Annotated in this window: 218 protein-coding genes, 1 tRNA gene and 7 pseudogenes (2 of these 226 cut by a window edge); 124 read left to right on the top strand and 102 right to left on the bottom strand. The window is 68.0% G+C overall.

Features of this window, described 5'->3' with window-relative positions; all coding sequences use genetic code 11:
* Together EVJ50_RS01670 and EVJ50_RS01665 are read left to right on the top strand one after the other, a co-directional pair.
* A protein-coding gene (locus EVJ50_RS01670) for an FUSC family protein (protein ID WP_150882074.1) crosses the window boundary here: on the top strand, positions 1-366 show its final stretch. 756 nt of this gene lie to the left of the window's left edge; only the last 366 of its 1122 coding nucleotides appear in the window; its start codon lies off the left edge, out of view; it ends in the stop codon at positions 364-366.
* Positions 367-419: 53 nt separating this feature from the next.
* Positions 420-2189: a TolC family protein gene (locus tag EVJ50_RS01665; protein ID WP_150882073.1), complete on the top strand. Its 1770-nt coding sequence runs from the start codon at positions 420-422 to the stop codon at positions 2187-2189.
* Here EVJ50_RS01665 and EVJ50_RS14460 read toward each other — a convergent pair.
* Complete coding sequence (locus EVJ50_RS14460; RefSeq protein ID WP_191964826.1) at positions 2163-2348, bottom strand: hypothetical protein; 186 nt, start codon at positions 2346-2348, stop codon at positions 2163-2165. The genes EVJ50_RS01665 and EVJ50_RS14460 overlap by 27 nt on opposite strands.
* Positions 2349-3677 (bottom strand): NHLP bacteriocin system secretion protein, encoded by a 1329-nt coding sequence (locus EVJ50_RS01660; RefSeq protein WP_191964825.1) that lies wholly within the window; start codon positions 3675-3677, stop codon positions 2349-2351.
* A gap of 122 nt (positions 3678-3799) precedes the next feature.
* Here EVJ50_RS01660 and EVJ50_RS01655 point away from each other — a divergent pair, with 122 nt between their 5' ends.
* A complete protein-coding gene (locus tag EVJ50_RS01655; protein ID WP_150882072.1) occupies positions 3800-4186 on the top strand; it encodes a hypothetical protein in 387 nt (128 codons plus the stop codon).
* Between the two features lie 27 nt (positions 4187-4213).
* On the opposite strand, the gene psbP is transcribed toward EVJ50_RS01655, so the two are convergent.
* Positions 4214-4804, bottom strand: coding sequence for a photosystem II reaction center PsbP (gene psbP / locus EVJ50_RS01650; RefSeq protein WP_150882071.1), 591 nt, complete (start codon positions 4802-4804; stop codon positions 4214-4216).
* Positions 4805-4912: 108 nt separating this feature from the next.
* Between psbP and EVJ50_RS01645 the strand changes: the two are divergent.
* The 3 genes and pseudogenes from EVJ50_RS01645 to lipA all read left to right on the top strand — a co-directional run bounded on the left by EVJ50_RS01645 (position 4913) and on the right by lipA (position 7833).
* Positions 4913-6078 (top strand): annotated as a pseudogene (locus tag EVJ50_RS01645) (IS5 family transposase).
* A gap of 227 nt (positions 6079-6305) precedes the next feature.
* Positions 6306-6875 (top strand): recombination mediator RecR, encoded by a 570-nt coding sequence (gene recR, locus EVJ50_RS01640; RefSeq protein WP_255452638.1) that lies wholly within the window; start codon positions 6306-6308, stop codon positions 6873-6875.
* A 1-nt stretch (position 6876) separates the two neighbouring features.
* Positions 6877-7833 (top strand): lipoyl synthase, encoded by a 957-nt coding sequence (lipA, locus tag EVJ50_RS01635; protein ID WP_150882069.1) that lies wholly within the window; start codon positions 6877-6879, stop codon positions 7831-7833.
* A gap of 1002 nt (positions 7834-8835) precedes the next feature.
* On the opposite strand, the gene EVJ50_RS01630 is transcribed toward lipA, so the two are convergent.
* The 5 genes and pseudogenes from EVJ50_RS01630 to lysA all read right to left on the bottom strand — a co-directional run bounded on the left by EVJ50_RS01630 (position 8836) and on the right by lysA (position 13442).
* A complete protein-coding gene (locus EVJ50_RS01630) occupies positions 8836-9357 on the bottom strand; it encodes a hypothetical protein (RefSeq protein ID WP_150882068.1) in 522 nt (173 codons plus the stop codon).
* Positions 9344-10333, bottom strand: a complete 990-nt coding sequence (bioB, locus tag EVJ50_RS01625) for a biotin synthase BioB (RefSeq protein ID WP_150882067.1) — start codon at positions 10331-10333, stop codon at positions 9344-9346. Before bioB ends, EVJ50_RS01630 begins: the two co-directional genes overlap by 14 nt.
* A 76-nt stretch (positions 10334-10409) precedes the next feature.
* Positions 10410-11210 (bottom strand): isoprenyl transferase, encoded by an 801-nt coding sequence (locus EVJ50_RS01620; RefSeq protein WP_150882066.1) that lies wholly within the window; start codon positions 11208-11210, stop codon positions 10410-10412.
* Positions 11207-12051, bottom strand: a pseudogene (cdaA, locus tag EVJ50_RS01615) (diadenylate cyclase CdaA). Before cdaA ends, EVJ50_RS01620 begins: the two are co-directional and overlap by 4 nt.
* Positions 12052-12077: 26 nt before the next feature.
* Positions 12078-13442 carry a diaminopimelate decarboxylase gene (gene lysA / locus EVJ50_RS01610; protein ID WP_150882065.1) on the bottom strand — a complete coding sequence of 455 codons (1365 nt, stop codon included), beginning with the start codon at positions 13440-13442 and terminating at the stop codon, positions 12078-12080.
* Here lysA and EVJ50_RS01605 point away from each other — a divergent pair.
* The 5 genes and pseudogenes from EVJ50_RS01605 (at position 13441) to EVJ50_RS01585 (ending at position 19419) form a co-directional block, all read left to right on the top strand.
* Positions 13441-13932 carry a GNAT family N-acetyltransferase gene (locus EVJ50_RS01605; protein WP_150882064.1) on the top strand — a complete coding sequence of 164 codons (492 nt, stop codon included), beginning with the start codon at positions 13441-13443 and terminating at the stop codon, positions 13930-13932. The genes lysA and EVJ50_RS01605 overlap by 2 nt on opposite strands.
* A gap of 214 nt (positions 13933-14146) precedes the next feature.
* The gene (locus EVJ50_RS01600) at positions 14147-16735 is read left to right on the top strand and encodes an ATP-dependent Clp protease ATP-binding subunit (RefSeq protein ID WP_150882063.1); all 2589 of its coding nucleotides are present in this window, start codon (positions 14147-14149) and stop codon (positions 16733-16735) included.
* Between the two features lie 11 nt (positions 16736-16746).
* Positions 16747-17867: pseudogene (locus EVJ50_RS01595) on the top strand (iron-containing alcohol dehydrogenase family protein).
* Positions 17864-18763 (top strand): alpha/beta fold hydrolase, encoded by a 900-nt coding sequence (locus EVJ50_RS01590; RefSeq protein ID WP_150882062.1) that lies wholly within the window; start codon positions 17864-17866, stop codon positions 18761-18763. Before EVJ50_RS01595 ends, EVJ50_RS01590 begins: the two are co-directional and overlap by 4 nt.
* Positions 18760-19419 (top strand): DUF2993 domain-containing protein, encoded by a 660-nt coding sequence (locus tag EVJ50_RS01585; protein ID WP_150882061.1) that lies wholly within the window; start codon positions 18760-18762, stop codon positions 19417-19419. Before EVJ50_RS01590 ends, EVJ50_RS01585 begins: the two co-directional genes overlap by 4 nt.
* Before the next feature lie 15 nt (positions 19420-19434).
* On the opposite strand, the pseudogene EVJ50_RS01580 reads toward EVJ50_RS01585, so the two are convergent.
* Together EVJ50_RS01580 and EVJ50_RS01575 are read right to left on the bottom strand one after the other, a co-directional pair.
* A pseudogene (locus EVJ50_RS01580) lies at positions 19435-20357 on the bottom strand (phosphatidate cytidylyltransferase).
* Positions 20358-20367: 10 nt separating this feature from the next.
* Positions 20368-21792: an aminotransferase class I/II-fold pyridoxal phosphate-dependent enzyme gene (locus EVJ50_RS01575; RefSeq protein ID WP_150882060.1), complete on the bottom strand. Its 1425-nt coding sequence runs from the start codon at positions 21790-21792 to the stop codon at positions 20368-20370.
* 112 nt (positions 21793-21904) lie between these two features.
* On the opposite strand from EVJ50_RS01575, the gene EVJ50_RS01570 reads away from it, so the two are divergent.
* Both EVJ50_RS01570 and EVJ50_RS01565 read left to right on the top strand, forming a co-directional pair.
* On the top strand, positions 21905-23554 hold the full coding sequence (locus EVJ50_RS01570; protein WP_150884770.1) for an AarF/ABC1/UbiB kinase family protein: 1650 nt from the start codon (positions 21905-21907) through the stop codon (positions 23552-23554).
* Between the two features lie 81 nt (positions 23555-23635).
* Positions 23636-24109 carry a hypothetical protein gene (locus EVJ50_RS01565; RefSeq protein WP_370455559.1) on the top strand — a complete coding sequence of 158 codons (474 nt, stop codon included), beginning with the start codon at positions 23636-23638 and terminating at the stop codon, positions 24107-24109.
* Between the two features lie 34 nt (positions 24110-24143).
* Here EVJ50_RS01565 and EVJ50_RS01560 read toward each other — a convergent pair whose 3' ends face one another.
* Positions 24144-25178, bottom strand: coding sequence for an RpoD/SigA family RNA polymerase sigma factor (locus tag EVJ50_RS01560; protein ID WP_150882059.1), 1035 nt, complete (start codon positions 25176-25178; stop codon positions 24144-24146).
* Positions 25179-25397: 219 nt separating this feature from the next.
* Here EVJ50_RS01560 and EVJ50_RS01555 point away from each other — a divergent pair, with 219 nt between their 5' ends.
* Genes EVJ50_RS01555 through EVJ50_RS01540 form a run of 4 tightly spaced genes read left to right on the top strand, consistent with a single transcriptional unit; the run spans position 25398 to position 28981 of the window.
* Entirely contained in the window at positions 25398-26126 is a 729-nt protein-coding gene (locus tag EVJ50_RS01555) for a response regulator transcription factor (protein ID WP_370455558.1), read from the top strand.
* A 30-nt stretch (positions 26127-26156) separates the two neighbouring features.
* Complete coding sequence (locus EVJ50_RS01550) at positions 26157-27284, top strand: cell wall metabolism sensor histidine kinase WalK (RefSeq protein ID WP_150882057.1); 1128 nt, start codon at positions 26157-26159, stop codon at positions 27282-27284.
* 10 nt (positions 27285-27294) lie between these two features.
* On the top strand, positions 27295-28038 hold the full coding sequence (locus tag EVJ50_RS01545; protein WP_150882056.1) for a pseudouridine synthase: 744 nt from the start codon (positions 27295-27297) through the stop codon (positions 28036-28038).
* Between the two features lie 16 nt (positions 28039-28054).
* Entirely contained in the window at positions 28055-28981 is a 927-nt protein-coding gene (locus tag EVJ50_RS01540; protein ID WP_150882055.1) for a RodZ family helix-turn-helix domain-containing protein, read from the top strand.
* On the opposite strand, the gene malQ is transcribed toward EVJ50_RS01540, so the two are convergent.
* Together malQ and EVJ50_RS01530 are read right to left on the bottom strand one after the other, a co-directional pair.
* Entirely contained in the window at positions 28914-30455 is a 1542-nt protein-coding gene (gene malQ, locus EVJ50_RS01535; protein WP_150882054.1) for a 4-alpha-glucanotransferase, read from the bottom strand. The genes EVJ50_RS01540 and malQ overlap by 68 nt on opposite strands.
* Complete coding sequence (locus EVJ50_RS01530; RefSeq protein WP_225323022.1) at positions 30455-31615, bottom strand: Coenzyme F420 hydrogenase/dehydrogenase, beta subunit C-terminal domain; 1161 nt, start codon at positions 31613-31615, stop codon at positions 30455-30457. The genes malQ and EVJ50_RS01530 overlap by 1 nt, the downstream gene beginning before the upstream one ends.
* Before the next feature lie 182 nt (positions 31616-31797).
* On the opposite strand from EVJ50_RS01530, the gene EVJ50_RS01525 reads away from it, so the two are divergent.
* A complete protein-coding gene (locus EVJ50_RS01525) occupies positions 31798-32769 on the top strand; it encodes an LCP family protein (protein ID WP_150882052.1) in 972 nt (323 codons plus the stop codon).
* Positions 32770-32779: 10 nt separating this feature from the next.
* Here EVJ50_RS01525 and EVJ50_RS01520 read toward each other — a convergent pair whose 3' ends face one another.
* On the bottom strand, positions 32780-33325 hold the full coding sequence (locus EVJ50_RS01520) for a hypothetical protein (protein ID WP_150882051.1): 546 nt from the start codon (positions 33323-33325) through the stop codon (positions 32780-32782).
* A 57-nt stretch (positions 33326-33382) separates the two neighbouring features.
* Between EVJ50_RS01520 and EVJ50_RS01515 the strand changes: the two genes are divergently transcribed.
* From EVJ50_RS01515 to EVJ50_RS01495, 5 genes are all read left to right on the top strand, one after another.
* The gene (locus EVJ50_RS01515; RefSeq protein ID WP_150882050.1) at positions 33383-34378 is read left to right on the top strand and encodes a ribose-phosphate pyrophosphokinase; all 996 of its coding nucleotides are present in this window, start codon (positions 33383-33385) and stop codon (positions 34376-34378) included.
* 4 nt (positions 34379-34382) lie between these two features.
* Positions 34383-35591, top strand: coding sequence for a glycoside hydrolase family 10 protein (locus EVJ50_RS01510; protein ID WP_150882049.1), 1209 nt, complete (start codon positions 34383-34385; stop codon positions 35589-35591).
* On the top strand, positions 35588-36151 hold the full coding sequence (locus EVJ50_RS01505) for a DUF924 family protein (RefSeq protein ID WP_225323021.1): 564 nt from the start codon (positions 35588-35590) through the stop codon (positions 36149-36151). The genes EVJ50_RS01510 and EVJ50_RS01505 overlap by 4 nt, the downstream gene beginning before the upstream one ends.
* A 187-nt stretch (positions 36152-36338) precedes the next feature.
* The gene (locus EVJ50_RS01500; RefSeq protein ID WP_191964824.1) at positions 36339-39101 is read left to right on the top strand and encodes an EAL domain-containing protein; all 2763 of its coding nucleotides are present in this window, start codon (positions 36339-36341) and stop codon (positions 39099-39101) included.
* Between the two features lie 188 nt (positions 39102-39289).
* A complete protein-coding gene (locus EVJ50_RS01495; RefSeq protein ID WP_191964823.1) occupies positions 39290-40042 on the top strand; it encodes an L-2-amino-thiazoline-4-carboxylic acid hydrolase in 753 nt (250 codons plus the stop codon).
* Between the two features lie 89 nt (positions 40043-40131).
* Here EVJ50_RS01495 and EVJ50_RS01490 read toward each other — a convergent pair whose 3' ends face one another.
* Together EVJ50_RS01490 and EVJ50_RS01485 are read right to left on the bottom strand one after the other, a co-directional pair.
* Positions 40132-40854, bottom strand: a complete 723-nt coding sequence (locus EVJ50_RS01490; RefSeq protein WP_150882046.1) for a MauE/DoxX family redox-associated membrane protein — start codon at positions 40852-40854, stop codon at positions 40132-40134.
* A gap of 75 nt (positions 40855-40929) precedes the next feature.
* Positions 40930-41673, bottom strand: coding sequence for an ion transporter (locus EVJ50_RS01485; RefSeq protein ID WP_304622895.1), 744 nt, complete (start codon positions 41671-41673; stop codon positions 40930-40932).
* 137 nt (positions 41674-41810) lie between these two features.
* Between EVJ50_RS01485 and EVJ50_RS01480 the strand changes: the two genes are divergently transcribed.
* Entirely contained in the window at positions 41811-42368 is a 558-nt protein-coding gene (locus tag EVJ50_RS01480) for a cytochrome b (RefSeq protein WP_225323020.1), read from the top strand.
* Between the two features lie 14 nt (positions 42369-42382).
* Here the strand turns inward: EVJ50_RS01480 and EVJ50_RS01475 are convergent, their stop codons facing one another.
* The 3 genes from EVJ50_RS01475 to EVJ50_RS01465 all read right to left on the bottom strand — a co-directional run bounded on the left by EVJ50_RS01475 (position 42383) and on the right by EVJ50_RS01465 (position 45780).
* Positions 42383-43465: a DUF389 domain-containing protein gene (locus EVJ50_RS01475; RefSeq protein WP_191964822.1), complete on the bottom strand. Its 1083-nt coding sequence runs from the start codon at positions 43463-43465 to the stop codon at positions 42383-42385.
* Between the two features lie 87 nt (positions 43466-43552).
* Entirely contained in the window at positions 43553-45022 is a 1470-nt protein-coding gene (locus EVJ50_RS01470; RefSeq protein WP_150882043.1) for an NAD(P)/FAD-dependent oxidoreductase, read from the bottom strand.
* 122 nt (positions 45023-45144) lie between these two features.
* Positions 45145-45780 (bottom strand): TetR/AcrR family transcriptional regulator, encoded by a 636-nt coding sequence (locus tag EVJ50_RS01465; RefSeq protein WP_225323019.1) that lies wholly within the window; start codon positions 45778-45780, stop codon positions 45145-45147.
* A 120-nt stretch (positions 45781-45900) separates the two neighbouring features.
* On the opposite strand from EVJ50_RS01465, the gene EVJ50_RS01460 reads away from it, so the two are divergent.
* From EVJ50_RS01460 to EVJ50_RS01450, 3 genes are read left to right on the top strand one after another with little or no spacing between them, the layout of a single operon-like run.
* A complete protein-coding gene (locus EVJ50_RS01460) occupies positions 45901-46275 on the top strand; it encodes a glutathione S-transferase (protein ID WP_150882042.1) in 375 nt (124 codons plus the stop codon).
* Positions 46276-46307: 32 nt separating this feature from the next.
* Complete coding sequence (locus EVJ50_RS01455) at positions 46308-47348, top strand: pyridoxamine 5'-phosphate oxidase family protein (RefSeq protein ID WP_150882041.1); 1041 nt, start codon at positions 46308-46310, stop codon at positions 47346-47348.
* Positions 47299-47958, top strand: coding sequence for a cupin domain-containing protein (locus EVJ50_RS01450; RefSeq protein ID WP_150882040.1), 660 nt, complete (start codon positions 47299-47301; stop codon positions 47956-47958). The genes EVJ50_RS01455 and EVJ50_RS01450 overlap by 50 nt, the downstream gene beginning before the upstream one ends.
* A gap of 26 nt (positions 47959-47984) precedes the next feature.
* On the opposite strand, the gene EVJ50_RS01445 is transcribed toward EVJ50_RS01450, so the two are convergent.
* The 6 genes from EVJ50_RS01445 to EVJ50_RS01420 all read right to left on the bottom strand — a co-directional run bounded on the left by EVJ50_RS01445 (position 47985) and on the right by EVJ50_RS01420 (position 53714).
* On the bottom strand, positions 47985-48413 hold the full coding sequence (locus tag EVJ50_RS01445) for a hypothetical protein (RefSeq protein WP_225323018.1): 429 nt from the start codon (positions 48411-48413) through the stop codon (positions 47985-47987).
* A 146-nt stretch (positions 48414-48559) separates the two neighbouring features.
* Positions 48560-49678 carry a DUF1254 domain-containing protein gene (locus EVJ50_RS01440; RefSeq protein ID WP_225323017.1) on the bottom strand — a complete coding sequence of 373 codons (1119 nt, stop codon included), beginning with the start codon at positions 49676-49678 and terminating at the stop codon, positions 48560-48562.
* A gap of 266 nt (positions 49679-49944) precedes the next feature.
* Complete coding sequence (locus EVJ50_RS01435; RefSeq protein WP_150882039.1) at positions 49945-50178, bottom strand: hypothetical protein; 234 nt, start codon at positions 50176-50178, stop codon at positions 49945-49947.
* A gap of 258 nt (positions 50179-50436) precedes the next feature.
* Complete coding sequence (istB, locus tag EVJ50_RS01430) at positions 50437-51276, bottom strand: IS21-like element helper ATPase IstB (RefSeq protein WP_150882038.1); 840 nt, start codon at positions 51274-51276, stop codon at positions 50437-50439.
* Positions 51273-52574 carry an IS21 family transposase gene (istA, locus tag EVJ50_RS01425; RefSeq protein ID WP_191964821.1) on the bottom strand — a complete coding sequence of 434 codons (1302 nt, stop codon included), beginning with the start codon at positions 52572-52574 and terminating at the stop codon, positions 51273-51275. Before istA ends, istB begins: the two co-directional genes overlap by 4 nt.
* Before the next feature lie 564 nt (positions 52575-53138).
* Entirely contained in the window at positions 53139-53714 is a 576-nt protein-coding gene (locus tag EVJ50_RS01420; RefSeq protein ID WP_150882036.1) for a hypothetical protein, read from the bottom strand.
* 24 nt (positions 53715-53738) lie between these two features.
* Here EVJ50_RS01420 and EVJ50_RS01415 point away from each other — a divergent pair, with 24 nt between their 5' ends.
* The 5 genes from EVJ50_RS01415 to EVJ50_RS01395 all read left to right on the top strand — a co-directional run bounded on the left by EVJ50_RS01415 (position 53739) and on the right by EVJ50_RS01395 (position 61979).
* Complete coding sequence (locus tag EVJ50_RS01415; protein WP_150882035.1) at positions 53739-55805, top strand: calcium-binding protein; 2067 nt, start codon at positions 53739-53741, stop codon at positions 55803-55805.
* 190 nt (positions 55806-55995) lie between these two features.
* A complete protein-coding gene (locus tag EVJ50_RS01410) occupies positions 55996-56358 on the top strand; it encodes a DUF3104 domain-containing protein (protein WP_191964820.1) in 363 nt (120 codons plus the stop codon).
* Positions 56359-57389: 1031 nt separating this feature from the next.
* Entirely contained in the window at positions 57390-57779 is a 390-nt protein-coding gene (locus EVJ50_RS01405; RefSeq protein WP_150882033.1) for a hypothetical protein, read from the top strand.
* Between the two features lie 150 nt (positions 57780-57929).
* Positions 57930-60098 carry a hypothetical protein gene (locus EVJ50_RS01400; RefSeq protein ID WP_150882032.1) on the top strand — a complete coding sequence of 723 codons (2169 nt, stop codon included), beginning with the start codon at positions 57930-57932 and terminating at the stop codon, positions 60096-60098.
* Between the two features lie 381 nt (positions 60099-60479).
* The gene (locus EVJ50_RS01395) at positions 60480-61979 is read left to right on the top strand and encodes a DUF1254 domain-containing protein (RefSeq protein WP_150882031.1); all 1500 of its coding nucleotides are present in this window, start codon (positions 60480-60482) and stop codon (positions 61977-61979) included.
* 438 nt (positions 61980-62417) lie between these two features.
* Here the strand turns inward: EVJ50_RS01395 and EVJ50_RS01390 are convergent, their stop codons facing one another.
* On the bottom strand, positions 62418-62699 hold the full coding sequence (locus tag EVJ50_RS01390; protein WP_150882030.1) for an RNA-binding protein: 282 nt from the start codon (positions 62697-62699) through the stop codon (positions 62418-62420).
* Positions 62700-62957: 258 nt separating this feature from the next.
* Between EVJ50_RS01390 and EVJ50_RS01385 the strand changes: the two genes are divergently transcribed.
* From EVJ50_RS01385 to EVJ50_RS01370, 4 genes are all read left to right on the top strand, one after another.
* Positions 62958-64106, top strand: coding sequence for a fatty acid desaturase (locus EVJ50_RS01385; protein ID WP_225323016.1), 1149 nt, complete (start codon positions 62958-62960; stop codon positions 64104-64106).
* Between the two features lie 51 nt (positions 64107-64157).
* Positions 64158-65918 carry a uracil-xanthine permease family protein gene (locus tag EVJ50_RS01380; RefSeq protein ID WP_150882029.1) on the top strand — a complete coding sequence of 587 codons (1761 nt, stop codon included), beginning with the start codon at positions 64158-64160 and terminating at the stop codon, positions 65916-65918.
* A gap of 513 nt (positions 65919-66431) precedes the next feature.
* The gene (locus EVJ50_RS01375) at positions 66432-66710 is read left to right on the top strand and encodes a DUF427 domain-containing protein (protein ID WP_150882028.1); all 279 of its coding nucleotides are present in this window, start codon (positions 66432-66434) and stop codon (positions 66708-66710) included.
* Between the two features lie 16 nt (positions 66711-66726).
* Positions 66727-67611 carry a GNAT family N-acetyltransferase gene (locus EVJ50_RS01370; RefSeq protein ID WP_150882027.1) on the top strand — a complete coding sequence of 295 codons (885 nt, stop codon included), beginning with the start codon at positions 66727-66729 and terminating at the stop codon, positions 67609-67611.
* On the opposite strand, the gene EVJ50_RS01365 is transcribed toward EVJ50_RS01370, so the two are convergent.
* The 3 genes from EVJ50_RS01365 to EVJ50_RS01355 all read right to left on the bottom strand — a co-directional run bounded on the left by EVJ50_RS01365 (position 67575) and on the right by EVJ50_RS01355 (position 69313).
* A complete protein-coding gene (locus tag EVJ50_RS01365) occupies positions 67575-68066 on the bottom strand; it encodes a gamma-glutamylcyclotransferase family protein (protein ID WP_150882026.1) in 492 nt (163 codons plus the stop codon). The genes EVJ50_RS01370 and EVJ50_RS01365 overlap by 37 nt on opposite strands.
* Positions 68066-68689 (bottom strand): PCC domain-containing protein, encoded by a 624-nt coding sequence (locus EVJ50_RS01360; RefSeq protein WP_150882025.1) that lies wholly within the window; start codon positions 68687-68689, stop codon positions 68066-68068. The genes EVJ50_RS01365 and EVJ50_RS01360 overlap by 1 nt, the downstream gene beginning before the upstream one ends.
* Before the next feature lie 69 nt (positions 68690-68758).
* Positions 68759-69313, bottom strand: coding sequence for a hypothetical protein (locus EVJ50_RS01355; RefSeq protein ID WP_150882024.1), 555 nt, complete (start codon positions 69311-69313; stop codon positions 68759-68761).
* 139 nt (positions 69314-69452) lie between these two features.
* Between EVJ50_RS01355 and EVJ50_RS01350 the strand changes: the two genes are divergently transcribed.
* Together EVJ50_RS01350 and EVJ50_RS01345 are read left to right on the top strand one after the other, a co-directional pair.
* Positions 69453-69671 carry a hypothetical protein gene (locus tag EVJ50_RS01350; RefSeq protein ID WP_150882023.1) on the top strand — a complete coding sequence of 73 codons (219 nt, stop codon included), beginning with the start codon at positions 69453-69455 and terminating at the stop codon, positions 69669-69671.
* A gap of 397 nt (positions 69672-70068) precedes the next feature.
* A complete protein-coding gene (locus tag EVJ50_RS01345; RefSeq protein ID WP_150882022.1) occupies positions 70069-70383 on the top strand; it encodes a hypothetical protein in 315 nt (104 codons plus the stop codon).
* A 123-nt stretch (positions 70384-70506) separates the two neighbouring features.
* On the opposite strand, the gene EVJ50_RS01340 is transcribed toward EVJ50_RS01345, so the two are convergent.
* From EVJ50_RS01340 to EVJ50_RS01295, 10 genes are all read right to left on the bottom strand, one after another.
* Positions 70507-71511 (bottom strand): sodium-dependent bicarbonate transport family permease, encoded by a 1005-nt coding sequence (locus EVJ50_RS01340; protein WP_150882021.1) that lies wholly within the window; start codon positions 71509-71511, stop codon positions 70507-70509.
* 178 nt (positions 71512-71689) lie between these two features.
* Entirely contained in the window at positions 71690-71869 is a 180-nt protein-coding gene (locus EVJ50_RS01335; RefSeq protein WP_150882020.1) for a hypothetical protein, read from the bottom strand.
* A gap of 360 nt (positions 71870-72229) precedes the next feature.
* Positions 72230-72784 carry a hypothetical protein gene (locus EVJ50_RS01330; RefSeq protein ID WP_225323015.1) on the bottom strand — a complete coding sequence of 185 codons (555 nt, stop codon included), beginning with the start codon at positions 72782-72784 and terminating at the stop codon, positions 72230-72232.
* 30 nt (positions 72785-72814) lie between these two features.
* Positions 72815-73219, bottom strand: a complete 405-nt coding sequence (locus EVJ50_RS01325) for a hypothetical protein (RefSeq protein WP_150882019.1) — start codon at positions 73217-73219, stop codon at positions 72815-72817.
* A gap of 28 nt (positions 73220-73247) precedes the next feature.
* The gene (hemN, locus tag EVJ50_RS01320; RefSeq protein ID WP_225323014.1) at positions 73248-74618 is read right to left on the bottom strand and encodes an oxygen-independent coproporphyrinogen III oxidase; all 1371 of its coding nucleotides are present in this window, start codon (positions 74616-74618) and stop codon (positions 73248-73250) included.
* 81 nt (positions 74619-74699) lie between these two features.
* A complete protein-coding gene (locus EVJ50_RS01315) occupies positions 74700-75464 on the bottom strand; it encodes a biliverdin-producing heme oxygenase (protein WP_150882018.1) in 765 nt (254 codons plus the stop codon).
* Positions 75465-75529: 65 nt separating this feature from the next.
* Entirely contained in the window at positions 75530-76555 is a 1026-nt protein-coding gene (gene acsF / locus EVJ50_RS01310; protein ID WP_150882017.1) for a magnesium-protoporphyrin IX monomethyl ester (oxidative) cyclase, read from the bottom strand.
* A 197-nt stretch (positions 76556-76752) separates the two neighbouring features.
* Positions 76753-76896 (bottom strand): chlorophyll a/b-binding protein, encoded by a 144-nt coding sequence (locus EVJ50_RS01305; protein ID WP_150882016.1) that lies wholly within the window; start codon positions 76894-76896, stop codon positions 76753-76755.
* A gap of 84 nt (positions 76897-76980) precedes the next feature.
* Positions 76981-77541 carry a hypothetical protein gene (locus EVJ50_RS01300; protein WP_150882015.1) on the bottom strand — a complete coding sequence of 187 codons (561 nt, stop codon included), beginning with the start codon at positions 77539-77541 and terminating at the stop codon, positions 76981-76983.
* 61 nt (positions 77542-77602) lie between these two features.
* Positions 77603-80701: a diguanylate cyclase gene (locus tag EVJ50_RS01295; RefSeq protein WP_150882014.1), complete on the bottom strand. Its 3099-nt coding sequence runs from the start codon at positions 80699-80701 to the stop codon at positions 77603-77605.
* 406 nt (positions 80702-81107) lie between these two features.
* Between EVJ50_RS01295 and EVJ50_RS01290 the strand changes: the two genes are divergently transcribed.
* Entirely contained in the window at positions 81108-81968 is an 861-nt protein-coding gene (locus tag EVJ50_RS01290) for a lysophospholipid acyltransferase family protein (protein WP_150882013.1), read from the top strand.
* A gap of 29 nt (positions 81969-81997) precedes the next feature.
* Positions 81998-82921 (top strand): class I SAM-dependent methyltransferase, encoded by a 924-nt coding sequence (locus EVJ50_RS01285; RefSeq protein WP_150882012.1) that lies wholly within the window; start codon positions 81998-82000, stop codon positions 82919-82921.
* Positions 82922-82925: 4 nt separating this feature from the next.
* Here EVJ50_RS01285 and EVJ50_RS01280 read toward each other — a convergent pair whose 3' ends face one another.
* Positions 82926-83729 carry a prohibitin family protein gene (locus tag EVJ50_RS01280; protein WP_150882011.1) on the bottom strand — a complete coding sequence of 268 codons (804 nt, stop codon included), beginning with the start codon at positions 83727-83729 and terminating at the stop codon, positions 82926-82928.
* A 164-nt stretch (positions 83730-83893) separates the two neighbouring features.
* Here EVJ50_RS01280 and EVJ50_RS01275 point away from each other — a divergent pair, with 164 nt between their 5' ends.
* The 8 genes from EVJ50_RS01275 to EVJ50_RS01245 all read left to right on the top strand — a co-directional run bounded on the left by EVJ50_RS01275 (position 83894) and on the right by EVJ50_RS01245 (position 87727).
* Positions 83894-84418 (top strand): DoxX family protein, encoded by a 525-nt coding sequence (locus EVJ50_RS01275; RefSeq protein WP_225323013.1) that lies wholly within the window; start codon positions 83894-83896, stop codon positions 84416-84418.
* A gap of 139 nt (positions 84419-84557) precedes the next feature.
* A complete protein-coding gene (aqpZ, locus tag EVJ50_RS01270; RefSeq protein WP_150884759.1) occupies positions 84558-85298 on the top strand; it encodes an aquaporin Z in 741 nt (246 codons plus the stop codon).
* Between the two features lie 90 nt (positions 85299-85388).
* Positions 85389-85682, top strand: coding sequence for a hypothetical protein (locus EVJ50_RS01265; RefSeq protein WP_150882010.1), 294 nt, complete (start codon positions 85389-85391; stop codon positions 85680-85682).
* A complete protein-coding gene (locus EVJ50_RS01260; RefSeq protein WP_150882009.1) occupies positions 85679-86044 on the top strand; it encodes a hypothetical protein in 366 nt (121 codons plus the stop codon). Before EVJ50_RS01265 ends, EVJ50_RS01260 begins: the two co-directional genes overlap by 4 nt.
* An 87-nt stretch (positions 86045-86131) precedes the next feature.
* Positions 86132-86305, top strand: a complete 174-nt coding sequence (locus EVJ50_RS14455) for a hypothetical protein (protein WP_191964819.1) — start codon at positions 86132-86134, stop codon at positions 86303-86305.
* A gap of 11 nt (positions 86306-86316) precedes the next feature.
* The gene (locus tag EVJ50_RS01255; RefSeq protein WP_225323011.1) at positions 86317-86877 is read left to right on the top strand and encodes a PAP/fibrillin family protein; all 561 of its coding nucleotides are present in this window, start codon (positions 86317-86319) and stop codon (positions 86875-86877) included.
* A gap of 42 nt (positions 86878-86919) precedes the next feature.
* Complete coding sequence (locus tag EVJ50_RS14795; protein ID WP_150882008.1) at positions 86920-87246, top strand: cell division protein SepF; 327 nt, start codon at positions 86920-86922, stop codon at positions 87244-87246.
* Positions 87247-87370: 124 nt separating this feature from the next.
* Entirely contained in the window at positions 87371-87727 is a 357-nt protein-coding gene (locus tag EVJ50_RS01245; protein ID WP_150882007.1) for a hypothetical protein, read from the top strand.
* Here EVJ50_RS01245 and EVJ50_RS01240 read toward each other — a convergent pair.
* The 6 genes and pseudogenes from EVJ50_RS01240 to EVJ50_RS01210 all read right to left on the bottom strand — a co-directional run bounded on the left by EVJ50_RS01240 (position 87699) and on the right by EVJ50_RS01210 (position 93049).
* Positions 87699-88193, bottom strand: a complete 495-nt coding sequence (locus EVJ50_RS01240) for a hypothetical protein (RefSeq protein ID WP_150882006.1) — start codon at positions 88191-88193, stop codon at positions 87699-87701. The genes EVJ50_RS01245 and EVJ50_RS01240 overlap by 29 nt on opposite strands.
* Before the next feature lie 58 nt (positions 88194-88251).
* Positions 88252-89217, bottom strand: a complete 966-nt coding sequence (arsS, locus tag EVJ50_RS01235) for an arsenosugar biosynthesis radical SAM (seleno)protein ArsS (protein WP_150882005.1) — start codon at positions 89215-89217, stop codon at positions 88252-88254.
* A 56-nt stretch (positions 89218-89273) separates the two neighbouring features.
* Positions 89274-90862 (bottom strand): annotated as a pseudogene (locus EVJ50_RS01225) (putative bifunctional diguanylate cyclase/phosphodiesterase).
* Between the two features lie 497 nt (positions 90863-91359).
* On the bottom strand, positions 91360-91773 hold the full coding sequence (locus tag EVJ50_RS01220; RefSeq protein WP_150882002.1) for a DCC1-like thiol-disulfide oxidoreductase family protein: 414 nt from the start codon (positions 91771-91773) through the stop codon (positions 91360-91362).
* The gene (locus EVJ50_RS01215) at positions 91770-92330 is read right to left on the bottom strand and encodes a rhomboid family intramembrane serine protease (protein WP_150882001.1); all 561 of its coding nucleotides are present in this window, start codon (positions 92328-92330) and stop codon (positions 91770-91772) included. The genes EVJ50_RS01220 and EVJ50_RS01215 overlap by 4 nt, the downstream gene beginning before the upstream one ends.
* A complete protein-coding gene (locus tag EVJ50_RS01210; protein ID WP_150882000.1) occupies positions 92327-93049 on the bottom strand; it encodes an alpha-ketoglutarate-dependent dioxygenase AlkB in 723 nt (240 codons plus the stop codon). The genes EVJ50_RS01215 and EVJ50_RS01210 overlap by 4 nt, the downstream gene beginning before the upstream one ends.
* Between EVJ50_RS01210 and EVJ50_RS01205 the strand changes: the two genes are divergently transcribed.
* Both EVJ50_RS01205 and EVJ50_RS01200 read left to right on the top strand, forming a co-directional pair.
* Positions 93000-94598 (top strand): NCS2 family permease, encoded by a 1599-nt coding sequence (locus EVJ50_RS01205; RefSeq protein ID WP_150881999.1) that lies wholly within the window; start codon positions 93000-93002, stop codon positions 94596-94598. The two genes, EVJ50_RS01210 and EVJ50_RS01205, sit on opposite strands and share 50 nt — an antisense overlap.
* 20 nt (positions 94599-94618) lie before the next feature.
* Positions 94619-94999 carry a hypothetical protein gene (locus tag EVJ50_RS01200; protein WP_150881998.1) on the top strand — a complete coding sequence of 127 codons (381 nt, stop codon included), beginning with the start codon at positions 94619-94621 and terminating at the stop codon, positions 94997-94999.
* On the opposite strand, the gene EVJ50_RS01195 is transcribed toward EVJ50_RS01200, so the two are convergent.
* From EVJ50_RS01195 to EVJ50_RS01175, 5 genes are all read right to left on the bottom strand, one after another.
* A complete protein-coding gene (locus EVJ50_RS01195; protein ID WP_150881997.1) occupies positions 94971-96530 on the bottom strand; it encodes a hypothetical protein in 1560 nt (519 codons plus the stop codon). The genes EVJ50_RS01200 and EVJ50_RS01195 overlap by 29 nt on opposite strands.
* Before the next feature lie 11 nt (positions 96531-96541).
* A complete protein-coding gene (locus EVJ50_RS01190) occupies positions 96542-97060 on the bottom strand; it encodes a hemagglutinin (RefSeq protein WP_150881996.1) in 519 nt (172 codons plus the stop codon).
* 98 nt (positions 97061-97158) lie between these two features.
* Positions 97159-98436: a glucosylglycerol 3-phosphatase gene (gene stpA, locus EVJ50_RS01185; RefSeq protein WP_150881995.1), complete on the bottom strand. Its 1278-nt coding sequence runs from the start codon at positions 98434-98436 to the stop codon at positions 97159-97161.
* A complete protein-coding gene (locus EVJ50_RS01180) occupies positions 98433-99338 on the bottom strand; it encodes a hypothetical protein (RefSeq protein ID WP_150881994.1) in 906 nt (301 codons plus the stop codon). Before EVJ50_RS01180 ends, stpA begins: the two co-directional genes overlap by 4 nt.
* Positions 99335-99817 (bottom strand): universal stress protein, encoded by a 483-nt coding sequence (locus EVJ50_RS01175; RefSeq protein ID WP_150881993.1) that lies wholly within the window; start codon positions 99815-99817, stop codon positions 99335-99337. Before EVJ50_RS01175 ends, EVJ50_RS01180 begins: the two co-directional genes overlap by 4 nt.
* Positions 99818-100030: 213 nt before the next feature.
* On the opposite strand from EVJ50_RS01175, the gene EVJ50_RS01170 reads away from it, so the two are divergent.
* Both EVJ50_RS01170 and EVJ50_RS01165 read left to right on the top strand, forming a co-directional pair.
* Entirely contained in the window at positions 100031-101602 is a 1572-nt protein-coding gene (locus EVJ50_RS01170) for a glucose-6-phosphate isomerase (RefSeq protein ID WP_370455626.1), read from the top strand.
* Positions 101603-101618: 16 nt separating this feature from the next.
* The gene (locus EVJ50_RS01165; RefSeq protein ID WP_150881991.1) at positions 101619-102215 is read left to right on the top strand and encodes a histidine phosphatase family protein; all 597 of its coding nucleotides are present in this window, start codon (positions 101619-101621) and stop codon (positions 102213-102215) included.
* 24 nt (positions 102216-102239) lie between these two features.
* Here the strand turns inward: EVJ50_RS01165 and EVJ50_RS01160 are convergent, their stop codons facing one another.
* From EVJ50_RS01160 to EVJ50_RS01150, 3 genes are all read right to left on the bottom strand, one after another.
* Complete coding sequence (locus EVJ50_RS01160) at positions 102240-103772, bottom strand: NAD(P)/FAD-dependent oxidoreductase (RefSeq protein WP_150881990.1); 1533 nt, start codon at positions 103770-103772, stop codon at positions 102240-102242.
* On the bottom strand, positions 103769-104464 hold the full coding sequence (locus tag EVJ50_RS01155; protein WP_150881989.1) for an SDR family oxidoreductase: 696 nt from the start codon (positions 104462-104464) through the stop codon (positions 103769-103771). Before EVJ50_RS01155 ends, EVJ50_RS01160 begins: the two co-directional genes overlap by 4 nt.
* A 71-nt stretch (positions 104465-104535) precedes the next feature.
* The gene (locus EVJ50_RS01150) at positions 104536-104892 is read right to left on the bottom strand and encodes a hypothetical protein (protein WP_150881988.1); all 357 of its coding nucleotides are present in this window, start codon (positions 104890-104892) and stop codon (positions 104536-104538) included.
* An 84-nt stretch (positions 104893-104976) separates the two neighbouring features.
* On the opposite strand from EVJ50_RS01150, the gene EVJ50_RS01145 reads away from it, so the two are divergent.
* Positions 104977-106164 carry a cation:proton antiporter gene (locus EVJ50_RS01145; protein ID WP_150881987.1) on the top strand — a complete coding sequence of 396 codons (1188 nt, stop codon included), beginning with the start codon at positions 104977-104979 and terminating at the stop codon, positions 106162-106164.
* A 19-nt stretch (positions 106165-106183) separates the two neighbouring features.
* On the opposite strand, the gene EVJ50_RS01140 is transcribed toward EVJ50_RS01145, so the two are convergent.
* The 3 genes and pseudogenes from EVJ50_RS01140 to EVJ50_RS15165 form a co-directional block, all read right to left on the bottom strand.
* On the bottom strand, positions 106184-106420 hold the full coding sequence (locus EVJ50_RS01140) for a hypothetical protein (protein WP_150881986.1): 237 nt from the start codon (positions 106418-106420) through the stop codon (positions 106184-106186).
* Between the two features lie 177 nt (positions 106421-106597).
* The gene (locus tag EVJ50_RS15170) at positions 106598-107128 is read right to left on the bottom strand and encodes a substrate-binding domain-containing protein (protein WP_255452575.1); all 531 of its coding nucleotides are present in this window, start codon (positions 107126-107128) and stop codon (positions 106598-106600) included.
* A gap of 128 nt (positions 107129-107256) precedes the next feature.
* A pseudogene (locus tag EVJ50_RS15165) lies at positions 107257-107634 on the bottom strand (substrate-binding domain-containing protein); the annotation flags it as partial.
* 24 nt (positions 107635-107658) lie between these two features.
* Here EVJ50_RS15165 and EVJ50_RS01125 point away from each other — a divergent pair.
* Both EVJ50_RS01125 and EVJ50_RS01120 read left to right on the top strand, forming a co-directional pair.
* Positions 107659-109401, top strand: coding sequence for a VWA domain-containing protein (locus tag EVJ50_RS01125; RefSeq protein WP_225323009.1), 1743 nt, complete (start codon positions 107659-107661; stop codon positions 109399-109401).
* 15 nt (positions 109402-109416) lie between these two features.
* On the top strand, positions 109417-110133 hold the full coding sequence (locus EVJ50_RS01120; RefSeq protein ID WP_150881983.1) for a hypothetical protein: 717 nt from the start codon (positions 109417-109419) through the stop codon (positions 110131-110133).
* 8 nt (positions 110134-110141) lie between these two features.
* Here the strand turns inward: EVJ50_RS01120 and EVJ50_RS01115 are convergent, their stop codons facing one another.
* Both EVJ50_RS01115 and ppsA read right to left on the bottom strand, forming a co-directional pair.
* Positions 110142-111749: a bifunctional aminoglycoside phosphotransferase/ATP-binding protein gene (locus EVJ50_RS01115; protein ID WP_150881982.1), complete on the bottom strand. Its 1608-nt coding sequence runs from the start codon at positions 111747-111749 to the stop codon at positions 110142-110144.
* Positions 111746-114196 carry a phosphoenolpyruvate synthase gene (gene ppsA / locus EVJ50_RS01110; RefSeq protein ID WP_150881981.1) on the bottom strand — a complete coding sequence of 817 codons (2451 nt, stop codon included), beginning with the start codon at positions 114194-114196 and terminating at the stop codon, positions 111746-111748. The genes EVJ50_RS01115 and ppsA overlap by 4 nt, the downstream gene beginning before the upstream one ends.
* 45 nt (positions 114197-114241) lie before the next feature.
* Between ppsA and EVJ50_RS01105 the strand changes: the two genes are divergently transcribed.
* Entirely contained in the window at positions 114242-114541 is a 300-nt protein-coding gene (locus tag EVJ50_RS01105; protein WP_150881980.1) for an STAS domain-containing protein, read from the top strand.
* Between the two features lie 19 nt (positions 114542-114560).
* Here EVJ50_RS01105 and EVJ50_RS01100 read toward each other — a convergent pair whose 3' ends face one another.
* Genes EVJ50_RS01100 through EVJ50_RS01085 form a run of 4 tightly spaced genes read right to left on the bottom strand, consistent with a single transcriptional unit; the run spans position 114561 to position 118827 of the window.
* The gene (locus EVJ50_RS01100) at positions 114561-115739 is read right to left on the bottom strand and encodes a PP2C family protein-serine/threonine phosphatase (protein WP_150881979.1); all 1179 of its coding nucleotides are present in this window, start codon (positions 115737-115739) and stop codon (positions 114561-114563) included.
* The gene (locus EVJ50_RS01095) at positions 115739-116152 is read right to left on the bottom strand and encodes an Hpt domain-containing protein (protein WP_150881978.1); all 414 of its coding nucleotides are present in this window, start codon (positions 116150-116152) and stop codon (positions 115739-115741) included. The genes EVJ50_RS01100 and EVJ50_RS01095 overlap by 1 nt, the downstream gene beginning before the upstream one ends.
* Positions 116152-117819: a response regulator gene (locus EVJ50_RS01090; protein ID WP_150881977.1), complete on the bottom strand. Its 1668-nt coding sequence runs from the start codon at positions 117817-117819 to the stop codon at positions 116152-116154. Before EVJ50_RS01090 ends, EVJ50_RS01095 begins: the two co-directional genes overlap by 1 nt.
* A 6-nt stretch (positions 117820-117825) precedes the next feature.
* A complete protein-coding gene (locus tag EVJ50_RS01085) occupies positions 117826-118827 on the bottom strand; it encodes an NAD(P)-dependent alcohol dehydrogenase (RefSeq protein ID WP_150881976.1) in 1002 nt (333 codons plus the stop codon).
* 79 nt (positions 118828-118906) lie between these two features.
* Between EVJ50_RS01085 and EVJ50_RS01080 the strand changes: the two genes are divergently transcribed.
* Positions 118907-120037: an AI-2E family transporter gene (locus EVJ50_RS01080; protein WP_150881975.1), complete on the top strand. Its 1131-nt coding sequence runs from the start codon at positions 118907-118909 to the stop codon at positions 120035-120037.
* A gap of 6 nt (positions 120038-120043) precedes the next feature.
* On the opposite strand, the gene EVJ50_RS01075 is transcribed toward EVJ50_RS01080, so the two are convergent.
* The gene (locus EVJ50_RS01075) at positions 120044-124831 is read right to left on the bottom strand and encodes a chemotaxis protein CheB (RefSeq protein ID WP_150881974.1); all 4788 of its coding nucleotides are present in this window, start codon (positions 124829-124831) and stop codon (positions 120044-120046) included.
* Between the two features lie 273 nt (positions 124832-125104).
* On the opposite strand from EVJ50_RS01075, the gene EVJ50_RS01070 reads away from it, so the two are divergent.
* A complete protein-coding gene (locus EVJ50_RS01070; protein WP_370455556.1) occupies positions 125105-125329 on the top strand; it encodes a DUF3136 domain-containing protein in 225 nt (74 codons plus the stop codon).
* Positions 125330-125606: 277 nt separating this feature from the next.
* On the opposite strand, the gene EVJ50_RS01065 is transcribed toward EVJ50_RS01070, so the two are convergent.
* Together EVJ50_RS01065 and EVJ50_RS01060 are read right to left on the bottom strand one after the other, a co-directional pair.
* Positions 125607-126995 (bottom strand): metallophosphoesterase, encoded by a 1389-nt coding sequence (locus EVJ50_RS01065; RefSeq protein WP_370455555.1) that lies wholly within the window; start codon positions 126993-126995, stop codon positions 125607-125609.
* Entirely contained in the window at positions 126995-128311 is a 1317-nt protein-coding gene (locus tag EVJ50_RS01060; RefSeq protein WP_150881972.1) for a diacylglycerol kinase family protein, read from the bottom strand. Before EVJ50_RS01060 ends, EVJ50_RS01065 begins: the two co-directional genes overlap by 1 nt.
* Before the next feature lie 133 nt (positions 128312-128444).
* Between EVJ50_RS01060 and EVJ50_RS01055 the strand changes: the two genes are divergently transcribed.
* Together EVJ50_RS01055 and EVJ50_RS01050 are read left to right on the top strand one after the other, a co-directional pair.
* Positions 128445-128846, top strand: a complete 402-nt coding sequence (locus EVJ50_RS01055) for a hypothetical protein (RefSeq protein ID WP_150881971.1) — start codon at positions 128445-128447, stop codon at positions 128844-128846.
* 73 nt (positions 128847-128919) lie between these two features.
* Complete coding sequence (locus tag EVJ50_RS01050) at positions 128920-129219, top strand: hypothetical protein (protein ID WP_150881970.1); 300 nt, start codon at positions 128920-128922, stop codon at positions 129217-129219.
* A gap of 35 nt (positions 129220-129254) precedes the next feature.
* Here the strand turns inward: EVJ50_RS01050 and EVJ50_RS01045 are convergent, their stop codons facing one another.
* The 4 genes from EVJ50_RS01045 to EVJ50_RS01030 form a co-directional block, all read right to left on the bottom strand.
* Positions 129255-129566, bottom strand: coding sequence for a hypothetical protein (locus EVJ50_RS01045; RefSeq protein ID WP_150881969.1), 312 nt, complete (start codon positions 129564-129566; stop codon positions 129255-129257).
* Positions 129567-129912: 346 nt separating this feature from the next.
* Positions 129913-130917, bottom strand: a complete 1005-nt coding sequence (gene gluQRS / locus EVJ50_RS01040) for a tRNA glutamyl-Q(34) synthetase GluQRS (protein ID WP_150881968.1) — start codon at positions 130915-130917, stop codon at positions 129913-129915.
* A gap of 73 nt (positions 130918-130990) precedes the next feature.
* A complete protein-coding gene (locus tag EVJ50_RS01035) occupies positions 130991-131275 on the bottom strand; it encodes an HU family DNA-binding protein (protein WP_150884755.1) in 285 nt (94 codons plus the stop codon).
* A 166-nt stretch (positions 131276-131441) separates the two neighbouring features.
* Entirely contained in the window at positions 131442-132107 is a 666-nt protein-coding gene (locus tag EVJ50_RS01030; protein WP_150881967.1) for an MBL fold metallo-hydrolase, read from the bottom strand.
* Between EVJ50_RS01030 and EVJ50_RS01025 the strand changes: the two genes are divergently transcribed.
* Complete coding sequence (locus EVJ50_RS01025; protein ID WP_150881966.1) at positions 132106-134229, top strand: glycogen-debranching protein; 2124 nt, start codon at positions 132106-132108, stop codon at positions 134227-134229. The two genes, EVJ50_RS01030 and EVJ50_RS01025, sit on opposite strands and share 2 nt — an antisense overlap.
* Before the next feature lie 15 nt (positions 134230-134244).
* Here the strand turns inward: EVJ50_RS01025 and pepN are convergent, their stop codons facing one another.
* Positions 134245-136959 carry an aminopeptidase N gene (pepN, locus tag EVJ50_RS01020; protein ID WP_150881965.1) on the bottom strand — a complete coding sequence of 905 codons (2715 nt, stop codon included), beginning with the start codon at positions 136957-136959 and terminating at the stop codon, positions 134245-134247.
* 71 nt (positions 136960-137030) lie between these two features.
* Positions 137031-137429 carry a cAMP phosphodiesterase gene (locus EVJ50_RS01015; RefSeq protein WP_225323007.1) on the bottom strand — a complete coding sequence of 133 codons (399 nt, stop codon included), beginning with the start codon at positions 137427-137429 and terminating at the stop codon, positions 137031-137033.
* A 131-nt stretch (positions 137430-137560) separates the two neighbouring features.
* On the opposite strand from EVJ50_RS01015, the gene EVJ50_RS01010 reads away from it, so the two are divergent.
* The gene (locus EVJ50_RS01010; RefSeq protein WP_370455554.1) at positions 137561-138796 is read left to right on the top strand and encodes a histidine kinase; all 1236 of its coding nucleotides are present in this window, start codon (positions 137561-137563) and stop codon (positions 138794-138796) included.
* Positions 138797-138842: 46 nt separating this feature from the next.
* Positions 138843-138915, top strand: a tRNA-Glu gene (locus EVJ50_RS01005).
* Between the two features lie 12 nt (positions 138916-138927).
* Here EVJ50_RS01005 and EVJ50_RS01000 read toward each other — a convergent pair.
* The gene (locus tag EVJ50_RS01000) at positions 138928-139512 is read right to left on the bottom strand and encodes an SRPBCC family protein (RefSeq protein ID WP_370455553.1); all 585 of its coding nucleotides are present in this window, start codon (positions 139510-139512) and stop codon (positions 138928-138930) included.
* A gap of 152 nt (positions 139513-139664) precedes the next feature.
* Between EVJ50_RS01000 and EVJ50_RS00995 the strand changes: the two genes are divergently transcribed.
* The 6 genes from EVJ50_RS00995 to EVJ50_RS00970 all read left to right on the top strand — a co-directional run bounded on the left by EVJ50_RS00995 (position 139665) and on the right by EVJ50_RS00970 (position 146324).
* Positions 139665-140831, top strand: coding sequence for a ferredoxin-NADP reductase (locus tag EVJ50_RS00995; protein ID WP_150881964.1), 1167 nt, complete (start codon positions 139665-139667; stop codon positions 140829-140831).
* Positions 140832-141003: 172 nt separating this feature from the next.
* Positions 141004-142527 (top strand): glucose-6-phosphate dehydrogenase, encoded by a 1524-nt coding sequence (zwf, locus tag EVJ50_RS00990; RefSeq protein WP_150881963.1) that lies wholly within the window; start codon positions 141004-141006, stop codon positions 142525-142527.
* A 52-nt stretch (positions 142528-142579) separates the two neighbouring features.
* On the top strand, positions 142580-143869 hold the full coding sequence (locus EVJ50_RS00985; protein WP_150881962.1) for a glucose-6-phosphate dehydrogenase assembly protein OpcA: 1290 nt from the start codon (positions 142580-142582) through the stop codon (positions 143867-143869).
* A gap of 52 nt (positions 143870-143921) precedes the next feature.
* A complete protein-coding gene (locus EVJ50_RS00980) occupies positions 143922-145316 on the top strand; it encodes a cobyrinate a,c-diamide synthase (protein WP_150881961.1) in 1395 nt (464 codons plus the stop codon).
* The gene (locus EVJ50_RS00975) at positions 145202-145615 is read left to right on the top strand and encodes an acylphosphatase (RefSeq protein WP_150881960.1); all 414 of its coding nucleotides are present in this window, start codon (positions 145202-145204) and stop codon (positions 145613-145615) included. The genes EVJ50_RS00980 and EVJ50_RS00975 overlap by 115 nt, the downstream gene beginning before the upstream one ends.
* 10 nt (positions 145616-145625) lie before the next feature.
* Positions 145626-146324: a GAP family protein gene (locus tag EVJ50_RS00970; protein ID WP_370455552.1), complete on the top strand. Its 699-nt coding sequence runs from the start codon at positions 145626-145628 to the stop codon at positions 146322-146324.
* Here EVJ50_RS00970 and EVJ50_RS14790 read toward each other — a convergent pair.
* From EVJ50_RS14790 to folD, 6 genes are all read right to left on the bottom strand, one after another.
* Positions 146263-146469 carry an ATP-binding domain-containing protein gene (locus EVJ50_RS14790; protein WP_255452637.1) on the bottom strand — a complete coding sequence of 69 codons (207 nt, stop codon included), beginning with the start codon at positions 146467-146469 and terminating at the stop codon, positions 146263-146265. The genes EVJ50_RS00970 and EVJ50_RS14790 overlap by 62 nt on opposite strands.
* On the bottom strand, positions 146403-147029 hold the full coding sequence (locus EVJ50_RS14785; protein ID WP_225323213.1) for a hypothetical protein: 627 nt from the start codon (positions 147027-147029) through the stop codon (positions 146403-146405). Before EVJ50_RS14785 ends, EVJ50_RS14790 begins: the two co-directional genes overlap by 67 nt.
* Entirely contained in the window at positions 146978-147739 is a 762-nt protein-coding gene (locus EVJ50_RS14780) for an AAA family ATPase (RefSeq protein ID WP_225323005.1), read from the bottom strand. The genes EVJ50_RS14785 and EVJ50_RS14780 overlap by 52 nt, the downstream gene beginning before the upstream one ends.
* Positions 147740-147783: 44 nt before the next feature.
* On the bottom strand, positions 147784-148317 hold the full coding sequence (locus tag EVJ50_RS00960) for a divergent PAP2 family protein (RefSeq protein ID WP_150881959.1): 534 nt from the start codon (positions 148315-148317) through the stop codon (positions 147784-147786).
* Positions 148314-149264 (bottom strand): geranylgeranyl diphosphate synthase CrtE, encoded by a 951-nt coding sequence (crtE, locus tag EVJ50_RS00955; RefSeq protein ID WP_150881958.1) that lies wholly within the window; start codon positions 149262-149264, stop codon positions 148314-148316. The genes EVJ50_RS00960 and crtE overlap by 4 nt, the downstream gene beginning before the upstream one ends.
* Positions 149265-149332: 68 nt before the next feature.
* Positions 149333-150241 carry a bifunctional methylenetetrahydrofolate dehydrogenase/methenyltetrahydrofolate cyclohydrolase FolD gene (gene folD, locus EVJ50_RS00950; protein ID WP_150881957.1) on the bottom strand — a complete coding sequence of 303 codons (909 nt, stop codon included), beginning with the start codon at positions 150239-150241 and terminating at the stop codon, positions 149333-149335.
* 92 nt (positions 150242-150333) lie between these two features.
* Here folD and EVJ50_RS00945 point away from each other — a divergent pair, with 92 nt between their 5' ends.
* Positions 150334-152439, top strand: a complete 2106-nt coding sequence (locus tag EVJ50_RS00945; RefSeq protein WP_150884750.1) for an HDIG domain-containing metalloprotein — start codon at positions 150334-150336, stop codon at positions 152437-152439.
* Here the strand turns inward: EVJ50_RS00945 and EVJ50_RS00940 are convergent.
* From EVJ50_RS00940 to EVJ50_RS00930, 3 genes are all read right to left on the bottom strand, one after another.
* Complete coding sequence (locus EVJ50_RS00940) at positions 152436-152774, bottom strand: hypothetical protein (RefSeq protein ID WP_150881956.1); 339 nt, start codon at positions 152772-152774, stop codon at positions 152436-152438. The two genes, EVJ50_RS00945 and EVJ50_RS00940, sit on opposite strands and share 4 nt — an antisense overlap.
* A gap of 18 nt (positions 152775-152792) precedes the next feature.
* A complete protein-coding gene (locus EVJ50_RS00935) occupies positions 152793-153197 on the bottom strand; it encodes a hypothetical protein (protein ID WP_370455551.1) in 405 nt (134 codons plus the stop codon).
* Positions 153198-153272: 75 nt separating this feature from the next.
* On the bottom strand, positions 153273-154559 hold the full coding sequence (locus EVJ50_RS00930) for a glycosyl transferase (RefSeq protein WP_191964818.1): 1287 nt from the start codon (positions 154557-154559) through the stop codon (positions 153273-153275).
* 119 nt (positions 154560-154678) lie between these two features.
* On the opposite strand from EVJ50_RS00930, the gene EVJ50_RS00925 reads away from it, so the two are divergent.
* From EVJ50_RS00925 to EVJ50_RS00915, 3 genes are read left to right on the top strand one after another with little or no spacing between them, the layout of a single operon-like run.
* A complete protein-coding gene (locus EVJ50_RS00925; protein WP_225323003.1) occupies positions 154679-156448 on the top strand; it encodes an alpha-amylase family glycosyl hydrolase in 1770 nt (589 codons plus the stop codon).
* Positions 156445-157266: an HAD-IIB family hydrolase gene (locus EVJ50_RS00920; RefSeq protein ID WP_150881954.1), complete on the top strand. Its 822-nt coding sequence runs from the start codon at positions 156445-156447 to the stop codon at positions 157264-157266. Before EVJ50_RS00925 ends, EVJ50_RS00920 begins: the two co-directional genes overlap by 4 nt.
* A gap of 16 nt (positions 157267-157282) precedes the next feature.
* Positions 157283-157771 carry a hypothetical protein gene (locus EVJ50_RS00915; protein ID WP_150881953.1) on the top strand — a complete coding sequence of 163 codons (489 nt, stop codon included), beginning with the start codon at positions 157283-157285 and terminating at the stop codon, positions 157769-157771.
* On the opposite strand, the gene EVJ50_RS00910 is transcribed toward EVJ50_RS00915, so the two are convergent.
* Together EVJ50_RS00910 and EVJ50_RS00905 are read right to left on the bottom strand one after the other, a co-directional pair.
* Positions 157772-158083 (bottom strand): hypothetical protein, encoded by a 312-nt coding sequence (locus tag EVJ50_RS00910; RefSeq protein WP_150881952.1) that lies wholly within the window; start codon positions 158081-158083, stop codon positions 157772-157774.
* A gap of 62 nt (positions 158084-158145) precedes the next feature.
* Positions 158146-158445 (bottom strand): MTH1187 family thiamine-binding protein, encoded by a 300-nt coding sequence (locus tag EVJ50_RS00905; RefSeq protein ID WP_150881951.1) that lies wholly within the window; start codon positions 158443-158445, stop codon positions 158146-158148.
* Positions 158446-158542: 97 nt separating this feature from the next.
* Here EVJ50_RS00905 and EVJ50_RS00900 point away from each other — a divergent pair, with 97 nt between their 5' ends.
* Entirely contained in the window at positions 158543-158839 is a 297-nt protein-coding gene (locus EVJ50_RS00900) for a hypothetical protein (RefSeq protein WP_150881950.1), read from the top strand.
* A 4-nt stretch (positions 158840-158843) separates the two neighbouring features.
* Here the strand turns inward: EVJ50_RS00900 and EVJ50_RS00895 are convergent, their stop codons facing one another.
* On the bottom strand, positions 158844-159125 hold the full coding sequence (locus tag EVJ50_RS00895) for a hypothetical protein (RefSeq protein ID WP_225323002.1): 282 nt from the start codon (positions 159123-159125) through the stop codon (positions 158844-158846).
* Positions 159126-159269: 144 nt separating this feature from the next.
* On the opposite strand from EVJ50_RS00895, the gene EVJ50_RS00890 reads away from it, so the two are divergent.
* Positions 159270-159779, top strand: coding sequence for a hypothetical protein (locus tag EVJ50_RS00890; RefSeq protein ID WP_150881949.1), 510 nt, complete (start codon positions 159270-159272; stop codon positions 159777-159779).
* On the opposite strand, the gene EVJ50_RS00885 is transcribed toward EVJ50_RS00890, so the two are convergent.
* Positions 159761-160228 carry a DUF427 domain-containing protein gene (locus tag EVJ50_RS00885; RefSeq protein ID WP_150881948.1) on the bottom strand — a complete coding sequence of 156 codons (468 nt, stop codon included), beginning with the start codon at positions 160226-160228 and terminating at the stop codon, positions 159761-159763. The genes EVJ50_RS00890 and EVJ50_RS00885 overlap by 19 nt on opposite strands.
* Positions 160229-160301: 73 nt before the next feature.
* Here EVJ50_RS00885 and EVJ50_RS00880 point away from each other — a divergent pair, with 73 nt between their 5' ends.
* The 7 genes from EVJ50_RS00880 to EVJ50_RS00850 all read left to right on the top strand — a co-directional run bounded on the left by EVJ50_RS00880 (position 160302) and on the right by EVJ50_RS00850 (position 167074).
* A complete protein-coding gene (locus tag EVJ50_RS00880) occupies positions 160302-160550 on the top strand; it encodes a hypothetical protein (protein ID WP_150881947.1) in 249 nt (82 codons plus the stop codon).
* Between the two features lie 397 nt (positions 160551-160947).
* Positions 160948-161976 carry a cellulase family glycosylhydrolase gene (locus EVJ50_RS00875; protein ID WP_191964817.1) on the top strand — a complete coding sequence of 343 codons (1029 nt, stop codon included), beginning with the start codon at positions 160948-160950 and terminating at the stop codon, positions 161974-161976.
* A 64-nt stretch (positions 161977-162040) separates the two neighbouring features.
* Positions 162041-162946: an extracellular substrate binding-like orphan protein GrrP gene (gene grrP, locus EVJ50_RS00870; protein ID WP_150881945.1), complete on the top strand. Its 906-nt coding sequence runs from the start codon at positions 162041-162043 to the stop codon at positions 162944-162946.
* Positions 162947-162982: 36 nt separating this feature from the next.
* Positions 162983-163354: a GrrA/OscA1 family cyclophane-containing rSAM-modified RiPP gene (gene grrA / locus EVJ50_RS00865; RefSeq protein ID WP_150881944.1), complete on the top strand. Its 372-nt coding sequence runs from the start codon at positions 162983-162985 to the stop codon at positions 163352-163354.
* Positions 163351-164517: a cyclophane-forming radical SAM/SPASM peptide maturase GrrM/OscB gene (gene grrM, locus EVJ50_RS00860; protein ID WP_225323001.1), complete on the top strand. Its 1167-nt coding sequence runs from the start codon at positions 163351-163353 to the stop codon at positions 164515-164517. The genes grrA and grrM overlap by 4 nt, the downstream gene beginning before the upstream one ends.
* Entirely contained in the window at positions 164511-165800 is a 1290-nt protein-coding gene (locus EVJ50_RS00855) for an ABC transporter substrate-binding protein (protein ID WP_191964816.1), read from the top strand. Before grrM ends, EVJ50_RS00855 begins: the two co-directional genes overlap by 7 nt.
* A complete protein-coding gene (locus EVJ50_RS00850) occupies positions 165797-167074 on the top strand; it encodes a mechanosensitive ion channel family protein (protein ID WP_150881941.1) in 1278 nt (425 codons plus the stop codon). Before EVJ50_RS00855 ends, EVJ50_RS00850 begins: the two co-directional genes overlap by 4 nt.
* 28 nt (positions 167075-167102) lie before the next feature.
* Here the strand turns inward: EVJ50_RS00850 and EVJ50_RS00845 are convergent, their stop codons facing one another.
* The 3 genes from EVJ50_RS00845 to EVJ50_RS00835 all read right to left on the bottom strand — a co-directional run bounded on the left by EVJ50_RS00845 (position 167103) and on the right by EVJ50_RS00835 (position 171114).
* Positions 167103-168425 (bottom strand): carbohydrate porin, encoded by a 1323-nt coding sequence (locus EVJ50_RS00845; RefSeq protein ID WP_191964815.1) that lies wholly within the window; start codon positions 168423-168425, stop codon positions 167103-167105.
* A gap of 525 nt (positions 168426-168950) precedes the next feature.
* Complete coding sequence (locus EVJ50_RS00840; protein ID WP_150881939.1) at positions 168951-169397, bottom strand: aconitase X swivel domain-containing protein; 447 nt, start codon at positions 169395-169397, stop codon at positions 168951-168953.
* A gap of 97 nt (positions 169398-169494) precedes the next feature.
* On the bottom strand, positions 169495-171114 hold the full coding sequence (locus EVJ50_RS00835; protein WP_191964814.1) for an aconitase X: 1620 nt from the start codon (positions 171112-171114) through the stop codon (positions 169495-169497).
* Between the two features lie 265 nt (positions 171115-171379).
* Here EVJ50_RS00835 and EVJ50_RS00830 point away from each other — a divergent pair, with 265 nt between their 5' ends.
* Positions 171380-172186: an AraC family transcriptional regulator gene (locus tag EVJ50_RS00830; RefSeq protein ID WP_191964813.1), complete on the top strand. Its 807-nt coding sequence runs from the start codon at positions 171380-171382 to the stop codon at positions 172184-172186.
* A gap of 7 nt (positions 172187-172193) precedes the next feature.
* Here the strand turns inward: EVJ50_RS00830 and EVJ50_RS00825 are convergent, their stop codons facing one another.
* On the bottom strand, positions 172194-173261 hold the full coding sequence (locus EVJ50_RS00825) for an AI-2E family transporter (protein WP_191964812.1): 1068 nt from the start codon (positions 173259-173261) through the stop codon (positions 172194-172196).
* 251 nt (positions 173262-173512) lie between these two features.
* Between EVJ50_RS00825 and EVJ50_RS00820 the strand changes: the two genes are divergently transcribed.
* The 6 genes from EVJ50_RS00820 (at position 173513) to EVJ50_RS00800 (ending at position 180257) form a co-directional block, all read left to right on the top strand.
* A protein-coding gene (locus tag EVJ50_RS00820; RefSeq protein WP_370455549.1) for an IS3 family transposase occupies positions 173513-174624 on the top strand; the annotation gives its coding sequence in 2 pieces (ribosomal slippage) (positions 173513-173774 and positions 173774-174624; 1113 coding nt in all).
* A 76-nt stretch (positions 174625-174700) separates the two neighbouring features.
* On the top strand, positions 174701-175123 hold the full coding sequence (locus tag EVJ50_RS14775) for a leucine zipper domain-containing protein (protein ID WP_225322998.1): 423 nt from the start codon (positions 174701-174703) through the stop codon (positions 175121-175123).
* Between the two features lie 45 nt (positions 175124-175168).
* Positions 175169-175504 carry a DDE-type integrase/transposase/recombinase gene (locus EVJ50_RS14770; protein ID WP_225323000.1) on the top strand — a complete coding sequence of 112 codons (336 nt, stop codon included), beginning with the start codon at positions 175169-175171 and terminating at the stop codon, positions 175502-175504.
* 24 nt (positions 175505-175528) lie between these two features.
* The gene (locus tag EVJ50_RS00810; protein WP_150881934.1) at positions 175529-176146 is read left to right on the top strand and encodes a transposase family protein; all 618 of its coding nucleotides are present in this window, start codon (positions 175529-175531) and stop codon (positions 176144-176146) included.
* Complete coding sequence (locus tag EVJ50_RS00805) at positions 176140-176670, top strand: ISAs1 family transposase (protein ID WP_150881933.1); 531 nt, start codon at positions 176140-176142, stop codon at positions 176668-176670. Before EVJ50_RS00810 ends, EVJ50_RS00805 begins: the two co-directional genes overlap by 7 nt.
* A gap of 710 nt (positions 176671-177380) precedes the next feature.
* Positions 177381-180257, top strand: coding sequence for a bifunctional diguanylate cyclase/phosphodiesterase (locus EVJ50_RS00800; protein WP_191964811.1), 2877 nt, complete (start codon positions 177381-177383; stop codon positions 180255-180257).
* A 1235-nt stretch (positions 180258-181492) separates the two neighbouring features.
* Here the strand turns inward: EVJ50_RS00800 and EVJ50_RS00795 are convergent.
* Entirely contained in the window at positions 181493-181897 is a 405-nt protein-coding gene (locus EVJ50_RS00795; protein ID WP_150881931.1) for a hypothetical protein, read from the bottom strand.
* 246 nt (positions 181898-182143) lie between these two features.
* Here EVJ50_RS00795 and EVJ50_RS00790 point away from each other — a divergent pair, with 246 nt between their 5' ends.
* A complete protein-coding gene (locus EVJ50_RS00790) occupies positions 182144-182323 on the top strand; it encodes a transposase (protein ID WP_370455548.1) in 180 nt (59 codons plus the stop codon).
* Positions 182324-182709: 386 nt separating this feature from the next.
* Here the strand turns inward: EVJ50_RS00790 and EVJ50_RS14765 are convergent, their stop codons facing one another.
* The 3 genes from EVJ50_RS14765 to EVJ50_RS14450 all read right to left on the bottom strand — a co-directional run bounded on the left by EVJ50_RS14765 (position 182710) and on the right by EVJ50_RS14450 (position 184274).
* Entirely contained in the window at positions 182710-183093 is a 384-nt protein-coding gene (locus EVJ50_RS14765; protein ID WP_225322999.1) for a DDE-type integrase/transposase/recombinase, read from the bottom strand.
* A gap of 45 nt (positions 183094-183138) precedes the next feature.
* On the bottom strand, positions 183139-183561 hold the full coding sequence (locus tag EVJ50_RS14760; RefSeq protein ID WP_225322998.1) for a leucine zipper domain-containing protein: 423 nt from the start codon (positions 183559-183561) through the stop codon (positions 183139-183141).
* Positions 183562-183704: 143 nt separating this feature from the next.
* Positions 183705-184274 carry a hypothetical protein gene (locus EVJ50_RS14450; protein ID WP_191964810.1) on the bottom strand — a complete coding sequence of 190 codons (570 nt, stop codon included), beginning with the start codon at positions 184272-184274 and terminating at the stop codon, positions 183705-183707.
* 224 nt (positions 184275-184498) lie between these two features.
* Here EVJ50_RS14450 and EVJ50_RS00780 point away from each other — a divergent pair, with 224 nt between their 5' ends.
* Entirely contained in the window at positions 184499-186229 is a 1731-nt protein-coding gene (locus EVJ50_RS00780) for a carbohydrate porin (protein WP_150881929.1), read from the top strand.
* A 24-nt stretch (positions 186230-186253) separates the two neighbouring features.
* Here the strand turns inward: EVJ50_RS00780 and EVJ50_RS00775 are convergent, their stop codons facing one another.
* Positions 186254-187561, bottom strand: coding sequence for an APC family permease (locus EVJ50_RS00775; RefSeq protein ID WP_150881928.1), 1308 nt, complete (start codon positions 187559-187561; stop codon positions 186254-186256).
* Between the two features lie 376 nt (positions 187562-187937).
* On the opposite strand from EVJ50_RS00775, the gene EVJ50_RS00770 reads away from it, so the two are divergent.
* The 12 genes from EVJ50_RS00770 to EVJ50_RS00715 all read left to right on the top strand — a co-directional run bounded on the left by EVJ50_RS00770 (position 187938) and on the right by EVJ50_RS00715 (position 197733).
* Positions 187938-189047 carry a hypothetical protein gene (locus EVJ50_RS00770; RefSeq protein WP_150881927.1) on the top strand — a complete coding sequence of 370 codons (1110 nt, stop codon included), beginning with the start codon at positions 187938-187940 and terminating at the stop codon, positions 189045-189047.
* Between the two features lie 43 nt (positions 189048-189090).
* On the top strand, positions 189091-191142 hold the full coding sequence (locus EVJ50_RS00765; RefSeq protein ID WP_150881926.1) for an FUSC family protein: 2052 nt from the start codon (positions 189091-189093) through the stop codon (positions 191140-191142).
* A gap of 7 nt (positions 191143-191149) precedes the next feature.
* Positions 191150-191371 carry a DUF1656 domain-containing protein gene (locus EVJ50_RS00760; RefSeq protein ID WP_150881925.1) on the top strand — a complete coding sequence of 74 codons (222 nt, stop codon included), beginning with the start codon at positions 191150-191152 and terminating at the stop codon, positions 191369-191371.
* Positions 191368-192474, top strand: coding sequence for an HlyD family secretion protein (locus EVJ50_RS00755; protein ID WP_150881924.1), 1107 nt, complete (start codon positions 191368-191370; stop codon positions 192472-192474). Before EVJ50_RS00760 ends, EVJ50_RS00755 begins: the two co-directional genes overlap by 4 nt.
* Before the next feature lie 7 nt (positions 192475-192481).
* Positions 192482-193513, top strand: coding sequence for a TIGR00341 family protein (locus EVJ50_RS00750; protein ID WP_150881923.1), 1032 nt, complete (start codon positions 192482-192484; stop codon positions 193511-193513).
* Between the two features lie 294 nt (positions 193514-193807).
* Positions 193808-194197: a type IV pilin protein gene (locus EVJ50_RS00745; protein ID WP_150881922.1), complete on the top strand. Its 390-nt coding sequence runs from the start codon at positions 193808-193810 to the stop codon at positions 194195-194197.
* Positions 194198-194291: 94 nt separating this feature from the next.
* Positions 194292-194813: a hypothetical protein gene (locus EVJ50_RS00740; protein ID WP_150881921.1), complete on the top strand. Its 522-nt coding sequence runs from the start codon at positions 194292-194294 to the stop codon at positions 194811-194813.
* Positions 194810-195754 carry a hypothetical protein gene (locus EVJ50_RS00735; protein WP_150881920.1) on the top strand — a complete coding sequence of 315 codons (945 nt, stop codon included), beginning with the start codon at positions 194810-194812 and terminating at the stop codon, positions 195752-195754. Before EVJ50_RS00740 ends, EVJ50_RS00735 begins: the two co-directional genes overlap by 4 nt.
* A 61-nt stretch (positions 195755-195815) precedes the next feature.
* The gene (locus EVJ50_RS00730) at positions 195816-196298 is read left to right on the top strand and encodes a hypothetical protein (protein ID WP_150881919.1); all 483 of its coding nucleotides are present in this window, start codon (positions 195816-195818) and stop codon (positions 196296-196298) included.
* Positions 196299-196407: 109 nt separating this feature from the next.
* A complete protein-coding gene (locus EVJ50_RS00725; protein WP_150881918.1) occupies positions 196408-196734 on the top strand; it encodes a hypothetical protein in 327 nt (108 codons plus the stop codon).
* 109 nt (positions 196735-196843) lie between these two features.
* Positions 196844-197266, top strand: a complete 423-nt coding sequence (locus tag EVJ50_RS00720) for a hypothetical protein (protein ID WP_150884747.1) — start codon at positions 196844-196846, stop codon at positions 197264-197266.
* A gap of 26 nt (positions 197267-197292) precedes the next feature.
* A complete protein-coding gene (locus EVJ50_RS00715) occupies positions 197293-197733 on the top strand; it encodes a hypothetical protein (protein ID WP_150881917.1) in 441 nt (146 codons plus the stop codon).
* A gap of 38 nt (positions 197734-197771) precedes the next feature.
* Here the strand turns inward: EVJ50_RS00715 and EVJ50_RS00710 are convergent, their stop codons facing one another.
* Positions 197772-198605: a carbohydrate ABC transporter permease gene (locus EVJ50_RS00710; RefSeq protein ID WP_370455547.1), complete on the bottom strand. Its 834-nt coding sequence runs from the start codon at positions 198603-198605 to the stop codon at positions 197772-197774.
* A gap of 5 nt (positions 198606-198610) precedes the next feature.
* Positions 198611-200251 (bottom strand): 2-isopropylmalate synthase, encoded by a 1641-nt coding sequence (locus EVJ50_RS00705; RefSeq protein WP_150881916.1) that lies wholly within the window; start codon positions 200249-200251, stop codon positions 198611-198613.
* Positions 200252-200344: 93 nt separating this feature from the next.
* Here EVJ50_RS00705 and EVJ50_RS00700 point away from each other — a divergent pair, with 93 nt between their 5' ends.
* Positions 200345-201919, top strand: a complete 1575-nt coding sequence (locus EVJ50_RS00700; protein WP_150881915.1) for a glycoside hydrolase family 57 protein — start codon at positions 200345-200347, stop codon at positions 201917-201919.
* A 1-nt stretch (position 201920) separates the two neighbouring features.
* Here EVJ50_RS00700 and crtL read toward each other — a convergent pair whose 3' ends face one another.
* Entirely contained in the window at positions 201921-203207 is a 1287-nt protein-coding gene (gene crtL / locus EVJ50_RS00695) for a lycopene beta cyclase (protein WP_225323133.1), read from the bottom strand.
* Entirely contained in the window at positions 203204-205882 is a 2679-nt protein-coding gene (gyrA, locus tag EVJ50_RS00690; protein WP_150881913.1) for a DNA gyrase subunit A, read from the bottom strand. Before gyrA ends, crtL begins: the two co-directional genes overlap by 4 nt.
* A gap of 160 nt (positions 205883-206042) precedes the next feature.
* Between gyrA and EVJ50_RS00685 the strand changes: the two genes are divergently transcribed.
* The 6 genes and pseudogenes from EVJ50_RS00685 to EVJ50_RS14445 all read left to right on the top strand — a co-directional run.
* Entirely contained in the window at positions 206043-206621 is a 579-nt protein-coding gene (locus EVJ50_RS00685) for a CAAD domain-containing protein (RefSeq protein WP_191964808.1), read from the top strand.
* A 55-nt stretch (positions 206622-206676) separates the two neighbouring features.
* Positions 206677-207840 carry a GuaB3 family IMP dehydrogenase-related protein gene (locus EVJ50_RS00680; RefSeq protein ID WP_150881911.1) on the top strand — a complete coding sequence of 388 codons (1164 nt, stop codon included), beginning with the start codon at positions 206677-206679 and terminating at the stop codon, positions 207838-207840.
* Positions 207841-208102: 262 nt separating this feature from the next.
* Positions 208103-208426 (top strand): thioredoxin, encoded by a 324-nt coding sequence (trxA, locus tag EVJ50_RS00675; protein ID WP_150881910.1) that lies wholly within the window; start codon positions 208103-208105, stop codon positions 208424-208426.
* A gap of 167 nt (positions 208427-208593) precedes the next feature.
* Entirely contained in the window at positions 208594-209493 is a 900-nt protein-coding gene (locus EVJ50_RS00670; protein WP_191964807.1) for a TIGR00730 family Rossman fold protein, read from the top strand.
* Positions 209490-210113, top strand: coding sequence for an imidazole glycerol phosphate synthase subunit HisH (gene hisH / locus EVJ50_RS00665; protein WP_150881908.1), 624 nt, complete (start codon positions 209490-209492; stop codon positions 210111-210113). Before EVJ50_RS00670 ends, hisH begins: the two co-directional genes overlap by 4 nt.
* A pseudogene (locus EVJ50_RS14445) lies at positions 210101-210622 on the top strand (RsmD family RNA methyltransferase); the annotation flags it as partial. The gene hisH and the pseudogene EVJ50_RS14445, both read left to right, overlap by 13 nt.
* A 61-nt stretch (positions 210623-210683) precedes the next feature.
* On the opposite strand, the gene petG reads toward EVJ50_RS14445, so the two are convergent.
* Entirely contained in the window at positions 210684-210797 is a 114-nt protein-coding gene (petG, locus tag EVJ50_RS14755; protein WP_006041770.1) for a cytochrome b6-f complex subunit V, read from the bottom strand.
* Between the two features lie 54 nt (positions 210798-210851).
* On the opposite strand from petG, the gene EVJ50_RS00655 reads away from it, so the two are divergent.
* From EVJ50_RS00655 to EVJ50_RS00595, 13 genes are all read left to right on the top strand, one after another.
* Entirely contained in the window at positions 210852-211265 is a 414-nt protein-coding gene (locus EVJ50_RS00655; RefSeq protein ID WP_225322997.1) for a cytochrome c, read from the top strand.
* Positions 211262-212032 (top strand): RNA methyltransferase, encoded by a 771-nt coding sequence (locus tag EVJ50_RS00650; RefSeq protein WP_150881906.1) that lies wholly within the window; start codon positions 211262-211264, stop codon positions 212030-212032. The genes EVJ50_RS00655 and EVJ50_RS00650 overlap by 4 nt, the downstream gene beginning before the upstream one ends.
* Before the next feature lie 34 nt (positions 212033-212066).
* A complete protein-coding gene (locus tag EVJ50_RS00645) occupies positions 212067-213149 on the top strand; it encodes a serine hydrolase (protein WP_225322996.1) in 1083 nt (360 codons plus the stop codon).
* Positions 213146-214609, top strand: coding sequence for a DUF3370 domain-containing protein (locus tag EVJ50_RS00640; protein WP_225322995.1), 1464 nt, complete (start codon positions 213146-213148; stop codon positions 214607-214609). Before EVJ50_RS00645 ends, EVJ50_RS00640 begins: the two co-directional genes overlap by 4 nt.
* Positions 214600-215694, top strand: coding sequence for a magnesium chelatase ATPase subunit I (gene bchI / locus EVJ50_RS00635; protein WP_150881904.1), 1095 nt, complete (start codon positions 214600-214602; stop codon positions 215692-215694). The genes EVJ50_RS00640 and bchI overlap by 10 nt, the downstream gene beginning before the upstream one ends.
* Positions 215695-215715: 21 nt before the next feature.
* Positions 215716-216183, top strand: coding sequence for a crossover junction endodeoxyribonuclease RuvC (gene ruvC, locus EVJ50_RS00630; RefSeq protein ID WP_150881903.1), 468 nt, complete (start codon positions 215716-215718; stop codon positions 216181-216183).
* Positions 216180-216806, top strand: coding sequence for a 5-formyltetrahydrofolate cyclo-ligase (locus EVJ50_RS00625; protein ID WP_225322994.1), 627 nt, complete (start codon positions 216180-216182; stop codon positions 216804-216806). Before ruvC ends, EVJ50_RS00625 begins: the two co-directional genes overlap by 4 nt.
* A gap of 65 nt (positions 216807-216871) precedes the next feature.
* Positions 216872-217093 (top strand): hypothetical protein, encoded by a 222-nt coding sequence (locus EVJ50_RS00620; protein WP_150881902.1) that lies wholly within the window; start codon positions 216872-216874, stop codon positions 217091-217093.
* Positions 217075-217677 (top strand): hypothetical protein, encoded by a 603-nt coding sequence (locus EVJ50_RS00615; protein ID WP_150881901.1) that lies wholly within the window; start codon positions 217075-217077, stop codon positions 217675-217677. The genes EVJ50_RS00620 and EVJ50_RS00615 overlap by 19 nt, the downstream gene beginning before the upstream one ends.
* A gap of 31 nt (positions 217678-217708) precedes the next feature.
* A complete protein-coding gene (locus tag EVJ50_RS00610; protein WP_150881900.1) occupies positions 217709-218152 on the top strand; it encodes a SufE family protein in 444 nt (147 codons plus the stop codon).
* 24 nt (positions 218153-218176) lie between these two features.
* Complete coding sequence (locus EVJ50_RS00605) at positions 218177-219490, top strand: homoserine dehydrogenase (RefSeq protein WP_150881899.1); 1314 nt, start codon at positions 218177-218179, stop codon at positions 219488-219490.
* The gene (locus EVJ50_RS00600) at positions 219487-221082 is read left to right on the top strand and encodes an ABC transporter substrate-binding protein (RefSeq protein ID WP_225322993.1); all 1596 of its coding nucleotides are present in this window, start codon (positions 219487-219489) and stop codon (positions 221080-221082) included. The genes EVJ50_RS00605 and EVJ50_RS00600 overlap by 4 nt, the downstream gene beginning before the upstream one ends.
* Positions 221079-222098, top strand: a complete 1020-nt coding sequence (locus tag EVJ50_RS00595) for an ABC transporter permease (RefSeq protein WP_150881898.1) — start codon at positions 221079-221081, stop codon at positions 222096-222098. Before EVJ50_RS00600 ends, EVJ50_RS00595 begins: the two co-directional genes overlap by 4 nt.
* Before the next feature lie 26 nt (positions 222099-222124).
* On the opposite strand, the gene EVJ50_RS00590 is transcribed toward EVJ50_RS00595, so the two are convergent.
* Positions 222125-223786, bottom strand: coding sequence for an alpha/beta hydrolase (locus EVJ50_RS00590; RefSeq protein ID WP_225322992.1), 1662 nt, complete (start codon positions 223784-223786; stop codon positions 222125-222127).
* Between the two features lie 14 nt (positions 223787-223800).
* Between EVJ50_RS00590 and EVJ50_RS00585 the strand changes: the two genes are divergently transcribed.
* On the top strand, positions 223801-225144 hold the full coding sequence (locus tag EVJ50_RS00585) for an MFS transporter (RefSeq protein ID WP_225322991.1): 1344 nt from the start codon (positions 223801-223803) through the stop codon (positions 225142-225144).
* Here EVJ50_RS00585 and EVJ50_RS00580 read toward each other — a convergent pair.
* Positions 225068-225303, bottom strand: partial view of a PilZ domain-containing protein gene (locus EVJ50_RS00580; protein WP_150881897.1) — the 3' portion only. It continues 472 nt past the right edge of the window; the window shows 236 of its 708 coding nt (coding positions 473-708); its start codon lies off the right edge, out of view — the gene reads right to left on this strand; it ends in the stop codon at positions 225068-225070. The two genes, EVJ50_RS00585 and EVJ50_RS00580, sit on opposite strands and share 77 nt — an antisense overlap.

Below are 225303 nucleotides of genomic sequence, written 5' to 3'. Positions count from 1 at the left end.
CCACCGGGCGATCCCGGAGAACACGCGGATGTGGCGGCGCTGCACACCGCGGAAGCCGAGGTGCTGCGGCGGGGCTCCGACCGGCTGCTGGAGCTGGCCGGAGCCCTGGGCCATGCGGAACCGCTCCGAAGCATCGGGCCGGCCGGGCCGCCGCCGCCCCAGAGCCCTGCCGGGGCGACGCGCTCCGGCCTCGGGCGGGCCATCCGGCAACTGGACCGGCAACCACCGCAGGACATCCCCGCACCGCGATGGCGCCAGATGGCACGGCGCGCCATCCTCTGCAGGCAGGTGGAGGCGGCGATCCAGGAGCTGCTGCCAGCCCTGAACCTGTCCAGGGGCGCTGGGGTCGGAGCGAAGCCGTCCTGAAACTGATTAGCACCCTGCGTCCCGGCCCCGCTGCGATGGTGTGCCTCAGGCCGATGTTCTGGGCGACGCTGCTGAGTGCCGCCGGAGCGGCCGCGGTGATGGCCGCAGAGGGCCCGGGGAGCAGCCGCGAGCTGCTGGAGCGTCGCTGGCGGACCCTGGACAGCCAGCTGGAGGAGCTTGATCAGCTGCTGCCGGCGGCGCCGGCCGTTCAGCCCGATCCGCTGCGGGAGCCCGGGCTGCGGCCATGGCCCGGCGGCCTGCTGCAACCCAACCGGCCGGCCTCCGCTCCGCTGCGGCCCGACGAGGCCGTTCCAGCTCCGGCCCTGAGCCTGCCGGGCCCCGAAGCGCTGGAGCGGCCTGTCGTCCGCTCACTGGACCTGACGCAGGCCCTGAGCCTGGCCTTCGCCAACAGCGCCGCCCTGCAGGTCCAGCGGGAGGAGGTGGCAGCCCAGGCAGCGGAGGTCGCCTCAGCCTCGGGTCGCTACTGGCCCCGTCTCAGCCTGGCGGCCGATGCAGCGCTGCTGCGGCGCAACCCCAGCCTCAGCGCCTCGGAGGCCAACAACGATCTGGGTTTCGGCCCTCTGTTCGATCCCGAGCTCCCGATCCGGCCGGAGGCCACCACGGCAGCGATTCCCGGGCCCTTCTACGTGCCGGCCGGAGGCGGGGTCCGCTTCCGGGAGACCCAGAGCCGATTCGAGGCGGCGCTGCAGCTCGATTACGACCTGGTGGATTTCGCCCGCACCCCCAGGCTGCGGGCCGCGCGGGCCCGGCTGGAGCGCAGCCGGCAGACCTACGCCCTCAGCCTCCGAGGGCTGCAGCTCGACGTGAGCGAGGCGTTCTATGCCCTCCAGCGCGCCGATCAGCTGGTGCGGCTGCGGCAGGCGGTGCTGCGCAACGACATGGTGATCCTGGCCGACGTGCTCGAGCTCGAGCGAGCCGGGCTGGTGCCGAGGGTGGACCGGCTGCGGCGCAGCGCCATCGAAGCGGCGGACGAGGAACGGCTGATCCAGGCCCTGGCGGACCGGGCCGTGGCGCGGCGCCGCCTGGCCACCACGCTGAACCTGCCGCCCGATGTGATCCCGACCGCCGCCGGACCGATCACCCTCCAGTCGCCCTGGCCGCTGGATCTGGAGGCCAGCCTGCTGGCGGCCTACGAGAACAATCCGGAACTGGAGGCCGTGCTGGCCACCCGGCGGGCCCTGGCCCTCGAGCAGGATGTGGTCGCGGCCGACACGCTGCCTCGCCTGAGCCTGTTCGCAGCGGCGGGCGTCAGCGGATCCAGCGTGGCCAACGACGATTTCGAGGTGGAGGGTGGCGGCTGCTGCGGCAGCAGCATCAGCCCCCGGCTGAACCGCAGCAGCACCGACTGGTCGATGGGCGTGGCCATCCACTGGCTGCTCTTCGATGCCGGCCGCACCGCCAACCGCGCGGAGTCGCTGGCACGCCGGGAAGCGGCCGCCGGGCAGCGCTACGCCGCCCGCCGCAACGCCCTGCGCCTGCGCCTCGAGCAGGCGTTCTTCGAGCACCAGGCCAGCCTGGCCCGCGTCGCGGCCGCCCGGCGCGGCGTGGGGGCCAGCCTGGAGGCCTTCCGCGACATGAGCCTGCGGTACCGCAGCGGTCTCAGCAGCGAGGTGGATCTCTCCATCACCCAGGAGCGGCTGGTGAGCGCCATCGTGCAGCGGCTCGAGGCCACCGTGAGCGGCAACATCACCTACGCCCGCCTGCTGCGAGAGCTGCTGCCGGTTCCGCGGGACCCCGGGGCGCTGATCGAGCCGACCCTGGAGCTCATGGGTCCCTCAGGGGCCGGAGCCGGGCCGGGCTGACCACCAGCGTTCGATCCGATAGCCGAGCAGGGAGAGAAACATCACCATCCAGAACCACAGCTCCGGCGGATTGGCGTTGCACAGCACCACGAGCAGCGCCGCTTCCGCCACCAGCCAGGGCAGCTCGCGTCGCAGCGGTGAAGAACCGGGATCGCGCATTCAGGGCAGGGAACCGGGCTGGCGCAGGGCGGGCCGATCGCTCTGGCGGTCGATCCCCGGGCTGCGGTAGCCGCCGGTGAGGGTGCGGAGCCCCGGCAGCACATAGCTGCCGGGGCTCCGCCACTCCACATAGGCGTGACCCGCCACGGTCAGCCCCTCGCGCACCGGGAACACGGCGCTGCCGCGGGAGAGGGTCCAGCGGTAGCCGTCCAGCGACCGGTCATCGGTGTCCAGGCTGATCTGCACCCGCATCACGGGCCCGCCCTGGAGCAGCTCACGCGCCAGCTGGGCATTGCCAACCGTGGTGCTGATGTCCTCCTCGCTGGCGGGCAGGCTGAGCACGCTGCGGACCCGGCCTTCGATGCCCCCGAACCGGCCGCGCTGCTGCCAGAGCGGCACCACCTCAACCGGCAGTCCGGGGCGGAGGCGACGGGCATCGGCCGGGGCGAAGTAGGCCACCGCCTCGAGCCCCTCCTGCCGCAGCGGCGCGGCGGCGGCCTGGGGCAGCGGCCGGCCGATCGTCCCCAGCCGGGCACCCGTGGCGATGGTCTGACCCGGGATCACCTGGAGGTCGAGCACATGGCCGTCGCGCGGGGCCGTCACCGTGCCGTCGAAGGCGAGCCGGGCCTCACTGACCCGCAGCTCCCGCCGCAGGTCATCGATGCGATAGCGGCGCTGCAGCTGCTCGGTCTCGATCGCCAGCTTCACCGCCTGAAAGGAGGTGAGCAGGTTGGTGCGCTCGATCGCCAGGTCATCCAGGCTCACGGCGGTGGCGGTGAGGCCGGCCTCCGCTCCCACCACCGCGGCGGAGAGAGGGGCCACCACCGCGCGTTCGGAGAGCCACTCCAGGCTCTCCAGCTTCTGCTCGTAGGTGCTGCGGAGCTGCTGCAGACGCCGCTCGTCGTCATCGAGCTTGGCCAGCGCCGTGTCCAGGGCCGTGCGTTCCGTGCTGAGACGCAGCGCATCACGGCGGTCGAGCGCCCCGTTCTGACGCTCCAGCTGGTCCAGGTTGCCGCGTTGCCTGGCCAGCTGCTGCTCGAGCACCGGCAGGTCGAGCTGCATCAGCACCTGGCCGCGACGCACCGGATCCCCGACCGCCACGGCCAGCTCCCGTACCTGTCCTCCGGCACGGGCGTTGAGGATCCCGGCTCCATCAGGAACGATCAGCACACCCTGTCCCACCACCTCGGTGGGCACGGGCCAGAGCAGGGCCCAGCCCACGAAGGCCAGCGCCATGGCGCCCTGGGCCAGACCCACCCGGCCGTGCCCGCTCAGGCGGGACAGGCGCGGCGGAGGCCAACCGGACAGGCGGGGAACCGAGCGGACCATGACCGGCAGCCTGCCGGATGTCCGGCTCGCTGTCAGCAGCATCGAGCCGGGATGATGCCGGGCGCTGGCCGACCGTCCCGTCCCGGCGATGATCACCGGGTCCCGACCGGAACGCTCTGACCATGACGCGCGCGGCAGCGGCCCTCCTCATCGCCCTGACCAGCGCCGGTTGCTCCCTCTCGCCCCCCGGGGGCGTGATCACGCAGGAGGAACGGGATGAGCTGCGCACCCGGCTGCTCAGGGGCTTCGAGCAGGTGCGGAGCTACAGCTACGTGATGATCCACGGTGCCGAGCCCTGCCCCTTCGCGCTTGGCGTGATCAAAGCCGCCCCGACGCTCCTCGACGACATGGAGGCGGCCCGCGTGCAGGCCCAGCCCCTGCTGGATGACCCGGCGGAGGCCCCTGCGGTGGCCTCCCGCCTGAAGGTGCTGGCGAGCTGGATATCGGAGGTCAGGGAGTCCCGGGAGCTGGCCTTCGAGGTGATGCGGGATCAATGCCCGGACAGCTGATGCCCGCAGCCCCCCTGGCGGCCCGGTTCAGATCAGCAGGGTGAAGGACGTGATCACCTGCTCGAACAGCCCCTTCACCTTCGGCCAGCGCACCTCGTTGGTGCTGGCCGCCAGGGTGTAGAGCCGGCCCCGGTCCACCACCACGGTGGCCAGCTCATGCCGGTCGCGGTCGGCGAGGTGCACGGCGAACTCCAGGTCGTAGAAGGTGTGGCCGCTGCCGCTGCGCTCACGCGCCTCGATCAGATCGGCCGAACGGCCGCTGCCGGCTGGAGCGATCACCTGGCGCCGCAGTCGCTCACCCACCGCCACCGCGCTGCCGAGGTCCTCGAGCCGCGAGTCCTGCTCGTCGAGGTCCGAGATCACCAGGCTGACGGTCTCATCGCTGTTGATCAGATCGTGAAACACCAGCCGCGGGCCCCCGCTCACCTGCACGCGGGTCCAGCCGGTGGGGTAGAGGAAGGCATAGCGCCCGTCCGGGCTCTGGTAGGAGTTGAAGCCGGCTGAGGTGCCGCTGCAGGCCGCCAGCGGCAGGATCAGCAGCAGGGCCAGCGCCAGGCCGGGCAGCCCACGCCGGCAGCGCCTGAGCTGTCGGTGCCACAGATCAAGCAGACGGGTCATGGGGAGCGGCGGCGTGCTGCAGCCATTCTGCTGAGCGGCCCGACCGCCCTAGGAGGCCGCTGAAAAACCCTGTCAGCTGCGGGAGAATGAGCCAACGGCACCAGGCGAATGCGCGGACAGCAGGAGCGGACCGGTCCCCTGTTCTCCTATGTCTCCACCGAGGATCGGATTCCCAAGGCCCATCCCCTGAGGCAGGTGCGGCGTCTTGCGGATCACGCCCTTGACCGACTGAATCCCACCTTCTGCAGGCTCTATCCCGAGGGTGGTCGTCCCTCCATCCCACCGGAACAGCTGCTGCTGGCCCTGTTGTTGCAGGCGATCTATGGCATCCGCTCGGAGCGGATGCTGATCGAGCAGCTGGACTACAACCTGCTGTTCCGCTGGTTCGTCGGCCTCAACCCCGACGATCCCGTCTGGCATCCGACCACCTATGGCCTCCGGCCGACTTCGTCTACACCAAGAACCGGGATCGGTTGCTCAATGAGGACCTCATGGCCCGGTTCCTTGAGCTGCTGCTGGCCTCGCCCGAGGTCAAGCCGCTGCTGAGTTCCGAGCACTTCTCGGTCGATGGCACCCTGCTGCGGGCCTGGGCATCCCACAGCTCTCTCGAGCGTCTGGACGGAGTGGATGACGGTGACGGTCCACCACCGCCCAGTGGTGGCCATGGATTTGGTGGGGCTCCCGCGAAAGGCCGCAAACGGACCAGAGGTGATTTCAGGGGGCTGCTGCTCTCCAACCGGACCCATCGATCCGGCAGTGACGCCGATGCGCGGCTGTTCCGCAAATCCAGCGGCACTGGAGCGTTTCTCAGCTATCTGGGTCATTGCCTGATGGAGAACCGCCATGGCCTGGTGGTCGCCAGTGAAGTGACCCGGGCGGATGGCCATGGGGAACGAACCGCTGCGCTGCGGATGGCACAGGCTCTGCCGGGTACTCACCAGAAGACTCTCGCCGCGGACAAGGGTTATGACACCAGGGATTTCGTGGCAGGTGTTCGCTTTGCCGGCGTCACGCCGCATGTCGCCCAGAACAGCGGCCCGCGTCGCCGCTCCGCAATCGACGGGCGAACCGTCCGCCATGCCGGCTACGGCCAATCGATCAAGGCCAGGAAGCGGATCGAGCAGGTGTTTGGCTGGATCAAACAGGCTGCGGGGCTGCGGCAGCTCAAGGCCAGAGGGCGATCCAGGGTCGGGGCAGTATTCCGGCTGCATGTGGCGGCCTACAACCTGATCCGACTGGCCAACCTGCTCAGCTCACGGGAGGCCATGGCATGAAACGCAGGCAACCGGGTGGTCCGATGCAAATAAGAGCCTTCTCCGACATAGTGCCGGCTGGCGGCTGCATCAAAGCCGTCACTCCGGCGACTCGGGAATCGCTGCCAGAAGCACCGAGGTGGGAAACAGCAGGACCAGCTCCTGTCTCGGCTGCAATTTCAGCAGCCTCCTAGATTTCGGCCAGTGGCACGGACCCCCTGAGCGGCTTCACGCGCCCCCTGGCGCGCCTGATCGATCAGTTCGAGCGGCTGCCCGGCATCGGACCGCGCACGGCCCAGCGGCTGGCCCTGCATCTGCTGCGGCAGCCCGAGGAGCAGAGCCGGGCCTTCGCCGATGCTCTGCTGGCAGCCCGGGAGCAGGTTGGCCAGTGCCGCGAGTGCTTCCATCTCTCGGCCGATCCCCGCTGCGAGATCTGCCGCAGCGATGCCCGCCAGACGGATCTGCTCTGCGTGGTCGCCGACTCGCGCGATCTGCTCGCCCTGGAGCGGACCCGCGAGTACCCGGGGCTCTACCACGTGCTCGGAGGTCTGATCTCACCGATGGACGGCATCGGGCCTGACCTGCTTCAGGTGACGAGCCTGGTGGAGCGGGTGCACCGGCTCCAGCCCCGCGAGGTCATCCTGGCCCTCACTCCCAGCGTGGAGGGGGACACCACCAGCCTCTACCTGGCCGGTTTGCTCCGGCCCTTCACCAGCGTGAGTCGCATCGCCTACGGCCTGCCCATGGGAAGCGAGCTGGAATACGCCGATGAGATCACCCTCTCGCGGGCCCTCGAGGGCCGCCAACCGGTGACCTGAGATGGCGATCGAGAGACCGAGGAGCCGCTACAGCAGCATCCCCGTCGGGGAGAGGCTGCCGCCCTGGCTGCGGCGGCCCCTCGGCGAGGCCACGGCAATCGCACGGGTGCAGTCCGCGGTCAAGAGCGGCGGGCTGCACACCATCTGCGAGGAGGGGCGATGCCCCAACCGGGGAGAGTGCTACGCCGCCGGCACGGCCACCTTTCTTCTGGGCGGTTCGATCTGCACCCGCAGCTGCGCCTTCTGCCAGGTGGACAAGGGCCGGGCACCGGAGCCGGTGGACAGCGGCGAGGGCGATCGCATCGCGGCAGCCGTGGCGGACCTGGGACTCCGCTACGTGGTGCTCACCGCCGTCGCTCGCGACGACCTGCCGGATCACGGTGCCACCCTGTTCACCGCGGCGATGACGGCGATCCGACGCCGATCCGCCGCGGTGGGGATCGAGGTGCTCACACCCGATTTCTGGGGCGGTCATGCCGATCCGGCCCGGGCGGTGAGCAGCCAGCGCGACCGCCTGGCGACGGTGCTGGCGGCCCGCCCAGCCTGTTTCAACCACAACCTCGAGACCGTGCAGCGGCTGCAGGGGGTGGTGCGGCGTGGCGCCACCTACCGGCGCTCGCTGGATCTGCTGGCCGCCGCGGCGGAGCTGGCACCGGAGATCCCCACCAAATCCGGCCTGATGCTGGGTCTCGGGGAGGAGCGCGATGAGGTGATCAAGACCCTGCACGACCTGCGCTCGGTGGGCTGCCGGCGCCTGACCCTGGGCCAGTACCTGCGCCCCTCCCTGGCCCATCTGCCGGTGAGCCGCTACTGGCCTCCCGAGGCGTTCGAGGAGCTGGGGGCGGTGGCACGGGCGATGGGCTTCGAGCAGGTGCGCAGCGGACCGCTGGTGCGCAGCAGCTATCACGCCGGCGAGGACTCCGTGGCGGCAGCCGGAGCACCGCAGGCCGGGCAGTAAGGGAAACAGGCCAGGTGGTGGTGACCGCAGCTGCCGCAGTCCGTCTGCAGCTGCAGACCGCAGTGCATGCAGTAATCGGGCAGCTCGCCATCGCGCCGCGGCAGGGGCCGCTCGCACCCCGGGCACTGGTGGCGGGAGAGGGAGCGGAGGGCACTCTCGTAGCGGATGCGCCGCAGACGCTGCTCCTGGGGGCGGTCTGCTCCTGCTGCTTGCGCTCCAGATAGCGCCGCAGCCGGCGGATCAGGACCCGGCCGCCCAGGACCGTGAGCACGGCCCCCATGCCGTAGCGGATGTAGGCGCCGAAGCTGGGCAGGTAGGGAACCAGTTCGATGAAGAACACGTAGAGCCCGAACAGCAGCAGGCCCCAGGCGAAGGGCCACTGCTCGGTGCCGCTCTGACGGCGGAACACCACGATCGAGAGCAGCAGAAGCGGCAGGGCGAAACCGAGGCGGATCAGGAAAGCGATCCATCGCTGCCGGTCCCGAGCCCGGGCATGGCGCTCCACAGCGGACTGCTCCAGATCGCGGAGCTCCTGCTCGAGCGGGGCGATCCGCCCCTGCAGGGCCCGCTGGTCGTCGGCCAGCCGGCGCTGCTCCTCCGACAGATCGCGCTGGGCGGCGAGCTGCTCATCGAGCTGGCGGGCCCGGGCCAGCACCTGGGGGTTCTGGCGGCTCTGCTCGGTGACCGCCCGGGCCGAGCGCCAGGTCTCGAAGCTGCGCCGCTCGCGCTCGTAGGCCTCCTGGGCCGCCTCAATGCGGCGTGCCAGATCCTCCTGGCTCCGCTGCAGTCGGTCGCTCTCCAGCTGCAGCGGCTGCAGCCGGGACTGCACCAGCTCCTCGGCCTCGAGATTGCGGAAGGTCTCCGCCACGGGCGCCGGGCGCAGCAGGGGCAGATCGGCGATCAGCTGCCCACCCACCTGAATCAGAAAGAAGGCGAACAGCAGCGCCACGGCCCACTGGCCGATGCGGATGAGCCGTTCAGGGCCGCGGGTGGGGCTGACCATCAGACCTTCCGCCAGCGGCGCAGAGCCAGGTCGAGCGCTCCATCGCAGGGGGCACTCATCAGCAGGCCGGCACCGCCCCACACCATGCGCAGAGGCAGATCCCAGAGGGCCGCTCCCAGAGAGCGCTGGGGCTGAAAGCCGCGCTGGCGGAAGTAGCGCACCAGGCGGGCGTGACGGCGCTCGTCATCGCGGATGGCCAGCAGCCGGGCCCGGCGGCAGGGGGTGGCCTCCAGGCTCCAGGCGAAGGTGGCGGCCCAGATGAGATCGCCCACACCGGGCGGCGCGCTGGCGGCCACGCGCATCGTGTCCAGCTGCAGGCCGGCGGGCGCGGGGTAGGCCCAGGCCTTGAGCTCCCCCAGAAGCCTGGCCTGGCCGGGTGCCGTGGGCTGCAGCACCACCAGGCGCAGGCTGCGCAGCCCGAGCGGGCGGTTCACCTGCAGGCGCAGCAGCCAGCCCCGCTCCCGGGCCTCCTGCTCCAGCCGGTCGAGCGTGCCCGTGGCGGCCTCCTCAGGTGCCGGCATCGTCCACCGCGACGCCCGCAGCCGCCAGCAGAGCGCGATCGGCCTCCACCTCCGGGTTGCCCGTGGTGAGCAGGGCCTCGCCGTAGAAGATCGAGTCGGCGCCGGCCTGGAGGCAGAGGATCTGGGCCTCCCGGCTCAGCTGATCGCGGCCGGCGCTCAGCCGCACGCGGCTGGTGGGCATCAGAATCCGGGCCACGGCCACCATCCGGACCAGATCCAGCGGATCCACCGGTGGCTGCCCCTCCAGCGGGGTGCCGGGAACGGCCACCAGGGCGTTGATCGGTACGCTCTCGGGATGGGGATCGAGGCTGGCGAGCACCTGGAGCAGGGCGGCCCGATCGCGACGGGATTCCCCCATGCCGATGATGCCGCCGCAGCAGAGGCTGATCCCCGCCTGCCGCACCCGGGCCAGGGTCTCCAGACGCTCCTGGTAGGTGCGCGTGCTGGTGATCCGCTCGTAGTGGCCGGGGCCGGTGTCGAGGTTGTGGTTGTAGGCCGTCAGGCCGGCCTCAGCCAGGCGGCGGGCCTGGCTCTCGGTGAGCATGCCGGCGGTGACGCAGGCCTCCATCCCGAGGGCCCTGACGCCACGCACCATGGCGAGCATGCTCTCGAAGGGAGCTCCGTCGCGAATCTGGCGCCAGGCCCAGCCCATGCAGAAGCGATGGGCCCCGGCCCGGCGGGCCGCCTGCGCCCGCTCGAGCACCGCCTCCACCTCGAGCGCCGGCTGGCCCGTCACATCGCTGCTGTGATGGATCGACTGGGAGCAGTAGGCACAGTCCTCCTCGCAGCCGCCGGTGCGCACGCTCAACAGGGAGGCCAGCTGCACCCGGTAGCCCTCGGGATGCGCCTCGCGATGCACCTGCTGGGCCTGCCAGAGCAGATCGAGCAGGGGCGCGTCCAGCAACGCCTCGATGGCCTCGAGCGTCCAGTCGTGGCATTGACGCTGCGGGATCGGAGGGCAGGAGCTGGTGACCATCGGGACGAAGCGTCGTGGAACGGAGGGGCGTGGAGCGGTGCGGCGGGGAGGGGTGGTTCGGGCGGGGTGCGGGACCTCAGCTGGTCATCACACCGCCGAAGCGCCGCTGTCGGCCCTGGTAGTCCCGCAGGGCGGACGCCAGGCAGGCCCGATCGAAATCCGGCCAGAGCACATCGGTGATGTGGATCTCGGCGTAGGCGAGCTGCCAGAGCAGAAAGTTGCTCAGCCGCTGCTCACCGCTGGTGCGGATCAGCAGATCCGGATCGCTCTCGCCAGCGGTGTGGAGCTCGGCCGCCAGATCGGTTTCGCTGATGGCCTCCGGATCGAGCTCCCCGTTGCAGACCCGCCGGGCCAGCCGCTGCGCGGCGCGCACCAGTTCCCGCCGCGAGCCGTAGTTGGTGCAGACGTTGAAGTGGATGCCGCTGTTGGTCGCGGTGCGACGTGTGGCCCCGTCGATGCTCTTCTGCAGGCTTGCCGGCAGCGCCTCGAGATCACCGAGGAACCGGATGCGCACGCCCTCACTCACCAGGGCGTCGATCTCGCTGCTGAGCACCCGCTCGAAGAGGGTCATCAGGAAGTTCACCTCCTCCCCCGGACGGGACCAGTTCTCGGTGGAGAAGGCATAGGCGGTCAGGGCACCCACCCCCCAGTCGCTGCAGAGCCGCACCATGCGCTTGAGGGTGGCGACGCCCGCCCTGTGACCCATCACCCGCGGCAGACCCCGCCGGGCGGCCCAGCGACCATTGCCATCCATGATCACCGCGATGTGGCGCGGCAGGCGGGCCGGGTCCAGATCAGCCGGGCGGGGCGTCACCTCCGTGCCCCCGGAGAGGGAGGAGCCGGGATCGGTGGAGGGAGGGGCCGGGAGACGGCTCATGCGACGGACTCCGGCGTGTCCTCGGTCACGCTACGTGCCGGCGCCAGGGCGGCCTGGCGCACCGGCGTCGCCCCGGCCGCACTGATGAGCTGGGTGAGGAGATCCTGAAGGCGGCTGCGGGTGATCGGTCGCTGCAGGCTGCCGTGATTGGCGAGCGAGAGGGTGCCGCTCTCCTCCGACACGACGATGCAGAGACAGCGGTCGAAGCGTTCGGTGATGCCGAGCGCCGCCAGATGGCGGGTGCCGTAGCGGTTGAGCCCCTGGCGGGAGAGGGGAAGGATCACCCCGGCGGAGACGATGCGGTTGTCCTGAACCAGCACAGCGCCATCGTGCAGGGGCGTGTCGGAGGCGAACAGATTCATCAGCAGCTCGACCGAGAGCTGGGCGTCGATCGACACGCCGGGATTGAGGAAGTCCTCCGGGCGCAGATCACTGCCGAGGTCCACCACGATCAGAGCGCCACGGCGCTTCTGGGAGAGCCGGCCGGCCGCTTCGCTGAGCTGGGCCACGGTGCCGCTCCTCATGCTGCTGTTGCGCCGGCTGCCGATCAGCACCCCCAGCCTGCCGGTCCCGAGCAGCTCCATCAGCCGGCGCAGTTCCCCTGCCAGAGGATGGCCAGCGAGAGGCTGCAGGCCAGCACCAGGGCATCGATGAGCTTGGAGGTGAGGGGGAGGTTGGCGTAGCGCTGGACGAACCAGGCCACCGCCACCAGACAGAGGTAGCCCCGCAGCAGCCAGACGGTGCGGGTCTCGTTGACCCGGGCGAACAGCACCACCCCGAGGGACGTGGCCAGAAGGAGGTCGAGTAGAAGGCGCAGATCCACCAGGCGCCAGATCACCACCCCTCGTTCAGCCAGAACCCCTCGGGTCAGGGTACCGCTGTGAGCCGGGTGGGAAGGGTGTCGTAGCGCAGCAGATCTTCCGGCCGCTCCCGCCGCTGGATCAGATCGGCCTGTCCGTCGTGCACCAGCACGGCCGCCGGCCGGGGAATGCGGTTGTAGTTGGAGGCCATCGAGGCGTTGTAGGCCCCCGTGCTGAGCACGACGATCACATCGCCGCTGCCCTGCTCGGGCAGGGCCAGCTCGTGCAGCAGCACATCGCCCGATTCGCAGTGCTTGCCCGCCAGCGTGACGGTCTCCTGCGCCGCGGCCGTGGGGCGGTCGGCCAGAAGGGCGGTGTAAGCGGATTGATAGGTGATCGGGCGGGGGTTGTCGCTCATGCCGCCATCGACGGAGAGATAGGTGCGCAGCCCGGGAATGCGCTTTCGGCTGCCCAGGCTGTAGAGGGTGACTCCGGCGGTGGCCACCAGGGACCGTCCCGGCTCGCACAGCAGCCGGGGCAGCGCCAGGTCCCTGCTGCGGCAGGCCTCCTCCACGGAGCGACCCACCACCTCGGTCCAGCGATCGATGCTGGGGGGGTCATCGGCGGCGGTGTAGCGGATCCCGAGGCCACCGCCGACGTTCAGGTCGGTGGCGACATGCCCCAGGGAACGGGCCAGGCGCAGGGCCTCCGCCAGCACCCCGGCCAGATCGCGGTGCGGCTCGATCTCGAAGATCTGGGAGCCGATGTGGGCGTGGATTCCGCTCACGGAGGCCCAGGGCTGCCCGGCCAGGTGGCGCAGCACGGGCTCCAACTCATCGGGGTCGAAGCCGAACTTGCTGTCGAGATGGCCGGTGCGGATGTACTCGTGCGTGTGGCACTCGATGCCCGGGGTGAGCCGCACCATCAGGGGCACCGATGCGGCCGGCCTCGCGGCGGCCAGTGCCGTGAGCAGCTCGATGTCGTGCCAGTTGTCGACGATCACCGTCACCCCCCGGGCGAGGGCGAGAGCGAGCTCCTCGCGGGACTTGTTGTTGCCGTGCAGCACCATGCGGGCCGGATCGACGCCGCCGTCGAGGCCGGTGAGCATCTCCCCGGCCGAGACCGCATCCAGGCCCAGGCCCTCACTGGCCACAACCGCCGAAAGGGCCAGGCTGCTGTTGGCCTTGGAGGCGTAGAGCACCAGCGCCTCGCCGGTGTAATGGCGGGCAAAACCGTCCCGGTAAGCGCGACAGGCGGCCCGGAGGGTGGCCTCATCCAGCACATACAACGGTGTGCCGTAGCGCTCGGCCAGGTCACTGAGGCGGCAGCCGCCCACGATCAGGGCACCGTCGTCGTCCAGACAGGCCGTGATCGGGGCGAGGTTACGGTTCGGGCTGGAGGCGTCCAGATCGGTCTCGAACGGAGCACGCATGCCCGATCACCACGCAAAGTGGCAGCAATGTAGAGAGGTGCATGAGGTCATCCGCGTGGCCCCTCTTGAGCCGGAGGATCTGGCGGCCTGCCTGGCGCTGGATGCCGATGCCATGGGCGGGTTCTGGAGCGAGGCCCAGTGGCGCGAGGAACTGACGGCGACCGGGCGCCTGCGGCTGGGAGCCCGTTGCGGCGAGGACCCGCTGCTGCTCGGGGCCGCCACCGCCTGGCGGGTGCTCGATGAGCTGCACCTGACCCTCGTCCTGGTGCGATCCGCCTGGCGCCGGCAGGGGATCGCCAGGCGTCTGATCACGGCGCTGCTCGAGCGGGCCCGGGAGGAGGGCGCCGCCCACGCCACGCTCGAGGTGGCCGGGAGGAACACGGCGGCCAGGGGGCTGTACGGGGAGCTGCTGTTCCGGGAGGCGGGCCGTCGCCGTGGCTACTACCGCAACGGCGATGACGCTCTTATCCTCTGGCGCCGTCTCGACTGACGGGGACCGGCAGGCAGTCGTTCGGATACCCACCCCTCCCGATCAGTTTGGCGAACGAAATGTGACCGATTGACTGTTTCAAACACCCGACCAGAACGCCTGGCAGAACTGGGATCTCTCGACTCCGCCCGTCATCGTTGACTGCGGGAGCAGCTCCGTCACCGACACCCGTTCAACCCTGATAGATTGTCGGTCACTGCCTGCGGCTCCGCCAATGTTCGAGCGCTTTACCGAAAAGGCCATCAAGGTGATCATGCTGGCCCAGGAAGAGGCTCGCCGCCTGGGTCACAACTTCGTCGGCACCGAGCAGATTCTCCTCGGTCTGATCGGTGAGGGCACCGGCGTCGCCGCGAAGGTGCTCAAGTCGATGGGGGTCAACCTCAAGGACGCCCGGGTCGAGGTGGAGAAGATCATCGGCCGCGGCTCTGGTTTCGTCGCCGTTGAGATTCCGTTCACCCCCCGCGCCAAGCGCGTCCTGGAGCTCTCCCTGGAGGAGGCCCGCCAGCTCGGTCACAACTACATCGGTACCGAGCACCTGCTGCTTGGTCTGATCCGGGAGGGTGAGGGCGTGGCCGCCCGCGTGCTGGAGAACCTCGGCGTCGACCTGGCCAAGGTGCGCACCCAGGTCATCCGCATGCTGGGCGAGACCGCCGAAGTGGCCTCCGGCGGATCGAGCAAGGGCTCGACCAAGACCCCGACTCTCGACGAGTTCGGCAGCAATCTCACTCAGATGGCCTCCGAGGCCAAGCTGGACCCCGTGGTGGGCCGCCAGAGCGAGATCGACCGGGTGATCCAGATCCTCGGTCGCCGCACCAAGAACAACCCGGTCCTCATCGGCGAACCCGGTGTCGGCAAGACCGCCATCGCCGAGGGCCTGGCCCAGCGCATCAACCAGGGCGACGTGCCCGACATCCTCGAGGAGAAGCGGGTCCTCACCCTCGACATCGGCCTGCTGGTGGCCGGCACCAAATACCGAGGTGAGTTCGAGGAACGCCTCAAGAAGATCATGGAGGAAATCCGGGGTGCCGGAAACGTGATCCTGGTCATCGACGAGGTGCACACCCTGATCGGTGCCGGTGCCGCCGAAGGCGCCATCGATGCCGCCAACATCCTCAAGCCCGCCCTCGCCCGCGGCGAACTGCAGTGCATCGGTGCCACGACGCTCGACGAGTACAGGAAACACATCGAGCGCGATGCGGCCCTCGAGCGTCGCTTCCAGCCGGTCAACGTGGGTGAACCGTCCGTGGAGGACACGATCGAGATTCTGCGGGGCCTGCGAGAGCGCTACGAGCAGCATCACCGACTCAAGATCACCGACGACGCCCTGATTGCTGCAGCCACCCTGGGCGACCGCTACATCAGCGATCGCTTCCTCCCCGACAAGGCGATCGATCTGATCGATGAAGCCGGAAGCCGTGTGCGCCTGTTGAATTCCAAGCTGCCCCCCGCCGCCAAGGATGTGGACAAGCAGCTGCGGGACATTCAGAAGCAGAAGGAAGAGGCCGTTCGCGAGCAAGACTTCACCAAAGCCGGTGAACTGCGCGAAAAGGAGGTGGAGCTGCGCGAGCAGATCCGATCGATCCTGATGAACAGCCGCGAAGGGGATGCCACAGCGACCGCGTCCACCGATGCGGGCTCCGGTGCCGGCACCACCACGGCCGCCCTGCCGGCGGCCACCTCATCCCTGACGGAAGCCGGAGACGCCACTCCTGCCGAGCACGCGGACCGCTCACCGATGGTCGGTGAAGAGGACATCGCTCACATCGTGGCCTCCTGGACCGGCGTGCCAGTGCAGAAGCTCACCGAAAGCGAATCGGTCAAGCTGCTCAACATGGAGGAGACGCTGCACCAGCGGCTGATCGGCCAGGACGAAGCGGTGAAGGCCGTGTCCAAGGCGATCCGCCGCGCCCGCGTGGGCCTGAAGAACCCCAACCGTCCGATCGCGAGCTTCATCTTCTCCGGCCCGACCGGTGTGGGCAAGACCGAGCTGACCAAGTCTCTGGCGTCCTATTTCTTCGGCAGTGAGGAAGCCATGATCCGGCTCGACATGTCGGAATTCATGGAACGGCACACCGTCAGCAAGCTGATCGGTTCGCCTCCGGGCTATGTCGGCTTCAACGAAGGCGGGCAGCTCACCGAAGCGGTGCGCCGTCGTCCCTACACGGTTGTGCTGTTCGACGAAATCGAGAAAGCCCACCCGGATGTGTTCAACCTGCTACTGCAGCTGCTGGAGGACGGGCGCCTGACCGACTCCAAGGGCCGCACGGTGGACTTCAAGAACACCCTGATCATCATGACCTCGAACATCGGTTCGAAGGTGATCGAGAAAGGTGGTGGTGGCCTCGGCTTCGAATTCTCGGGTGAAGATGCCGAGGAAACCCAGTACAACCGCATCCGGTCGCTGGTCAATGAAGAACTCAAGCAGTACTTCCGGCCGGAGTTTCTCAACCGACTCGACGAGATCATCGTCTTCCGTCAGCTCACCCGCGAGGAAGTCAAGGACATCGCCGAGATCATGCTGGTGGAAGTGTTCGCCCGCATGCAGGCAAAGGGCATCAGCCTCAGCGTCACCGACGCCTTCAAGGAGCGGCTGGTGGAAGAGGGGTACAACCCCAGCTACGGCGCCCGTCCGCTGCGCCGTGCCGTGATGCGCCTGCTGGAGGACAGCCTGGCCGAGGAGTTCCTCTCCGGCCGGGTCAAGGAGGGCGACCATGCGGTGGTCGATGTGGATGACGACAAGCAGGTTGTGATCCGCCGCCGGGAGCAACCGGCCGAGCCCCAGCTGGTCGGGGCCGGGGTCTGAACACGACCTCCATGCCCCAGTCCACGGCGATCGCCCATGCCATCGCCCCGGCCCGCGTCCTGCGCGGGCCGGGTGCCTGGCGGGAGGCGCTGGGCGAGATCGCCTCGCTCTGCCATCGGCCCCTGCTTCTCGGTCGCAGCGCCTCCACCCGCCCCACCCGGCAGGCCCTGGCCAACGACCTTCGCTTGTCGGGACTGGCGCCGCAGCCGTCTGAGCTCCTCTCCGACTGCTGCCGTCAGGACCTCGATCGGATCGAACGTGACGTGGCCTGTCCGGCGAATCCGCCGGTCGATGCGGTGATCGCCGCCGGGGGGGCAAGGTGCTCGACGCGGGCAAGCTGCTGGCCCAGACCCTGGGCCTCCCCTGCATCACAGTGCCGCTGAGTCCCGCCACCTGCGCCGGCTGGACGGCCCTGAGCAACCTCTACAGCCCCGAGGGAGCGTTCCTCGGGGACGTGAGCCTCGATCGCTGCCCCGATCTGCTGGTCTGCGACCACGAGCTCCTGGCCACCGCACCCGTCCGCACGCTCGCCAGCGGCATCGCCGATGCGATGGCCAAGTGGTACGAGGCGTCCGTGAGCAGCGGTGGCAGCCAGGACGGTCTGATCCAGCAGGCCGTGCAGCAGGCCCGGGTGCTGCGCGACCAGCTGCTGCTCGATGGCCGGGAGGCCATCCGCTCGCCGGGTGGTGAGGCGTGGGTGCGGGCCGTGGAAGCCAGCACCCTCACCGCCGGCGTGATCGGAGGTCTCGGCGGCGCGCGCTGCCGCACGGTGGCGGCCCATGCCCTTCACAACGCCCTCACCCACCTGCCCGCCAGCCACCGCTGGCTGCATGGCGAGAAGGTGGCCTACGGCGTGCTCATCCAGCTGCGCCTTGAGCATCGCATCGGCGACAACGCCCTGGCGGCCCAGGCCGAGCGGCAGCTGCTGCCCTTCTTCGAGAGCCTGGGGCTGCCCGTCAGCCTGGCCCAGCTGGGACTGCAGGACGTGCCGGCCGAGGAGTGGCGGCGCATCTGCCGGCTGGCCTGCGCGCCGGGCTCCGATCTCCATCTCCTGCCCTTCCCCGTCTCCGAGGAGGACCTGCTCGAGACCCTGCTGCTGGATCACGGTGCCACCTCGATGGCGCGGCCATGACCGCTGCAGCACCGCATCCATCCCCCGACCCAGGCGTGCTCGCCCAGCGGGGCCCGCACCTGCTCGATCCCCAGGCCCGCGATCTGGCGGCGGCCGTGCAGTGGTGGGAGCTGCCCGACTGGAGCGACCGCTGGCCTGTGGCGGTGCTTGGCCAGGGGCCACCAGTGCTGCTGCTGCATGGATTTGACAGCAGCCTGCTGGAATTCCGCCGCCTGGCGCCCCTGCTCAGCGAACGCCACCAGCTGCTGATTCCCGATCTGCACGGCTTCGGGTTCACGCCGCGCCGGGCCGACGCCGCCTCCAACCCGGCGTTGGTGCTCGATCACCTGGTGGACCTGCTCGCGGCGATCGAGAGCCGCATCGGACCGGCCCCTCTGGGCCTGATCGGCGCCTCCATGGGGGGCTCGGTGGCTGTGGAGCTGGCCCGGCGCTGTCCCGAGCGGATCGAGCGTCTGCTGCTGCTGGCACCGGCGGGTCTCACGGGCCGTCCCATGCCCCTGCCTCCCGGTCTCGACCGGCTCGGCGTCTGGTTTCTGTCCCGTCCGGGGGTGCGGCGGGGCCTGTGCCGCCAGGCCTTCGCCGACCCCGCCGCCGCCGTGGGACCGGCCGAGGAGGAGGTGGCCTCTCTCCATCTGCAGGCGCCGGGATGGGGGGCCTCCCTGGCGCGCTTCGCCCGCAGCGGTGGCTTCGCCGGCTGCGGCGACCCCCTCCCCGGGCAGCCGCTGCAGGTGCTCTGGGGCCTCAACGACCGCATCCTGCGGCCACCGCAGCTGCGCGCCGCACGGGCCCTGCTCGGCTCGAGAATCGAACTGGTGGACCGCTGCGGGCACCTTCCCCATCTCGACCGCCCCCAGCTGGTGGCCGAACGCTGGCTGACGACCGGCGACCCCACATGAGCGCAGACACCGGCCGGTCGGGCCCCGATGGCGGTGGCGACGGGCCCTGGATCAGCCTGATCGCCCGGGCGCTGCGTCTCTGGGTGCGGGCCCAGTGCGACCGGAGCGGAGCGCTCGACCTGCAGCTGCATGGCTCGGCCCTCTCCCTGCTGCGCGGCCGGCTGGACGGTGTGGACCTGACAGCCCGGGATGTGATCTTCAAGGGTCTCCACCTGGGCCGGGTTCAGCTGCACGGCGACGCCATCCAGGCGCGGATTCAGCGCAGTGGCACCTCGCCGCTGCAGCTGCGGGATCCCTTCCGCATCCAGGGGGAGGTGGCTCTGCCGGTGGCGGCGCTCACGGCCAGCCTGCAGCAGCCGTCCTGGCAGTGGCTGCAGGAGTGGCTGGGGCAGGCGCTGCTGCAGCGGCCGGGCCTGGAGGGCCTCGAGGCCGATGGGGACGCGATGGTGCTCACGGGGCGTGGGGAGGCTGCAGGCGATGGCGCCGCGCCCCGGATCCGGGTGCGGCCCTCCGCCGAGGCCGGCCGACTCGTGTTGACGGAGGAGGGCGGGCCGGCCGTGGCCCGTTTCCCTGCCGACCCGGGATTGACCATCCGCGGAGCCCGTATCGAGAACGGGCAGCTGCTGCTGCAGGGTGAAGCCCGGGTCACGCCGTGATCCCGGGCGCGACACTCAGGCCCCGCCGGCCCTCTCGCTCAGGGGCACCACCAGGATCACGAAGTAGTACACGACCGCGGGTGTGAACAGGTAGCTGTCGATCCGGTCGAGAATGCCGCCGTGGCCGGGAATGGCGTCGCCGGAATCCTTCACCCCGGCATCCCGCTTCATCATCGATTCGGTCAGATCCCCCACCAGGGCGAAGAGCGCCACCAGGGCGCCGAGGCACCCTCCCATGGCCGCGCCCCAGGCCCAGCCGAGCAGGTGACCGCCGATCACGCCCAGCAGCACGGCACAGACCAGGCCCCGAGCGCGCCCTCCACGGTCTTGCCCGGGGAGATGGGGGAGAGGGGGCGCCGCCCGAAGCGACGCCCGATGCCGTAGGAGCCGATGTCGGCGGCGACGATCTGCAGGCAGGCCAGCAGCATCAGCGCCATGCCCGGCGTCAGCAGACCGTCATGGCCGAGACCCGGCGTGAGCGACCAGTCCGTGAGGTTCCTCAGCCGCAGCCAGTGGCTGGGCAGAAAGCCCAGATAGAACAGCCCGAAGATCGAAGCGGCGATGTCGGCGATCGAGCCGGTGACCGGCTGCAGCAGCAGCCAGCCGCAGATCACCGCTCCGGCCAGCGGCACCACCGCCGAGGCCAGGTCACCGGCCAGACCGCCGCCGCTGCCCCACTGGGTGGTGAACAGCAGCAGCTGGCAGACCACCAGGGTGGTCTTGGTGGCCGGACGGATGCCCTTGAACTGGGCCAGCCGGAAGAACTCGAGCAGCCCCAGATGCACGATCACGCCCAGGGCCACGGTGAGCCACCAACCGCCCAGGGTGACCACCACCAGCCCGAAGGCGCCGGCGGCCAGGCCGCTGCTCAATCGCTTGCCGGAGACCGCGGCGCGGCTGCTGGGGGAGGTTTGCTCGACGGGCACCGGCTGCGTCAACCGGCGCACCTCAGGGTCTGACAACCTGAACCGTATCAGCGATCTGGCCCGGCCACAGCCGGCGCTGCTCCAGCAGCCAGTCGCGGCGGGCCGGGTCGATCCGTTCCCCGGGGCAGAGCAGGGGGATGCCGGGGGGATAGGGGCAGATCATCGCGGCAGCCCAGCGACCGGCACTGGCCTCCAGCGCCACGGGCTCCGATGCCGCCCGCGCAGCTTGGCCGAGCTCCAGCTCGGGTTCGCAGACCAGCGGCAGCGGCGGCGGCTCGAAGGGGGGCAGGGGAGCGGAGCTGCCGATGGCGGCGGCCATCGCGCTCCAGGCCCGGTGCAGCCGGCGCCCCAGGACACGGGGTGGGGTCAACCCCAGACAGAAGGTGAGACAGCCCGGCTCGGGCAGCTCGCCCACCACACCGCGCTCCATCAGCCAGCCGTCGGCCGCCAGCCCGCTGCAGCCCAGTCGGGCCGTGATCAGCACCAGCCTCAGGGGATCGGCGTTGGCCAGCAGCGGCCAGCCCCGCTGCTGCAGCTGCGCGCGGGCACGCTCCGCCCGCTCCAGCGAGCGCTGCAGGGCTGCACGACCGGCGGGCTGCTGCAACCGCTCGATCGCCGCTGCGCCCGAGGCCAGGAGCAGGGCACTGGGGCTGGAGGTCTGCAGCCACAGCAGCGAGCGCTCCACGGTGGCCGGCTGCACCCGTGGCCCCTGCTGCCAGAGCACCGCGGTCTGGCCCAGCCCCCCGGCCGACTTGTGGAGCGAATGCACCACCAGATCGGCGCCGCAGGCCAGAGCGCTCTCCGGCAGCCGCCGCGGAGCTGCGGCGAAATGCGCTCCATGGGCCTCATCCACCAGCACCGGCAGGCCGCGGGCCTGCAGCGCCGCGACCAGAGGTCGCAGATCCGCCGCCAGGCCCTGGTAGGTGGGGTGCACCAGCACCGCGGCGGCGAGGGGGCTGGCGGCGGCCAGCACCGGCTCCAGATCCCGGAGCGTGGGCGGCATCCAGAGGCCGCTGGCCCGGTCGAAGGGCAGGCGCATCAGCACCGGCCGCAGCCCCCCCAGCAGGCAGGCGTGCAGCAGGCTGCGATGCAGGTTCCGCGGCAGCAGCACCCGGTCCCCGGGCCGGGTCATCGCCAGCAGCGCGGCCTGGAGCAGTCCGCTGGCTCCATTGACCCCGAGCCAGCACCGTTCAGCGCCCATCTGCGCGGCGAGGCGGCACTGGACCTCCGCCACGGCACCCTCCTCGATCAGGGGACCGCCGAAGGCCGGCAGCTCGGGCCAGTCCCAGGACCCGGGCGGCCCCTGCAGCAGACGCCGGGTGGCGGGGGCCAGGCCGCGGCCGAGCCCGTGGGCCGGCAGATGCAGGGCCAGCCGTCCCCAGCCCGAATGGACGCTGCGGAGCGGCGATCCCGGCCAGGGGCCCTGCAGCAGACGCGGCAACTCCATGGCGGGCGCTGGTGAGCTTCCCGTTCTTCCTAAGTTGAAGTGATCGTCACCCTGCGTCCAAGCCGCACCGCCCGACCCGTTGGACTCCGCCCGCGTACCCGACAGCGACCGGCTGCTCTACGACCCGAAGCGCGATCTGCGCTGGCTGCTGCGCCGGCCCTGGCGCTTCGTGGCCCGGTTGCTCACCATCCTGGGCACGCTGAGCTCCCTGGCTCTGGTGCTGATCAGCCAGGCCTCCAGCTCGGATCCGGAGGTCCACAGCCGGCTCGGCCGGCGCATCCTCAACACGCTCACCGGACTGGGGCCCTGCTTCATCAAGGTGGGCCAGGCCCTCTCCACCAGGCCCGATCTGGTGCGGCGCGACTGGCTCGATGAGCTGACCAATCTTCAGGACAACCTGCCCGCCTTCCCCCACGCCATCGCCCTGCGGACGATCGAGGAGGAGCTGGGAGCTCCGGTGTCGGCCCTGTTCCGCGAGTTCCCGGACCACCCCGTGGCGGCCGCGAGTCTGGGCCAGGTGTACCGGGCCCAGCTGCCCAACCTGCAGTGGGTGGCGGTGAAGGTGCAGCGGCCCCAGCTGCTTGACCAGCTCCGCCGCGACCTGGTGATCATCCGGTTGCTGGGGGTGATCTCGGCCCCGTTCCTGCCCCTGAATCTGGGCTTCGGGCTGGGCGACATCATCGACGAGTTCGGCCGCAGCCTGTTCGAGGAGGTCGACTATCGGCTCGAGGCGGCCAACGCCGAGCGCTTCGCCGCGCTCTTCGCCGACGACCCCACCGTGACGGTGCCGGGCGTGGAACGGTCCCTGTCGAGCCGGCGGGTGCTCACCACCACCTGGATCAACGGCACCAAGCTCCGGGATCGTCAGGAGTTGGAGGCCCAGCGGCTCGACCCCGCCGCCCTGATCCGCACCGGCGTGGTCTCCGGCCTGCAGCAGCTGCTGGAGTTCGGCTATTTCCATGCCGACCCCCACCCGGGCAATCTCTTTGCCCTGCCCGGACGCACCGGTGCCATGGGCCATGTGGCCTACGTGGACTTCGGGATGATGGATTCGATCAGCGAAGCGGACCGACTCACCCTGACCGGCGCAGTGGTGCACCTGATCAACCGCGACTGGCGCGCCCTGGCTCAGGATTTCGTGACCCTGGGCTTCCTCAACCCCCGCACGGACCTCGAGCCGATCATGCCGGCGCTGGAGGACGTGCTGGGCGGCCGCCTCGGCGATGAGGTGGGCTCGTTCAACTTCAAGGCCATCACCGACCGCTTCTCGGAGCTGATGTACGAGTACCCATTCCGGGTGCCGGCCCGCTTCGCGCTGATCATCCGGGCCGTGGTCAGCCAGGAGGGCCTGGCGCTGCGGCTCGATCCGAGCTTCCGGATCATCGCCGTGGCCTATCCGTATGTGGCGCGGCGACTGCTGGCGGGCGACACCGCCGAACTGAGGGAGAAGCTGATGGAGGTGCTCTTCGATCCCAGCGGCCGGCTGCGGGTCGAGCGTCTGGAGAACCTGCTCGCCGTGGTCTCCGACGATGACGCCGGCCCCGACCTGCTCCCGGTGGCCGGCGCCGGGCTGCGCCTCCTGCTCGGCCCCTCCGGCCGCGGCTTGCGCCAGCGACTGCTGCTGAGCCTGATCCGTGAGGACCGGCATCTACACACCGAGGACCTGCGGGCTCTGCTGCGGCTGCTGCGGCAGCGCTTCTCCCCGCGTCAGATGGCCGAAGACATGCTGCAGCGGCTCAACCCCCTCTCGGCCGCGGCCTGAGCCGGGCCCGTCCGCACCGGGGCTCCGGCTGACGACCGGCGGAGAGCAGCCCTAGGGTCGGCTGCCATTGTCCAGAGGTCCATGCTTCCGGTGTCCGCCCTTGCCGTGCTGAGCGAAACGGCCGCCGTGATCAGCGACACGGCACTCGAGGACGACGAGTTCCGGGACATCCTTCTGGAGATGGCGGTGTTCGATCCGCCGCCCTATTTCCTCACCGGCGTCGGCCTGGCGATGGCTGTGCTCTGCGGTCTGACCTTCGCCCGGCTGATTCAGGACCGGCTGGAAGGCTGGAAACAGGACCGCCACAGCATGCTGCCCCTGGCGGCCGGGCCAACCGTGATGAGCTACACCGGCATCCTGATCGGGGTGAGCCTGTTCATCGGCGGCGCCCTGCAGGTGTTCGGCTTCGCTGCCGGGGCGGCCTGGAGCGTCTCCTCCCTGCTCTCCCTGCTCACCGGTGGAGCCCTCTGGGTTCAGCTGCAGCGGCTGATGGTGCAGGTGGAGAGCGGCACCTTCCAGGCGGTGGACTTCGACAACTTCGACCAGTTCTTCTGAGCCGGTCGCCCGTGCAACCGGCTCAGGCGGGAGGTCAGGCCGCCAGGTAGGCGTCGAGCTCGATCGGCAGCGAGCGCAGATGGGCCAGGCCCTGACGCTCGAGCTTGCGGGTGCGGTCGCGGCTCATGCGCAGGCTCTTGGCGATGCCGGTGAGGCTCATCGGCTCCTCCACGTCGATCCCGTACCGCATCTTCAGCACACGGCCCTGCAGGTCCGGCAGCTGCTCCAGCAGCGCACGCAGGTCCCCCTTCAGGCACTCACCATCCACCTGCTCGCTCAGCAGTTCCCCATCGCCGCTCAGCAGCTCCAGCAGCTCCGTGTCATCCCCGTCGCCCACCTTCATCTCCAGGCTCACCGGCTGACGCGCACGGCACATCAGCTCCTTCACCTCCTCCTCCGGCAGCTCCACCGACGCCGCCAGTTCCGTCACCGTCGGCGTCCGGCCCAGCTCCTGGCTCAGCTCACGCTGGCCGCGCTTCAGCTTGTTCAGCGTCTCGGTGATGTGGATCGGCAGCCGGATCGTGCGGCTCTTCTCCGCAATCGCCCGCGTGATCCCCTGGCGGATCCACCAGTACGCATAGGTGCTGAACTTGTAGCCACGCGTCGGGTCGAACTTCTCCACGCCACGCACCAGGCCGATCGTTCCCTCCTGGATCAGGTCCAGAAGCTCCATGTTCCGCTTGGTGTACTTCTTCGCCACGCTCACCACCAGGCGCAGGTTCGCCGACACCATCCGCTCCTTGGCGCGGCGGCCCGCATGCAGCCGCCGCCGCAGCATCGGCACCGACAGTCCCGCCTCACGGGCCAGGCGCTCCCGCGTCGGCTTCTCGCCGCTGCGCATCTCCAGCTCCTGCTCCATCTCCTCCAGCGCCATCAGCTCCTGCACCTGACGGCCCAGCGTGATCTCCTGCTCGTGGGTCAGCAGCGGCACGCGGCCGATGTCCCGCAGGTAGCTCCGCACCAGATCACCATCCAGAGGCTGCGCGCTGCGGGCCGCGGAACCCACGCTCCGCACGCTCTTCCGTTCGTTCGCTGCAGGGGTGGCGGAAAGACTGACGCGGCTGCTCATGAGGTCGGTCGAGGAAGGGGGAAAACGAAACGGCAACGCGGCGCTGAATGGCCTGGAGCGCGAAGGGGATGCCCTGTGACGGGGGCGCTGCCGAAGGGGTTTAGGAAACGCTTTCGTTTCGTAACGTACCACTGGTCTCCCGGGCGGAGCAATCGAGATCCAGGCAGGAGGCCCCCGATCCGGCGGGCAGAATGTGACCGCATGTTCCTGGCTGGACGCGTGACGCTGGTCGCCCCTTCGCCCGTCTCCACCGCCCGGCTGCTGGTGGTCGAGGACGACGACTCGATTCGCGAGACCATCTGCGAGGCCCTGAGCCTCGATGGGTTCGAGGTGAGCGGCTGCCCCGACGGCATCACCGCCCTGCGGCAGCTGGAGGGGCGTCAGGACTCAGGCGCGGTGGACCTGGTGGTGCTGGATCTGATGCTGCCCGGGCTGGGCGGGCTCGATCTCTGCCGTCGCCTGCGCCGGGCCAACAACACCACGCCGATCCTGGTGGTGAGCGCCCGCGACAGCGAAACCGACCGGGTGCTTGGCCTGGAGGTGGGGGCCGACGATTACCTGGTCAAGCCCTTCGGGCTGCGGGAGCTGGTGGCCCGCTGCCGGGCGCTGCTGCGGCGCTCCCAGCGGCAGCCGGACCCGGGCCAGCCGCCGCCGGTGCTGCGGCACGAGAGCCTCTGCCTCTACGTGGAGGAGTGCCGGGTGAGTCGGGACGGGCGGGATCTCAAGCTCTCCCCGAAGGAGTACCGGATCCTGGAGCTGTTCATGCGCCACCCCCGTCGGGTCTGGAGCCGCGACCAGCTGCTGGAGCGGGTCTGGGGCCTGGACTTCATCGGTGACACCAAGACGGTGGACGTGCACATGCGCTGGCTCAGGGAGAAGGTGGAGGACGATCCCTCCAACCCGCGCCACATCCGCACCGTGCGGGGCTTCGGCTACCGCTTCGGCTGAGGCCGGTGGCCAGCCGCGGCGACGGTGTCCATGAACGGCGTGACCCCACTGCTGCTGGGCCTGGTGCTGGGGGCCGGCCTCACGGCGCTGCTGCCGGCCCTGAGGCGACGCCTGAAGCGGCGGGGTCATCCGGAACTGCAACGCGACCAGCTGCTGGCCTGGATCGACACCTCACCCCAGGGCTGGTTGATCCTCGATCCACAGCAATGCATCCGCTACATCAATCCCAGGGCCGAGAAGCTGCTGCGACTCAGCGGCAGCCTGCGGGTGCGCGGCCGGCCGCTGGCGGAGGTGCTGCCGGAGTCCCTGCTGCTGGAGCTGGTGGGCACGGCTCTGCGCCGGCAGCAGCCGCAGCGGAGCGAATGGGCCCTGGCGGAGGATCCCCTGGAGGGGATGGCCGTGCCCGGAGGCCAGGGCTGGTGCGTGGTGCTGGTGCAGAGCCGGCTCTCGATCGAGGCGCAGATGCAGCAGCAGGACCGCTGGGTGAGCGACGTGGCGCATGAGCTCAAGACGCCCCTCACCGCCCTGGTGCTGGTGGGCGATCAGCTGGAGATGGCGGTGCGGCCGCAGGATGCCCGGCTGGTGGGACGCCTGCAGCGGGAGCTGAACCGGTTGCGCCTGCTGGTGGAGGACCTGCTGGAGCTCTCGCGCCTGGAGAACAGCCTGCCTCTGGACTCGGAGCGCTACGCCAGCGTCAGCCTCGGCGCTCTGGTGGAGGAGGCCTGGAGCAGCGTGGGACCGCTGGCGGAGGCGCGAGCGGTGAGCCTCTGCCTGAAGGACCCCGACGGCGTGAGCCTCTCCGGTGATCGCCCGCGCCTGCACCGGGCCCTGCTGAATCTGCTGGACAACGCCATCCGCTACTCACCCGAGGGCGGCAGCATCGATGTGACGGCAGCCAGCTCCGGCCAGTGGCGACGGATCGCCGTGCGCGATCGCGGCCCCGGCCTCAGCGACCACGACATCGCTCACATGTTCGAGCGCTTCTACCGGGGTGACCCCTCCCGCACCCGCAGCGGCACCAGCCGGGCGCGCGGCGGCAGCGGCCTGGGGCTGGCGATCGTGAAGCAGATCGCCGTGACCCACGGCGGACGGGTCCAGGCCCGCAACCACCCGGAGGGCGGTGCGGTGCTGGAACTACTGCTGCCCAGGGGGCTGTGAGAAACCAGCCGTGGAACCGCAGCGCCTGCAGAAGCTGATCGCCCGAGCCGGTCTCGCCTCCAGGCGCCAGGCCGAGGAATGGCTGCGGCAGGGCCGGGTGAGCGTGAACGGGACCACCGCCGGCCTGGGGGATCGGGCGGACCCCGCCAGCGACCGGATCACGGTGGATGGTCGCCCGCTGGTGGAGGCGGCCGCTCCGCTGACCCTGATGCTGCACAAACCCACCGCCGTGATCAGCAGCTGCCGCGATCCGGGGGGCCGGCCCACGGTGATGGACCTGCTGCCGCCCGCCTGGCGCCGGGGGCGGGGGCTGCATCCGGTGGGGCGGCTCGACGCCGACAGCCGGGGGCTGCTGCTGCTCAGCAACGACGGCGATCTCACCCTGCGGCTGACCCACCCGCGCCATGGCCACCGCAAGACCTACCGCGTCTGGGTGGAAGGCCACCCCGATGCCGCCTGCCTGAAGCGCTGGCGCGATGGGGTGGTTCTCGACGGGCGCCGCACGCTGCCGTTGGACCTGGAGCGGCTGGAGCAGCGCCGCAGCGCCACCCTGCTGGAGCTGCGGATGGGCGAGGGACGCAACCGCCAGATCCGCCGCACGGCCGATCTGCTCGGCCATCCGGTGCTGGACCTGCTGCGCACGGGGATCGGCAGGCTGCAGCTGGGGGATCTGCCCGAAGGCCGCTGCCGCCCGCTCCGCCCGGGAGAATGGCCACTGCTGTTCGCCGGACCCGAGGGCCGCGGCGAGATCTGATCCGCTCTGCCCCGCCATGCCCAGTGCCCGCGTGTCGTCCCTCGGTCACCGGCTGCGTGGACTGCGCTGGTGGCGCCGGGCCAGGCCAGGCAGCGGCGGCCCGGAGGCTCCGCCCGGCAACGACCCGCAGGACCGATTGCGGCAGGCGGGTTCGCAGCTGCGCCAGCGGCGTGAGGAGCTGGGCCTCAGCCTGCGGGAGCTGGCCCACCGCACCCGCATCACCACCCCGGTGCTGGAGGCCCTGGAGCGGGGCTGGCCCGACCGGTTGCCCGAGGCGGCCTACCTGCGCTCGATGCTGGTGCTGATCGAGCGGGAGCTGGACCTGCCGGCCGGCAGCCTCGCCGCGGCCCTGCCGGAGCGCCCCAGCGGCCCCAGCCCGACGGGCCAGCGCGACCGGCTGCGGCGCTTCACGCCCGGCTCCATCGACGTCTACACCACCTGGCAGGGGACGGTGCTCTACGGCCTGCTGACGCTGGCCCTGATCTACGGGCTCAACCTGCTGCTGCGCCGCCAGGCCGACGCCCTGGCCCTCACCCCCATGCCCCTGCTGCCCCTGCCGGTGGATGGCGTTCAGCCGGATGCGACCCGGGCCGATCTGCCGGAGGCGCTGACGCCGGTGCGACCGCTCTCGGCCCTGGAGCAGCAGGGTCCGCTGGAGCGCTTCCGACGGGCCGTGCAGCCGCCGGCGCCCCTGCAGGGAGAGCTCTCGCTCGAGCTGACGACTCCGGGCCAGATCACCATCTCGGTGGGCGGCGGACCGATGGGGGCGACGGCCCCCGAGCTGAGCATCCGGCCGGTGCCCGATGGGGAGCCCCGGGTGCTCTGGAACGGCCGGCCGCTCGAGCCGATTGCGGGGGAAAGCGGCCGCTACCGGCTCAAGGCTGCAGCGGAACCGGCGGCGGCAGACGATCCGCCAGACGAGCCCGCTCCCCCAGCCCCCTGATCGCCCCCTCGAGGGCCTCCTCGCTGCTCGCCAGGCGCCAGCTCCAGTTGCCCTCGCAGGTGCCGGGCGTGTTGAAGCGGGCCCGGTCGTCCAGATGCAGCAGATCCTGCACGGGCACGATCACCAGCCGGGCGGAACTGCGCAGCCCCAGCTCCAGCAGCTGCCAGCCGGGGGCCTGCACCGGTGCACCGATCACCTCACCCACCTGGCGCCGGCAGCGCTCATCCAGGCCGGCCCACCAGCCGATGCAGGTGGGGTTGTCGTGGGTGCCTGTGTACACGACCCACTGGTCGCCGTGGATGTTGGCCGGCAGATAGGGATTCTCCGGATTGCCGTCGAAGGCGAACTGCAGCACCTTCATCCCCGGCAGGGCGAAGCGATCCCGCAGGGCTTCCACATCGGGGGTGATCACGCCGAGGTCCTCCGCGACCAGCGGCAGCGGCTGGCCGCCGCCGAAATGCCAGCCCCGCAGGGCATTGAGCAGGGGCCCACCGGGCGAGGGAACCCAGCGGCCATCCATGGCGGTGGCATCGGCGCCGGGCACGGCCCAGTAGGCCGCCAGGGCACGGAAGTGATCGATGCGCAGCTGATCCACGAGCTCCAGCTGCCGCAGAAAGCGGCGGCGCCACCAGCGGAAGCCGCTGAGGCGGTGGACCCACCAGCGGTACACGGGCGTGCCCCAGAGCTGGCCGGTCGCGGAGAAGTAGTCGGGCGGCACACCGCTCTGCCGGTCCAGACCGCCGTCGTCGCGGACGGTGAACAGGGCCCGGCCGCTCCAGACATCGGCGCTGTCGTGGGCCACGTAGAAGGGCAGATCACCGAGGATGGCCACTCCCAGTCGCTGCGCCGCCTGCCGCACAGCGCGCCACTGGCCATCGAGGCACCACTGCACCAGCGCCTCGGCCAGAAGGGCGTCGTGCTCGCTGCGGTCGAGTTCGGCCAGGGCCGGCCGCTGACGGCGGACCAGATCGGCCGGCCACTCCCACCACGGCGCACCGGCGAAGCGACGCCGCAGCACCGTGAAGCGGCAGTGGTCCTGGAGCCAGAAGCGATGACGGCGGCACCAGCGCCGGAAGGCGGGGCCATCACGGCTCTCCTGCCGGGGCCAGTCCCGAAGCAGGGCGGCCGCCAGGGCTTCGGCCCGCCGCTGCATCGCCGCTGGATCGAGCCGGTCACCGCCGGGGTCCGGCAGGGCCGCCGCCGCATCCGAATCCAGCAGGCCCCGCGCCACCAGCTCCGGCACATCGAGGAACCAGGGGTTGAGCGCGAAGCTGCTGGGGGAGCTGTAGGGCGAGCCGGTGCCGTCCGGCGGCGCCAGCGGCAGCACCTGCCAGGTGCCGATGCCGTGGCGGGAGAGCCGCTCCAGCCAGCGATGGGCCTCGGCGCCGAAGCTGCCGCAGCCGCCGGGGCCCGGCAGCGCGGTGGGATGGAGGATCACCCCGCAGCGACGCGGCGCAGTTGTCGGGGCGGCCATCAGGTGGAGGGCAGGCGGTAGCGGGACACGATCCGCTGGGCGAAGGCCGGAATGTGGCGTTCGGCGATCTCAGGATGGTGGCGCCGCACCCAGAGGGCGTTGCGGGTGAAGTGGGAATCGATCGAGAAGCGGGCGTATTCCAGGCCCTTCGGGCCGATGCGCTGCACCACCGCACCCACCAGCTCGGCCAGCCAGCGGGGCAGCTTCACGGCCTTGTCGTAGGCATCGATGCCCTGCTGCACGGCGGCGCGGCGGTCACCGCGGCTGGTGACCGGAGCCATGTCGAGCTCGGGTCGCACCAGATCGAGCAGCTGCTCCCCCAGCCCGTTGCGCACCACCAGCCACTGACGGCCGAATTCGGCGCCCATGTAGCCCACCACCAGATCGGCGCCGGCGTTGGTGTAGTCGAAACAGCTGAGGCAGCTGGGAGCGAAGACGTCCTTCAGCCGGGGGGTGTCGAGCCCGAAGAACGGAACCGTCTCCGTGGAGCCGTCGCTGTGGCGGAAGTGGATGCGGAAGTCCTGCATGAACTCGTAGTGCACCACCGTGTCGGGCGAGCGGCTGCTGCTCTCGAGGAAGGTCTGGAGACCGGCGCGGCTGACGTTGTCGACGCAGGGCAGACCGAGCACATAGAGCTGGTCCAGGGGCAGGGTGTTCTGTACGGCCCGCAGGGCCTGAACCTGACAGCCCACACCGATGGCCAGCAGGCGCCGGATGCCGCTGCCCGGCAGCTGCTCCAGCACCTTGAGGTTGGGCGAGAGGGTGGGCTTGTTCACCCGGGCGGCCAGCACCTGCTCCGGCGTGCGGGCCAGGATCGGCACCGGGGTGAAGCGGTCATCGGGACTCTGCTGCACGCAGAGCACCGCATCCACCAGGCCGCTCTCGAGGGCGCGCACACCGATGCGGCTGACGATGCCGGTCCACTGGGCTCCCTCCAGCGGCTGGCGCAGCCGGGCGGTGGCCATCGTGCGGGACACACCGAAATAGAGCTCATCCTCGTTCTCGAGATCTCGGGAACGGCCGTGGGCGGCCTGCTCCATGGCCTCGAAGCCCTGATGGAGGAAGGCGCAGGCCCGTCGCACATAGGCCACCCAGCGGCTGTCGCAGAGGCCGCAGTCGCTGCAGATGTCGCGGGCGGGGCGGGTGGCACCGGCGGGCATGGGTCTGGCCCGCTCATGGGGTGCCAGGACCTGGCCGGCGGAACTCGAGGAGGCGCGCGCCATCCAGCGGGAATCCGGAACAGGGCTCAAGCTAGGTCTGGCCGCCGGATGCCGCCGGTGGTCTGTTGCGTGCCCGCCGGAGGGGGCATGGGCGACACTGTCTGCCTGTTCGAGGCAGGGGCATGACCAGCGCCCGCGAGACGGGCTCCGCTCGCTCCTCGGCCCGACGCCGCCGATCCGGCATCGGCCGGTCGGCCCTGCGGCTTCTGGCGGTGGCCCTGGGGCTCTGGCTGGCCTCCGCGGCCCTGGGCCGGCTCTGGCCGATGCGCTCCGGCGGCGGGGGACCGGTTCCCACAGCCGGCAGCGCCGGGGACGACCGCAGCCGGATCCCCCGCGAACCGCTGACCGTGCTGCTGATCGGCAGCGATGCCGACAGCCTCGATGGGGTGAGCAACGGTGCCGCGCCGGAGGGCCCGGCCAACAGCGATGTGGTGCTGCTGCTGCGGTTCAATCCCGACGGCCCGCTTCAGGTGATGAACCTGCCGCGGGAGCTGGCCGTGCAGATCCCCGGCAAGGACGAGATCCTGCCGCTGGGGCGCCTCTACCGGGAGGGGGGGCCGGCCCTCGCCGCCGGCGTGGCCGGTGAGCTGGTGGGGCTCGACCGCGATCAGCCCAGCCGCTACGTGGTGATGCCGCGCCGCAGCCTCAGGCGTCTGGTGGACGCCGTGGGCGGGGTGGAGCTGCGGCTCGATCAGACCTACGCCTACGAGGACGAAACCCAGGGCCTCTCGATCGATCTGCAGGCTGGACGGCAGCGGCTCAACGGCAGCCAGGCCGAGCATCTGGCCCGTTACCTGGAGGCCCCCGGCCAGGAACGCGACCGGCGCCTGCGGCAGGAGCGCCTGATGGCGGCCCTGATGGAGGAACTGAGCCAGGCCGGCATCGCGACCAGGCTGCCAGCCCTGGTGGCCTCCCTGCAACCGAGCGTGAACACCAACCTGAGCGAGAACGAGAGCCTCAGCCTGCTGGCGGCCGCGCTGGCCTCCGGCGGGCGCGTTCAGTTCTCCACCCTGCCGCTTCGGCCCCGGCGCGAGGCGGTGAGCATGCGGGAACTGGCCGGTGAACCGGGATCCGACCTGTGGAAGCGGCCCTGAGGAACGGCCGTCAGAGGGAGAGCAGGCGCTGCCAGCGCAGCCGCAGCGCCAGGGCCAGCTCCTCGAGCCCATCGGAGCCGCCACCGAGCTGGCCCGCCCAGGGCAGCCCGTCCTGCCGGCGGGAGGCGCCGTCCCAGAGTCCGGCGCTCTGCACCAGACCGATCAGCGGCACTCCCGCGGCCCTGAGCAGAGCGGCGCTGGCGGCGGCGGCACCACCGATCCTGCCGCTCGCATCGGGGGCGACCAGCAGCACGGTCGCCTGCTGGAAATCGCCCAGGGCCTGGCTCCAGCTGCCTTCGGCCGCCCCGAGCCAGCGGCCCGGGTCCTCCTCGATGCAGAGCAGGGCCGCCTCGGGGGCCTCGCGCCGTTCCCGCAGGCACAGCACCGGGTCCCGGCCCCGTTCGATCGCGATGGCCGGCAACCCCAGAGCTGCTGCCAGGGCGGCAGGTTGGGGCCCGCCGGCGACGGGGTCGGTGGCGCCGCCACCACAGGCGTTCACCAGTGCCAGATCCCCGGGTCTCAGCACCTGGCGCAGGGCGGCACCGTCAGCAGACATGGAGGCTCAGGCGGGCGACTCGTACCATCGAAGTCCAGCACGCGCGACACCCCGGCCGTGAGCAGTTTTCTCACCTCTGAGCGGGCGGGGCACGAGCAGCATCACGCCGAAGCCAGGCGACTGCGCCTGTTCAGCGGCACCGCCAACCCGGCCCTGTCACGCGAGATCGCGGCCTACCTGGGGGTTCCCGATGGCCCGAGGGTCTGCAAACGCTTCGCGGACGGCGAGCTCTATGTGCAGATCCAGGAATCGATCCGCGGCTGCGATGTCTTCCTGATCCAGCCCACCTGCGCTCCGGTCAACGACAACCTGATGGAGCTGCTGATCATGGTGGACGCCTGCCGCAGGGCCTCGGCGCGCCAGATCACCGCCGTGGTGCCGTACTACGGCTATGCCCGGGCCGACCGCAAGACCGCGGGCCGCGAATCGATCACCGCCAAGCTCACGGCCAATCTGCTGGTGAACTCCGGTGTGGACCGGGTGCTGGCGATGGACCTGCATTCGGCCCAGATCCAGGGCTATTTCGACATCCCCTGCGATCACATCTACGGCTCGCCGGTGCTGGTGGATGACCTCTGCTCCCGCGATCTCGGCGACCTGGTGGTGGTGTCGCCGGATGTGGGCGGCGTGGCGCGGGCCCGGGCCTTCGCCAAGCAGATGAACGGCGCACCGCTGGCGATCATCGACAAGCGGCGCTCGGGCCACAACGTGGCCGAGAGCCTCACGGTCATCGGCGAGGTGGCCGGCCGCACCGCCGTGCTGATCGACGACATGATCGACACCGGCGGCACCATCTGCCAGGGCGCCAGGCTGCTGCGTCAGGAGGGCGCGGCCCGGGTGATCGCCTGCGCCAGTCACGCCGTGTTCTCGCCGCCGGCGATGGAGCGGCTGTCGGAACCGGGCCTGTTCGAGCAGGTGCTGGTCACCAACAGCGTGCCGCTGCCGGAGGAGCGCCGCTTTCCCCAGCTCAAGGTGCTCTCGGTGGCCAAGATGCTCGGCGAAGCCATCTGGCGCATTCACGAGGAGAGCTCTGTGAGCTCGATGTTCCGCTGAGGTGATGGCAGCCCGCTCCACCCGCCGCGGCCTCAGGGCCAGAGGCCTCCGCTTGCTGGCTGCGCTGGCCGTGGCCGCCGGCGCAACCCTTCCAGCCGGGGGGGCGCAGGCCCTTCCCGCAGGCGGCCGGCCGCCGGTCCGGGTGGGCGTATGGCTCACCAACAGCCCCAGCCCCCTCTACTACGACCGGGCCGTGATGGAACGGGCGGTGAACGAGTTGGCGGATGCCGGCTTCAACACCCTCTACCCGAACGTGTGGAGCCGCGGCACCACCTTCCACCGAAGCCGCTACGCCCCGATCGAGCCGCCCCTGGCCAAAGCCGGTGTGGACCTCGATCCGATCTGCACCATGAGCCGGATCGGCCGTCGCCGCGGCATGAAGGTGATCCCCTGGTTCGAATACGGGCTCATGGAGCCCGCCGACGCGGCCGTGGTGCAGGCCAATCCCGACTGGGTGCTGAAGCGGCGCGACGGCAGCAGCCACTACGCCATGCACGGGGCCGATCTGAAGCGCTCACCCCTGAAGGATCTGCGGGTGTGGCTCAACCCGGCCCACCCGGGCGTGCGGGAGCGCTTCATCGGTCTGGTGGTGGAGGTGCTGCAGCGCTGCCCGCTCAACGGCATCCAGCTGGATGATCACTTCGCCTGGCCGGTGGATCTGGGCTACGACGACTGGACACGGGCGCTCTACGAGCAGGAGATGGGAGTGGCGCCGCCGGCGGACCACACCAACCGCACCTGGATGGTGTGGCGGCGCAAGAAGCTCACCGGTCTGCTGCGGCAGCTCAAGGCCCGCCTGAAAGAGGAGGGGCTGCCCAGCACGATCTCCCTCTCCCCTGGGCCCTTCCGCTTCGCGTACAACACCTGGCTGCAGGACTGGGAGCTCTGGGCCTTCGGCGAGCTGATCGACCACCTGGTCGTGCAGAACTACGCCTATTCGGTCAAGGGATTCGAGCGCGATCTCGACCAGCCGGCCCTGCGCAAGGCGCGCGACTGGGGCATGCCGGCTGAGATCGGCATCCTGGCCGGCTTCGGAAAGCGCACCACCTCCATGAGCGACCTCAGCTCGAAGGTGAGGCTCTCCAACGAGCGCGGTCATGGGGTCATCTACTTCTACTGGGAGGGGCTCTGGGGCCAGTACGCGGGGCCGGAAGGTGCCGCGCCCCGGCGTGAGGCGTTCCGCAGGCTGCACCGCCAGATCAACCCGCGGTGATCGAAGGGTTCCGCAGCCTGGACGCATCAGCGCTGCTGCAGTTCTGGTTCGAGGAGACCCCGCCGCGGCAGTGGTTCGGCAAGGACCCGGCCTTCGATGAGGCGGTGCGCGAGCGCTTCGGGGATCTGGCCGAACAAGCCTTGAGCGGATCCCTGGCGGCGTGGGGGCAGCACCCGGCCGGTGCCCTGGCCCTGGTGCTGCTGCTGGATCAGGTGCCACGGCAGATCTGGCGGGATCAGGCTCGCGCCTTCGCCGGCGACCGGCAGGCCCTGGCTTTGAGCCGGGCAGGCGTGGAGCGCGGCTGGGTGGCGGCTGAACCGCACCAGCACCGCCGCCAGTTCTGGCTGATGCCGTGGATGCACGCTGAAGACCTGGCCGTGCAGGAGGCCGGCCTGCCCCTGTTCTCACGCTTCACCGATGCCCGCACCGCCGACTACGCCCGCCGCCACCGCGACGTGATCGCCCGCTTCGGGCGCTTTCCCCAGCGCAATGCTCTGCTGGGCCGCCACTCCAGCCCCGAGGAATTGGCCTTTCTCCAGCAACCCGGTTCGCGCTTCTGAGGAGAGGAAGGTCTCGGAGGGAGCGGGCCGGGCCGGCCAACCGCTGCTAGCCCATGGGTGGGCGCCCGAAGGCGATTGCACGCTCATGGCCATGGGAACGGCGAACACCACAACCGGACCAGGGCCAGCAAGCGCGTCGGAGCCACTGCTGACGAGCGAGGTCCTGGACTGCCTCAACAGCGGTGCTGTGGTCTGTGAAGCCCTGGATCAAGGCAGCGAGTACCGGATCGCAACGTTCAATCGAGCCGCCGAGGCGATCGAAGGGCTATCGCGGCAGCAGGTGATCGGGAAGGAGCTGAACAGCGTGTTCACGGCCGCGGAGGACTTCGGGCTGGCCAGGTCGATTCGCGACGCGGATCGCCAGCAGGAATCCCGCTTCCTGCCGGGGCGCATCTACAAGGATGACAGGATCTGTGGCTGGAGGGAATACAGCATCAAGCCCATCCGCCCGGGTCTGGTTCTGGTGCTGATCTCTTCATTGGACGCGAAGGTTGTGGCCTCGCTCCAGCGCGACACGGTGGACTCGGACCGGCGCTACGAGCTGCTCGCTGAATCAACCCTGGATGGGATCTGGGAATGGGAGCCGACCTCGGGATCGCTCCATGTCTCCGACCACTGGAAGCAGCAGCTGGGCTACCGGCCGGACGAACTGGATGAAACGGAGGCGATGTGGAGAGGCCTCATGCATCCCGACGACAGAGCGCTCGTATTCACCAGCTTGCAGTCCTATCTGCGGGCTCAGGACAAAAGCTCCTGGCAGGTGGAATACCGCATGAGGTGCCGGAACGGTGAGTACAGCTGGATTCTGGCTCGCGGTGCACGGATGGAGAATGCCGGTGGCACGTCTGTGACGATGCTCGGCGTTCATATCGACATCAATGAGCAGAAACGGCTTGAACAACGATTGCAGGAGAAAGACCTGAAGAATCGTCTGGCGATGGCAGCCGGGGCGATGGGATCATGGTCAGCGAAGGTGACATCTGGCGCGATCGGGGAGATCACATGGTCGGACGGGCTGGAACAGATCATGGGCATGAAGCCGGGCAGCTTTCGCGGTGAGTTCCAGCAGCTCAGGGCATGCATCCACCCCGAGGATGTGATGCGGTGGCAGGACGATGTGATGCTCTTCCAGAGTGGGGCCAAGGAGCACGATCTGGAATTCAGGGTGATCGCTCTGGATGGCACGGTGCGCTGGGTCCACGCCCAGGGTCAGGCCTGCCGAAACGACCAGGGCGAGGTGACGATGCTGATCGGAGTGACCCAGGACATTACCAGGCGCAAAGCGGATGAACTGCGGCTGAGACAAGCCGCCGCCGTGTTCGCAGACACAACCGAGGGTGTGGTGATCACCGACCTGGAGGCCGCGATCCTGGATGTGAATGCAGCCTTTGAGACCGTCACGGGCTATTCGAGGGAGGAGGTCCTTGGACAGAATCCCAGGCTGCTCAAGTCAGGCCGGCACGACAGCGCCTTCTATGAGGAACTGTGGTCGACCCTGATCGAGACCGGCCGCTGGAAGGGAGAGATCTGGAATCGGCGCAAGAATGGGTCGATTTATCCCTCACTCTGCTCCATCAGCACCGTTCTGGACGGCTTAAGAGGAGCCAAGGGCTATGTGGCCGTGTTTGCGGACATCTCGATGTCGAAGCAGACGCAGGACCGACTTCACTTCCTCTCCAACCACGACCCCCTGACGGGGCTCGCCAACCGGCTGCTGTTCGATGCACTGCTCAAGAAGCGCATTGAGGCCGCTCACCGGCACAGATCGATGCTGGCTGTGGTCTATTTCGATCTGGACAACTTTAAAGCAGTCAACGACAGCCTGGGTCACCTCGTCGGCGACGAACTGCTGCAGCTGCTGGCCGATCGGCTGATCCGCACGCTCCGCACCTCCGATACCGTGGCCCGGATCGGCGGTGATGAGTTTGTTCTGCTCCTGGATGAGCTCACCTCTGCAGAGCAGGCGAGCAGGATTGCCGAGAAGGTGCTCAAGGCCGTGCAGGCACCTTTTCTGATCGGCAAGGAACGGCTGTACTCCACCTGCAGCATGGGCATCAGCCTGTATCCGCAGGACGGCGGTGGCTATGTGGAACTGATGAACAATGCCGACATGGCCATGTATCGGGCCAAGGAACTCGGCAGGAATCGAATCTTCACCTACTCACAGGAGATGAGCGAAGCCAGCAAGCGAGGTGCTCTGCTCATCAGCGACATCGGCTTCGCGCTGGGAAGCGGCCAGTTTTCGCTCTACTACCAGCCCCAGGTCCACATCGCCAGTCGCCAGGTCAAGGGGTTGGAAGTGCTGTTGCGCTGGACGCACCCCGAGATCGGGGCAGTCCCACCGAGTCAGTTCATCCCGGTGGCGGAGCGGAGCGGCCTGATTCGTGAGCTCGGCGAGTATGTGTTGACCCAGGCCTGTTATCAGGCGCGATTGTGGCTCGATCAGGACATTGGCTTCGGCTATCTGGCCGTGAACGTCGCGGGCTCCCAGATCCAGCAGGTGGATTTCGTGGATACGGTCGCCAACGCCATCGCCAAGAGCGCCCTTCCACCCGAGTGCCTGGAGCTGGAGGTGACCGAGAGCTTCATGATGAAGGGGATCGATACCTCCATCGACCAACTGGACCGTTTGAAGACGATGGGCATCGCGACCAGCATCGACGACTTCGGCACGGGCTACTCCTCACTCGCCTATCTCAAGCGCCTCCCCGTCTCCAAGCTCAAGATCGACCAATCGTTCATCGCCCATCTCCCCGACGACCCCAACGATTCCGCCGTCACCGAGGCCGTGATCGCCCTGGCCCACGCCCTCAAGCTGGAGCTGGTGGCCGAGGGAGTGGAACGTGAGGATCAGGCCGCCTTTCTCGACGCCCACGGCTGCCACATCGCGCAGGGCTACCTCTACAGCAAACCGGTCCCTGCAGCGGCCATTGAGCGCATGCTGGCCTGAACTCTCCATCGCTCTGAAACCTTATCGATCTGCTCGACGAGAGCTCAGAGGCCTGCAGATCTCATCCGCCCAGGCTTGGGCGAGTCCGTCGTGACGCAGCGACGGGCAGACGAAGGGATCATGAATAGCCTTGGGTGATCTGAGGGGACAGGGTCATGGGCTCCGATCACCATCGGGGTGAACCATCGGTGGGCACCGAGACATGGCGTCAGAGGACGCTCCTCAGGGACTTCGACCGCACCGCCTGGCTACTACGGGCCGACCTTGTTCAGCGATACGGGGAGCGCGATGCGGAACGCCTGGCACGGCACGCCCGTGTTCGTTGCATGGAGATCCTTGGCAGCGTGAGCTGGGTCAAGGGCCGGGGAGCAGCGGTGATGAATGGATTCCTCTGGATCTCGGCCCAGGAGCTGGCCCTGTTTCAGGCCATTGAGGCGCGCGGTGGCGATGCAGCCGAGGCATGGGCGATCTGCCACAAGGCGATTCGGCTGCGGGTGGAACGCATCCCGGGCTGGAAACGCTGGCTGATGAGGCGACTGCTGTTCTCAGCTCTCGTGCGCCGCATCATTCGGCGCCGTGCGGTGCGGGGGGACATCGTGCGGGCAGGCGACTTCAAGACCCGCTCCCTGATCGGCGACGGCATTGCCTTCGATCTCGGTGTCGACTATCTCCGTTGCGGCAACCTCGAACTCGCCCGAACCATCGGGGCGGAGACGTTTGCTCCCTATCTCTGCCTGTCGGACATCGCCCTCAGCGAGGGGCTGGGCTGGGGCCTGATCCGCACCCAGACGCTGGCCGACGGCTGCAGTCACTGCGACTTTCGCTTCAAGCAGGGCGGCCCCACGCGGATCAAGTCGCGGACGCCTGAGGTGCAGGCGACGCTCGAGCGCATTGCACGGACCGAAGCAGAGCTGGCGGCGACCGCGCAATCCCTACGGTGAGCGTCGATGGCTTGATGCGCCCCGACTCATCGCATGGGAGGGGCGTGAAGAGCATGACAGTTCCAGGCCGGGCCGGCCAGGCCCCATGCCTACCGGAGCAGGGCGGAGGCGACCACAGCCCCCATCACCGCCATCATTAGGTTCTCCGAGAAGCTCACCACACCCAGCGGCGTGCGCGTGTTGCCGCCGACGCAGGCACAGTTCAGGGCCAGCTTGTCCACAACCACGGCCTTGAACACCGCCACCATTCCCGCCACGCCCAGAAGAAGCGCAACCACTCCGGCGGCCGGGATGGGTGGCGTCAGCAGAAAGCCGAGGCCGATCAGGAGTTCCAGAGCCGGATAGATGCGGGCATAGACCGGGATGCGCTGGCTGATGAGGTCGTACTTGATGAAACTGGCGGCGAACGACGGCACATCCATCAGCTTGAGCATCGCCAGAAGCGCCAGGGCGATGCCCATGAAGGTGCGCACCGAGCCGCCCATGGCCAGGGTGATCAGCAGGGCGGTGCCGAACACGGCGACCACTGGCCAGTAGGACACATCCGGCCGCTCTGGAGACACGCCCAGATGGGCCGCCAGATCGGTGTAGCCACCGATGCGCGTGGATCCGGCAAAGACCTGGGGCGTTGTGGCCACGGCATGATCGGCCTTGAACCGGTCCACCGCGGCTTGGCTGGTGAGGCGGTGATCATCAAAGGGGATGTGCTGCTCCTGCAGCAACCGGATCGCCTTCAATCCCCAGGGGCAGGAATGCTCCGGAGTGTCCATCCGATAGACATGAACATCGGTGAGACGGGCCTTGGATGCCATCCGCTATGGAGCCGTGGCGCTCAGCTCAGTATGGACACGGGAGACAGCGGGACGCCATCGCACGCGGCACCGTGCTCAGCCATCCAGCTCCCGGGCCCTGGAGAGTGCGGCGGCGAACATGCCCGCCGGCACGGTGACGATGCCCAGGCCCACCACCAGCACAAGGAAGGTGAACAGGCGACCGCCGAGGGTCACCGGGTAGACATCGCCGTAGCCGACGGTGGTGAGGGTGGCCACCGCCCACCACATCGAATGAAAGATGGAGGCGAATTTCTCGGGCTGTGCGTCGTGCTCGAAGAAGAAGATGCCCACGGACGCCAGGTAGATCAGGATCATGGTGGTGATCAGGAACAGCACCAGTTCCTCGCGGCAGAGCAGAAAGGCATCGGAGAAGCGCCGCATCGCCTTGCTGTAGCGCAGCACCTTGAGCACCCGGAACACCCGGAACAGGCGGAAGGCCCGCAGGGTCTGCAGTCCTGAGCGGATGCCGATGTAGAAGGGAAGAATCGCCAGAAGATCGATGATGCCGAAGAAGCTGATGATGTAGGTGATCGGTCGATCGGCCACCCAGATGCGCAGGCCGTATTCCAGGGTGAACAGCACCACCACGATCCACTGCAGCCCATGCAGCCAGAACAGGGTTGCTGGAGAGAGGCTGGGAAGGGTTTCGATCGAGTACATCACGATCGAGAGCACCACCAGCACCAGGATCAGCTTGTCGAACAGGTTGCCCAGACGGGTGGAGTCCTCATCCACCATGCTCTTGAGCCGGCTCCTCAGATCGGCGGTCCGCTCGGGTGAGGGAGAGGGCTGAGGCATGGATCGGAGGCCTCGCGGGAGGCTGGGGTCACCACGCTGATTCTCCCCGGACTCGGGCCGGCGCAGCAGCGGCAACGCAGGGCCGAAGCACCGCCGAAGTCACCACAATGGTGCCGCCAGCCAGCCCTTCCTCCCCTGTGGCGCGCCTGAATTCCGCCTTCAAACGCCTGATGTCGGTGCACTGGGTGATGGCCGGCTTCTACGTGCTGCTCTTCCTCACCGGCACCGTGATGGCGCAGCTCCCCAGGGAGGTGGTGATCCGCAACCCCCTCTACGACATCCACAAATCCCTCGGGGCCCTCACCATGGCCCTGCTCAGCTGGCGCATCCTGGTGCTGTTGCAGGTGTGGTGGAAGAAGTACAGCCAGCGCCTGCCGCGCTTCAGCCGCAGCTGGTGGGAGCGAACCACGGTTCACGTTGTGCTCTACGGCCTGATGTGGGGCGTTCCGGTGACCGGCTTCCTGCTCTCCAACTCCTGGCGAAGCAACAACGTGAAGCTCTTCGGGCTGGTGCTGCCCGATCTGTTCCCGGAGAACCGGGCCATGGTGGAGGTGGGCCGCAGCCTCCATTTCTGGCTCGCCTATGCCTTCCTCTCCCTGATCGTGCTGCACATGCTGCAGCAGGGAAAGGTGGTGAAGGCGCTCTGGCGCCGCTTTCAGCAGTTCAGTGAGGCCAGGCCCCTGCGGCCGTCCTGAGCCTTCAGGCGCCGCTAGCGGGAAGGCTCATCAGTGGCGAAGCGCATCACCTCCACCGGGATCAGGCGCACCTCCAGGCTCAGCCCCGTCACCCCGAGGGGACGCAGCGACTCCAGCAACTCCTTGCTGCGGGCTTTGAGGTAGCTGTCATCCACCAGGCCCGGCGGTGAGGTGATGCCGAGACTGAGCTGCACGCGTCCCTTGCTCACACTGGATTTCACGTAGCGGATCTGGGTGCGGGAGCTGAAGCCGGGGTTCTCATCGCGGATCCTCTGCAGCTCCAGGCGCGCCCTCGAGGCGATCAGGGCCTCGCGGAAGCCGCGGGACAGCGGCAGGTAGAGCACCGCCAGTCCCACCAGAAAGGCCAGCACGACCGTGATCAGCCCGGAGCTCCGCCCGTAGCGCTGGGACATGAACACCGCCATCGCCCCGAAGACGATGCCGACGATGTTGGAGGCGAAGAGCACCAGGGCACCGCTGGCCACCGCCGTGCCGCTCAGATCGATGGTGCCCAGCTCACCGGCAAGCGATTCGCCCCGGGCCAGGCCGATCCCCACCACGCAGAGGGGTGGCACCAGGGCCACAGCGATCGCCACCCCGGCGATGGAATTGGCGATGCTGCGTCGGGTGAGGGAGAAGGCTCCGGCCACGCCGGCCACCAGGGCCACCACCGCATCGATGAAGGTGGGGGAGGTGCGGCTGATGATCTCAGCGCCACCCACATAGAAGGGAAGCAGGAGGGTGATGCCGCCGGAAATCCCGATGGTGACCAGCGTTCCGGCCACCACCGTGAGCAGGGAACGCTTGTAGAGGGTCAGATCCCCGGCCACCACCGCAAAGGCGAGGCTGAGGATCGGGTTCATCAGCGGCGCGATGATCATGGCGCCGATGATGATGGCGGCGCTGTCGGCCAGAAGGCCCAGGCAGGCGAGCACGGCCGCGCAGCTGAGCAGGAGAAAGAAGCCGAAGCTGGGCAGCGATCCCGCCTGGCGGGCCGTTCCCAGTTCGTCAGGCGGGAGCGGCCGTTCGAGGTAGACCGCCCAACGGCCGGTGAGCCGGCGAACCATCTCGCGCAGGAGCCGGCGCGATCGAACCACCGCGCGACGGCCTGACCCCGACTGACGCATGGCGAGCCCGGCTGGCGCTGGCCTCCATCATGCGCGTCCGGATCGCTGCGGGCGCCGTCACTCGTTGGTCATCTGGGGCAGTCCTGAGACGGACTTGGCGTAGTGGTCCATGGCGGCCCGCAGTGCGGCTCCCGGGTCAGCGATGGATGGCCCCGCGCCGGGAGCCATGGGGAAGGCGGCGTCGGGTGCGTCCAGTCCCATGTGCTGGCTGGGCATGCCCGTGAGCAGCATCGAAGAGCGGGACTGCGACGCCACAACGACGATCCATTTGAGCGCAAGCGACAAGCGGTTCTCCCAGCCGTGCAGGAAGGCGAGATGAGCGGCGGCCCACAGCAGCCAACCGATGCCACCGCTGAACCTGAGTCCGCGCAGATCAGCCACCGCGTCCACGCGATCGAGGACGGCCATGCTGCCGAAATCGAACCAGGAGAAGCTCGGGCGAGCGTTGCCGGCCACGATGGCGGCAATGTCCCTGCCGACAAAGCCACCGGCCTGGGTGGCGGGTCCGGCCATGCCGGGCAGGGGCTTGCCATCCCTGGTGTGGCTGTAGGAGCAGAGATCTCCCACAACTCGGATCTCGGGATGACCCGTCACTGAGAAATCCGGCTCCACGATCACGCGTCCGGCTCTGTCTGTGTCGCAGCCGGTGGCCTCCGAGAGCTTGCGGCCCAGGTGGGAGGGCCGGACACCCGCCGTCCAGATCACGGTGGCGGCCTGGAGCCGGCGTTCGCCATCCGGCGTGCTGACGGTGACCTCACCGGGTTGCATCGCCTGCACCCGGCCATGGAAGAGACACTCCACGCCCAGTGCGCTGAGGGATGTCTGCGCTGCCGTGGAGAGTGGCTCGGGCATGGCCCGGAGCACCCGCTCACCGGGATCCACGAGAACGATGCGTGTGTCCGCTGGGTCCAGTTGGCGAAACTCCCTGCGCATCGCATTGCGCATCAATTCCGATGTGGCACCGGCCATCTCACAACCTGTGGGGCCACCGCCCACGATCACAACGGTCTGGAGAAAGCGGCGGGCGTCCGAGTCGGGCGTCTGCTCAGCCTGTTCCATCGCCATCAGCAGGCGTCGGCGAATCTCCTCGGCGTGCTCGAGGATCTTCATCGGGGGTGCGAACGTGCGCCACTCCTCATGGCCGAAATACGTGCTGCCGGATCCCGTGGCCAGCACCAGATGGTCGTAACTGAAGGCCCGGCTGTTGAAGACAATCTGCCTGGTATCCGGCTGGATTTCGGTCACCTCCCCCAGCAGCACCTGCACATTGCGCTGCCGTCCCACCAGCTGGCGAAGGGGTGTGGCCACATCACCGCGGGAGACCAGACCGGTCGCCACCTGATAGAGCAGGGGCTGAAAGAGATTGAAGTTGCGTTTGTCGATCAGGCTGATCCTGACGTCAGCATGAGCCAATGATTGACAGGCGCGAATCCCTGCAAACCCACCGCCGACAATCACCACGTGGGGTGCATCACGAAGCCGCTCCTCGGGTGGCTCCAGCTCGAGGAAGAAGTGCTCTCCTGGCACGGGCGAGACAAGGGCAGGTTGTCAGGCAGTGTATGAATCCTGATCGGCCTTGTCAGTGATGATCGCAGTGATGCTGGAGTCCGCAAATCACCCCAGAGCGCATGAGCCGATCATCCGCACGCTCAGAGCGTTGAAGCAGGAGCTCGCTCAGCGGCGTCAATGAGCAGGGCCGCCCCCTCTGAGGCCGCCACGGCGGCGGTGGGATCGCGGCGCATGAACCCCACGACGGCGGCTCCTTCCATCAGGAGTTCGAGCTGGCGGGCCAGCCCGATCGGATCACCGCAATCCAGGCCGCCGCAGAGCTCCTCGAGCAGCTTCCGGCACGCATCCTTGAAGCGCAATGCCGCCTGCCGGGGCAGCTCGTCCTCATCGGCGTATTCCCCGGCGGCCTTGATGAACAGGCAGCCCTCGAAGCCGGGGTCCTGCAGCCAGTCCTGCAGCCAGGCGAACACGGCGAGCAGACGCAGGCGGGGGGCCTGGGGATCCTCGGCAGGAACCGCCTTGACCCGGGCGGCGATGGCTGCAGCGATGGCGGCGCTCCGTTGATCGAGCACCACGGCGATCAGCTCTTCCTTGGAGCGGAAGTGCTTGTAGAGGGTCATCTTCGCGACGCCGGCCTGCTTGAGCAAGGCATCGATGCCCACAGCGCGGTAGCCATCCCGGCTGAACATCTCCAGGGCGGCCTCGATCAACGCGTCACGACGGCTGGAGGGTCCGGCCGCCGCGGGCGGGGCCACTGGGGACGAGGAGGAGGTCACGACGAGGCCGCGTGGACCAGCAACCTAGCGACTAGACAGATCGGTCTGTTACCCTGGCTGTGCAGACCGGTCTGTCTGCTTTGTGCCCGGTCGCTTCCACCCCTCCCCCACGGACCTCTCATGCTCAAGCTCCACGGCCACGAGCTCTCCGGGAACTGCCACAAGGCCCGGGTGATCCGCTGGCTCTCGATCGCTGCGGGCGAGGTGCGGCAGGGGCCGGAGAATGCTCGCCTCCACACGCTGTTGGGCGCCAGCGCCATCAACCTCGAGCGAGCCCACGAGAAAGCCGGGGAGATCCTCAGCCAGCTCGATGCGCACCTGAACGGCCGCAGCTGGCTTGAATTCGAACGGACGACGATCGCCGATGTGGCCATCTTTCCCTACGTGGCTCTGGCCCCTGATGGCGGCATCGACCTGACCCCCTACCCCCGGGTGCTCGCATGGCTCGACCGCGTCAGGCAGCTGCCCGGCTACGTGCCGATGGGCAGCAACTGACCCCGTCCACACACACCCAGGAGACCTTCACCATGGTTGAACCCGGATGGGATCAGGTCAGTTCACCGTTCCACACCGGCGAGCTGGCGATCCAGGAGCGGCTCGGCGTGCGGCAGCGCGTGGACCGGCAGGGACGCCGTGTGATCCGCCCGGTGCTGACCGATCAGCATCGGACCTTCTTTTCCCACCTCTCGTATGTGCTGGTGGGATTCGTCGATGCCGCCGGCGCGCCCTGGGCCTCAATCGTTGTGGGAGACCCGGGATTCATCTCATCCCCGCATCCACGCACCCTGCGGGTGGCGAGCCAGGCTGTGCCGGAGGACCCCCTGGCGAGCAACCTGCATGAGGGCGGTCCGGTCGGTCTGCTGGGGATCGAGCTCAGCACGCGCCGCCGTAATCGGGTGAATGGGGTGCTGGATGCCGTGGGTCCGGATGGATTCACGGTTCAGGTGGAGCAGAGCTTCGGAAACTGCCCGCAATACATCCAGGTGCGCCAGGCCACTCCGAAACCATTGGGCACCCCAGAGCCAGGGCCGGTGGACACCGTGCACCGCTTCGGTCCAGCGGAAGCGGCACTGATCGAGGCCGCCGACACTGTCTTCATCGCCACAGCCTTCATGGGGGGAGCAGGCGACGCACCAGAGGTGGGCGGCGTGGATGTGTCCCACCGCGGCGGCAGACCGGGATTCGTGCAGCTGGACGACAACCGCACCCTCACCATCCCCGACTACGCGGGCAACAATCACTTCAACACCTTCGGCAACCTGGAGATGAATGCCCGGGCCGGGTTGCTGTTCCTGGACTTCCAGAGCGGCGACCTGCTCACCCTCACCGGCACGGCGGAGGTGATCTGGGAGGGAGAGGAGATCGCCCGGTTTGCGCAAGCCGAGCGACTGCTGCGCTTTCAGTTGGAATCCGGCCATCGGATCCGGTCCGGCCTGCCGCTCAGCTGGTCCGAGCCCGAATTCTCCCCGTTTCTCTACCACAGGCCCTCAATCACGCCCCCACTCTCGAACGACTACCATGCAACTGCACACCGATTTCAGCCAGAAGGTGGTGGTCTCCACCACTGATCTCACCTGGCTCGATTCGCCCATGGCCGGCGTCCAGCGGCGAATGCTGGAGCGCAACGGTGATGAAGTGGCCCGCGCCACATCCATCGTTCGATACGCAGCCGAGAGCCACTTCCAGGCACACCAACACGGCGGCGGCGAAGAATTTCTCGTTCTCGATGGTGTGTTCTCCGATGAGACCGGCGACTATCCAGCCGGCACCTATGTGCGGAATCCGGTGGGATCCGTTCACACTCCCTTCAGCCGCCAGGGATGCACCATTCTGGTGAAACTCTGGCAGATGCATCCAGACGACCAGGCGAGGGTCGTGATCGACTGGAACCAGGCCGAATGGAGGCCTGGACTGGTGGCGGGCCTGTCGGTGCTGCCGCTGCACAGCTTTGGCACAGAGGGGGTGGCACTGGTGCGCTGGGAACCCGGCACGCTTTTTCCAGAGCACGCGCACTGGGGGGGTGAGGAGATCTTCGTGCTGGAGGGTGTGTTTGAAGACGAATGGGGCGCCTATCCGAAGGGAACCTGGATCCGGAGTCCCCATGGAAGCCGGCACACGCCGTTCAGCCGGGACGGCTGCCTGATCTATGTCAAAACCGGCCATCTCGATGGGGGGTGACGTGACCCCCTTGATCGGTCCAGGCCTTATGAACGGAGTGTCGGGTCAGAGTCACCCAATCGCAGGGAGGCCAGAAAGCACACGAGACAGATCAGCCAGATGACTCCTTTCAGGACAACGGACCCAACGTCCTCATGGGGGTGATCAGCTCGAAACGTGATGCCACGAAGAGAGGCCTCCAGATGCGCGGCGAACGGAACCAACATTCCACCAGTCGCATACGCCCAGGCAGCGAGCATCATTGTTGGTGCCAGGCGATGACGCCGCCACGTGAGAAAGCCAGCCAATAGCAGCAGAATCGCACAGAGATAATCCTCGATCATCGTGGTGGCGTTGACTGAAAAGTAGTCAAGCCCTCTCCTTGAGGTCTCTCCAAGAACAAAGACCGCTGCCATGAAGAATGCCATGAAGCACAGTGTCCTCATGCCCTTGTTGCCGCCTGCAGAGAGATTCATTAGCAGTAGCGTGACAGAATGATCCTAGAAATCAGATCCAGAAGAAGTCCTCAACAGCCATGTCCGCCGCGTGACCCCGATTCAGATCGCGAGACCAACTGACAAATCCTTGAGTCTTACCGTCTTGCACTCATTATCGGAACCCATTACTGAGACCCCAGAGGCTGTCTACGCCTGATAAACTGAGTCATATTGTAGCCATACTCACCATCGCGAACCATCTCACTTGGTCCGTAGTGCCGCATCAGCACATTAAACTTGCCTGTGTCATTGCCTTGGCGAACTGGGATGTTATTGGGCAGGCCCTCGCAGCCAAAATGCAGCGTATAGGTACCATCTGAGTTCTGGGCTGGATTCATCTCGCTTGAGACATTTGCTACGTCGTTAAACATATATCCATCACCGTTGTATACCGTGGCAGACCAGAAGTACTTTGGCTCTGGGTCGACAAATGTTGTTTCATAGCAGCCATCGTTATCGAAGTATGGGCTGGTCTGATAGATGTTGTCTTGAACCATTGCTCCACCCCAGCCACCAGCAGCACCAAGGTAGTTCATATAAGGCACTTGTCCGCTCTCGATATTGCCAAAGGCCCTTGCCTGATCATAGCCTTCGCTGAACTTCCGATTACCCGCCTGTTCAACTGCCATGAACGACGCCTCATCCCACTCCTTGACCTCAAAAGGCTTCGGATCGGGCGCCTCGACCACGATGTTGTCTCTCAAAGCTGAATCAAGCGTGCGAACAATCACAAAGGCATGATCAGTCTTGGCAGTAAGCAGATGCCTGCCGGGACCATAGATCATGCGCTGTGTCTCATGGTTTTCGTCAACAATCTGGATTGTCACATATTGGCTTGTTTCTGGTATCGTGACGTAGACATTCCTGCTTGAAAGGTCGAACACAGATGTCGAGTAAGCCGTGTCTCGATTCATACGCACTACAAATTGCTCAGAAGGGTTACTGCTTGGCACTGGCATTGTTAAAAATCTGTTGAGACCACCTGCCTTCTTGATAATTGTTGCAAATCGCTTGTTCGTATAAGCTTGCGGGAAGTTCTCTTCTGTCACCGCTATTGGCCCTGCCAATGCGCTGCTTGACAGCAAAGCCGCAGTTGCTGCAAATGACAGGGCATGCTTGATCATGATTGCTTTGTTGAATTGTGGTGCCACCTGGTCGATGGCGAACGCCTTGATCCCAGCAGGAAGACGAGCTGATACTACTCTTCGTGGGTTGTGGGAAACCAGTTCGGTCCAGCCAAACATTCCTCTGAGGTGGCCTGGCTTTCTGGATCTGTCCCTTCTTTCGCCTGAGACGAGGCACCGCTCTCAACGAGCATTCTCAGCAATAAGCAGGCACCGGATCCACGCCTCTGACCAGAGTCTGGGGTCGCGGATCACGCACGTCGGCCTTGGCTGGGTTCAACCCCAGAACTGGCTCAAGGAAACCAGCTGCTGACGACCGGTTGAGACACGACAGCTCAGTCACTCTCAGCATGACCTGAGGGGTCACACCGCTTGGACCTCAGCGATCAGGGCCCTGGCCCAACGCTCCCTCGAGCAACCACAGCCTGAAGCTCCAGGCCATCGGCCATCGCCACGCCGGCTTCGCCCAGGCGCTGAAGCAAGCGCCGCTGCAGCTCCCGTTCCGCCGCCCATTGCTCGCCCGTGCGCGTGGTGAGCAGCACCTCCACATGGATGCCCAGCGGGGAGGTGCGGCGCACACCGCGCAGGAACGGTGGTTCCAGCAGGAGCACCAGGGCCACCCCGGCGCCGAGGGCTATGGATCAGCCGGGTGCGGGGTGTCAACCGACATGCGGAAAGTCCTCACTGCCGACACGAAAAAGTCCTCACTGGATGCGGCGGTCAGCGACCCTTCCGTGGGCTGATGGTCTGTTGTCTGCTTGGTGCTGATGGCTGCTGTGCAGCGGTCGTTCGTTGTGCTCATCGGTGTTGGTCGTTGGCTGGTGACTGGTGACTGGTCCTGAGAGTCGGTTGCCCCAGGTGGGGTGACGGTTCCGCCCTCAGGACTTCTCTTCTGGGGATGGGGAAGCACTGCTGTTGGCTCCGGAGCTGGGGGCGGTGGCCTGCGGTGAGCGGATCAGGCCCGATCGGCGCTTTTCCCTGAGCCGGTAGCTGTCGCCCCGGATCGTCAGCACATGGCTGTGGTGCAGCAAGCGATCGAGGATCGCGGTGGCGACCACCTGATCACCGAACACCTCTCCCCACTCCGTGACCGCCCGATTGGAGCTGATCAGCACGCTGCCCTGCTCATAGCGGCGGGAGATCAGCTGGAAGAACAGGTAAGCGGCGTCGTGCTCCAGGGGCAGATAGCCCAGCTCGTCGATGATCAGCAGCCTCGGCTTGCCGTAGTACGTGAGCTGCCGCGCCAGTTCGCCCTGCTGCTGGGCCCGCGCCAGGCTGCCGATCAGCTCGGCGGCGGAACAGAACAGCACGCTGTGGCCCAGACGGATCGCCTCCCGTCCCAGCGCCACCTCCAGAGGGGTCTTCCCCACCCCGGGTGGGCCGAGCAGGACCAGGTTGTCGCCGTTGGCGATCCAGCGGCAGGTGGCCAGCTCCCGGATCTGGGCGGGATCGATCGAGGGCTGGGCCTCGAATTCGAATCCCCCCAGCGTCCGGACGCATGGGAAACGGGCCAGGCGCATGGCCATCTCGAACCGGCTCTGGTCCTTGCGGCTCACCTCGGCACCACACAGCCAGGCCAGGGCCTCCCGCAGGTTGTCGAGGCGGTCGCGGATGGCGGTGAGCCGCAGGCGGGTGAGCATCGCCTCCAGGTCAGCCACCAGGGCGGCCAGTTCCGCCGGTCTCTCCAGCGGTGCGGTGGTGGTGCGGCTGCGGTTCATGCCTCCACCTCCGTCAGCACGGCGGCGTAGTCGCTCAGGGATCGGGCCAGGCTGGAGGTGCGCACCGCTCGTGTCGCCGGAGGACCAACAGCGGGTGTCGCCTGACACCTGTCGGGGATGGCTGGCTGCAGGGAAGCGCGTGCCTGCTGCAGCTGCTCGGCCGGCAGCAGGCCCTGCCAGTGGCTTCTGATCACCTGACGGCAGCGGTGGTTCGCGCTCTGGAGTGGGTGCTCCGCCACGATCCGGCCCCGGTGCAGCAATCGCACCGTCTGATGGCGGACCTGCGCCGTGATCCGCTGGCCGATCAGCTGCTGGGGAGCGGAATACCAGTTCCCCTCCAGCTGAATGCAGCAGTCCTTGGCCACCACTCGCTTCTGTTCCCGCTCAGCCAGGAACGAGGGCTTGCCGCACAGCGGCCTCAGGGCACTGGCCTCGTCCCGCTGGAACCGCTCCAGGGGCCGTTCTCCGGTGGTGCCGTGACGACGGACATCCGCCACCTCGCGCATCCACCAGGCCAGACGGGCCTCCATGGCACCCCAGCTGCGGAAGGTGTGTCCGGCCAGACCGCTGCCCTTGACGTAGCGCACCCCTCGCTCGTCCTTGCCCTTGGTGCGAGGCCGGTAGGGGCGGCAGGCACGGGGCGTGAACCCCCAGTGCTCGGCAAAGGCGAGGAAGGTGGGATGAAACACCAGCTCACCGCTGGCGGGATCGTGCCGGCGGACCAGGGCGCGGGCGTTGTCCACCAGCACCTGCTCGGGAATGCCGCCCCAGTGTCGGAAGGCCTCCTCCATCGCCTGCAGCCAGTTCGCCTGCCGCTCATGGCCGTACGGCCGCACCACCAGACGGCGCGAGTAGCCGAGCGTGAGCACGCACAGGTGCACCCGACGGCGCTCCCCACCAATGCTCACGGCGCACTGGCCAAAGTCGGCCTGGAGCTGCCGGCCGGGTGGCGTCTCGTAGCGCACGGTGGCCAGCTGACGGATCCGCAGCTCGCGGCGCCAGGCCGCCACGGCCCGTTCCACCGTGCGCTGGGACACATCAATGCCCTTCTGCCGCAGCAGTTCCTGGCGGAGCACCTCGGCATTGCCGCGATGCTGCTCAAACTGCTCGCGCAGCCAGGCGATCTGCTCATCGAGGCGCCGGCTGCGCCGGGGCTGGCCGTAGGGCTGCCAGCCGCCCTGGCGCAGATAGCGGCGAACGGTCCGCGGACAGCAGCCCAGTTCATGGGCGATCGTTCGCTGGCTGAGGCCGCGGGCATGGAGCTGCAGCATCCGCTCCACCTCCTGGGGTGTTTCCATCGCGCCCTCGCCTCGGCGGTCTGCCCTGGCTGTAGTGCTCCTGGCAGCAGCAGTGATGGGGGCCGCCGAACCAGGCATCCGTTCGGCTGGCGTGAGCCTGGGGGCAGGGATGGATGGCGGAGTCACCGGTTCCGAGTGAGGACCTTTTCGTGTCGGATCTGGTGACTTTCCTCCTGTCGGCTGACACGGGGATGGTGCTGATGCAACAGGTGAGCGGGTCGCTGATGACCACGGCACCGAAACCAGGCGGGCGACAGAGACGGGTTGAGAGTGCTGGGCGCGTCCAGCGGGACCTGTGGATGAACCAGTGCAGGTCTCCGCGGACTGCTGAGCCCGCGAGGCAGAGGCTGCCGCCGGCACGGTCACCAGGAACAACACCTGAGAGCGGCGCATCTGACACGGCAGGAGCCCATGACGATGAAATGCAACTGGACGATGACCCAAGTCGGATCTGTGTGGTTTCCAGGGTGATCATCGCGTCGCTTTGTGTGATCAGCGACAGAACTCCACGCCACGCCTCCACTCCAAAGTGGCCATTGCGCTGGAAAGAAATGCACCACCCCTTCATTTGAAGGGTTCTGCCCCGGAATCCTTCAGATGAAGGATGAACAACCCATCGCGCGGGGAGAGCATGACATCACAGGACAGGAGCAGCAGACCCGACGCGCAACACGGCAGGCCTGCTTCATTCCGGCCCTGGTTCATCAGCACCATCATCTCTGGAGCACAACCATGGCCAACACAGTCATTGACCCCATCACGCAGTACAGCAGCCAGCACGCATTGGAGACCAGCAACCCTGTACTGGGCCTTGGTCCAGTCGTCATCGACGCCCTGACCGGCGCAGCAGGAATCGTCGAGACGGAAGACATCCCGACTGATGAGAGCACTCCGCCAGGATCGCCTACAGCACCAGGTCCGGAGCAGCCAGGGCTCCACCAACCCTTGGAACCACTCAACAATTCGGACCTGAATGCGTCCGGTGCAGATTTCAGCGATGCGGTTCCAGCGGGAGGGAAGTATGCAAATGTGGACGTGGGCCAGAAACTGCGAATTGTCGATGACAACGCTGTGTCTGACGACCCAACCATGGTGATCTCTGTTCGCAGGGACCAGCACACCTGGGTTGATGGCGATCACGATGCCATCCTCATCTCGCAGCACATGGGCAGCGGCGGCTGGGGTGGCGTCACCCTGGAAGGAGGAGGGGGTGATGACATTCTGATGAACTGGGCAGGCTTCAGGAACTGGAATGAGGCCACACCCGAAACCCTGTTCAGCTACGACCACAACATGGGGGCCACCCCTGATCTGATGCTGGGAGGAGGGGGTGATGATCTGATCATGACCGGCTACGGCAGTGACACCGTCAATGGCGGCGATGGGAATGATGTGATCTGGGTGGAAGGAACCGGCAAGTACACCTGGTCCGACGAGGACGATGAGTTCATCTTTGACCAGAACGTGTTGACCGGTGGTGCAGGGTCCGACACGTTCATCGTCAGCACGTTCGCTCAGCAGATGCTGAGCTACGAGTTCGACCCGGGAGGGTTCCGCTCCTATCACGAGGCAACAGACTGGACAGAAGAAACCAGAGACTGGGGCCTGCAGATCGGTTCGTATGTCCCTGTGATCGGCGATCTGGTTGATTTCGTGGGGTTCTCCGCCAAGAAGATCTCCGGCTACACGACACCAACGTATGGAGGATCAGGATGGACCCCGCCGTCGCTGACCATCGACATCCCCGCACCGGAGAAGTCGCAGATCATCACCGATTTCAACCCCCTCGAGGACGTGCTGATCGTTGATCTGGTGCCCGAGAACGACACACGCCTCAGCTTCGAGGCCAAGGATCCCCAGCAGGGTTATGGATTCTTCGTCAGCCAGCGCAACATCGCCACACCCCTCCTCGATGTGACCCTCAACCTCGATGAGGTCAAGGAGCAGCTCGGCAATGCCTACGGCTCCCTCAGCGACCGTGACCTGAGCGAGGCCCTGCTCAACTCCATCCAGCGCAGCTACCTCTACCTCGATGGCGCCAACGATTCGGTGGCCACCGGCGCCCAGCTGGACAATGCCGTCTCCACCGACCTGGGCTGGCTCGGCCACAACCAGATGGCGTCCTTTGGGGCGGTGGGGGCTCCCCTGCTGGAGATGGGCGGGCTGGTCAACATCAATCACCTCACCGGCACCAACGGCGCCGAGCTGATTGCCGGCTTCTCCACCGAGTCCTGGCGGCCGGAATCACCCCTCAATCACGACGTGAGCCTCTATGGCTTCGGAGGGGACGACATCCTCATGGGCGGGGGCGGCAACAACCAGCTCCACGGCGGTGACGGCAACGACACCGCCTTCTACAACACCGACCTCGCCGGCAACCGCCGCGCCTTCGGGATCACGGTCGACATGGCCGACACCACCACCGTCAGCTGGGGCAACGGCAACTCGGGCACCTACTTCACCGTCGACCACGGCACCGTGGCCGACATCACCAATGCCCAGGCCTTCACCGACCAGCTGTTCGACATCGAGAACATCACCGGCAGCATGTTCGATGATGTGATCCGCGGTGATGACAACGACAACATCCTCACCAGCGGCGAGGGAGACGACATCCTCGCCGGCCGCGGTGGTGCCGACACCTTCGTGCTCAGCGGCGGCAGCAACACCATCGAGGACGCCAGCGGGGAGGACAGCGTCGAGATCCTCGCCGACGCCTACAGCTTCTCCGGCAGCCAGCCAGCCTTCCTCATCTCCGAGATCGATCGCAACGGCGACCGCACCATCACCTCCAGCGGCGGCGACCTGGTGGCCACGCTCAACGACCAGGAGACCAGCTCCTTCGACCCCATCACCGGCATCCGCGTCATCGATGCCGATGGCAACAGCCTCGATGCCGACCTCACCTTTGATGTGCCCGTCGATCCGCCGATCGATCCCGAACTCCCCGGCACCGATCCGCTGCCCGGTGATCCCATCACCGGCACCGATGGCAACGACATCCTCATGGGCACTGATGCGGCGGACACCTTCCACTGGTCCGCAGGCAACGACCTGGTCAAGGGCTTCTCGTTTGAGCACGGCGACCTGTTCCACATCACCGCCGACACCAGCTACGCCATCGTCCAGTCCGGCTCCGACGCCCAGCTGGTGACCGACTTCGGCACAACCACCTTCGTCGGAGTGTCTGCTGATCAGCTCGTAGCGGAGCAGTCGGTCGTGATCGTCTGATCTACCCCATCAGACATCGGACCACACACGCCCCCGGGCTTCGCGCCTGGGGGCTTTCTCATTGGGGGGTGACCTAGGGGTGATTGGACTCCCGCCGTCGGGCGGGGTTGTCCAGACCAGCAGGAGCACGTGCCTGTGCTGCGCGACAGAAAGGCCGGGCCACCCAACCAGCGACCCGACCCAGTGCCGTGTGACCCGGCTTTCCGGGCATTACGAATACCGGCTGTCAGTCTTCTTGGATGCCGAGCGCACTGCGGTCTGGCGGCAGGATGCAGCTTCCCGTGATCCGCTGGTGCCGTTACCGACCGATGCGCTCAGGCAGGCCGACCCGACGGCGTTTCTCCAGGTGCAGGTCGGGGACACCGTGCTGATCGACGACCCGGAGCCCTTCACTGCCGAATGGATCGGTCTGGTGATCCATGCCGAAGGCGGCGCCCGTGGACCGGAGAACAACTACTTCCAGGTCGCGGACGTGGACACGGGCCTGGTGAAGATGCTCAGCGCTGACGCGGTGGTGGCGGTGTTGGAGCAGGGCCAGCAGCAGCAGCGGTGAGCATGAGGGCGTGACAGCCCAGCGCACCCCTCGCGCACGATGTCCTGGGAACCCGGATCCCAGCCCAGCCAGGGCCGCCGATCCATGCCGCTGCACATTTCCTACGTCAGCGGCTGTCGGCCTCCTTCACCACCGGAGGTCTCTGCCTGTCACATCGAATGCTGTGTCGGATGCTCCCTCAGATGCTGTGCCTGTTGAGGGAGGGCCCATCAGGACGAGGACCTCTGAGGCTGGCCTGAGGTCAACTCCGCGTGCGCTCCGCCAGGATTCGCTCCGCCACCCTGGCCGCCCCCTGATGCTCGGGAGTGATCTCCGCCTGTGGCCCCTGCGCCTCCGCTCGGAGCCGCCCGAGGACCTCATCCGTCTGATTCCGAGGGCCCGCACTGGGGGCTGGCCTCCGCGGTCCAGCACTACTACCAGGCCATGGAACCCCGCAGGGGTCGTGTCCTCTGGTCCGGCCCGGACTGTCATCACCATCAGCAGCAGAGATTGCGCTGCTGCAGCAGGTGGGCGGGTAGGCGATGACCACGGCAACGAAACCAACCGAGGGGCAGCAACGCGTTGAGCGTGCTGGGCAACGTCCAGTGGGGCCTGGATCAACCAGCGCAGGTCTCAGCGGAGTGCTGTGCCCGGCGGGCACAGGCTGCCGCCGTCGCCGGTCGGCGAGGTCAACGCCTGAGATCAGCACGTCGGAAACGGCGGGAACCTATGACGATGAATTGCAACTGAACTGTGACTTTAGTCGTGGTTGTGCAGATCTTCGATGTGTCTTGATTGGTTTCAGACATTAGATGCAACCCATCACAGGCTGACGTGATGGCCCTGGGAGAGCAGGTGCCGGTGCAGCGAGGATCATCACCCCTTCATATGGAGGGTTCTGTCCACAGATCCTTCAGATGAAGGATGTACCTCTCCTGGCGCAGGGAGAGCATGAATGCACAGGACAGGACCAGCAGGACTGAATCTCATCACGAGCAGCTTGCTGCACTCCGGCCCTGGGGAAACAGCACCACCACTTTTGGAGCACAACCATGGCCTCAACGTTCTTTGACCCCATCACTGGGTATGCCACAGACCACGTCATGAATGAGACGCTTCTCGCGGCTGTCAGTCGGGGCGATCCCGTCTCGCAGGCTGAGCGTGACGACCTGCAATCGATTGGGATGATGCCGGAGGTCGGCATTCCGTCTTCAGAAGACAGTGCGGAGCCCACCGACGATCAGCCTGGGCTGCAAGTCATCGGTGAGGATCAAAGATCTTCTGCGATGGATCCGCCCCCCATCCTTCAGGCGACGAGCAGTGGAAATCACACACCAGGCGTCCCACTGGGCGAACTGGTGCACCGCCACGATCACCGTGCCAAGGGCCACACACATCGCCACTCCATCTATTCCAATGGCTACCTGGACATGGCGAAGTAAGATCTTGTTGACTTCGAGCCAGACGTTTCTTGGGGCGGTCGATACGCCTCAGGCGCACCGAATGGTAGAACGGACTGGAACTACTGGGTCTGGACTGAGATTCACGGCACCGCAGCGGATAACACCATCGTTGGCCAGGGTCAGTGGCGAATGAAACGGAATCACCATACAGGTGAAAACGGTCACTACTTCGGCATGGGTGACAGGATTGATGGGGGGCTGGGTAATGACAGAATCTTTGGCATGGCCGGTGACGACTGGCTGAATGGCAGCCAGGGGAATGATGTCATCTTCTCCGGCACCGACAGCGACACCCTCATCGGTGGCGATGGAGACGACTGGCTCATTGTCGACACACGCCGCAACGACTCGGACAGAAACGTCCTCACCGGCGGCAACGGATATGACACGTTCATGCTGGCACCAATGACTGGTAACGATTGGGTTCAACTCAATCCGGGCAGTACGGGCACCTCGTTTGCCGAAAGCAATCAGCTGGACATTGTGCTCAAGCTGGCTTCTCTCACCCCAGCAGCGCCAGCCTTCGGCACCCTGGGGACGGTGCGCGAGCTTGCCAATCTCTTTGGTGCGGGAGAGAGCGCAACCCCTCCGTCGCTGGTTCTGAACTGGCCCGCGTCCGATCTGATTACGGACTTCAATCCATTTCAGGACACGCTGATGCTTAACTTTGATCCAAAAAGCCTCAATTTTGATGTCATTGCCAAATCGGACGATTCTGGCTTCCTGGTCAAGCAGGAGATTAAAGGGGAGACGAACTCTCTCTGGGCGACATTAGCTGATGTCACCTGGGACCAGGATGGAATCATGGCCTACACGGCAAGCCTTGGCTTGGGCGCGATGTCAATTGCCGACATGAAGAAGAATGCTTGGCAAACCACCTTTCGGAGCAGGGTTGAGATCAGCGGAACGGAAGAGAAGATCACACTTGGGAGTGGCGACGTGGTGGAGTTCAAGGAAACCGACAATCCAGATGCGCTGAACATTGGCGATGGCAATGGGGTGGTCATCATGGGAGCCAATGGCGGCAGTGTGATCAAGCGTACGGCCGGTGATCCGGTCGATGCACGCTTTATGGGCACTGACTTTGGAGACACCTTGTATTTGTTTAACAACGGTACGGGGGTGGGTACACCTGACATGAACCGAGTCTTTGCCTATGGCCTCGGTGGCGACGACATCATCATGGCAGGAGGCGGCTCCAACTACATCTACGGTGGCGCAGGCTCTGACTGGGTCTCCTACGATTACGACACGAATGCGGCCACCCAGGGGATTGTTGCTCGCATGGATCTCGGATACGTCAACAACGGCATCAGGCAGTGGGATCAACCTGACCTGCCAAGTGAAGCACAGGACCGTGACTACATCTTCGAGGTTGAAAACCTGATCGGCAGTCGGCTAGATGATCTGATCATCGGAAACCATTATGACAACACAATCAAAGGTGGTGCCGGCAACGACAGGATCATGGGTTATGCAGGTAATAACACACTCTACGGTGAGGAAGGAAATGATGTTCTCGGCGGCACCGGCCAGAAGAACTTTCTCTATGGTGGTGATGGTCGGGACATTCTGCTCGGAGGCAGCAACTCCCCCACGCCCGACAGTCTCTATGGCGAGAGTGGGGCCGATGGCTTCCTGATTCGCCCCGGCCGCAATCTGGTTGAGGACTTCTCAACCCTGGATGGAGACACCGTCATCATCGATACTGCAGTGCATCGAGATGTCGGCCTGGAGGACATTGCCGGTGGCGTTCGCGTCACTGCGGTTCGCATCCGCAACGGCGCCATCGACAGCCTGGACCTGCTGGGTGTGAGCCGGGCTGAATTCCAGTCGTACGACCGTGGCATCAGCACCGCTCACCAGCTCGATCTGGACGCCGACGACCCATGGCTGCAGATCACTCCGGCCAATGGGGCGTTTCTCGGCGCTGACGGTTCCGGTGAGTCGGACACCTCACCGAATGGCGGAGATGGTTCCGACCCAATCACCGGTGAGGGGGGACCTGGAAGCCCCGATCCACACAGCCCCGATGATCCGGTGATCCACGGTGGCAGCGGTGATGATCAACTGTTCGGAACCGCATCCGCTGATCGCTTCGTCTGGTCCGCCGGCCAGGATGAGATCCATGGGTTCACCCTTCTGCAGGGTGATGTGTTCCAGATCGCTGCCGGGATCGGCTACTCACTGGATCAGGTTGGTGCCAACAGTGTGCTCAGCACTGAGTTCGGTACCACCACGCTGCTGCAGACCAACGCCGATGACCTGATGGCCCAGGGAGCGATCCAGATCGTCTGAGGGCCGCATTCCGGCTGGCCAGCACAGCAGCCGGAGACAACCTCCACACCACAAGGGGAGCCGGTTCCGGTTCCCCTGTTTCTGCTGGTCCAGGAGGGCCACCCCAGCCGCAGGCCGGAACTCCGGGACAGGATCCGCGTCTGCGGCAACGATCTCCAGCTGCACCTGCACCGCCTCGAGCGCAATCCAGCCCTTCCGCACACAACGCCGGACATCCGAGTCTTGTCAACCACTCGAAAAAGAAGTCAACGCAAACCGAAGGTGGCATGGCGCTCAATCTGCAGAAAGCCCGAAAGGGGCTAAGCCCTCATGGTCCACTTGGCTACACAACAGCAAGATGCAACATCGTGATTCGTGAAGATCTCCGCAACGGTCGCCGCGATGGCCATCGGCGCCCTGAGCCTTCCGCATAGCATGATCGCAGGGGCACAGACCCAGCCTCGACCGCGAATGGTCACACAGATCCCTCAGGGGATCACAACGCCGGACAATATTGAAACTCGCCTGGGCGACCTGAGATTCTTCGATGGTGTTCCGGATGATCCATCTGCATCGAAAGTCTATAATCTTCTCGACTTTCATCATGCCTACCAGGCTTTCCTTGATGGCACCAAGATTGCGTCCATGGACGCAATTCGCAAAGGCATCCTGGAATTCGGCCCAGCCAATACAACGGCTGTGCTGTTTGAAGATCTAATGGATTCCAAGGCGCTGTTCCTCACAGCCAACACCACAAGCGTCTACATGTTCTCCTGGCTCCAGCTGGGGGATGAGCCCATGGTCATTGAGACCCCTCCCAATGTACTGGGATTCATCAATGACCACTGGTTCAGATACGTGGTTGACTTTGGCAATCTTGGCCCGGATAAAGGGAAGGGAGGGAAATTCCTCATCCTGCCTCCTGGCTACAGCGGCCCAGTCCCTGCTGGATACAACGTTGCACGCACCAACACCTACGGAAACTGGGTCCTGTGGCGCGGCTATCAAGACAACGGAACAACAGACAAGGCCATCCAGGCAACCAAGGAACGGTTTCGCATCTATCCCTTGTCCCAGAAGGACAATCCTCCAGAGATGACGTTCAAGAACGCTTCTGGCATGTTCATGAATACCATCCACAGGATGGACGAGAAGATCTTCGATGAAATCAATGATGTTGTTCAGGCCGAACCTTTGATGGGAGAAAACCCCGAACTCCTTGGGCACCTGGCTGCGATCGGCATTGTGAAAGGCCAACCCTTCAACCCAGATGCGCGAATGAAGCGAATCCTGCAAGCAGCCGCTGCGGCAGGATCGGTCACGGTCAAAACGGTGATCTCGAAACCCCGTGACCAACGGTTCTACTGGTATCCAGGAGAAAGCACGTGGCAGACCGCCTTCCCCGGCGGGGCCTACACCTGGGAAATTGATGGTACAACCCTGAACGATATTCGGGCCGCGTTCCATTTCTATGCCACCGGGATCACACCCGCCATGGCGCTGAAGTCCGTTGGCAAGGGTTCACAGTATGCCTTCACCTACCGCGACGCCAATGGCGATCCGCTGGACGGATCAAAGACATATAGGGTGAACGTTCCTGCCAACGTGCCAGCAAAGGACTTCTGGTCATTCACCCTATACGACAACCAGACGCGCTCAATGCTGCAGACAGACGCCCAGTTTCCTGCCATTGGCAGCAATGATGAGGATGTCGTCCAGAATGCGGACGGTTCCTATGACATCTACTTCGGACCAGTACCACCGGACGGGAAGCAGAGCAACTGGGTGCAAACCATTCCCGGAAAAGGCTGGAACACCATCTTTCGTCTGTATGGCCCGCTCGAATCATGGTTTGACCAGACATGGAGACCTGGTGAAATCACCTTGATCGACCAGGAGTGAGCACAACGCCCATTCCATGACCAATCCACCGGGGGGAGCCCCTTCGATGGCCGCCTGACGACTCCAACAGGGCTCACCTGCAGGACCTGGCAGAGGTCCTGCAGGCACGGTGGTGAGGAATCTCCTGCGGCGGGGGGATTCCGCTCGGTCCGTGCCGACCAGCAGGAGCGCGGCCTGACCAGGATCTCAGGCAGCACTGACGCCTTCGCCAGATCATCGAACTGGCGGCATTCACCGCCGACCGAACAAATCCTCCCAGCTGGGTGCGGGCTGATTGGTCTTGGGTGTGTGATCCCTGGGTTGCGGCTGTGGACGACTGCCTTGTCCAAATGCCGCTGCTGAAGCAACGATCTTCGTACTAAACGCGTAAGTATTCAATGAAGATTGAGGCCTCAACACTCCTTGATAAAGTGGGGCTTGCAGGCCAGACTGAACGATTCACCAGCGGCCAGCGCCACCGGAAGAGCCACCACGCCCTGTGCGTGGTTCAGCTTTGTTGACACGCAACAGACGCCCAAGCCATTCAACGTTCTGGAGATCATCAATCGCCGTTTGCTCGTCGGCTTCGTTTGTCATTTCGACAAAGCCAAAGCCTCTTTTGCGGCCTGTCTCACGATCAAGCGGGACGCTGCTTTTCTTCACTTCGCCATAATTGGCAAAGAGCTCCCTAAGGTCCTCAGCCTCGGCATCGAAGGACAGGTTGCCTACGTAAATTGTCACAATAAGTCATGGATATGGTCGGAGAGTCTTGGTGAAATGCTTTGCGGAACGGGAGATCTATTGCAGATGTCTCGAGCTAGAAGAATCCTTAACCCAGAACCTCAGCTCCAAGCTAGCAGCCCCGTGCGAAGACCATGGCGCCGGCGTCGAACCGGGGAGACGGCAGTGGTCGTCGTGGTGCCGCAGCCACCTGCTCACCCGGACCGGCTCGGCAGAGCGGCCATTGGCGCTACCTTCAAAATCCTTTGATCGTTGCGTGTGAATGGGATCGCTTCAGAGCGCCCTGCTGCCTCTGGTCGACGCGTCGATTGCACAGAACCGGTTTCGACAGCCTCCGTTCCGGCCCGCTCTGCCTTCTGCCTGAAGCCTTACCTCAACAGCAGCAATCTCATTGCTGGCTGGCAGATCAGCAACACATTGCTTCCTTATCTGCTGCTCTGGGGTCTGGCACTCGTCCTGCTCAGGACCCATTCACTGCTGCTGGCACCGGTTCTGGTCGGAATGGTGCTGTTTCTGGCCCGTCTGTTCGTCTTGATGCATGACTGTGGCCACAACAGCCTGTTCAGAAGTCGCAGGGTCAATCGCATCTGTGGATTCCTTCTGGGCATCGTCTGCGGCCTGCCGCAGCTCCCCTGGTCGCGCGGCCACGAGTTCCATCACACCCACAACGGCAACTGGGATCGCTACAGAGGGCCTTCAGCCCTGGCGACACGGCAGGCTTTCAACGCCCTCTCACCTGCAGCACAACAGCGCTACAGGCTGCTGCGGCATCCGCTGATGCTTGTGTCTGGAGGATTCTTCTATCTGGTGATCAAGCCGCGAGTAGCGGCTCTGGCGGGCCTGGCGGAATTCTTCGGCCAATGGGTCAGCAATCTGCGTGATGGACGCCGCACGGGTATTGCCGATACGGTCCGCGCCATGCAGAGCAGCCACTGGCACAGCCCGGAAGAAGCTCTCGATATCCTGCTCAACAACCTTGCCGTGGTGAGCCTGTGGCTTGTGATGGCCCATACGGTTGGGGCAGGGGCATTCTGGCTCATCTATGCCCCGGTGATGGCCTGTGCCGCGGCGCTGTTCATCTGCATCTTCTTCGTGCAGCATAACTTCCCCAATTCCTACGCCGAGCGTTCAGAGAACTGGGATGTGATGGCCGGCAACCTTCTGGGCACCAGCGACCTCGAGCTTCCCGCCGTTCTCAATTGGTTCACAGCCGATATCGGTTGCCATTCGATTCACCATCTCTGCTCCGCTGTCCCCAATTACCGGCTGCGCGCCTGCCATCAGCGCAACCGCGACCAACTCGGCATGGTGAGGAGGCTGCGCCTTTCCGCAATCTGGCGCTGCTTTTCCTTTGTGATCTGGGATCGCGATACCGGTCGACTGGTGTCGCTTGCTGCCTGCCTCTGACGCGCTGCCATGCCAGCGTGAGGGCCCATTCCTCGGCAGCCTCCGCCGACCATGACAGCGGCGCCCGCAGCAGCAGCCGGTCCGCCAGCGGACGGTCTCGGTGATCGGCCAGCGGATCTGAGCTACTGGCTCGACGAGCGTCCACCTCTGGCCCACCTGCTCCTGCTCGGCCTGCAGCACGCGGTGGTGATCGGCCCGTACCTCGTGCTCGTGGCCCTGGTGGTGGAGGCGGCCGGCCTCAGCCCGCAGCAGGCCACGCCCCATCTGGGCATGGCCATGCTCGTGGTGGTGGCCCATGCCCTGTTGCAGGGGCGCCGCTGGCGCGGGCTGGGCTCGGGGTACCACAGCCCGGCTGTGATCTCGGCGATCTACCTGCCCGCCTCCCTGGCCGCCGCGAAGGCCGGCGGCCTGCCGCTGGTGGCCGGAATGGTGCTGATGGCAGGGGTATCCGAGATGCTGCTCTCGCGCCTGGTCGGCTCGATGCGACGGGTGTTCCCCACCGTGGTGTCGGGCGTGATCCTGATGGCGGTGGGGCTGGAGCTGGCCCGCATCGCGATCGACATCGTCTTTGATGCGCGGCTGCTGGGCGGACCCGACCTGGCCCCGGTGGATGGGGTGTTTCTGCTCACCCTCGCGGTGATGGTGGGCCTGAGCGTCTGGGGACGTGGGCTCTGGAAACTGCTCGCGGCCCTGCTGGGCATCGTTGGCGGCTACGGCGCCGCCGCGCTGCTGGGTCAGGACCCGGCCGCTCTGGGCCGCACGCTCGAGCAGAGCTCCTGGCTCGGCCTGCCCTGGGTGGCGCCGGAGAGCCTCCGCTTCGATGCCACCTTTGTGGTGCCGTTCCTGCTGGCCGGCGTGGCCTCCGGCATCCGTGCGGTGGGCGTGATCACCACCGCTCAGCAGCTCAACCACCGCAGCTGGAGCCGGCCGGATCTGGCCGGCATCCGGGGTGGGGTGCTGGCCGATGGCATCGGCTGCTCGCTGGCAGGAGTGTTCGGCATTCCCGGCCTGAGCGTGAGCCCCACGCTGATGGGACTGCAACGGGCCACAGGAGCCACCAGTCGCTCGATCGCCTGGGCCATGAGCGCCTGGCTGGTGCTCTTCGCCTGTCTGCCCCGCGTCTCGGCGCTGGTGCTCAACATGCCCAGGCCGGTGATGGCGGCGGCCCTGTTCTTCAACGGCTGCCTGATCCTGGTGGGCGGCATGGAGATCAGCTTCCGCAGGGCCATCACCATCCGCGACACCTTCACCATCGGCATCGCCCTGCTGATGGCCCTGGCCACCCTGGTGAAGCCGGACTTCTTTGCCCGGCTGCCGCACTGGAGTCAGCCGATCACCGATTCACCGATCGCGGTGGCCACCCTGCTGGCGGTGCTGGTGAATCTTCTGTTTCTGCTCGGGCGCTCGCGCAACAGCACGATCCGCCTGCTGGATGCCGATGGCGGCAGCTCCCACCGCACCAGCCTGCAGATGCTGGATCGGCAGCTGCGCAGCTGGCAGGTGCCGGGCCGGGAGCGGGAGCGCGTGCTGCAGGTGTGCGGTGATCTGGTGGAACGGATCCGGGCCGGCGGCGCCAGCGAGGGGCCGATCACCGTGTCGATGAGCACCGACGACTTCGATGTGCGGGTAGCCCTCAGCTACAGGGGTGAGCTGGTGAGCACAGCACCCAGGGCGCTGACAGCCGAGCCCGGCGAGGAGCAGGCCTTCGTGGCCGGACTGGCCAGTTACCTCAGCACCCTGGCAGCCGATCGCGTGCGTCCCTCCTGCGAGGACCGGGCCTGCCGCATCGCCCTGGTGTTCGAAGTGGCCTGAGGCAGGCGCAGGACCCTGGGGATGAAGCAAGGTCACAGCAGATGACGAGCCATCAAGCAGGACCTGCACCCCCTTGCCAGAGTTCTCTTCAATCTGCAGACTGAAGACATCGAGAGAGAAGAGGCAACGCCTATGAATCTCGGCCCGCAGATGCGGACTTCAGGAGTGAGTTAAGGCTTCGCAACAGCACCCTGCTCCAACACTCTCAAGCGATCAACGGCTTTTCAGGCCTGCCAATGTGCAGCCACCCATGCATCGTTCCAGGTGCCCCGGAAGACATGAAAAGCCTTGCTGGAACCATGGCCCCAGGGTCACCTGATTCTCCTTGACGCACTCCTCGCCAACTCAATCAACATAACAATCGTTTTCATCGATTGCTTCAATCGTGCAGGTGCTGTTCCTCAGCGGAGCCAACCTGCCTGATGAGCAGACAAGCCCGGGGCCTCGCCTCGGGCTTGATGCTGTCTGGCGATCGCTAGCATCCCGCCCTCGCACAGCCACAGCGCAGACCCCATGGAAGCCTCCTGGAACGGCACGGTGATCGCCCGCTCCGATGACATCGAAACGCTGGAAGGCAATGCCTATTTCCCTCTCAGTGCCGTGGACAGCAGCGCCATCCGTCGCTCCAGCCACACCAGCGTCTGCGGCTGGAAGGGAACCGCCAGCTACTGGGATGTGGTGGTGGACGGCAAGGTGAACGCCAACGCCATGTGGAGCTACGAGGACCCCAAACCCGCCGCCGCGGCGATCCGTGGACGTGTCGCCTTCTGGAAGGGCGTGACAGTGCGTTGAGCCCCCGGCAGCCGTCATGACGTCGTTTCTGCGGATCCAACCCCTGCGGGAACGCGACATCCGCACCGTCACGGACTGGGCCCGCCTGGAGGGCTTCGCTCCCGGTGTGGGCGACGTGGCCATCTACCGCCACACCGACCGCCAGGGGCTCTGGGTCGGCCATCTGGCCGGAGCGCCGGTCGGCTGCATCGCCGGTGTCCGCTACAACGCCGCCTACGGCTTCATCGGCCTGTTTCTGGTGGTGCCCGAGCAGCGGGGCCGGGGCTTCGGGCGTCAGCTCTGGCGCCATGCCCTCAGCCATCTCGACGACCTGCCCTGCATCGGCCTGGAAGCGGCCCCCGAGCGCGAGGCCGACCACGGCCGCTGGGGGTTCCAGCCCGCGTCCCTCACCCAGCGCTGGCAGGCGATCAGCCGCTCGGACCAGCCGGCACCGGCCGCACCGCTGGAGGCCTCCGGCCTGAAGCTGCTGCAGGGGGAGGCCATCCCGGCCATGGCGGTGCAGGCCTACGACGCCCAGCGGGAGCCCAGCCCCAGGCCCCACTTCCTGGCGGACTGGCTGGCCCACCCCGCCGGCACGGTGCTGGCCCTGATCGATGGCAACGACCGCTGCCACGGCTTCGGTCGCATCCGCCCCTGCCTGCTGGCCAGCGGCCAGGGCTGGCGCATCGGCCCGCTCCTGGCGGATTCGCCGCAGCTGGCCGGCCATCTGATCGCCCAGCTCCGGGCCGATCACCCCGGCGTGCTGCTGATCGACACCCCCGGGGCCAACGCCCAGGCCGGCGCCCTGATGGCGCAGCTGGGCTTCGAGCCGCTCTCCAGCACCCGTCGCATGTACCGGGGCGAGCAGCCGGCGGTGCCGCTGGATCAGGTGTTCGGCCTGGCCTGCCTGGAGCTGGGCTGAGCCTCGTCCGCGAAGCCGCCGTAGCGGGCGAGAAACCGCTGCTTGCCGCCGTCGAGGAAGGCCTCGAACGACCAGTGGGGAGCGTCCAGGCGATGCCGCTCGGCCGGATCAAGCACGTAGGCCTGGGCCGGCAGTGCGCGGCCGCCGGGCAGCTGCACCCGGACGGAGCAGCGCCGGTAGAGCTCCCCCTCGAAGCGATCCAGCCGCGGCCAGGCCGCCGCCGGCAGCGCCCGCACCAGCCGGCCGGCCACCACGGCCGGCGGATCGGGAACGATCGCGGGGTAGTCCTCGCCGCGCACCGACCAGCGCCGGTAGCCGGGCAGCTCAGCCGGCTCCAGCCGCGCCGGTACGCCGCTGACCCGCTCGAAGATGTCAGCGCACATCAGGCTGCCGTACACGAACAGCGCGTCGGCGTCTTCGCCTGATTCAGGGGACGGAGCGGCCGGGTCGGCCATCAGAGGGCGGCCGCCCTCAGCACCTCCAGGCGGCCGCTGCCGTGCCACTCGGCCAGGGCGTCGTAGCCGCCGATCGCCTCGCCGCCGATGAACACCTGGGGCAGGGACCGGGAGCCGGCCCGGCTCTCCACGGCGCTGCGGTCGGCATCGCTGCGCACGGTGATCACTCGGTGGGGAATCGAGAGGGTGCGGAGCATGCGCAGAGCCCGGGCCGAATAGGGGCAAGTCGGCAGCACGGCGATCTCCACCGCCTGCGCGGGTGCGGGTGCGGGTGTCTGCGGTAGTGCTGCGGTCACCCGGGCCACCAGCAGTTCCGCACCGGTGTGCACCTCACTGCCCCGTTCCAGGTGGCCACCGATGACCCGGCCATCGGAGCCGGCCACGCTCAGGTGCAGATGCACCGTGCCGTCATCGAGGGAGCCGGTGAGGCTGATGATCTCGTGCTCCCCCCGCAGCACCGCCGGCCGGCGCTTGCCGCCGCAGCCGGGGAACCGCAGCGTGGCCAGGCAGACGTTGCCCACCGCACTCACCACGAACCCCCGGAGCTGATGTCTGGCGCTCAGCTGCTCCAGAGCCTCCCGCAGATCTTCTCCGGGGCTCAGGGTCAGCTCCAGGAAAGACATCAGCGTCGTGGCCGGGCGGGCGTCATGCCGGCTCAAACTACGCGGCGCCCGGCGCTTCAGGCCAGCGCTTCAGGCCGGCTCCGCCGGCAGATCGAGCCGGCAGCGCAGCACCGCCAGGGCCTCATCGGGCAGCCCGAGGAAGCGATCGAGCCAGGCCGCACCGCAGGGCGGCACCGCCGCCACCCCCACCAGCAGGGCCTGGCCGGAACCATCGAGGGGCTGACCGCTGCCGCTGTGGCGCTCGCCCTGGCTCGCACCGGTGCTCAGGCAGGTGCGCACCAGCAGATCCGGGGGTGACAGGAGGGCGCCCACCCGGAAGCGGAAACGGGCCTCGAACTGCAGCTGCAGCGCCCCGCTGGCCCGGTGCAGCGATCCCTCGAGCCGCTCGGGGATGATGCGGATGCTGAGGCCGGGTGGCAGCGGCAGGCCGAGCCAGCGGCCGCTGCGGCCATCGAGGGGCGGGATCGACAGATCGGCCGCAGGGAACTGCAGCGCCTGACGCCCCTGCGCATCCGCGGGCCCGAGCGTGCCGGTGCCGCCACCGCCGCTGGCGTCGTAGTGGAAGGGGGGATAGAACCCGATCGCGAGGCGGCACGCGTCGAGGGTGAGGAGACGACAGGACACCGCTCAGACCCCCCGCGACGCGACCGGGCGGCGACCGGACCGCCCCCTGGATCGGCAATCCGTATAAGTGGATCTGATGACCGTCATCACGCCAGCTGATGAGAGGCTGCTAGACCGTTTCATAGCGATACGAAGTTCGATGAAGGACTCGGAATCCCAGCCCCGCATCTGGTCCTACCGCGGTTGGATGGTGGTGGAGCGACTCTCCCGCAGCGGCGAGTGGCACGTCATCGACCCGGAACGACGGCATCAGGGCCTGGCCGGAAGCACCAATGAGGCCCGCCTGCTGATCGACGCGATGGCCGCCGCTGCCGAACGCCGTCCGCAACTCGGCTTCGATCTCGCCCGGGCACGCTGATGCCCATTGTTCTCATCACAGCACCGAATGAATAACAGCTACGACCGCGACTGGACAGACCTCAGCAACAGTGAATGCCAGCTCGCCTACCCCCGTCCAGCGGTGGCTCCCGCCACACGGGGCGGCACGCCAGCACCGGGCAGGCCGGTGAGCCATCACCCCAGCCGAACGCAGGCCAGCAGGCCAAGCCCGAGCGATCAGATCGCGTGATCAACGACATCATCAGCGGTCATGCATCTGAGCGGGCCGGCAATCAAAGGCAACGCAGCCAGGCTGACGATTAGCGAGTCAAGACTGCGGACGAGGTGGTTACCATTCACAGGAATCTGAGCTGACGCGTTCACAGCGTGCCACGGCATGTCAGCGCGGCTCAGCACCGCTGCAGAAGACACGCCCCATGCCCCATCCAGCCAGGAAGCTCGTCATCGTCACGGAGGACGTGCTGCTCAACAAGATCGTCAAGCTGATTGAAAGCAGCGGCGCATCCGGTTACACCGTTGTGGCGGCCAGTGGCAAGGGAAGCCGCAACGTGCGCTCCTCCGGCCACCCCAGCCGCTCGGACACCGTGACCAACATCAAGATCGAAGTGCTCACCTCCAGCCGGGAGATGGCGATCGAACTGTCCGACACGATCGCCGAGAAGTACTTCGGTGATTTCGCCGGCATCGCTTACCTCTGCGACGTGGAGGTGCTGCACGCCCACTCCTTCTGAAGCCGAAGGAGCCGCGAGGCCGGCCCGGATTCCCTCCGGGCCAGGTCCTGCCGGATCACACAGAAGCCGGGGGCTCCCTGCCCCCGGCTTTCTGCTGCACAACAGAGGCCTGGCCAGCAGCGACTACTTGACAAGCGCCTGGGAGAGGGCAATGAAGAGGGGGATGCCGATGGCGATGGCCACCGGGGTGCCCACCGCTGTGGAGGAGCCGATGTAGGCCGAGGGATTGGCCGATGGGATGCCGGCACGCAGGGTCGGCGGACCGGAGATGTCGGAGCTGGATGCCGCGATCGTGGCGAGAATCACGATGCCTCCGGCGCTGAAGCCGGTGAGCACGTGGGCGATCATCCCGAAGCCGAAGGCGATCATGCCGTTCACCAGCGGCGCGAAAAAGCCGTAGACGGCATACCACTGGGCCACCTGACGCAGTTCATTGAGGCGGGCCGTGGCCTCCATGCCCATCACCAGCATCAGGATCGAGAGCAGACCGCGGAACATCGGCTCGTAGAAACTGGTGTAGACGCTTTCAGACCGGGTGAGGAGCCCGAGAGCGATGCCCAGCAGCAGGGCCGAGAGGGCCGAACCCTGCAGGCTCTCCTGCACGATCGGCCAGATGGCCACCCGCTCTCCCGCGGTGCCGCGGGCCTTGCTCAGGTACACACTGGCCAGAACGATGGCGGTGACCAGCGCGGGAATGTCCATGAAGGGATAGAGCGCTGCCGCCCAGGGCTCGTAGGTGATCCCCTGCACTTCCATCAGCGTCAGGGCAGCCGCCAGCGTCGAACCGCTCACCGCACCGAACAGACCGGCGGTGGCGATCGCATCGACCACCTTCACATTGGGCAGCCGGGCCAGGGTGAAGCGGCCGATGAAGACCAGCAGGATGCCGATGGCCACGGCGAAGAAGGCCGGCAGCAGCATCTCGGTGATGTTGGCATTGCGAATCGCGATGCCGCCGCTGAGGCCCACCTTGATCAGCAGCATGAAGACGACGAACTTGTAGATCGCGTCGGGGATCTGCAGGCGGCTGTTGACACCGGCCACAACCATCCCACCAATGAGGAAACCAAGGGTGGGGGACTGCAACTTCGAGAGGAAGTTGGAGACGAAATCAGATAAGAAGTCCACGCAGCAAACCTGAATGGCGAGACCCTACGAGCCGTTTACATTCACTGACGCGAAAAAGGCCCCTGTCGCGATTCGTGCTCCGAATCGGTGCGACAAGGGCCACTGATCAATCAACGAGGGGTTGAGCTGCCTCCAGGCAGGGAATCAGGCGGCGCCCCCCGATCTTGAGTTGGGGGGCTCAGGAGCGCTGCAGGCCGAGGGCCTGGGCTCCGTACATCTCGGAGAATTCGGCCTGGTGCTGCCAGGCCTGCAGCAGGGTCTTGGCCAGCTTGCGGAGCTCGTCCACGTCGCTGCAGCTGTCGATCGCACGGGACTGCGACTCGACCATGAACTGGCGGTTGAGGGAGAGATGGGCCATGACCGCGGGTTCGAAACGTGAACATACGTTAACCCCTCTTGACGGGATCGCAGGTTCGGAATCCCCACCACGCCTGGCGCGAAGCCCCTGCGCCGCAGGAGTTTCGACCCGACGGGGCAATCAAGATCCCCCGGGAGGTGCGAAACTGTTCATAGCGAACAGACAGGGCCATGGATCATCGTGACCTGATCTGGTATGGCCCGGTGGGGATCGCCCGATCCCAGTGCGTGAACGGCCGCTGCCACTACTTCATCGGAATCTCCAAGAGCTTCGACGCCAACGAGGACTACCAGCGGATCTGCCGCTGGGGCGAACCCTTCGACCCCGATGCCGGCGCCCTGCTGTTCCGCCGGCGCGGCCTCAGGGGAGCGGCAGCGGGATCGGGGACACCGCGTTGGCAGCGCCCTTCACCTTCACGGTCACCTGACCGCCCACCTGCTCCACCTGCACCTGACCATCGACGCTCAATGGCTCCTCGCCGGCGCTGACCACAAGCGGGGTGCTGTTGCCCACGTCCACCGTGCCGTCGATCGCTCCCACGTCGACGGTGCCGGCGATCGGCAGGGTGCCCGCGCCGCGCACCGCCACCGGAGCCCGCACCTCCACAGCGGCGGTGCCCAGTTCCAGGGGCTCCTCACTGCGCACCGACACCAGGCCCTCGACCGGCAGCGGCCCGCCGGTGCCCACCACCACAGGGGTCACGATCTTGTCGACCTGGATGCCGCCCTCCAGCCGCACCGGCAGCGGCTGGGAGAGGGGCAGACCGATCGGGATCGGCCGCCGCAGGATCTGAACCGCAGCCACGGCCACCGCCCAGGCCGCCAGCACCACCGCCGCCGGCCAGCGGCAGGCCATCACGACCGTGAACCAGCGGGGATCGGGCCCGGTTCCCTGCGGTGATTCGGCTTCTGCCACGGTCCTGTTCTCCTGCCCTGGCCGCTCAGGCTAGGGATCCAGTCCGGTTCCGGCCTCCTGTTCGGCACAGGCACGATCGCGAAGCCGGCGCGCTTCCTGCTGGGCCGCCTTGGCCACCTGGCGCGCCTTTTGGCCGTGGGGCTCTTCAGCGGCCATGGCCATGAGCTCATCAGCGGAGGAAGAGGCCTGGGTGAGCACCGCGCAGGAGTCGGCATAGCGGCGGCTGTTGAAGGCACTCACGCCTTGCTCGAACCGACTGTTGATCGTGTCGACCAGCGTGTTGAAGGCCTGCACGTGCGCCGGCAGCGGTGGGCTGGGCGGCGCACTGCTCTCCTTGGCCCTGGCGGTACCGGCAACGGCCATGGCCGCCAGGAGCAGGCCGAAGGCTGCTCGGGCTGCGGGCCGGCACGAGGTGCGTGAGCCTTCCGCGGTCATGGTCTGGATGCGCCAACGGCCACCAGAGCTACACCAGCCGGGCGCCGCTGGGACGGGCCCGCTGGGACGGATCGAAAACGGCCGCGATGCTGCGGATCAGCCAGCGGCCGGCTTCGGTGGCCTCGGCCCGACCCTGGCGGCCATCGCGCTGGAGCAGCACCAGCCCATCGGCAGCCATGGCTTCCAGGTCCTGCCATTCAGCCGCATAGCGCTGGCGATCGAACGACACGGCGAAGTGGCACATCAGCTCGCTGATCAGGCCGCGGCGCTCGAGCACCTCGGGATCGGTGACGCGCAGGCCGCGCTCCACCGGCAGATGGCCGGCCTCCAGGCTGGCGTTGTAGGCCTTCAGCTGACGCTGGTTCTGGGAGAACAGGGTCGGGAACATGCTGATGGCCGTGGGGCCGATGCCGAGCAGATCCAGCTCCCGGCCGGTGGTGTAGCCCTGGAAATTGCGGTGCAGCTCATTGCGGGAGGCGGCGATCGCCAGCGGGTCTTCCGGCAGGGCGTAGTGGTCCATGCCGATGGCCGCGTAGCCGCGCCGCAGCAGCTGGCTGTGGGCGATGTCGAGCATCACGATCCGCTCCCGGGCGCTGGGCAGATCGTCGGCGGCGATCTTGCGCTGCATCGGCAGCATGCGCGGCAGATAGGCGAAGGAGAACAGGGAGATCCGGTCCGGCCGCAGATCGTTCACCAGGGCGATGGTGGCCGCGAAGCGATCCGGGGTCTGGCGCGGCAGGCCGCAGATCAGATCGACATTCACGCTCTGGAAGCCGGCCTCCCGGATCCAGCCCATCACCCGGCGCAGCTGATCGGTGGGCACCACCCGGTTCACCGCCGCCTGCACATCGGGATCAGCGTCCTGAATGCCGAAGCTGATGCGGCTGAAGCCCAGCTCCCGCAGCCCGAACACCTCCTGCCGGCTGAGGAACTCCGGGTTCACCTCGATCGCCGCATCAATGCCCTCCTCCAGCTCGAAGTGATCGCCGATCAGCTGCCAGAGCTGCCGCTGCTCCTCTGGGTTCAGGTAGTTGGGTGTGCCGCCGCCCCAGTGGAGCTGGGCCAGCCGCCGGCGCTCGGGCATGTGCCGGCGCAGCAGATCCAGCTCCCGCGACAGGGAGACCAGATAGGGCTCCACCACCTTCGATCCCAGCTGGGTGGTGATGCGGTTGCAGCCGCAGTACCAGCAGGCATGGCGGCAGAAGGGCACATGCACGTAGAGGGAGAGGGGCGCGTCACCGCCGCGCTCCAGCTGGGCGGCCAGGTCGCCGCCATCCACCTCTGGGCCGAAAGCGGCCGCGGTGGGGTAACTCGTGTAGCGGGGCACCGGCCGGTCGTACTTGAGCAGCAGATCGATCGGGGCGCTGGCCGGGGCGGAGGAACGCGTGCGGGTGATCACGGGGGCAGGTCTGGTGAGTGGGGAGTCGGAGGCGGGCGGTGAGACATCCAGCGCGGCAGGCCGCGCTGGAACGGGGCAGCCTCAGGCGCCGTCGGCCGTGGCGGCCTCCGCGGCGCCGGTTCCGGCAGGAGCGATCGTCTCCAGCTCAGCGAGAAGGGCCTGGGTGGCGCGGAAGGCGGCTTCCGCTTCATCGAGCAGTTCCGCCTCCTGTTCGGGGCTGAGCTCCATCGCCTCGAAGGCGTCATGGAAGGCCTGCTTGAGCTCGGGGATCGGCCGGTCGAACACCCAGAAGCTCACCTCCGGGAGCCCGGCGCGCCGCAGGATCGCGTTGGCCTGCACCGCCAGCTGCTGGCCGCCGGAGAGATCGCCGCCGTAGCGCACATAGAGGTGGGCCAGGAACCGGTGCGGGGCCTGCAGGGCCAGAGCCCGCATCTGCTCCACCCACACCGCCGCCGCAGCGGAGGGCGGAGTCGCCGGCACATCCGCCATCAGAGCCAGGTCATGGTCGAGGGCGGGGCAGCGGCGCAGCGACTCCCAGGGCAACGGCCCCGCACCCAGCTCCGCCGCCAGACGGGGAGTCAGCTCCTCCAGCACGCCATAGCCGGGCCTCAGGGCCCGCAGCAGGGCGGCCAGCTGCAGTGGCTCGGCCCGGCCCTCCAGCAAAGCGCGGGAGAACACCATCCCCTCGGCCTTGTGGTGGGCCTTGCCGATGCGGGCATGGAGCCGGCGCACCCGCGGCCCGAAGCCGCGGCGCAGCATCGCGTCGGCGGGACGGGCGTGATCGGAGATCGAGGTGCCGTCGCTCGGAGCGCCCGCAGCGGCGGGGTCGGCGGAAGCGAGGCTCATGGCGGTCATGGTCCGGAAAGCGGTCATGGCGAGACGGGTTGAAGGGCGGGGAGGAGCGGACGAACTCAGGCGATGCCGGCCTTGCTGGGCACCATCGGTTGCAGGAACTGGCGCAGCAGCAGGCCGGCGAAACTCAGGCGCTGCCCCTGCAGCCGCAGGAAGCGCCCCACTCCGGCGGGCTGCTCGCGGGTGCGGTTCATGGCGCGGAACACCTCCACCAGGGCGTCGCGGAGCTCGAGGAAGCGGCTGTCATCGAGATCGAAGACCCAGGGGAAGGCCCGCCGGGCCGTGTCGTTGGTGTGACGCATCACATCGGCGTCGAAGGCGGCCGGTTCCATGCCCAGCAGCCGATAGAAGTTGCCCCGCTCACACACCGTGAGGCTGTGGGTGAGGAACACCGACCAGAGAAAGAAACGGCTGAGCAGATGGCCGCGCCAGCCCTGACGCAGCCCCGGCCAGCAGCGGATCAGCATGTTGAAGATGTCGCCGTGGCGGTTCTCGTCCTGACACCAGGGCTCGAAGAAGGCGAACAGCGGCGCGAAGGCGTGATCGGGCTGGGTCTTCAGGTGCCGGTCGATCAGGATGTAACGCCAGTAGCCGATCTTCTCGGAGAGATAGACGCTGTAGAGCACCCAGCTGAGGGGGAACCAGGTGATCGGCCGCCGCACGCTCAGGGTGGGCAGATCGATCTCGATGCCCTCCGCCACCAGGGCCCGGTTGAGGAAGCCGGCGTGGCGCGCCTCATCGCGGGCCATCAGTGAGAAGAGGCGGGAGAGCTCGGGGCGGCTGGCCCCCGCCAGGCGGCGCGACAGCTCCTTGAACAGGAGAAAGCCGGAGAACTCCGACACGCAGGAGCGCACCAGATAGCTCTCGTAGGCCTCCTTCTCCTCGGGACCGAGGTTGCGCAGACGCTCGAGCGGAGCCCGGCGATCGAAGTGATCGCGGTTGTAGTCGGACTCCATTTCATGGAGCATGGCCTCGAAGGCGACGCGCTCCGCCTCGAGATCCGTCTGGGCCGCCAGCTTGATGTTGGTCGTGTAGAAGCGCGGCGTGAGCAGGTCCTCCCGCAGATGGGGAGCGGATGTGGTCATGAGGGCCGTGCTGCGATCTCAGGCATCACGGTATGCCGTGGTCGTGATGATGCGCTGCAGATGTGTCGTTATGTCACGCAGGTCCGTGTCGCCCGCCCCACATGCCGGCCATGGAGCAACAAAAAACCCCGCCGGGCCGCGGCGGGGTTCATGCGTCAGCCCGAAAGCTGTGGTGGGTGAATCCGGAGAGTCCGGAATCAGCCGAGGCCGATCTGGCTGAGGATGCCCTGGCCGGTCAGGAGCTCGGTGCCGAGGCCGATGACGAAGCCCATCATGGCGAGGCGGCCGTTCCAGGTCTCAGCGAAAGCAACGAAGCCGAAGCGGGAGGTGGAGTCGGACATGGGAGGGGTGGGTGCTGTGGTCTGAAGCAAATGTAAACGAAGATGTCGGTTCGTGACAAATCTCGGGGTGGGGGTTTCCGCCCATCACACCGCCGATCGGTGGCGGGCCCGCAGGAAGTGGAACGACATTCGCTGGCTGAGCCGCTTGAGGAACTCGGGGTGATCCGCCGGCAGATCGCTCGCGCCGCCGGGGCATGACTCCGCCTCCAGCAACCCCTGGTGCACGAGCACCTGCCAGCTGTGGGCCATCCATTCATCCCGGGTGAGGTCACCCCGGATGCCGTGGCTGCGCAGGCTGCACACCACCAGCGCCGGGCCGAGGGCCCCCTGCTGCTGATCCAGCACCGGCATCAGGGCGAAGCGGCGCCGGTACTCACGCCCGCTGCGGCTGGCCTGGCGCCCGTCGTAGTGCTGCAGGAGGTCCCAGCGCAGTGCCTCGCCGGTCCAGTGATCGACACCGCCGCTGCGGATCACCGCCTCCTGAATGGCCTCACGCCACTGAGGCAGGGGGGTCAGCCCCATCGAGCGGTCCTTCAGCTGCCGCCGCTGCCGGGTCTGCAGCCGCCGCGCCTGCACCTTCACCCACCACCCGTAGGTGGTGTGGTCCACATCGGTGAGCCAGGGAGGGGGCAGGGTGTCGGTCAAACGGCAGCAGAGGATTCAGTGGGTTTCCGGGCCGCGCGCGTCAGAACCGCACGGGTCGGGTTCACACCGGGGCGGCGGCTTCGGAGAGACCCATTCCAGCAGCTGCCACCACGCGGTTGCGGCCCTGCGCCTTGGCCCGATACAGGGCGGCATCGGCCCGGCTCACCAGCCCCTCGGCCGACTCACCCGGCTGGCAGGTCGCCACCCCGAAGCTGGCCGAGGCGTGGTGCACGACGGGAAAATCGTGCTCCGACAGGCGCAGCCGCAGCTTCTCGGCCAGGGCCACCGCTCCCTCCTCGGGCGTCTGCGGGCAGACGATCAGAAACTCCTCCCCGCCCCAGCGGCCGGGCTCATCGGTTTCGCGGCAATGCTGCCGCAGCAGATCCGCCAGGTTGGTGAGCACCAGATCGCCCACCTGGTGGCCGTGGCTGTCGTTGACCGCCTTGAAGTGGTCCACATCCACCATGATCAGGGAGAGCGGCTGGTTGTAGCGCCGCGTGCGCTGCACCTCGCCCTCCAGCACCGCATCGAGCTTGAGGCGGTTGTTGAGCTGGGTCAGCGGATCGGTGGTGGAGAGAATCGCATTGCGCTTCTTCTCGGTCACATCCGTGCAGATGAAGGTGAACCCCTCGATGGCACGGGATGTGGAACACACCGGCTCCATGAACACCTCCAGCCAGCAGGCTGTGCCGTCCTTGCGGCGTTTCAGCACCTCGCCATTCCATGGCAGCCCAGCCCCCATCCACTCACGGGCCTCAGCCTCCACTTCCACCGACTGATCGGGGTGGCGGATCCGATCCACAGAGGCCCCGATCAGCTCGGAACGTTCGTATCCGAGAGCGCGACAGAAGGCGTCGGACACCTCGGTGAAGCGGTCCTCGCAGTCGATCGCCGCAGTCATCACGTAGCGGTTGATGATGCTGAACTCCTGCTCCAGCTCCTGCCTGGCGGCCTCCAATTGGCGTTTGCTGGCATGGGCATTCACGAGCTGGGCGCAGGCCGCCCAGACCGGCTCCAGCTGCTCCACCAGCTCCATGCTGTACCCACCCATGCGATTGGCCAGGGCGATCACGCCGATGGCGCGTCCCTGATGCAGCAGCGGAACCGCCAGGAGGGCCTCCAGCTGCAACGCGCCCGCTGGCGGGGCCGCCTCAGGGGTGCCCTTGTCCTGCGCCTTGAAATTGCAGAGCACCAGCTCCGCAGCCTCGGTCGCCGGGGCCAGCAGAGAAGGAAAGTCGTAATGCTCCATGCCGCTCTGGAGCATGTGCTCGTAGAAGGGCTGGCTTCCGGCATCCGAATGCAGGCGTGACACGGCCAGTTCCCGCAGAGTCGGCTCGCCCTGATCATTCGGGCACAGCTCGAGCACGAATCCGAACGGACTCTGGCTGAGGCGCAGCGCTTCCTGAAGCATGCGATCGAACACCTCCTGGTCGGAGGCATCACCGAGGAAGAGGGTCTGCAACCGATCGATGGTCTCGAGCAGATCGTTCTGCTCGGCCAGAGCCTCTCTGGCCTGCTCGAGCTGCTGGTGCTGCTCCCGCAACGCCTGATCGCGACTCCGGGCCAGGGTGATGTCTTCGATGATGCCCTCGCTCACCTGCCGGCCCTCCTCATCGGTGGACAGGTGGCTGGTGAGCGAGAGCACGCGCAGGCCGTGCTCGCGGTGTTCGAAACACACCTCCTCATGGCGGTGCTCCAACGGATCCTCAAGGCGATCGGGGAGCCGCTTCACCCGCGTGCCCGCTGGGCCGGGTCGCCAGGGCACCAGATCCACCAGATTCCTGCCCCGGCAGGCCACGGCAGGGAGTCCGAGAATCCTCCCGAAGCCTGTGCTGGCATACAGGATCTCGCCGGAGTGGAGCGAGCGGCTGAACACACCGAACTGATGGCCGAGGTTTTCGATCAGACGCCGGTAGCGGCGCTGCGACAGGGCCTGCTTCTCTCGTTTGCGCTCCTCCTCATTGACATACTGGATCAGGCCATGGCAGCTGAGCAGTGAGCCATTCCGGTCGTACTGCATCACGCCGCGTTCCCTGACGAAGCGTGCGGTCAGCTTCTTCAGCAACCGGTAGGACAGGTCAATGCTGGTGGCCCGATGCGCTTGAGCCTCGTCGTAACGACGCAGAATCCCAGCCCGATCGCCGGGATGAATCACCGACAACCAATCCTCCACAGTGGTGATTGCCGGCAGACCGGTCATGTCCTGGGCTGTGGCATCGAGCATGAGTCGGCCGGTCGCTGCGTCGAAACGCCAGGTCCCGGAGCCCGTGGCGCTGAGGGCGGCTTCGATCTGCCGGTGCAGGTTGTTCAGCTCCTCCTGCTGCTGCCTGCGCTGGCTGATGTCGAAGAAGACGGCCTGCAGATACGAGCGATCGTTGACCCGCACATGCCAGGCGTCAACGAGCATGGGGATCAGCGTTCCCATCCGCGTCTGAAGGGCCGTCTCGAAGCTCTCGTGCCCTTTGGCGATCAAGGAGGTCACATGAGCGTCTGACTGCTCCGGCGATTCGTTGGCATCCAGGTCCGAGATGCGCATCCGGCTGAGTTCAGCGTTGCTGTAGCCCAGAGTTGAGCAGAACGCTGCATTGCAGCTGATCAGGTGCCCGGCCTCCACATCCCAGATGGCTGTGGGACTGGAGGTCTCGAACATGCCCTGATAGAAGGCCCTGGCCTCATCCCGCTCGGCCTCAGCCTGAGCCAGCTTCTGCCTCAACTCATGGTTGCTCAGCTGGTAGGAAAAATCAAATTCCCGAAGCTGGTGCTGCCGCTCGTCGGAGAGCTGAACGCCCAGACTGACGACTGCATCGCGGGCCGTGCTGAACAGCTCAACCACCTCTGAGGCGTCGCCAGAGGCAGCGATGCTGCTGGCGACGCGATCCAGCATCAGTTCATGGCTCAGCTTGCCCACCACAGCTGCTGTTCGTGCACGAGCGCCGCTGTGGAACGAGCTGGAAAGCCGCATGTAGTCGCTCATGCCGGTCGCCGTGACCTCCGGCTGAAAATCATCGGCGTGCAGTGCCAACTCCCGGAAGCCAGGACGGGTGTCCGGAAGGGCGTAGACGCTGCGGTAGGTCGAGATCAGCTGATCATCATCCACAATTCCCCGGTAACGGGTGATCAGCAGCTGTTCATCGCCGTCAAACTCGAACTCAATCGGCACGTCAGGGCCCCTCGCAATCGCTGCGACTGCCCGGCACAGACGTGAAGCTGCGCCCTCACAATCAATTTCAACCTAGCGCTGCGATTGAGCCGAAGCTGCGCAGCAAGCGTGATGGAACACTTCCGTCATCACCCGTGCAAGCCGTCGGCCCTCACATCTCCGCTGACCGGGCGCCTCCGGCCCACTGGGTGCGGAGCCAGCAGTTTGCAAAACACATTCTTGTCAACGCCAGCCTCGACACAGTCACGGATCGTGGCCTCACCTGCTGGTCATCCGCTCCGGCGCCAGGTCGGTCGCACCGATCGACAGGATCGCGTCCTGGTCTGCGGCTGTGGCGGAGCGAGTCATGACCAGCAGCCCTGCCCTCTGATTACGGTGACGCCCCACGTTCACCCGTTGCCCGCCGATGAGGTCTGGCCCGCTGCCGCTCCGCTCACCGGCAGCACGCCACCCCGGCTGGCGGCGGGATGAGGTGCTGATCGAGCGGCTGATGCCGCTCTGGGGCTGGTTCTATCGCCATTACTTCCGGGTTCAGACCTCCGGCTGGGAGCACGTGCCGGCCAGCGGCCAGGTGCTCTTCGTCGGCTCCCACAACGGCGGGCTGGCCACGCCCGACCTGCCGATGATGCTCTACGACTGGTTCCGGCGCTTCGGCACGGAGCGACGCGTGTTCGGCCTCACCCATGCCCAGGTGTGGCGGGCCTACCCGCTGATGGCGGATGTGGCCGCGCGGGTGGGGGCGATTCCCTTCCACGCCCGCCAGGCCCTGGCGGTGCTGGAGGCGGGCGACAGCCTGCTGGTGTATCCGGGCGGCGGCCAGGACGCCTTCCGTCCGCACCGGATGCGGGGCCGCATCCACTTCCATGGGCGCACCGGCTTCCTGCGACTGGCCATCTGGCACGGGCTGCCCGTGGTGCCCCTGATCTCCTGGGGCAGCCACGACAGCCTCTACGTGATCGAGGACTGCTATCCCCTGGTGCGCGGGCTGCACGAGCGGGGCATGCCCTGGCCCCTCGGTCTCGACCCCCAGGTGTTCCCCCTCTACCTGGGTCTGCCCTGGGGCCTGGCCGTGGGCCCCCTGCCCAACCTGCCGCTGCCGGCGCAGATCCACACCCGCGTCTGCCCGCCGATCACCTTCGAGCGCAGCGGCCATGAGGCCAGCCGCGACCGGGCCTACGTGCAGCGCTGCTACCTGCAGGTGGAGGAGGCGATGCAGCAGCAGCTCGATGGCCTGCGGCAGGAGGTGGAAGCCGCCGAGCGTCGATAGCGTTGGCCCGTCGCCTTTCCCCTGCCCCGATGGCCGGAGCCACGCTCACGCCCACTCCCACCAGTCGTCTGGTGGCCGGCCTGCTGGCGGTGCCGCCGCTCTGGTCGGCGGCCAAATGGCAGGCCAGGCGAATGATGATCGGCCGGGCCGAGCGGCTGGGCATCCCCTGGCGCGACACGGTGCAGACCCTGGAGCAGCGCAACTGGGAGGCGGACTGGGCCGCGGTGCAGGACCCCGATCTGCGCTACCCGGCCAACTACAGCGCCTCCTTCCACGGCTACGACGCCGGCCACCTCTGCTGGCAGGCGGCCTTTGAGTTCGAGGTGGCCTCCAACGCCGTGCACTCCAGCCTGTACCCGGAGGCCGGCGCCCACAGCGACCGGGCCCTGCGGGACGGCTACCACCGGGTGCTGGAGGCCCGAGTGCCCCGAAGCCCCGCTGAGATCCTCGATCTGCACTGCACGGTGGGCCTCAGCAGTGAGCGGCTGGTGGCCGGCTTCCCCGGCAGCGTCGTGACCGGGCTGGATTTCTCGCCCCACTACCTGGCCGTGGCACGGAGCCGGGCCGCGGAAAGCGGAGTGGCCGGCGCCTCGGAGCTGGTGCATGCGCTGCCGGAGGCCACCGGCCTGGCCAGCGGGCGGTTCGGACTGATCTCAGCTTTCCTGCTGTTCCACGAGATGGCCGCCGACACGACCCGGCGCATCTTCAGGGAGTGCCGGAGGCTGCTGGCCCCGGGCGGCTGCCTGGCGCTGATGGACATGAACCCCGCCAGCGGTGCCTATCAGACGATGCCGGCGGCCCTGATGACCCTGCTCAAGAGCACCGAGCCGTTCATGGATCAGTTCCTGGCCCTGGATCTGGAACAGGAGCTGATCGAGGCCGGATTCACGCGGGTGCACAGCGAGTCGTGCAGCCCGCGTCACCGGGCGGTGCTGGCCTGGCGGGAGGCCTGAGGCCTCAGCCGCGCCGACCCACGATCACCGGCGGCATGCCGCCGGCGGTGCCGGGCAGGGCGGGCACCACCTCGGTCTGGCCGTCCCACTTGTCGAGGAACAGCTTGAACAGCACCTGGTCGTCGAGGCTGCGGTTGAGGGTGTCGTAGCGGAGTGCTTCCTGCTCAGCGATCTTCACCTCGGTCTGGGCGCGGAGCAGTTGCTGTTCGGCGATCTGCTTCTGCTCGATCGCGGCGCGGTACTCCTCGGCGATCTGCAGACCGGTGAGGTCGAGACCGCGCACCTCCACGTAGTCGAACTTGTCGAGTTCCTCAGCCACGGTGCGCTCCACCAGGGAGGAGATGTCGCTCCACTCGCTGGCGATGGTGACCAGCTCGTACTGAGAGAAGACCGACTTCAGCGCCTTGAGCAGGGAGGGCTGAATGATGCGGGGGTAGATCTCCCGGTCGTTGCTGGCGATCGTGCTGTACACCCGGCCGGCTTCGCTGGGCCGCACCGCGTACTTCACCGTTGCGGTGGCCTCGATCACCTGCAGGTCCTTGGTGAGGGTGGCGAATTCCTCGGGCCGCACCTGGGTGCGCACATCGAAGGGGTACACCGACTGGATGAAGGGGGCCTTCACATTCAGGCCCGGCATCCGCGGCGCGCCCGTCACCTTGCCGAGGGTGGTGATCACGGCCACCTTGCCGGCGGGAACGATGAACAGGGCCTGACCGAGCAGCAGCAACGCCGTGAGGGCCAGGGCCGCGATCAGCGTGGCGCCCCCACCGGGACCGTTGGCGGCGGCGGAGCGAAGCGGCGACTGCATGGTCTGGGGAATCAGCGTGGAATCACCCGCCGATCATGTCGCCTGGACCCGGGACGCGGCAGCCGTGAGGCGGGTCGGTGAACCGGCCGGGCGCCGCTTTCTGAAAACGCTCAACACTTCGTAGCAGTGCCTGGCAGGATGGAGAAACGTTCCGCAACATCTCCGTGCTCGCCTCCGTCTACCGATATTTCGTGCGCGAAGGGCGCTTCACCAACCTCGGCCTGCTGCTGCTGCGGGTTTCGGTGGGTCTGATGATGATCCACCACGGCCAGGAGAAGCTCGCCAACCCCGCCAGCTTCGCGGCAGCCTACGTGGAGCCGCTCCATCTGCCCTTCCCCCTGTTCATGGCCCACATGGCCGGCTTCGCCGAAATCTTCGGCAGCTGGTTCGTGATCCTGGGCTTCCTCACCCCGATCGGCGCCCTCGCCCTCAGCGGCACGATGCTGGTGGCGGCGTACCACCACATCCTCACCAGCGGCTTCAACATCTACCTGCTGGAGCTCGTAGTGCTCTACCTGGGAGCCAGCCTCACCCTGCTCTGCACCGGTCCGGGCCGCTACTCCTTTGATGCCGGCATGATCGCCGAGGCCTTCAGCAGCAGCACCGCCCTCGGCTCCGTGGACCCGGATGCCGCCCCCGCTGCTCGCCCCATGACCCGCACCACTGCCGTGAGTGGCGGCGCCGCCTGAGGCCAACCGGGGGCCCCGCAGCGGGCCTCCACGAACCGACCGGATCAGAACCGCACACACATGCCGGACAGGTGCTGTTGCAAGCACTACTGTTCGTCGCGTCTGTGACTGATTCCCACCCATGGCCCGACCGGTCTCCATGGGCCAGAAGTTCATCGCCGAGCTGATCGGCACCTTCTGGCTCGTCTTCGGTGGCTGCGGCAGCGCCGTTCTCGCTGCCGTGTTCCCCTATGAGGACCCCGCCGTGAACCCCCTCGGGCTCGGCTTCCTCGGCGTGTCCCTGGCCTTCGGCCTCACCCTGCTGACCATGGCCTTCGCCATCGGTCATATCTCCGGTTGCCACATCAACCCCGCCGTGAGCTTCGGCCTCTGGGCCGGTGGACGCTTCCCCGGCAGCGGCCTGCTCCCCTACATCTCCGCCCAGGTGCTGGGCGGGATCATCGCGGGCGGATTGCTGCTGGCGATCGCCTCCGGCCGTGAGGGATTCGCCCTGGTGGGCCCCACACCGCTAGCCACCAACGGATTCGGCGCCCACTCCCCCGGCGGCTACAACCTGGCAGCGGCCCTGGTGATCGAGGTTGTGCTCACCTTCATCTTTCTGCTGGTGATCCTGGGCAGCACCGACCGCCGCGCGATCGTCGATCTGGCTGGCGTGCCGATCGGGCTCTCGCTGACTCTGATCCACCTGATCAGCATCCCGATCACCAACACCTCGGTGAACCCCGCCCGCAGCACCGGTGTGGCCCTGTGGGCGGGCACCGAAGCGATCGGGCAGCTCTGGTTGTTCTGGCTGGCTCCGATTGCCGGCGCCCTGCTGGCGGGTTTCGTCTACCGCGCCCTGCTGGATGAAAGCGCCGCTTCCGACGGCGCCGAGGGCTGAGTCAGCGGTTCTGTGAAGCGTGGGTTCGGTCCTCCGGCCCACGCCCGGCATCAGCCGCGCCAGAGTGCTTCACAGAAGTCAACAATTGCCATGACGGTCGGCGAGCTCTACCTGGAGGCGCTCTCCTCCGGGGTGATCACCGAAGCGGAGACCTCCTGGCTGGTCGAGCATCAGGGGCAGTTCAGCCGCCTGGAAGAGGCCACGGCCCTGCGGCTGGGACGCCTGCTCGACCAGGGTTCGGTGCAGATGGGATGCCGCCTTCAGCCGGGGGGCAGACAGAACCGGGATCACCAGGCCCTCATCCGTGATCAGTGGATCGAACCTCTGGGGCGCCGCCGCCATCGGCCTGGCCTAGCCTCCGGCCAGCGTCGCCGCCTGGGGTGAGCCTTCTCCGCCAGATCATGCAGCAGCTGGGCGAGCGCGTCCGCAGCGGAACCGCGGGGGGCTCCGCCGATACGGCCGCCGACTCCGCCGGCGCTCAGCCCGCCGGGGCTGACCCCGCCCAGCTGAAGGCCTGCAGCGACGGCATGCTCCTCTACGAGTGGGAGTGGCTCGAGCGCCGGCTGGAGCAGCCCGGACTCGACCCCGAGCACCGGGCCGACCTGCGCCGCTGGCTCAGCCTGCTGCGGGATGAACTGCAGGCCCGCTCCCTCTCACCGATCCGTCCGCCTGGGCCGCTGCAGGAGGCCTGCCACGCCTGGCAGGTGAACGATCCGGAGATCCGGCGCCTCTGGTCCTTCCACTGAACCCCGCCCCCGACAGCGCGCGTCCAACCCTCCCGTTGGCGCCCATGCCGTGCCGTCGCTAGCTGTACAGCAGACCGCACCGGCACCATGCACACGCACGATCTGGAGAACCACGACAACCTCTACGCCGACGAGGTGACCATGGCGTTCGGGGAGACGGCGGCCGATGCCGACCGTCACGCCTGGATGGCCATCGGCGCCATCAGCCTCACCGTTCTCCTGCTGGGAGCGGCAGGGGCCGTGGCCAACATCCTGGGCTGAACCCCCCGCCCGTGAGCTGCCGCAGCCGGCTGATCGCCGCCCTCGAGTCCACCAGGCCGTCCGCCGATCCCGAGGTGGAGGGCCTGCTCAGCCAGCTGGAGCGGCAGCAACCGGCCGACCTCGACCGCCAGGCCGAGCAGCTGGAAGGGGTGTGGGAGCTGCGCTGGAGCAGCAGCTCCCTGCCCTACCTGCGGGTGGCCCCATGGCTCGACAACCTGCAGGTGCTCAGCCCGTCGCGCGGGCTGGGCATGAATCTGCTCCGCCTCAAGGGCCCCCTGGCCGAGCTGGCCTCGATCCGGCTTCTGGCCTCGATTTCGGTTCAGAACCAGCAGCGGGTCCAGGTGCGCTTCACCCGGGGCGGCTGGCAGGGGCCGCAGCTGCTCGGCCGCCGGCTGGCTCTGGAGCGGGAGGTCTCCTCCGGCCGGCCGGCCTGGCTCGACATCACCGTTCTCGACGAGCGGCTGCGCATCTGCAGGGGCAATGCCGGCACGCTCTTCGCTCTGCTGCGGCGGAAGGATCTGGCGCCGGACCTGTTTCTGCCGGATGCCGCAGCGGCGGCAGCAACCGTCTGATGCCGCTGGCGATGCCGCTCCGGCTGCGGCAGGTTGGCCGGCATGCGCACACCGTTCGGCGACTGGAGTCCGGAGATCGTGGTGATGACACCACGCTGCTTCGAGGATGCGCTCGATGCGGTGCAGGCCGTGCGCGAGCTCAAGACCGTGATTCTCAACCTCTCCATGCTCGAGCCCGACATGGCTCAGCGGGCCGTGGATTTCGTCTCCGGCGGAGTGCAGGCGCTGGACGGCCATCAGGAACGGGTGGGCAACATGGTGTTTCTCTTCGCCCCCGAGATCGTGGACGTGCAGCGCCCGGATGCCACGGAGATCGGGGAGCCCTCCGGTGAGGAGGACACCAGCGGCCAGGGCGGTGCGCTCTTCTGAGCGGTCCCCCCGGCGGCGCTGCCGAGGACTGACGGCCCTGCTTGCCCTCCTTGCCCTGAACCCCGTCGTCGCCGCGGCCGAGCCGGAACCGGCAGCCCCCGCGCACGGCTACAGGCCTGAGAGCGTGCGCCTCATCCGCCTGAGCGGTGTGACGGATCGCTACCTCCGCTTCCTGGGCTGGACGCCCCTTCAGGGTGCCGGTGGGCGCTGGCCCTGGCCGGATCTGTCGGCCGCAGCCAACGGCTCAGCCCGTCCGGACGGTGCGGGAGGACGCGACTACACGTACGACCTCGACTGCCAGGAGCGCACCTTCAACCGGCACGGCGATGGCAGCTGGTTCCACCGGCAGGGCTGGCTGCCGGTGGAGCAGGACCTCACGGCCGCCCTGGTGGCCGAGCGCTACTGCCCGCGGCTGGAGTCGCTGCGCCGACCGGCCGAGGCCGAGACGGATCTCACCACAGACCCCGGATCGGCTCGCTGACCATCGGTGCAGGCATCGGCGCGGGCACGGGATCGGCCGGCAGATCCGCCAGGCAGGGCTTGGCCCGGGTCACGTGGTAGCGGCGACCGGTGTCGGTGTTCTGCTCGAAGTAGAGCATCGCCATCTCGGAGGGCACGCAGCCGGGGCTGTAGGGCGCCGGGGCGGTGCGGGTCATGGTGCCGGCGAAGCAGTGATACACCTTGGTGGCGAACACCTTGGTGGCCGAACAGTCGCTGAGGTCGGAGAAGCTCACATCGAAGCCCCAGCGCTCCGATTCCACTTCACCCATGTAGCGGGCGAAATCCTCGGGGTTCTGCCGGAAGGGCAGCCGCGTCTGCCGGCCCAGGGGCGGGAAGAGGTGCAGAGCGGTGGCCGGACCGGCGATCAGGGCACAGGCCGCGGCGGTGAGCCCGCCGGTGCGGGCCAACAGCCCGATGGTTCTCCGGCGATGCAGCCCACGGGCCATGGTGATTCGTACACGGATCAGGCCGGATCCTGTTCGCCGGCGCAGGCCCTGTCAACCATCAGGCCAGGGCGCCACCACAGCTGGAGCCGCTGCCCGCCGTGCAGCCGTAGCAGTGGCGCTCCACCCGGATCGAGGCCCCCTCGGGATCCCCCTCCAGCAGCTGCCTCAGATGGGGCCGCCCGCCGCCGGATGCACCGGCCCCGAGGGGCAGGCCGAGCTGCTGGTTGAAGTCACAGTCGTAGAGATGGCCCTGCCAGTCGACGCTGATCAGGTCGCGGCACATCACCGAGGCCAGGTTCCCCTCCCGGTGATGGGCCTCGAGCAACTGCTGGTAGGCCTCCAGCTCGCCCGAGAGCCGCAGGGCGGTGGCGAAGCGCTGGATCGGCATGTTGGCCAGGGCCAGCAGGCGGTTGAACACCACGCCGTGGCGGGCGGCCAGCTCCCGCTTGTAGGCGACCTCCAGATCCGCCTGATCCGGCGGCAGCGAGGGTCCCTGGGGGTTGTAGACGAGATGCAGCTCCAGACCGCTGCCCTCGACCCCGTAACCGAGGGCGTTGAGGGCCAGAAGCCCGTCGATGCTCCGCTCGAACACACCGCGGCCGCGCTGGCGGTCCACATTGCCGGCCTCGTAGCAGGGCAGGGAGGCCACCACCGTGACCCCTTCCCCGGCGAGAAAGGCGGCCAGGCTCTCCTGCCCCGGCTCGCTCAGGATGGTGAGGTTGCAGCGATCGATCACCGCCACACCCATGGCCCTGGCGGCCCGCACCAGGCTGCGGAAGCCCTCATGCAGTTCGGGAGCGCCGCCGGTGAGGTCCAGCTGGCCGATGCGGCGACGCCGCAGCACCTCCAGCACCAGCTCCACGGTGGCCCGATCCATCATCTCGGTGCGATGGGGACCGGCATCCACATGGCAGTGGCTGCAGGCCTGATTGCAGCGGTAGCCCAGGTTCACCTGCAGCGTTGTGGTGGCGCGCCGCGTCAGGGACGGGAACGCGGCTGCGGTGACGGTGGAGGTGGGAGACATCGCCCGGGCGCAGTCAGCGGCGACACGGTGGCATGGGATGAGGCCGAGCGGTGGGCTCAGGCCGGCAGGCGGGCGGTCAGGCGCTCGAGCGGGACCGCCATGCCGAACTGGCGCCCCTGGGCCTGGTGGCAGCCCAGCGCCTGCAGCTGACTGCGCTGCTGGGGGGTCTCCACGCCCTCCGCCACGATCTGCAGGCCCTTGTGGGCGAGCGTGGCGAGGAAAGCCGAGAGAAAGGCCTCCGTGTCGGGATCCCCGCTGAGGCCTGCCACCACCGTGTTGTCGAGCTTGATGCCATCGACCGGGATCTCCTGCAGCAGCCTGAGGCTCGAGAGACCCTGGCCGAAGTCGTCGAGATACACCCCCACGCCGCGGCTGCGGAGCAGATGGATCGGGGCCAGCTGATCGGCGATGCCCTGGAGCAGGGACACCTCGGAGAGATCGAGGATCAGCCTTGAGGGATCGATCGCCGCGGACGCCAGGGTGGCCAGCAGCGCTTCGGCCGCATCGGGCCGGGCCAGGTGGCTGGCGCTGAGGTTGATCGTCAGGCGCAGGGTGGGGCGCCTTTGGAGCAGGGCAGCGGTCTCGGCCAGAGCCCGACGCAGAATCGCCGCTTCCAGGTCGTGCAGCAGGTCGATGCGCTGGGCCTGGGGCAGGAAGCGGGAGGGGGGATCAGGCTGCCGTTCTCGCCCGGCAGCCGTACCAGGCATTCGAGGCTGCGGATGGTGCCCGCGGCGATGTCCACGATCGGCTGGTAGTGCAGCACCAGCCCGCCCGAATGGATGGCCTCCTGCAGGCGCTGTCGTAGGGCGATGCTGCGCTGGGCCTCCTGATCGAGGGCGGGGTCATAGAAGCGGATGCCCTGACGCCCCTCCTCCTTGACCTGGTACATGGTCACATCAGCGCGCCGCAGCAGTTCCTCCACGCCGATGCCGGCGTCGGCGGTGGTGGCGATGCCGATGCTCATCGAGGGCATCCAGGTCTGCCCCTGGTGGCTCCAGGGTGCGGTGGCCGCTTCGAGCAGGCGGCCGGCCAGGCTGGAACAGGGCGTGGGCTCGGCTTCGGGGGCCCCCTCGGCGATCACCAGAAATTCATCGCCGGCGAGACGGCCCAGGGTGTCGCTGGAGCGCAGCTCCTCCCGCAGTCGCCGGGTGAGCTCCAGCAGCAACGCATCCCCGGCGGCATGACCGAGGCTGTCGTTCACCTCCTTGAACCGGTCGAGGTCGCAGAACATCACCGTCACGTGGCCGGGCTTGCGGCGCAGGCGACCCAGGGCTTGCTCCAGCTGCTCCTCCAGCGCGCGGCGGTTGGGAAGGCCGGTGAGGGGATCGGTGTTGGCCTGCTGCCTCAGGGCCTCCCGCAGCACCCGTTTCTCAGACACATCGCGCTGGATGCCGACCCAGTTGGTGAACCAGCCGCGGGCATCGCAGATCGGAGCCACCCGCAGATCGGTCCAGTAGCGGCTGCCGTCCCTGGCGTAGTTCACCACCTCCATGTCGGCCGGCTCCCACCGCCGCAGGGCGGCACCGAAGGCCGAGGTGGCCTCGTGGTCGGTCTCCTCCCCCTGGAGGATCCGGGGCGAACGACCCAGCAGCTCCTCGATCCGGTAGCCGGTCTGGCGCAGGAGGGTGCTGTTGGCGAACACCATCACCGGCCCCGGTGGATCGAAGGGCTCGGCGGTGGTGATGATCACCGAGTCATTGATGGTGTCCAGGATCTTGAGCATGCTCTGCACCTCGAGCTCCAGCTGCTCCAGCTCGGGGGTGCGTTCACCCGGCAGCACGGTGAGGCCCCAGCCGAGGTCGGTGCGGAACAGGCGCAGCGGCAGCTCACGGCCGCGGCAGCTGAGCCGGGTCTCAACCGGCGCCTCAGGCTCCCCGGCGGCCAGGCCGGCCAGGAGCTGATCGGCCTCCGGCCAGGCCTGCGCCAGGGGGGTGCCGGCCAGCTGCTCGCGCTCCAGGCCGAGCAGCGACGCACCGCCGGGGTCGGCGTGGCTGAGGGTCCGCTCGGCACTCACCAGAATCAGCGGCTGTCCCGGCAGCACCAGCAGCGAGCGGACGCCGGTTCCGGAATCGGTGAGGGTCATCCAGGGCAGGGCAATGGACTCGGCCGGCCGTCGGGAGGGCGCAGCGGGCGCCCGCTGCATCAGAGCCCATTGTGTCCAGTCCGGGCCTGCTGCGCACGTGGGGGCGGGTCGTCGGGATCCACGGGCAGGCCGCGCCAGCCCAGCGCCAGCCGCCGCGCCAGGAGCAGCAGCGGGTAGAGGCGGCGCGTGCGTTCGGGCCCCGCGAACACCTGCCGCAGCAGCGCGAGAAGCGGCGCACTCGGGTGGAGGGCCGCACAGAGCCGGCTGATGGCCTCGGCTCCGTGAAACAGCTCGTCGCCGTCGATCAGCACCGCTCCCCGGGCCAGGGGACAGCCGCGTTCGGCCAGCCATTGGCGCAGCTCCCGGTCGGCCCGCCCATCCACGATCTCCAGCTGGGGCACCCCGCCCCTGAGCTCGCTGAGCTCGGCGAAGTGCCGGCAGAACGGGCAGCCCCCATCGAAGACGAGCTTCATCGCGGCAGCTCCCGCTGCTGGGGGTCCCGGTGGATCGCCAGAGCGGCGAGCACGCCGCCGGCGAAGCCCGAGGCATGGCCGATCCAGCTCACGCCGGGCGGCGAGAGGAAGGGCAGAAGGCTGGGCAGCAGGCCCCCGTAGCTGATCAGGCAGAACAGGGAGAGGGCCATGGCCGAGAAGCGTCGCTCCAGCCAGCCGATCAGCAGCAGGTAACCCAGCAGGCCGTACACCACGCCGGAGAGACCGTGGCTGGCGCTGGGCCAGAACAGCCAGACCGGCACCGCGGCCAGGAGAACCCCCACCCACACGGCCAGATAGTCGCGCGGCCGCTTGGCCATCACGAGCCATGAGAGGGGCAGGAACCAGAGGCTGTTGCTCACCAGATGGGTGAAGCCGCTGTGGCTGAAGGGAGCGGTGAACACCCCGAGGATCGAGCCACCCGGCCGCATCGGCAGGTTCCAGCGGCCTCCGAACAGCAACTGATCCACCAGCTCCTGAGTCCAGGCCAGGGCCAGGATCAACACCGGCACGATCGCCACGAGTCCGATCCGTTTCATCGGCCGGCCCCTGTGACGGCGGCCCCGGTGGCGGAGGCCGCGGGGCGCACCACCCGGAAGGTGAGGTTCAGGCGCGCTCCGGCCACGCGGCGGCGGCGCGGCAGGCCGTGCAGCCAGTGGCGCTGGGTGGGCGAGTCCATCAGCAGCAGATCCCCCTCACCCAGCTCCAGGGCCACGCGCTCGGGATCGGGTCGCGACCGTGGCCGGAAGCGCAGGCTGCGGCGGCAACCGAGGCTGAGCGATGCGATGGGTGCGGTGTCGTCGAGTTCGGGTTCGTCATCGGCGTGCCAGCCCATGGCGTCATCCCCGTGGCGGTAGAGGTTGAGCAGCACCGAATTGAAGCGGCAGCCTGCCAGCCGGCTCAGGCGATCCCGCAGCTGATCGACCAGTGGGTGCCAGGGGTCGATGGCCTGGCTGCGGCCGCTGTAGCGGTAGCGGCAGCCGGGATCAGCCATCCAGCACATCAGGCGGGGCTGCACATGGGTGCGGCCGAAGAGGCGGATCGTGTCGCTGCGCCAGGGCACCGCGGCCACCAGGTCCTCCATCAGGGCCGCGGACACCAGGCCCTGAGCAGCAAGCCAGTCGCGGCTCAGACGCAGCCGCAGGCCGGGCCGCTCGATCGGCTGCCAGGTGCATGCTGGTGCCCTGCTGCCGATGGCCGGGCGGTCGATGACGCGCTCCTCCTCCTCTCGCAGTCGCTGGTTCGTCGCCGGTGACATCGATGGTCTGCTGGGCCTGGCCCTCGACAACCTGGTTCAGATCCTGCTCATCCTGGCGCTCTGCACCGGGGTGCTGGGGTTCTCCGGCCCGCTCCTGCACGGCACGGTGCTGCCGGCGGTGGGCCTCAGCCTTCTGGTGGGCAACGGCGCCTACGCCTGGCAGGCCTGGAGCCTCTCCCGGCGGGAGGGACGCAGCGATCGCACGGCACTGCCCTACGGCATCAACACCGTCAGTCTCTTCGCGTTCATCTTCCTGGTGATGCTGCCGGTGAAGCTGGCGGCGGAGGCGGGGGGCATGGCGAGCGAGGCCGCGGCCCGCCTGGCCTGGGAAGCGGGCATGGTGGCCTGCCTGGGGTCGGGGCTGATCGAGGCGGGCGGGGCTGTGGTGGCCGGAACCCTGCGGCGCTGGCTGCCCCGGGCGGCTCTGCTGGCCACCCTCTCGGGCATTGCCCTGGGCTACATCTCCCTGGGGTTCCTGCTGCGCACCTACGCCCATCCGGCCGTGGGCCTGGGGACGCTGGCGGTGGTGCTGATCACGTACTACAGCCCGGTGCGGCTGCCGGTTCCAGGCGGCCTGCTGGCCGTGCTGCTCGGGGTGGCCCTGGCCTGGGCCGAGGGGCTGATCAGCCTGGATCCCCAGCGCTGGCAGGCCGCCCTGGAGATGGTGGGCCCGAAGCTGCCGATGCTGCAGTGGCAGGGGCTCTGGGAAGGCCGCTCCCAGCTGCTGCCCTGGCTCGGGGTGACCATCCCGATGGGCCTGTTCAACCTGCTCGGCTCGCTGCAGAACCTGGAGAGCGCCGAAGCCGCGGGCGATCGCTACCCGGAGCGGCCGTCGCTGCTGATCAACGGCCTGGGGACGATCGTGGGGGCGGCGCTGGGATCGTGCTTCCCCACCACCATCTACATCGGCCATCCGGGCTGGAAGGCCATGGGGGCGCGGGTCGCCTACTCATGGATGAACGGAGTGCTGATGGGCGCCGGCTGCCTGCTGGGGCTCTTCGGCCTGGTGGCCCAGCTGGTGCCGATCGACGCCGGCATGGCGATCGTGCTCTACATCGGCATCGTGATCACGGCCCAGAGCGTGCAGGCCGTGCCGGCCTCCCACGCCCCGGCAGTGGTGCTGGGGCTGATGCCGGGCCTGGCGGGCTGGGGATCGCTTCTGCTCAAGGCGGGGCTGCGGGCGGGCGGCGCCGGCGCGGCGGGGGCACCCTTCGGGCCCGGCCTGCTCACCACACTGCAGCAGGCGGATGTGTGGGCGGCGGGAGCCTTCGCGCTGGAGCAGGGCCAGATCATCTCGGCGATGCTGCTGGCGGCCCTGCTGGTGTTCGTGATCGAGGGGCGGCTGCTGGCCGCCACGGCCTGCGCCCTCACGGCCGCCGCGGCCTCCTGGGTGGGGCTGATCCATGCCTGGCGCTTCGCCGGCTCCGACACGGTGCTCGACCTGGGCTGGGGCAGCGGCGCCCCCTGGGCCGTGGGCTACGGACTGATGGCCGTGGTGCTGGGGCTCAGCAGCCTCTGGCAGCGGCTGAAGGGGGATGCGCGAGCATGAGCCGACCGTGCAGCCCAGCGATGACAGCTCAACTGACGCGTGCCGCCGTCCTGTTCGGAGGACTGGGCCTGGCGCTGGGGCTCATGACCGGTGGCGGACTCCCGGCGGCCGCCGCAGAAGATGCCGGCGCAACGGAGGCCTTCGATGTCCAGGAAGCGGGCGGCATCATCGGGCAGGACACCGGCCGCCGGCTCTGCGAGGGGGAGGCGATGCAGCCGGCGATCGAGCGCTCGATGATCCGCTATCTGGCAGACCGGGAGCTGACTCCCAGCATGATGACCGCGGGGGTGAGCGAGCAGATGGGCGAGGAGGTGGCCGTGGAAGCGCTGGCCTACGCCTTCTGCAACTGCCCGGAGACGGCCAAGGCCCTGTTCAAGGATCTGATGCGCCAGGGCGACTAGGGGTCCCGGTCACCGTGCCGCCCAGAGCCGTCAGCTCGGCGGCCGTGGCGGCATCAATGGTCAGGCGCGTGTCCATGCCCGATGCGGTGACGATGCGGATCCGCCGCCCGCCGTCCTCCTGACGGCTCTGCCGCCAGCGCACCGGATGCCACACCCCGGCGAGCCCCTGAAACAGGCCGGTGCCGTCGGGATTCAGGGCGTAGGTGGTGCTCAGCCCGTCGCTCCAGAGCACCGGCAGCACCTGGAGGCGCTGCCAGCCGGGTGGTGGCGGAGCATCGGGGTCGAGATCGAAACCGGCCTCGGCATCGGCTCCCTCGGGGTCGGCTCCGGCTGCCTCGGGATCCGCGTCGCTCACCGGCCACTCCGGCGGCGGGCCCGTGCGCAGGGGCACCAGCTGCCAGCGCGGTGCCTGAGCCACACAGCGGTAGGTCTCCCGTCCCGTCGGCGTGCTGTGGCGACACAGGGGCGCCGGCCCTCCCACAGTGCTGGCGTCGGCACCCTCCCCGGGGGTATCGGAGGCTGCGGGATCTGGCGCCACCTCCGCTGCGCTGCCGGGCGTCCGCTCGGCCACCGGCTCCGGCTCCAGGCGCCCGGCACCCACCAGCCAGGCCGCTCCGAGGGCGGCGGTGCCGCTGAGCAGGGGCAGCAGCCAGACGCTGCGCAGAAGCAGGGGCAGCTGCTGCCGCCGGTCGCGCTGCAGGCGGCGGGTCTCCTCCGGCAGCAGCGGCGGCCACGGCTGCAGGTCGCCGGCGAGGCTCAGCCCTCCCAGACCCCGCTGCGTGAGCACCAGCCAGCGGCGTCCACTGGCCAGATCGCTGAGAACCAGCCGGCTGGTGGTGGCCGAGGCCGGCATCGGCAGGGCGCTCCCCAACCGGGCCAGGGCCGGTTCCAGCTGCCTGTACTGGAGCAGGCCGATCAGGAGGGCCACCCCGCCACCGCTCAGCAGCGGCCAGAGACTCCGGCTCAGGCTGGCCAGCAGCGCGCAGCCGGCAAGGGTGAGCAGAAGCGGGAAGGCGAGCAGGTGGCGGCGGATCCGACCCTCGATCGACACGCCTTCGGCGTGAGCACCGGGCTGCTCCAGGGCGGGGTGGCCCTGCCGCTCCAGCCGGAAGCGTCCATCGAGCCGGGTGGCCAGCACCCCCAGCCCCGGCCCCTCGGGTGGACCCATCAGGGCCAGAGCGGCGGCGGCCTGACGCAGCGGATCCCCGTCGCGCCGGAACTGATCGAGCAGCTCCTGCTCCGCATCGCTGCTCAGGCGGAACCAACCCTGCTGCCCGTACTCCTCATGGGAGAGGTGGGACCAGCGGCGCTCCAGCCGCACCTGGCGCTGACGGGCCGCGGCGGCATCGGTGAACTCCAGCAGATCCCGCAGCCGGACCAGGGCCAGCAGCGGCTGGGTGCGCTGCTCCTGCAGCCATCGATCCGGATCCCTGCTGACGATCAGCCGCGTGCCGCCCAGGAAGGGTTCCTGAATCAGGCACAGAAACGTGACGGGCGTCCCATCCGCCGGCGTCGGCTCGGGTCCGGTCACCTCCGTACGGCTCAGCGGCCCACCGCCACCGGGGCCTCGCTGGGATGGTCGTGGCAGAGATGGCCGTTGCGCAGGCTCCAGACCCAGGGACGCTGCTCACGCGCCGCCCGCAGATCGGCGCGATCCCTCAGGCTCACCGGGATGAACTCAGTGGCATAGGAGAACTGCCCATCCCGCACCGACTGATTGAGCACCAGGCTGCCCCGCGCGCCGGAGACCGAGCGGTGATACGTGCCGATCGGAATGCGCAGGGCGCCCATGTTGCGCTCGAGATAGACCATGTGATGGGGCCGATCCCAGGCGGGATTGAGCAGCTCGAAGCAACGGCTGCCGCTGATCACGAGGTTGTGATCGATCTGATGGTGGTGCACATAGAACTGCGGGAAGTCGCCGTCGTCCGGAGGCGAGATGGCCGGCCCTTCGTGCACCACCACATCGGTGCCGTTGCTGCCGATGACGCCGGCATCAAAGAAGGTCACATCAGGGGTTTCCCTGAAGATCTGAATCGGAACGAAGTGAAGGTCGTGCATGGTGCGAGCGGGGTGGACGGACAGCAGGACGGGACTCCGCGGCCGCCATCGAACGGAAGCGGAGGCGGGAGCGGCGGGACGTGCCGGCAGGAGCAGCCTCAGGACTGCTGAGCAACCTGTTGACGTCTACGGGCCAGGGCGATGAAGAACTGGATGTACTCACGGTGCCCCCCCGGGAAGGTCCCGGTCAAGCGCAAGGGGTCCATCGCATCGGAAATGCCGTGAAGGTCGGGGTTGTTCCTCAGCGACGGTCTGTCCACCTCACCATCGCTGCTGTCCACCAGAAGCACCTCGTTCGGCTTCCCGAAGGTGCGGCCCAGCTCCTGGATCAGCGTCAGGAACCCCCGGTCGCTGCCGCCACGGCGGTGGCTGGAGGCCTGGCCGGCAGTGGGCGGTTCGGAGGTGACCGTGTCGCCCACCCCCACCAGGCGCGGCATCCAGGCCGGATCGAAGCGCTTGCGGGCCAGGGCCAGCATCGAGGGGATGTCGCGGGGGGCACCGCGCACGTTGAAGTCCCGCCCGAGCGGGGCATGGCCCGTGAGCCGCTCCACATGGCGGTTGAGCAGCACCAGCAGACCGGCCTCCTTGATCGCACCGCGCAGCATCAGCTGAAAATCCGTGGTGCCCACGCCAGCCGGGCCGGCGGGCTTGAGCTGTTCGCGACCGGCGACCGATCCCAGATTCGGCGCCAGATGCAGGAAGAAGCTGCCCTCCAGACCCTGCTCCCGCGCGTCAGCCAGCAGGCCGTGCATCCAGGCGTCCAGCCGCTCCTGCAAGGCCAGGGTGAGGGTCCAGTCGCCGCCGAAATGGCTGTGCAGGCTGTTGAGATTGAGGGTGGGCGACACCCGGTTGACCAGAACCGTGGCCCGGATCAGCGCAGAACGGTCCTCCTCCGGCACCCGGAAGGGCGCTTCGCTCAGCAGGCCCTGCAGCATGGAGGAGGCCTGATCCGGCACGCCGGCGAGAAAGGCCAGCTCCGCGTCGGACACGCCGGGATGGCAGACCTCTCCGAGTCGGGTCTGGAGCTGCACACCACCGGCCGCCAGACCGGGCAGATAGAGGCCCTCATCGCGGGCCAGAGCCGCCCCCCCCATGGCCCGCTCCACGATCCCGTTGACACCCCTCTCGCCCAGGTGCTCGCCATTGGTGAGCACCTGGAAGCGACCGTTCAGGGTCCGGGCCGCGCGCACGTAGGCCGGATCGATGGCCCGCGTCAGCGGATCACGCACCAGGGGCATGCAGACCCCATCGAGGTCCTGAATCAGCAGCAGGTTCTCCTCACCGGCCAGATCGTCGGCGAGGGCCTCGAGGGCCCCGGGGAGCGGTGGGGGCTGGCCGATGGCGGCCGATCCGGCTGGAGCGGTGGAGGTCGTCATGGTCCCGGGGCGGAGGGCGGCACCGGACCCACGCGCTCCATCAACAGCAGAGCGGGCTGATCGGGCTGGGTGCGCAGGGCGGCGAAGCCGGAGCCGTCACTGTGGGCCACGAGCACCCCGGTGATCGTCCGGCCGGCCGCGTCCTGCTGGCGCAGTGTGCCCAGGCAGCTCTCCTCAACGCTGGCCTGGCCTCGGAAGGCACTCACCGAGCCCTTGCCCTCCAGCGAGGTCACGGCCACGCCCACCACCGCACCGCCCTGCCAGGTCTGGCGCTGGATCAGGGCGAGGGGAGCCCAGCGGCTCCCGGTCCACGCGAATCCGTTGCCCGGTCCCACCATCACCCCATCGAGCGTGCTGGCCGAGCAGGCCCGCCGGGGCTGAAGCCGCCAGCGCTCGCTGATCACCGAGCCCGGTGTCACATCAATGCCGAAACGGGGGCGGCCGTCGGGACCGATCACGAGCTCGGAGGGCTGGCTGACGCCGGGCGGTTCGGTGGTGCTCTCGCCAGCCTCGCCCTCGGCATCCGCAGCCACCGCCGGCGATGGGGGCGGCGAGGCGGCCGGTGGACCCGGAGGGGGCAGCCGGCGCTGCACCGAGGCGGCGCAGGGAATCAGCTCCTTCCAGGTGCCGCTGTAGCCGACACGCCGGTAGGTGCGCCCCCGGCGCTCCATCAACACGCCCTCAACGGTTCCCTCGGCGGTCCAGGTCTCCTGCATCAGGCGGGCCACCGGGCCCTCCGGTAAGCGGCCCCGTGCGGTGATCAGATAGCGGCCGGGTCGCGGCGGCGGGCAGGCGCGTGGCGCAGAGGGCGGTGGGTCTGCCTCCTGGCTCCGGAGGGGAGCGGCACAGACCAGCAGCGGCCCCAGCAGCAGAGCAGCAGCGGCGAGGCGGCCGGCCCTCACGCGTCCCCCTTGGCCAGGGAGCGATGGCGGTGCACCAGCACCGGAATCTCGGTGTGGCACAGCACCCGCTGCGTTTCGCTGCCCAGCACCAGGCCGGCCAGGCCCCGGCGTCCGTGGGACGCCATGAAGATCAGATCACAGCCCTGGCGATCGGCGGTTTCGATGATGGCCTCCGACACCACCGCGGTGGGGAAGGTGATGGTGTCGCAGCTCACACCGGCGGATTCGGCCACCTCGCGCGCCTCGGCCAGCACGGTCTCGGCGTGGGCCTGGCTGGCCTCCTGCAGCCGCTGATCCAGGGCGGGGGTGAGCGCCGCGGCCTGACCCTCCAGCAGCAGCTCGTTCACCGCCAGCTGCAGCTGCTGCGCATGAAGGATGGTGATCCGGGCCCGGATGGCCCGCGCGAAGGCCACGGCTTCCTGAACCGTCTCGCGCGAGAGGTTCGAGCCATCGGTGGGCACGAGCAGATGCCTGTACATGGCCTGGCTCCCAAGCGATCTCACCACGCTAGGCCTCCCGGGCCTGCCGCCTTCACGCGGGCATGGCCACCCCTTCACCCATTTGCAGGAAGTCGCGGCTATGAAGCGGGGAGTCGGCACCCCGTCGTGACCTCCCTCCAGGCTTCATCCCCGGCGCAGGCGTCCGCCCCGGCGGCATCCTCCGGCTCGAGCTGGGAGCGCTACCAGGAGTGGCTGTATCACCACCCGGAGCTGGGCTGTTTCCTCGACATCAGCCGCACCCGCGTGGATGCGGCGCTGGAGCGGCAGCTGGCCGAGCCCTTCGCCGCCGCCTTCGAGGCCATGGCGGCCCTGGAGCAAGGTGCGATCGCCAATCCGGATGAACAGCGGATGGTGGGGCACTACTGGCTGCGCGATCCCCAGCTGGCCCCCAGCGATGAGCTGCGCCAGGCGATCGAGACGGACCTCGAGCAGATCGAGAGCTTCGCCGCCGGTGTGATCAGCGGCGCCATCCGCCCTCCCCGTGCCGAGCGCTTCACCGATCTGCTGGCCATCGGCATCGGTGGATCGGCCCTGGGTCCCGAGTTCGTGGCCGAGGCCCTGGCACCGGATGAGCCGCCGCTGGCGATCCACTTCATCGACAACACCGACCCCGCCGGCATCGATCGGGTGCTCCGCCGGCTGCAGGGCCGCCTGGCGAGCACGCTGGTGGTGGACACCAGCAAGTCGGGCGGAACTCCGGAGCCCCGCAACGGCATGCTCGAGGTGCGCCACGCCTTCGAGAGGGAAGGGCTCAGCTTCCCGCCCCAGGCCGTGGCCACCACCATGCGGGGCAGCCACATGGATCAGCTCGCCCGAGAGGAGAGCTGGCTGGCGGAGTTCCCCATGTACGACTGGGTGGGGGGCCGAACCTCGGAGCTCTCGGCGGTGGGACTCCTGCCTGCCGCGCTGCAGGGCATCGACATCCGGGCGATGCTCGATGGCGCCCGCCAGATGGACGGGGCCACGCGGGTGGCCGATGTGCGCCGCAACCCCGCGGCCCTGCTGGCGATGAGCTGGCACGCCATCGGCAACGGCCGCGGCGAGAAGGACATGGTGCTGCTGCCCTACAAGGACAGCCTGCTGCTGTTCAGCCGCTACCTGCAGCAGCTGGTGATGGAGTCCCTCGGCAAGGCCGAGGATCTCGACGGCCGCCTCGTGCATCAGGGCATCGCCGTGTACGGCAACAAGGGCTCCACCGACCAGCACGCCTACGTGCAGCAACTCAGGGACGGGGTGCCCAACTTCTTCGTGACCTTCATCGAGGTGCTGGAGGACCGCAGCGGCCCGTCGATCGAGGTGGAGCGCGATGTGACCGCCGGCGACTACCTCTCGGGTTTTCTGCTCGGTACGCGTCAGGCCCTGCATGAGAACCAGCGGGAATCGATCACGATCACCATCCCGCGGGTGGATGCCCGGCGGGTGGGGGCCCTGATCGCGCTCTACGAGCGGGCCGTGGGCCTCTACGCCTCCCTGGTGAACATCAACGCCTACCACCAGCCCGGTGTGGAGGCGGGCAAGAAGGCCGCCGCCACCATCCTCGATCTGCAGCGCCAGCTGCTCGATTGCCTCCGGGCCAGCGCGTCCCCCCTGGATCTGGAGGCCCTGGCCACCGCCGCAGGCGCCGGCGACCGGCTTGAAACGGTGTATCAGGTGGTGCGGCACCTGCTGGCCAACGGCCGGCTCCGCTGCGTGGCCGGCGAACCGGCCTGCCCCCACAGCCTGGTGCTGGCGATGCCGGAGCCAGACGTCACGGCAACGGCCTGAGTGCACCGCCCGCCCGATGACCCTCGCCCTCGCCGAGCACGAGCTGCTGCTGGTGCGGCACGGGGAAACCGCCTGGAGCCTCTCCGGGCAGCACACCGGTCGCACTGACATCCCCCTTACCGCCAACGGCCGCGCCGTGGCGGCTGCCCTGGCACCGGTTCTGGCGCCGCTGCACCTGGCGGCGGTGCTTTGCAGTCCCCTCAGCCGGGCCCGCACGACCTGCGATCTGGCCGGCCTGGGCCATGAAGCCCGAATCGACGGGGACCTGAGCGAATGGGATTACGGCGACTATGAAGGCCTCACCACCGATGCGATCCACAGCCGTGCTCCCGGCTGGCTGCTCTTCCGCGATGGCTGCCCCGGCGGTGAGAGCCCCGAAGCGATCGGCGCCAGGGTGGATCGCCTGCTGGGGCGGTTGCGCGGCGGCACGGCGACTGGCCCTGTGGCCCTCTTCGCCCACGGCCATGTGCTGCGGGTGCTGGCGGCCCGCTGGCTCGGCCTGCCGGTGCGGCAGGGCGCCGGCTTCCTGCTGGACACCGCCACCCTCAGCGTCCTCTCTCACTACCGGGGGGACCCGGCGATCCGCTGCTGGAACGCTCCGATCGGCCTCTGAGTCGCCCTGCGGCCAGGTGCTCGCCTAGACGCCCAGGTCCTCCAGCAGGGCCCGCTGGCGGGACGGTGACACGAAGTGGTGAGCCGCGATGGCGCCGCTCACCGCCACCGGCGGCACGCCGATGCCCGGGAACACACCGGCGCCGGCCAGACGCAGACCGCGAATGGGGGTGCGACCGAAGGGGAACGGTCCCCGATCGGCCCCCAGGGCCGGCCCGTAGCTGCCCTGATGGACCCGCAGATAGCGCTGGTGGGTGCGCGGGGTGCCCTGCAGCTCCAGCACCAGACGCTCCTCCAGATCGGGCACCACCCGGCCGAGAACCTGCCGCAGCAGGCCGCCTCGCTCCTGCTTGAGCGCCTCGTAGGCCGCACTGCCCGGCTCCAGGTCGCGCCAGAGATGCCAGGGCTCATTGGCCGGCGTGTAGGCGTGGAGCACGTGGTGACCCGCCGGTGCCAGCGACGGATCGAGCAGCGAGGGCATCGACAGCACCAGCATGTTGCGTTCGGCGTCGATGGGGCGCTGCCAGTCGCCGACCCAGACGTGATGGACCGGCAGGGACTCCAGCCCCTCGCCGCGCAGACCCACATGCCAGTGGAGAAAGCTGGAGCAGGCCGGCGTCTGCGACAGCTGACGGCCCCAGTCGCCCGGTTCCTCCAGCAGGCGGATCGTGTCCCAGGGGCTGGCATTGCTCACCACCCCCTGCCTGGCCGCGAGGCAGTCACCACTGCTGAGCTGCACGCCGGTCGCCCGGCCATCGCGCACCAGGATCCGCTCCACCGGGGCGCCGCAACGCAGCGCGCCGCCATGGCGGCGGATCCCCCGCACCAGGGCATCGGCCACCGCCTGGCTGCCGCCCACCGGCAGCTCCAGCGTGGCCGCCGGTTCGAACCACTCCCCGAACAGGGTCACCATCGCCGCCGCGCTGGTCTGATCCAGCGGCAGCCCGGAGATCAGGAAGCAGAGCATCTCCACCCAGTGGAGCAGGAAGGGATCCCGCAGCCGGGCGCGGGCCATCGGCCCGAAGGAGCCCCGCAGGGCCGCCAGCCGGGGGGCATGGCGGAGGCCGGCCCGCAGACCGCGCCAGCCCAGCACCGCGGCCATGGCCGGATCGTCGCGGAAGCCGAGCAGGGGCAGGCTCGCCGCCGCCCGGCAGAACGGTTGCAGCCAGGCCATGAAGGCCTGCCATTCATCGGCCACGGCTGCCCCCCGCAGCTGCCGCACCGCCTCCAGAAACGGCCCACTGCCCACCCCGACCCGCAGGTCGCCCTCCGGCAGCAGCACGCCCCAGTCGCTGTAGGTCAGCACCGGCACGGACTCCCCCACCGCACGCAGCACCTGGGCCAGTGGATTGGCCGACGGCCAGCGGGACAGCCCGCTCCAGAGGGACGGTCCCGATTCGAAATGGAAGCCGCATCGCTGGAAGGCGTGGGCCGCGCCGCCGGGGCGATCGTGGGCCTCGAGCACCAGCACCTCCAGGCCATGGCGGGCGGCCAGAGCACCGCAGCAGAGGCCGCCGAGGCCGCTGCCGACGACGATCAGATCCGGACCGTCGGTCATGCCAGCGCCGCCAGGGCCTCGGCGAAGCCCGGGCCGGGGGCATCGGAGCGGCTTGTGATCTCCAGCACCCGGCCGATGCTGGCCGGGTGCTGGAGGGCATCGAGGCAGCAGCGGGCCACGAGCCGACGCGGGATGGAGCGATCCTGCTGGGTGTCGCGGCCCGAGAGCACAAGCCCCTCCTGCTCCAGCCGATCCTCCTGCTCCCGCAGGCCGCCGGGGCGGATCACGGTCCAGTCGAGGCCGCTGGTCTCGAGCGCCTGCTCGCCGATGCGCTTCCAGATCAGGATCAGCCCGAAGAGGTTGAGCGGGTGAAACAGCCGGCCGCTGCAGAGGGAACTCACCAGCAGCACCCGGCCCACACCGGCAGCGCGGCAGGCCTCCACCTGGCGCCGCACGCCGAAGGCATCCACCTTCAGCGGACCGAGAAGATCCGGGGACGGACGGGCGCCGGTGGCGATCACCAGGGACCCGCAGCCCTCCAGCGCCGCCTCGAGGGCCGCAGGGTCGCCGAAATCAAGCCGGCGGATGTCCTGGGCCGAGAGGCTCTCCGGCAGCTCGGACCCGGGGCGCACCAGCAGGCGCACCGCCCAGCCGCGCGCCACGGCCTCCTCGGCGATGCGGTAGCCGGTCTTGCCGCTCGCTCCGCTGATGGCGATCGGAACGGCGGGCGAGGAGGGGGCGGAGGCGGCCATGCCCTGGGGCGAAACAGGGCCGATTCTGTCGGGAGGAGGCCCGCCTCAGAGGGGACCCTCCTCGCACGGGCTCACCAGCGCCAGCGACGGGCCAGGCGGGAGGACGGATGCTCGCGCTGGGGGTAGGGCTGCTCGCCCTCCTCCAGTTCCACCTCGTAGCCCTGCACCTCGCGGGTCTCCTCGCGGGTGATGCAGCTGCGGCGCGGATGCTCCTTGGGCTGATCCTCGTGATCGCCGCTGAGGAACTGACCGGCCGTCACGTAGCGGTGCGAGAGGAAGGTGCCGCCCTCCTCCACCCAGAGGCGGCAGGAGCGGGCGGCCTCCTCGGCCGTGCCGTGCCAGCCGGACCAGCTGCAGGCGCCGGCTCCGGCCAGCAGCACCAGAACCAGCGCCGCCCGGACGCCTTGCCCGCGGCCTGCCCTCGTCATCGCCTCGGTGCCATGCGCTGCACCCATCCTGTTGCCGTTTCGCACGGCGGGCATCGAGCCTGAAGCGAATGGAGGCATCCCGCCATGACGGCGATCCCGGCCCTGCTGATCAGCGTGGGGGCGATCCTGCTGCTGGGCCTGCTCACCACCGCCGTGGCCGAGCGCACCCCGCTGCCGCGGGTGACGCTGCTGCTGGCCTTCGGGGTGCTGATCGGACCGGAGGCCCTCGACCTCCTGCCGGGGTTCCTGCTGGATCAGTTCGAGCTGATCGCCGATGTGACCCTGCTGATGGTGGGGTTCCTGCTGGGAAGCCGCCTCACCGGATCGGGCCTGGCGGGCGAGGCCCGCGAGGTGGTGTGGATCTCCCTGACCGCGGCCGTGATGCCGGCACTGGTGGTGAGCGGCGGGCTGGTGCTGCTGCGGATCCCCCCGCCCACGACGATCCTGCTGGGCTGCATCGCGGCCGCCACCGCGCCGACGGCGGTGCTCGATGTGGTGCAGGAGGCCGCGCCCCCGAGCGGCCCGCGGCAGCGGTTCGGGGAGCGGCTGCTGGCGATCACCGCTCTCGACGACATCTGGGCGGTGATGCTGTTCGGCGTGGGCCTCGCCGCCGCCACCGCCCTCAGCGGTCAGGGGGATGGGCTGGGTGCGGTGCTCGCGGCCCTGCGCGATCTCGGCGGCGGTGCGCTGCTGGGCATGGCCCTCGGCTGGCCGGCCGCCCTGCTGACCGGACGCCTGCGGGAGGGGCAGCCGATCCTGTTGGAAGCCCTGGGCATCGTGCTGCTCTGCGGCGGCCTGGCCCTCTGGCTGCAGGTGTCGCACCTGATCGCCGCCATGGCGATGGGAGCGGTGATCGCCAACCGGGCCACCCATCACGAGGTGCCGTTCCACGCGATCGAGGGGATCGAGTGGCCGCTGATGGTGCTGTTCTTCGTGCTGGCGGGCGCCGCCCTCGATGTGGGATCGCTGGGCAGGATCGGAGCGGTGGGGCTGGCCTATCTGGCGCTGCGGGTGGCCGGGAAGCTGCTGGGGGCACGACTCGGGGCCCGCTGGGGCCACGCCGATCCTCAGACACGGCGCTGGATCGGACTGGCCCTGCTGCCGCAGGCCGGCGTGGCCATCGGCATGGCCCTGGTGGCCAGCCATCGGCTCGGCCCTGAGGCTGAAGCCGTGCTGCCGGTGGTGATCGGGAGCACGGTCGTGTTCGAGCTGCTCGGGCCGGTGGCGCTGCGGGCGGTCCTGAGTCGATTGGCCGCCGGGGAGCCCGGCTGAGACGACGGCAACACCCGCCTCACATCATCTCCGGGCCGCTGGAGAACAGGCTGAAGTGAAGCTGATCCGGCCGGATCCCCAGCCGCTCGGAAGCCATCATCATCGCCAGGGTGGGCGATGTGGCCTCGATCATCACGACGTTCCCCTCCAGATCGCTGATCTTGTAGAGCTTCGGACCGCGGCGCTTCACCTCGGGCCAGGGGTTGGAGCAGAGCCGTCGGCCCGGTCGATCGAGATCGCGGAAGAAGGGAGCCATGGCGGGACGACAGGAACAGTGCCCGCTGCCCCGCCGGGGGCTCTGGGCGAGCGGATGTGGATCTCCTGACCCTTTTCTAGGCACGCGACTCAGGCGCGCCACCGCCGGACCTCCAGGCGCCACATCCGTTGGCAAAGCGACACGTTTCGCATTGGTGAAGCCGACCTGACGCGTTCTTCAGCTGCTGCGGTAAAGGCGCAACAGGGCATCCAGCTGCGGGCGGGACGGGGGCGGCAGCAGCTCGGCGGCCTCTCCCGCAGCACCCACCGCTGCCGGGGGCCGACCGGCCGCCGAGCGAAAGCCCGAGCGCTGCAGCAGCTCCTGGCCCTCGGACGCCAGCAGCAGCGCGATCAGGCGCTCCGCGTCCTGCCGGCGGCCGCGGGCCTCGCCGGAGAGCACACCGGCCGCCAGCACCGTTTCGTACGTGGGGTCCGGATAGAGGATCCGGTAGGTCTGCCCCTGCTGACGGGTGGCCTCGGGCTCCCGGATCAGGGCATTGCTCTCGTAGACGAAGGCCAGGTCGCCGTCGTTCGGGCCGGCGGCGATGAACTCCCGCAGGAGGATGTCGGTGGAGCGGGGCGGCTGATAGAGGGAGCGCTTCCAGAGCGACACCGCCTCCCCTTCCGCAGCCCCGCTGTGGGCCCGCGCCCACAGGGCCAGGGCGAGCTGGCCGCTGTTGGAGCGGAGCGGGTCGGTGGCCTGCAGCACGAACCGGCCCCAGTCACCCGGCCCCCCAGAGCGTCCCAGCGCCCCTGCCGCAGAGCCCGCTCCAGGGGCGGCCAGCGGAAGCCCCCTTCGCCGGCGCCGGCGAACAGGCGTTCGGCCCGCTCGGGCCAGGCCACGGCCACCAGCAGCGTGCGGGCGATCGGGCGGGGCGGCTCCAGCAGGGATTCAGCCCCCTGGCGGCGCAGGCGCTGATCGAGCGAGAGCAGGTGCTCGCGGTTGGCGGGGATCAGCACCCGGGCGCGATCGGCTGAGGGCTCGAGGGCCCGCTCCACCATGTCCTGGGAACCCTGCACCTCCCAGCGCAGGTCCACGGCGGGATTGCGGCGCTCGAACAGGCGCTCCAGCTCGGCCATGGCCGGCTCCAGCTCCGAGCCCACCGCCACCGCCAGCACGCGGCGGGGCCAGAGCGCGGGGGCGGCGGCGAGCCCCAGCCCCACCCCGCCGATCAGCAGCGAGAGCAGCCGTCTCCGCCCGGTTGACAGGCCCATCGGACACGTGCCAGGACGGCCATTGTGAAGTGGTTCAGCCCCAGCATCCGCCGGCCGTCGACCCAACGGCGCCGGGGTCGCGGTCTCCGGGCGACCGGGGCGGGCGCGGGCCTTCTGAGCCTCGCGCTCAGCCTGGCCGCCTGCGGATCGGGCGAGGGCGGCAGCGAAGAGGTGAGCCTGCTGGTGGGCAGCGCTCTGGCCCAGGTGTGCGAGGAGGCCGCCACGACGATCGCGTCACGTCGCCCCCGACTCGAGGACGGAACGGTCGTGACGATCCGCTGCCGGGCGGCGGGCAGCGGCGATGTGGTGGATGAACTGCTCGAGGCGGCACGGCAGGTGCAGAACGGCAGTCGGCCGGCCGACGACAGCACGATCCCGACGCTGATCTCCCTGGACGGCGAGCTCTATCACCAGCAGCTCCGGCACCGCATGCAGCAGCTGGAGCCCACGGCCGACTGGATCCCCGCCATCACCGACAGCCCCCGGCTGGCGAGCTCGCCGATGGTGTTCATGACCACGGCGGAGCTGGCACCCGGCCTGCGGGAGCTCAGCGATCCCTTCACCGCCCTGGCCCGGGCAAGCAGCCACCGGGAGCTCGATCCCGGCAGTGCGGACCAGCCGGTGCGCTACGTCCACACCGCACCCACCCGCTCCAACTCCGGGCTGCAGACCCTGGTGGCCCAGTTCGTGGCCGTGTCGGGCAAACGCCCCGAGGAGATCAGCAGCGCGGATGTGGCCGCCCATGCCGCCGACGTGGCCGCCATCCAGACACGGATCACGCGCTACGGCAGCTCCACCGGGGAGCTGGCCCGGGCCATGGTGCGCAACGGCCCCTTCTGGGCCTCGATCGGCTCGGTCTACGAATCCTCGGTGGTGGAAGCCAACGCGGAACGCCGTCCGGACCGCGACGCGATGGTGGCGGTGTACCCCCAGGCCACGTACACCAGCACGATGCGGGCGATCCTGCCCCGCGGTCCCTGGGTGTCGGAGCGGGAGCGCCGGGCGGCGGAGCTTGTGATCGAGGAATGGCTCAGCCCGGCGGTGCAGACGATCGTGGCCCGCCACGGCCTGCGGCCGGCCAATCCCGCGGTGGCGCCGGAGGCGATCACCCGGGCCAACGGTGTGGATCCCGAGGCCCGCTACGACTCTCTGCGCTCACCTGTCCCCGAGGTGGTGGAGGCGATGATCTCGGCCTGGGTTCAGAGCGCCAAGAAGCCCTCCCGCGTGGTGCTGGTGGTGGACAGCTCCGGCTCGATGAAGGGGGAGAAGCTGCCGGCGGTGGCCTCCAGCCTCGACCGCTACTTCCGCCGGCTCGGCCCCCGGGAGCAGGTGGCGGTGATCGATTTCGACAACCGCATCCAGCCCCCGGTGCTCGTGGACGGCTCGGAGGCCGGACAGGCCCGCGGCCGGGCCTTCCTGGCCGCACTGAAGGCCGATGGCGGCACGCACCTCTATGACGCGGTGCTCAGCGGCCGCGACTGGCTGCTCAAGCACGGCCAGCCGGAGGAGATCCTGGCGGTGGTCGTGCTCACCGACGGCTTCGACAAGGGTTCGCGCCTCTCGCTCGAGGCTCTGAATCAGCAGCTGGCCGCCAGCGGTTTCGAGGGCGACGAGCGGATCGCGGTGTTCGCGGTGGGGTACGGCGAGGCGGGCAGCTTCGATGAAGCGGTGCTCCGCAGCCTGGCCGAAGGCAACGGCGGCGAGTACAAGGAGGGCCAGAGCACCACCATCCGCCGGCTGATGGATGAGCTGCAGCTGGCCTTCTGAACCGGACCCGCTCGCATGAGGCTGCGCGTTGCCGATCCCCTGCAGCATCCCCTGGCGGTGCTGGCCGGCTCGCTGGTGGTTGTGCTGGGGGTGCGGGGCCTGGGTCTGGGATGGGGCCTGACCCTGCCGGCCGCTCTGCTGGTGACCATCGGCCTGGCCCAGCTCAGGTCGCGGCCGACGCGGCAGGGGGAATCGGACCTGATCCGCCGCAGCCGCCAGCTCTCCGGAGCCGCCGGGCGCCTCGCCGATGAAGCGGCCGCCCGCCTCAACGATCCGGACAGCCTGGCTCGCCTCTCGGCCCTGCAGCTCTGCTGTCAGCGCATCGCCGAGCTGCCCGCCCGCCTGCAGCGGCTGGAGGAGATCCGGCCCCGGGAGGCGGCTCCGCTGCTCTCGGCCGCCTCCCTGCGGACGCGGCTGCGGCAGGAGGCGCGGGCCCTGCGCCAGAGCCCCGGGCCCACCGCCCTCAGCGGCCGTCGCCGGGAGCTGATCCGCCGGCTGGAGGAGAACATTGCCCTGGCCGAGCGCGGCGCCGAGGCGCAGCGGCTGCAGCAGATCACGCTGGTGACCCTGCTGGAGGGCATCGCGGGGGAGCTGCAGGATGTGCAGGTGCGCCTGCAGCGGGACCCGCCGGCCGCCGCTCCGGGGTCCGTGGACCCGCACCGGGATCCGCTCCTGGCCGATCTGGCGGGCCAGCTCGACGCACTCGAGGGGTTCCTTGAGCCCCAGGCTTGACCCGCGGATCAGTGCGCCGCGCCAGCGGCAGCAGGCCCCTCGGGCAGCCGCGCCAGACCCAGGCGCCGGCTCAACGCCTGCATCAGAGGTTCGATCGACTCACCCTGGCGGTGGAGCAGGGCCCGGCGGCGCTCCGCCTCACTCAGCGGCTCGAGCTCCCGCCGCTGAGCGGGGAGGAGGGAGGCGTCGGCATCCGAAGCCACCGGCAGCCCCTGCTGCCGCTCCCGGTCGCGCTGCTGCAAACGCCGCTGCAGCTGCTGCTCGCTGGCCTGGCAGGCCACGATCGCGAAGGGCACGCCGTGCCGTTCGGCGAAGGCCTGCATACGGCTGCGATGGGACCGCCGCAGAAAGGTGGCATCGATCAGCACGGGGCAGCCCCCGGCCAGGGCCGCAGCGGCGAGCCGGGGCAGCACCTCCTCGAACAGGCGGCGGCTCACATCGGGCTGGTACAGCTCCGGGGTCGAAACCGGCACGGCCCCCGGACTCCCGCCGGCACTCCAGCCGACGCCCCAGAGCCCGAACAACCGCTTGCGCTCGATGTCCGAACTCAGGCGGATCAGTCCCAGTGCCGGCGCCAGCTCACGGGCCAGATGGCTCTTGCCGCTGCCGGAGAGTCCATGCATGAGCACCAGGGCCCGGGGCGGTGCGGCCATCGGGGTGGCGGCCAGATCGAGGTAGCCGAGCACGCCGGCATCGGCGGACGCCTGCCCGGCCGGACCACTCAGGGCCGCCACCTTCGCCCGCACCAGAGCCCGGTAGGTGAGGTACCAGGGCCAGAGATCGAGCGCCTCGTGCTGGCCGCTCTGCTCCAGCCAGCGGTTCAGCAGCCGCATGGCCAGAGCGGGAGCGCGCCGCTGGCGCAGGTCCATCGCCAGAAATGCGATCTCGGAGATCACATCGATCCAGCGCAGGGCGGCGCTGAACTCCAGGCCGTCGAAGAGCTCGATCCGCCCCTGCCGCATCACCATGTTGCCGAGGTGGAGATCGCCGTGGCACTCGCGCACGGCTCCCCCCTCCAGGCGGGCGCGGAAGCGGGGGGTGAGAGCGGCATGACGGTCCGCGCACCAGGCCCGCAGGGGCGCGAGCCGTGCATTGGGCACCCCACAGCGCGCCAGGGCCTCGAAGGTCTCCAGCACCGGCCGCTGCACCGCCTCCGGCGTGCCGTACGGCCCCCCGGCCGGGGCCACAGGCGCTGCGGCATGAACGCGCGCGAGCTCATCCGCCAGTCGCTCGATCGCCGCTGCGCCGACCCCGCCCCGCTGCAGCACCGCCGGCAGCAGATCCTGCTGGCGGAAGCGGCGCATCTTCACCGCCTGCTCGATCACGGGCCCGTCGCCATGGAAGGCCGCCTGCGGCAGCGGGCCATGAATCGGCTGGCAGGCGAGGTAGAGATCCGGATTGAAGCGCCGATTCAGCCGCAGCTCGGTGGCGCAGGCCTCGGCGCGCCGGGCGGGCGAGCTGAAATCGATGAAGCCGAAATTCACCGGCTTCTTGATCTTGTAGGCGTGGGCCCCGGCCAGCAGCACCCAGGAGATGTGGGTCTCGAGCAGGGTGACCTCCGCTTCCGGCGGGTCGTAGGCCTCGGGCCGCATCAGGGCGCGGATCAGCTCGCTCACGGAAACGGATCCAGCTCCCGCTCGATCTCCGCCACCTTCAGGCGGGTGCTGAGCACCGCATCCGGATTGAGGCTGATCGAATCGATGCCCTCCTCCACCAGGAAGCGGGCGAAGTCGGGATGGTCGCTGGGGGCCTGGCCGCAGAGCCCGATCCTGCGGCCGCAGCGCCGCGCCGTGCGGATGGCCAGGCTGATCATGGCCTTCACCGTCGGGTGGCGCTCGTCGAAGAGATCGGCCACCAGGGCCGAATCGCGATCGAGGCCGAGGGTGAGCTGGGTGAGGTCGTTGGTGCCGATCGAGAAGCCATCGAAGCGTTCGGCGAAGGCCTCCAGACCGATCACATTGCTGGGCAGCTCGCACATCACGTACACCTCCAGCCCGTCCTCACCGCGGACCAGCCCCTCCTCGGCCATCACCGCCAGCACCCGATCGGCCTCCTCGGGCGTGCGGCAGAACGGGATCATCGGGGTCGCCCCCTTCAGGCCCATCTCCATCCGCACCCGCCGCAGGGCCCGGCACTCCAGCGCGAAGGCCTCCCGGAATCCCGGTGCGCTGTAGCGGGAGGCCCCGCGCCAGCCGATCATCGGGTTGTCCTCCCGCGGTTCGAAGTCGGCACCGCCGAGGAGTCGGGCGTATTCGTTGGTCTTGAAGTCGGAGAAGCGCAGCACCACCGGACGGGGATGGAAGGCGGCGGCGATGCGTGCCATGCCCTGGGCCAGGCGGTCGACATAGAAGTCGCCGGGGTGGGCATAGCCCTCCGCCAGGGCCTCCACAGCCCTGCGCTGGCCGGGATCCCCGATGCGCTCCGGATGGAGCAGCGCCATCGGATGCACCTTGATGTGGTTGGCGATGATGAATTCCAGCCGGGCCAGACCGACCCCGTCGCAGGGAATGGCGGCGAGGTTGAGGGCTTCATCCGGATTGCCCACGTTCATCAGAATGCGGGTGCGGGTGGCGGGGATCTCCGCCAGTTCCACCTCCTCCACCCGCGTCGCCAACGCTCCGTCGTAGACGCGCCCCACCTCCCCCTCGCAGCAGGAGGCGGTGACGACCCGGCCATCGTCGATCGTGCGGGTGGCGTCGCCGCAGCCCACGATCGCCGGCAGCCCCATCTCACGGGCGATGATCGCCGCGTGACAGGTGCGACCGCCCTGGTCGGTGATCACACCGGTGGCCTTGCGCAGGATCGGTTCCCAGTCCGGATCGGTGCGCACGGTCACGAGCACATCGCCGTCGCGGAAGCGATCGATCTGGGAGGGGTCCTGGATCACCCGCGCCGGCCCGCTGCTCACCGCCGCGCCGATCGCCCGGCCCCTGCTCAGCACCGGGGCATGGTGGGGTTCGAGATGCCAGCGGCGCAGCACTGACCCCCGCTGCTGCGACTGCACCGTCTCCGGCCGGGCCTGAAGAACGAACAGCTCGCCGCTGCGGCCATCGCGGCCCCATTCGATGTCCATCGGCGTGGGTGTGCCGCGCACCGCGCTGTAGTGGCGCTCGATCAGGCAGGCCCAGCGGGCCAGGGTGAGCACCTCCTCATCGCTGAGGGCGAAGCGACGGCGCAGCTCCTCCGGCACCGGCTCGAGGCGGACCGGACGGCCCGCAGCACCGTCGGCGGCGGCATCGGCATAGACCAGCCGCTGGGCCTTGCTGCCGCGGCGGCGGCTGAGGATCGGCCGGTAGCCCTCCAGCAGGGTGGGCTTATGAATCAGGTACTCATCCGGGTTCACCTCCCCCTGCACCACCGTCTCGCCGAGGCCCCAGGCGGCGGTGAGGAGCACGGCATCGCGGAAGCCGCTCTCGGTGTCGATGCTGAACATCACTCCGGCCGAGCCCAGGTCCGAGCGCACCATGCGCTGCACACCGATGGAGAGGGCCACCTCCATGTGGGCGAAGCCGTGCAGCTGGCGGTAGGTGATCGCCCGATCGGTGAACAGAGAGGCGAAGCACTGCCGGCAGGCTTCGAGCAGGGCGTCGTCGCCCTGAACGTTGAGGTAGGTGTCCTGCTGACCGGCGAAGCTGGCCTCCGGCAGATCCTCGGCGGTGGCGCTGGAGCGGACCGCCACCGCCGGCGAGCCCATCGCCCGGTAGGCCGTGAGGATCGCCTCCTCGATCGGGGCCGGCAGGGGGGCTCCGGCCACCAGCCGTCGCGCTTCGGCGCCGGCCTGCTGCAGGGCCGCCAGATCGCTGCCGTCGAGTCCCTGCAGCAGGCTCTCGAGCCGCGGCCCGAGCCCGGCCGCCTCCAGCACGCGTCGGTAGGCGGCGGCGGTGACCGCGAATCCGCCCGGCACCCGCACACCCTCAGCACGCAGAGCCTGGAGCAGCTCACCCAGCGAGGCGTTCTTCCCGCCCACCTGGGCGATGTCGGCCAGGGTCACCGCCTCGAACGGCACCACCCAGCGGGGGCTGGCGAGCGACCCGGGGGAGCGGAGTGTGGATGTGCTGACCATGCGAACCTCGATCCCTACCGAAGTGCTAGTCACGCGACTGTGGCCATGTCAGCAGACCCTGATCCGTACACGATCCGTCCGCCGCGCCACCTGAACGGTGATTCGGGCGCCGACATCCGCATGCGGGTGGAGGATCTGCTCAGCGGCGAGCCACGCGATGTGGTGATCGACTGCAGCGGAGTGGAGTTCATGGACAGCAGCGGCTTCGGTTGTCTGATGGCCGCCCTGAAGCTGGCCAGGGCCCATCGGGTGGCCCTGGAGCTGCGCCACATCAACAGTCAGATCCGCACGCTGCTGGAGCTGACCGGCACCGAGGCCCTGTTCGAAACCCGCCCGGAGGACTGAGGCGGCAGACCTCAGCCGCTCAGCCCGCGAACCGGGCCAGCAGGGCCGAGGCGTCGTCGCTGAACGGAGCGGCCCCAAGGCGCCGGCTCACCTCAGCGAACAGGTGGTCGAGGGCGAGGCCGGGATCGGTCTCCGGCAGCCTCGCCGCCAGGTCCTCCAGTCCGATCAGCCCCAGAGGTGTCCGGTCCTCAGCGTCGCACTCGTAGAGGCCGTCGCTGTAGAGCAGCAGGCGCGAGTCCCGTTCGATCCGGCAGCGGCCCTCGTCGTACTCGGCGTTCTCCAGCAGGCCCACGGGCAGGTTGCGGGTGCTGAGGGGCTGCACATGGGGAGCGCCCCGCAGCAGCAGGCCGGGAGGATGACCCGCGCTGGAGTAGCGCAGCAGCCGGCTGCGGCGATCGAAGACCCCGTACCAGATGGTGAAGTAGCGGCCGCCCTGCTCCTCCATCTCAAAGCGGCGGTTCAGCTCGCAGAGCACCGCCGCCGGACGGGTGAGGGGCACGCGCAGGCTGCCGGAGCGCAGCAGATTCACCACCGACACCGAGGGCAGGGCCGCCGCCAGCCCATGGCCGGAGACGTCAAGGATGTAGAGGACGAGATGGTGGCGGTCGACCCAGAAGGAGTCGTAGGCATCACCGCCGAGGTGGAAGCAGGGCTGGAAGCGGCCCACCACCTGCACATCCCCCTCCAGCCGGACCGGGAGCAGCTGCTGCACATAGCGGGCCGCCGCCTGGATCTCGGTCTCCATCAGGCTGTGCTGGGCCTGCAGATCCGCCGAGAGCAGCCGCAGCCGCTCGGCGGCGTCATGCAGCCGCAGGCCGCAGCGCACGCGCGCCATCAGCTCCTCCTGGCTGATCGGCTTGCTGAGGAAATCGTCCGCACCGCAGTCGAGCCCGCGGATGCGATCGGGCTCGCCCGAGCGGGCGGTGAGCAGGATGAAGTGGCAGCCGCTCAGGGCGGGATCGGCCTTGAAGGCCGAGCAGACCTGGAGGCCATCCATCCCCTCCATCTCCCAGTCGCAGAGCACCACGGCAGGCGGGCCGCCGGTGCGGGCCAGTTCGAGCGCCTCAGGACCGGATCCGGCATCGAGCACCCGCTGACCGTTGCGGCTGAGGCGGGCCGCGGTGATGCGCCGGTGCACCGGGTCGTCATCAACCACGAGCACCGGGGGGGCATCGATCCGGCAGGCCGCGGGCTCCATCAGCCGGGGTCGGTCTCCTGCGTCTCGGACGGATCCCCTGTCGCTCCGCCCAGGGCGCGCAGGGCCGCCTCACGCTCGCGACGGAGGCGCTCCAGCAGCGGGCCAGGACAGTCGGGGCCGGGGGGCTCGCCGGCCTCCAGGTCGGCGCAGAGCGCCGACAGGGCCGCCGCACCGATGCCGGCGCTGGCTGAGCGCAGCCGATGCAGACCGGCCCGCCAGCGTTCGGCGGGCAGACCTGGATCCGCCAGCCGATCCAGGGTTCGCTGCGAGTCGTCGGCGAAGGTGCGCACCAGATCCGCCAGGCCGGCCTCATCCCCTTCGAAGAGACTCCTGAGCTCCTGCCAGATGGCTGGATCGAGCACGGTTGACGCTGAACCCGGAGCGGCATCCGGGCCTGAGGGGTCAAAGGCCATCAATCGTTCGGGGGTGCGGAGGGACGGGCCGGGACCGCCTCGGCGTCGCGGTAGCGGCGGAAGGCGTCGCGCAGCTGAGCGGCCTTGATCGGCTTGGAGAGGAAGTCGTTCATGCCGGCGGCGAGGCAGCCCTGCCGCTGGGAGTTGAAGGAATAGGCCGTCAGGGCGATCACGTAGGGCTGGGGCCCCGGCCGCCGCCGCAACCGGCGCGTGGCCTCCAGGCCATCCATCTCCGGCATCTCGATGTCCATCAGCACCACATCGGCTCTGTGGCTCTCCAGCCAGGTGAGCACTTCGGCGCCATCGCTCACGAGGGCCGCCTCGATCCCGAGTTTCCGGAGCATGAGCTGGATCACCCGCTGGTTGACCGGGTTGTCCTCCGCCACCAGCAGCCGCAGGTCGGAGAAGTCGTCCTCCAGAGGAGCGTTCCCGCCCTCGCCGGGTTCCGCCGCAGCCGGGGCGTCAGCCGCCGGCCCGGCGAGCGGCAGGGCCAGGGAGACCGTGAAGACGCTGCCCTGACCGGGGGTGGACGCCGCCTCGATGCGGCCGCCCATCAGCTCGGTGAGCCGGCGGCTGATGGCCAGGCCCAGGCCCGTGCTGCCGCCCTTGACCTCGGCCTTCACATCGCGGGAGAAGTCCTCGAAGATCACGGCGAGGAACTCCCGGCGGATGCCGATGCCGCTGTCGCTCACCACCAGCCGCAGATCCTGACGCTCGCCTGTTGCAGGCGGGGCCTCCACCTCCAGCTTCAGCCAGCCGGTTTCGGTGTACTTCACCGCATTGCTGAGCAGATTCACCAGGATCTGGCGCAGACGCATCCGGTCCCCCAGCAGCGGCGGAGGCCAGAGCTCGGGACCCGTGCGGCGGAGCTGCAGGCCCTTGCTCTCCGCCAGCGGCTGGATCAGGGCGAGGCAGTCGTCGAGCAGCGAGCGCAGGTCGAAGCGCCGCTCGCACAGTTCCATGCGATCGGCCTGGATGCGGCTGATGTCGAGGATGTCGGAGATCAGGGCCAGCAGGTGCTCACCGCTGGTGTGCAGGGTGTCGACCAGTTCCTGCTGACGCTCGTCGAGCGAGGTGTCCATGAGGAGCTCGCTCATGCCGATCACGGCATTCATCGGCGTGCGGATCTCATGACTCATGTTGGCCAGGAAGATGGTCTTGGCCCGGTTGGCGGCCACCGCTTCGTCGCGGGCGGAACGCAGCTCGGCGGTGCGGCGCCGCACCTGCTCCTCGAGGGTGTCGTTGGCCTGCCGCAGCTGCCGCTCGCTGCGGGCCAGGTCGCTGATGTTGCGGATGGCCGTGATCAGGCTCTCCCGGCCCGGGATCCACACCGGCGCCCAGGTGAGGGACACCGTTTCCCAGGGCAGACCGGGATTGAGCTGAAACACCCGTGCGCCGGTGTTGAGGGTGCGGAAATCGGCGAGGAACAGCCCGCAGGCTTCCGCATTCTCCGGGCTGTGAATGTCTTCGAGGATGGTGCAGAGATCGCTACCGAGCAGGAACATGCGCCGCCGGCCGGCCAGCTCCTCGAAGGCCGTGTTGCACCACTCGATCGCATTGGCCCGGCTGGTGATCACCAGGGCCTCATCCACTACGCTCAGCGCCGCCTCGAGCGTGCCGAGGCTGTGGCGCAGGCTGGCGATGACCTCGTCGCTGGACTGGCCCATGCCCCCTCAGGCCGGACCGTCGAGCACGAAGCGGTAGCGCACATCGCCCCGGCGCAGCCGTTCGATCGCCGTGTTGAGCTCGGCCATCGGCAGGTGCTCCACCGCGGGGCGGATGCCGTGGCGCCCGCAGAACTCCATCATCTTCACCAGGCTGGCCGGCGAGGAGGTGGGGCTGCCCGTGATCGAGCGGCGGGTGGCGATCAGATCGAAGGCCGCCACGGGAATGGGCTCCAGCACGGCGCCGAGCTGATGCAGGCGGCCGCGGGGGGCCAGGGCGCCGATCACCGCCGCCCAGTCGAGGCTGTGGTTGCTGGTGTTGATGATCAGATCAAAGCGTCCGGCGCAGCCGCCCAGATCCGCCAGGGCGACCACCTCATGGGCACCGAAGCCGATCGCCTCCTGCCGCTTGGCCGGCGTGGTGGTCAGGGCGGTGACCTCGCAACCCCAGGCGCGGGCGAACTGGAGCGCCAGATGGCCCAGACCACCGATGCCGATCACCGCGACCCGCGCCGTGGGCGAGACGGCCTCATCGATCAGAGGGGCGAAGACGGTGACGCCACCGCAGAACAGCGGACCGGCATCCTCCGGAGCCACCGAGTCGGGAATGGGCACGGCCCAGTCCTGATGGGCCATCACGTGGCTGGCGAATCCGCCCTGCCGACCGACGATGGTGGATTCGAGTGAGCCGCAGAGGTTGGCGTCCCCACCGAGGCAGCGGATGCAGTGGCGGCAGCTGCCCGAGATCCAGCCCAGCCCCCGCAACTGGCCGATCAGATCGGGGTTCACGCCCGGCCCCACCGCGCAGACCCGGCCGACCACTTCGTGGCCGGGAACGAGGGGGAAGCTGCTGAGGCCCCAGGCGTTGTCCAGCATGGAGACGTCGCTGTGGCAAAGGCCGCAGTGCAGCACCTCCAGCACCAGCTCATCCTCCGCCGGTTCCGGCAGGTGGGCGGTGGCGCGGGAGAGGGGCTCGCCGGGGGCTCCGCTCTGCCAGACACTGACTTCCATGAACCGACCGCCGTGAGCCTCAGCTCCGTTCTAGCGATCGGAGCCGAACCGTTCTGAGTCAGCCATCCACGCCTCTGTCATGACCCTGCCGCTCCGCCCCCTGGTGACCCAGCCCCGCTGGCTGCGCAATGCCCTGCTGCTGCCGCTCTGGTTCCTCAACGCCTGGCTGCTGCTGCGCCTGATGGCTTATCTCCAGCCCTTCCTCACCATCTTCATCCTGGCGGTGGTGGTGGCGATCCTGGTGGACCTGCCGGTGCGGCGGCTGCAGCGGATCGGCCTCGGGCGGGGCCTCAGCCTGCTGGTGGTGGTGGTGGCGGCCGTGCTGCTGCTGACCGGGGGCGCCGTGGTGCTCAGCCCGCTGCTGGCCGGTCAGGTCCGCAGCCTGATGGCAGCCCTGCCCACCTGGGTGGATTCCGCCCAGGGCCTCGCGGCCTGGGTCCAGTCGCTGGCGGCGCTGCATGGCGGCAGCGGTGCCGGCGCCTCCCTGATGGAGTCGCTGCAGGCCCAGGTGGCCAACCTGGCCGGTTCGGTGGTGGGAGTCCTGCCCGATCTGTTCAGCGCCAGCGTCAGCGCCGGTCTGTTTCTGTTCCTCACCCTGATCCTCACGGTGTTCCTGCTGGTGGGGGGGCCGTCGGCCTGGGACGGCCTGATGCGCTGGCTGCCACCCTGGTGGCGCCAGCGCATCGGCCGGGAACTGCCTGTGCGGATTCGCACCTTCCTGCGGGGGCAGGTGATCCTGGCCTTCGGCTTCAGCGTGGTGCTGGCGCTGGTGTTCACGCTGGTCGGCGTTCCCTACGGCGCCCTGTTCGGCTTTCTGATCGGCATGGCGAGCATGCTCCCCTTCATGGGTGCCATCGCCCAGGTGTCGGTGAGCGGCTTCCTGATGGTGAACAACCTCTCAGTGGGGATCACCGTGTTCGTGATCGCCTTCGTTCTGGGCCAGATCCTCGACAACGTGATCGTGCCGCGCGTGATGGGCAGCATGGTGGGCCTCAATCCCCTCTGGCTGCTCTTCACCCTCTTCCTCGGGGCCAAGGTGGCCGGTCTGCCGGGCATCCTGCTGGCGATTCCCGTGGCCAGCACGGTGAACGTGATCGCCGAGGACTGGATGGCCGATCAGATCGAAGCGGCCTCGGAGAGCCAGGAGACCGGCGCAGAGGTCAATGAGGAGAGGGGAGGATCGGAGCGCTCCAGCACGGGGGCCGCCTGATCACGATCAGCCTGCGCTGGAGCGGTCCTGGCACCATCTGATGCACTCGCCCAGCGGCAGGGGATCACAGATGGCACGGCCCTGGATCAGATCCACCTCGGACTGGCGAAGCTGAGCGGCGCCGTTGGCGTCATCGATGTTCTTGACAGCCAGGAGGGAGCCGCAGGCATGGGCGTAGGCCGCCAGGGCGTTCACCATGGCCAGGTCGGCGGTGGTGGTGCCGCTGAGGTCGAAGCGGGACCCATCGATCTTCAGCACGGCCGGCCCCTGATCCCGCAGAGCGATCAGGTTGCCGTGCACGGTTGTGAAATCGTCGATGGAGAGCTGCACGCCATGCTCCGCCAGCAGGAGAAGGCAACGTTGCGCCGTGGGCGACTGAAAGGCGGCGGGGGTGATCTCCGCAGCGAGGCCTCTGAGGGAATTCCGCCGCGGCCAGTTCACCAGCACGGCATTGGCCGTCTCCGCAGTGAGCTGGCTGGGCAGGAGATTCACGCAGAGTTGCACGGTGTCATCAAAGGCGGAGCGGATGATGTCCAGATCGCGGGTGAGCAGACGCAGCAGCAGCGGCTGCAGGCGTCGGAGCAGACCGTGGGACTCGAGCACATCGATGAAGTCGCAGGCGGGGACAAGGGCGTCGTCCAGTCGCCAGCGCAACAGGGCTTCCAGCCCCCACGTCACTCCCGTCGCGGCATCAACGATGGGCTGATAACTCAGATCGAAGCGGTCGGCAGCCACAGCCTGAGCGAGACGCTCGGACAACGACTGCCGCCGGGACTGCTGATCGGACAGGTCGGTTCGGAAGAGCCGGTACTGGGTGCCGGGCGTGGCCTTGGCGTCGTAGAGCGCTTCATCGGCAGCGGCGATCAGCGCGTCCTTCGCCTCGGCATGCTCGGGGAACAGAGCCACGCCGATGCTGAAATTCAGATTGAGCCGGGCATCGTCAAGCTGAAACGGATGGGAGAGTTCAGCCATCAGGCGCATCAGGGCGCGATCCAGATCCGCCATCGATGAGAAGCCGGTCAAAGACAGAGCGAACTCATCGCCGCCGATCCTGGCCACGGCAGAGAAGCCCGCTCTGGTGACACGGCTGAGGCGAGAAGCGGTCTCAGCCAGCACGGCATCGCCGGCAGGGTGGCCATGCTGGTCGTTCACGGCCTTGAATGAGTCGATGTCGAGCGTGATCACAGCCAGGGGGGTCTGACTGCGCTCGGCTCGCCGGATGTCGTGGTGGAGTTGGCGGTGAAAGGCCTTGCTGTTGCAGGCTCCGGTGAGTGGATCCTCCAACGCCTGATGCTGGAGGTCCTGGATGGTGGAGCGCAGCAGGGTGACATCCTTGACGGTGATGATGATGGAGGAAGCTGGAAGCGGCGTTGACAGACACTGCAGCTCCAGAACGACCCAGATCTCGGAGCCATCGGCACATGTGAGCGGCATGCAGCGTGAACCAGCGCCTTCGGCAGGATGCGTAAGCATGTGGCGCAGCTCAGCGAGAAGGGGCCCTGAGTCCTGAGGTGACAGCAGCAGGGACAAGGGCCGCGCCGTGAGGTGCTCCAATGCAAAGCCGCTGAGGTTGCCAAGCTCCGGATTGGCCAATGTGATGGTCAGATCCTGATCAAGGGCCATCACACCGAACTCACGGGTGTTGAACACCATCTCGAAGACGGAGGACAGTTCAGCCGCGTGCAACTGCTTCTTCGCCTCAGCCGTGATATCGGAGAGGGTGCCCACGAGGTAGGAAGCACCATCCTCAGCAATGCTCGTTGCAGTTTCTCTCATCCAGACCTCACGGCTGCCAGTCACCAGAAAGCGATAGTTCAGCAAGACCGGCCCTGACGGCCGATTTTGCCTCTGGGCCTTGACCCGCTCCCTGTCGTCAGGATGAATGCACCCGTCAAACAGGCCGGGATCCACAACCAGGCGATCGCCATCAAGGCCAGTAATGTCCGCAAAGCGTTGACTGACGAACACAAAGCGCCCCTCGCCCTCCAGCTCGCGTTTGAAGATGCCTTCCTGCAATGTATCCGCAACTCGGTTGAGATCCGCCAGTGTTGATTCCGCTGTTCGGCGCAGGCGCACAATGGTTGAGATGTCAGTGATGGTCACGATCACACCGCTCCGGTTCGCCGGGATGGTGCTGTACGGAACAAAGCGCAACAGATACGCCGACTTGCTGTTCTCACACTCCAGGGTGACAACCTGTTGATCCTGAACAACACCCAACAGCACACGCTCCAGGTCATGGATGGGAACCGTTGTGGGCACAGACATCAAGGTTGAGCCGACATCGGACTCGACAAGCGCGAAGACGCGCACCGCCAGAGAGGAGAACCGCTGAATCCGAAGCATCTCATCGAGAATGATCAGCCCCTGAGAGAGCGCTTGCTGAATGTTGCGCAGGTCGCAGTTGGCCAGTTCAAGCTGAGCGCTGCGCTCGCGGAGTTCTTCATTCAGGCAGGCAAACTCCTGATTCGAAGCCTGCAGCTCCTCATTCGAGGCTTCCAGCTCTTCGTTGGACGACTGCAGTTCTTCCGATGAGGCCTGCAATTCCTCGGATGAGGCCTCGAGCTCCTCATTGGCAGACTGGAGCTCCACCATGTAGACCCGCTGCGATTCCTTCGTCTCCAACAACTCCTCTTCAAGGCGGTGGACTTCCTCGGCCAGTTGCAGCTGAGGCACGTCGAGCGATGTCTTCTGACTCTGGGGGAATGTGATCGGTGCGGAGATCGGCCGGAAGCTCAACAGCTTGAACGGCCTGCCATCCAGCGGAAGCGCCGTGAGAACCAATGCCACCGGGTCACGGCCGGCTCCGGATGACAGGGGCAGAGAGGAGACACAGCTGGCGCCCCCCTCCAGAGCAACGAGAAGTCCCCGTACAGCAGATCGCCATTCCGGCCTGATGAGCCTGAGCAGGGAATGGGTCAACTGGCCCGGAGGGATCTGGCAGAAGGCGGACACATCACCGATCACCTCCAGCACGCGATCCCGGTCATCGAGCACCAGGGATGGCTCCACCGCCGCGGCAACGATGGCGTACCAGAAGCTGCTGCCGTAGGACTGGGACGATGTCGAGAATTGCGCGCGCTGGTCCCTGCTCCGACTTGGCGACTGGTTGGTGGGTTTGGTCGCCACAGCAGGGGCACGCAGTGTACGGACCGTTGAGCCGCCGTAGCGGGAATAGATGTGGTGCTCACCATTGAGGATGGCGAGTCCCTGAGACTGGGTTCGAAGGATTTCCGATGGCCCCAGGATCAGCAGACCACGATCAACCAGGCTGAACCGGAACGTATCGAAGATTTTGTCTTGCATCTGGTTTGAGAAATAGATCAGCGTATTGCGACAGGAAATCACATCAATCTCCGGAAAGGGAGGGTCCTGAGAGAGATCGTGCCTTGCAAACACGGCACAGTCTCGAATGTCCTCTCGAATGCGGTACATGTAGCCCTGAGAGACGAGATAGCGCGAGCGAAGTGCACTCGGTATGGCCTGCACTGCATCGGGCGTGTAGACCGCGCGTCGGGCAATCGTGAGACTCTCCTCATCCAGATCCGTACCGAACAGCTTGAGCCTGCGGCCGAGATCCGGTGGATTGCCAAGGATCTCGCTCGCAAGCATGGCAACCGAATACAGCTCTTCCCCCGTCGCACAACCCGGCACCCAGATCCGCATCTGCCGGTCGTCATCAGCCACAATTGGCAGATCGCGCATTGCCTGAGCGAGGCAGGCAAACACATCAGGATCACGGAAAAAGGCCGTCACACTGACCAGCATGTTTCGTGTCAGCTCATTCGCCTCATCCGGGGAATCCCTGAGCAGATCGAGATAGCTCTTCAGAGATTCCACGCCAGCCACAACCATCCTTCGCCGGATCTGGCGACGCAATGTGGAGCGCTTGTACTGAGAGAAATCAATGCCGCGCCGCTTCAGGATCAGTTTGGTCACATCAAGCAGAAGGTCGTCCTGCTGCTGCTGCTCCTGGTATCGCTCGCCCTGCTGCTGCTCCTCCCGGCTCATCTGAGCAGGATCTGATTGCTCAGGAAGGTCAGGCACGTCAGGCCGGAGATAGCGCTCCAACGCAGACCCGATGGTCCCGGCATCGAGAGCCCATTCCGCACCCCCGTAGGCGAACGCTGATTGGGGCATGGACGAAAAGCGAGCCGTTGCCGGGTTCTGAACAATGGTCAGGCCACCACCGCTGCGGATCGCCCGCAGGCCCATGGCGCCATCCGAGCCAGAGCCGGAGAGAACGATGCCGATGCAGCGCTCTGCCCAGCTGCTGGCCGCCGAGTGGAAGAACCTGTCAATGCTTGGAACGGAGAAAGCGCCCTCCTGCGGCTGCACAAACGCAATCGTGCTGCCGTTGAGGGTGAGATCCCGGCCGGGCTGCGCAACCACCAGAGCGCCTGGCCTGAGGGCCATTCCATCGGCCGCCAGCACGACCTCCAACGCGGTCTTCCGGCTCAGATAGTCCGGCAGGTTGGTCGGCTTGTCCGGGGCGACATGCATCGCCAGGATCACGGCCAGGCCGGAGAGCGCTGGCAGGCCCGCCAGAAGCTCCTCGATGGCCTCCAGGCCACCCGCTGAAGCGCCGATGCAGACCAGGTGGCTGACGGAATCACCGCTGCCGGCCTCGCCGGGCTCAGACGCGTCCCACCCCTGCTCCGGAGTCCGGCGCCCTTCGGCCCCGACTGGCTGAGCATCCGTCGATGGTGGCGAGGCGCTGCCCTGACCGGGAGCAGCAGCATCACCACGTTGCCGGCGTTGGGAATCATTCCCAGGATCTCGGGCCTCCGGCATGTCTTGGGGTTCTTCTTGGGGTTCTTCTTGGGGTTCTTCTTCTCTTCCAGCCGATCATGATTGTACTCAATGCCCGTTGCCGCATCACGGCATCGAGCAGAGGCATAGCAGCTTGCGCTGGCATCGAATCAGCGAACCATCATTCTGAAGCAACTCTTCAATGCAAGGCCCGGTTATGGCCACCTCCCGCCACCCCCGCATGGGGGTAGACCCTGCAGGGCAACTCCATTGACGATCCAGGCAGCTCCGCAAAGGCAGGGAGTGTTGATGACCATGGAAGCCACGCTCACCATCGGTGAACTGGAAGCCAAGTACTTCATGTACTGCAAAGCCATGCGAACGATGGTGAGCGAGGGTCGATCAACCCAGGAGATCGAGCGCTCACTGTGCTGGCACCGGATGGCTCTGCTGCATCGCTCGCTGCCGGCTCAGTACAAGGCTCCAGATCATCTCCTCCTGTCGCTGCGCCGCTGCCAGAGCATCACACCGCTCGATTGATCCCCTGCGGGGGCAGCGTCAGAGCGCCGGCAGAGGCAACAATCGTTTCCATTGGATCACCAGCGAGGGGGCGATCATGAAACGCGAACGACGAACGGTCGCCGACAGCAGCTGTGTCGGCCTCACCTCAATGCGCTGGGGCCGTGATGGCGAACTGCCCGCCGACACACTCCACTGCATCCTGGCTCGATTGAGAACCCTCGACGCCGATGCCGGCCGGACCGACAGCCAGCCCCCGTCCACCACGTCTCCACCCTCTGCTCCTGATCCCGCGCGATCAGAGTGAACCGGAGGTTGTGAGCGGCAGTGACGCCAGGGTGTGGTCCCGCCAACCGGATCCGATCCGTTCACTGACCAGTGGCGTGACGGTGAGGCTCAGGGGGGCGCCGGGTCCCACGTCGATCCGCAGGGCGCTGTAGGGGCGCGTTGCCGGATCCGGACCGATCGCGCCGCGTCCGATGAACAGCTCGCTGGCGGCCACGACCCGCTCGCGCCCGGCCCCATCCCGCTCTCGCACCTGACCGCCGCCGGCCCCCTGCGGCCTGAGGCTGTAGCCGCTGCCGCCGCAGATGAGCCAGGGGATGCCGGCATCGGCATGACCGGTGTCGCCGCAGCGGATCAGCTCGAGGCAGTGGGCGTGTCCGGTGAGCACCAGATCCACCGGGGTGCGCCCCCCGGCAAGGCCGGCCAGGGCCGAGGCCACCGCATCGAAGACGCGCCGCAGCTGATGGCGCACCGCCAGGGTGGCGGGGTCAGGGGCCTTGGTGGCCTCGCTCGAGTAGGCGGGGTGGTGGCAGACCAGCAGGCGCCCCCGGCAGCCGGGATCGCGCCAGGAGGCGATCAGACCCCGCTCCAGCCAGTCGAGCTGCTCCTGATCGACCGGCTCACGGCTGCCGTGGGGGGCAGTGAAGGTGTTGGTGTCGAGGGCGAACACATCCACCCCCGCCTGGCGGAAGCGGTAGTAGCGGTTCGGCAGACGCGTGAAGGCACCGGGCTCGTAGCGAAGGCAACGCGTGCCGTCCCAGCGCGCCACGTAATGGCGATCGAGGTGCTCACTGAGCTCGGCCTCACTCAGGCCGGCGAGCCCATCGAGAAAGGCCGCGGCGTACACGCCCCCCGCGCCGGAGCCGTGCCAGCCGCAATCGGGCTCAGCCCACCAGCCCAGCTGCCGCCGCAGCGGTGCCGACAGGCCGGAAAGCAGCGCCACGGGAGCGGAGAGGTCGTAGTAGTCGTGGTTGCCGGGGACCGGCAGGAGCGGCTGGTTGAAGACCATGCGGTCGTGCGGCAGTGTCTGCCAGCGGTCTCCATCCACCAGCCAGTCCCGGTAGGGCCGCTGGAAATTGGCCCGATACTGCTCCGCCGCCCCCACCAGATAGACCACATCGCCGGTGTGGAGGAGGAAGGCCGCCCCCTGGCGATGGGGGAGCAATCGCTCGGCGATGCGACGGGGAGGGCTGTGGCGCCGATGCCGGCCGGTGCCGCTGTCGCCCACCACCAGGAAGTGCCATGCCGGCCAGGCGCCATCGGCCTGCGGCAGCTTCGGCAGCATCAGCCGGGTCTGATCGACTCCGAGGCGCTGCATCAGCGGGTCCCGCCAGCGGACCCACCCCGCCATGCGGGCGATCTTGGCGGCGATCGGTGGGTCGCTGGCCAGGTTGATCCCCATCAGGGGAGGGCCTGCTGCAGCGGCGCCACCACGGTGAGCGCTCCCGGGAGGGAGCGGAACTCCACGCTGGAAGCCTCGAGCATCTCCCCATCCACCACCAGCTCCTGGGCCGGATCAATCCGGATGCGGAGGGCATCGGTGCGCAGGGAGAGCAGGTTCTCGTGGGTGGCGGGCACCCGGCCGAGCGCCGAGCCCGCCAGAGAGGAGAGCACCTGCAGCCCCTCCAGTGTCCCGCTGGGGGTGGCCACGATCACATCGAGCAGGCCGTCGTCGGGAACGACGGTGCCGAAACCCTGGGCCATCACCGAGGTGGCGGGAGCGACGTTGGCCACCGTGATCGCCATGGCTTCCAACTCTTGCGTCTCGCCGTTCAGCTCAAGGCTGGCCCGGAACGACCGCTGAGCGCCGAACTGCTGGGCGCCCGCAAGGATGTACGCCAGCGGGCCGAGAACGTTCTTCATCTCGCGGCTGGCCTTGCTCACCATGCCGGCCTCGAAGCCCAGCCCGGCCAGCAGGATCATCGGGTTGCCGTTGCAGAGCGCGGCATCCACGCGGCGGGTGTTGCCGATCAGCAGGTTGGTGCAGGCGGCCCGCAGGGCCGTGGGAATGCCCAGAGCCACCGAAAAGGCATTGGCGGTGCCGCGGGGAACGATGCCGAGGGGAATGCCGGTGTCGAGCAGGGCGCCGGCGACGGCGCCCACCGTGCCATCGCCGCCCGAGGCGATCAGCATCGATTCGCTCTCGTGGGCCTGATCGGCCTCGATCGCCTGAATCTCCCGCACCAGATCGCGGGCCTGATCGGCCGGGTCCACATCCGGGCGGGTCATCACCACCCGCACCATCAGCTGGGGCTCGAGGAAGCCGCGGATCTGGGCCAGCTCCTGCTCGGGATTGCCCTGACCGGCCACCGGATTGAAGATCAGATAGCCGATGCGGCTCCGGGCCAGGCCGCGCACGATCGCGGTGGCGGAGGCTTCGTTCAGCGCCAGGGGGATCTGACGCAGCAGAGCGGCCCGCACCAGGCTGACCGCCTCGTGATGGGCCAGTTCGCCCGGATCGGGACGCTGGAACGACAGCACGCCGCTGATGGCGCCACTGAGGATGCGGGAGGCCAGCACCAGATCGCCCCCGTCCCGCAACGGCGGTGAGGCACTCACCTCCAGGTCCTGCAGCGCGGGCCGGCGGCGGATGGCGCCGAGCACCTCCTGCGGTGCGATCAGCTCGAAGCCCTCGAGCAGGGCGCGGTGGCTCTCCAGCCAGCGCGTCAGCGACTCCGCCAGCGCGGGGGCGGCGTGCAGAACCAGAGCGCTGGGCATGACTCCAGGCGGCTGAAGCCAGTCTGCCGGCGGGGCCGGGAGCCGGCCGGCGTAACGATCCTGCCGACCTGGGGCCAGGGCACGGTCGCTCCGGCGCGGCGTGGTCACGCTGTGAACAGCGGCAGTGCCATCCATGCGGCAGTCCCCCGTGCGCGTCCTCCGCTGGCCCGTCGCGGCGGCCGCCGCCGTCGCCCTGTCCCTCACGCTGGCCGCCGGCGGGGCGCCGGCTCAGCCGGCGCCGGAGGGTCTGCGGCCCGGAGCCCCCTACGACGTGCTGCGGCGGTCGCTGCAGGCATCGGGCTGGCGCCCCGTGCCGCGGCCCGGCGGGGAGCACGGCTGTGTGGAGGGGGATCGCCGCTGCGAGCGCTTTCTGGAGGCCTGGGCCTGCTCGGGCACGGGAGCCGCGTTCTGCCGCTTCCAGTGGCGTGGGACCGATGGCGAGGAGCTGATGGTGATCACCGCCGGGGGAGACGGCCGCAGCGGCGAACCGGGCACGGTGAGCCACTGGGACGACGGTGGCGCCAGCCCCCACTGAATCGGGGCCCGGCGGCATGACAGCCCGCGGCTGAAGCGGCAGCATGACGCCAGCCCCACAGCACCCCAGCCCCATGGCAGGCCTCCGGACGGCACATCGCTCCAGCTCCGCCGCCGTGGCGGTGCTGGGTCTGCTGCTCAGCGCGGCGCCGCTGACGGCATCGGCCCGGGCGGAAGGCTGGCCCCCGGCGCCGCTGAGCCTGCACTCGAGTTCCCCGGACGGCACGATCACCGCCGAAACCCTCTACGGCGACGGCTCGGTGGTGCGCCGGGAAGCCGGTCCCGGCGGCACCCGCGAAACGGTCCGCTCCGGCATCGCCCGCGTCTGCACCCAGACGGTGTCCGGCGGCGTCGATGTGAGCAGCTGCAACTGAAGCCGGGCTGAGGGCCGGAGCCATGCGGCCGCCCCTCAGAGTCCGCCGCACTCCCGCTGCAGGCTCCGCAGCAGTTCCGAGGTGGACGCACGACGATCCACCTGCTCCGCCTGCATCAGCATGTCGGCCCCCAGCCCCAGAGCCTGGGTCTGGCATGGGTACCGACTGGCGCGTTCCGCCGCCCGCTGCAGGGCCTCCAGTTCGATCAGAGCCCGGCGGCAGATGGAGGGATCGGAGGTCTGCAGGCAGCGGTTCACCGCTGCACCGACCCGGCTGAGCAGGGCGGTTCGCGCCGGCTGGATCGGCAGGAGGGACAGGATCAGCAGGGCTGAAACAATGGAGCCCACCGCCGCCGCAGAAGGATGTACACCGACTGGACCTCCGTTCTGGTCCTGCTGCTCACCGCCCTGCCCCTCGGGGCCGTGGTCGCCACGGCGGTGTTCTTCATCGTGCGGCAGAAGCGACAACAACGTCGGTGATCGGCTCGGTCGCGGTGTAGGTCAGCAGGGTCGATGACGCAAGCGGGCCCGGTCTCGCGGCGATCCGTCCGCTGCCGAGACATTGGAGGCAGGTGCGGAACCGCTGATGGTCCAGACGCAGCACCCCGCTTCCGCCGCAGTGGTGACAGTGCGCCATGGCGATCCGGTTGGAATCTCCTGACACTCTTGGACAACAGCGCGTCCGAAAACCGGTTCAAAGCGGAAGCTTTCCTGTAGGTACCTGCTGCGCCTGCTGAACCGCGGCGGAGGCCTGGCTCCGGAGCTGGTGCTCCAGATCCCGTCCCCGCCACTCCCGGGCGAGTTCCGCCGCGCTCAGGCGGCTGCCGCCGGGCACCAGCCCGACACTCGCCGCCAGTCGGCCGATCACATCCGGCGCTTCCATGCCTGCCTCGCGCAGAAGCTTCAGACCCGCCGAACCCTCACGTTTGGCGAGACGCCGGCCGTCTGGATCGCGCCAGAGCGGCAGATGGCCATAACGGGGTGGTGTGGCTCCCAGGGCCGCCATCACGGCGACCTGGGGAGCGGTGGCGCTCCAGAGATCCTCACCGCGCCACACCTCGCTGATGCCCAGCAGCAGTTCATCCACGGCCGTGGCCAGGTGATAGGCCACCACACCGTCGGCGCGGCGGACCACCACATCCCCCACATCGGCGCTGGCATCCAGACCGCCCTGCCGGCCCAGTCGCTCCTCCCAGACCAGCCGTCCGGGCGGGAGTCGCAGCCGCCAGCTCGGCAGTCGCTCCTGCCGCCAGCCCCAGTCGGGCGCCAGGCCGCGGCAGTGGCCCGGGTAGGGCCCTGGAGCACCGGATCGGCCTCCCGCTGCCTGGCGGAGCAATCGGCGGCTGCAGCGGCAGGGGTAGAGGCTGCCGTCGCGGCGAAGGGCACTGAGCACGCTGCCGTAGAGACCGCGGCGTCTGCTCTGCTGAATCACCTCCCCATCCCAGTGCAGACCGAGCCAGTGCAGGTCGCTGAGGATGGAGGGAATGGCCCCGGCGCGGTTGCGGGGCGTATCGAGGTCATCGATGCGCAGCAGCCAGGCACTGCCCTGAAGGCGGGCCTGGAGCCACGAGAGAAGGGCCGTGCGCAGGTTGCCCAGGTGCAGGCAGCCGGAGGGGGTGGGGGCAAAGCGCGCGGCGGAGAATTGCCCTCTCTGACGCTGAGCGGCCTCGATGGCCGTCAGCAGGTGATCGGGAAGCATGAGCCCGACCCGGACGGTGCCGGGTCATGAGCCGTGACGGGGAGCGTGGCCGCGGCGCCGGGGCCGGATGGACTCACTCGCCTTCCTGCTGGACCCGCTCCTTGAACATCTTGCCGGCGGTGAAGGCGGGCACTTTCTTGGCCGGAATCTTGATCTTCTCGCCGGTCTTGGGATTCAGACCCTGACGAGCCGAGCGATCGCGGCGCTCAAAGGAACCGAAACCGAGGATGGACACCTTCTTCCCCTCCACCACGGAATCGATGATGGTGTCGATCGCGGCATCCACAACGGTGGACACATCGGCCTTGGTCAGATCGGTGCGTGCGGAGACCAGTGCGACCAGATCAGCTTTATTCATCGGGGAATGCAGCGGAAGCGGGGGGTGAAAACTCGCGTGACGGGCAGGCGAGCGTTGGCGCACCGAGTGACCGGAAGCGCTGCTCGTTCAAACGGGCGGCAGAAGCCGCCTCATCACTGATAAGCGCGCCAATCGTATGGAGAGCGGGCCGGTTCGGCAACCACAATCACAGGCTGCATCCGGCTTCCCACTCGGGACCGGTGCCGGGGAGAGGGCCGGCGCAGGGCACAAGCGGATCGGCTCCAGCCGCGACCGACGCCCCTCCCGAGGCGATCGAGAGCGGCCAGGCGTCCGCCAGCCGGCTGGACAGGTGCCGCAGGCTGCGCAGCTGGCGCGGCCAATGAAAGGTGGTGGCCCCGGCGACGGGGCGCAGCTCCCCACCGGGGGCCGGCAGGAGCAGACGACCGCAGAACAGGATCCGGTGGGGTCCGCCCGCATGCAGCACGCAGCTGCCGGGCGTGGGGCCCTGGGCCCAGTGCAGCCGGAGGTCCGCCGCCAGGGCCAGCTCCTCGGCGAACGGCTGCAGCGCCGGGTTGCCGGGCAGCAGATAGGCCTCCTGCTCCTGAACCAGAACAGGCCAGTCGAGAACGGCCTGAATCGGAGCGAGGCCTGCATGGCCGAGCCGGGAGGTGAGCAGGATCCGGCCGTTGGCGGCAGCGAGCGAATCGAGCAGAGCCAGGGCGTGCTCACCGGCGGCGGGCGGATCGATCAGCACGGGCCCGTCCGCATGCAGCAACAGCCAGGCCGTGGCGCCAGCGGCCAGGCGATTGGGGGGGAAGATCCAGAGGTCGGGGCGCAGGCGCCTGGGCCGAGCGGCCGTTTCCCGGGTCATGGCTCGCCTCTCGCGCCGGATCTGCGCGACTAGCCTGAACCAGCTGAGCTCTGCGGACGTGACCCTGATCCACCGGGGGAGGCCGTGGCCCCTCGGGTCCTGCGTCACCGCGCGCGGTGTGAACTTCTCGGTCGTGGCTCCCGCTGCCACCCGGGTCGAGCTGCTGCTGTACGCCGATGGCCAGGCCAGCGAACCGGCGCGGGTGATCGCCCTGGGGGAGGAGAACCGCTCCGGTGATCACTGGCATGTGGAGGTGGAGGAGACCGGCATCGGCACCTGCTACGGCTATCGGGTCTTCGGCCCCCTGGAGCCCGGGGGGCATGGCTTCAACCCTTCCAAGGTGCTGCTGGACCCCTGTGCCCGGGCCATCAGCGGCTGGCCGGTCTATCGCCGCGATCTGGCGGTGGGGCGCCGCACCAACAGCGCCGCCTGCCTCAAGGGGGTGGTGACCGAGCGGGAGCGGTTCGACTTCCAGTCCGCACCGCGGCCGCGCCACCGCTGGCGCGATTCGGTGATCTACGAACTGCATGTGGGCGGCTTCAGCCGCGGTGACGGCTGCGGTGTGGCGCCGGAGCGGCAGGGCACCCTGCTGGGACTGCGGGACAAGCTGCCCTACCTCAAGGACCTGGGGGTCACCGCGGTGGAGCTGCTGCCGCTGATGGCCTTCGATCCCGCCGATGCGCCGACGGGGCGGCAGAACTACTGGGGCTACAGCCCGATCAGCTGGATGGCGCTCCACCCCGCCTACCAGGTGGGCAGGGATCCGCTGGCGGGCCGCGCCCAGCTGCGGGAGCTGGTGGCCGCCTGCCACCGCCACGGCATCGAGGTGATTCTCGATGTGGTGTACAACCACACCAGCGAAGGCAACCAGGACGGGCCCACCCTCAGCTGGCGTGGGTTCGGCGACCGGCTCTACTACCACCAGAACGCGCGGGGCGACTACCTCGACGTGAGCGGGTGCGGCAACACGATCGCCGCCCACCGGCCCCTCGTGCGGCGGTTGATCCTGGAGTCGCTGCGCTGCTGGGCCCTGGAGCTCGGCATCGACGGCTTCCGATTCGACCTCGGTGTGGCCCTGAGCCGCGGCGAAGGACTGACCCCCCTCGATCACCCGCCCGTGTTCGAGGAGATGGAGGCCGACCCCGAACTCAGCGATCTGAAGCTGATCAGCGAACCCTGGGACTGCGGCGGTCTCTACCGGCTCAATGACTTTCCCGCCCGCCGCGTGGCCACCTGGAACGGTCGCTTCCGCGATGACGTGCGCCGCTTCTGGAAGGGGGACAGCGGCACCACCTGGCCGATCAGCCAGCGCCTCAGCGGCAGTCCGGACCTGTTCGACGGGCGGGGGGCGGGCAGCGGCCGGCTGGTGAACTTCCTCACCGCCCACGACGGCTTCACCCTGCTGGATCTGCTCAGTTACAACCGCAAGCACAACCTGGCCAACGGCGAGAGCAACCGGGACGGCGACAACCACAACAACAGCTGGAACCACGGCGTGGAAGGCCCCTGCAGCGACCCGGCCGTGCAGGCCCTGCGCGCCCGTCAGCAACGCAACCTGCTGGCCAGCCTGATGCTCAGCCCGGGGACCCCGATGCTGCTGATGGGAGATGAGGTGAACCGCAGTCAGGGCGGCAACAACAACACCTGGTGCCAGAACAACCCCCTCGGCTGGATGCACTGGCCCAGCGACGAGGAGGCCTGGCGGATGCGGGAGTTCCTGCGGCGACTGCTGCGGCTCCGCCGGGAACTGGCGGATGTGATCGACCCGGCCACACCGATGAGCAACGCGGCCGCAGCGCCGGAGAGCAGCCTGGTGCGCCGCTGGCGCAGCTGGCACGGCGTGAGCGTCCAGCAGCCCGACTGGGCCGAGTGGTCCCACTCGATCGCCTGGAGCGTGGAGGAGCGCCACGGCGGGGCCCGGCTCTGGTGCGGCATGAACGCTTACCACGAGCCGATGGAGTTCACCCTGCCCATCTGCCAGAACCCCTGGCTGCTGCGGATCGATACGGCCCGACCGGCCGGCGAGGATCTGCCGGCCACCCCCGAAGCGATCGGCGGCGCCACCTCGGTGCCGCTTCAGCCCCGCAGCCTGGTGCTGCTCACCGACAGCGGCGGGGGCTGAGGCAGCGGCGGCCGATCAGTCCCCCCCGGCTCCCAGGCACTGGGCCACCACCTCGCGGGTGTTGGGGGAGAGCTCGGCACCGCTGAGCTGCTCGAGGGCGTCGCGCATGCGCGCACGACGCTCCGGGCCGTAGCTGCCCCAGCGGCTGAACAGCTTGGCCATGCGGGAGGCGGTGATCGCATTGCGGGCGTCCACCTCCAGCAGGCGCTCGGCGAGGAAGCGATAGCCCGACCCATCGGTGGCATGGAAGGCCGGCACGTTGCGGGAGAAGCCGCCGAAGACCGAGCGGATGGTGTTGGGCGCCAGCGGATCGAAGGCGGGATGCGCCATCAGCCGTTCCACCCGGGCGATGCCATCGGCGAACGGCGCCGAGGCCTCCAGTGCGAACCAGCTGTCGAGGATCACCGGCCGGTCCCGCCAGCGGTCGTGGAAGGCCTGCAGGGCGCGCTCCCGCCAGGCGCCGCGGTGCGCCTGCAGGGCCTGCAGACCGGCACGGGCCAGGCTCATGGAGCGGCCATGCACCGCCGCCGCCGCCGCCTCCATCACGCCGGCATCCCCCGCGGCCGTGCGCCAGCGCCAGAGCAGGGCGGTGAGGTCCCGCTCACCGGCTCCGGCCGGCCAGGGCTCGGCCCAGCCGGCTTCGCAGAGGGTGAGCACACCGGCCACCGGCTCCTGCAGCGCGTCCCCCACATGGCTGAGGAAGGCTTCGCGGGCCGCGTGGAGGGCGAGGGGATCGGGCTCCGGCAGCACCGCTTCGAGATCGGCGAGGCCGGGGGTCAGCAGCAGGCAGCAGCGCTCGGCCGGCTGAAGACGGCCGTCCCCGAGGATGCGCCCGAACGCCTCCAGCAGGCCCTGCTCCAGGGCGACATCCGGCTGGCCGCCGGCCCGGGCGATCAGCGCCTGCCGCTGCAGGATCTGGCCGGCATCCCAGCGGGCGAAGGCGTCGTCGTCATGGGCGAACAGATGCAGCAGCTCGGAGGTGGGCCGTTCCATCTCCACCAGCACGGGCGCCGAGAAGCCGCGCAGCAGGGAGAGGGCCGGAGCAGCAGCGCCGTTGGTTGCGTCTGCGGTTGTCTCTGCGGTTGCGGATGCCGCTGCGGAGTCCACGCTCAGGACCACCTCAGCCCTGGGCAGATCGAGCAGCAGCAGACGCTCCTCGGCCCGTGACCGGGCCTCCTCCCCCATGCGGAAGGGCAGCCGCGTGCCGTCCGGACCGATCAGGGCCAGCCGCAGGGGGATGGGCAGGGGCGGCTTGGGCTCGGGCTGACCGGGGGTGGCGGGGGTGTGCTGGCTCAGTTGCAGCACCAGTTCGCCCGTCCCGGGCCGCCAGTGACGCTCGATCGCCACCCGGGGGGTTCCGGCCAGCTCGTACCAGCGCCGGAACGCCGGCTGATCCAGGACCGGAGCCGGGGACTCCCCATCGCCGCCGGCGCCATCGGCGATCGCCGCCACGAACTGCTCGGTGGTGGCGGCCTGGCCGTCGTGCCGTTCCACGTAGCGCTGCATCCCGGCCATGAAGGCCTCGGGCCCGAGCACGCCATGGAGCATGCGAATCAGCTCAGCGCCCTTTTCGTAGATGGTTGTGGTGTAGAAGTTATCGATGGCCTGATACTCCGCAGGCTTGACCGGATGAGCGGTGGGTCCGGCGTCTTCGCGGAACTGCACGCTCCGCATCAGAGCCGCATCCTCGATCCGCTTCACCGCCGCGGAGTGCAGATCAGCGGTGAAACTCTGATCACGGAACACGGTGAGGCCCTCCTTGAGCGAGAGCTGAAACCAGTCACGGCAGGTGATGCGGTTGCCGGTCCAGTTGTGGAAGTACTCATGCGCCACGACGCTCTCGATCCGCTCGAGTTCGGCATCGGTGGCGGTTTCGGCATCAGCCAGCACCAGCTTGGAATTGAAGATGTTGAGACTCTTGTTCTCCATCGCGCCCATGTTGAAGTGACGCACGGCGACGATGTTGTACTCGTTCAGGTCATATTCCAGTCCGTACACCTCTTCATCCCAGCGCATGGCCCGCTTCAGCGACGCCATGGCATGGGCCGTGTAGGGCTCATCGCCGGGCTCCACATGCAGGCGCAGACGCACGGGCCGGCCACTGGCCGTGGTGAAGCTGTCGCTCACCTCCACCAGCCGTCCGGCCACCATGGCGAACAGGTAGGAGGGCTTGGGGAAGGGGTCCTCCCAGATCACGCGATGCCGGCCACCCGGCAGCCGCTCGCTGGCTGTGCAGTCACCGTTGGAGAGAAGGACCGGGTAGGTGTCAGCGTCAGCCTCGATGCTGACCCGGTAGCGGCTGAGGACGTCCGGCCGGTCGGGGTGAAAGGTGATGCGACGGAAGCCCTCGGCCTCGCACTGGGTCGTGAGCATGCCGCCGCTGGCATAGAGGCCCTCGAGCGAGGTGTTCTCAGCCGGGTGGATGCGGCAGCGCGTCAGCAGACGGAAGGGCCTCTGCGGCGGCTCGGCGATCCGCAGTTCCTCGGCGGTGCAGTGGAAGGCCTCGGCCGCCAGCGGCTCACCGTCGATGCAGACCGATTCGAGCTGCAGATCGCGGCCGAGCAGCACAAGGTGTCCCGTTTGAGGGTCCGCCCCCGGCGCAGGCTCCAGTTCGAGCTCGGCGGTGACCAGGGTGTGGTCGGCGTGGACGACGACATCCAGCCGGGTGGTGGGGATGGTGAAGGGCCAGGGCCGGTAATCGCTCAGATGGATCGTGCGGGCTGGCCCCATGGCGCATGCGGAACAGAACGGGGCGATCCTGCCGCCCCGGGCTCCTGCCCCGCGACCTCAGGCGGGACGGCTCAGCCGCCGCCGTTGTTCTGAATCGCTTCCTGAACCTTGGTCTTGACCTCGGCCGGCACCTCGTCCGGGCAGATGTCCACCGCTCCGATCACCGCGGAGTTGATCGAACCCTTGCGCAGTTCATCGATCGACAGCTCCTGAGTGCCCACCTGGGCGATCTGGCCCTGGTGCTGTCCCTTGAGAACCTGAGCGATCGTTTCACCGGCGATGCTGACGGCCGTGTCGAAATCCACCTTCGCCGCCCGGGAGATGCAGACGTTGATCGCTGCGATCCGGGTGTAGAGCGTCATGTCCTCACGCGTGGCCGGTGCGGCCTCGGCACGGCCCGGCAGCGCCAGCGGGCTGAGCAGCAGGGAGGCCACCAGCAGCGGACGCAGAGGGGCGAGTGGAGGTCTCAAGGGAGCGGTGCGGATGGGGCCATGCTGGCTCATGGTGGCAATGGCGGAACAGCGGCACGGTGCCGGATCTGATTTCGGCGGATTGACATCGGAGAGTGGGCATAAGCTCACAGCAGCTGACAGCCCAAACCGTGGAGGCGTCTGGGCGGGCGCATCAGAGCCGCGCCTCGGCCGGCGAGGGAGTGGATCCCCGGCCTGAGCTGCGGCTGCTGCTGGTGGCCTCCAAGGCCCATGCCGCCAGCCAGGACGTGCGCTCGATGATGGCACTGCTCGAACAGGACGACTGCGGCTTCCAGGTGACCCTGAAGCTGGCGGACCCCCGCCAGCAGCCGGAGCTTCTGGAGCTGCATCGACTCGTGGCCACACCGGCTCTGGTGAAGCTGCTGCCGCTGCCCCGCCAGACCTTCGTGGGCAGCAATCTGATGCAGCAGCTGAACAGCTGGCTGCCCCGCTGGCAACAGCAGGAGATGGTGTCGTCACTGGGCATGAGCCTGCGCCCGCCCGAGATGGACGGCAGCCGCAGCCAGCGGGAGCTGCAGCTGGAGGACCAGCTGCTGGTGCTGCGGCAGGAGAACGAAACGCTGAGCGAACGGCTGGGGGTGCAGGAGCGACTGCTGCGCATGGTGGCTCACGAACTGCGCACGCCCCTCACAGCCGCCACCCTTGCGCTCCAGAGCCTGCACCGGGGACAGATCGACCGGGAGCGGTTCGAGGATGTGCTCTCCCGCCGGCTGCGGGACATCGAGATGCTCTCCAAGGATCTGCTGGAGATCGGCACCACCCAGTGGGAGGCGTTGTTCAACCCGCAGCGGCTGCTGCTCAGCCACGTGGCGGCCGAGGCGATCCTGGAGCTGGAGAAGCTCTGGCTCGGGCGCAACATTGAGATCAGCACCGACATCCCCGCCGATCTGCCGCCGGTCTACGCCGACCAGCGCCGCATGCGCCAGGTGCTGCTCAACCTGCTGGAGAACGCGCTCAAGTTCACCCCGGACGGGGGCCGGGTGTCGCTCACGATGCTGCACCGCACCAACCAGTGGGTGCAGGTGAGCGTCTGCGACACGGGACCCGGCATCCCCCGCGATGAGCAGGAGCGCATCTTCCTGGATCGGGTGCGCCTGCCCCAGACCTCCGGCACCACCTCAGGCTTCGGGCTGGGGCTCTCGGTGTGCCGCCGCATCGCCGCCGTGCACGGCGGACGCATCTGGGTGGTCTCTGAACCGGGGGAAGGGGCCTGCTTCCATTTCACCGTGCCGGTCTGGAACCGGCAGGTCGCCACGGGCTCCGCCGCTTCGCCGGCCTCAGAGTCGCGGGTGGGACCACCGGGACCAGCGGAGGATTCCTTGACGGACGGTCCCTTCGATCCGTAGTTTCTTTGCACGACCGGGCTCTGGAACAGGACCGGATCGTGGCCTCGCCCCCATCGTCTAGAGGCCTAGGACACCTCCCTTTCACGGAGGCGACAGGGGTTCGAATCCCCTTGGGGGTATCCAGCAGCGGATCAGATCCGCGACTCGGCTTCCTGCTGCACGGCCCTCAGGTTGGTGCTGAGGTCGTGGCGGAGGCGCTGCTCGATCAGATGGATCGGCATGCCCACGCACCCCTGGACGGTGAGGGCATACAGGAGAGAGGTGCCGGCCTCCATGGCACTCACCTGCCACAGCCCCTCGAAGCGGCGGAAATCTCCCTTGACCATGCGGAAGGTTAGGGAGCCCCGCTCGGGCGCTTCCGTGAGTTCGAGCTGGACCCGGGCGGTGAAGTTCACACCGAAGAGCTTCTGGCTGCCCACCTGATCGAGGGTCACCACGCGACCGGAGCGGCGCACCACGCGACTGGCCGTGAGATTGGGGATGAAGCGGGACAGGCCTTCGTAGTCGGTCAGCACCCGCCAGAGCAGGGACGGATCCACTTCGCTGACCAGGCGCACGGCGAGGCGACGGCAGCCGCCTGGGAGCCGCTCCATCTCCTGATAGATGGTGTTGAGGCTGCAGTGACCCTCCACACCAGGGCCGGCGGGGAGCAGCGCGGCCTCATGGGTGGGGGGGAACAGAGGCTGGTTCGAGTGAGGGGTGGTGCTCTGAATCAACCGTTTCGCTGGCTCCGGCCGCCGGGAGTGCCGCAAGACTGGCAGGAACCGGCGCGAACCGACCTGCGCGTCCTGTGGGGAGACAATCGCGAAATGTAGGCCGCATCAGACGTGGTGCCTATGATCCGGCCGTCCATCAACGCCCCGACACCATGCGCGTGACCACCGGTTCCCCTCGTCAGGCCGATGACCGGTCCTTCACGCTGGTGGTGGTCGGGCTGCAGGTGGGTCGCCAGCGGCGGGCGGAGCAGCGCCTTGTGGTGCCGTTCTCCCAGCTTCAGGCCACGGTGAAGATGGTCACGGCCCAGGGGGGCACCATCAAGGCCGTGATCCCAGCTGATCAGCCATCCACGACCGACATGCCCGTCGAATCCGAAGCCACGGCAGCCGCCGAACCCACCCCGGCTGCCGCGCCCGCCACGCCTCCGAAGCCGGAGAAGGTGCCGGTGAACATCTACAAGCCCAAGACCCCCTTCGAAGGCAGCGTGGTGGAGAACTACAGCCTGCTGGGTGACGGCGCTCTCGGGCGGGTGCAGCACATCACCTTCGATCTCTCCGGGGGCGACCTGCACTACGTGGAGGGCCAGAGCATCGGCATCATTCCCGACGGAACCGATGCCGACGGCAAGCCCCACAAGCTGCGCCTCTATTCCATCGCCAGCACCCGCCACGGCGATTCCATGAGCGACAGCACCGTGTCGCTGTGCGTGCGGCAACTGCAGTACGAGAAGGACGGCGAGACGATCAACGGCGTCTGCTCCACCTTCCTCTGCGACATCGAACCCGGCGCCAAGGTGCGCATCACCGGGCCGGTGGGCAAGGAGATGCTGCTGCCGCCCGATGAGGACGCCACGGTGATCATGCTGGCCACCGGAACCGGCATCGCTCCGATGCGCGCCTACCTGCGCCGCATGTTCGAACCCAGCGAGCGTGAGAAGAACCCCCACTATCAGTTCAAGGGGAAGGCCTGGCTGTTCATGGGAGCCCCCAAGACCGGCAACCTGCTCTACGACGACGATTTCCGCCGCTACGAGAGCGAGTTCCCCGACAACTTCCGCTACACCAAGGCCATCAGCCGCGAGCAGAAGAACCCCTCCGGCGGTCGCATGTACATCCAGGACCGGGTCATGGAGCATGCCGACGAGATCTTCGAATTGATCAGCCAGGACAAGACGCACGTCTACATGTGCGGCCTCAAGGGCATGGCACCCGGCATCGACGAGGCGATGACCAAGGCCGCCGCTGCCCGCGACCTGGACTGGAACGACCTGCGGCCCAAGCTCAAGAAGGCCGGCCGCTGGCACGTCGAGGTCTACTGAGGGCCTACTGAGGGACCCCGGCGAGCGTCTCCGCACCCCGTCACGCCCCCCGCAAGGGGGGCTTTTCTGTGGTCAAACGGCCATAAGCGCAACAGTGCCCACTCCGGCGCTGGAGCCTCGGCCGATCCGTGCCTAAACCTGATGGGAGCCCACCCCGTCAGCCGGGGCCGCCATGACCGCCACGCTCACGAACCCGCTGCGCGTCGGATTGCGCCAGGAGCGGGTGATCACACCCCAGTGCCTCGTGATCTTCGGTGCCAGCGGCGATCTGACGCACCGAAAGCTGATCCCGGCCCTGTTCGAGCTCTACCGGCAGCGCCGCCTGCCCACCGAGTTCGCGGTGCTGGGTTGCGCGAGGCGCTCCTGGAGCGATGAGGAGTTCCGCGAACGGATGGCGGAAGCCCTGGGCGACACCGTGAGCGAGAACCGGGCGGCCTGGGATCAGTTCTCCGCCGGCCTGTTCTACGAGCCGGTGGACCTGCAGCAGCCCGAGCACCTGGTGCGCCTCAGCGGTCGCCTCGATGTGATCGATCGCCAGCGGGCCACCCGCGGCAACCGCACCTTCTATCTCTCGGTCTCGCCCACCTACTACGGCAGCGGCTGCCGTGCCCTGGCGGGGGCCGGGCTGCTGAGCGACCCGAAGCGCACCCGCGTGGTGATCGAGAAGCCCTTCGGCCGCGATTACGGCAGCGCGCAGGCGCTCAACCGAATCGTGCAGTCCTGCGCTCAGGAAAATCAGATCTACCGGATCGATCACTACCTGGGCAAGGAAACCGTCCAGAGCATTCTTGTGCTTCGGTTCGCCAACACAATCTTCGAACCGATCTGGAACCGCAATTACATCGCCAACGTCCAGATCACCGCCGCCGAGACAGTGGGCGTGGAGGAGCGGGCGGGGTACTACGAAACCTCCGGCGCCCTGAGGGACATGGTGCAGAACCACCTCACCCAGATGCTGGCCCTCACCACGATGGAATCGCCGGGCCGGTTCGATCCGGAATCGATCCGCAACGAGAAGGCCAAGGTGCTGCAGGTGGCGCGCCTGGCCGATGAGCAGGAGCCCTGGCGCTGCTGCGTGCGCGGCCAGTACGGAGCCGGAGGCACCAGCGCCAGGCCCCTGGCGGGCTACCGGCAGGAGCCAGGGGTGGACCCGAACAGCACCACCGAGACCTACGTGGCGATGAAGCTGTTCGTGGACAACTGGCGCTGGCAGGGGGTGCCCTTCTATCTGCGCACCGGCAAGCGCCTGCCCAAGCGTCTGAGCGAGGTGGTGCTCACCTTCCGCGAGGCACCGGTGCACCTGTTCGACAGCGCCGGCGCCAGCCCGACCGCCAATCAGCTGATCCTGCGCATTCAGCCCGATGAGGGAGCGGAGTTCCGCTTCGAGGTGAAGGCTCCGGGCTCCGGCATGCGCAGCCGTCCGGTGGACATGGAGTTCTCCTACGACAAATCCTTCGGCGAGCCCTCCGACGAGGGCTACGTGCGGCTGCTGGCCGACGCGATGCTCGGCGATCCCACCCTGTTCATCCGCGGCGACGAGGTGGAGGCGGCCTGGCGCCTCTACACACCGCTGCTGGAACTGATCGAGGACAGCCCCTGGCAGCTGCCGGTGCATCCCTACGAGGCCAGCACCTGGGGGCCGGCCGCCTCTGATTCCCTGCTCGCCCGGGACGACCTGCTCTGGCGCCGCCCCTGACGGCAGCCGTCATTCAGCCCACACCCCGCCACGTCCTCACCGCCCCGCTCCGATGACCCCGCAACTGACCCTGCAGGCCCCGCTGGAACTGCCGCCGGCCGAGGTCTCCGGGTACCTCGAGAAGCTCTGGGGCGAGGGCATGCTCGGCAGCCACGGCGGCGCCACCTTCAGCCTGGTGGTCTGGCAGCCGGCCTGGGTGGAGCAGCAGCTGGTGCGCACCGGGCTGCTGGAGGGTCCGGTGACCGGTGTGGTGCGCGACGGTCTGATCGATGCCGCCCGGGAGGCGGTGGGAGCCTGCGACCTGCCGGCCGGCACCTCGCCCCTCTCCCCGGATCTGGCCTGGGCCCTCGGGCAGCGGCCTGGCGATCGGGATGCCGCCGACCTGCGCGGGCAGCACGTGGACGGGGCCATCAGCGAACACATGCCCCGCCGGTTGATCACCCTGGCCCCCACCCTCGATGCACCCCACGCCCTCGAGACCCTCGTGGCCGCCTACTGCCCTCTGCCGGAGGAGGGGGCCGCGGCAGCCGCCTGCGGCGACGTGGTGGTGATGCGGGGCGATGCGGGCTCCCTCAGCCAGGGCCTGCGGCTGCTGGATCCGCTGCTGCCCTCCGATCTGCCCTGCTGGGTCTGGTGGAACGGCTCGGTCGACGAAGCCCCGGAGCTGCTGCAGAGCCTGGTGCACGGCCCCCGCCGGCTGGTGATGGACAGCGCCATGGGCAGCCCGCGCCGCTGCCTGGATCTGCTGGGTGAACGGATCGGGGCCGGCCAGGCGGTGAACGACCTCAACTGGCTGCGCCTGCGGGGCTGGCGCGAGTCGCTGGCGATGGTCTTCGATCCGCCGAGCCGCCGGGATGCCCTGAACCATGTGGTGCAGCTCGACATCGATGTGGAGGGCGATCATCCCGGCCAGGGCCTGTTGCTCACCGCCTGGATCGCCGATCGGCTGGGCTGGCGCATGCTCTCAAGCCGCTCGCTCGAGGAGGGAGGCATCGAGACCGACTTCGAACGGTCCGACGGGGCCCGGGTGCGGTTCCGGCTCCTGCACGTGCCCATGGGTCTGCCCCATCCCCACCCGGGCCAGATCGTGGGGGTGCGGCTGATCTGCGAACCGGAGCAGCACCCCCCGCTCTGCGTGATTCTCTGCTCGGAGTCCGGCGGCTGCATGCGCCTGGAGGCCGGTGGTGTGGCCAGCATGGAGCTGGTGGAGGATGTGGTGCCGAGCCGCCCGATGCGGGACGAGGCCGAGGTGGCCCGTCTGCTCTCCGGCGGCCACGACACCACCAATCCCCTGCTGGCGTCGGCGGCACCACTGGCGGCCCGGTTGCTGCCGCGGGCTTGAGGCCAGCCCGGAAGCCGTGGCTGCGGCCGGCCCGGTGGTCAGCGGGGGCTGAATGGCCTGCCTGATCGCCGCCCCCTCCAGCGGCAGCGGCAAGACCCTGCTGACCCTGGCGATCAGCGCCTGGCTGCGCCGCCGCGGCGGGAGCGTGCAGACCTTCAAGACCGGGCCGGACTACCTCGATGCCGGCTGGCTGGGACGGGTGAGCGGCCGGCCCTGCCGCAACCTCGATCCGGTGCTCTGCCCGGACGTCTGGCTGCTGGAGGCGTTCCGCCACTGGGGCGGCCGCGCACAGCATGCGCTGGTGGAGGGCGCGATGGGGCTCTTCGATGGCATCGGCGCCGGTGAGGAGGGCAGCTCGGCCCAGGTGGCCCGGCTGCTGCGGCTGCCGGTGGTGCTGGTGGTGGAGGCCAGCGGCCAGGCGGGGTCCGCCGCCGCTCTGGTGCGGGGCTTCCGCGATCACGGCGGCGCGGATCTGCCGATCGCCGGGGTGATCCTCAACCGGGTGGGCAGCCCGCGTCACGCCGCTGTGCTCCGACAGGCGATGGAGGCCATCGCGATGCCGGTGCTGGGCGTGGTGCCGCGTGAGACCAGCCTGCAGCTTCCCTCTCGCCACCTGGGGCTCAACGCAGTGCAGGAGCTGCCGGACCTGGCGGAGCGGCTGGAGCACTGGGCCGGCCTGATGGAGGAGGCCATCGACTGGCCGGCTCTGCTGCCGCTGCTGAGCCCGCCCCCCCCGGGCCCCGATCCATTCCGGAACCTGGACCCTCCCGGGGCCGTTGACAGGCCGGTATCGGTGGCGGTGGCCGCCGACGCCGCTTTTCACTTCCGCTACCCGGAGGCCAGCGAGCTGCTGCAGCGGCAGGGGGCGGTGCTGGTGCCCTGGAGGCCCAGCGAGGATGAACCGTTGCCGGAGCTCAGCGACGCGGTGGTGCTGCCGGGCGGCTATCCGGAACTGCACGCGGGCCGGCTGGCCGGGTGCCGGAACGCGCTGGGTTCGCTGAGGCGCGCGGCGCTGGCCGGTCTGCCGATCTACGCCGAATGCGGCGGTCTGCTGCTGCTGGGACGGGAGCTGGAGGATCCCGGCGGAACCTCCCACGCCATGGCCGGCCTGCTGCCGTTCCGGGCCCGCCGCGGGGCTCTCTCGGTCGGGTACCGCCACCTGCACCCGTGCCGCGACGGGCTGCTGGCACGCCGGGGCGAGGTGCTGCGGGGCCACGAGCTGCATCGCTGGCAACTGCAGGAGGCGGGGGGGGCCGGAGGGGATGGGGACCCGCCGCCGGATCTAGGGTTGTGGCACAGCGAAGGATGGGGCATTCCCCCACGACTCGAGGGATGGAGCACGGCAACGATCCACGCCAGCTGGACCCATCTCCACTGGGCTGGCTGCCCGATGATCCCCTCACGACTCAGCCGCGCCGCAAGACGCTTCAGGGCGGCCGCGAGCTGAGAACCAATGAGCCCCGCACCGGCGAGATCATCGAGCGCTGGCGGCTGGTGGTGGAGGGCAGTGTCCAGGGTGTGGGCTACCGGGAGGCCTGCCGCGGGCGGGCGCGGGAGCTGTCGCTGAGCGGCTGGGTGCGCAACACCACCACCGGAGCGGTGCAGATCGAGGCGGAGGGCCGGATCGGCAGCCTCAGTGATCTGCGCATCTGGTGCGAGCACGGGCCCAGCTCGGCCCGGGTCACCCAGGTGACGAGTCACCAGATCCCGCTCACCGGCGACGACTGGTTCGAGATCCGCCGCTGAGGACACCGCCATGACCGCTGCACCGCTGAGCCCGGACCTGCTCTGGAGCGAACTCGTGGCCTATGGGGCCGGCATCAGCCTCAGCCCGGTGCACATCGGCGTGCTGCTGCTGCTGCTGGTGGGCAGCCATCCCCTGCGTCGGGCCGGCTGGTTCCTGCTGGGCTGGGTGCTGACCACGGCCCTGGCCGTGGCCCTGCTGATCACGGTGGGGCACAGGCTTCTGCTCGACATGTCGATGGGCACGGACCACCGCACCGGCCTCGACCTGCTGGCGGCCGGTGCGCTGCTGGCCCTCGGCCTGAAGGAGCTGCTGCGGCGGGGCAGCAGCGAGGAGGCGCCGGGCTGGACCCGTTCCCTGGAGCGCTTCGTGGCCATGCCCATCCCCCTGCTGCTGCTGCTCTCCGCCGCGGCCGAGCTGATCAGCCCGGACGACCTGTTCCTCTTCGCCAAGGCGGCCTCGGCCCTGCTCGCCGCCGGCCTGAGCCCGCTGCAGGAGACCCTCGACACGGCTCTGTTCACCCTCGGCGCCAGCGCCCTGCTGCTGCTGCCGGTGCTGCTGGTGCTGCTGCTGGGGGAGCGCTCCAGGCCGGTGCTCGAGGGCGGGCGGGACTGGCTCTTCCGCAGGGGGGACTGGCTGGTGGGCGGCCTCAGCCTGGTGCTGGCGGGCTACCTGGGCTGGCAGGGGCTGGTGGGTCTGCAACTGAACTGAGGGCCAGCTCCCGGGCGCTCCAGGTGCGGGCGCCGGCCGTCTCCACACCCTCGATCCAGACCCGCTCCCGGGCACGGGTCACCGCCACGTAGAGCAGCTGCCGCCGGAGGGGGCCGTCGCCGGCCCGGAAGAGATCGGAGGCCACGAACACCTCGCGGAAGCTGCTTCCCTGGGCCCGGTGCACCGTGAGCAGCGCCGCCGGTCCCAGGGAGGCGAAGGCATCGCGCAGGCGGAAAGCCGCGCGCCAGAGGCCGCGGGCCCGGTCCTCGTCCGCTTCGCGGCGGGCCTGCCGCCGCAGGTCGCTCTGCAGCTGGTCGACCTGCGCCCTGGCGTCGCTGTCCAGGGGGGCAGCAGCCGCAGCGAGAGGCGGAGATCCGCCACGTCGGCCTCCAACCGCAGCACCTCCACGGCACCGGCGACCGGCACCAGATCGGGTTCCGACAGCAGAAGAGCGAGATCGCAGCGCTCCCGCCGCACCGAGCGCACCAGCAGCTCCCGGTTGGAGGCGAGCACCAGGCCACCCTCCTCGCCGCTGCCGGCATCCCGATGGCTGGCGGCCGCCATCACCGCCTGCCGGGTGATGAGGCGTTCCCCGGGCAGCACGGGCCAGCGATCGGCCTCGGGTCCATGCACCGCCCGGCGCACGGCCGGCATCAGAGCTTCGATGGTGCGGTTGCGGTGGCAGAGGATGCGCGCCGCATCCACGTCATCGACTCGGGCCGCCTGCCGCAGGGCGGCCATCGCCCGCTCGCGCCAGGTCGCCGTGCCGAGAACCCCCACCCGGCCGCGGGGATCCGCCACCAGCAGGCCCGGCCGGGGGGGCGGAGCGGCAGACGCTCCTCCCGCAGCGCCGAGGCCAGCCCCAGCACCGGTCCCTGGTGGCGCACCACCTGCCGCAGCAGGCCACGACAGGCCGGCTGGAGATCGAACACCGGACTGCGGCAGGCTCCCACGGGCGGCAGCTGGGCCGAATCGCCCACGAACACCAGGCGGCTGCCCGAGCGCGCCGCGCAGGTCAGGGTGATGGCCAGCAGATCGGCATCGAGCATGGAGGCCTCGTCGATCAGCACCAGATCGAGCGCCTGCAGCGCCAGACCGGTCTCCTCGCTCTCCACGCAGCCCTCGAGGCCCTGGCGACGCTCCAGGCGCAGCCGCAGCAGCCGGTGCAGGGTGGAGGGGTACCAGGTGGCGTGCAGCCGGTGCGCGTCGAGAGCCTCCCGCAACACACCCACGGCCTTGTGGGTGGGGGCGGCCACGGTCCAGCAGAGGCCGCAGGCTTCCACCGTCTGCAGCAGCAGCATCGACAGCACGGTCTTGCCGGTTCCCGCGTAGCCCTCCAGCAGGAAGGGCGCCTCGCTGCCGGAGCCGAACCAGTCGCTGAAGCGTCGGTGGGCCTCCGCCTGATCCGGTGTCATCCGGAAGGCGGAGGCGGAGCCGGCGTCGTTCAGCCGAGCGGTGTTCAGCCGATCGGAACCCAACCGATCCGCTGGGCCAGCTGCCAGGGCGAGCCCAGCAGCGACAGGCCGCTCAGGGCCACGGCAGGACCGATCAACCCTCCCACCAGCACCTCGAGCCGGCTGTGGCCGAGGTTCTCCTTCAGCGGCGGGGCTGAGGGGCTGTCGGAGGAGGGAGCCGGTCCCCAGGCGTCGGCCGGCAGGGCATTGACCCGCTGGGCGATCCGTCCCGCGGCCCGGCGCACGCCACTGGCGTCGTACATCACGACGATCGCCGCGGTCGCCGCCAGGGCGAAGAGGGGATCATCGAACCCCAGCTGCCAGCCCACGCCGGCGGCCGCACCGCTCATCAGCGCCGAATGGCTGGAGGGCATACCGCCGGTCTCCAGCAGCACGGCGGGTCGCCAGCGGCGATGGGCCACGAGCTCCACCAGCAGCTTCGAGAGCTGGGCCGTGCCGCAGGCCAGCAGGGCCCAGGTGAGCACACCGTTGCGCAGCAGCTCGGGCAGGCCGTGGAGGGAGGAGGCGGCGTCGCTCATCGGTCGCGGCTGGTGATGTAGTCGGCCAGGGCCAGCAGGGGCTGGGCGCGATCCAGCCACGGCTCCAGGCCGGCCTTGGCGGCATCGATCAGCTGATCGGCGCGCTGGCGCGACTGCTCCAGTCCCAGCAGCTTCGGGTAGGTGGTCTTGTCGGCCACCAGATCCTTGCCGGCGGTCTTGCCCAGCACCTCGCTGCTGGCGGTCACATCGAGGATGTCGTCGATGATCTGGAAGGCGAGTCCGATGCCGCGGGCATAGGCCCGCAGGCCATCGAGCAGGGCCTGGTCGGCCCCGGCGATCAGGGCGCCGCAGAGCACGCTGGCCCGCAGCAGCGCACCGGTCTTGTGCAGGTGGATGTACTCCAGCGTCTCCAGATCCACGCTGCGGCCCTCGCTGTCGAGATCCACCACCTGGCCGCCCACCAGGCCGGGAGCGCCCGCCGCCAGGGACAGCTCGGCCACCACCGCCAGCAGGCGATCGGGCGGCACGCCGGGGCTGCGGCGCGCCACCATCTCGAACGCACGGGTGAGCAGGGCATCGCCGGCGAGGATCGCGGTGGCCTCCCCGAACTTCACATGGTTGGTGGGCTGACCGCGGCGCAGATCGTCGTCATCCATCGCCGGCAGGTCGTCGTGGATGAGCGACATGGTGTGGATCATCTCCAGGGCCACCGCCGTGGGCATGGCCAGCTCGGCCTCCCCGCCGGCCAGCTCACAGGCCGCCAGACAGAGGATCGGCCGCAGCCGCTTGCCACCGGCCAGCAGTGAGTAGCGCATCGCCTCGCGCAGCCCTTCCGGCCGTTCCGGGCCCAGGCTGGCGTCGAGCGCCGCCTCGACCCGCTCACGGGAGCCGTTGAGGTAGGTCCCGAGATCAAAGCCGCCGCCGGGCGCCGCCGGGGCGGTGCCGGTCCCGGGGGACGAGGGCACTCCTGTTTCCGCCGCCTGCATCGCCACGCCTCAATCGCCGGATTCTCTCAGGCGGGCCACAGGCCGCGGAGGAGGAGGCGACGGCGCGATCAGGGCAGCACCACCGGCAGGGGATCGGGACAACCGCAGCGGCGGCTCCAGCTGGCCAGGGCATTCACCAGCAGCAGGGTCACGGTCATGGGGCCCACTCCCCCGGGCACCGGCGTGATCGCCGAGGCGAGGGGCTCCACCTCCTCGAAGCGCACATCACCGCAGAGGCGCGGGCGGGCCTCGGGGCCGGCATCGGGATCGGGCGCCCGGCGGTGGATGCCCACATCCACCACCACGGCCCCGGGCCGCACATGCTCCGCCCCGATCAGCCCCGGCCGACCGGCCGCCACCACCAGCACGTCGGCCTCGCGGGTGATGGCGGCCAGATCACGGCTGCGGGAGTGGGCCACGGTGACCGTGGCATCGGCCGCCTCCAGCATCAGCGCCATCGGACGGCCCACCAGGATGCTGCGGCCCACCACCACGGCTCTGGCCCCCTCCAGGGGAACCCGCTGCTCGGCCAGCAGCGCCATCACGCCGGCCGGTGTGCAGCTGCGCGGGCCCGGTTCGCCCCGGAGCAGGTGGCCGAGATTCAGGGCGTGCAGACCGTCGGCATCCTTGGCCGGTTCGATCGCCGCCAGCAGGGGCCGCTCGTCCAGGCCGGCGGGCAGCGGCAGCTGCAGCAGCAGCCCGTCCACCGCGTCGTCCCGGTTGAGGCGCTCGATCGCCGCCAGCACGTCGGCGGAGCTGCTGTGGGCCGGCAGATGCGCCCCGAGGCTGCGCATGCCCACCCGGGTGCAGGCGCGCTCCTTGTTGGCCACGTAGACCCCGCTGGCCGGGTCATCACCGACGCGCAGCACCGCCAGGCCCGGTGGACGACCGGCCCGGGAGACGTGCTCGCGAATCCAGGAGCTGAGGCGCTCCTCGATCCTGGAGGCCAGCGCACGGCCGTCGAGACGGGTCGCCATGGGTTCGCTCGAGAGGACGCCATCATCCGGCCGACGGCAGCACGGCTAGCGTTCAGGTTGCCTTTCGCTGAACGGTGCCTCTCCGCAGACGGATGTGGCGGCAGCAGCGGCCAGGGCGCCTCGGCCGCGTCTGGAGACGCCTGCAGGAGCCACGGGGCCCGATCCTGCGCTGGTCGGCGGGTGGGCGGCTGCTGGTGCTGGCCGCCTGTCTGCTGGTCGCCCTGCTCTCCAGCTGGCCCTGGCTGTTCGAGCCGAGCCTGCGGCCGGGCATGGCGGCGCCGTTCGAGCGACGCGCTCCGGCCGATGCCGTGGTGGAGGACCGGACGCTGCTGGATCAGCGCCGCTCCCAGCTCATCCCCCGCACCTATGTGGAAGTGGTGGACGAGGAGGCGAGCCACGAGCTCCGGCTCGCCCTCGAACGCCAGCTGGTGCGGCTGCAGACCTGGGCCAGCGCCGGTGAGGAGCGTGTCGAGCCCATCAGCCTCAACGATGCGGAACGGGCCTGGCTGACCGCCCGCGACGACGCCCAGCGCCGCAGCTGGGACATGGCGCTGCGCCGCGCGCTGGAGCGGATGCTGCGCCAGGGGGTGGTGCCCAGCCTGGCTGAACTGCAGCTGCGGCAGGCGGCCGATCTTCAGCTCAGCGACCTCGGCGAGGCCGGGGCGCCGCCCCGCAGCCTCGGCGCGCGGCTGCTGAGTCAGACCCTCAGCGGCCAGACCAACCTGCGCACCGATCCCGACCTGAGCAGCCGCCTGATCGAGAAGCTCCTCACCAAGGAGGGCATCCCCACGATCGAAGTGCAGCGGGGCGATCTGATCATCCGCAAGGGCGAGACCATCAGCCCCCAGGCCTACGACGTGCTGGACCACTTCGGCATGGTCAGCCGCGGCCCCAGCCCGCGCGACTGGGCCGGGCGCTTCGCCGAGGGCCTGGCCGTGAGTGCGGTGATGGTGCTGCTGATGCGGCGGGACCGCCCCTCGCTGGAAGCCCGTCAGGCGCTGCTCGCCCTCGGGGTGCTGGTGACCGTTCAGGTGCTCAAGCTCTGGGCCGGCGTCGGCGCCGGTCCGGCCGTCAGCCCGCTGGCCCTGCTGGTGCCGCCCACCCTGCTCATCAGCCAGGGGCTGGGGGCCACGGCGGGGCTGGCCTGGCTGGCGGCGGCGGCCCTGCTCTGGCCCACCCCGGTGGATGGCATCGGCGAGGCCCAGCTGCTGGTGGGCGCCGGTGTGGCCGCCCTCAGCGCCGTGCTGGCTGGCCGCCAGCGCAGCAGGGCTCAGCTGCTGCAACTCGCCCTGCTGCTGCCGCTCGGGGCGCTGCTGTTCCAGGTGCTGCTGCTGCGCTCGGGCCTGTTCAGCGCCTACTTCCGTGAAGTGGGGGCCGACGGCGGCGAGCTGGCCGGCGAGGCGGCCCTGATGGGCGTCCTTGTGATGGTGGGGCTGCTACTGGCACCGCTGATCGAGACCTTCTTCGGGCTGCTGACCCGGGCCCGGCTGCTGGAGCTGGCCGACCAGGAGCGGCCGCTGCTGCGGCGCCTCTCGAAGGAGGCTCCCGGCACCTTCGAGCACACCCTGATGATCTGCGGCCTGGCGGAGGAGGGGGCCCGCACGATCGGCGCCGACGTGGACCTGATCCGCACCGGCGCCCTGTATCACGACGTGGGCAAACTGCATGCGCCGCAATGGTTCATCGAGAACCAGGTCGACGGCCCCAATCCCCACGACCAGCTCGACGATCCCCGCGGCAGCGCCCGCATCCTCCAGGCCCATGTGGATGAGGGCCTCAAGCTGGCCCGCCGCCACAGGCTGCCCCGTTCGGTGGCCGATTTCATCCCCGAGCACCAGGGCACCCTGAAGATGGGTTACTTCTTCCATCAGGCGCGCCAGCGCGATGCCGCCACCCCGGAGGCGGACTTCCGCTATCGGGGCCCCGCACCCCGCTCCCGCGAGACGGGAATCCTGATGCTGGCCGATGGCTGTGAAGCCGCCCTGCGCTCGCTGCCGCCCGAAACCAGTGACCAGCAGGCCCGCGACACGGTGCGCCGCATCGTGGAGGCCCGCCTGCGCGATGGCCAGCTGGCCCACAGCGGCCTGAGCCGGGCGGAGGTGGAGCTGCTGATCCGCGCCTTCGTCCGCGTCTGGCGGCGCATGCGGCACCGGCGCATCCCCTATCCGATCCCCGCCCGCCGCGGCTACCCGGCCTAACGCCGGCGGCGCTGCTGCCAGCCGTCGAGGTCGCGCAGGGTGCCGGCCACGGCCTCGAGGAAGGCGGCGATGGCCAGGAGGGCCACCGCCAGCTGCAGGGCCGAATCCAGGCGCCAGCCCTGCAGGATCAGCACCAGACCCATGGCGGGCATGGCCATGCGCAGCAGCAGCAGCAGCCCCTGCAGCAGAGCGAGGGTGACCAGTCCATCAGCCAGACGGGCGCGGCCCATCAGCTGCAGCACCAGCTGGAATCCGGCCGACACCGCCAGAGGCAGCCCCCCGAAGAGCAGCAGCACCCCGGCCAGCGAGGCCCAGTTGAGCACCCCATCCACCATGGCCGGATTCCGCTGACCTCAGACCCGGTACACCGCCAGCCGCCGGCGATGCACGGGGCGGCACCAGTAGATCAGGGCCAGCAGGTTCAGCAGCCAGAAGGCCGACGCCCCGAGCGCCAGGGGCAGGCGCTGATCGGGCACCAGCACCAGCCGCACGATCACATAGGGAAGGCTGCCGGCCAGAGCGAGCGAGAGGGCCACGATCGCCACGACGATGCCCCAGCGGCGGCGGGCCAGCAGGGCAGCGCAGGCCACCACGCCCACCACGGCATCGGGCCAGGCCACGCTGCAGGCCATGACCAGATTGAGCACCTTCAGGTGCGCGTCGGTGGCCAGATCCAGAGCCACCGCCGGGAAGGCCAGCAGGTTGGCGGCGAGGCCGAGCCAGGCAAGCACCGTGTAGCCCCGGGGCAGATCGGCCATACCCATGCGCAGTGAGGCGCGGCCACCTTACGCAGAGCGGACCGGGGCTGCTCGCGGGCGGGAGCCGGGGGAGGCTCAGGCGGTGCGCAACCGGCGGGTCGCGGGGCGGCGCACGGGGGCCGGGGCCGGGCTGGCCGCCGCGGTGGCGGGAGTGCCGGCCGGCGAGGTCGCCAGACTGGAGCCCACATCCCGCAGGGTCTCCCGCAGACCGGGATCAAAGGCCAGCGCCCGCGACCAGCTGGGCATGCGCCAGCCGGAGGGGCGCTCCATGAACGAGGTGCAGCCCGGCCTGAGCAGGGCGGTGAAGTCCTTCACGGCGTTCTCCTCGCCGTGGCGGTCGTAGGGGAGGCCGTTGAGACGGGCATCGAAGGCGTGCTGCCGCACCCGGTCCTCCGCCACACGGCGATAGACCACCTCCAGGGCCGAGAGTTGCTCGGAGGTGAGGGCCCGCGACTCGTGCTCCATCAGCCCCCGCAGCAGGCTGGCGAGGATCTCCCGGCACATGCGCTGCAGCCCTTCGTCCGGCCCGGCTCCGATGGCCTTGTGCTTGTGATCGAAGATGCCGAGATCCACCTGGGCGATGCGGCAGATGGCCACATGCCGGTACACCTCCGAGAGCAGGCCGATCTCCAGACCCCAGTCGCAGGGGATGCGCAGGTTCATCGCCAGGTCGCGGGTGAAGGCGAATTCGCCGGCCAGGGGATACCGGAAGGACTGCAGGTAGCGCAGAAACGGACTGGCCCCCATCAGCTGCTCGAGCGACTGGAGCACCGGTGAGACGAACAGCCGCGTGGCCCGTCCGTGCAGCCGGCCCTCCTCCACCGAGAGGCGGCTGTAGAACGCCTTGACGTAGGCGATGCCGTCGGACGGCTCCAGCAGGGGGGCCAGCATCCGCAGCGGGTAGGCCGGCGAGAAGGTGCGGATGTCGGCGTCGAAGAGCGCGATCAGCTCCGCATCGAGGCTGGCCACCCCCAGGCCCTGCCACACCGCCCAGCCCTTGCCCGGCGGACCCAGCACGTCGAGACCGCGCTGGTGCACATCGGCCAGCAGCTCCCGCACGGCCGGACCATTGGTCCAGAGGACACGCACCGGGAAGGGCACATCGGCGAAGAAGGCCCGGGCCGCCTCCACCTCCTCGGGAGCCTCCGCGGCCAGGGCGATCAGCAGGCCCCCGAGGCCGGTGAACTCCCGCAGCACATCGCGGATGAGGGTGAGGGCGGGCCGCTGGAACTCCTCGAACAGGCAGGGAATGAGCACCCAGGTCGGGTGCTGACGCAGACGCGACTGCAGGTGGGCCTGGATCGCCCCATCGGGACGGCCGTAGTCATGAACGGTGGTGATGGCGTCCTGCAGAAAGTCCATGACGGGGAGGAGACGGGCGAATCGGCAGAACGGAACGGGATCCCGGGCTCGGAGGCGGTTGCGCCGAACAGTGGTGAACGAAACAGTCGTGATGTCCTCTCTGCCGGAGGCTGCACCGCATGGATGAGGCACCCCCGGAAGCCATCGGATCGACGGACCCCCCCCTGGAGGGCGGCCGATCCGATGTGGGACGACTGGACGATCTGCTCTGGTGGATCTACGGCGACCATCCTCCCGGCATGGCCGCGGCCCTGTTGTCGCATCGGCTGCAGCGGACGCCGGCCCCGGCCACTGCAGGCTGGGATCAGCGCACCGCGGTGCTGATCGGCTACGCCGATGCCGTCCAGGCACCGGGCGAACCGGGACTGCGCACCCTGCGCCGCTTCCTCGATCAGCACTGCCCCGGGCTGTTTCCGGTGCTGCATGTGCTGCCGTTTCTGGAATCCACCAGCGACGGCGGCTTCGCCATCAGCAACCACACCCGCATCGATCCCGCCTACGGCGACTGGGTGGATCTGGCCGCCCTGGCGGAGGGCCGCACCCTGATGGCCGATCTGGTGCTGAACCATGTGTCCTCCTCGCACCGCTGGGTGCAGGACTTCCGCCGTGGTGCGGTCCCCGGCGGACAGATGGTGCTGGCCCGCCCGTCCGAGGAGGGCTGGGACCAGGTGGTGCGGCCGCGCAGCTCGGCCCTGTTCACCCGGGTGGAGACGGCGCAGGGACCGCGGGAGCTGTGGACCACCTTCGGCCCGGACCAGGTGGATCTGGACTGGCGCAACCCCGCCGTGCTGGTGGAGTTCGTGGCCCAGATCGATCGGCTGCTCAGCCACGGAGCCCACTGGATCCGCCTCGATGCGGTGGGGTTCCTCTGGAAGGAGGCCGGCAGCTCCTGCATTCACCTGCCGCGCACCCACGCGCTGGTGAAGGTGCTGCGCATGGTGCTGCAGGCCCGGGAGTTCGCAGCCGTGATGGTGAGCGAGACGAACGTGCCGGAGGAGGAGAACCTCTCCTACCTGCGGCCGGGCGATGAAGCCCAGCTGGCCTACAACTTCCCCCTGCCGCCGCTGCTGCTGGAGTGCCTCACCAGCGGCCGGGCCGACCTGCTCAACAGCTGGCTCTGCCGCTGGCCGGTGCTGCCGGCGGGCACGGCGCTGCTCAACTTCTCCGCCTCCCACGACGGCATCGGCCTGCGACCCGTGGAGGGTCTGATGCCGGAGGAGCGGTTGCAGCGCCTGCTGCGCCACTGCGAGATCCAGGGGGGACTGATCAGCCACCGGCGCCGGGCCGACGGCAGCGACAGCCCCTACGAGATCAACATCACCTGGTGGAGCGCCATGGCGGACAGCGGTGGCGGCGACACCCTGCAGTGGGAGCGCTACCTCTGCAGCCAGCTGCTGGTGGCGGCGCTGGCGGGGGTGCCGGCCTTCTACCTGCCCACCCTGCTCACCTCCCGCAACGACCGGGGGCGCTTCGCGCGCACCGGCCTGCGGCGTGACCTCAACCGGGAACGGTTTCTCGAGGAGGCGGTGAACCGGCGCCTGCGCGATCCCGATGCGCCCGCCGCCCGGGCCCTGGCCGCCATCGGCCACGCCCTGCGGGTGCGCCATCAGCTCAGGGCCTTCCATCCGGAGGCGCCGATGCGCTGCCTCAGCGGCAGCCGCAGCGATCTGGTGCTGCTGCGGCGGGGTGAAGATGGCCATCACGTGTGGGCCGTGCACAACATGACCGCCGAGCGGCTGAATCTGCCCCTGGCCCGGCTGCTTCAGGCCGCTGACGGCCAGCCGCTCGCTCCCCAGCCCCTGGTGGACCGACTCAGCGGTTCCCTGCTGGAAGCCGCCACGCCCACCATCCCGCCCTACGGGGTGCTGTGGCTGCAGGGGCTGGGATGACAGCGACCGGCAACGGCACAGCGGACTGGTGGGTGGTGACCGACCTGGACGGCACCCTGCTCGATCACCGCTACGACTGGTCGCCGGCGGCGGCCACCCTGGCGGTGCTGCGGCAGGCCGGGATCCCGGTGATCCCCTGCACCAGCAAGACGGCCAGCGAGGTGCGCAGCCTGCAGCGGGAGATGGCCCTGGTGGGCCCTGCGATCGTGGAGAACGGCGGCGCGGTGCTGCTGGAGCGCGACGCCCCCGAACGCGATGAGGGACTCGGCCCGGACAGCCGGTCGCTGCATCAGGCCCTGATGCGGATGGCGGATGCCACCGGCGTCTCCCTCACGGCTCTGGTGGATCTGGAGCCGGAGCAGGTGCGGCGGCTGACCGGCCTCGGAGGCCAGGCGCTGACCATGGCGATGGAGCGGCAGTGGAGCATGCCCTTCCTGCCGCCGCCCGCGGACACCTGGCCGGCCGTGCAGGCGGCGGCCGCCGCCATGGGCCTCAAGGTGCTCCAGGGCAATCGTCTGGCACACCTGATCGGCGGGGCCACGGACAAGGGTCTGGCCCTGGCCCATCTGCAGCGGCGGCTCGGAGCGGAAGGAGCGTCGGTGCTGGCGCTGGGCGATTCCCCCAATGACCTGGCGCTGCTGGAGGCCGCGGACGTGGCGGTGGTGGTGCCCGGTGCGACCGGTCCCCACGCGGAGCTGCAGGAGAACCTGAACCGCGGCCGCTACCGACTGGCGCCGGAACCCCACGGAGCCGGCTGGGCGGCCGCGGTGCGCCGGGTGCTGGCCGAGGCCGGCCGGGCCCTGCCCGAGCCGGGCTGAGGGGGGAGAGGCCGGGATGTTGATTCTCTGGACCGTCGGGCTGATCGTCTCGGGCGGCTGGTGCCTCTCGATGCTGATCGCGCTGCTGTTCTGGGAGCGAGCCATCGTCAGCCGGCGCGAGGCCCGCCAGGCCGGCGTGTCGGATTTCGATTCGCTGCAGCTGCTGATGCCCCGCTCCACGCTCTGGCTGCCGCTGCTCAGCCTGATCGGCGCCGCGGTGCTGCTGGGCTGGATCCTGATGCGGATCGGCCTGCTGGAAGCGGTGACGGTGCTGGTGTCCCTGCTGGTGGGGATCGGGTTCGTCTCGGCGATCCTGCTGCCCGACCGCCGCCAGCGCTACTGGGGCGATCGCTTCCTCAACACCCTCTACGCCCGCCGCGACAGCTTCATCCGCAGCGGCGACCACTTCTGGGAGGACCTGGCCTCCGAGCTGATCGACAAGCTGGAGGAGGCGCTGGGCTATTCGATCCAGGGCCGCGAGCGCAACGGTGGCAGCGGCAGCTGATCAGCAGCCGCGCTCCTCGTCCTGCGACTGCTCAAGAGCCGTCTCGATGCTGGCCAGCAGCAGGGCCAGGGCTTCGCTGCGGCGCAGGGGGGAGCGGCTCACCTGATCGAGCCAGCGGCGGGAGAGGGTCTCGATCTGGTGAAACAGGTCGCTGGCATCGCGCAGGGTGCCCATCACCCGCTCGGCGCCGATCGCGTCGAGGTCCTCGCGGCCGAGGATCACGTAGCGTCGACCGTCCTCACCCACATAGCTGAGCTGGCCGTCCGGATCGAGCGTCGGGCCGGCATGTGGGGTGATCGGCTCGTCCGGCATGGCGCCCTCACCTGCAGCCGCTCCACCACAGGTAGCGCCGGAATCCGGCTCTGGCAGCGCCCTCAGGCGAGCCGGGCCCGGACGCTGGCGACCTTCTCCTCGAGGCTCTGGTCACGGTCCGTGCGGGTGTTGACCTTGAGCACGGTGTAGATGCGGGGCGCTCCCAGGGCGTGCACCGCGTCGTGGCAGCGCTCGATCGCGGCGAACACCTCGGCCCACTCCCCTTCCACCGCCGTGCCGTTGGCCTGCAGCTGATGGTCGAGACCGGCCTCCTGCAGCACGGTCTGACAGGCCGCCACATAGGGCGAGAGGGACACGCCCACGCCGATGGGCACCAGACAGAGATCGACCGAGACACGCATCGCCGGCGACACACAGGTGCTGCCGTCCTAACCCGTCTGTCGACAGAATGGTGCTCCCGAAGGCCGGCGGGTCCGGCCGTGCTGAGGCAGAGGGTCCGTGTCCTGTGAACGCTGCGGCAGCTGGTCGGTCAAACGCGACCGCAGCCTGGGGGGGCGGATGGTGTGCGGCCGCTGCGGCCATCCCCTCTCCGGCGGCCGGCGACGGCAGCGCGCCGCAGCGCGGGGAAATCCCCTGCAGAACTGGCGCCCCGCCGCACTGATGGGTCGCCCCTGGGCCCTGATGGCCCTGATCCTGCTGCTGGCCGGAGCCGGCCTGGCTCTGATGCAGGAGAGTCCATCCCGCCGCTTTCAGCCGCTGCGCCAGGACCGGACGGCGCCCGGCCTGCTGTCCTGACCCCCTACAGCTGGGCCACGTAGCGCAGGGTGCGCCAGGTGCCGTGGGGCGTGCTCACCTCCACCCCCACGGCCTGGCAGCAGGGGTGGGCATGGTCGATGCGGCTGCACCAGGCCGATGCGGCCGCCTGAGCCGATTCCAGGGAGTCGTAGGGGAGATCGAGCTCGGGGTGGGGCGCGCCCTGCAGGTCCACCAGCCGGTAGAGGCGCCCAGCGCTCCGGTGCAGCGCCCCGCTGGCGGTGAGATACAGGCGACCTTTCTGGTCGAGATCAGAGGAATGGGCCATCGACACTCCAATCGCGAGGGGTTCAGCGCGAGCCGGGCATCTGGGACAGCCAAGGGCGTGTCACGGCCGCCTGGCGACCGGACCAGCTCTGTGGTACCTGGCATGCTGTTGCCCAAAGTCTGCCATGAACCTCGTCTCCAGCCCGTGAGCGCTGCCTCCTCCCCCTCCAGCCCCCCGCCAGAGGGGGGTCCCGGCGCAGGCCTGCTGCAGGCCTTCGAGGCCTGGCTGAGCCTGGCACCGGGGCCGATCTTTCCCCGCGCCCGGGAGCTGTACCGGCTCAAGTACAGCCTGGATGGACGCGAGGCCAGCGGCAGCCACCGCCTGTTCGTGGTGCGCGAGAGCATCGACGAATCCTGCGAGAGCGATGGTGAGGGCGGGCGGATCGGAGTGGTGACCATCCGTGCCATCCGCCTGGCGGTGGTGCGCTGGCAGGCGCGCACGCCCCTGAACCTGGAGGAGGCCGAGGCCTACCTGGCGGAGCGCTGGGGACTGCACGACAGATCACTGCAGCTGCTGCAGGAACCCTGGTTCCGCGACGGTGGTCCCCAGGCCCAGTTCGATGCGCCCCTCGGGCTGCAGCACACCTACCGGGCGCCCCTGCCGGCCACCCCGGCGGACGACACCGGCAACGGAGCTCAGATCAGCTCGGGGTGAGCGGGATCGCCCTTGAACGGGCCGGTCACCTTGGAGGTGATCCAGCCGCCGTAGAAGCCGCCCGGCTGGGGCAGGGCCCGTTCCCCATCCACCCAGCAGGCGTCCATCAGGGCCGCGTAGAAGGCCACCCAGCCGCGGAGCTCGCGGAAGGCGGGGGTGGGATCGAGATAGGTCCAGGCCGCCCTGGGCAGGCGCCGACCGCCATGAACGATGTCCCGGTAGCTGGCCACCCCCTTCCACTCGCAGAACGAGCCACCGGTGGCGGGCACCAGCACCCCCTCGCTGATCGACTCGGGCGGCAGGTAGTAGGTGGGCGGGTGGAACGTCTCGCGCACCTGGAAACAACTGCGACACTCGGCCACCACGATTCCGAGCGCCTCGACCCGCACATGCTCCTCAACCCGCACCAGCGCAGGCGGTCTGGGGAAATCAGACACGAAAGTTGGCATTTGCCTGACAGGCGTATCCGCAACCGGTTACAACGATGACAGGATCACCACGGAGGGAGCCATGCAGACCATCATGCCGCGTGCGGGACGCGAGCTCAAGCATCTGCCCCGTGTTCCCGATCCGGACATCCGCGAGCGCTATGCCCTGCGCACCTCCGACGGACGCGATTTCCTCGGCGTCAACAGCAGCGACGCCCACATCGAACGGGTGAGTGACAGCGAGAACGCCTGGCAGTTCCACACCCATGAGCGGGCCGTGGAGGCGGCGATCGCGATCAACGAGGTGTTCGAGGAGGCCGTGGATGTGGTGCGGCTCCACTGAAGCCAGCCAGCCTGGGCCCACTCCGGGACCGGGCCTGGCTCACTGCTGACCGAGAAGCTCCGTCCAGGAGAGCGCCGTCGCAGGAGCGCAGCGGCGGCTGCGCTCCTGCTCGCGGCGATGCTCCCAGCTGGTGAGGCCGGCTGACGGGACATCCATCGGCCAGGCAGGCAGGGGGCAGCTCAGCCCATCGCCGAACGCAGGATTGAGCGGCAGCAGCTGATCCATTCGGAGCGGAATCGCATGGCTTGGCGCACAGTCTGGAGCCATTGTCTGCAACAGCAGGGTGTCAGGCGCTACCTGCAGGCTTCGGTGTGAACCCCAGCACGAATCCGGCCTTCTGATGCAACGGTCCGCGGCACAATCCGGGAGGCTCCGGGCAGCAATCCGCTGCTGGATCGTGCTGGCGCTGCTGCTGATCGGCGTCGCGCTGCCCACGGCCCTGGCAGGCCCTGTCTCCCTGCGACAGAACGTGCGCACGGCACTGGAGCACCAGCACCATGGCGCGAACGCCCTGCACGTGTTCGGTGGCGACAGCGGCGCCATGGCGCGCTGGACCCTCACGATCGTGCGGGAGGTGATTCCGGCGATGCGCGATCAGCCGATCAACGCCCCCGCAGGACGTGATGCCCGGGGGAGGGTGCTGCACGACCTGCGGGGCGTGGTGGAGAGGAACCGGGCGAACGGCCTGATCACCATCCTCTGCCCGTTCGGCTGGACGGGCCTGGAGGAGGACGTCATGGCGGGCCGTTCGCCTGGAGCCGTGGCCTGGGCCAGCGACTATCGGGCCACGCTGCAGGGCTGGGCACGGGCCTTCCGCAACGACGCCGACGTGTGGCTCGAGCTGTGGAACGAGCCCTACGACTGGCAAGCCACCGCCGCGAGCGACGGTCTGCAGTGGCGCGCGGAGATGCAGGAGCTGGTGGCCGCGGTGCGGGCGGTGGCGCCGCAGCTGACCGTGGTGGTGCCGGCCGGAGCGATGGGGCAGAACGAGCAGGTGCTGCTGGATCACGGCCGCTCCCTGCTGGGCACGGACCCCCATCTGGTCTTCGACCTGCACGCCTACGAACGCTGGCTGCCGCCCGCCGCTCCGGTGGCTCCGGAGGCTCCGCCCCGACAGCACCCGGCGCAGGCGACGATCCAACGGCGGCTGCGGGCCCTGCGCCGCCGGGGACTGCCGCTCATCATCGGTGAGACCGGCCCCGCCAACGCAGGGCTGTCGCTCGATCCGGAACCGCTGCTGCGGGCCGCCGACGCCGAAGGACTGCCGGTACTGGCCTGGCTCTGGAAGCGGGATCGCTCCGATCCGAGCGCTCTGCTGGGCGAGGACAACGCAGAGCGCAGCGGCACCGACACCTGGGGCGGCCTGTTTCACGCCTTTGCAAGCGGCAGCCTCCCACCGGCCATGCCCATACGATCACGGAACTGACAGGCGTGCCGCGATGTCGCAGAGGTCCCATCCGCCTGAAGGCGGTCGGCATGGGCCGGCCGTGATGCTGCGGCGTGCCGCTGCCGCCGGCCTGCTGGCGGTGCTGGGGTGGCTCGGGCCTGGCGCGCCCGCCCTGGCCGAGACCGCCGTGGAGAAAGCGGCTCGCACCGGCGTCCTCGGCATGGGTGTGCCGGAGGGCGTGCCTCCCTATGCCTCCCTCGCTGCCGACGGCAGCCTGCAGGGGTACGCCGTGGATGTGTCGGGCCTGATCGCCGAGGAGCTCTCCGACTACCTGGGCAAGCCGATCAGCGTGGTGAGCGTCACTGCCGACTCCGCCGATGCGGCCTTCCAGGCCGTGCATCGCGGTGACATCGATCTCTTCTGCGGGGCCCAGTTCACCTGGCGCCGGGAGATGTTCGTGGACTTCACCACCCCCTTCGCCCTCTCCGGCATCCGGCTGCTCACCGCCGCCGGCGGGCCGGACGGCACACCCGCATCCCTGGCCGGCAAGCGGATCGGCGCGGTGGCGGGAAGCCTGGGGGCCACCACGCTGGAGGCCCTGCAACCGCAGGCCACGCTGGTTCCCATCGCCTCCCTTGCCGATGGACTCGCGGCGCTGCGCAGCGGCCGCGTGGACGGCGTGATCGGCGACACCCTGCTGATCGCGGGCGCGGTGGCCGAGGCTGACGCCACGGATCTCGATCTCGTGCCCGAGACCCCCTACAACCGCTACGCCGTGGGCTGCATGGTGCCGGAGAACAACGGCACCCTGAGGAATCTCGCCAGCCTGGCCATCGGAAAGATGGTGCAGGGCTATGTGAACGGCGAGCCGCGTTACGTGGAGCTCGTGAACCGCTGGCTGGGACCCGACAGCGACCTTGAACTGCCCACCGAAGCGATCACGGCCTTCTTCAATGCCGTGCTGCTGAGCCACGAACAGATCGCCGTGCCCCCCGTCACCACGCCCTGAGCCCCGCCACGCCCTGACCCCACTGCGCCCCGATCCATGCTTCAGCCCATCTCCAGCCGCACCACCCAGCTGGGCCTGCTGCTGGCCCTGGCGACCCTGGCCGCTCCAGCCACGGCCACCCTGCACACCGCCCCCGCCGCCCAGGGCCAGCAAACGGTGGAGCAACGCCTGAGCCGACTCACCGCCGCGCTTCAGGATCGCGGACTGGCCCGCCCGCAGCACACGGAGCTGGCCCTGGGCTTCATCAACGGCCGCTACGGCGGTGCCGCCCGCGGACCGCGCGGCCGGGGCTTCGTGAACGGCCACCGCTATTACGGCGGCCCGGCCCGCGGTTTCGTGAACGGCGGCGGCTACCGGGGCGGCAGCTTCGCCAACCTCCGCCCGGGACGCGGCTTCGTGAACTGGTGAACGAGCCCTTCGGGCCGCTGAAGCTGCTGGTGCTGCAGCCCACCAGCCTCTGCAACCTCGATTGCCGCTACTGCTATCTGCCCGACCGGACGCGACGGCTCCAGATGGATGCGTCGTTGCTGGATCGCATCTTCGATCGGGTGCTGGAGAGCCCCTTCGCCAGCGGGCCCTTCAGCCTGCTCTGGCATGCGGGCGAGCCCCTGCTGCGACCGCCGTCCTTCTACGACCAGGCCACGGCCCGTCTGCACGAGGCCCTGCGGCGGCACGGCTGGCCGCAGGATGCGGTGAGCCAGGTGGTTCAGACCAACGCCACGGTGCTCAACGACGCCTGGGCGGCCTGCCTGATCCGCAACCGGATCGACGTGGGGGTGAGCCTGGATGGACCGGCCTGGCTGCACGACCGGGAGCGTCGCAGCCGCAGTGGCGCCGGCAGCCACGCCGCGGCGCTGCACGGGGTGGAGTGCCTGCAGCGCCACGGCATTCCCTTCAGCGTGATCGCCGTGGTGACCGAGGCCTCCCTCGATCACGCCGATGCCCTGTTCGAGTTCTTCCGCAGCATCGGGGCCGAGGAGGTGGGGCTCAACATGGAGGAACGGGAGGGGGTCAACCTCCGCTCCAGCCTGGAGCTGCAGGAGGGCGGCGCCCCTGCGGCCCAGCAGCACCTGGAGCGGCGCTACATCCGTTTCCTGGAGCGCCTGTGGGACCGCAATCAGGCCGCCGGCCGGCCACTGGCGATCCGTGAATTCGCCGATGTGATGCAGCTGGCCCTGAGCGGGGAACGGATTGGCCGCAACGATCTCAACCACCCCTTTGCGATCGTGAACGTGGATCATCAGGGGCGTTTTTCCACCTTCGATCCGGAGTTGCTGGGCGTGGACACGCCCCATGGCTCCTGGGTGCTGGGCCACGTGAGTGACACGTCCCTGGAAGACAGCAGCCGAAACGAGCGCTTCCAGCGGCAGTGGCAGGCGGTGCAGCAGGGGGTCGAGCAGTGCCGCCTGCAGTGCGGGCACTTCGGTCTCTGCGGTGGCGGCGCCTGCAGCAACAAGGTCTGGGAGAACGGCACCGCTGCCAGCGCCGAGACCCAGGCCTGCCGCTACCGCATCAAGCTGGCCAGCGAGGTGGTGCTGCAGCGGATGGAGCGGGAGCTGGAGCTGTGCTGAGGCTGAGCGAACGGCGGCGATTGGCGCGGACCGAGCGTCAGCATCGGGGCTGGGCCCCACTGCTGATCGGGGCTCTGATCGCCACCGGGTTGTTCGGGTGCAGCTCCTGGACGGGGCGCCCCCGGCCGCTGCAGATCTATGTGGAGACGGGCGAAGGGGGGAAGGGCCGGCTCAGGGCCGACAACATCGCCGAGTCGCGAACGGCAGCACAGGCGGTTTCCGACTCCTTCCGGCTGGCACGGGAGGACGTGGAGCTGATCTTCACCTTCATCGAAGGCTCTCGCTTCGTCGATGAGGTGGCCTACCGCACCGGCCTGGGCCTGGGGCCGGATCTGATGATGGCCCGAGTCCCCACCACCCGGGCTCTGCTGCTGGCGGGGCTGACCAATTCCGAGCCCGTGGACGGGCCCTGGCTGAAGACGGTGAGCCCGGAACTCAGGCAGGCCGTGAGTCAGAACGGCACGCCGGTGATGAAGCCGTTTGTGGTGTTCCCTCAGGTGGCCTGCGTCAACCGCCGCCTGATGCCCGAGCCGCCCGCCACCCTCGCTGAGCTGCTGGAACAGGCCGCCGGCGGGAAAGCGGTGGGTCTTCCCTCCCGCTTCCGTGATCTGGCCTGGACGATGAACGACCCGCTGATGGAGACCTTCGTGCGTTCCGGGCTGAAGCGGGGTGATCCGGCTCTGCGGCAGCTGGCAACGCAACAGGACATTGAACCGGCGTTCCGAACCTGGCTGCGCTGGATCGGCAACGCCGGCCTGCAGAACAATGTGCTGTTCTTCCGCTCCACCAGCGATCTGGATCGTGCCTTCCGAGACAAGGAGCTGAGCTGGATTCCATGCCGGGGCAATTCGATCCGCGATCACGTTCTCAACCTTGGCCAGGATCTGGTGATCACACCCCTGCCGGGCCGCGTTGAGGGAGAGATTCCTTTCGCCGTGACCGAGCAGCTGATGATGAGCTTCGGGGTGAACTCCACGCGTCAGCAGTCGGAGCGTGCCAGGGACTTCGCTCTCTTCGTGCTCAGTCGCATCACTCAGAAGCAGCTGACGCGCTCCATCGTGGGGGCCTTCCCTGTGAATACCGGCATGATCTTCAGCGCGGCCTCCGGCCGCCTGCAGGCCCTTCAGGCCAGCCGGAACAGATCGGCCTTTGAAAGCCTCGAGGCAGCGGCGATTCAGGGCGAGCGGGGCGAAGCGCTGGACGATCTGGTGGAGGAGGTGAGCCTGGGACTGATGTCGCCCGAAGAAGGAGCCCGGGCCGTTTCGGAGAGCCTGAAGCAATGAACGCAGGAGAAGCAACGTTCTGGGGGCTGCTGGGGCTGATCAGCCGTCCGGTGGTGGTGGCCCAGGTGGCTGCGGGCCTGGTGGCCGTGATCGGCTGGAGACTGTTCTGGGCGCGACCGGATTGGACGCGCGGCATCCCCTTCGCTCAGCTGATCCGCCGCCCCGGATGGGGCGGACGGCAGTGGGTGCTGCGGATGGCGCTGCTGGCACTGCTGCTCAGCCTGCTCGCCGGGCTCTTTCTCCTGCTCGGGCAGCCATGGGGTCTGCTGCGGTTTGCCGCAGCCGCCGCCTGGATCTGGACCGGGATCCGCATCCTGCTCCGCCTCTTGAGCAAGCGCCTGAAGGCCGCCACCCTGCAGCGATGGAACCGGCAGGTGGCCAAGCCGGCCTTCATGCTGCTGGTGCTCACGGCGGCGATCAATCTGTTCGTGCCGCTGATCAAGGTGCTCGAGCAGCCCCTGTTCACCGTGTTCGAAACAACGTTCACGGTGGGAACGGTGGCCTCGTGCCTGGTGATTCCCTATTTCATCGTGGTGCTGAGTCCCCTGCCGGTGGGGCTGCTCAGCTGGTCGCTGCAACGCCTGCTCGGGATGTCGGAGGGCAGCAGACGAGCCGTGGCCCTGATTCTCAGGTATCTGGTGATCGGTCTCGGCCTGGTGTGGCTACTGAACCGGATCGGCCTCAATGCCACCGGTGTGGCGGCCATCGCCGGTGGCCTCTCGATCGGAATCGGCTTCGGCGTGCGGGAGCTGATCGCCAACTTCGTCAGCGGCCTGTGGCTGTTGTTCGAGGGATCCGTCCGACCGGGCGACATCCTGTTCATCGATGGCGACCCCTGCAGCGTGATCAGCCTGGGGCTGCGGGCGGCCGTGCTCTGGCGGCAGCGTGACAACGCCGAGCTGGTGATTCCCAATCAGGAATTCTTCACCACCCGCACCACCACCTATTCCGGCAGCGACAACCTGCGCCGGGGCGAAGTGCTGGTGTCGGCGCACTACCGGCATGACCCGGAACATGTGATGGGCTGCCTGCTGGAGGCGGCCAGGGGAAGTCAGCTCGTGCTCCCCGATCCGGCTCCGTCGGTGTTTCTGGTGCGCTACGGAGAATCCTCGATTGATTTCAGTGTGCGCTATTTCGTGGCCGATCCCTTCACCAACCTCAGGGCTCACACGGAGATCGCCTCTGCCGTGTGGAAGCGCTTCGAGGCGGAGGGCATCGAGATCCCCTTCCCGCAACGCGTGGTGCGCACGATCACAGCTGAGGCCGAGGCCTGAAGGGAAGAACCGGGCGCAGGAGCTAACCTCAGAACGTGGTGCGAAGCCGCAACGTGAAAGCGGAACCATCGTCGATGATCGAGCGCTTCAGGATGGGTGTCACGGCGTTGGCCGGCTGAATGTCGTACTGGTAGGCGAGCGTCACATCGAGGTTCTGGAACAGGGGGAAGCGGTAGAAGACCTCGATGTCGTATTCATCGCGCGTCTCCTCATTCACCTTGAGCCAGTTGAAGCCCACACCGATGGCATCGTCCTTGAGAATGCGGAGCAAGCGGGGGTTGTTGTACACGAGGTGGGCACTGGCCTGCTCATCCCAGATGGCGGCGCTGCCGCCGAGGGACTTCGACCAGCGACCGATGCCGATCAGACGACCATCGGTCGTGAGCTCCTGCTCGAGCTTCACGCTCATGCCCCAGCCGGACCTGCCGGTCATGGCATTGATCGGCAGACCACCGGGATTGTTCCAGATCGTGATCTTTGAGTAGCCGGCGTTCTCCGTGAGCGGCCACTGCTTGAACGCGATCTCACCGGCGGTGTAGAAGGTCATCCTGGAGAGATCACCATCGGTGAAGCGGTTGCCGTAGGCATCGGACGCCAGAGCCATCACGCCCAGTCGATCCGTGATCCACGCGCCCGCTACCACGCCGTAGCCGGTATCGGGATAGGCGTTGGCGAAGAAACCGGTGGAGGCATTGGAGAGGAAGGTGGTGACCGGGCTCAGGTACTTCGAGGTGCCGAGGATGGCGTCGGTCGTGATCCGTCCAATCCGGTAGAACCAGCCGGCCTCGGAGCTGCCCTGCTGCCAGTAGAGATTGCGCAGCAGAAAGGTGGGCTCGTAGCCCGAGAAGGCGTTGGCCGTACCGATCGCACTGCCGAGCGACTGAAAGCCGAGATTCTGGGGGCCGCGGGTGCCGTAATCCCAGCGCCCTTCCAGGTGGGCGTAGATCTTGCCCACCGTCGGCGTGCCGCGGTTGACCACGTCCCAGGAGAGGATGAAGTCGAGGTCGGTGGTGGAACCGCCGGTGGGCTGATTCGGCAGTGCCACCGAGAGATCCTGGGAGGCGTGGTTGATGTTCAGGCCAAGCCGAACACCGGTGTCGTTGTAGAGACCATTGCTGAGCCGGGTGGTGGCCTCGCTCAGGTCGTTGATCGGACTCCTGGGGATCAGAGCATTGCGCTCGGTTTCCCGCTGCACGATCTCGCCGAGCAGCCTCGAAGGGTCGGACGGGTCACTGATGATCGGTGGGACGGCGCGCGTGCGCGCAGCAGGAGGACCTTCTGAGGTCTGGCTCTCGGCGGTGTCCGGCTCCTCGGGATCCGGCCCCTCGGGCACCTCGCCCTCCGCAAGCATCAGCGGACAGGGCTCGGGCTCGGCAGGGTCAACCTCAGCGCTCGGTTGCCGAGCCGCGGATCCTGTTGCGCCAGGGTCGCTGCAGGTGGTCGGACCGGACCTGGCGTTCTGAGCACCGCTCGCCCGGAGGGACGCGTCCTCAGCGACCGCGCTCAGCGCGGCTTCAAGAGCGGGAGAGAGTTCAAGGGAGCGCTGTTCAGCCTGAGCCGGCGCGATCAGGCAGGATCCAAGGGCAGCGAGAATGAAGGCAGTGGACTGACGATCAGGACCGAAGAAACGGCGCTTGGGCTGCATGTCCAGAATCGACAGTTAACAGCCAAGAACTTACCGGCTGAGGCACCTGATCAAAGAACAGAGTGGACAGTTGAGTGTGATGACAATCAAAGGTCCTTGCACCCTCACGCAGCCAACAGAAAGACGGGATCAGCAGAGACAGCCCTTCACAAAGGAGGCCTGTCTCTGCAATCAGCCGGTGCTGATGGAGGATTCAAAGGGACAATCAATGGCGCTGGCAGTGGAGCCGGATCAGCCCACCACAACGGTGCCGTCTTCACTGATGACGAGCTTGTCGCCATTCTTGACGGTGTTCATGAACTCGTCGCCCAGCAGGTCGATGGTCACCACTTTGCGGTCGTTCCAGACGTCGTCCATGATCAGCCCCCCGGCAGCGATGGAGTCGATGTGGTCGGAGAACAGCATCGCCTTGAAGCCCACGCCCAACAGATTCATGCCCATGATCGCGCCGGCGCCCATGGTGGAGCCCACGGTCTGCGGTGTGCAGATGATGGTGCCGCTGAGGTCCTTCTGATAGAGCTCGGGATTGTTCGCGTCGGTGCAGGGAGCCGTTTCCGTGTTGCCGGCGAACATGTTGGTGAAGTAGGACGCCGTGGTGTTGAAGGGCTGCTTCGACACCAGTGCCGTGCCTTCGAGGTTGCCGGGAATGATGGGACGGCCCTTGAACGTCTTGGCCATGGAGGTGGAGGTGAGGGGTGAGAGTCAGGAGATTGGAGTCGGCATCACAGGCGAGCGGTGATGCCAGAGATGAAGCGAGGAACAAACAGCGTTGGTGCTAGACCTTGCCGGTCACGGCAATGCTGACCAGCTTCTGATCGGGGAAGTAGCGAACGGGCGAGTAATTTCTGTTCTTGGCTGAATTCGTGACGGCTCGGACGCGCTCCGAGAAGCCCTTCATGCCGGAATAGGACACGCCGCACATGTTGGTGACGTGAATGCCGGCCGCCAGTCCGCGGCTGGCCAGTTGGGGCTCCTCCAGCAGGATGCGGGTGCGCGTCACCGTTGGCGCGAAGATGTACACCGGTAGGGCCAGCTTCTGCCTGCCGGCCTGGTCCATTCCCTTCAGGAGCATCCTGGCCCAGCGGACGGTCTCCTCATAGTTGCAGTGCGGGCAACCGATGAACACCGCGGTGGGATCCCCATTCGGATCGTCCCAGAGGTTCTCAAAAGTGTCGAGAATGGCCTGCTGCTCCTTGTCGTCGAAGACGTAGGTCTTGTAGCCCTGCGCCAGCATGTCGCGCCCTTTCTCCTTCGGCTCAGGCGTCACGCCCTCAACGTGGTAGCAGCCCACGGCACCGGCAGCCGCTGTGGCGCTGCCCATGTACTTGAGCTTGTACCAGTTGTCGTCGGTGACCTTGCCGCCGGGGAAATACTTGGCGACGCCGGCGATGTAGGGAATGTCCTCCACACACTTCCGGCCGATCGCGGTGCCGAGAACGCCCCAATCCGGTTCGCTGGTGGTTTTGACATCAATCAGCCACTTGGCCTGACGGCCCTCATCGGTCATCAGGCCGAAGTAGGGAGCCTTGCCGAGCATGGCGCAGAGCATCTCCATGCCGGCGCCGTAGCGATTGGTGCGGATGCCCAGCACCGAGTTGCCGTAGTTCACCGCCGATGATTCGCACCAGGCGACCGACGTGCCCGGTGCCGGAGCGTTGCCCACATCCTTGGTGTAACAGGCACAGGAGCGGTAATTGAGATCCGGTGCTCCCAGGGCTGAGTGGACCGCATCGAGCCGCATCTGCAGGGGATAGCCCTCTGCGATGAGCTGCATCTCGGTGGGGTTGTTCTGGACGTTGTAGACGTCGTAGGGGCGGGGATTGACCGTGTAGGGGGCGTAGGACTTCAGACCCGCAGCGGCGCATTCCTCCAGCATCACGATCAGGGACTCCAGATAGGGCGCCCCGATGTAGAGGTTGCTGTGGGGAGCCCCGCCAAGGTCCACCATCTTGGTGGCACCGAAGGTCTCGCCGAAGCGGACGAGAATTGTCATCAGCTTGGCTTTTTCCGGCCCTTCCTTCCCATCCAGGATCGCCTGCTCCTGGGGAGTGAGGGTCATCTTGGAACCGGCGGTGGCAGCGGTGGCTCCGGCCATGGAACTGCCGGTGAAGGTGGCTCGCTGCCCGTTCGGAGCGCCGTCGGGACCGGTGCCGAGCATGTCGGTGGTCTTGAAATCGGGCGCCCAGGCGGGAGCGTCGGATGCGCCGCCGCGGGATGGTGAGCGGCGACGCCCGGTCGGTGCCGCGGCAATGGCGGAGCCGGATGCCGCCTCCGGTGCGGCGGGGCTGGCGACATCAGCGGCTGTCTTCGCGGCTTTCGACTGACCTCCCTTCACCGCCGCCGCCGTGACCGCGGCAGCGGCCGCCAGAGACTTGATCAGAGCACGGCGCTCCATGGCAAGTGCAGCAGATGTCTGCTGACAGTCTGCACAGCCTGCGCAAGCCGGAATCGGAAAAAAGCAGCGCAGCCGTGATGAGCATCGCCGCATCAACGCATCAGCACACCTGCACCTACAACAGGAAGGTGCCATCAGCCCGTTGCAACGGACAGCACCCGTGAGGACTCGCGATCCAGAGGCGTTCCGCGCTGGCCTTCGAGGCTTCAGTGGCGACATGTGGTGCACCGGGACCCATTCAGAAGCGCAGTGGGAACTGAACCGATTGGAGCTGGGCCCATTCACCCTCCAGCACGGACATGTGGGTGCAGCGAACCTGGTGATGGGCGAGCCGCTGCCCAGCGGTGGACTGATTTACCTCCTCGGGCAGAGCGAGGGGGCGTCGCGCTTCAACGGTCAGGCCATCAGCGGCGGCAATGCGGTGCTGTTTGAGCCGGGGCACGACTTCTGCCTCAGCCATGCGCATCCTCACGACTGGTTCACGATTCGCACCACTCAACCGGCCCCAGCGCAGGGCAGCCACACCCTGCTGCATGAGGCCAGACGGGTGGAGCCGCTGCTGCGGACGGTCACGTCGCTCATGGCCACGGCTGCCGAAGCTCCGGGCCTGGCCGCCAGTCCGGCAGGCACGGTGGGCAGGCGGATCCTGGAAGCCCGGCTCTCGCGGTTGAGCGGCCCCGGCGCAGCCAGCGAGCCTTCTCCCGCTCCCGCTCAGGGCCGCCCGCCGCGGGCGCGCCAAGCGATCCTGGAGGCCTGTCATGACGTCCTGGGCGAGCTCGATCACACACCCGTCTCCGTCAATGAGCTGGCACAGGCCTGCAGCGTCTCAGCGCGCACGCTGCAGACCGTGTTCAACGACTACTTCGGCTTCGGGCCGTCGCGGTTTCTCCAGTACAGACAGCTCTATCGCGTGCATCGCGATCTCGTGGAAGCCGATCCCGCCACCGCCACGGTGAGCGACATCCTGCTGTCCCATGGCGTGTGGAGCTTCAGCCATTTCAGCCGTCGCTACAGGGCGCTCTTCGGCCAGACCCCGGGTCACACGCTCCGCCGCGGCGGCCCTGGGATCTGACTGGTGATCAGGCGGCCGGCGTGAGGCCAGGCTCATGCACCGGATCCCGCACCCAGAGCCGAAGCAGGGAGTAGCCGAGGCTGAGGATCACCGGACCGGTGAACAAGCCGGTGAGCCCGTAGGTGAGGGTGCCACCGAGCACCCCCAGCAGCACCACCACCAGGGGCACGGGCAGACCTTTGGCCATCCAGATCGGCTTGAGCACATTGTCAATCAGTCCGGCGGGAATGAGCCACAGGGTGAGCAGCAGGGCGGTGAGGGTGCCCAGCGACGTCCAGGCATAGATCAGCACCGGCAGCACCACCAGGGCCGGGCCGACCTGAACGAGTGACAGCACCAGGCAGAGGCCGATCAGGACGCCGGCCCAGGGGATGCCGGCGAGCACAAAGGCAATGCCGATCAACAGCGTCTGCACCAGGGCCACACCGATCACGCCGCGAATCACATGCTGGAGGGTCGATGTGGCCAGATCGATGAAGGCATCGGCCTGCTCCGGCGCGAGGCGCTTGGCCACCAGACCGAGACGTTTGCGCAGGGAAGCCGCGTTGATCATGAGAGCCAGGCTCACAATCAGGGCCACGATGAGCTGGAGCACCGAGGCCAGCACGTTGGCGCCCGATCCCAGCAGCGACTGGCCCAGATTGGCCAGGGCGGGTTTGATCTGCTCAAGAAACGAAGGGAAATCCGCAGCCGAATCAGCCCACGTCTGGCTGAGCGCCGGACCGATCAACGGCACATCCGACAGCCAGGCCGGAGAGGGGGGAAGGGCCAGGCTGCCCGTGGCCACCGATTCCGCCAGGGCTCGCGCATCGCCGGCCAGGTTGATGATCAGGAATCCAAGAGGCCCGAGGATCACTGCCAGGCCGGCGATCAGGATCACCAGGGCCGCCAGGCCGGAGCGCCCCCCCAGGTGCTGCAGCAGCCAGCGGTAGGACGAATGCAGGCCGATCGCCAGGATCACGGCCCAGATGATGATGGACAGGAAGGGGCTGATCACCAGAACACACCAGGCCACAAGCCCTCCCGTGGTGACCAGTTGAAGGGTGAGGTCGATGACCTGTCGGTTCGTTCTCACAGAGATTCCCTGACGACCGGGCCATCCTGACGGAGTGGCGCAGGGATGACTCGTCACCAGCCAGTCGTCGTGACAATTGGTAGGTGCTGGGGTCCGCGTTAAACGCCATGTCAAAGCCATCCAGCGCTGGTTAGCGTGGACAGAAAGCGGCCTGCCAGACGACAAGCGTGGCACGTTTGACGTGGACCCTGGAAATCGGTCCAGGGTGAATGAGAGTCCTCAACCGGCCAGACTGGGCCGGGGACTTCACCATGAAACGAATCCGTCACACTCCAGAGCAGATCATCCGCAAGCTCAAAACGGCCGAGCAGCTGATCGCCCAGGGCAAGACCGTCACCGAGGTCTGCCGCGTGATCGAGGTGACGCAGCCGACCTACCACCGCTGGCGTCAGCAGTTCGGCGGCATGCAGGCCGAGGAAGCCAAACGCCTGACCCAGCTGGAGAAGGAGAACGCCCGACTCAAGAAGCTCTTGGCGGAAGCGGAGCTGGAGAAGGCGATGCTGAAAGATCTTGCCGAGGGAAACTTCTGAGCCCGGAACGCAGGCGCAGGGCGGTCCTCGTCCTGCAGCAGCGTTACCGGGCATCTGAGCGGTTCGCCTGCCGGCTGGTGGGTCAGCACCGCAGCACCCAACGCCATGGCGGGACGGTCCCTGGGGCCGAGGAGGCCAAGCTCAGGCGCCGGCTGAGGGAGATCGCCGCTGAGCACATCCGCTGGGGCCGGCGGATGGCCCACCGCGTGCTGCGGCGCGAGGGCTGGAGCGTGAATCACAAGCGGGTGCAACGGATCTGGCGGGAGGAAGGTCTGCAGCGGCCCACTCCCCGAAAGCAGAAACGGGCACGGCCCGCGGACGGGTCGGTGCGCCGCCATCAGGCCGAGTATCCCCATCAGGTGTGGGCGATGGACTTTCAGTTCGATGCCACGGCCGATGGCCGGCGGCTCAAGTTCCTGAACGTGATCGATGAGCACAGCCGCCTCTGCCTGGCCATCCGGGTGGGCAGGCGCTGCAAGGCCAGGGACGTGGTGGCCGTGCTGGAGGAGCTCACCAGCCTCTACCCGGCGCCGGCGTTCATCCGGTGCGACAACGGCCCCGAATTCATCGCCCACGCGCTGCGGCGCTGGTGCCAGGGCAGCGGAACCACCACCTCGACCATCGAACCGGGATCTCCGTGGCAGAACGGCTTTGCCGAGTCGTTCAACGGACGGTTCAGGGATGAATTCCTCAACACTGAGCTATTCACCACAGCCCCAGAGGCTCAGATCCTGGCCGATCGTTGGCGCTGGGAGTACAACTCACTCAGGCCGCATTCGGCTCTCCAGGGGCGTACGCCCCTGGAGGCAGTTCAACAGGGAGCTGCCGCATGACCATGACCACCCACTCTCATAAGGCTTGGACCGATAAAGGGGGTCACGTCACCACCAACCCAGACCTCACGCCTCCATGCATAGCCATCCGAATGCCCGCCTGACTCAGCGGGGCCGTCTGAGGCTGATCTGCCAGCACCTCGACCAGGACTGGTCACTGCCGGAACTCGCTGCTGACGCTGGGATCAGCCTCCGCTGCGCCTACAAGTGGCTGGCGCGCTTCCGTGCAGGCGGTCCAGCGGCACTGGCGGATCGGCGGAGTGTTCGGCGCCACCAGCGCCGGACGCTCGATCCGCGGCCACTGCAGAAGGCCGTGGCTCTCCGCCACCAGCGGCTGCATCTGCGCCACATCGCCCGGCTGCTGGCGGCTCCCTTCTCCACCGTTGCCAGGACCCTCAGCCGGCTCGGCCTGGGACGGCTCCGCAACCTGGAGACCAGGCCGCCCGTACAGCGCTACGAGTGGGAGCGACCGGGCGACCTGGTTCACGTCGACATCTAGCCGAAGGCTTCTCCGAAGGAGTAGTCCCTGGCCCGGTTCCGGAAGGTGGGGCACCGGATCACCGGCGACCGGCAGAAAGGCCGGTCCTATGGGGTCGGCTACGACAAGGGCCACGTCGCGGTGGACGACGCCACACGCCTGGCCTACGCGGAGGTGCTTGCCGACGAGCAGAAGCCCACCGTGATCGGCTTTCTGGCCAGAGCCGTCGCGTGGTTCGACGAACAGGGGATCGAGTGCCGGCGGGTGATGTCGGACAACGGTCCGGAGACCGTCTCCAGGCAGTTCGCCGTGGCCTGTCGGACCCTGGGGCTCAGGCACATCCGCAGGGCTGATTCAAAGTTCGGCACAGCAATCCTTGCCACGGCTGCCAGCATGGGCTGAGGTCAGCGGGATCGCTCCGTCTCCGTGCCCCAGATCGCCTCTGACGCAACTGATCTCGACCTGATCACCTACCTCCGGGCTATTCCTGATGCCCGCATGCGACGGGGCGTTCGCATCCCTGCCTGGTACCTGCTCCTGGTGGCGGTTCTCGGAATCCTGAGCCGGTGCGAGAGCCTCCGGGATCTGGAGCGCTTTGCCCGGCGCCATCACGCTGTTCTCATCGAGGCGCTTGGGATCGAACTGCGGCGCCCACCGTCTGATTCCGCCTTCCGCTACTTCTTCCTGCAGGTGGATGTCACGGCCGTCTGCGATGCCATTCGCGACTGGACGATCGCTCAGATCCCTGATGATGCGGCCGATCTCGATCAGCTGGTGTGTGACGGCAAGACGTTGCGGGGCTCGGCAGAGCCCACCGCTGGCGGTGGCTCGGCGTTCATTGCCCAGGTGACGCTCTACTCCGCGGCCCTGGGCGTGGCCATCGCGCAGACCTGCTACGCCACAGGCGAGGACCACGAGCGGGCTGTCCTCAGGAGGCTGCTTGGAGAGCTCGACCTCGGCGGTGTGCTGGTTCAGGCCGACGCACTCCACACGCAGAAACCGTTTTTCGGCAGCTCCAGGAGCAGGGAGCCGACTTCCTGCTGACGGTCAAAGCCAACCAGCGGACGCTGCATCGTCAGATCCGCAGCCAATTCCAGGGGAAGCGCCGGATCCCTTTCACCGCAACGGATCACGAGCTTGGCCATGGCCGTGACATCACCTGGAGCATCCGGGCGAAAGAGGCACCCGCTCACATCAAGGAGAACTGGCCCGGCAGTGCCTGGATCGTGGAGGTGAGCGCCACCGGCTCCCGCCAGGGCAAGCCGTTTCAGGCCACCCACCGGTTCATCACCAGTCTGCGCACCCCTCCAAAAGCCCTGCTGCAACTGGTCCGTGACCGCTGGAGCCTGGAAAGCTGGCACTGGATCCGGGACACCCAGCTCAGAGAAGACAACCACCGCTACGGCGGCAATGGCGCCGGGGTGATGGCCACCCTGCGCACCGCGGCACTCAACCTCCTGCGACTGGCTGGATTCCGCTCCGTCCGCGAGGGACTCCAGGCCGTGATGCACGACATCACCGCGCTTTTGGCGATGGTCCGGCAGACACCGGGAGCAGCGATGCCATGAGACTTTGAATCAGCCCTGGGCACATCCGGACCAGGGCGTACATCCCCAGAACCAACGGCAAGGCAGAGCAATTCATCCAGACGCTCTGCCGGGGATGGGCAATCGCCACGTCATTGCACACCTCAGAGAAGTGAAACCACTGGCTCCCTCGCTACCTGTCGAGCCCCAACCGTCTGAGGAAACACTCGGCCCTCGGCTGGCGTTCACCTCAACAGCGACTCAGGGATCTGCTCTGCTGACCAACCTGCTGAGACCAGCAACACACCCAAACATCTGCATTCAACTCAGTGGCATGGGCGAGATTTGCGCTCATCGAGTGGACCTGGCTACCGTGATACAGATCCGATTGTGGACTTGCCAATGGAACCTCTCCAAGAGAGCCAGACGACCGCATTCGCCGGAAAAGGAAGTGATTCTCCTGGGAATCAGAACAGTGAGGGAGTAGTCAGAACTCGAGCGAAATGCAATTGATACTGCGAAGAATCTGCATCTGGAAGCCAGGGCCGCTGCTTCACGCGTCCACTACGGAATAGCAACAGGCCAGAAGAGGCTTCATCGTAAACGACATCACCCGTACGGCATAAAGAATCGCGTAGTTGGCGGCCTGCGGCTTGGCTTAACCTCTCTAGGCCTGCTATAGCGAGTGAGGCTGGCCAAGAAGAGATTCCATGAGTTGCGAGCCTGGCACTAACGTTAGCTGCATGTCAGACATGGCGGAGAACATTTTCCAGCAAGAGGGTTTCAGATATGTATTTAACGCTCTCGGAACGGCGAGCATAATTTGCAGGAAGAGCTCAGAAGATGACTCAGTCATTATTGCTGCAATCAATCAGGCCGCACTGAATTGCCAGGGTATATCTAGGATTCGAGCAATCGGGAGAAAGTTCGCAAATGTGTTTAACACGGAAGGCAACGCCGATGTCATCAATGCGCTCAAGGCTGCGCTTGATCAGGGTCAGAAAACATTTATTCCAGCCAGGCAGTATGCTGGTGAGAATGTATGTGCGTGGCGAGAGTTTACGATCGCACCGCTAACATCGGATAGCTGCATTGTTGAAATCAATTCGCTTGACCCGAGGTGCGTAGCTTCGCTTGCATCAGATTCGGTTGAAAGCAACAGACGATATTCTCTTCTTGCAGAGGCGACACTTGAAGGGGTCTGGGAATGGGATATCAGGGAGGACAGGGTATTTTTGTCAGACCGCTGGATGAAGACACTAGGATATGGCTTCAAGGAACTTGAGTCGAGCCTCGATGGTTGGATGAGGCTGATTCCTGGACCGCACAGCACGAGGATCAGGCAGGAGCTTCTCCATTCGCTGCAGGATGAATCAGATACATTTCAGTCTGAGTACCCATTGGTTCACCGAGATGGCCATCTAGTATGGGTATTGAATCGTGCGATCAAGTTTAGAGATGGAGAAGGTGTAGTCTCTCGTGTTTTAGGTGTACATATTGACATCTCACGGATCAAGAAAGCCGAGCAAGAACTATCTCAAAAAGAGGAGCATACACGGCTCGCAATGAAGGCAGGGAAGATGGGCTCTTGGTCCGGGGAGGTTGAAGATGGAAGCATCACATCTATCTTCTGGTCAGAGGAGGTCGAAGGCTTGATGGGAATGGAAAAGGGTGGCTTTGGAGGTGAGGTTAGCGATATTGCAGCCGCCGTTCATGCAGAGGACAGACAACGGTGGGTTGATAATGTCGAAGCTTTTGTTGCTGGAAAAGCGGACCATGACATCATTTTTCGCGTTCCCTCCACATCGGAGACAAACCGATGGCTTCATGCGATAGGCAAGTATTTTAAGGACGACAACGGAGATGTCTATCATCTTGCAGGCGTAGTGCAAGATATCACACAGTACAAAGCCGACCAGAGGAAGATCGAACAAGCTGCCGTGGTGTTTAATAACACGATGGAGGGCGTTCTGGTGACTGATCTAGATGCCTGCATTATCGATTTCAACTCTGCAGCTGAATCGATCTCAGGATTCAAGCGCGATGAAGTTCTTGGCAGAAATCCCAGGATATTTCAGTCTGGAAGACACGCCAAAACGTTCTTTGTTGAGATGTGGTCGACGCTTCGATCAACAGGTTCGTGGAAGGGAGAAGTGTGGAATAGGAAGAAAGACGGAACGATCTATCCCTCATTGTTGAGCATCAACTCCATTCTCGATGATCAGAGTGTGCTTACAGGTTATGTTGGCGTCTTCTCGGATGTTACCTGGCTCAAAGAGGCGAAGGACCGGCTTCAGTTCCTGGCCAACCACGATCCCTTAACTGGTTTGCCTAATCGATTGCTATTCGATGCAATACTTAGGAAGAGGCTAGAGCGACCAAGCCGGCTTCAGGAAGGAAGTAACCTTGCAGTGATCTACTTTGACCTGGATAACTTTAAGACAGTCAATGATACGGCGGGTCATCTTCAGGGAGATCAGCTTCTACGGCAAGTAGCAGATAGGCTCATTCGGAGACTTCGGACATGCGACACTGTGGCTCGCGTAGGCGGCGACGAGTTCGTGATACTACTTGATGATCTTTCGTCTCCTGATGTGGCGAGTGAAATTGCATCAAAACTTCGATTGTGCATGCAAGAACCTTTCATTGTAGGCCAGGAACGCATTTATACAACTGCCAGCATGGGGATTGCAGTTTATCCAGACAACGGGGCAACATATCTCGACCTAATGAACAACGCAGACAAGGCTCTATATAAAGCCAAGCAGCTAGGTCGCAATACATTCCGTGCCTATGACTCACGAATTGGAGAGTCGACTGAGCTGGCTGCCTCTCTGACTCATGAGATTGGCTTTGCCGTCGATAGTGGCCAGATTAAGCTTGTCTATCAGCCTCAGATATGTCTAGCTACGAATCGACTTATTGGTTTTGAAGCACTAGCCCGCTGGAGTCATCCTGTGAGAGGACAGATACCACCCGATGTATTTATCCCAATTGCTGAACAAACTGGATTGATCCACGAGCTTGGGGAGTTTATCTTGCGATCTGCTTGTTCTCAGGCAAGGGAATGGCTAAATAGTGGTTTGCCTTTGGGTTATATCGCCGTGAATGCCGCTGGATCACAAATTCAGCACAGGGGCTTCTCGAATGTGGTCGAGCATATGCTGGATCGTTACCATCTGCCAGCGAAGTTCCTGGAACTTGAAGTGACGGAGAGTTTCATGATGAAAGGAATTGAAACTGCCGTAGAGCAGCTGGAGTACTTGAAACAAGCTGGTGTAACAACCAGCATTGACGACTTTGGTACCGGCTACTCTTCGCTCGCCTATCTTCAGGCTTTGCCTGTTTCTCGAATCAAGCTTGATCAATCATTTGTCTCAGGTCTGCCCGATGACGCAAACTGTCTTGCAGTATGTGATGCAGTCATTTCGATGGCTAAGTCTCTCGGTCTTGAGGTTGTTGCTGAGGGTATAGAGAATCAGTCCCAAGCAAGATTGCTGCATTCCAAAGGCTGCGCTGTAGGCCAAGGTTACTATTTCAGTAGGCCGGTCGCCCCTGAGGCTGCTGCGTTGATGCTAGCCGACTTTGCATCCCCGCTAGGCGAAGAGATAGATCAATCGACGCACTAACGCTATCCGTAATTCACTCTGCATTGCCTTTCCATTGAGTGACGTCCAATGAGCGGACATCGCAATTTGCTGCCTGACTGATCAATGATCTGCAAGAGAGCAGTCGCCACTCATTCGTTAAGAATGCGCAGTTTTGTCTCCACCCTTCAATTCTCATGGCCATACAACTCAAAGACGCCATCCCTCCTTGGCAGGGGCTAAGCGATTTGGTGGATCAGCAGGCTGACCCTTGTCAGCCAGGACGCAACATTCCTGTTCTATGGCTTGCGCTGATCAATCAGGCACACTACTGTCTTTGCGCTCAGAGTCGGCTAGGCCGAGATTGCCTAGGAGGCTGCTACAGATAATGTCCGGAGCTGTGACCAGAGCGGCTGTATTCAGCTATCTTCCTGTAGAGGTTTTCGCTCGAGACATCGCTGTGAAGTTGTCGATGATGCCACCTGCCGCAGCAGATTGAGTGCGGCAGTTTGAGATCATCTATCCACCAGTGTGGCCCCTTGCGACGCAGGACTTCACACAATGACCAGGCCGATTCCCCCCTATCATGGCGGCCAGATCACTTGCAATGCATCAGGCCAGTGGGCTGTCATCTTGTCCGCTGCTGGTGAGCCGATCGGCCGTGGCCAGAAAGACAACGAACAGGACGCTCTGATCCGTGCCCCAGGAGTGCATCGACAGCCCCTGGCCGTGCTTGAGCTGATCGGCTGATCGAAAGGGGCGATTGCCTCTCGGAGTGAGTCCTCGGGTTACCATGAACAGGAGATCCTTGCTAGCTAAGGGCGGAGAGGTCGGGTCGATAGAGGAACAAGCCAGCAGCTGCCGGATTCCGATGGAGGAACAGTGCAGCAACTGCAGGTTCTGGAAAGACAAGGACGGCAGAAACGGTCAATCCCATTGCCGTAGACGGCCTCCTGTGCTTGTTGCACACGACTTCCAAGCGGGGCAGACCACGCCGAATGCGATCTGGCTGCAACCCCAGACCTCCCACTTCGATTGGTGTGGGGAGTGGGAGATGGCCATGGATGCGGCCAATTCTGTTGAGCAATCAAGGATGACCCACCCACATGCGAGCTTGTTTCGGAGGCGCAAGCAGCACAGGGAGCATCTCGAGGCAGCGCGTCATCACCTTATGGCCAAGCAGAAAGCGGAAGCATCCAACGCAAGAGTGACCATCCCCCCGTTGCCCACTCCACCCATCAGGATGACACCACTCCCCCCTCAAGACCATCGTGATCTCAATCAAGATCACCATGATGGATGGTTCGGGTAGGGCTGAAGGGCTGATTCAAAGACTTACGGCAACATTGCCAGCGGTGGCCTCCTGACGACATCGCCAGGAGCGTGGTGATGTCATGCACCCCGGACACGAGTCCTTGGCGGACGGAGCGGAGCCCAACCACTCGCATGAGGTTGAGTGCTGCGATGCGCAGTGTGGCCATCACTCCGGCGGCATCACCGCCGCCGCGGTGGTTGTCTTCACGAAGCAGGGCGTCCCGGATCCAGTCCCAACTGTCCAGGCTCCAGCGATCACGGATCAGTTCCAGCAGGGCTGTTTGTGTGGTTCGCAGGTTGGCGATGAACCGGTGGGCGGTGGCCTGAAACGGCTTGCCATGGCGGGATCCGGTGGTGTGCACTTCCACGATCCAGGCGCTACCGGGCCAGTTCTCCTTGATCTGAGCGCGTGCCTCTGACGTGGACCCCGGAAACCGGTCCAGGGTGAATGAGAGTCCTCAACCGGCCAGACTGGGCCGGGGACTTCACCATGAAGCGGATCCGTCACACCGCCCGTAGCCGAAGGCTTCTCCGAAGGAGTACAGATCATCCGCAAGCTCAAAACGGCCGAGCAGCTGATCGCCCAGGGCAAGACCGTCAACGAGGTCTGCCGCGTGATCGAGGTGACGCAGCCGAACTACCACCGCTGGCGGCAGCAGTTCGGGGGAATGCAGGCCGAGGAGGCCAAACGCCTGACCCAGTTGGAGAAGGAGAACGCCCGGCTCAAGAAGCTCCTGGCGGAAGCGGAGCTGGAGAAGGCGATGCTCAAGGATCATGCCGAGGGAAACTTCTGAGCCCGGAACGCAGGCGCAGGGCGGTTCTCGTCCTGCAGGAGCGTTACCGGGCATCAGAGCGGTTTGCCTGCCGGGTTGTGGGCCAGCACCGCAGCACCCAACGCGATAGCGGCAGGGCTCCTGTGGTCGAGGAGGCCAAGCTCAGGCGCCGGCTGAGGGAGATCGCCGCCGAGCACATCCGCTGGGGCCGCGGATGGCCCACCGCGTGCTGCGGCGGAAGGGCTGGAGCGTGAATCAGAAGCGGGTGCAACGGATCTAGCTGTCGTATCTCACCACGTTGTTCAGCAAAGCAGCTCCCTGAGTCGCTGTTGAGGTGAACGCCAGCCGAGGGCCGAGTGTTTCCTCAGACGGTTGGGGCTCGACAGGTAGCGAGGGAGCCAGTGGTTTCACTTCTCTGAGGTGTGCAATGACGTGGCGATTGCCCATCCCCGGCAGAGCGTCTGGATGAATTGCTCTGCCTTGCCGTTGGTTCTGGGGATGTACGCCCTGGTCCGGATGTGCCTGAGCCCCAGGGTCCGACAGGCCACGGCGAACTGCCTGGAGACGGTCTCCGGACCGTTGTCCGACATCACCCGCCGGCACTCGATCCCCTGTTCGTCGAACCACGCGACGGCTCTGGCCAGAAAGCCGATCACGGTGGGCTTCTGCTCGTCGGCAAGCACCTCCGCGTAGGCCAGGCGTGTGGCGTCGTCCACCGCGACGTGGCCCTTGTCGTAGCCGACCCCATAGGACCGGCCTTTCTGCCGGTCGCCGGTGATCCGGTGCCCCACCTTCCGGAACCGGGCCAGGGACTACTCCTTCGGAGAAGCCTTCGGCTAGATGTCGACGTGAACCAGGTCGCCCGGTCGCTCCCACTCGTAGCGCTGTACGGGCGGCCTGGTCTCCAGGTTGCGGAGCCGTCCCAGGCCGAGCCGGCTGAGGGTCCTGGCAACGGTGGAGAAGGGAGCCGCCAGCAGCCGGGCGATGTGGCGCAGATGCAGCCGCTGGTGGCGGAGAGCCACGGCCTTCTGCAGTGGCCGCGGATCGAGCGTCCGGCGCTGGTGGCGCCGAACACTCCGCCGATCCGCCAGTGCCGCTGGACCGCCTGCACGGAAGCGCGCCAGCCACTTGTAGGCGCAGCGGAGGCTGATCCCAGCGTCAGCAGCGAGTTCCGGCAGTGACCAGTCCTGGTCGAGGTGCTGGCAGATCAGCCTCAGACGGCCCCGCTGAGTCAGGCGGGCATTCGGATGGCTATGCATGGAGGCGTGAGGTCTGGGTTGGTGGGTCGCACCTCAACCCGTAGCGGCCTCACACCTCATTGGCCACTGAACAACCTGCTGAGACAGAACACTTAGCGATGTGCTGCCCACCACGCCCATCGATCTGGCGGTGCGGATGGGGCTCAGAAGGAGAACAGCAGGCCGCGCACATTCGCCCGGATCGGATCCTTGATCGCGTTGATGTCGAGCCCTCCGGTCACCAGCACGGGCGATTGCGGATCGATGGTGAGCGGTGACCGCACACTGCGCACATCCACGGTGGCGAACACCGGTGCGTCCGTGCTCACAGGAATCGGGCCGGGAGCCGCCACCGGGATCGGCGCCTCGGCCGCCACGCTCACGGGGGCCACGGCACGCACCGGGATGGGAGCCTCGGTGGTCACCGGCACGGCCTCCGGCAAGGCCACCGGAACGGCACCCTCCACCCGGACCCTGCCGGCCTCCACCTGAAGCGGTTCGGGGTTGGCCAGGTGCACCGAGCCGCTCACCGGCAGCGGCTGGTTCGACTGAACCGGCACCGGTGAGCGCACAGCATCGATGCTGACGCCATTCTCCAGCCGCACCGGAATCGCCTCGGCCAGGAGGCGATGCAGCGCCTGGGCCAGGATCAGGGACGACAGGGTGAAGGCAACCGGCCAGCTCAGCACCTCAAGCACGCGCAACCAGGTGCGGGAGGATCCGGAGTCATCCATCGGGAGTCTGAGGTGAGCGCCATCACATGATGCTGGCGTGATCCGCCCGGGCCAGGTCTGGCTCATCCATGCCAGAGCAGGACTCCATGGCATGCGATCTGATGGGGGCAGGCAATGGGATGGAGCCCATGCGATGAACCGAAAGACGGGCAACCTCCAAAGCGTCTGGCCAGCGCCTCGGCACGAGCGAAAAGATGACAGTGTTGCCAAAACGTTGAGATTCTGTGAAAGCTGCGCCGGTTCTGCTCCTCGCGATCGCTCTGGCTGGAGCGAATCCGGCGCGAGCTGAAGAGCAGGAGTTCTCCCCGCTGGCGATCGCCTCCCCAGAGGTGGTGGAGGCCTCCGGAAGCCAGGCCTGCACGGCAACCACAGTCCAGGGGTTCTGCCTGGAGGCGATCACCCACACCCCCGGGCCCGTGCAGCCCCTCAGCAACGACCCGTCCGATGGCCGGCCTGGCCTGGCCAGCGAAGGACGTTGGAATGAACGGGCCTTTCCTGCCGGCGAAACGACCGACCTTCAGGCCGGCCTTCTCGATCCACTGGCGGGGTTCACGGGCTCACAACCTCTGCTGATCGCGGAATCGGAATCCCGCGAGGTCGAGGCCGAAGCCGAGGCGGAGCAGCTGTTTGCCCTGGGAGCGCTGATCGGCACCTTCCACTCCAGTGAGTTTCCCTACGGCGCACCCAGCAGCGTGGATGATGCCGGCTTCTGGGGCAACACCCAGCTGCTGGGCGACTGGGGGGGCTGGCGCAAGAGCCTGGCGGAGAACGGCATCTTCATTGATCTCACCGCCACGACCTTCTATCAGAGCGTCAGCAACAGCACCAACCCCGGCGGTGACTGGCTGGAGACCGCGTCATTCAACATGACCATCTCCACGGAGGCCGTGGGCCTGTGGCCGGGCGGCTTCATCCATGTCGGGGTGGATTCCAAGTTCGGTGATTCGGCGAATGTGCGAGCGGGCTCCTTCAGCCCTGTGAATTACTCGGCCACATTCCCGGTGCAGCAGGAGGGCGACTATATCCTTCCGACCGAGTATTACCTGTTTCAGGAGCTTGGGTCACCCAAGCTGGTGGCCATCGCGGGCAAGGCAACCGGCATCAACTTTGCTGATCTGAATGTCTTTGCTTCGAATCGCAAATACCAGTTCAACAACACCGCGCTCAACAACAACATGATGCTCGGGGGGTTCATCCCCTGGCAATCCACCTGGTACGGCGGCCTGGTGTGGCAGGTCACGCCGTCGCTGCAGAGCGTCACCGTGGCGATCGATCCGAATGGCTCGGCCGAGAACTTCGCCGACGACTTCTTCAAGGACGTGACCATCGCGCAGCAGTTCACCTACCGCTGGGGACAGACGGACCTCCCCGGCAGCCTGATCCTGGGCGGGCTGTGGTCATCGAAAGGAAGTGTCGACTTTGCCGATCCCAGCTCGTTCGCTGCGGATGGGGAGATTCGCTTCGGCGACGCTCTCAACAGCTCCGATGGAGGCTCGATGTTCTGGTTGACGTTCGATCAGTACTTCTACCGTGTGCCTGAGAATCGGCTCGATCCCGATCTCACCTTCTACACCCCCCGCGGAGCGGGCGTGTTCGCACGCTTCGGTGCCGGACCGGACAGCTCGAACCTGATCCGACGCTTCGCCAGCCTGGGGATGGGCGGCAAGGGAATGATCACGGGCCGGCCCTACGACGAATTCGGTTTCGGCTGGTACTACCTGGATTTCTCGCGGGGAACGGTGGAGAGTCTTCAGAACGTGAGCCGGATCAAGAGTCTGCTCACGGGCTCAGAGCCGAGGGACTTCGAGAATGAGCAGGGCGTGGAGTTCTACTACAACTTCGCCATCACTCCGGCGATGCGGCTCACCTTCGATGCTCAGTACATCTTCAATCCCTTTCTCTCAGCCAGCGATGGCTCGCTGGTGATCGGCTCAAGGCTTCAGCTGGCCTTCTGATCGGCAGGCGGGGCGGCTGAGGCATCAGCCCGCCGCCAGCCGCCCGCGACGCTTGTGGAAGCGCTGCAACAGGGCTTCGGCAATGAAGGCCGCAGCCGTGAAGGCGAGGAAGATGCCAAAGCTGCTTGGCTTGGTCTGGGCGGTGTAGGCGATCCAGACAACGATCGCCAGGCCGCAGGCCGCCACGCTGGCCAGGGTGATGACGCGATGAAGGCCTTGCTTCGGCAGCAGAATCACGGCGCCCACGTTGACCAGCGAGTACACCAGAAGCGATGTGGCGCTGCCGATCGAGGCCACGGTCGTCAGCGACAGGGTGTTCACCAGGGTCAGGCCGATCGCCGCCGAGATGGTGAGCCCGCGCGTGCTGAAACCGATGCTCTTCTGAAAGCGCGATGGAAGCTGCCCGTTGACCGCAAGGGTATAGGTGATGCCGGTGACACCGAACAGGCCGGAATTGAGGCAGGTGACCGTGGCCAGAATGGCAACAACCAGAAGGAGGTAGTAGCCGGCCTCGCCGAAGTTCTGGCGGGCGACGTCGGCCAGCAGCGTGGCACCGCTCCCGGAGAGCGTCTGAGCATCAACCGAGGCCGACACCACCGCAGCCAGAGCCACATACAGCAGCAGCACCAGACCGATGGAGCCATACATGGCGCGTGGCAGGTCGCGGCGCGGCTCGCGCAACCGCTCCACCGCGTTGCTCACAACGGCGAAACCGGTGAAGCCGAAGAAGGTGAGCGCCAGGCTGCCCAGAATGGGTGCCGGCTCCGGCCAGGTCGACACGGCCAGGCGAGAGGGCTCCGCGTGAAAGGCCAGAGCGACGGTGAACAGCGTCAGGATGCCGAGGTTCACCAGCACGATCAGCCGCTGTGCCACGGCCACGAGCTTCGAACCGACGAGGTTCAACAGCATCAGGCCAAGGATCAACGCCGACGCAAAGCCCTTCTCGGCACTGTCGGCACTGGCCGGGGCAACGTTGAGCAGCTGGGCCACGAACCGCCCGAAGGAGAGGGAGATCATCGCCATGCCGATCAACTGGGCGATGTAGTAGAGGATTGAACTCCCACCCGAAAACAGCCCGGGACCGAAGGCCTGAGCGAGGTACTGCACCACGCCACCGCGCGAGGGATAGCGGATGCCCAGCTCGGCGAAGGAATGGCCAGTGAGGAGTGCAATCAGGCCGGCAGCCAGAAAGGAGAGCCAGAGGGCGGAACCGGCGCGGGTCGCCGCCACTCCCAGGAGGGCGAAGATGCCCGCCCCGACCATGGAGCCGATCCCCAGGGCGATGGCGGCCCGCGTCGGGATGGTGGGGCGGCTCTCGGTCTGTGGGGTCACGGGCTGTTGGCTGGAAATCGGTCGGTCGTCCGCTGGCTGATCAGTGGGTCGGCAACAGCCGTCTCACTGCCGGGATGGGCATCCATCAGCAGGCGAGGGAGATCGTGCCGGCCTTGATCGACAGGTTGCCTCAGAGATCAGGATCGTGCTGCGAACACCACAGAGCCGACATGTCTCAGCAAAGAAAGAAACACAACACATGGGTTGACAGCATCCGCAGAAGCAGGCAACTGACACCATTTCCCATCGAACTGGCTCAGCAGCGGCAGCAGCCTCTCGAGGCAAAGGTTTGCAACATCCGCCTCGATGGCGCCGGGTCGTCGTGGCCAAAGCTTGAAAGCCGTCTACGGTCAGATCACTGCTCACAATCGTGTCGATGACGCCAACAAGATTCTCCCGCTCGCTCCGAAAGCTGGCGGCTCTCTGCGCCATGGCCAGCCTTGGTTTGCCCGCTGCGGTGTCCGCTGAGGACTTCCCTCGCATCACGCCGCAACTGATGGACCGGCTGAATACCGGTCTGGACACCACCTGGCCGAAGGATCCCGCGGTGCCCGATCTGCCTCCGATGCCGGTGACCGATGACCCGCAGATGAATCCGGAGGCCTTCCTGTGGACTCATTTCCACGACAACATCTATCCACCTCAGAAAAGCGGGGTTCCCACCCCGCGCACACGCATCGTCACGGAGAACGATCCACTGGAAGTGGACGTGTACTGGTCGATGCGGAGCCCCTACAGCTACCTGGCGCTGCAACGGCTCGTCTATCTGAATTCCAACTACAACGTCAACGTCAACATCCGCCCGGTGCTGCCGGTGGCCGTCCGCTCCACCAAAGGTGGCAGTGGCAAGGCCGGCGGACTCTTCGGCCTGCCCTACAAGGTTCCTGACACCGTCTGGGACGCTCCGCGCCAGGGCAAGTACCTCGGCGTGCCGTTCAACTTCCCGGTTCCGGATCCGATCTGGCAGGTGTGGAACCCCAAGGGGCAGGTTCCCGGGCCCGACAACTGGCTCTTCACCCACCCGCCCGAGAAGCAGCCCTACATCTTCTGGCTCACCCGGCTGGCCTGCTACGCCGAGAAGAAGGGCAAAGCACTCGATTTCGTCAATCAGGTCTCCTACCTGATCTGGAGTGGAGTGGTGCATCCCAGCAACCCCGATGCCCGGGTCGACTACCGCAAGGGTCACTGGCCCAACTTCGTCAAGGAGTACATGAACCGCGTCGACGGGCTGGATTACGACGAAGCGATCCGCTTCATCCGCAACAACCCCAAGCAGATCGATCAGTGCTGGATCGACAATGCCGAGGGCATGGCGAAGACCGGGCACGGTGGTGTTCCCCTGATGGTGATCAACAACGAGCCCTTCTTCGGTGGCGACCGCTTTGATCAGTTCCTCTACCGACTGCGTCAGAACGGCCTGACCCGACGGACTGAGCCTCGCAAACCGCTGGCCACCCGGCCGCTGCGCTGGCCGGAAGGCGAATAACGCCGCGAGATCGGACCCCGGCTGAGGCGACGGTCCTCCCCTGATGAAGCGTGCTGCACCGATGGCGGTGTTCGCCCGAGCGGATGTCCGGGCCGGCCTGCGGGCCGGCCTGGCTCTGGTGCTCGCCTACGGCGTGTCCCTCGGGATGGAATGGAACAAGCCTCTGTGGGCGGGCATTTCCGTGTTCGTTCTGGCCGTGGCTCCGGTGGGCCCCGCCCTCCAGAAAGCCTGGCTGCGGCTGCTGGGATCCCTGGTGGGGGCAGGAGTGGCCTTCGCGATCGTGGCCACATTCCCCCAGGAGCGCTGGCCCTTTCTGATCAGCGTGGCGGCCTGGGTGGGGCTCTGCGCGTTCTTCATGCGACGCAGCCCCCATCCCTACGCCTGGAACGTGGCCGGCTTCGTGACTCCGATCATCGCGATCGGCTCCGGCCCACCGGATGGGGCGGCATTCTTCTTCACCGCCGTGGAACGATTGCAGGAAACGATCTGCGGCATCCTCAGCTACACCCTCTTCGCTCTGCTGATCAGGGACCCGGCCCCTCCCCGGCCTGCAATCCCCGCCAGCTGGACCGAGTGCAGGCAGGCCATCCTCAGCCTGGCGGACGTTATCTCGGCCACCCTGGCCAGCCCGGAACCCACACCCCTGGCGGACTACCGCAAGCGGCAGCAGGCGGCGGCAACAGCGATCCAGTCGGTGCCCCTCAGCGCAGCCGAGCCGATCGGGGACCGCGGACAGCTGCGCGCCATTGCCGATGCCCTCGACCGTCTCTGGCAGTCGGTGGAGCATGCTCCCGCCACCGTTCGCGAGCGGGCGGTCTCGCTCTGGCAGGGCTCCAGGCTGAAGCTGGAGCAGGCCCTCGGGCCCAGCCCCGAATCACCTGGGCCCGAAGCGCCTGAGCACGCCCGGCTCGAGCCGATCGCTGAGCGCAGAGCCCACAAACCTGGAACCAGCCAGCAGGACGAGGCGCTGTTGGCGATCACGCAGCGCTGTCTGCGCACATTGGATCGGCTGACCGGCCCGCTGGAGGCAGCGGCAGATGAACCAGCGGGAGGCCGGAGGCCGCAACCCCTGAAGCCCTCGCACCACCTCGAGGACGACGTGATCGCCGGCGCCCAGGTGACACTCACGGTTCTTGCCGGCGCCCTCCTCTGGATCTATCTGCCGGATATCCCGACCGGTCCCACGGTGGTGGTGCTGTTGGCGCCGATCTCCATGGTCTTCTGCACCAACTTCGGTGCTCCGGCCTACAAGCTGCTCACCTATGTGCTGCAGGGGGTGCTGATCGGGGGGCTGCTGCAGGTGCTGGTGCTGACCCGCCTGAGTGGCTTCAGCGCGCTGGCGAGTGTGTTGTTTCTGATGGCCGCAGGAATCACGATCTGGAAGTACAAGAACGGCTTGGCACGAATCGTGATGCCGATCGTGGTGATCGCCGTGCTTGGAATCACCAATGTTCAGAACTTCAGCTTCATGGCTGTGTTGAACAATGCGATGCTCTGGATCATCATCTGTCTTGTCATCACGGTGGTGGGAGAGCTGCCCTTCTCCTCATCCAATGAAGCCATCTTCCTGCGGCTCTACCAGCGCTTCGTCCGCCTTGCCGGCAGGATGACCATCGCCAGGCCGATGCTGTGGGGCTATGGCTCAGCTCTGAGCGCACCCTCTGAAATGCGGGGGCTGCTCGGCAAACTCAACGCCAAACGCCTTCCCATCCCCGTGGAGGAGCTCGATGAACTGATCAGCCGCTGCGAGGATTGTCAGTTCTGGCTCAGCACCTGGTGGGCCTTCAGGCCGGAGGACGGCGAGCGGCCGATTCAGCCCGGTCCGACGGACACAACCAGGCCGGAAACGGCCGGATCGCAGACAGGCAAGTCGCTCGCAGCCAGCATGACGGTGCTCCAGAGCCAGCTCGATCAGCAGCAGGCCACCGGGCCCGGCAACGGCTCACCTGCGGTGCGCGAACGATCGGACGACCAGGCGGTCTTCGCAGGAAGCAGTTGGCAACTGCTGTGGAGTCTGGAGCGGCTGGCCCATCAGGATCGCTCGATTCCATGGGCCAACTGGCCCAGGCCGCCCTTACCGTGGAGCGGGCTCTAGAGCACTGATGACGCAAGCGCTGTTCACACCAAAAGAGGTGGAGTTCCGTGGCATCTACCTGTCACCACTTCTGGTCTCTGTTGCACTCGCCATTGCGGCAACCTGGTTCACGTGCAAAACTCTGAACCGGTATGGATTGGCAGACCGCTTTGAGTCGCCCCTACTCGTTTATCTCTCGTTCGTCGTGATCTACACGGTTCTCATCAGCACCCTCCTCATTCCGTCATGACCGATCGCCCCCTGATCAAGCGCTATGGCCCCACCGCCGCTGTGGTTCTGGTGGCGGCAGGGCTGGCCGTGTGGAAGCTGCATCAATGGGTCGTGAATCCCTGGACGCGTGACGGACAGGTGCGGGCCAATGTGATCGAGATTGCACCGCGCGTGTCCGGTCCCATCGTGGAGCTGCCGATCCGGGACAATCAGGAGGTGGCCGAGGGCGATCTGCTGTTTCGCATCGATCCGCGCACCTTCCAGGTGGCGCTCGACAAAGCGGCCGCAGAGCTGGATGACACCCGCGTGGAACTCACGACACTGGCGCGCCAGGTTGAGGTGGAGCGGGCCTCCGTGGTTCAGGCCCGCTCCGTGATCCAGCAGAAGGAATCCACCCTCAAGGCCGCACAGGTTCAGCTCCGGGAAGACCAGAAGAACTACGACCGCGGCAAGGCGCTGATCGCATCGGGCAGCATCACCCAACGGGATTTTGATGATGATGAGACCAACTTCGTCGTGTCCCAGTCCAATGTGGATGAAGCCGAGGCCGCACTGCTGGAAGCGAAGAAAGAGTTGCTGCAGAAGCAGGCCTCTCTGCAGGAGGCCATCGCCAAGCAGGGAGCGCCGGGCGACAAGAACGCCCAGCTGAGGTCAGCCCAGTCGGCGGTTCGGGATGCGGAGCTCAACCTGGAATTCACCGAAGTGAGAGCCCCGGTGGATGGCTATGTCACCAACCTCAACCTCCGCCTCGGCAGACAGACCGTGGCCAATCAACCAGCCCTGGCTCTGGTGGACAAGAACAGCTTCTGGGTGGATGCCTACATCCGGGAAACCTGGATTCGCAGGGTCAACGCGGGCGATGACGCCGTCGTGACGCTGATGAGCCACCCGAATCAACCGCTTGACGGCACCGTCGACAGCCTCGGCTGGGGCATCTTCCAACAGACCGGCAGCACAGGCCAGAACCTGCTCCCCAATGTGGAAGCCACGTTTGAGTGGATCCGTCTGGCACAGCGGATTCCAGTGAAGGTGACCATTGACGAGGTGCCCGATTCGATCGCCCTCCGACTGGGCAGCACGGCCTCCGTGCTGATTCGCGCGAACAGCAGCAACAGCAATTGAGACAGGCATGAGCACGGCCCCCGCCGCCAGCGCCAACGAGAATCGGCGCACGCAGACCGAAATGCGTCTGGGCATGCAGGGTCAGGCCGGCCTGAGCCAGCCCTTTCTGATTCTGCTCCTCAGTGCTGCAGCGATTGCAAGCCTGGGTCTGATGACCAACAACCAGAGCGTTGTGGTGGGAGCCATGATCATCGCGCCTCTGATGAACCCCATTCAGAGCTTCGCTTTTGCGCTGGCCATCGACGACTACCGCCTCATGCGTCGCTCGCTTCTGACGCTGGCGTTTGGTGTGATCGCGACAATCAGCACAGCCTGCCTCCTGAATCTGGCAACCCCCTACGACCTGGTCGACAGCGAGATCATCAGTCGCACGCATCCGAGCCTGCTCGACCTTCTCATTGCCTTGTTTGCAGGCGTTGCCGGGGCCTACGCATCCATTCGGAAGGACATTCCCAATTCCATCGCAGGCGTTGCGATTGCCGTGGCCCTGGTCCCTCCCCTGTGCGTGGCCGGCATCGCTCTGGGGACGTCGGGCGAGGTGGTGACAGCGTTCGGGATTGGTCAGCTCAATCGCTGGCAGATTCTCTCCGGCGGTTTTCTGCTCTTCCTCTCCAACCTTGTCGGCATCTGCGTTGCCAGCTTCACGATCTACATCTCTTACGGATTTGGCAGCTGGAAGAGCCTCCTGAAAAGGCTGGCACTCTTGCTTGTCGGCGTGATCGTCATCAGCTGGCCCTTGCGCATCACAGGACGAAACGAGGTGGCCTCCAGAACGGTTTCGGAACAGCTCCAACGCATCCGGCAGCGCTATCCGAATGTGACCGAGCAGTCCCAGATTCGCCTGGTCAGCGTCAATGTCAAAGGCGACCAGGCTCATGTCACCGTCCTGGCGAATGCCCCGGACAACGTGATCGCAGACGACTATCTCGACACGCTGCAACAGGGTCTGTTCCAGGCTCTGCGTCCACTCAATGTCAACCGCATGAACCTGACCCTCAGGCTCAACCACGCCCGTGTTCATCGCCTCAGCATTCAGTGAGCCTTCCGCCGGCGTCACCCCGTGGGTCCGCGATCGCGATCTCCCCGATCATCGCAGTCCTCGATCCAGAAGGCCTGATCGTTCTTCAGTGTCTGATGGCGGACGCACGGGCGCGCAGTGAACTCGGATAATCACGAATCCAGCGATTGAAGGTGGTCTGATCAAGGTGGTCTGATCAACCGAATCGGTCGTGCCAGCGCAACGGGGTTTGATCGGCAACACTCCGGCAGGCCCAGCAGCCTGGTTCGCCTGGCGGAACCTCCACCAGGACCCGCCATGGGCAGTTGAGCACGAATCGCTGGGGGATTCACCCTCGTTGAACTGCTGATCACGGTGGCCATCCTTGGTGTGGTCTCAGCCGTGGCCATTCCCAGCTACCTGGGCGTGGTGGATCGAACGGATCGCAAGGCGAAGGTGGCGGAAGTGATCGGCCTGGCCAAGGAATGCGCCGCCGCCAATGCAGGAGGCAGCGACGGGCCCGGCATCGTGATTTCAGACCCCCGCACCGGACGGCCGGTGATCTGCGGCGGCGACCCGCGACGGCGCTGGCGCAAGAACATCAAGTCACAGAAGTTCGCCAAGCGAGGCCCGGTGGACTGCCTCGGTCAGAACTTCGCCAATGCGGGCAGCGTCTGGGTGCGGGTGGAGGACGACGGCCGCATGCGCTGCATCCGCCGGAACTGAGCCCAGGTCGGGACCGGCCGCCAGACCACAGCAGCTGCCAGCTGGGGACAGCGGGCACACAATTCAGAGGTCACCTCCTGGAGTTCTGCCGGTCATGCCTCCGATCCGCGCCCTCCATCCGCCGCATGCCGCGGTGATGCTTCCCTGCCTGGCCGCCGCTCTGGCCCTGGGTAGTGGCCTGAGCAGGCCGTCGGCCGCCGCAGAAGCGCTCTACGAGCTGGAGACCAGCTGCAGCCTCGCCGGCGCGGACCCGGTGGCCTGCACCGTGCTCGCCAGCGATGACGGCGACAGCACCCGCTACGAGCACCGCCTCGGCAACGGCACTTCGGTGCTCACGCTGCGCATCAGTGAGGACCCGGTGGTGCGGATGGAGCGTCTCGATGCCTCCGGTGACAACTGGAGTGCCCTGAGCAACGCCGCGGCCCGCTTCTCCACCAACACGGTCTGCTTTGAGGGCCGCGAGGTGTGCGTGGTCAATGCCAACTACCTCAACAGCATCAAGGAGGAACGCGGCGCCGCCCTGGATGGACGCGACCTGGTGATGGTCCGCTTCGGGGCGGATGGCCGCGTCAATGCCTCCTGCTACGACGAGGGCTGCGAGGCCCTGACCCGATGAGGAGCGCGCAGAGGATCGTGAACGGACCCAGGCCCGTTGGATCGCGAGTGCGGCGGCTGCTGAGCCTGGGGATGCTGCTGGCCATGCTGGCCCCCATGGCCCTGGATGCCGGAGATGCCGCTGCTCGCCGCGGAGGGGGTGGACGCGGTGGCGGGGGCCGCAGCCGCTCGGTGAGCCGGCCCTCCGGATCGCGCTCCCGCGCCCGCTCCAGACCCTCCACCGGCCGCTCCGGCTTCTCCCGCAGCGGCAGCAGCATGGGCCGGGGCGGCTCACGGCCCAGCGGCGGCTGGAGCCGCAGCGCCGGCAACAGCCGGCCATCGATGAACCGCGGCGGGACGCGATCGGTCAACCGGGCCGCCACCCGGCCGGCCAATCGTCCGGTGAATCGCAGCGGCAACCGCTCGGTGAACCGGGACGTGTCTCGCGACATCAACCGGAACGTCAACCGCGACATCAATCGCGACATCAATCGTCGTGGCGACTGGGATGGCAATCGCCGCAACTGGGACCGGACCGTCAACATCGACAACGTCAATGTGCGTCCCGGCTGGGCACGGGTGGGCTGGGGTGCCGCGCGCCCCTGGAACACCGGCTGGTACGGCGGCTGGCGCACCCCCTCCTGGGGCTGGTGGGGCGCCAGCGCCGCCGCCTGGGGCATCGGCACCCTGGCCACCGCCTCGATCATCAACAACGCCGTGGATGAGGCGGTGGAGAGCAGCACCACCTATGTGGTGGTTCCCAACACCGACTACGAGCTTTACTACGGTTCCGTGCAGCCCAGCAGCGACTCGGTGGTGAGCTTCGCCGTGAGCGACGATGGCATCACTTACGACATGACCGCCGACTGTCGCAACGGATGGCTCAATGGCGCCCCGCCCGTGAGCCCCAGTGAAGCCGAGCTGCTCAACGCCGCCTGCCAGGTGGCCTTCGGGGACGCCTGATCCGTCGCACCCCTCCGCCGCTCCCATCCGTTCCGGTCGTCACGGCCTTCTGCAGACCCTCATGCCACGCACCGCTCTCGCCTCGCTCCTGACCCTGGCCGCCGCCCTGCCCCTGAGTGCCGACGCGGTCCGCGCCGAAACCTGCACCTTCCTCACCCCCATCGGCGGAGACGGCAGCAAGATCGTGAAGAAACGGGTCGAGCGGCCCAAGATTTCGCCACTGGGCAATGCGTTGGGCCGCACGAACTGGAACACCGATTTCGCCGTGGATCGCCCCTACCGCCGCTACAAGCTCTTCTTCACCGCCGATTCGACGGACACCGGCACTTATCCGATCGAGGCTTATCTCAAGTTCACCGACAACAGCAATCTGCAGGTGGTGAATCAGAGCATGACCCCGCCGATGGGCACCGGCAAGATGTTTGGCCCCTTCCCCGCGGTGCCGGGCAAGCAGGTCAGCCAGGTGAACTTCAAGGTGGGCACGGCCAAGGATCCCGGTGCCAGCGGATTCAGCTACCGCATCTCCGTGCAGGGCTGCAACTGAGCCCCAGCCGGACACCTCATCGCGTCATGCCCCCCTCCAGTCCGCGCCTGGCCCGGCGGGCCCGAACGCTGGGTCGCGCCCTGCTCTCCCTCATGCTCAGCTCGGCCAGATGCGGCAGCAGCTGCAGCAGGACGAGAGCACGGAGCGTGAGGACTCCGATGTGATGTCCAGCCAGCTGCAGCGCCTCAGCCGCCGTCTCAACGAGCTCGAACGCGACGGCAGCGGCGGTGGAGGCGCCAGCTCCCGGGAGAGCAGCACCACCTGTGTGGTGGTTCCCAACACCGACGACGAGCTCTGTTGCAGCTCCGTGGATCCCAGCAGCGACTCGGTGGTGAGTTTCGCCGTGAGCGACGATGGCGTGACCGACGACATGACCGCCGACTGCCGCAACGGATGGCTCAATGCCGCCTGCCTGGTGGCCTTCGGTGATGCCTGACCCGTCGCACCCCTCCGCCGCCCGCCCCCACCCGTTCCGTTCGCCACGGCCTTCTCCACCTCCCATGCCACGCACCGCTCTCGCCTGCCTCCTGGCCCTCTCCGCTGCCATGCCCCTGAGCGCCGCCGCGGTCCGCGCCGAGACCTGCACCTTCCTCACCCCCATCGGCGGTGACGGCAGCAAGATCGTGAAGAAGCGGGTGGAACGGCCGAAGGCTCTGATCGGCCGCACCAACTGGAACACCGACTTCGCGGTGGATCGCCCCTACCGGCGCTACAAGCTCTTCTTCACCGCCGATTCCACCGGCAAGGGCACCTATCCGATCGAGGCCTATCTCAAATTCACCGACAACAGCAATCTGCAGGTGGTGAACCAGAGCATGACCCCGCCGATGGGCACCGGCAAGATGTTCGGCCCCTTTCCCGCCGTGCCGGGCAAGCAGGTGAGTCAGGTGAACTTCAAGGTGGGCGCCGGCAAGGACCCGGAAGCCACCGGCTTCAGCTATCGCATCTCCGTGCAGGGCTGCAACTGAGCCCCAGCGGGACACCTCATCGCGTCATGACCCCTCCCACCAGTCCGCGCCCGGCCCGGCGGCCCGAACGCTGGGTCGCCCTGCTCTCCCTGATGCTCAGCTCGGCTCTGGCCGTGCTGCTGGGGGTGGTGGTGGTTCAGATGCGCCGCCAGCAGAGCGAACTCGGCCAGATGAGGCAGCAGCTGCAGCAGGACGAGAGCAGCGAGGGTGAAGACTCCGATCTGATGTCCAGCCAGCTGCGGCGCCTCAGCCGCCGCCTCAATGAGCTCGAGCGGAGCGACAGCGGGGGCGCCAGCTCCTGGCAGATCACGCGGCTGGAGGATCGGCTGGATGCCCTCGAAAACCGGCTGAGCCGGCAACCCACGCGCCTGCCGCCGCCACCGCTGCCGAGCACAGGGGATCTGCAGGGTGAGGAGCCGAGCGAGAGCGAGAAGAGCCCGGACTGGGACGAGGGCCTCTGGCGCTGAGCGCGACCCACGGTTCGCCTGGGCCCCCTGCAGCAGCCTCAGCCCTTCACCGCATCGGAGGTGGCACTGGGCAGGATGTAGCGCTGAAGCAGCAGGAACAGCAGCAGCACCGGCAGGATCGAGATCACCGAGCCGGCCGCCACCACACGCCAGTCGAGCGAGAAGCTGCTGGCGAGCTGCTGCAGCCCCAGCGGCAGGGTGTAGAGGGCCGGGTCGTCGAGGATCACCAGCGGCCAGAGAAAATCACTCCAGGTGCCGATGAACACGAACATCGCCAGGGTGATCAGATCGGCGCGGGCAGCCGGGATCATCACGTTCCACCACTCGCCCAGCTTGCTGCAGCCATCGATGCGGGCCGCTTCCTCCAGCTCCACCGGCACCCCGAGAAAGCTCTGGCGCATCAGATAGAGCCCGAAGGCGGTGGCCGCCTGGGGAATGATCAGGGCCAGCAGCGTGTTGCGCAGACCCAGCTGCACCATCAGCAGGTAAAGCGGAATCATCACCACCTGGAACGGAATCAGGATGGTGGCCACCACCAGGGCCAGCACCAGACCCCGCCCGGCAAAGCGCATCCGCGCCAGGGGATAGGCCGCCAGGGAGCAGAACAGCAGGTTGGCCAGCACCGCCAGGGCGCTCACCACCGTGCTGTTCACCAGGTAGGTGGTGAGGGGATTGTCGCGGAACAGACGGCCGTAGGCCGCCAGGCTCGGCTGGGCCGGCAGCAGCGCCGGCGGTGAGGTGAAGATGTTTTCATCGGGCCCCTTCAGCGAGGTGCTCACCAGCCAGAGCAGGGGCACCAGCACCGCCAGTGCCAGCGCCAGCAGAAACGCCAGCTGCAGCGCCGCCGGCAGATGGCGGCGCATTCGGGCCATGGCCTTCACAGGGCGGGGCGCTCTCCCACCGGCAGGGGGTCGCCACTGGCGAGGGCCGCCTTCTGGGGATGGAGCGGGGCCCGCTCACTGCCGCTCATCAGACGGTTCAGGGCATTCACGAACGCCTGGGCCGCGGCCACCACGATGTCGGTGTCGGCGGCATGGCCGGAATAGAGCTGGTTGCGATGGCGCAGCCGGATCGTCACCTCACCCATGGCATCGATGCCCTCGGTGACGGACTTGATGCTGAATTCCACCAGGTCATTGGGCACACGAGCCAGCCGGTTGAGCGCCTGGCAGACGGCATCGACCGGGCCGGTGCCCATGGAGGCCTCACTCAGATCGGCGCCATCGCGGGTGCGCAGGGTCACGGTGGCCGTGGGCAGCAGGGTGGTGCCGCAGCTCACCTGCACATGGGTGAGGGTGTAGTGGGCCTCGGGCTGCTGCACCTGCTCACTCACGATCGCCTCCAGGTCGCGGTCGCTGATCTCCCGCTTGCGGTCGGCCAGATCCTTGAAGCGGGCGAAGGCCTCATCGAGATCCTGGCGTTCGAGCGAATAGCCCAGCTCCTCCAGCCGGGCCCGGAAGGCGCTGCGGCCGCTGAGCTTGCCGAGGGAGAGGCGGTTGTCGGCCAGACCGATGGTGCGGGCATCCACGATCTCGTAGGTGAGGCGGTTCTTGAGCACGCCGTCCTGATGGATGCCGGATTCGTGGGCGAAGGCATTGGCCCCCACGATCGCCTTGTTGGGCTGCACCGCCATGCCGGTGAGGTTCGACACCAGGCGGGAGGTCTTGGCGATCTCCTCGGTCACCACATTGGTGAGCGGCTCACTGCTGGCGGCATCACGGCCGAGGAAGGGGTTGAAGTAACTGCGGCGCACATGCATCGCCATCACCAGTTCCTCAAGCGCCGCATTGCCGGCCCGCTCGCCGATGCCGTTGATCGTGCACTCCAGCTGACGCGCGCCCATCTTCACGGCCTCGAGGAAGTTGGCCACAGCCAGGCCGAGATCGTTGTGGCCGTGCACGGAGATCACGGCCCGATCGATGTTCGGCACATGGCGGTTGATGCCGTCGATCAGGGCACCGAATTCCGCCGGCGTGGTGTAACCCACCGTGTCGGGGATGTTGATGGTGGTGGCGCCGGCGCTGATGGCCGCCTCGATGGCGGGATAGAGGAACTCCGGATCGCTGCGGCCGGCATCCTCGGGAGAGAACTCCACGTCATCCACCAGCGAGCAGGCGTAGGCCACCATCTCGCCGATGATTTCGAGCACCTCGCTGCGGCTGCGGCGCAGCTTGTGCTCCAGGTGGATGTCGCTGGTGGCGATGAAGGTGTGGATGCGGCGGTGCGCCGCCGGTGCGATGGCATCGGCGCAGGCCTTGATGTCGCCGCGGGCGGCGCGGGCCAGGCCGCAGATCACCGGCCCCTGCTCCCGGCCCACCACCTCGGCGATGCGATGCACGGCCTTGAAATCGCCGGGACTGGCGAAGGGGAAGCCGGCCTCGATGATGTCGACCCCGAGGCGGGCGAGCTGCTGGGCAATGGCCAGCTTCTCCTCCAGATTCAGGCTGGCGCCGGGCGACTGCTCGCCATCCCGGAGCGTGGTGTCGAAGATCAGCACCCTGCCTGGATCCCTGGCCATGGCCCCAACTCGGATCAACTATGAGATAGGCGGAGTGTAGAAGGGCTGTCCCTCCGCTCCGTCACCGTAAGCTCACTCCAGTGGGAGAACTCCATGGCCGCAGGCGCACTGGCCCTGGTGCTCCATGCCCACCTCCCCTATGTCCGCAGCAGCGAGCCGGGCTCGCTCGAACAGGACTGGTACTACCAGGCCCTGCTGGAGTGCTATCTGCCGCTTCTCGACCGTCTCGAGGCGAGCGCCGCCGACCCGCACCAGGCCCCGAAGCTCTCGATCGGTCTCTCGCCCACCCTGCTGTCGCTGCTGAGCGATCCCGAGCTGGCGCAGGGATTCCCGGCCTGGCTGCAGCAGCGGCAGGAGCTCCTCGCCCTGGCGCCGCCCGCCTTCCACAACGCCGCGGAGCACCTGCAGCAGCACCTCAGCCGCAGCCTCAGCGGCTGGCACGAGCACCGCGGCCAGCTGTTGCCCCGCTTCCGCGCCCTGCAGGAGCAGGGGGTGCTCGATCTGCTCACCTGCGCCGCCACCCACGGTTACCTGCCCCTGCTGCGGGACGTGCCGGAAGCGGTGCGGGCCCAGCTGCGCACCGCCGTGCGGGAGCACCAGCGGCTGCTGGGGTCGCCGCCCCTGGGCATCTGGCTGCCCGAATGCGCCTACTACGAGGGGCTCGACCGGGAGCTGGTGGCGGCCGGACTGCGCTACGCGGTTCTCGACGGCCACGGCCTGCTCCATGCCCGGCCGCGGCCGCGCTACGGCATCTACGCCCCGATCTGCTCGCCCGCCGGGGTGGCGTTCTTCGCGCGGGACAGCGCCGCCACGCTGCCGGTCTGGTCGGCGCGGGACGGCTACCCCGGCGATCCGCTCTACCGCGAATTCCACCGCGATCTGGGCTGGGATCTGGAGGAGGAGACGCTGCAGCGACGCGGCATCGCTGACCGGCGCCCCCTCGGCCTGAAGCTGCATCGGGTCAGCGGCCGCAACAGCCGCCTGGAGGACAAACGCCCCTACGACCCCGCCGCCGCCGCCGCGCGGGTGGAGGAGCATGCCGCCCACTACCTGGCCGGCCGCAGCCGCGAACTGGGCGGGCTGAGCAGCGCAATGGAACGGGAGCCCCTGCTGGTGGCACCCTTCGATGCCGAGCTGTTCGGCCACTGGTGGTTCGAGGGGCCCGATTTCCTGGCGGCCCTCTTCCGTCAGTCCGCCGCGGCCGGCGTGCCCCTCACCCATCTGCGCGACAGCCTCGGCGGCACGCCCCAGCTGCAGCTCTGCCAGCCCTCACCCTCCAGCTGGGGCCAGGGCGGCTACCACAACTACTGGCTCAACGAGAACAACGCCTGGATCATTCCCGAGTGGCATCGGGCCGCGGCGGCGATGGTGGCCCGGGTGAACCGGGGCGTGGCCTCCGAGGAGGAGCGGCGCCGGCTCACCCAGGCGGCCCGGGAGCTGCTGCTGGCTCAGTCGTCCGACTGGAGCTTCATCCTCAAGGCCGGCACCACCACCGAGCTGGCCCGCCAGCGCATCCACCGCCATCTCGATCGCTTCTGGCGCCTGCTGGGCAGCCTGGGCGCCGAGGGCTCCATCGACGAGGCCTGGCTGGCGGCCGTGGAGCAGGAGGACCGGCTGTTCCCGATCGTGAACGCCGCCGACTGGGCCAGCCGGCCGGCGGGGCGCTGACTCAGCCCTGGGGCCGCGGCTCAGGCGCCGCCGGAACCGCGGCCTGACGCGCCTGCAGGGCACCGAGCAGCAGGGCGGCTTCCGGGCCCCGGAACTCCAGCAGGCCGCGACGCACATCCCAGGAGGTGCTGGCGAAGAGCCGCAGCATGGCCGCCACCAGCTCGGGCGTGCTGAGGGTGTTGGCCAGGAAGCCGGACCACTGGGGCTGGGGCAGGCGGAAGAAGCTGCCGAAGAAGCGGCGCAGGCGGCTCTCCTCGAAGCGCATCAGCTTCTCCAGGCCGAACTGGTGAATCTGGTGGCGCCGCACCAGATCGGCCGGCCAGAGCGCCTGCCAGCCCGCCGCCGCCAGCTCGGCCGGGCTGCGGTCGTCGGCCTTCAGGGCAACGGCCAGGGCCTCGGCCAGCCCGGGAGCCCGCCGCAGCAGTGCTCCCACCAGGTAGCCCGAGGCCGGGTGCACCATGCTGGCGCTGGACCCGAATCCCAGAACCGGCTGATCCAGCAGCGGCAGGGTCAGGTTCATCGGGAACAGGCAGCGCTCCACGTGCTCGATCGCCACCGGCTCGGCCCCCCGGGCGGCCAGGCGCTGCCGCAGCCGACGCTCCAGCCGCTCCATCGAGACCGGCGGGGCCAGGGCCAGGGAGGTCTCCTCCACGAAGAAGCGACCCTCACCGAGATCCATGGCGTAGAGGAACGTGGGTGCTCCGCTGCGGCGCTCCTCCTCGCTGAGGTGACCCGAGCGGAAGTCCATCAGCGTGAAGCTGCCCGGCTCCACCGGCTCCGAGGCGAAGCGACCTACGATTCCATAGGCGGCCTGCTGGGCGATGGCGGCCTGGGGGGGGCGCCGGATGAAGCGGGCCTGATGACCGCTGGCATCGATCACCAGCCGGGCCGCGAGGCGCTGGCCATCGGCCAGGACCACCGTGCTGCTGCGGCTGTCGTGCTGCACAGCCACCGCCTCGCCCAGCGTCCAGCCCATCGCGGCCCGTTCGCACCGCTCCAGCCAGAACCGCTGCAGAGCCGTGCGATCGAGCAGGCCGTAATCGCGTCGGTGGGCCAGAGGCTCCTCTTCGAACACGCTGCTGGTGGCCTGCCAGCGATGGGAGAGCAGAGGCGCCAGCCCGAGCGCATCCACCTCATCCCCCCAGATGCCGTAGGTGTTCGGCCAGGGGTCCTGCGGGGCCCGCAGCGAAAGCCCGTGCACCTGCAGGCCGCGGTCGGCGAGCTCGGCAGCGATGGCCAGGGCCGAGGGGCCCGAGCCGATGATCAGAACATCGCTGGACGGGCTCAGGACTCGGCCTCCTGCTCGGGGGCCGGCGCCATAGCGGCATCCGGGGCCTCGTCAGGATCCTCGTCCGTGTCATCGGCTGGGTCCTCGTCCGGGGCCGGGGGCACCAGCACCACCTCGGTGAGCCGGTCACCGCGATCGAGCCGCTGCAGACGCACCCCGGTGGCGGCCCGCGACTGCTCGGGGATCTGATCGGCCTCGGTGCGCACGATCACGCCCTTCTCGCTCACCAGCAGCACCTCCTCGCCCGCGCCCAGCACCCGCAGACCCACCAGCACATCCCCCTCACGGCGGAAGCGCAGGGCCCTCAGGCCCATCCCGGCCCGCCGCTGCAAGCGGAACTGCTGCACGGGAACACGCTTGCCCAGTCCGCTGGCGGAGGCCACCAGCACCCAGGGCCCCTCGCTTGCATCCACGAGCTCCTCAGGGCTGTCGCCGTCCACGTCGGCCTCGCCCTCAGGGTCGGAGGTGCCCTCAGCGTCGGAGGCGCCGCCCTGGCTGTCGGCCACGCGATCGGCCAGGTCCACCGGCAGCACATCCATGCTCACCAGGCTGTCGCCGGGGCGCAGCTGCATCGCCCGGACCCCACGGGCGGCTCGCCCGAGGGGGCGCAGCTCCGCGTCGCAGAGGCGGAAGTGGATGGTCATCGCCTGAAGCGAGCCGATCAGCACGCTGTCGCCGTTGCGGGCCAGACGCACCCAGGCCAGGGAATCACCGCTCTCGAGATTGATGGCGATCAGCCCATTGGAGCGGATGTTGGCGAAAGCGGAGAGGGGCGTGCGCTTGATGAAGCCACCCCGGGTCAGCATCAGCAGATGCACATCCGCCTCGAACTCGGAGACCGCCAGCACGGAGGTGATCGCCTCCTCCCGCGGGATGGGCAGTAGTTGAACCACGGGGGTGCCCTTCGCCGTGCGGCTGCAGATCGGCACGCGATAGGCCGGCAGGGCATAGGCCACACCCCGATCGCTGAACAGCAGCAGCCGGTCGTGATCGTTGCAGCTGATGAACAGCTCCACCGACTCATCGCCCTGACTCTTGGTGCCGGCCTTGCCGCGGCTGCCACGGCTGGTGGCTTCGAATTCGCTCACCGCCATCCGCTTCAGATAGCCGTTGGCCGTGAGCAGCACCACGGACCGTTCATTGGCGATCAGATCAATGTCGTCGAGCTCACCTTCGAGATCGAGGATCTCGGTGCGCCGCTCGGAGCCGTGGCGGTCCCGCAGGTGCGACAGCTCGGTGCGGATGATGTCGAACACCCGTTCGCGGCGGGAGAGGATGTCTTTGTAGTCGGCGATCTTGGCGACCAGATCCTCGTGTTCCAGCCGGATCTTGTCGGCTTCCAATGCCGTGAGCCGGCGCAGCTGCATCTGAAGAATGGCGTCCGCCTGAACAGCACTGAGACCGTGGCGATCCTGCAGCTGCTGACGGGCGGTGGGGGTATCGGAGGCGGCCCGGATCAGGGCGATGATCGGGTCGAGCTGATCGAGCGCCAGCAGCAGTCCGAGCAGGATGTGGTCGCGTTCCTCCGCCTTGCGCAGCATGTAGCGGGTGCGCCGCTCGATCGTGTCGACCCGGAAGCGCAGGAACACCTGCAGCATGTCCCTCAGGGTCAGCAGCCGGGGCTCCCCATCCACCAGGGCCAGCATGTGGGCGCTGAAGTTGCTCTGCAGCGGCGTGAGCTTGAACAGATTGTTCAGCACCACCTGCGGATAGGCATCGCGGCGGAGTTCCACAACGATGCGCATGCCATCGCGGTCGCTCTCATCACGGATGTCGGCGATCCCCTCCAGCTTCTTGTCATTGACCAGATCGGCGATGCGCTCGATCAGGGCCGCCTTGTTGGTCTGGAACGGCAGTTCGCTGATGATCACCGCATCCCGGTCGGGCCGGCCCGGGGCTTCCACCGTTTCGATGGTGGCCACACCGCGCATGGTCACCGATCCGCGGCCGGTCTGATAGGTCTCCCGGATGCCGCTGCGACCGAGAATCTGGCCACCGGTGGGGAAATCAGGCCCGGGGATGTGCGCGATCAGATCCCGATCATCCAGATCGGGATCGTCGATGAGAGCGAGCAGGCCGGCGATCAGCTCCGAGAGATTGTGGGGCGGAATGTTGGTGGCCATCCCCACGGCGATGCCTGACGAGCCATTGAGCAGCAGCTGGGGGATACGGGCCGGCAGCACCGTGGGCTCCTGCTGGGAGCCATCGAAGTTGTCGGCGAAATCAACGGTTTCGCTCTCGATGTCCTCCAGCAGACTGTCGGTGGTGAGCGCCTGCAGCCGCGACTCGGTGTAGCGCATCGCGGCAGGGGGATCGTTGTCCACCGAACCGAAATTGCCGTGCCCATCGATCAGCGGCAGACGCATGGAGAAATCCTGCGCCATGCGCACGAGTGCGTCGTAGACGGCTGTGTCTCCATGGGGGTGGTACTTACCGAGCACCTCACCCACCACACGGGCGCACTTTCGATAGGGCCGGTCGCTGGTCAGGCCCAGTTCGTACATCGCATACAGAATGCGTCGATGCACGGGTTTGAGGCCATCACGTGCGTCGGGCAGCGCGCGCCCGACGATCACACTCATCGCGTACTCCAGATAGGAGCGCGACATTTCATTTCGCAGATCAGTCTGAATGATGCGGCCGTCGGAATCACCGGGTCCGATGGGATCCGCCATGAATGATCAGCTTTTCACCGCTCCGACAGTTTATCTCCTGCATGCCCAGGCAGCAGCACAACCGCCGCCCCGACCAAGCGACTGCAGCAACCCGATCCGACGGCAGCTGACGGCTGTTGAAGCGCTCCTTACACTGCACGCCACCTCTTCAGCGTGGCCCATGCAGTCGTCCCCCGACCCGTCGTCTGCGGACCAGCCTGCGCCGCAGACGACCCCGGCGGCCGAGGAGCCCGCGACGCCGGTGGAGCCGAGCGCCCAGGCCACCCCATCGCCTGAACCGGCGCCACAACTCGAAGACTCAGCGGAGCCGGAAGCCGCACCGGAACCCGAGACAGCTCCCTCCGCCATTCTGCAGAGCGTCGAGATCCCGGCGGCAGAGCCCTCCAGCACTGGAGCGGACACCGGCTCGGACGGGTCAACCGATGGCCCGGATCTGAAGCAGTTCTTTGAAGGTGTCCTGAGCTGGTGGCAGGAGGCCCGCATCGGCGAGCGCCTGGTCCAGGCCAAGCAACCCGTCCTGCTGCTGCTGGGGGCCATCGGCCTGCTGCTCGCGATCCGTCTCTACGGAGCGGTGGTGCACCTGATCGACAGCATTCCCGTCGTGTCCGGGCTGCTGGAGCTGGTGGGCCTGCTGGTGGCCCTGCGCTTCGCGGCCACCCGTCTGCTCAAACGCGAGGATCGCCAGGAGGTGCTGGGCGCGCTCGCCAGTCGCTGGCGCACCTTCCGCGGGCAGGGCTGAACGGCCCCGGGGCCATGACGGGTTGGTAGTTTGTCCGATCCGTCACAATTCGCCGGTGACCATTCAGCTCGGACGCTCCCGCACCGTTCGCCGCGCCTACGGGATCGATGAGATCGCTCTCGTTCCGGGCGGCCGCACCGTTGATCCGCAGGTCACCGACAGCTCCTGGTCCATCGGGGGTGTCGAGCGCGAGATCCCCATCATCGCCAGCGCCATGGACGGCGTGGTGGACGTGGGCATGGCCGTGGAACTCTCCAGGCTGGGTGCGCTCGGGGTGCTGAACCTCGAGGGTCTCCAGACCCGCTACGAGGATCCGAACCCCTGCCTCGACCGGATCGCGTCGGTGGGCAAGGAGGAGTTCGTGACCCTGATGCAGGAGCTCTACAGCCAGCCCGTGCGCGAGGACCTGATCCGGCTGCGCATCCAGCAGATCCGCGACCAGGGCGGCATCGCCGCGGTCAGCGCCACCCCGGTGGCCGCCATGAAGTTCGGCCATGCGGTGGCCGAGGCCGGCGCGGACCTGTTCTTCGTTCAGGCCACGGTGGTGTCGACGGAACACATCGGTCCGGCCGGCAGCAGCACGCTGGATCTCCGGGCCCTCTGCCGCGACTTCGGTGTTCCCGTGGTGGTCGGCAACTGCGTGACCCATGCCGTGGCCCGTCAGCTGATGGATGCCGGCGCCGCGGCGGTGATGGTGGGCATCGGCCCGGGCGCCGCCTGCACCTCACGCGGTGTGCTCGGCGTCGGCATCCCCCAGGCCACCGCCGTGGCCGACTGCGCCGCAGCCCGCGATGAGCACGCCGAAGCCACGGGCCGGTACGTCCCCGTGGTGGCCGATGGCGGCATCGTCACCGGCGGCGACATCTGCAAGTGCCTGGCCTGCGGGGCGGATGCGGTGATGATCGGCTCCCCCATCGCCCGGGCCGCCGAGGCTCCCGGCCGCGGCTTCCACTGGGGCATGGCCACACCCAGCCCGGTGCTTCCCCGGGGCACCCGGATCCGGGTGGGCACCACCGGTTCGCTGAGCACCATCCTGCGGGGCCCGGCCATCCTCGACGACGGCACCCAGAATCTTCTCGGCGCGATCCGCACCTCCATGGGCACCCTGGGGGCCCGCAACCTGCGCGAGATGCAGGAGGTGGAGGTGGTGGTGGCACCCTCGCTGCTCACCGAGGGCAAGGTGTACCAGAAGGCCCAGCACCTCGGCATGGGCAAGTGACGCTCGCCGGGGTGGCCCGCTGAGGAGGCATTACCCTCAGGTTGTGGGGGCTTCGGCCCACACACTCCTCACACCCCCGGCCCGGGGTCACCGGGCTTTTTCTCTTCCAACGCCGGCCAGGAACCGACGCTTGCCGCGGTTCTGTGACGCGAACGGCAGACGGTCCTGTGAAGGGTTGCGTCACCCGGAACCCCGCAGCTGCTCCCAGGCAGATGGGAGAGTGCTGGGTTGCTAGATTCGCCTGAGAAACGGGATCAACTGGATGTCCAGCGCCACTGCCGTCACTGATGCCTCGTTTGAGCAGGACGTGCTGCAGAGCGAAGTGCCTGTTCTGGTGGACTTCTGGGCACCCTGGTGCGGACCCTGCCGCATGGTGGCTCCGATCGTGGATGAAATCGCGAAGGAATTCGAAGGCAAGATCAAGGTCTTCAAGCTCAACACCGACGAGAATCCCAACGTTGCCAGTCAATACGGCATCCGCAGCATTCCAACCCTGATGGTGTTCAAGGCCGGCCAGAAAGTCGACACGGTCGTCGGCGCCGTGCCCAAGAACACCCTGTCCAACACGATCAGCAAGTACCTCTGATCACCGCGCCAGCCACCTCGGACGCTCGGCGGCCACCCAGCGAGGAGACGACCGCCGCAGTCATCGAGCAGTCCAGGCGTCTGCTCGATTCTCTCGCCTCCCGGGACTGGCTTGATGAGGATCACTGGCGCCTGATCCACGGCACCCTCGCCGATCTGCGCCAGGGCTTGGAGCTGTTTCGCAACGCTTCCGGTCGCCGCCGGATCGCGGTGTTCGGCTCCGCCCGCAGCCCGGCCTATGGATCAGCCTACCGGCAGGCCTGCCACCTGGGACAACTGGCTGCCGCCAACGGTTTCGACGTGATCACCGGTGCGGGTCCGGGCATCATGGAAGCGGCCAACAGAGGGGCCGGCCAGGACCATAGCTTCGGCGTCAATGTGCGGCTGCCGGAGGAGCAGGTGGCCAATCGCTACCTGGATGCGACGAACCAACGCCTGCTCACCTGCCACTATTTCTTCACCCGGAAACTCTTCTTCCTGCGTGAGAGCGATGCCCTGGTGATCTGCCCCGGCGGCTTCGGCACCCTCGACGAAATGTTCGAGAGCCTCACCCTGATTCAGACCGGGCGAACGCCACCGATCCCCGTGGTGCTGATGGCGCCGGAGGCCGATGGCTCCTGGCTTAGGCTGCAGCGGCGCATCCTTGAACAGCTGCGTGGCAACGGTCATATCGCAGCGGAGGATGAGGCCCTGCTGCGCTTCTGCACCGACCCGGAGCAGGTGATCGAACGCATCCGGCACTTTTATCGCCTGTTGCACAGCATCCACCGCAGTGGCGACACCATGGCGTTGCATCTGCACGCAGCGTTGCCGCAGACCGCCATTCACCGCTTCAGCCGTGAGTTCGATGAGCTGTTCCGCTGCAGCAGCCCAGAGCGGCTGGAGCACGGCTGGTTGCACTCCGATCCTGAGGCGACGCCCCTGTTCCGCCTGCGGTTCCGATTCGATGAGCGCCGCATCGGCCTGCTGGTCCGGGCCATCGACTGGCTGAACGATCTGGAGCTGGCCGACGCCCCGGACGCCGCCTGCCAATCGGACCCGACCCGCCCCGGAACCATCGGATCATGAGCAGCATCGGACTTCTCGATTACGGCATGGGCAACCTGCACTCGGTGCAGCGGGCCTTCGAGCGGCTCTCATGCCGGGTCTGCACCGTGCAGCGCAGCGAGGCGATGGCGGCATGCGACGCCCTGGTGCTGCCGGGTGTGGGAGCCTTCGATCCGGCCATGGAGCAGCTGCACCGCTCCGGATTGGCGTCGGGCCTGACGCAATGGTGCAACGACGGCCGGCCCCTGCTCGGCATCTGCCTCGGGCTGCAGCTGCTGTTCGAGGGCAGCGACGAAGGATCGGCCCGCGGCCTGGGCCTGATCCCCGGCCATGTGCGCGCCCTGCCGAGAGATCGGGGCGAGATGGTGCCCCACATGGGCTGGTCGCCGCTGCAGGCTGAAGCCGGCACTCCCCTGCTCAGGGCGGATGAACCGGCCACCTGGGTCTATTTCGTGCATTCCTACGCCGCGGTTCCGGAACGACAGGAGGACGTGGCCGCCTCCGTCCGCTTCGCCGGGGAACCGATCACGGCAGCCGTGTGGCACCGGAATGTGGCGGCCTGCCAGTTCCACCCCGAAAAATCGGGACTGCATGGCCAGCGCCTTCTGCGGCGCTGGCTAGAGAGCGCATGCTCCGCCTGAGCAGCGGCCGGCGCCTGCTCAGTCCTCCGGGTGACGTGGCCAGGCCCACCGCATCCAGGGTGCGGGAGGCGGTGTTCAACCGCCTGGTCCACCGGGACGGATCCCAGGGGCAGCGGGGACTGCGGCAGTGCCACTGGCTGGATCTGTTCTGCGGCAGCGGCGTGATGGGCTGTGAAGCCCTCCAGCGCGGCGCGGAACGGGTGGTGGCCGTGGACCGCAATGCCCGCGTGCTGGCCGTGGCCCGGGCGAATCTGGAGGCCGTGGCGGCTGGCGCCGGATCCCCATCCGAGGGTCCACCCCCGGCACTGGAGGCGATCCGGATGGACGTTCTCCAGTGGCTCAGCAGCGATGAACCGGTCCGGGGCTTTGACCTGATCTACGCCGATCCGCCCTATGGGGCAGACCTGCTGCCCAGGGTGGGGGCCCTGGTGAGCGAGAGGCGCTGGCTGAGGCCCGGCGGCCTGCTGATGCTCGAATGCGGCCGGCAGGCCTGCTCAGAGGAGGACTGGTCGGCGCTGGGCTGGGAGCTGGAGAGTGCGCGCTCCTACGGCGGCAGCCGCGTTCTCTTTCTCAGCCACCCAGCGCACTGCCCCGGCGGTACTGGTTCCACGCCGCCACGAACAGACCCAGAAGGGTCACAGGAATCAGCCCCAGGACGATTCCGCAGAGGAGGGGCTCGATCATGACGCGTTCCGGTCAGGGTGTCGGCCACAATTGTTCCATGGTCCTTCGGCTTTTGTGACCGGTTCGCCATCCACCTCAACAGCTGCGGATGCCGCCACGACGGAAGCCCGCAGCGGCGACGCCCGCAGCCTGATCAGCGGCCTGCTGCTGGCCGCGGCCGTGGCCTGCATCGCTCTGCTGCTGGTGGTGCTGCCGGCGTCACGGCGCGACCCCTACGTTCGGGCCACCCTCGCCCTCGAGGGATCGGCCGGCAGCGGCGACCAGTTGTTCCGCATGAACTGCGCCAGCTGCCACGGCGCGGAGGCCCGCGGGCTCGTGGGTCCCAACCTTCATGGCGTCAGCCGCCGCCGCAGCGACAGCGCCCTGATCCACCAGGTGGTGAGCGGTGAGACCCCGCCCATGCCCAGCTTCGAACCCAACCCGCAGGCCATGGCTGACCTGCTCGCCTACCTGCACAGCCTGGAGTGATCGCCCCCCTGGTGGTGGTGCTGGTCGAGCCGGAGGGGGCCCTGAACGTGGGCAGCGTGGCCCGGCTCTGTGCCAACTTCCCCGTTGAGCAGTTGCGGCTGGTGGCCCCTCGCTGCGATCCGGATGGTCCCGAGGCCCGGCGCATGGCCGTGCACGGTCAAGAGGTGCTCCGGCAGGCCCGCATCGATCCCGGCCTCCGGCAGGCCCTGGCGGACTGCCACAGGGTGGTGGCCTGCAGCGCCCGGCTCGAGCCGGAACCGGTTCCCGCGCTCTCGGTTCCCGAGGCGCTCGACTGGCTGCAGTCCGCTGCCGAGGGTGAGCGGGCTGCCGTGGTGTTCGGCCGGGAGTCGCGGGGGCTGAGCAACGAGGAGCTCCTGCAGGCCAACCGCCTGCTGCGCATCGACACAGGCTCGCCCTACGGCTCGCTCAACCTCTCCCATGCGGTGGCCGTGGTGCTGCACAGCTGGATGGAACGGCAGCGCCGGCCGGGCGCGAGCGGATCGGGACCTGGCCATGGCGCCCTTGCGGCCGACGGAGCGGCCGCTACAAGGGAGGACCTCCCGCCCAACGGTGTTCTGGATGCCTGCCTGGAGGATGCCGAGCAGCTGCTGCTGAATGCGGGCTTTCTCCTGCCTCACACCGCCCGTGCCCGCATGGCCAAGTTGCGCGCTCTCCTGAACCGCGCCGACATCACAGACAGCGAGGTGGCACTGCTGCGAGGCATGGTGCGCCAGCTCCGCTGGGCCTCGCGCCATCCCCATGCCTAGCGTTCCGGTCCAGCTTCCATCCATGCAGGCCCCCGTGTCCCGGTCCTCCTCTCCTCGTGCCGCCGCAGGCTGGGGCCGGCCGTTCCGTCTGGTGCTGAGGCTTGCCGTACTCGGTGTGGGCCTGGGGGTTCTCACCGGCTCCGGCCTCAAGCTGATGGCACCCCACTGGCAGGCCCGCTCGGGGGCAGACGCCGGGAGCACCGACGCCGGTCAGGGCAACGAACCGCAGACGGTCCGCGCACTGCCGGAGGGCCTCCCCAGTGGGCGGTTCGAGACCAGCAGCGAGCTCAGCGCCATCAGTGAGCGCTGGCGGACTCTGGCCGCGGCCCAGCCCGATCTCAAGGCCAGCGGATTCCTGCTGATCCTCGACGACGGCCGATACGCCCAGCTGGCGGCCGGTGAACCCCGATCAGCCGCCAGTTCGATCAAGACGCCGATCCTGCTTGCCGCCCTCGAGGGGATCGACGCCGGCAGCCAACGCTGGGATGCCCCGCTCACCATGGACCAGGAGGTGATCGGAGGCGGTGCCGGCTGGATGGCCTCCAAGCCCGTGGGAACGCGCTTCCCGCTGCATGAGGCGGCCACCGAGATGATCCGGGTCAGCGACAACACCGCCACGAACCTGGTGATCCGGGCCGCCGGTGGGCAGGAGGCGGTCAACCGTCGCTTCCAGGATCTCGGGCTGACCGCCACGGTGGTCAACAACTGGCTGCCGGATCTCGAGGGCACCAACACCACGAGCACCCGTGACCTGGCCCGCACCCTGGCCCTGGTCGACACCGGCGAGCGGCTCTCGCCCAGGGCGCGGGATCTGTTCAAGGAGGTGATGGCCACCTCCCGCACCAACACCCTGCTGCCGGCGGGCCTGCTCAAGGGGCTCGGCGGGGGCGGGGGCAACGTTGACGACGCCCTGATGGCCAAGGGGGTGTCCGTCTACAACAAGACCGGTGACATCGGCATCGCCTACGCCGATGCCGGGCTGATCCACCTGCCGGACGGCCGACGCGCCGTGGCGGCCTTCATGGTGGAGGGCCCCTTCAACGACCCCCGCTCCACCGACCTGATCCGCGCCATGGCGGCCGCGATGGCGCCCACCCTGATGCAGGCTCCGCAATGAGGCGCCCGGATCTCCTCTCGACACGCCGCGGGCGGCTACCGCTGCTGGCGATGCCGCTGCTGCTGGCGGGAACCCTCGGCCTGGCCCTGGCCTCCGACGCCGCATCGGCCCGAACGCCGCAGGCGGATGGCGAGCAGCTCCGCTGTCAGCGGGTGCGCCCCCTGAGCGGTGCGCTGGATGACGTGCCGATGCTCAACGACAACAACCCGGAACTGATCCGGGAGCCCGGCATCCTTCTCTCCACCTTCGATGCCGAGCGCTTCGGCAGCGAGGGCAGCGATGCCCACCTGAACCTCCCCCTCTCCGGGCGGTTCGATCTGTTCAGTCACCACGTGTACGCCGGCCGGCCCGATCGACTCGATTCGACCCTCTGGCTGGCGGTGGTGGCGGCGCCCGCCACCAGCGGCACCGGGCCGATTGCCCTGCGACTGCTGGAGGGGGCCACATCCCTCTCCCAGGCGACGCGGCAGGGACAGGTGGCGGCTCCCTTCCTGCCGCTACCTCCGGTGATCGCGGAGACCACCGAGCCGGTGTTCTCCGGGCCGGGCAGCCGGGTGGCCGGCGAGTTGCTGCGGGGCGAGAGCACAGCGCAGCTGCCTCAGCAATGGACCATCGACGACGGTCCCGCCACGGTGCTGCTGACCCTGCCCCTGCCGGTGGAGGGACTCGACCCCCTTCTCAACGGCCGCAACCTGCAGCTGCGTCTGGAAAGCGATGGCCCGTTGAGCGTCGCCACCCTGGCCACCTACGGCCCGCCGGATGCCCCCCCGTCCGCCGACGTCTGGCGCGATCTGCTGGCCTCGGGTCGCTTCAGCCCCCGGGAGCACAGCCCCACACCCCGCGGGGCGCCGGGCGGGATCGTGTACTCCCGCGTCAACGGCGTTCAGCTCGGGCAGCGCTGGCAGGCAACCCTGACCTCACCGGAGAGCAGCAGCCTCCGTGCAGCCGACGCGCCGGTGTCCTGGCCGATCAGCAGCCTGGAACGGGGCCGGCTCGGCACGGGCCAGGTGCAGACCGCCGAGCTGGAACGCTTCGTGCCGGACACGGCCTGGGCCGCCCACGGCAACTACGGCGTCGAATACGACCTCACCCTGCCCCTCCACAACGACGGCGATGCCCCCGTCGCCCTCGATCTGGCTCTGGAATCGCCTGTGAAGACCGATGAGCCGATCGGTGGTCTTCGCTTCCGCAGCCCCCCCGGCAAGGCCGTGATGTTCCGCGGCCCGGTCGAGGTGAGTGGCCTTGATGGCGCCTCGGGTCGTCCCGCCGGCGCCCGCCGCTTCCACCTGGTGGCCCGCCAGGGTCAGGCGGGCCCTGCCCTGGGCCGGATCACCCTCGCGCCCGGGGAGGAGCGCCGGGTGCGGGTGCGGCTGATCTACCCGGCCGACGCCACGCCGCCGCAGGTGCTCAGCCTGCTGCCTGTGAAACAATCCCCAGCGATCTCCAGCCCATGCCCGTGAGCCAGCGCAGTCAGAGCCGGGTCTTCCCGTTCGCCGCGATCGTGGGGCAGGAGGAGATGAAGCTGGCCCTGCTGCTCAACGTGATCGACCCCCGCATCGGCGGCGTGATGATCATGGGCGATCGCGGCACGGGCAAATCCACCACGATCCGAGCCCTGGCCGATCTGCTGCCGGGCATCGAGGTGGTCGCCGGCGACCCCTACAACAGCGCCCCGGACGACCCGGACCTGCAGAGCAGTGAGGTGCGCCAGCGCCTCGACCACGGCGAGACCCTGCCCGTCGAGCAGCGTCAGGTGCCGATGGTGGACCTGCCGCTCGGCGCCACCGAAGACCGCCTCTGCGGCACGATCGACATCGAGAAGGCCCTGAGCGAAGGGGTGCGGGCCTTCGAACCCGGCCTGCTGGCCAAGGCGAACCGGGGCCTCCTCTACGTGGACGAGGTCAACCTGCTCGATGACCACCTCGTCGATGTGCTGCTGGATTCAGCCGCCTCCGGCTGGAACACGGTCGAGCGGGAGGGTGTGTCGGTGCGGCACCCGGCACGCTTCGTGCTGATCGGTTCCGGCAACCCGGAGGAGGGGGAACTGCGGCCGCAGCTGCTTGACCGCTTCGGGATGAGCGTGGAGGTGCGCACCGTGCGCGATCCCGAGCTGCGGGTGCAGGTGGTAGATCAGCGCACCCGCTTCGATGCCGATCCGGATGGCTTCGCAAGCGAGGTGGCGGAGCAGCAGGCCACCATCGCCGCCCGGGTGGTGGAGGCCCGCGAGCGGCTGGGATCGGTCCAGCTGGATCCCGACCTGCGGATCCGCATCTCCGCGGTGTGCGGCGAGCTGGATGTGGATGGTCTGCGCGGCGACATCGTGACCAACCGGGCCGCCCGGGCACTGGCGGCCCTCGAGGGCCGCAGTGAGGTGCAGGAGAGCGATGTGGCCCGTGTGGTGGCCTGCTGCCTGCGCCACCGTCTGCGCAAGGATCCACTGGAGCAGATCGATTCGGGCGATCGCGTGGTGAAGGTCTTCTGCAAGGTCTTCGAGCAGGCGGAACCGGAGGACATGGAGGCCTTCCAGCTGGCCCTGGCGAGCTGAGGCGGGCCGGGCAACCGCACCATGCGCATGCTCGGCATCGATCCCGGACTGGCCCGGGTGGGCTACGGCCTGATCGAAACGGAGCGCGGCCGCCGGCACCGGATGCTCGACTGCGGCATCCTCCGCACCGATCCGGGACGTCCGGAAGCCGAGCGGCTGGTGGAGATCGCCGGCGACCTGCGCCGCCTGATCCGGGCCTGGCGGCCCGATCAGGCCTCGGTCGAGAAGTTCTTCTTCTATCGCTCCAGCACCACCATCAGCGTGGTTCAGGCGCGGGGGGTCGTGATGATGACCCTGGCCCGGTTCCACATCCCGGCGCTGGAGTACCCCCCCATGCAGATCAAGCAGGCCCTGACCGGGGATGGCCATGCCGACAAGCAGCAGGTGCTCACCGCGGTGATGCGTGATCTGGAGCTGGAGGATCCGCCCCGGCCCGACGACGCGGCCGATGCTCTGGCCGTGGCCCTCACCGGTCTGCTGCGGCGGTGAGCGGGACCGGGAGCGGCGGGGCCGAGGGCGCGGTCAAGGAGGATCTGCGGCGGCAACTGAAAGCCGCCCGCCGCGAGGCACTCGAGACGGAACCCGGGGCGATCCTGGCCAGCGCGATCCGGCATCTGCCACCGCTGCTGGCCCGACTCGGCCGGAGCGGTGCCCTCGGGCTCTACTGGCCTCTGCGGGGGGAGCCGGATCTGCTGGCTCTGCCGGAGCAGCTGACCGAGCGGTGCGGGCTGAGCGGCGTCGCCCTGCCGGCCGTGACCGCATCCGGGGAGCTGGGCTACCGGGCCTGGAGGGCCGGCGGACCGCTGGTTCCGGATGCCTGCGGCATCCCGGCGCCGCCCGGCACGGAACCCGCGCTGGCACCGGATGCACTGGCCCTGCTGCTGGTGCCGGGCCTGGCCGTGGACGAGGGCGGCTACCGACTGGGCTACGGCGGCGGCTACTACGACCGGCTGCGGGCCCGGGCCGCCTGGCGCGGAGTTCCCGCCCTGGTGGTGCTGCCGTCCTGCTGCCGCCGCCGGCGGCTGCCCAGGGAGAGCTGGGATGTGCCCTTCCACGGCTGGCTGAGTGAGGACGGACTGGAATGGTTGCAAGCTGTTGAGCTGGATTGCTGATTCGGTTACGGGATCACCGGGCTCTGCAAAGATCAACCAGCCAGAGCCTCAGGCCTGTGTCCCGCATGCTTCAGCCCTGCCCGTCCTGGGGTCATCACGCCAGCCCGGCGGAGCGCCTCTCCGATTCGGCCCGCAGCATGGGGGGCTCGGCCGCGGAGCAGGTGATCGCCTCCGAGCTGAGCCAGCGCGGCGCCTCCAGTCCGGCCCTGGCGATGATGGTGGCCTCCGTCGGCCGCATGGTCAACGCCGGCGCCGCATCGCCGAGCCGTTGGTCGGCCGGGGCCTGACGGTCGAGCGCCGACCGGCGGCCCTTGACCGGCCGCCCGACATCGGCCTCAATGCTTCCCATTCCGTCTTCGACACCATGGTTCCCGGAGGTCGTTTCACCCCCTGGCATGGCCTTGCGGCCGCCGTCGCCCTGAGCGTTGTGGTCACGCCTCCGGCGGTCCGATCCCACGCGATCGAGTCGACGCTGATGCACCTCGCCGATCTGCAGGACGACTGGCCGGAGCAGGAGAATGGCCTGACGATCAGCAGTCGCTTCTCCACCGGCGAACCCGCCACTGATGCCGTGGTGCGCCTGCTTCCGCCCGATGGCTCCGAGCCGGTGGAGGTGGGCCGCACCGATGCCAGCGGCAGCCTCAGTTTCACCCTGCCCAGCCAGCTCGATGGAACCTGGGAGATCCAGGTGGATGGGGGCCCCGGCCATCGCGACTACCTGGAGATGCCGGTGCGGGAAGCCCGGCCGCGGCCCGACGAGGTCGTGCTGCAGGCTCCGTCCCCCTGGCGCCCCGCCCCGGCCCCGACGGGCCTGGCCCTGCTGCTGGGTGGCGTCCTCAGCGGCGCGGTCGTTAGCCTCAGGCGCCGCTGAGATCCGACCAGCGGTCCAGCGCCGCACCCCCATGCCCAGCACCGCCAGCCCGACTCTGGACCGCATGGTGTCCAGGCTCCGGGACACCAGTGATCCGAGGCGCCGGTACGAGTACGTGCTCTGGCTGGCACGGCGCCTCGAACCCCTGCCGGAGGAGCTGAAGCAGGAGGTGTTCAAGGTGCGCGGCTGTGTGTCCCAGGTCTATGTGGTGGGCCATCTGGAGGAGGGCCTGCTCCGCTGGCAGGGCGAGTCCGATGCCCAGATCACCAAGGGATTGCTGGCCCTGCTGATCGAGGGTCTCAGCGGGCTCAGGCCGGATCAGGTGGCGGAGATGGACCCCGGCTTCATCGCCGAAACCGGGCTGCAGGCCAGCCTGACCCCATCGCGGGCCAACGGCTTCCTCAACATCTTCCGGATGATGCAGTCCCAGGCCGGTGCCCTCGCCGCCGCAGACCCCAGCCCAGCGGATTTCTAGGATCGGGCGTCACGCGCTTCCACCATGGGGATCGGCATCGGCCTGCTGGGGCTGGGAACCGTCGGGGGCGGCGTCGCCGAGATCATTCAGGAGGCGAGCGGGCGGCATCCACTGGTGCAGGCCCTCAGCCTGAAACGGGTGGCGGTGCGGGATCCCTCCCGCCCCCGCTCGGTGGCTGTGCCGGCCGGGGTGCTCACCACCTCGCCGGAACAGGTGGTGGACGATCCCGGAGTGGAGATCGTGGTGGAACTGATCGGCGGTCTGGAGCCGGCCCGCACCCTGATCCTGCGGGCGATCGCCGCCGGCAAATCGGTGGTCACCGCCAACAAGGCCGTGATCGCGCGCCATGGTGAGGAGATCGCCGCCGCCGCCGCCGAGGCCGGGGTCTACGTGCTGATCGAAGCCGCCGTGGGTGGCGGCATCCCGATCATCGAGCCGCTCAAGCAGTCCCTGGGAGGCAACCGCATCCGCCGGGTGAGCGGCATCATCAACGGCACCACCAACTACATCCTCACCCGCATGGCCGGCGAGGGTGCCGGCTACGCCGAGGTGCTGGCCCAGGCCCAGGAGCTGGGCTATGCGGAGGCGGACCCGGCGGCGGATGTGGACGGCCATGACGCCGCCGACAAGATCGCGATCCTGGCCGGGCTGGCCTTCGGCGGCCCGGTGGATCGCCTGGCGATCCCCACCGAAGGCATCAGCCGCCTGGACGGGCGCGATGTCGGTTACGCCCGACGGCTGGGATACGCGGTGAAGCTGCTGGCCACCGCCCAGGCCCTGGAGGAGGCCGAGGACGATCCGCAGGGAGCCCGGCCGCTCGACATCCAGGTGCACCCCACCCTGGTGCCGCTGGATCACCCGCTGGCGGGTGTGAACGGGGTGAACAACGCGATCCTGGTGGAGGGGGATCCCATCGGTCAGGTCATGTTCTATGGCCCCGGCGCCGGGGCCGGGCCCACGGCATCGGCCGTGGTGGCCGACATCCTCAACATCGCCGGGATTCGCCAGGTGCAGAGCGAGGGCCGCAGCCTCGATCCCCTGCTGGCCGCCGGCAGCTGGCGTCGCTGCGTGCTGGCCGACCCCAGCCGCAGCCGCCATCGCAACTACGTGCGCCTGAAGACGCGGGATGAGCCCGGCGTGATCGGCACGATCGGCCGCTGTTTCGGTGATCGCGGCGTCTCGATCCAGTCGATCGTGCAGCTGGAGGCCCAGGGCGCGGCCGCCGAAATCGTGGTGATCACCCACGAGGTGAGCGAAGCGCGCTTCCAGGAGGCGATGGCGGCGATCCGCTCCCACGGCGCCATCGACGCCGTCGCTGCCTGTCTGCGCACCCTGTGATCGGAGCCGCGGCACCCCGCCAGCGCTGCCCGGCCCTGGGGCTGACGCTGGCCCTCGCTCTGTCCGGCAGCCTGCTCGGATGCGCCACCCCTCGTGATCTCAACCGGATCGTGGTGGCCCGCAAGGCCCGGGTCGATTCGGTGGATCCGGTGCAGGCCGTGAGCCTCGGTGCGATCCAGCTGCTGGCCGCTCTCGGCGATCCCCTCTACCGGCTCGGGCCGGACGGCACCCTCACTCCGGTGCTCGCAGCGGCGGCGCCACGGCTGAGCGCCGATGGCCTGCAGGCGACCGTGCGGCTGCGTGAGGGGCTGCGCTTCCACGACGGCACTCCACTGGATGCGGCCGCGCTCGTGTTCAGCCTCGAGCGGTTCATGGCGATCGGACGCCTGAGCTACCTGCTGCGCGATCGGGTGGCGGCACTGGAGGTCATCGCACCGCTGGAGATGCGGCTCACGCTCAAGGCCCCCTATTCCCCACTGCCGGAGCTGCTGAGCAGCACCCTGCTCACGCCGGTCTCGCCCACGGCCTACCGCGATCATGCCGATCGCCCCCTGAACACCCGCTTCGTGGGCACCGGCCCCTACCGACTGGCCGCCTTCGACCCCCAGCGTCAGCGGTTGGAGCCCTGGCAGGACTATCCCGGACCGCCACCGGCGAACCGCGGCCTGGACCTGATCAGCTTCAGCAACTCCACGGCTCTCTTCGGCGCCCTCCTCAGCGACGAGGTGGACGTGCTGCTCTCCTCCTCCCTGGAAAGCGACCAGCAGCGGGCCCTCCATCAACGGGCCGGACAGGGAGGACTGAAGGAGGCGGTGGGTCCGGCCCTGGGCATCACCTATCTGGCTCTGCGCACGGACCAGCCCCCCCTCGACCGGCCGGAGCTGCGCCGTGCCCTGGCGCTCAGCGTTGCCCGCAGGCCGGTGAACGCCCGCGTCAGCCACGGGCTGAACCGACCCTGGCGCAGCGTGGTGCCGCCATCGATCGGCGGCTCACTGGCCGGTGCCTGGCCGGCCTACGACCCGGAGCAGGCGCGCCGGCTGCTCCGGCAGAGCGGCTACTGCCAAGGGGAGCGCCTGCAGTTGCCCCTCACCTTCCGCTCCAACAGCGCCAACGACCGCCTGTTCGCCCTCACCTGGCAGGCCCAGATCGCGCGCGACCTGGGCGACTGCATCAACCTCGAAACCAGCGGCGTGGAATCCACCACCGCCTACCGCCAGCTGGGGGACGGGGCCTTTCCGATGATCATGCTCGACTGGAAACCCGATTTTCCCGACGCGGACAGCTACCTCAGCCCACTGCTCAGCTGCCGGGAGTCGGAGGGCGAGCGCTGCCTGGCCGGTGAGAGCGCCTCGGGCGGCAGCTTCTGGACCCGTCCGGGGCTTCAGGAGCAACTGGTGCGCAGCCAGGAGATCCGGGGTGAGGCACGCACGCGAGTGCTCGAGGACATCCAGCGGGAGGCCGCCGGCGGCGTGCCGGTGATCCCGATCTGGCTGGAAGCGATCCGGGTCTGGGGACAGCCCCGCGTCGGCGGGCTCCAGTTCGACGGCACCGGCCTGCTCCGCCTGGCCAGGCTCAGCACCGAGGGCCGATGAGTCGCCACGCGGAACTGGGGCGCTACCTGGCCGGGCGTGTGCTGCTGGTGCCGGTGATGCTGTGGCTGATCGCCACCCTGGTGTTCCTGCTGCTGCGGGTGGCCCCGGGCGATCCGATCGATGCCCTGCTCGGCACTCGCGCCACCGAGGAGGCCCGTGCGGCCCTGCGGGGCCAGCTCGGGCTCGACCGACCGCTGCCGGCCCAGTACACCGGCTTTCTGCTGCAGTTGCTGCGCGGCCAGCTGGGCACCTCGCTCACGAGCGGCGAGGAGGTGATCGAGGTGATTCGTCGCAGCCTGCCCGCGAGCCTGGAACTGGGGCTGACCGCCCTGGTGCTGGCCGCCCTGCTGGGTCTGGCGGTGGGCTTCAGCGGCATCGCGCGACCGGAAGGGCGCCTCGATCTGGCCGGACGCCTCTACGGCATCGGCACCTACGCCCTGCCCCCCTTCTGGGCGGCGATGGTGATTCAACTGGTCTTCGCGGTCTGGCTGCGCTGGTTGCCGGTGGGCGGCCGCCTGCCGCCATCGCTGCCACCACCGGATGGCAGCGGCTTCTACGTGCTCGATGCCCTGGTCAGCGCTGATCGACCCCTGCTGGTCGCCAGCCTGCGGCATCTGGCGCTGCCGGCCTGCACCCTGGGTCTGCTGCTGAGCGGCGTGTTCACCAACGCCCTGCGGCTCAACCTGCGGCGTGCCCTCCAGTCCGACTACGTGGAAGCGGCCCGCAGCCGCGGCCTTCCGGAGCGCCGTGTGGTGCTGCGCCATGCCCTCCCCAATGCGCTGCTGCCCGTGCTGACCATCACCGGGATCACGGTGGCCTCTCTGATCGGGGGTGCCCTGCTGATCGAGGTGACCTTCTCCTGGCCTGGCCTGGCCTTCCGGCTGCAGGAGGCGATCGCCCAGCGGGACTATCCCGTGGTGCAGGGGATCGTCGTGACGGTGGCGGCCCTGGTGGTGCTGGTGGGCGTGCTCGTCGACATCCTGGTGGCCCTGCTCGATCCACGCATCCGCTTCTGAGGGGCCCGGCTCGCGCCGGCGGGGGGTCAGCGCAGCGATCGGCGCACGCGCCGGGCCTCCGCGGGACCGAGGACATGGGCCAGCACGGTGGGATCCCGGTACCGCTGGGGCCTCAGGCCACGGCCTTCCGGGGCCGGCCCCGAGGCGCCGCCCCCGGGTGACGGGGCGGCCGGCAGCACCTCGAGGAAGTCGACGGTGAAGCTGAGCAGGGCACGCTGCACCGCCAGCGGCGCCACCCCCACCAGCTCCTCGCCCAGCTGGAACAGGTCGGCACCGTCCCCGTCGCCCTCCACCCGGATCACCGAGAAATGACTGCCGCCCTCCACCAGCACCGCCCGGCTGCGGCGGCTGTGCATCGGGGCCAGCAGCGCCAGCTGCTCGCGCAGGGGAGGGGTGATCAGGTCGAGGGTTCCGCCGGAGAGCAGCACCGGAACCGGCAGTGGGGCCAGCCCGCCGCGCGGCCAGAGCAGGCTGCCGAAGCTGTTGAAGGCCACAATGGCCGCCAGGCGGGGCGGCGGCTGGACCAGCGGCAGATCCACCTGATCCAGCTCGCACTGAAGCAGGCTCGACAGATTGGTGAGGGGCAGATCCTCCAGGGCGCGCTCGCAGCGCCGGGGCAGGCCCGGCTCCGGCTCGAGGCCGGCGGCAAGGAACGCGGTGAGGGCCCCGAGGGAATGACCCATCAGCACCAGATCCCCCTCGGGCAGGGCGAGCCGGCCATCGGTACCGGCCGCCAGGACCGCCTGCAGGTCCGCCAGCCGGGTGGGGAGCACCTCGGCGCCGGGGGGCGGTCGCTCACCCAGCAGCATCTGCCGAACCGCCAGGTCGTCGCTGCCGGGGTGCTGCAGCACCACCACCGGCCAGCCCCTGGAAGCCAGGGAGCCGCTGAGCCAGCGGAAGTGGTCGGGCCGGCTGCCGAGTCCCGGCATCAGGAGCACCCACTGCCGCCGGGGCGCCCCCCCACTGGCCGGCCAGATCTCCAGGGGCAGGGGCTGGCGGCGATGGGAGACGGCCAGCTCAACCGCACGAGGACCGGCAGAGGGCGAGCCGGCCGGTCCCGTCGGTTCCGGGCGATCGGACCGTGGCGGGGCACCGGCCAGGGGAAGCCTCCGCAGCTGGGTGATGAGGGCCTCCTGCCGCTTCAGCTCCCGACGCCAGCGGCGGGCGAGGGAGAGGATCGCGTCCACATCGATCCGCACCCGGTCCGAGGGAAGCTCCCGCAGCAGGTCGAGGGCGGTGACCTGGGGCTGGCGCTCCAGCAGATCCTGCAGGGTCTGGACCACCGCGGCGCCGCCGGGGCGGTCATCGACCTCGATCATGTCCCCCAGCTGCTCGATCACCTGCTGCCCGGCCCAACTGCGCAGCATCTGCTGCGCCAGGCTGCGATCCTTCAGCAACGGCGCCCTCAGCAGATGCAGCACGTCCGCCCGGCTCCGGCCATCGAGCAGGGCCAGCCAGGCCTCCATCTCGGACCGGGGCGCCATCGGTGCACTGAGGGCTGCCCCCGGAGCCTCGGGAGCGAGACGCTCCAGCTCCGCCAGCGGCAGGGGGAGCACCATCCCGTCGAGCTCCACGAGCACCTCCTCCGCGCCCCACACCGGCGGAGCGCACGCATGGGGCAGGGCCAGGATCAGCGCGGCCGTGGCGCTGATCCCGCTCAGGCGTCGTCGTGATCGCCCACGTCTCACCGGGATCCGCAGCAGTGCGATGGCTGCTCCAGTTTCCCGCAGCTCTGCGCGAGCTGGCGCTGGTGCGCCTGGTGGGCTCCTTCGGGGCCGGTGGCGTGGTCTATCTCACACCCCTGGTGTTCCACCAGGCCGCCTTCCAGGCCACGGAAGTGGGCGGCGGCCTGGCCGCCGCCGCCCTGGCGGGAACTCTGGGACGGTTCGCCAGCGGCGTGGTGCTGGATCGCGGGGTGCCCTGCAGTCGTCCGGTGATCGCCGCCGCCGGGCTCGCCATGGCTGCCGACGCACTGCTCTGGGGGGCGCACAGCCTCGGGCCGTTCCTGCTGGGACAGCTCCTGCTCGGGCTGGCCATGGGCCTGTACTGGCCGGCAATCGAACTGGCGGTACCACTCTGCAGCGGGCCCTCCGGCTCCAGCCGCGCCTTCGCGCTGGTGCGCAGCGCCGACGCCCTCGGTATCGCCGCGGGCACGCTCACCGGAGCTCTGCTGGCGCGGGGGGAGCAGCTGCGTGGGATCTACGGCGTGGATCTGCTCTGCCTGACCCTGATGGTGGTTCTGCTGGTCCGCCGGCCCCTGCCGGCCGGCGGCAGCCCGGGCCGCCAACGCTCGCAGCGACGGGAGTGGAGCTGGCTGCCCGACCTGATCCCTCTGCTGCTGATCAGCGTCGTGGCCACCGCCATGCCGACCCTGATGCAGAGTGCACTGCCGCTGGATCTGGTGAGGGGGGGCCTGCAGCGGCCTGCCCTGCCTCAGCAGATCGGCGCCCTTCTCATCGGGGTTCAGCTCAGCCTGCTGGTGGTGCTGCAGTGGCCGGTTGGGCGGTGGCTGGCCAGACGATCGGTGGCCCGGGGCCTCGCCATCAGCCAGCTCAGCTTCTGCGTCGGGTCCGCCCTGTTGGCCCTTTCACCGCTGTGGCGCTCCGGTGCGGCTCTCGTGCTGGCCGCCCAGCTGCCCATCGCCCTTGGCCAGGCCAGCTTCCTGCCGGTGGCCACCGAAGCGGTGGTTCAGCTCACGCCGCCGCGGCACCAGGGCCTGGCCATGGCCCTGTTCTCCCAGTGCTTCGCCCTCAGCGCCCTCACCGCGCCGCTGCTGGCCGGCTGGCTGCTCGACAGCCAGGGCCATGGTGTGGCGGTCTGGTCGCTCATGGCTCTGGCCTGCACCGGCTGCCTGCCATTGGTGGGCCTGCTGGACCGACGCCAGAGGACGCTCCTGATTGCCGCCCTCACGGAGAAGGAGGGCGAGGAATCACGGGAGCGGGTGCTGTACCGCCTGGAGGCTCAAAGCGTCAGTCGTCCGCCCAGTGCTCCCGGGTCAACACCGCCAGGGGGGTCTGGGACAGGTTCTGGGGCGCATCGAACATGAAGCCGTAAACGAAGGACACCTCCTCCACCACGGCTTTCCATCGCAGGGTGACCCCCACGCTGAAGGTGGCGGCGGTGGTGGTGTCGCAGATGGTGATGCAGCCCGTGGCGCCACGTTCGATCGGGACCGCCTTGTCCGACAGGATGCTGCAGCCGCCGG

This window comes from Synechococcus sp. RSCCF101, from assembly GCF_008807075.1.
In the GTDB taxonomy this organism is placed as follows: Bacteria; Cyanobacteriota; Cyanobacteriia; order PCC-6307; family Cyanobiaceae; genus RSCCF101.
The sequence above is the reverse complement of the archived record's forward strand: the minus strand, read 5'-3'. Positions and strand labels throughout refer to the sequence as shown.

Excerpts from the sequence above, each read along its gene's own strand:
- EVJ50_RS01665 (WP_150882073.1), top strand. The coding sequence starts at position 420 with ATGTTCTGGGCGACGCTGCTGAGTGCCGCCGGAGCGGCCGCGGTGATG.
- EVJ50_RS14460 (WP_191964826.1), bottom strand. The coding sequence starts at position 2,348 with ATGCGCGATCCCGGTTCTTCACCGCTGCGACGCGAGCTGCCCTGGCTG.
- EVJ50_RS01660 (WP_191964825.1), bottom strand. The coding sequence starts at position 3,677 with ATGGTCCGCTCGGTTCCCCGCCTGTCCGGTTGGCCTCCGCCGCGCCTG.
- EVJ50_RS01655 (WP_150882072.1), top strand. The coding sequence starts at position 3,800 with ATGACGCGCGCGGCAGCGGCCCTCCTCATCGCCCTGACCAGCGCCGGT.
- psbP (WP_150882071.1), bottom strand. The coding sequence starts at position 4,804 with ATGACCCGTCTGCTTGATCTGTGGCACCGACAGCTCAGGCGCTGCCGG.
- lipA (WP_150882069.1), top strand. The coding sequence starts at position 6,877 with ATGGCGATCGAGAGACCGAGGAGCCGCTACAGCAGCATCCCCGTCGGG.
- EVJ50_RS01630 (WP_150882068.1), bottom strand. The coding sequence starts at position 9,357 with ATGCCGGCACCTGAGGAGGCCGCCACGGGCACGCTCGACCGGCTGGAG.
- bioB (WP_150882067.1), bottom strand. The coding sequence starts at position 10,333 with ATGGTCACCAGCTCCTGCCCTCCGATCCCGCAGCGTCAATGCCACGAC.
- EVJ50_RS01620 (WP_150882066.1), bottom strand. The coding sequence starts at position 11,210 with ATGAGCCGTCTCCCGGCCCCTCCCTCCACCGATCCCGGCTCCTCCCTC.
- EVJ50_RS01605 (WP_150882064.1), top strand. The coding sequence starts at position 13,441 with ATGCCCGATCACCACGCAAAGTGGCAGCAATGTAGAGAGGTGCATGAG.
- lysA (WP_150882065.1), bottom strand. The coding sequence starts at position 13,442 with ATGCGTGCTCCGTTCGAGACCGATCTGGACGCCTCCAGCCCGAACCGT.
- EVJ50_RS01600 (WP_150882063.1), top strand. The coding sequence starts at position 14,147 with ATGTTCGAGCGCTTTACCGAAAAGGCCATCAAGGTGATCATGCTGGCC.
- EVJ50_RS01590 (WP_150882062.1), top strand. The coding sequence starts at position 17,864 with ATGACCGCTGCAGCACCGCATCCATCCCCCGACCCAGGCGTGCTCGCC.
- EVJ50_RS01585 (WP_150882061.1), top strand. The coding sequence starts at position 18,760 with ATGAGCGCAGACACCGGCCGGTCGGGCCCCGATGGCGGTGGCGACGGG.
- EVJ50_RS01575 (WP_150882060.1), bottom strand. The coding sequence starts at position 21,792 with ATGGAGTTGCCGCGTCTGCTGCAGGGCCCCTGGCCGGGATCGCCGCTC.
- EVJ50_RS01565 (WP_370455559.1), top strand. The coding sequence starts at position 23,636 with ATGCTTCCGGTGTCCGCCCTTGCCGTGCTGAGCGAAACGGCCGCCGTG.
- EVJ50_RS01560 (WP_150882059.1), bottom strand. The coding sequence starts at position 25,178 with ATGAGCAGCCGCGTCAGTCTTTCCGCCACCCCTGCAGCGAACGAACGG.
- EVJ50_RS01550 (WP_150882057.1), top strand. The coding sequence starts at position 26,157 with ATGAACGGCGTGACCCCACTGCTGCTGGGCCTGGTGCTGGGGGCCGGC.
- EVJ50_RS01540 (WP_150882055.1), top strand. The coding sequence starts at position 28,055 with ATGCCCAGTGCCCGCGTGTCGTCCCTCGGTCACCGGCTGCGTGGACTG.
- malQ (WP_150882054.1), bottom strand. The coding sequence starts at position 30,455 with ATGGCCGCCCCGACAACTGCGCCGCGTCGCTGCGGGGTGATCCTCCAT.
- EVJ50_RS01530 (WP_225323022.1), bottom strand. The coding sequence starts at position 31,615 with ATGCCCGCCGGTGCCACCCGCCCCGCCCGCGACATCTGCAGCGACTGC.
- EVJ50_RS01525 (WP_150882052.1), top strand. The coding sequence starts at position 31,798 with ATGACCAGCGCCCGCGAGACGGGCTCCGCTCGCTCCTCGGCCCGACGC.
- EVJ50_RS01520 (WP_150882051.1), bottom strand. The coding sequence starts at position 33,325 with ATGTCTGCTGACGGTGCCGCCCTGCGCCAGGTGCTGAGACCCGGGGAT.
- EVJ50_RS01510 (WP_150882049.1), top strand. The coding sequence starts at position 34,383 with ATGGCAGCCCGCTCCACCCGCCGCGGCCTCAGGGCCAGAGGCCTCCGC.
- EVJ50_RS01490 (WP_150882046.1), bottom strand. The coding sequence starts at position 40,854 with ATGGCATCCAAGGCCCGTCTCACCGATGTTCATGTCTATCGGATGGAC.
- EVJ50_RS01485 (WP_304622895.1), bottom strand. The coding sequence starts at position 41,673 with ATGCCTCAGCCCTCTCCCTCACCCGAGCGGACCGCCGATCTGAGGAGC.
- EVJ50_RS01460 (WP_150882042.1), top strand. The coding sequence starts at position 45,901 with ATGCTCAAGCTCCACGGCCACGAGCTCTCCGGGAACTGCCACAAGGCC.
- EVJ50_RS01455 (WP_150882041.1), top strand. The coding sequence starts at position 46,308 with ATGGTTGAACCCGGATGGGATCAGGTCAGTTCACCGTTCCACACCGGC.
- EVJ50_RS01450 (WP_150882040.1), top strand. The coding sequence starts at position 47,299 with ATGCAACTGCACACCGATTTCAGCCAGAAGGTGGTGGTCTCCACCACT.
- EVJ50_RS01445 (WP_225323018.1), bottom strand. The coding sequence starts at position 48,413 with ATGAATCTCTCTGCAGGCGGCAACAAGGGCATGAGGACACTGTGCTTC.
- EVJ50_RS01440 (WP_225323017.1), bottom strand. The coding sequence starts at position 49,678 with ATGTTTGGCTGGACCGAACTGGTTTCCCACAACCCACGAAGAGTAGTA.
- istB (WP_150882038.1), bottom strand. The coding sequence starts at position 51,276 with ATGAACCGCAGCCGCACCACCACCGCACCGCTGGAGAGACCGGCGGAA.
- istA (WP_191964821.1), bottom strand. The coding sequence starts at position 52,574 with ATGGAAACACCCCAGGAGGTGGAGCGGATGCTGCAGCTCCATGCCCGC.
- EVJ50_RS01415 (WP_150882035.1), top strand. The coding sequence starts at position 53,739 with ATGGGCAGCGGCGGCTGGGGTGGCGTCACCCTGGAAGGAGGAGGGGGT.
- EVJ50_RS01405 (WP_150882033.1), top strand. The coding sequence starts at position 57,390 with ATGGCCTCAACGTTCTTTGACCCCATCACTGGGTATGCCACAGACCAC.
- EVJ50_RS01400 (WP_150882032.1), top strand. The coding sequence starts at position 57,930 with ATGAAACGGAATCACCATACAGGTGAAAACGGTCACTACTTCGGCATG.
- EVJ50_RS01395 (WP_150882031.1), top strand. The coding sequence starts at position 60,480 with ATGGCCATCGGCGCCCTGAGCCTTCCGCATAGCATGATCGCAGGGGCA.
- EVJ50_RS01380 (WP_150882029.1), top strand. The coding sequence starts at position 64,158 with ATGACAGCGGCGCCCGCAGCAGCAGCCGGTCCGCCAGCGGACGGTCTC.
- EVJ50_RS01375 (WP_150882028.1), top strand. The coding sequence starts at position 66,432 with ATGGAAGCCTCCTGGAACGGCACGGTGATCGCCCGCTCCGATGACATC.
- EVJ50_RS01370 (WP_150882027.1), top strand. The coding sequence starts at position 66,727 with ATGACGTCGTTTCTGCGGATCCAACCCCTGCGGGAACGCGACATCCGC.
- EVJ50_RS01365 (WP_150882026.1), bottom strand. The coding sequence starts at position 68,066 with ATGGCCGACCCGGCCGCTCCGTCCCCTGAATCAGGCGAAGACGCCGAC.
- EVJ50_RS01360 (WP_150882025.1), bottom strand. The coding sequence starts at position 68,689 with ATGTCTTTCCTGGAGCTGACCCTGAGCCCCGGAGAAGATCTGCGGGAG.
- EVJ50_RS01350 (WP_150882023.1), top strand. The coding sequence starts at position 69,453 with ATGAAGGACTCGGAATCCCAGCCCCGCATCTGGTCCTACCGCGGTTGG.
- EVJ50_RS01345 (WP_150882022.1), top strand. The coding sequence starts at position 70,069 with ATGCCCCATCCAGCCAGGAAGCTCGTCATCGTCACGGAGGACGTGCTG.
- EVJ50_RS01335 (WP_150882020.1), bottom strand. The coding sequence starts at position 71,869 with ATGGCCCATCTCTCCCTCAACCGCCAGTTCATGGTCGAGTCGCAGTCC.
- EVJ50_RS01325 (WP_150882019.1), bottom strand. The coding sequence starts at position 73,219 with ATGACCGCGGAAGGCTCACGCACCTCGTGCCGGCCCGCAGCCCGAGCA.
- EVJ50_RS01315 (WP_150882018.1), bottom strand. The coding sequence starts at position 75,464 with ATGAGCCTCGCTTCCGCCGACCCCGCCGCTGCGGGCGCTCCGAGCGAC.
- acsF (WP_150882017.1), bottom strand. The coding sequence starts at position 76,555 with ATGACCACATCCGCTCCCCATCTGCGGGAGGACCTGCTCACGCCGCGC.
- EVJ50_RS01305 (WP_150882016.1), bottom strand. The coding sequence starts at position 76,896 with ATGTCCGACTCCACCTCCCGCTTCGGCTTCGTTGCTTTCGCTGAGACC.
- EVJ50_RS01290 (WP_150882013.1), top strand. The coding sequence starts at position 81,108 with ATGAGGTCTGGCCCGCTGCCGCTCCGCTCACCGGCAGCACGCCACCCC.
- EVJ50_RS01285 (WP_150882012.1), top strand. The coding sequence starts at position 81,998 with ATGGCCGGAGCCACGCTCACGCCCACTCCCACCAGTCGTCTGGTGGCC.
- EVJ50_RS01280 (WP_150882011.1), bottom strand. The coding sequence starts at position 83,729 with ATGCAGTCGCCGCTTCGCTCCGCCGCCGCCAACGGTCCCGGTGGGGGC.
- aqpZ (WP_150884759.1), top strand. The coding sequence starts at position 84,558 with ATGGGCCAGAAGTTCATCGCCGAGCTGATCGGCACCTTCTGGCTCGTC.
- EVJ50_RS01265 (WP_150882010.1), top strand. The coding sequence starts at position 85,389 with ATGACGGTCGGCGAGCTCTACCTGGAGGCGCTCTCCTCCGGGGTGATC.
- EVJ50_RS14455 (WP_191964819.1), top strand. The coding sequence starts at position 86,132 with ATGCACACGCACGATCTGGAGAACCACGACAACCTCTACGCCGACGAG.
- EVJ50_RS14795 (WP_150882008.1), top strand. The coding sequence starts at position 86,920 with ATGCGCACACCGTTCGGCGACTGGAGTCCGGAGATCGTGGTGATGACA.
- EVJ50_RS01240 (WP_150882006.1), bottom strand. The coding sequence starts at position 88,193 with ATGGCCCGTGGGCTGCATCGCCGGAGAACCATCGGGCTGTTGGCCCGC.
- arsS (WP_150882005.1), bottom strand. The coding sequence starts at position 89,217 with ATGTCTCCCACCTCCACCGTCACCGCAGCCGCGTTCCCGTCCCTGACG.
- EVJ50_RS01220 (WP_150882002.1), bottom strand. The coding sequence starts at position 91,773 with ATGAAGCTCGTCTTCGATGGGGGCTGCCCGTTCTGCCGGCACTTCGCC.
- EVJ50_RS01215 (WP_150882001.1), bottom strand. The coding sequence starts at position 92,330 with ATGAAACGGATCGGACTCGTGGCGATCGTGCCGGTGTTGATCCTGGCC.
- EVJ50_RS01205 (WP_150881999.1), top strand. The coding sequence starts at position 93,000 with ATGACGCGCTCCTCCTCCTCTCGCAGTCGCTGGTTCGTCGCCGGTGAC.
- EVJ50_RS01210 (WP_150882000.1), bottom strand. The coding sequence starts at position 93,049 with ATGTCACCGGCGACGAACCAGCGACTGCGAGAGGAGGAGGAGCGCGTC.
- EVJ50_RS01200 (WP_150881998.1), top strand. The coding sequence starts at position 94,619 with ATGACAGCTCAACTGACGCGTGCCGCCGTCCTGTTCGGAGGACTGGGC.
- EVJ50_RS01190 (WP_150881996.1), bottom strand. The coding sequence starts at position 97,060 with ATGCACGACCTTCACTTCGTTCCGATTCAGATCTTCAGGGAAACCCCT.
- stpA (WP_150881995.1), bottom strand. The coding sequence starts at position 98,436 with ATGACGACCTCCACCGCTCCAGCCGGATCGGCCGCCATCGGCCAGCCC.
- EVJ50_RS01175 (WP_150881993.1), bottom strand. The coding sequence starts at position 99,817 with ATGTACAGGCATCTGCTCGTGCCCACCGATGGCTCGAACCTCTCGCGC.
- EVJ50_RS01165 (WP_150881991.1), top strand. The coding sequence starts at position 101,619 with ATGACCCTCGCCCTCGCCGAGCACGAGCTGCTGCTGGTGCGGCACGGG.
- EVJ50_RS01160 (WP_150881990.1), bottom strand. The coding sequence starts at position 103,772 with ATGACCGACGGTCCGGATCTGATCGTCGTCGGCAGCGGCCTCGGCGGC.
- EVJ50_RS01155 (WP_150881989.1), bottom strand. The coding sequence starts at position 104,464 with ATGGCCGCCTCCGCCCCCTCCTCGCCCGCCGTTCCGATCGCCATCAGC.
- EVJ50_RS01150 (WP_150881988.1), bottom strand. The coding sequence starts at position 104,892 with ATGACGAGGGCAGGCCGCGGGCAAGGCGTCCGGGCGGCGCTGGTTCTG.
- EVJ50_RS01145 (WP_150881987.1), top strand. The coding sequence starts at position 104,977 with ATGACGGCGATCCCGGCCCTGCTGATCAGCGTGGGGGCGATCCTGCTG.
- EVJ50_RS01140 (WP_150881986.1), bottom strand. The coding sequence starts at position 106,420 with ATGGCTCCCTTCTTCCGCGATCTCGATCGACCGGGCCGACGGCTCTGC.
- EVJ50_RS01120 (WP_150881983.1), top strand. The coding sequence starts at position 109,417 with ATGAGGCTGCGCGTTGCCGATCCCCTGCAGCATCCCCTGGCGGTGCTG.
- ppsA (WP_150881981.1), bottom strand. The coding sequence starts at position 114,196 with ATGGTCAGCACATCCACACTCCGCTCCCCCGGGTCGCTCGCCAGCCCC.
- EVJ50_RS01105 (WP_150881980.1), top strand. The coding sequence starts at position 114,242 with ATGTCAGCAGACCCTGATCCGTACACGATCCGTCCGCCGCGCCACCTG.
- EVJ50_RS01100 (WP_150881979.1), bottom strand. The coding sequence starts at position 115,739 with ATGGAGCCCGCGGCCTGCCGGATCGATGCCCCCCCGGTGCTCGTGGTT.
- EVJ50_RS01095 (WP_150881978.1), bottom strand. The coding sequence starts at position 116,152 with ATGGCCTTTGACCCCTCAGGCCCGGATGCCGCTCCGGGTTCAGCGTCA.
- EVJ50_RS01090 (WP_150881977.1), bottom strand. The coding sequence starts at position 117,819 with ATGGGCCAGTCCAGCGACGAGGTCATCGCCAGCCTGCGCCACAGCCTC.
- EVJ50_RS01085 (WP_150881976.1), bottom strand. The coding sequence starts at position 118,827 with ATGGAAGTCAGTGTCTGGCAGAGCGGAGCCCCCGGCGAGCCCCTCTCC.
- EVJ50_RS01080 (WP_150881975.1), top strand. The coding sequence starts at position 118,907 with ATGACCCTGCCGCTCCGCCCCCTGGTGACCCAGCCCCGCTGGCTGCGC.
- EVJ50_RS01075 (WP_150881974.1), bottom strand. The coding sequence starts at position 124,831 with ATGCCGGAGGCCCGAGATCCTGGGAATGATTCCCAACGCCGGCAACGT.
- EVJ50_RS01070 (WP_370455556.1), top strand. The coding sequence starts at position 125,105 with ATGGAAGCCACGCTCACCATCGGTGAACTGGAAGCCAAGTACTTCATG.
- EVJ50_RS01065 (WP_370455555.1), bottom strand. The coding sequence starts at position 126,995 with ATGGGGATCAACCTGGCCAGCGACCCACCGATCGCCGCCAAGATCGCC.
- EVJ50_RS01060 (WP_150881972.1), bottom strand. The coding sequence starts at position 128,311 with ATGCCCAGCGCTCTGGTTCTGCACGCCGCCCCCGCGCTGGCGGAGTCG.
- EVJ50_RS01055 (WP_150881971.1), top strand. The coding sequence starts at position 128,445 with ATGCGGCAGTCCCCCGTGCGCGTCCTCCGCTGGCCCGTCGCGGCGGCC.
- EVJ50_RS01050 (WP_150881970.1), top strand. The coding sequence starts at position 128,920 with ATGGCAGGCCTCCGGACGGCACATCGCTCCAGCTCCGCCGCCGTGGCG.
- gluQRS (WP_150881968.1), bottom strand. The coding sequence starts at position 130,917 with ATGCTTCCCGATCACCTGCTGACGGCCATCGAGGCCGCTCAGCGTCAG.
- EVJ50_RS01035 (WP_150884755.1), bottom strand. The coding sequence starts at position 131,275 with ATGAATAAAGCTGATCTGGTCGCACTGGTCTCCGCACGCACCGATCTG.
- EVJ50_RS01025 (WP_150881966.1), top strand. The coding sequence starts at position 132,106 with ATGGCTCGCCTCTCGCGCCGGATCTGCGCGACTAGCCTGAACCAGCTG.
- EVJ50_RS01030 (WP_150881967.1), bottom strand. The coding sequence starts at position 132,107 with ATGACCCGGGAAACGGCCGCTCGGCCCAGGCGCCTGCGCCCCGACCTC.
- pepN (WP_150881965.1), bottom strand. The coding sequence starts at position 136,959 with ATGGGGCCAGCCCGCACGATCCATCTGAGCGATTACCGGCCCTGGCCC.
- EVJ50_RS00995 (WP_150881964.1), top strand. The coding sequence starts at position 139,665 with ATGCGCGTGACCACCGGTTCCCCTCGTCAGGCCGATGACCGGTCCTTC.
- zwf (WP_150881963.1), top strand. The coding sequence starts at position 141,004 with ATGACCGCCACGCTCACGAACCCGCTGCGCGTCGGATTGCGCCAGGAG.
- EVJ50_RS00985 (WP_150881962.1), top strand. The coding sequence starts at position 142,580 with ATGACCCCGCAACTGACCCTGCAGGCCCCGCTGGAACTGCCGCCGGCC.
- EVJ50_RS00980 (WP_150881961.1), top strand. The coding sequence starts at position 143,922 with ATGGCCTGCCTGATCGCCGCCCCCTCCAGCGGCAGCGGCAAGACCCTG.
- EVJ50_RS00975 (WP_150881960.1), top strand. The coding sequence starts at position 145,202 with ATGGAGCACGGCAACGATCCACGCCAGCTGGACCCATCTCCACTGGGC.
- EVJ50_RS00970 (WP_370455552.1), top strand. The coding sequence starts at position 145,626 with ATGACCGCTGCACCGCTGAGCCCGGACCTGCTCTGGAGCGAACTCGTG.
- EVJ50_RS14780 (WP_225323005.1), bottom strand. The coding sequence starts at position 147,739 with ATGACACCGGATCAGGCGGAGGCCCACCGACGCTTCAGCGACTGGTTC.
- EVJ50_RS00960 (WP_150881959.1), bottom strand. The coding sequence starts at position 148,317 with ATGAGCGACGCCGCCTCCTCCCTCCACGGCCTGCCCGAGCTGCTGCGC.
- crtE (WP_150881958.1), bottom strand. The coding sequence starts at position 149,264 with ATGCAGGCGGCGGAAACAGGAGTGCCCTCGTCCCCCGGGACCGGCACC.
- folD (WP_150881957.1), bottom strand. The coding sequence starts at position 150,241 with ATGGCGACCCGTCTCGACGGCCGTGCGCTGGCCTCCAGGATCGAGGAG.
- EVJ50_RS00945 (WP_150884750.1), top strand. The coding sequence starts at position 150,334 with ATGTGGCGGCAGCAGCGGCCAGGGCGCCTCGGCCGCGTCTGGAGACGC.
- EVJ50_RS00940 (WP_150881956.1), bottom strand. The coding sequence starts at position 152,774 with ATGGTGGATGGGGTGCTCAACTGGGCCTCGCTGGCCGGGGTGCTGCTG.
- EVJ50_RS00935 (WP_370455551.1), bottom strand. The coding sequence starts at position 153,197 with ATGGCCGATCTGCCCCGGGGCTACACGGTGCTTGCCTGGCTCGGCCTC.
- EVJ50_RS00930 (WP_191964818.1), bottom strand. The coding sequence starts at position 154,559 with ATGGACTTTCTGCAGGACGCCATCACCACCGTTCATGACTACGGCCGT.
- EVJ50_RS00925 (WP_225323003.1), top strand. The coding sequence starts at position 154,679 with ATGGATGAGGCACCCCCGGAAGCCATCGGATCGACGGACCCCCCCCTG.
- EVJ50_RS00920 (WP_150881954.1), top strand. The coding sequence starts at position 156,445 with ATGACAGCGACCGGCAACGGCACAGCGGACTGGTGGGTGGTGACCGAC.
- EVJ50_RS00915 (WP_150881953.1), top strand. The coding sequence starts at position 157,283 with ATGTTGATTCTCTGGACCGTCGGGCTGATCGTCTCGGGCGGCTGGTGC.
- EVJ50_RS00910 (WP_150881952.1), bottom strand. The coding sequence starts at position 158,083 with ATGCCGGACGAGCCGATCACCCCACATGCCGGCCCGACGCTCGATCCG.
- EVJ50_RS00905 (WP_150881951.1), bottom strand. The coding sequence starts at position 158,445 with ATGCGTGTCTCGGTCGATCTCTGTCTGGTGCCCATCGGCGTGGGCGTG.
- EVJ50_RS00895 (WP_225323002.1), bottom strand. The coding sequence starts at position 159,125 with ATGGCCCATTCCTCTGATCTCGACCAGAAAGGTCGCCTGTATCTCACC.
- EVJ50_RS00885 (WP_150881948.1), bottom strand. The coding sequence starts at position 160,228 with ATGCCAACTTTCGTGTCTGATTTCCCCAGACCGCCTGCGCTGGTGCGG.
- EVJ50_RS00880 (WP_150881947.1), top strand. The coding sequence starts at position 160,302 with ATGCCGCGTGCGGGACGCGAGCTCAAGCATCTGCCCCGTGTTCCCGAT.
- grrP (WP_150881945.1), top strand. The coding sequence starts at position 162,041 with ATGCTGCGGCGTGCCGCTGCCGCCGGCCTGCTGGCGGTGCTGGGGTGG.
- grrA (WP_150881944.1), top strand. The coding sequence starts at position 162,983 with ATGCTTCAGCCCATCTCCAGCCGCACCACCCAGCTGGGCCTGCTGCTG.
- EVJ50_RS00850 (WP_150881941.1), top strand. The coding sequence starts at position 165,797 with ATGAACGCAGGAGAAGCAACGTTCTGGGGGCTGCTGGGGCTGATCAGC.
- EVJ50_RS00845 (WP_191964815.1), bottom strand. The coding sequence starts at position 168,425 with ATGCTTGCGGAGGGCGAGGTGCCCGAGGGGCCGGATCCCGAGGAGCCG.
- EVJ50_RS00840 (WP_150881939.1), bottom strand. The coding sequence starts at position 169,397 with ATGGCCAAGACGTTCAAGGGCCGTCCCATCATTCCCGGCAACCTCGAA.
- EVJ50_RS00835 (WP_191964814.1), bottom strand. The coding sequence starts at position 171,114 with ATGGAGCGCCGTGCTCTGATCAAGTCTCTGGCGGCCGCTGCCGCGGTC.
- EVJ50_RS14775 (WP_225322998.1), top strand. The coding sequence starts at position 174,701 with ATGCATAGCCATCCGAATGCCCGCCTGACTCAGCGGGGCCGTCTGAGG.
- EVJ50_RS00800 (WP_191964811.1), top strand. The coding sequence starts at position 177,381 with ATGGCGGAGAACATTTTCCAGCAAGAGGGTTTCAGATATGTATTTAAC.
- EVJ50_RS14760 (WP_225322998.1), bottom strand. The coding sequence starts at position 183,561 with ATGCATAGCCATCCGAATGCCCGCCTGACTCAGCGGGGCCGTCTGAGG.
- EVJ50_RS14450 (WP_191964810.1), bottom strand. The coding sequence starts at position 184,274 with ATGGATGACTCCGGATCCTCCCGCACCTGGTTGCGCGTGCTTGAGGTG.
- EVJ50_RS00770 (WP_150881927.1), top strand. The coding sequence starts at position 187,938 with ATGACGCCAACAAGATTCTCCCGCTCGCTCCGAAAGCTGGCGGCTCTC.
- EVJ50_RS00765 (WP_150881926.1), top strand. The coding sequence starts at position 189,091 with ATGAAGCGTGCTGCACCGATGGCGGTGTTCGCCCGAGCGGATGTCCGG.
- EVJ50_RS00760 (WP_150881925.1), top strand. The coding sequence starts at position 191,150 with ATGACGCAAGCGCTGTTCACACCAAAAGAGGTGGAGTTCCGTGGCATC.
- EVJ50_RS00755 (WP_150881924.1), top strand. The coding sequence starts at position 191,368 with ATGACCGATCGCCCCCTGATCAAGCGCTATGGCCCCACCGCCGCTGTG.
- EVJ50_RS00750 (WP_150881923.1), top strand. The coding sequence starts at position 192,482 with ATGAGCACGGCCCCCGCCGCCAGCGCCAACGAGAATCGGCGCACGCAG.
- EVJ50_RS00740 (WP_150881921.1), top strand. The coding sequence starts at position 194,292 with ATGCCTCCGATCCGCGCCCTCCATCCGCCGCATGCCGCGGTGATGCTT.
- EVJ50_RS00735 (WP_150881920.1), top strand. The coding sequence starts at position 194,810 with ATGAGGAGCGCGCAGAGGATCGTGAACGGACCCAGGCCCGTTGGATCG.
- EVJ50_RS00730 (WP_150881919.1), top strand. The coding sequence starts at position 195,816 with ATGCCACGCACCGCTCTCGCCTCGCTCCTGACCCTGGCCGCCGCCCTG.
- EVJ50_RS00725 (WP_150881918.1), top strand. The coding sequence starts at position 196,408 with ATGCGGCAGCAGCTGCAGCAGGACGAGAGCACGGAGCGTGAGGACTCC.
- EVJ50_RS00720 (WP_150884747.1), top strand. The coding sequence starts at position 196,844 with ATGCCCCTGAGCGCCGCCGCGGTCCGCGCCGAGACCTGCACCTTCCTC.
- EVJ50_RS00715 (WP_150881917.1), top strand. The coding sequence starts at position 197,293 with ATGACCCCTCCCACCAGTCCGCGCCCGGCCCGGCGGCCCGAACGCTGG.
- EVJ50_RS00710 (WP_370455547.1), bottom strand. The coding sequence starts at position 198,605 with ATGGCCCGAATGCGCCGCCATCTGCCGGCGGCGCTGCAGCTGGCGTTT.
- EVJ50_RS00705 (WP_150881916.1), bottom strand. The coding sequence starts at position 200,251 with ATGGCCAGGGATCCAGGCAGGGTGCTGATCTTCGACACCACGCTCCGG.
- EVJ50_RS00700 (WP_150881915.1), top strand. The coding sequence starts at position 200,345 with ATGGCCGCAGGCGCACTGGCCCTGGTGCTCCATGCCCACCTCCCCTAT.
- gyrA (WP_150881913.1), bottom strand. The coding sequence starts at position 205,882 with ATGGCGGATCCCATCGGACCCGGTGATTCCGACGGCCGCATCATTCAG.
- EVJ50_RS00685 (WP_191964808.1), top strand. The coding sequence starts at position 206,043 with ATGCAGTCGTCCCCCGACCCGTCGTCTGCGGACCAGCCTGCGCCGCAG.
- trxA (WP_150881910.1), top strand. The coding sequence starts at position 208,103 with ATGTCCAGCGCCACTGCCGTCACTGATGCCTCGTTTGAGCAGGACGTG.
- hisH (WP_150881908.1), top strand. The coding sequence starts at position 209,490 with ATGAGCAGCATCGGACTTCTCGATTACGGCATGGGCAACCTGCACTCG.
- petG (WP_006041770.1), bottom strand. The coding sequence starts at position 210,797 with ATGATCGAGCCCCTCCTCTGCGGAATCGTCCTGGGGCTGATTCCTGTG.
- EVJ50_RS00640 (WP_225322995.1), top strand. The coding sequence starts at position 213,146 with ATGAGGCGCCCGGATCTCCTCTCGACACGCCGCGGGCGGCTACCGCTG.
- bchI (WP_150881904.1), top strand. The coding sequence starts at position 214,600 with ATGCCCGTGAGCCAGCGCAGTCAGAGCCGGGTCTTCCCGTTCGCCGCG.
- ruvC (WP_150881903.1), top strand. The coding sequence starts at position 215,716 with ATGCGCATGCTCGGCATCGATCCCGGACTGGCCCGGGTGGGCTACGGC.
- EVJ50_RS00620 (WP_150881902.1), top strand. The coding sequence starts at position 216,872 with ATGCTTCAGCCCTGCCCGTCCTGGGGTCATCACGCCAGCCCGGCGGAG.
- EVJ50_RS00610 (WP_150881900.1), top strand. The coding sequence starts at position 217,709 with ATGCCCAGCACCGCCAGCCCGACTCTGGACCGCATGGTGTCCAGGCTC.
- EVJ50_RS00605 (WP_150881899.1), top strand. The coding sequence starts at position 218,177 with ATGGGGATCGGCATCGGCCTGCTGGGGCTGGGAACCGTCGGGGGCGGC.
- EVJ50_RS00595 (WP_150881898.1), top strand. The coding sequence starts at position 221,079 with ATGAGTCGCCACGCGGAACTGGGGCGCTACCTGGCCGGGCGTGTGCTG.